The organism is Clostridium homopropionicum DSM 5847 (assembly GCF_001263795.1).
In the GTDB taxonomy this organism is placed as follows: domain Bacteria; phylum Bacillota; class Clostridia; order Clostridiales; family Clostridiaceae; genus Clostridium_H; species Clostridium_H homopropionicum.
On record NZ_LHUR01000042.1, the window covers coordinates 115,344 to 346,029 of the forward strand.

The following is a 230,686-nucleotide window of genomic DNA, read 5'->3' on the forward strand; positions in this document are numbered from 1 at the left end:
ATTTAGAAACATTTACATTTCCTTTTTCATCTATTTCTGCTGCTCCAAGGAATGATACGTCAAGTCCTCCGCCATCATAAATATCAAAAATGTCAGGCTGTTTTATTATCGCTTCTGGGTTAACAGTTCCTCCAATTGCCAAACCACCAGTAGGAACTCCTCCAAGTACACCTGATTCTATGGAAAGAGTTATATCTCCTGAAATTCCTTCCTCTCCAGCAACTGCTGCTACAGCCTCAGGGACTCCAATTCCAAGGTTTACAAGAGAACCTTTTTTAAGCTCTAGTGCTCCTCTTCTTCCACAGATCTTTCTATTACCTAATTCCATTGGCTCCATTGCACTTAAAGGTATTGTTATTTCCCCTGATAACTCAGGTCTATAATAATTATCTGCAAATCCTTGATAACTATTTTCAGGTTTTCCTTTTACTATATAATCAACTAAGAAGCCATGTATTTTAACATCGTGTGCTTTAATTGTACCTTTCTTAACGACATTTTCAACTTGAGCAATAACAATACCTCCAGAATTATGGGTAGCAGCTGCCATTTCAAGTTGATCAGAAATAAGTGCTTCCTTTTGAAGTGAAATATTCCCATCTTCATCACCGAGAGTACCTTTAATAAAACATATATCTAGTGGTACCGATTTATACAATAGATAATCTTTACCTTCTATTTTTACCAAGGATACTACTTCTTCCCCTGAATTTATAGCCGCTTGATTAACCTTACAACCTTCAACTCTTGGGTCAGCAAATGTGTTTAAACCCACATGAGTCAATACTCCTGGTTTTTTACCAGCTGTTGCTCTTAAAATTTGGCTAGTTACGCCTTGCGGTAGGCAAAATCCGATCATTTTATTTTCCACAAGGAGTTTACTTATCTTAGGTTCCAATCCAATATGTCCACAAATAATTTTTTTAGCTAACCCTTCTTCTGCAAGATGGTTTATACCTCTTTCAGCTCCATCTCCAAGTCCTGCACAATGGAAAATAGTTAATCCTTTAGGAGATTTGGTTTCCTTATATCTTTCCTGCAAAGCTATAAGTAATTCTTCTGGTGCTCCAAAACCTACAAATCCACCTACACCTATTGTCATACCATCTTTAACTAAAGATGCTGCGAATTCAGGTGAAACAACTTTACTCATATAATTACCTCCTAATATTTTCATCTAAAACTTTTCAAAATGAACTCTATCCTCCATGTATCTATCTATAGACCTTCGCTCTTTCTCAGGAGTACCTAAAACTACAATACCTACAGGCATAACCGATTCAGGCAATCCAAATATTCCCTTAATTCCTTCAACTCTCTCAGCCCGAGAATGTATACCTAACCATAGACTCCCAAGACCAAGAAAAGTTGCTTCAATAAGCATGTTTTCTATAGCAGCAGCACAATCCTGTATCCACCAATCGTATTCCTTATATGCTTGTTTTTTTATATCTGCACAAACAACTATGCCAACAGGCGCTGTCTCTAATGCCTTTGAATGGTCATGTACTTTCATAATTTCATCTTTTATCTCTTGGCTCCTGAAAACAACAAATTCCCATTCTCGTCCATCTCCAGCTGAAGGTGCTGCCATTCCCGCTCTTAATACTTTTTCAATTTGTTCTTTAGTAACATCAATGTCTTTGTTATACTTTCTTATGCTTCTTCTTTTAAAAATAGCTTCCATAAGCATACCTCCTTTTTCTGGTAATTATCATTTGAAAATTGGTTTTCTTTTTTCTATAAACGCACCCATGCCTTCTCTCTGATCTTCTGTAGAGAAACAAAGTCCAAATAAATCTGCTTCATGCAGCATGGCTTTATCAATATCAAGTTCCATTCCTTCATTAACTGATGATTTACATATTGCAATAGCCGCTTTACTTCTTGTTCCAATGGTCTTTGCCATTTCATCACAATAATTGAGAAAATTCTCTTCATCTACCACTTCATTTACAAGTCCTATTCTGTATGCTTCCTCTGCCCCAACCTGTTTTGATGTAAACATCATTTCCTTTGCTCTTCCTTTTCCTACAAGTCTTGGCATCCTCTGTGTTCCTGCAAAACCTGGTATTACTCCAAGTCCAAGTTCTGGAAGAGCAAATTTACTTTTCTTAGTAGCAATTCTTATATCGCATGCCATGGCAAGTTCACAACCTCCACCAAGTGCAAATCCATTAACCGCAGCAATTACTGCCTTAGGAAGCTTTTCAATTTTATTAAAAACTTCCTGCCCAAGCTTACTAAAGGCTCTAGCTTCCATACAGTTCATACCGCTCATTTCCTTAATATCTGCCCCTGCTACAAATGCTTTATTTCCGGCTCCCTTAATAATTACAGTACTAATTTCATCAGTTTCTCTTATTAAATCAAGAACACTATTTAAAGATTTCAGTACTCGTCCATTTAAAGCATTTAAAGCTTCTGGACGGTTAATTGTAACATAAGCCATATTTCCCTTTTGTTCATATAGAACAACATTGTTCTGCATTTGTTAATCCCCCCTCATTCATTTTTTATTTATAATCATAGAATCCTTTACCAGCTTTTTTACCAACCCATCCTGCTTTAACATATTGACGTAATAATGGGCAAGGTCTGTATTTTGAATCACCATAACCTTCATGCATAATGTTCATTATTGATAATATAGTGTCTAAACCTATAAAGTCTGCTAGCTGAAGTGGTCCCATTGGATGATTCATTCCAAGCTTCATAACTGTATCAATATCTTCAGGAGTAGCAATTCCTTCATATACACAGTAAATTGCTTCGTTTATCATCATTTGTAATACTCTATTTGAGACGAATCCTGGGAAATCCCTTACTTCAACAGGAGATTTTCCAAGTTTTAAGCTTAACTCTTTAATTGCAGCATAGGTTTCATCAGTTGTAGCAATTCCTCTAATTACTTCAACAAGCTTCATAACAGGAACTGGATTCATGAAGTGCATTCCTATTACTTTATCAGGTCTCTTTGTAGCTGCTGCAATTTCTGTTATTGGAAGTGAGGATGTGTTTGTAGCTAAAATACAGCTTGGTTTTGTAATTTTATCAAGTTCACCAAAAACACTTTCCTTAACCTTCATATTTTCTACAATAGCTTCTACTACTAAGTCACAGTCTGCAGCGTTATTTAATGTGTCTGAAGGTATAAGATTTGTTAATATTTCTGACTTTTTTTCCTCTGTAATTTTATTCTTTGCAACGTCTTTTGTAAGTAAGCCAGCTATGAACTCTATTCTCTTATTAACAATACTTATATCTACATCGTTCAAATAGGTTGTTAACCCCGCTGTTGCCATGACCTGAGCTATTCCTCCACCCATCTGTCCTGCACCTATTACTAAAACTTTATTAATTGCCATAATTTTAATCCTCCCTAAGTAAAATTGTAATTTTTATGCATATCTAAAATAAAATTAATCTACTTTAATTAATATTGCATCACCTTGGGCTGCTCCACTGCAGATAGCTGCAACACCATATCCGCCGCCTTGTGCACGTAATGCATAAATAAGATGCATTACTATTCTAGCCCCAGACGCTCCGATTGGATGACCAAAGGCAATTGCTCCTCCGTCTACATTTACTTTGTTTGGATCCCATTTAGCTATTTGTCCACTTACTAAAGCAACTGCTGCAAAAGCTTCATTTACTTCAAATAATTTGATTTGATCTATTGTTAAGTTATTTTTATTAAGTAATTTAACTGTTGAAAGTCCTGGCACTGTAGCTATATATTTTGGATCTTGTGAAACTTCTGCATAATCTATAATTGTTGCTAAAGGTTTTAACCCAAGTGACATAGCTTTTTCCTTTGACATTAAAACTAATGCAGCTCCACCATCATTAACTCCTGGAGCATTGCCTGCTGTAACTGAGCCATCTTTAGTAAATACTGGTGGTAATTTTGCAAGAGCTTCTAAGGTAGTTCCTTCTCTTGGACCTTCATCTGTATCAAATACAGTAACACCCTTTTTAGATTTAATTTCTACTGGAACTATTTCTTCCTTTAATCTTCCGCCTTTTATTGCACTAATTGCTAAATCCTGACTTCTTACTGCCCATTCATCTTGTACCTGTCTGCTGATACCATATTCTGCTGCTACCTCTGAACCATGTACAGCCATGTGTCTGTCATAGAATGAACACCAAAGACCATCATGCATCATTAAATCCTTAGCTTTCACATCTCCCATTTTATTTCCCCAACGCATGTTAGGTAAAAAATATGGTGCATTACTCATGCTTTCCATACCAGCTGCAACTACAATATCAGCTTGTCCTGAAAGAATTTTTATATTAGCAAGATTTATTGCGTTTATACCTGATGAACAAACCTTTCCAATAGTTATTGAAGGTACTTCATAAGGAAGTCCACCCTTTACTGTTGCCTGCCTTGAAGGTATTTGACCACATCCCCCTTGCAATACCTGTCCAACATACGCATAATCAACGGTACTTGGATCTATTACAGCTCTCTTAACTGCTTCCTTTATTGCAATTCCTCCAAGCTCAGTTGCTTTAAAACCTTTTAATGCTCCACCTATTTTACCAATGGGTGTTCTTGCAGCGCTTACTATTACTACTTCTCTCATTTTTCATCCTCCTAACTAAAATTATATGAGTAATATACTAACTTTCTTAGTATCTTACTTCCCTAATATTACTAATACCATTACCATAAAAATAAAGAATTAATTTATTAGGCTGCTAAATTTTCTTAGCAACCTAATAAATTGTAAATTATTGGAATATTCAAGTTTCTTAGTGATACATTCTTATTTTAGGGCAAGTCCCATTGGCTCATCTTTGAATATTCTTTCATCCATAAGCTTGATTTCATCAGCAAGTACTGGTTTGAATTCCATTTGTGCAAGTACATCTTTTTCAAGTTCTACTCCTGGTGCTATTTCAATTAAAGTTAACCCTTCTTTTCTATATTCAAATACTGCTCTTTCAGTTATGAGCATAATCTTCTTATTCTTTTTGCTTTCATATTCTCCATTCAATGTTATCTGTTCTATGTTATTTATAAACTTTTTAACCTTTCCTTCATTTACTATCTTAAGCTTACCCTCTCCAATTTCTACTTTTAATCCACCAGCTGTGAAGGTTCCACAGAATACACAAGCTTTTGCATTTTGAGATATATCTATAAATCCACCACAGCCTGCAATTTTAGGACCAAATTTAGAAACATTTAGACTTCCTGCTGCATTACATTCAGCCATTCCTAAGAAGGTCATGTCAACTCCACCGCCATCATAGAAATCAAATTGATATGGGTGGTCTATTATTGCCTGTGGAGCAATTGCAGCACCAAAATTTAATCCTCCTTGTGCTGTTCCTCCATAAATACCCGGCTCCACTGTAGCTATAAAGTGATCTTCAAGCCCTTCTTCCTTTAGTACTATAGCAACCTGTTCTGGAACACCTATACCGTAATTTAATACAGTCATAGAGTCTTCAAGCTCCATTGCTGCCCTTCTTCCAATTACCTTTCTAACATCTAGAGGCATACTCTTCTTTTCTTCTTGTTTTATAACTCCAGTACCTGATATAAACTCGATATTAAAGTCTGTTCCAGAGGTCTGCATATGGTTCTTCTTATCTGAAACTAAAGCAACTACATCTACAAGTGGTCCAGGAATTAATACATTTTTAGGATCTATTGTACCGTTTTTTACTAATCTTTCTACTTGGACTATAACTAATCCACCATTGTTCTTAGCTGCTTGAGCTGCTGATAATCCTTCTAGTCTTAATGATTCCTTGCTTATTCCAATATTACCATTTTCATCTGCTTCTGTTCCTCTTACTACAGCAACATCAATTTCTTGAGCTTTATAAAACAAATATGGCTTACCATCTAATTGAATTTTTTCAACTATGTCCTCAGTAGTAATAGAATTTAATTTTCCTCCTCCAAACTCAGGATCTACAAAAGTACCTAATCCAACATGAGTAATTACTCCTGGTCTACGAGCAGCCATTTCCCTAAACATTCCTGTTAGCACACCTTGTGGGAAATTATAAGCCTGCATTTTATTATTGTTTATTAGTGGAGCCATTTTAGGAAATAATCCAAAGTGTCCTCCGACAGCTTTTGCTAAAAGTCCTTCATGACATAGATGATTAAAGCCCCTTATATCTTTTCCATCTCCAGGACCTGATGCCCATAATAAACTTATGTTTTTTGGACTTCCAGTTTCTAAAAACCTTTTTTCAGTTTCTAGCCATATTTCTTCTGGAGCCCCAATTAGCATAAATCCAACTGTTCCTATACGTGCTCCATCAGGAATCATTGCTGCAGCTTCTTTTGTTGATACAAACTTAACTCTTCCCATTTCTAATTTCCCCTTTCGAAAATTTTATTTTGTAAAAATATTATTTAAGCTCATTAATTTGATTTTTTATAAATTACAATACTGTTATATAAGTTTTAAGTAGTTTGCTTATAATTAAACTACTATTATTTAACTAGCTAAATAATGACATTAGTATTATTAATACAAAAGTTGTTGCAAATGGGATCAATACTGAAATTACTCCAATATCTCTATATGATTGTTTATGAGTCAATCCGCATATAGCAAGTAATGTAATTACCGCTCCATTATGAGGAAGTGAGTCAAATCCACCTGATGATAAGGAAGCAATTTTGTGAAGTACTTCAGGACTAATCCCTGCTGCAACACCAGCTTGAAGGTAATGTGCTCCCATTGCTTCAAGTGCTATACTCATACCACCTGATGCTGAACCTGTAACACCTGCAAGTACGTTGATGGTTATAGCTTCTGAAACAAGTGGATTACTTGGGAATATTCCCATTAAGAAATTAGATACAACTGCAAATCCTGGTAATGATGAAACAACGCTTCCATATCCAACCTCAGATGATGTATTCATAATTGCAAGTAAAGATCCTGCTGCACCACCATTTATAGCTGCTTGAAGATTCTTTTCTGTTTTTATATTCTTCCATCCAACAATTATGGCAATGATAACACCTACTACTAGTGAAACAATTAAAGCCCAAATTGGTGCTACACCAGCAAGTGTAATTCCTTTAAATTTACTTACCATTTCAGGATCCCAATTTTTAATTGCCTTTGTCATTACATAGTTTAATACTAATACTGCAATCAAAGGCAGAGCTGCTAGTGCAGGATTAACATGCTTATGGTCACTTGCTAATTCATCAGGCTCATTTATATGTCCCTCGCCATAACCTTCACCTTTAGCCTTTGCACTTTTAACTCTCATTTGTAAGTATAAAAGACCAACTACCATTATTATTAATCCAGCAACAGTACCTAAAACAGGAGCTGCAAAAGAGTCTGTTCCAAAATATTTAGTTGGTATTATATTCTGTATTTGTGGAGTTCCTGGGAAACAAGTCATTGCGAAAGTAAATAATCCAAGTGCTAATGTACCAGGTAATAATCTTTTAGGGATATCTGCTTCTTTAAATAAAGCAGCTCCAAGAGGATACACTGCAAAACCTATAACAAATACACTTACACCACCATAGCCTAATATACCAGTTGAAAGAACTATACCCACAAGAGTTGCTTTAGCTCCTAATTTATGCATAATCCAATCTGCTATAGCTACAGCAAGTCCACCTGTTTCCATTACTTTACCAAAAATTGCTCCAAGTAAAAATACCGGAAAATAACTAGTAGCAAATGCTAAACCTTTAACTAGGAATACTTGAGTATAGGTTGGAAGTAAATGTCCACCTGATAATAACGTTGCTAACACCGCACATATAGGAGCAAAAACGATAACTGAATAACCACGATACGCAACATAAGTTAATAGTAACAATGAAATAACAATTGCAAATACTTGCATTAATAAAACACCTCCGATTTTTAATTTTACATTGAGTAATATTGCAATCATCATGCCAATAAAAAAATTAAATATACCCTTATCGTTCTTTAATTGATTTCAAAGCATTGATAAAACTGAACTATTCATTAATTTACTTAGACTAAAAATTTATTCTACTATTCTAAAAATTTAAATTTTTTTATAAAACCATTTATTTCTTTAGGATTTTTATTGCGTTTTGTAGAATTTTTCAGACATATTGTTGTGAGATTTTTTTAGATATATTGATATTCTTAATGATTAATCCACTGTCTTATTTTTTATACATGTTTACTTTATAAGAAATCGTTTACTATCTTAAAAATAAAAATATGACCTTTACCCTAATAAAGATCATATTTCTGGTGCAATATTAAAAATTTATATACTATTTCTTCCTTGGCATAATTGTAGCTTCGCCTACAACAACAACTTCACCCTTTTGGTTTGTAGCAGTTATTTTGATAATAACTCTATTTTTCTCTGGTATTTTATCAATTACTTCTGCTTCAACTTTCACAGTATCACCTATTTTTACAGGTTTTGTGAATTTGAGAGTTTGACCCAAATACAAGCAGCCAGCTCCAGGAAGCTTCATTCCTAATACTGCTGATATAAGTCCTTCTGTCAAAGCCCCGTGTGCAATTCTTTCTCCAAACATATTTTTTGATGCTTCAACTGCATTAATATGTGCTACATTAAAGTCTCCTGTAATTCCGGCAAATGTGTAAACATCATATTCAGTAATAGTCTTTTGATGGTAGGCTTTATCGCCAATCTCCATTTCATCAAGGGTTAACCCGTCTAAAGCTACGTCTCTATACATATATACTACCTCCATTTATTATAATTTTTAACTTGAATTCATAAGTATGCAACTATTATGCCAATACTTTAATTTGGAATACTAATTGCTCATTATATATTTCAAGTTTATTACTATTGCTTAAGGAGTGAAGTATTATGAATAAGTGGCATTAAACATTGTTCTTTACTTTCTTTAGTCCCAAATAAAATATGGGATTCTGCCCTAGACGGAAAATTCAACCATCAAACTCTTTATATATCCTCAAATCGCCCTAGAAAAGCTATTTTAGAAAAACGTGCAGAATTTGTGCCAAGTTTTTATTATCAAGTACCAAGAATCTGGGAGGAATGCATTGAACCTGAGTTTTTACGCTGTGGTTTCTCCAATGGATGAGCATGGATATTTTAGTTTTGGCTTAAGTGTAAGTACTGCATTAGTTTAAAGAAAATAGCAGAAAGAATTTGCATTGTAATAATTCTAAAAAACTCTTTCTAGTATTTTAATTTCATATTTAATCATCTATAACTCACGGCTTAAAGAAGCTAGAGTATTCGATATCGCTGTGAGTTCTTCAACTGACGCATTGATTTGTTCTGCAGCGGCTGCCTGTTGTTGAATACTAAGACTATTACTCTCAATTTCATTAACAATGCTACCAACATTTTTCATACTCGTCATTAGAATCTTCTGTACGTCTTTTACAGCATCCTGACTACCAGATGAAAGCTTACGGATCTCATCAGCAACGACACTGAACCCTCGACCCGCTTCTCCTGCTTTAGCCGATTCAATGGCTGCATTAAGACCCAGCATATTAGAGCGTTGTGCTATGCCTTTAATAATATCTAATACTTTATGTGTCTCATTAATTTGTGATCCAGTTTTAACTGCCGAGTCTGTTGCTTCAATATTGGATTTTGCCAACTCTTGAGCATTGCTCGCAATATCTTCAATACTTTTTGATATTTCCGACAATGACTTCGATAAGGTTTCAGCCATTTCCATAAGCTTATACTTACGATCTAAACTAACAGCTGTTGCAATACATCCAACAACTTGTCCTTTCTTATCAACAATCGGAGTACTCGTTGCACGATATACAAAAGAAAATATTTCTTTTGGCATCTCAATCACCATTCTCTTTTTGTTTTCCATTGCTTTAGCAATGGCCCACTCAGGTTTTAGTAAATCTCCTATTTTTGTAGGAAATATAATAGACTTACCTGGAATATACTGAATTAATTTCTCGCGGTCTGAAATTGTAATAGCAATATCTTCATCACCAAAAATAGTTTTAAATACATTTGATACCTTTACAATATTGTCCAATGAGCCAATTTGTTCAAGGCTTATCATTCATAATCACTCCTTCTATTATACACTTTCCTTTATCTTTGCCTTGCATCACTCGTAAGTCCACAAGAACAAGAACGTTCATCTCTTCTTCACCAAGAATAACTATGAGATCAGCAATTTTATTCTCAAGTTTTTCAATTCGCAAGTATTATGCCAATACTTTTATTTGGAATGCAAATTGCTAATTACATATTTGAAATTAATAAATATTACTTAAGGAGTGAAATATTATGAATAAATGGCTTAATATGTATCAAGAGAAATTAACTTCTCCTGAAAAAATTGCAGAAAAAATTCAATCAAATACTATATGTGCAAGCCCAATAGCCGCTGGCGAAGCTTTTGCTATACCTGAAGCTATAGCAGAAAGAGCCCTTAGAGAAAATCTAAGCGGTATTAAACATTGCTCTTTACTTTCTTTAGTCCCAAAGAAAATATGGGATCCTGCCCTAGATGGAAAATTCAATCATTTAACTCTTTATATATCATCAACTAACCCTAGAAAAGCTCTTTGGGAAAAACGTGCAGAATTTGTGCCAAGCTTTTATTATCAAGTACCAAGAATGTGGGAGGAATATATTGAACCTGAGGTTTTTTACGCTGTGGTTTCTCCAATGGATGAGCATGGATATTTTAGTTTTGGCTTAAGTGTAAGTACTTGCATTACTTTAAAGAAAATAGCAAAAAGAATTTACCTAGAAGTTAATGAAAATATGCCTAGGACACATGGAAATAGCTTTATTCACATTTCAGAAGTAGATGCGATTTGTGAATATACTAGACCTTTACCTGAACTGCCAGCTTCAGAAATATCTAAAGATGAAATAACTATTGGTAACTATATTGCTGAGTTAGTTCCTAATGAAGCTACAATTCAATTGGGTATTGGTGGAATACCTAATGCTGCAGCTCAAGCTTTAATAAATAAAAGTGATTTAGGAATACATACAGAACTTTTTACCGAAAGTATGATTGATTTAATAGAGGCTAGTGTAGTTACTAATGCTAAGAAAAATATACATACAGGTAAAAGTGTTGCCACATTAGCATTAGGTACACAAAGAATGTATGAATTTTTAAATGATAATGTAGGTTTTGAATTTCATCCAGTAGATTATGTTAATGATCCAAATATTATAGGGAAGCATGATAATTTTGTATCCATAAACTCTTGTATTGAAGTAGATTTATTCGGCCAAGTTTGTTCTGAATCCATAGGCACAAAGCATTATAGTGGTGTAGGTGGGCAAGTTGACTATGTAAGAGGTGCGAATAATTCGAAAGGGGGTAAATCTATCATTTCTATGCTGTCTACTGCCAAAAACGAAAGCATATCCAAAATAAAATTAACCTTAACCGAAGGCTCCATAGTAACTACTTCTCGTAATGAAGTTGATTATATTGCCACTGAGTATGGTATTGCAAAGCTAAAAGGTAAATCTACAAGAGAAAGAGCTCAAGAATTGATAAACATTGCTCATCCTAAGTTCAGGGAAGAACTTACTTTTCAAGCTAAAAAAATAAATTTATTGTGGTAAGTTTAATAATATATTTTAATTTTTCTTTTTAATAATTTTCTATTTGTATACATGTCTATTTTTCAAGACACCATTTAGAACCTACTAGACTCTTAGTCATTAATAGCTTTAACTGCTTTAGTGTCTATTTTTTAATACATTCAACATCTGATTAATGGCTAGTTATTTATTTATCACAGTTGGCACATTTTATGCTGATATATTAATTTAGTTGCATATAAATAGTTAACGAAATCATACTTGTCAAAATCACAATTTATGATTTCTCAATTTTTTATATAGCATTTAAAGCATCAAATAAACTATACTTAAGGAGGAATATTTATGGACTTTTCATTCACAAGGGAGCATGAATTGGTTAAGCAATTGATGAAACAATTCGTCGATAACGAAGTACGACCTATTGCAGCAGAAATTGATGAAACTGAGAGATTCCCTTTAGAAACCATTGAAAAAATGGCAAAATACGGTATTAAGGGTATGTCTTTTTCTTCACAATATGGAGGTTCCAATACAGACTATATAAGCTACGTAATAGCTGTTGAAGAACTTGCTAAAGCTTGCTGTTCAACAGCTTGTATATACGCTGTTAGTACTGGTCTTGTTGCTGCTATGATTGAGAAATTTGGTAATGAGCAACAGAAGCAAAAATATCTTCCCGGACTACTGGCAGGTACATCTATTGGTGCCTTTGCTTTAACTGAAGCTAATGCTGGAAGTGACGCTTCTGCTCAACAAACGGTTGCAAAGGATATGGGAGATTATTATTTATTAAATGGTAGTAAAACCTTTATTACTAATGCTGGTTACTCCTCTGTCTATATAGTTATGGCTATGACAGATAAGAGTAAAGGTGTAAAGGGTATTTCTGCTTTCCTAGTAGAAAAAGATATGGAAGGCTTCTCTATTGGAAAAATTGAAGAAAAATGTGGTGTTAGAGCCTCCTCTACTGGAGAACTTATATTTGAGGATGTTAAAGTTCCAAAAGAAAATCTTTTAGGAAAAGAAGGGAAAGGCTTTAACATAGCCATGGCTGGACTTGACGGTGGTAGAATAAGTATTGCTACACAAGCTCTTGGATTGGCAGAAGGTGCATTAGATGAAGCAATAAAATATGTTAAAGAGAGAAAGCAATTTGGAAAACCTATTGGCAAGAATCAAGGATTGCAATGGTATATTGCTGAATGTGCTACTAAAATTGAAGCTGGTAGAGCCTTACTCTACAAGGCTGCTTGGTTAAAACAAGCTGGGCTTCCTTATGGCAAAGAAGCTGCTATGGCAAAATTTTATAATTCCGAATTAGCAATGGAGGTTACGATTAAAGCTCTTCAAATGCATGGAGGATATGGATACACAAAAGACTATGCCATAGAAAGAATGTTTAGAGATGCTAAAATAACTTCAATTTATGAAGGTACATCGGAAGTTCAAAAAATAGTTATTTCCAGACATATACTTGACCTATAATTACTTTCAAAAAACTTTATAAAAATAAAACCTACCTACAATTTAATTAATAAAATAAAACCTACGTTAACTCTAGTAAATTTAATAAATTTTTGAACCTTCTGAAAAAGCATCTTTTCCCCGAAAGATGCTTTTTTAAAGTTTATTTATTTTAAAAAATCGACACTCTATTTATAGAATTGCAAAAAAATATTTGTTATACTAATTAAAATTAATTTATTTCTTTTATAAATTCTCTAATTTCTTTATCTAAAGCTGTAACTTCTCTAAGACATCCCAAGTGACCCCAATTAGATTTAATAACTCTTGCCCTTGCGCTATTAGGCTTTTTAGAGTTCAATATATCAGCAACTTCAAAAGCATATTCAGGAGGGAATTCACTATCAGTATTTATATTCATAAGTAATACCGGACACTTAATTCTTTTTACACCCTCCTCATAGCTATTATCATCTCTCCCAAGGTCATAAGTATTTATAGCATCAATTACTCTTATATAACAATTAAGATCTCTACCATATATTTGAGCATCTATATTTCCAGTTACATAGTTTTTACAGTTAGCATTTCTTAAGCTTTGAGAGTCTTTCCCTTCAGGTACTGTGTCCCAACATATTTCTTTTATTCCATGATGGCTAGTATAATATATCTTTGAAATCTGATGGATAATTCTTAATGCCCATTTAGGTTTGCCTATTTCATACCATCCTCCATTAAATTCTGGATCTGACTTTGCAGTTTCGGTAATAAAATTATGCATAGCCATTCCACCCGGTGTCATTCTTCCTGCGGTTGCAACTGCAACTACTGAGTCTACAAAATCTGGATATAAAGCTGCCATCTGCAAGCTTTGAAGTGAGCCCATAGACGGACCTGCCATCATAAACAATTTTTCTATTCCCATATCATCTAAAAAAGATTTAAAAACCTTTACCATATCTATAAGAGTTATCTCAGGAAAATCTGGCCCATAATTTTTATTAGTATGTGGATTTAAGGTAAGAGGACTAGTTGTTCCTCCCTCAATGCCAAGGCAAGCACAAGCCGACCCTAAGGAACTAGCAGAAATTATCCTATATTTATTAGTATCTATTGCTTTCCCCTCTCCTATAAGTCCATCCCACCATCCTTGTAAAAGCTCTTCTTCTGAATACTTCCCTGCAGCATGCTGATCCGATAACCCTCCATGTGCAATAAATATAACAGGTCCATCATCTCTTCCGTACTCCTCATAAGATACAATAAGTTCCTTTAGGACATATCCTCTCTCTGTAATAAAAGGCTTTGAAAGTTTCTTAAACTTTTTTTCAACTATCATATCTATACCTCCATAATTAAATAAAATGCTTTAGACTTACCATAAGTTTTATTGATTTATATCTGCAATTTTTATACCAAAGAGTTTTTTATTGTTTAATATCCATTACAATTCCTTTTTCATATTTTAACATGGGTGACAAACTTCATAGTTACACATGCCGTATAATAGCTAACTACTATAATTTGATACAACTATACCTTTTTAAGTGTATAAGAGGCTTTAGAAAGAAAAATATGCTTCAAATAGATGTTATTGAAGACATTAGAGATGAAATATTTACTATAGAAAATGGTTGGCATAACCCAGAATTAAAACTGGAGAAACTAAATATAAGTCTAAAATTATAATAAGGGTGCATTTCTAATTGATTTAGCACCCTTATATTATAAAAAATATATTGGAGGAGAGTTATAATTTATCTTTACTTGAAAAATAAATGTTCTAATACTATTTTAGTAGATTTGCAAACAAATCTGACTTTTCCCTTATTTATTAATTCCTTTTAAAAATATAATATACTAAATAAATTTATATAATTTTGAACCATTTTCATCAATTCTAGAAAATTCAACTTCCATTCCTATTTTTACTTCTTTTCCTTCTTCATAATTATCTATACGAGTAAAAATTTTATTTTCCCCCTGTTTAACTACTGCAACCATGTATGGTACCTTATCTTGAAATTCCTCAGAAGCAACATTGATAATAGTATATGTAAATATTTCACCTTTCTTATTCATATCTTATACCCCCCTTTTATAGACCCTTAAAGATATTAATAACACATGTACCAGCGCTTCCACCTAAATTATGTGTAAGTCCAATATCAGTATTTTTAAGTTGTCTTTCACCAGCTTCGCCACGCATTTGCGTAACCACTTCATATATCATACTTAATCCTGTAGCACCAATTGGATGACCCTTAGCTTTTAATCCTCCGCTTACATTTATAGGTAATTTCCCATCTCGTGCTATTAAGCCTTCAAGTACTGCATTTCCACCTTTCCCTTTTTCAAAAAAACCTAAATCTTCTACGTTTAAGATTTGAGTAATTGTAAAACAATCATGTACTTCAGCAAAATTAACATCTGTCGGCTTTATATTAGCCATTTTATATGCTTCTTCAGCAGCTTTTACTGTTGCTCCTAAAGTTGTAATGCTTTTCTTTCCACTTAATGATATAACATCTCCTGCATGCCCACTACCAATTACCTCAATAATTCTTTTTTTAGTTTTTAAAATTTGTTTTGCAACATCTGTTGCAGCTATAACGATAAAAACAGCTCCATCACTAACTAATGAACAATCAAATACTGTTAGTGGATCAGCAACTGGAAATCCTGATTTAACCATATCCACTGTAATTTTTTTTTTCATTTGTGCATCTGGATTTAAATAAGCATTATCATGATTTTGAACAGCACACATTGCCATAGCTTCTCTAACATTTCCATATTCATAAAAATACCTTTGAGCCATCATAGCAAATAGGGATGGAAAAGTTGCTCCTACTTTAACTTCATTTTCATAATCAGCAGCACTAGCAAGTCCTGTAGTTATGATTGGAGTTGTTTGATGAGTCATCTTTTCAGCTCCACCTACAAGAACTACATCATAAATCCCTGCTGCTACTGCCATCCAAGCAGTCCTAAATGCTAATGTTCCTGAAGCACAAGCTCCTTCTGTCCTTAATGTCGGTATATTACCTAATCCTAATGCTTCTGAAGCCAATGGTCCAATATGACTTTGGGTAGACCAATATGACCCATTAAAATTAGACATATATAAAGCTTCGATGGTATTTTTATCAATTCCACAATCTTCTATAGCTTTATTTCCAGCCTCAACTACTAAATCCTTTAATGAATAACTATCTAATTTTCCAAATTTAGTTTCTCCAATACCTATTACTGAAACACTTCTCATTTATATGCTCCTTTCAAAATTATAATGTTTTACTTCCTTCGTTATGCTATTATTGCAATCATCATGCCATAAGTGAATTTAATTTCCATAAATAATATATTTTTTATTAATAACTTAATAGAAAAATCCCTATTTGTTTAGGATTTCCCTTGTATTTTAGATAAAAAAAATTATTATTTCTTTTTATTTAATACATATCTCATTTTTAAAGCACATAAATTATTACCTATTTTCTTAATAATGGTTGATTGTTTTTCTATTTAATGTAGATTTTTTTATACAAGTGATTATAATTCATTAAAAAAGTATTGATAATTCACATGTTATTATACTTGTCTATTTTTTTATACATGTTTACTATATTAGAAATTACTAATTTATTAAACTTTTACTTCTAGTGGCATAATTGTAGCTTCTTACATAACTACTATATCTTTGTTTTTATTTGTACATGTTGTCTTTTATAGTACAAATTAAAAACTGTTGATAAACTTCAATTATCAACAGCCTTTAATTTGGGTTTGTAAGAAGTATATAATATTTTAAAATAAACTAAAATACTTACTAAGTAATAAAAATATGAAACTTATATAACAACTCCTCCACTTACTTCAATAACTGCACCATTTATATAACTTGCCTCATCAGATGCTAGAAAGGCATACACATTAGCAAGTTCTTCTGGTTTTCCAAGTCTCTTAAGTGGAACCTTATCTTCCATTGCCTTAATAACCTTTTCTGGCATTGGATCTAAAATTGATGTAGCTACAAATCCTGGACAAACAACATTGGATCTTATTCCACTTCTACCCAACTCTTTTGCCCAAGTTTTAGTCATACCTATAACTCCAAACTTTGTAGCAGCATAATTAGTTTGTCCGAAATTACCATAAATCCCCACTATTGACGACGCATTCAATATTACACCTGACTTTTGTTCTTTCATTTTATCAACTACTGCTTTTGCACAGTTATATGTTCCATAAAGGTTTACTTTAATAACTCTATCAAACTGTTCGTTAGTCATTTTAGTAAGCTGTGCATCAGATATTATTCCCGCATTATTTACAAGAGTATCTATTTTTCCATATGTCTTTATAACTTTATTAACCATCTCTTCAACGCTTTCAATGTTAGTTATATCAACTATAAATCCCAGTGCTTCACCACCATTAGCTATTATTTTTTCAACAGTTTCATTTATTGCAGCTTCATCTATATCTACAACTACAACCTTTGAACCCTCTTTTGCAAACTTAAAAGAGGTTGCTTGACCTATCCCTTTAGCACCTCCAGTTATTATTGATACCTTATCTTTTAATCTCATAATAAAAACCTCCTAAACTTGTAATTAAACTTCTTGTTTTTATTAATAGCAATATTTTCGCCAATTTTATATTTAAAAATAAAATATTTATGTTTTACCGAAAAAAATCTCTCCACATTCTGCATTTTAAGAATTCATATTATAATGTTAATAAATATTTAGTTTAAGAATTCTTTTATATAGAGTTAATTCTTAATATGGCAATATATATTTGTCTATTATTATCTACATATTTTTTACTTAACATCTTATAGGTTATTATTATTGAAGCTTTTTTAGTATTTACTCATTTTTAGACATGTATATATTCGTAGACAATGTAATTTATACACTGATTTACTTGAATAGCATCATCCTAAGGAACCTATACCTAGGATAAATTCATTATGGTACAATTTAGAAAATAACTTTTCTAATTTTCGAAATTTTAAATACGTAAAATCTTTTCTAAAAATTTTAGAATTAATTCCTGCATTAAGTACAAGAATTATAGAAATAAGTTACATTTTTTATAAAATAAAAAAACACTATCTCCGGTGATAGTGTTTTAGTATTATATAGGGTAAGACTCGTCCTGGGGCGGGACTATCTTAATAAAAAGGGGGCTATTCATTCTTTTTATTTTCCCTTACACAAGCTATTATATATAAAAATTTTATAAAATGCAAGTGAGTTTGCAAAATTAATTGTAAATAAACTGTTTCATTAACCTATATCCTTCATAATTTGCTAATACTCAAAAAAACATACCTAAGTTATTGTATTTTATGTCCTTTTAAAGCTGCTAATTCATTTTCCGTTAATTCTCTATATGTGCCTTCTTCTAATGTCTCATCTAACACTAGACTACCCATTCTTATTCTCTTTAAATATATTACATTTTTATCGAGTGCTTCAAACATTCTTTTTACTTGATGAAATTTTCCTTCTTGAATAGTAACATAAACCTCAGAACCATTTTCATTGGATGATATAATTTCTAACTTAGCAGGAAGACATTTGTAGTCATCATCTAGGATTATTCCCTTTTGAAATGCTTCTATATCCTTCTCATCTACTTGGTTATCTATTTCTGCATAATATAACTTATCCACATGCCATTTTGGCGAAGTAAGCCTATGATTTAACTCTCCATCATTTGTAATTAGCAATAATCCTTCTGTATCCTTATCTAATCTTCCTACTGGAAATGGACTAAAAGCAGCATGTTCAAGATCTAGTAAATCTATAACAGTTTCATCGTAATTATCAAAGGTAGCTGAAACTACCCCTTGAGGTTTATTCATCATTAAATATATAAATTCTCTATAATTTATTACTTCACCAGATACCTTAACTATTGTTTTATAAGGATCTATCTTTAAACTATTATCTTTCACAATTTGTCCGTCTACTTCTACTTCGCCATTTTTCATCATGGCTTTAATTTCTTTTCTTGTTCCATATCCTAAATTTGACAAGATTTTATCCAATCTTTCCATAGTTTCACTCCTCGTATGATTACTCTACTTTACTTGACTATTCTATCAGTATTATATCCTAAAATAAAGAATTTTGCGAAGTAAAATAAGTAACCAGTAACCAATTTCTAGCAGGCAAGCTAATTTGCTAGTAATCGATTACTGGTTTAAAAGTTCTAAAAACTTAATATTTTCATTTCTTCTTCTGTAATATTTAAATTCAACAGTATGTCTTTATTAAGTAAAAATTTATCTGAAACTTTTATTTCAATCATGCAATAATCTTCATAGGATTTTTTCTTATAGCCACTTTTTGCTAATACTAATATCTTATACTTGCCCTTAATGAAAGGAATGAAAGTATAAAAATCCTTTTTGCTGTAGCTTTGAACTAAAATCCATTCACTCTTTTCCATAAGATAAAATTCATATACTACATCCTTACCACCACTACATTGAGCAGTTACATTTATAGGCTCATTACAATAAAAATTTACTTTATCACATCTAAGTAAAGTGTTCATAATTGGCGGTGCATCCTTTACCATAAGATTTACTTCTTTAAGAGCATCGAATTCCTTATTACTTTTTTCATTTTTACAATATACCTTTATACTGTACTTACCACTGCACTTAGGAGTAACAATATATCTTTTACTTCCAACATACTCTGTCTCTTCCACCTTATGTCCATTGATACTTAAAACATATTTAAGAAGAGTATTTTTAGTATCTCTCATAATAACATCTACAACCATCTGATCTCCTACTAGATAATATTCACGTGGCTCGGTTAGTAAATAATCTATACTTGCTGGTATATAGTCATAAACATTAATAGATACAATATAATGTGCATCAAAGTTCTTTTCAGAATATTTATCTTTTACTCTTACTTCTATTTGAAATCTTCCAGCTTCATTTGGTGTAAAAGAAAAATCGACTTTTTCCTGATAACTTTCTTTACAATAATCTTCTCCATCTTTACTGACAATAAAGCTGTATAATAGCTTTATTCCCCCTTCAGCTATTGTCTTAATTAATAATTCTTCTCCAGTTAATACTGCTTCAGTTTTATTTAATATTACTTCATTAATTTTAATTGGTTCTCTTAGAATATCATCAATTGTAAAGTCTAGCGTTTTACAAGCTTCATATTTCTCTTTTGAGGATATATCTTTCACCCACAGAGTAATCTTATAATCTCCTGATTCCTTTGCTTCCCATTGAAAAAAGCTATTTCTTATATATCCTGAATCCTCATTTTTATTACCCTCTATTATGTATCTATACCTTAAATCTCTTCCTCCCTTAGCTATAGCTTTTAAAGTAATATTTTGTGCAATTACTTGAGGTGAAGCTAAATCACTAGTAAAGCTTTCTATTCTTATAGGTTCATATGGAATAACAGTATAGTGTAAAATAGCTCTGTCATCGTATTCTTTATCAGAGTACATATCCTTTGCAAGACATAGCAATCGATATTTTCCACTTGAAGATTCATTATAGCTTAAAAGCTTTTTAGTAGAATAATCCTGTAAGCATTTAGTTTGTCCATCATTATTAATTCTTATAAACTTATATAGAGTAGTTCTACTATCGTCACATTTAGCTTCTACTGAAAAAACCAATTCTTCATTTATTATTATTGGCGAAGTTAGACACTTGAAATTTATTATTTCTACCTTTTCAATCTCTTCTACATTAAAATATACCTTTATAGCATCTTCAAAGGATTTATCAGAATCTAAAAATTTGCATTGAACTAATAATTCTCCTTTACCAGAAGTGCTGCCTGTCCAAGTAAAAGAATTGCTTGTACTATAGTCCTTAGCTAATACCCAGTTTTCCTTTTCCTTTAAGAAATATCTATACATAAAGCCTTCATTTTCATTTGCTACTGTAGCAGTTATTTTTTCTCCTACTTTTATATTATCTTTATCTAAATATACATTTTTTATTAATTTTTCATTTAACTCGCCTATAGAAAAGTGTTTTCTTGAAACATAATCAAAAGCTTTTGTGCTGTCTTCCTTCTTAGCTTGTACCATTAATATATAATTTCCGCACTTTTCAGGCTTCCATTGAATACTTTTTTCTTCTCCAAAATCCTTTAAGGTTTCCCAAGAACCATCCATTCCAACTATAAATTTATATAAAAGTTTTTCACTTGGCTCATTTAGTATAAAAACTTTTACTCCTGAATCTTTATCTTGGGGAGATTCTATATTACACCCAATAATAATTTCATTCATTCCCCTTCATCTCCTAGCCATTTTATTTCTTTAATGTATATTTTATCACAATTCCATATTTTGTAAAAGATATATTAATTTATTGTTTCTCGGCAAAATACTTCATTATGTTTCACTGTATTAAAAAAAACATATAATATAATATAGCCTTATTATAGCTTTACTTAGGAGGATAAATATGAGTATAATACACAGCTTTGCAATAGGTTTTAAAAAAATTTTAATTGTGCTTCCTTATATTAGCTCCCTAAAAATTAATAGTTTGTTTGTAGTAAATGGTAATAAAACATTAAATATTGACAGTTCAAAAATCACTAGTAAAGATGGTTTATTAATATTTCTAAAAGAAGAAATAACTATTAAGGAATATTGTGTGGTATATATAAATAACTTAAAAACTAGATTAAGTTATAATTATCTATTTAATAGTTCTGAATTTAACAATAAGTATTACTATAATGGAGAACTTGGATTAACATATAGTAATAATTCCTTTTGCTTTAAAGTTTGGTCTCCTGCTGCTTCTAAAATTTTTTTACTTCTATATAAAAATGGAGATATAAATTATTACGAAAAACCTGCAGAAGTAGAAATGCTAGAAAAAACTAATGGAGTTTGGAGTGTGACTATAAATAAAAACCTGATTAATTATTTTTATACCTATAAGGTAGAAGTGTATAACTCTTCAAATGAAGCAGTTGACCCTTATGCTAAAGCGGTAGGAGTAAATGGTAACAGGGCCGCCATAATAGATATGGACTCTACTAACCCCTTATTTTGGCATAATGATACAAATCCAAAACTAGAGTATTATACAGATGCTATAATTTATGAAGTAAGTATTAGAGATATATCAATACATTCTGATAGTAATATTAAGAATAAAGGTACCTATTTAGGCCTTACGGAAGATAATACTTATTCAAGCTTAAAAGTATCTACTGGTTTTAATCATATAAAGGAATTAGGCATAACCCATGTACAGTTGATGCCTTTCTTTGATTTTAGTTCTAATAGTATAGATGAAAAGAATCCTATAAAATATAATTGGGGATATGACCCTGAAAACTTAAATGCCCCTGAAGGAAGCTATTCCTTGAATCCTTATGACCCTATGGAAAGAATTATTGAAGTAAAAAAGATGATTCAGCATTTTCACAATAACAATATTTCCGTTAATATGGATGTAGTTTATAATCATATGTTCCACAAAGATAATAACAATTTCGAAAAAATATTTCCTGGTTATTATTTTAGGCTCAATAGAGACGGAAGCTTTTCAAACGGTACTGGATGTACTAATGATACAGCTTCTGAACGAGTGATGATGAGAAAATTTATTGTTGATTCAGTTTTATATTGGGCAAAAGAATACCATATTGATGGTTTTAGATTTGATCTAATGGGAATTCATGATATCAAGACCATGAGATCTATTCAAGATAAATTAAAAACCATAGGCAGAAACATAATGCTCTATGGAGAGGGCTGGAACTTAGACACTCCTCTTTTAAAACCTTTGAAGGCAATTCAAGAAAATGCACATAAGCTTCCTAATATAGGTTTTTTTAATGATTTTACAAGGGATTCAATTAAGGGAAGCATATTTTCTCTTATGGATAAAGGCTTTGTAAGTGGAAAGAAAAACTTAGAGGATACTATAAAATATTGTCTTACAGCTTGTTCAATTTCTTATAATAGCTTTAAAAAAATTTACTCTTCACCAGAGCAATCTATAAACTATGTTTGCTGTCACGATAATCATACTCTATGGGATAAACTATCTTTAAGTAATAAAGTAGACAGCATTGAAGATAAAAAAAGTATGCTCAAGCTTGCTAATGCAATTATATTGACAAGTCAAGGAGTCCCATTTCTTCATTCTGGAACTGAATTTTGCAGAACAAAATCTGGCATTGAAAATAGTTATTCTTCACCTGATTATATTAATTGGATAGATTATAATAGAAAATTTCAGTTTTTAGATGTATTTTCTTATATTAAGGGACTAATCGATATTAGGAGAAATCATCCTTCCTTTAGAATAAATAATACTAAGGACATTATGGAAAACCTAGAATTTATTGAAGCTTCACCTGAAAACTGCGCTGCCTTTATTTTAAAGAACAATTCAAGTAAAGACTCTTGGAACAAAATTCTTGTAATCTATAATGCTAATAAAATTCAAGTAACTTTAAAGATTCCATATGGTAAATGGCACATAGTAGCAAATAAATTTTCAGCTGGATTAATTCCTTTAAGTACTTTGATTTCAGATAGAATAACTGTGGATGGTATTTCACTCACAATGCTATATTTAGACTAAAAAACCCCTAATTTTATTATGTTTTACAGAACTATAATAAAATTAGGGGTTTTAATAATAATCAAATAACAACATTAGCATTAGTTCTTCTTAATTATCTTCATTTGATCTTTTCTCAATAAGCTTCAAAATATTTCTATATAATCTTTTATCATCCTCTTCTGTTCTCTTTTTAGGATTACTGGTTTTCTTTCCTACTCTTCTTGCCTTAGCTGAAAGATGTCTTTCAAATAATAATCTATCAATATTCTCATTATCATAAATATATCCTTTTGGACTAATAGCATAGCATTTTTTACCTAAGACCATAGCTGCCACTCCATAATCCTGAGTTACTATAATATCTCCCTGCTTACTCTCATTAGCAATTTTCATGTCTACACTTTGAAAACCTTTATCAACAATTCTAACTTCGCTATAGTCACTAATTATATTATGGTTTATATCCGTAAACATAATAACACTTATTGCATTATCCTTAGCAGCCTTTTCAATAATTTCTCTTCCCGGACAAGCATCTGCATCTACTATTATTTTCAATTAAATTTCCTCCTGATTTATAAATTACTATTACAAATAAATAATACTATACAAAATCATAAATGTAAAAATTAGAAAAATTTATAGAACTACATAACTTATAAACTTTTTTATCGTATATATTATTGAAAACAGTTTAAGATTTAATTTTTTAATAAATAATGGAGGTCATGGTATGAATAAGAAAAAAATACTTTCCTTATTGCTAACGTGTTTATTAGTAACCTATCCAACACTTACAGCTGTTGCTTTAGATAAAACTACCACTTATAATACTGCTTCAAGTTTAAATTCTAATAAAATAATTGCCCTTAGTGAAAGTAAGGTTAAGCTAACCAAAGAAAATGCAGTTGATCAAAGTAAAGCATTACTTGAAAATTACTTTGGTATTTTGGTTAACGATAAAGACTTTAAATGTACTACTACATTAGATTCATTATATTACAGTGAATCTTCTAGCGATAGAAGGGTTTGGAATATAAGCTGGTTTTACAGAGCGTACCAAAAAGAAATTAACATTAGTGTTTCCTTAGATGCTAATGATGGCAAATTAATATATATGAATAAAAGTGAATATGGTACTAATACCAGTTCCTCAATACCTACCCTCTCCTCAGAAGAAGCAAAAAAAATAGCTGAGGAAACAATTAAAAAGATTAACCCTAAAGAATATGCAAATTCAAAATTAAGTGAAGATAGATGGTTTTTAAACAGGGGCAACTCTTCTAACTATAATTTTAGTTATGTCAGAGTTATAAATGGAGCTAATTACGAAAATAATAATATATATGTTAATGTAGATGGAACAACTGGTAAAGTAACTGCTTATAATTGTAATTGGGATTATAGTCTATCAATTCCGGAAAAGGAAAAATACATTGAGCTTAAAGATGCACAAGCTATATTCAAAAATGACATGGATATGGTCTTAAAATATAAACTTTTTGCTAATAAATATGAATATCAAAATACTGAGAATAAGAAAAATGTAAAGCTTGTTTATGAACCAAAGCTAACAAGTGGAACAGTTATAGATGCTGTTAACGGTAAATTTGTGACCTATGATTATACTAAAACTACAGAAACAGCTTCTTTAAACGAAAAGGAAACTGCAGCTTTCTATGAAAAGTACAAAAGTCTTCAAAATTCTGCAGCACCTTTAAGTGAATCAGAAGCTTTAGCTTCTATAAAAAATATTGTAAATTCAATTTATGGATCTGGATATTCTATAAATAATCTTAGATATTCTGAAGATACTAAAAAGATTTGGACAGCTTATTTCTCTAAGAAGATTGATGATAAAATAACTCAAGATGGTTCAATATCAATTAACGCCTTAAATGGACAAATAATATATATTAATAATTACTCACCATATGACTATAATGAGAAATTTACTCCTAAATTTACTTGGAAGGAAGGCTACACTAAAGCCATTGATGCTCTTGGTAACTACTTTAAAGATAAAATAAAAGACATAAATTTAACCTTAATAAATGAGCAAATACAGTATGCTAAATATCAACAAGAACCAGAAAGATTTTATAGATATACATTTTCTAGAAAAGTAACTAATATACCTTTTGAAGATAACAATATTTATATTGAGATTAACGCTAAAACTGGTGAAATATCAAGTATGCACTGCTTATGGGATGAAAATATTACCTTCCAAAACCCTGAAACAAATATTGGAGTAGAAAAATCTAAAGATTCCTACTCTTCGAAGTATATTCCTACATTAAATTATACTTTAAAGAATACCACTGCTACTTCAAATTCTCCTGCTAAAGCTGAGTTAGATTTAGTTTATGTTTTACCTTACATCAGCGTTTATGTTGACGCCTTTGATGGAAAGATTTTAAATGCTTACGATGGAGAAGAAATAAAATTTGATATAGCAGACTTTTTAAACGAAATAAAAAATAGCAAATATGAAAAAGAAATTAAGATATTAGCATACAAAGGTCTAATTGATACAAATAATTTTAAACTAAATGCTGAGGTAAAGAACATTAATTTAATAAAAACCCTTGTAGATGCATTAGGTTATACTCCTTATATAGTATCTGAAAAAAATTCTTTAGATAGTGCTGCTTCTTCAACGGATGCTGGTGCTGGTAGTCTAAACACTACTCCATTATCAGATGAAGACTATATAAAGATGGCAAAATACTATGGTATAGTAGTAGATGATATTGAAAACTTTAATGGCGATACACAAGTTTCAAAAGAAGATATGTGTAAAGCACTTATTAGATTCCTTCAATATGATAACATTGCTCAAGCTTCAGATATATTTACATTAAACTTTAAGGATTCTAAAGATGTTTCTAAGGATAATTTAGGATATGTTGCTCTTGCAAAAGGTTTAAACTTAGTAACTTTAGATGCAGATAATTATTTAAAACCTAAAAAAATAATTACAAATGAGGATTTAGCATTAGGAATATTTAAAGCTCTACAACTAAAACAAATAAATAATAATCGCTATCCTTTCCCAATTTATAAGAACTAAATAGATAAAGAGCTATGCATTTGATGCGTAGCTCTTTACTTTAATCTTGTTTAAGCTTTAATTCTATTTTCGACTTTAGCATTTCATAGCCAGGTTTCCCTAGCAGTGCAAACATATTATTTTTGTAAGCTTCTACTCCAGGTTGATTAAATGGATTAACTCCAAGAATATATCCACTCATGGCGCAGGCTTTTTCAAAAAAATAAACTAAATATCCAAAACAATATGGAGAAATTTCTGGTATATCTATAATTATATTAGGGACTCCACCATCCTTATGAGCAATAACAGTTCCCATAAATGCTTTTTCGTTAATATAATTTATATCCTTACCTGCAAGAAAATTTAGTCCGTCTAAGTTGTCTTTACATTCTCCAATAATAATTGATTTTTTATGTTTTTCAATATTTAAGTGAGTTTCTATTAAGTTACGCATACCTTCCTGAATATATTGACCCATGGAATGCAGTTCTGTTGAAAAATCAGCTGTAGCAGGGAATATACCTTTATTGTCTTTTCCTTCGCTCTCGCCAAATAGCTGTTTCCACCACTCACCCATAAAGTGAAGTGAAGGTTCAAAATTAGCTAGTATTTCAATTGTCTTTCCCTTAATATATAAAATATTTCTTGCAACCGCATATCTATAAGCAGCATTCTTCTTAAGATTGGATTCACTATATTCTTCTCTAGCATCAGCAGCTCCCTTTAATATTTCATCCACATCTATTCCTGCTGCCGCTATAGGAAGCAACCCTACAGCAGTAAGAACTGAGTATCTTCCTCCTATATTATCAGGTATTATAAAAGTTTCATATCCCTCTACCTCTGATAAAGTTCTCAAGGCACCTTTTTCTTTGTCAGTTGTTACAAATATCCTTTCTTTGGCCCCTAAAACCCCATATTTTTTTTCTAATAATTTTTTCAAGAGTCTAAAGGCTATAGCTGGCTCTGTAGTAGTTCCTGACTTTGATATAACGTTTACTGAAAAATCAGTCCCTTCAAGTAGCTCCATTAAATCTGCTAGATATGTAGAACTTATATTATTCCCAGCATAAAGTATCTTAACACTATTTTTGTCTTTATTTAAAATAAAATTATTAAAAGTGCCCGTTAGCATTTCTATAGCTGCTCTAGCTCCTAGATATGAACCACCAATGCCTATTACCACAAGAACCTGTGAGGTTTCTTGTATCTTTTTTGAGCAGATTTTTATTCTCTTAAGTTCTTCTCTATCATAATTTATAGGTAAATCAACCCAACCTAAAAATTCATTCTTCGAAGCTTTTTTATTATGTAATAATTTATGTTTTTCCTCCACCATAGATTGAAATTCATCAATTTCCTGGCAAGTCACATGAGGTTTTGCCTTTGATATATCTACCCCTATAGACATTTACTCGCCTCCAGTAAATTAAACTTTATTTAACATATTCACATTACTTATTTAATATTCCCATTATTATATTGTTAATATACTTTTTTTCAAAATTAATTAGTTTTATTTAGAGTAGTTAAAATTATTTCTGGTCTATTAAATACTCTTACAGGGGCTTTACTGTTCCCAAGACCTCTACTTACAATCATAACCGTACTCTCTTTTATATATTTCCCTGAAGTATACTTTGGAAAAAACCCTTGCTGTGGTGCGATTAAACCTCCTATAAAAGGTATTCTTACTTGCCCACCATGGGCATGCCCTGAAAATACTAAATCAAATTTATTTTTCGCATACACTGAAAGCTTTTCAGGTCTATGCGATAATAGTATTCTGTAGTTATCCTTAAATTCCTCTTTATATGTTAAGTTTATTTCACTTTGAATTTTTTCATTTTCATTTTTATTTCCTTTTACTGCATTGGGATCATCAATACCAGAAATTAAAATTTGTTCCTTGTTCTTAGTTATTCTTACACTTTCATTTCTCAGAACTATAGCTCCTGCTTTTTCTAGACGTAATTGTAAGTTCTTTAGTTTACCAGAGCCTATCTCATGATTTCCTGGTACATAATAAACAGGAGCTATCTTACTTAATCTTTCTATTAAAAGTATACTGGGTTCTTCATTATATCTTCTAATGTCTACAATATCTCCTGTAAATACTATTATATCTGGTTTTAGTTTCTGAATTTTATCAACTAACTGTTTTTGATTTTTACCAAAGGTCTTATTATGCAAATCTGATAAATGGACAATTTTGTATCCATTAAAACTAGCAGGTATTCTATTTGACATCACCTCTAGTTTATTTATTTCAAGAAAATTATTTTCAACATATATAAACATAAATATAGCAATTATTATAGTTACTAATAAAATAAATTTATTTTTCATTTTACTCCCTTTATAAGTCACTTCTATAAAAAGTGACCCTGTATAATTTTTCCTATTAATTATATCATATACTTATTAATAATACCAAAAATAAAAACTCATGTGAACCACATGAGCTTTTATTTATATATTACTTTTATATTAAATTATTTCATTTTATCTGCTACAAAATTTACTATGTCAACAACTCTTACTGAATATCCCCATTCATTATCGTACCAAGCTATGATTTTTGCCATGTTTCCATCTATGACCATTGTAGAAAGGGCATCTATTATTGAAGATCTGTCATCTCCTTTATAATCTACAGATACAAGGGGTTCCTCTGAATATCCAAGAATTCCAGCAAGCTTGCCTTCTGATGCTTCCTTTAATGCTTGATTAATTTCTTCTACAGTAACATTTCTGCTTAACTCACAAACTAAATCAGTTACAGATACTGTAGGTGTTGGAACTCTTAAAGCAAATCCGTTAAGCTTGCCCTCTAATTGCGGAAGAACCTTTGCAACAGCCTTAGCAGCTCCTGTTGTAGTAGGAATTATTGATTCTGCAGCTGCTCTTGCACGTCTTAAATCCTTATGAGTTTTATCTAATATATTTTGATCATTTGTATATGAATGAATAGTAGTTATAAGTCCTTTTACTATTCCAAACTTCTCATCTATTACTTTAGCTACTGGTGCAAGACAATTAGTTGTACAAGAAGCATTAGAAATAATATTATGATTTATTGGATCATATGTTTCTTCATTAACTCCTATAACTATTGTTGCATCTTCACCTTTAGCTGGAGCTGTAAGTATAACCTTTTTTGCTCCTGCTTCTATATGTTGCATTAGTTTTTCTCTGTCTTTGAACTTACCTGTTGATTCAACAACAATATCTACTCCAAGTTCCTTCCAAGGCAAGTTCTTAGGTTCACCTTCTCTAATTATTTTTATTTCTTTTCCATTTACTATTAAAGTATTTTTTTTAACTTCTACTGTTCCATTAAATTTTCCAAAACAAGAATCATATTTAAATAAATGTGCTAGTGTTTCATCTTCAGCTCTAGCATTAATTGCTACAATCTCAATATCCTTACTTAATCTTTCTTGCGCAATTCTAAGAAATGTCCTACCTATTCTTCCAAATCCGTTAACTGCAACTTTAATAGCCATTAAAAAATCCCCCTCTATTAACATTTATATAGACTTATTGGTATATATTTTGATAGCTGGTACATTATTGTCCCGTTCCATAACTCCATATTAGTTATACCAATATTATATGATTTTGTCAATAGGATATATTATATCCTTTTTTATTTTATATAATATATCACTTATATCTTATATAGTATATGATTGGATTTCTTAAAATGTTGTCGATTTCATTAAATTTTTTTAAGACTTTTCAATTACCAATATTTTCAATAAACTCTTCTACTGCATTACAAAATTTAACAGGATTTTCAACTACTAATATATGTGAGCAGTCTTCAAAATATACTTTAGCTGCTCCTCAGTTAAATCCTGTGACACTATTTTATAAAAATCATCCATAAAATTCATCCAATGATTACACATTCCTGTTAAATACTCTAAATTATCTTCGTGAGTAAAGCTTCCATTATTTAATCCTAGGTTCCAGGAATCATCGTTAATCAGCTTTGGAGTCATATCTATTATTCCTATTCCCTTAAGTCTTTCGCACCCATATATTTCTACATATTTGAATAATACTTGTGCTCCCATGGACCAGCCTATAAGTATTATATTATTCAAGCCTATTTTACATATTAAATCTTCTAGATCCATGGCAAAGCTTTCCATAGTAAGACCATGTTTAGTCACCTCAGATAATCCGTGACCTCTTAAATCATAGGTAATAACTCTATAATTTTTGCTTAAATATTTTTTAGTTACTGCAAAACTATTTCTATTAGCTGCCCACCCATGTATTAATAATATAGTCTGTCCATTTCCTTCATCCTCGTAATATATTTTTGTATTGTCTCTAGTTAATATATACGGCATTCAAAATCCCCCATTCAAATTATTAAATCCACTGCAGATTATTATATCATTTACTGCCGAATTGTGTTTATTTGATTTTAAGCTTTTTTTATGACATTGCATTTAGATATTATTATTTGTATACTTTATTACATAAACAATTTAAGGACAAGCATTTATAATGCTTATTTATATGTCCAATGGAGGTTATTTTACATGAAAAAAATATTGATTTTACTTATTATTGTTTCCTTGTCATTATTTTCAGTTGGATGCAAAAATACTACAGCTTCAGTTAATACAAACTCAAAAGTGGCAGCTTCTAGTGAAAATAAGTCTAATAATAACTCTACTAATAAAGTTTCTTCTAATTCAAATACACCTAATAATATTAAAACACAAACAAAGCAAGAGGATTTAAAATATAACAACGAAGGAATACCGGTATTAATGTACCACTCAGTTAAATATGAGAAAGATAATCCTGTAAGGATTCCTGTAGAAAAATTTAAAGAACAGATGAAATATTTAAAAGACAATGGATATAGCACTCTATCATTGGATGAGCTTTACGACTTCTTAGAGAATAATAAGCCAATTCCAAAAAAGTCAGTTGTACTTACCTTTGATGATGGATATAAGGATAATTATGAAAATGCTTATCCAATTCTAAAAGAATATGGCTTTAAGGCTACAATATTTATGATAACTAGTTGTATAGGCACAGGAGAATATTTAACTTTAAATCAATTAAAAGAGCTTCAGCAAAATGGCATTGACATTGAAAGCCATACAGTAAATCATGAAAAATTAAATACCCTTTCTTATGAAAAGAAGCTAGAGACTCTTAAGACATCAAAAGAAACTCTAGAAAAACTATTAAATAAGGAAGTAAAATATATTGCTTACCCTTATGGAAACTATGATGACAGTGTTGTTAGAGCAGCAAAGGCTTCAGGATATAAATTAGCTGTAACTACTAAAGGCACCTGGTCAGATAAAGCAGATGGAATTTTAACCTTAGATAGAGTTCACATTAGCGGTTTTTCTGATTTAGACAACTTTAAACTTAGAATAAGCACTCCTGATTATAACAAATAAGGAGGTATAAGATGAAAATACTATCTAAAAATATCAAAATAGCCATTTTGTTAATAGTATTTGTGTTAGCAGCTACATCTTGTAATAACTCTCCTAAAGACACAACTGTAAAGGAATCTACTGAAAAATCTGTTACAGCAAATGAAGATGAGTCATCAAAATCCACTGAGAGTTCTTCTGAAAAAAAGGAAGCTACAACTGATGATAAATTAAAGGCTTCTATAGAAGCTGATTATAATAAAGCTCTTGGAATGTTTTTTAATGGTGATTATCAAAATGCAATCGAAATAGCTGATGAAATAATAAAGAAAGATGTAACCTTCTATAAAGCTTACAATATAAAAGGAATAGCTTTATGTTTTTCACATAACTTTGATGAGGGAATGAAAAATATTGACAAGTGCCTAAGTATTAATCCAAGCTTCGGTTATGGAAGGTTTAATAAGGCATTAGCTTATGAATTATATGGTCACTATGAGGAATCTTTAGAATGGTATGATAAAGCTCTTGAAGTGGAAAATTATGTATGGAGCTATTATGGTAAGGCCAGCATTTATGGAAGACGTGGTGATGTAGAAAATACAGTAAAATATTTAAAAATAGCCGTTGAAATGGATAGCAACGTTAAGAATGAAGCTAGAAATGAAAAGGACTTTGATAAGGTTAGAAATAGCAATGAATTTAAAAAGTTAGTGAATTAGTCTTTTGTAACCTTTATAGTAAATCTACATATTATACAGTAGGACAAGCATTAGCTTGTCAATTTTAAGGAGGTTTACTATGCAGGAAACACAATCAAATTTGCAAAATGATTTAGAAGCTGATTTTCAAAATGGTCAAACTCATGTACACGAATATTTAGGTAGCACAAAGATAGCAGAAGAAAATGAAGATCCTCACAACCATCGTTTTGCTGGAGTTACTAGTGAAGCTATACCTCGTGGGAATAGCCACGTTCACCGACTTTTGGGAAACACAGATTTCTACGAAGACCATCTCCATGAACTTGGCGCTACAACTGGAATTGCTATCCCTGTAGGCAATGGAAGACATGTGCACTTTGCTTATGGAACAACAACTATAGATGAGGGACATGTTCACCAATTTAGATTTGCAACTTTAATCGAAGATCCTATTAGTTAATATATTAGACCGTCGGTTTCGGCGGTCTTTAAAATTAAAATTTGCACTTAATAATCCTTAAACAAATTAATTAATTTATTTACTTTTTATCATTTAATATATCTTTTAAGTATTTACTTATCTAAATCTTCATTTCATAATGACTTCAACGTTATTATTTATACTGAAGAGATTTAATTAATTCAATAAAATCTTGCAGATTTTTATCAAATGCTATAAGAAGCTCTTTTTCTTTTCCTTGGAGTACAATCACTTTATTAAAATTCTCTATAGCTTGTTGATATTTTTCTTCATTTACATTAATACTTGCTTCTTTTCTTAGTCTTTTAATACTTCTTTGAACATTTGCAATCTGTTCTAAATTTTTTAGCATAACTTCTTGTTTACTTTCTATTTGTGAAAGTTTTTCTTCACTAGGAGGTAATTCTCTATCAAATAGCATCATTATAACCTTACCTAGCTCTTCAGTTCTATCATCGATTTTTAATTCCAGCTTTTTATTTTCAGCCGCATTCTTTTTTATAATTTGTCTCTTTTCTTTAATTTGATTTTTGTATTGTATTTTCTGTTCCTTTGTAAGCTCTTGAGCATTTACAAGACTTGTTGGCAATAGCGTAAAGAAGAACATTATTGTTAGTATTGATATAAATTTTTTCATTATTATCACCTCCACTTTAGCTTTCCACCTAGAAAGCTTTCTATGTCCTATAAATGCTAGGAATATAGGTAATTTTTTCATTTATTTATAACTTTTTAATATAAAAAATAGTAGTGTATAATAATCAACTTTTCAGCTAAAAATTATACACTACTATAAATTCACTAATGATTTAATAAACCTTTCTTATTCCCATTCAATGGTTGCTGGCGGTTTTGATGTTATGTCGTAAACAATTCTGTTTACTCCCTTAACTTCATTAACTATCCTTCTAGATACTATGTCTAATACTTCATAAGGTATTCTTGCCCAATCTGAAGTCATTGCATCAGAAGAAGTAACTGCTCTTAAGGCTATAGTATGGCAATAAGTTCTTTCATCACCCATAACACCTACTGATCTTATATTTGGTAGGCAGGCAAAATATTGCCATATCTTTTCCTCAAGACCAGCTTTAGCTATCTCTTCTCTAAATATAGCATCTGCTTCTCTAGTAATAAATAGTTTTTCTTCAGTTATTTCTCCAAGTACTCTTATTGCAAGACCTGGTCCTGGGAATGGCTGTCTCCATACTAAATGATGTGGAATTCCTAATTCTTCACCTACAGCTCTAACTTCATCCTTAAATAGTTCCCTTAAAGGCTCAATTAAAGAAAATTCCATGTCTTCAGGAAGCCCACCTACATTATGGTGGCTCTTAATTGTAGCTGAAGTATTTGTTCCACTTTCAACTACGTCAGGATATATAGTACCTTGAACTAGAAAATCTATTTGTCCAAGCTTTTTTGCCTCTTCTTCAAATACTCTGATAAATTCTTCTCCAATTATCTTTCTCTTCTTTTCAGGGTCACTTACTCCATTAAGCTTTCCTAAAAATCTTTCTCCTGCGTTCACTCTTATAAGGTTCATATCAAATTGCTTCTTGAAAATAGCTTCAACCTGATCTCCTTCATCCTTTCTAAGAAGACCATGATCAACAAATACGCAAGTAAGTTGTTTACCAATAGCCTTATGTACTAACACTGCTGCAACTGAGGAATCTACTCCTCCTGATAGAGCACAAAGTACTTTTCTTTCTCCAACTAATTCTTTAATTGCTTTTATCTTTTCTTCAGCAAAGGATGCCATTGACCAATCTGCTTTTAGATTACATACTTTAAATAAGAAGTTTGAAAGCATTTGTTTTCCAAATAAAGTATGCTCTACTTCTGGATGAAATTGCACTCCATATATTCTTCTTTCGCTGTTTTCCATTGCAGCTACTGGACATTGTTCTGTTGTGGCAACAATTTTAAAGCCTTCTGGAACATTTGATACATAGTCTGTATGGCTCATCCAAGATTGAGCTAACTCTTCTTCAATACCGTCAAACAATAATGATTCTTTTGCAAGCTTAACTTCTGTTTTACCATACTCTCTTATATCAGGACTTTCTACATTACCACCAAGAGTAAAGGCAGTTAATTGATGTCCGTAGCATATGCCAAGTACTGGAACTCCCATTTCGAAAACTTCTTTATTAACTCTAGGAGCTCCCTCACCATAAACACTGTTTGGTCCTCCAGTGAAAATTATTCCCTTTGGATTTTTATTCTTTATTTCATCTATAGTTATAGTATATGGAACTATTTCGCAATAAACATTGTGTTCTCTAACCCTTCTTGCAATAAGCTGGTTATATTGCCCTCCAAAGTCTATTACCAAAACCAACTCTCTATTCATAAAAACATTATCCTCCCGTTTTTTAATATAATAGCTAGTAACCAGTAGTCAGTATCATTTTTGAAAACTGGTTACTGGTCACTGGCTACTGGTTGCTCTTTTTATCCTTGTACGCTGTAGTTTGGTGCTTCTTTTGTAATTGATATGTCATGTGGATGACTTTCTCTAAGTCCTGCAGAAGTTTGAACTACAAATCTAGCATTTTGGAATAAGTCTTCTAAACTAGCGGCTCCTAAATATCCCATACCAGAACGTAATCCTCCAACAAGTTGGTAAATTGTATCAGAAACCATACCTTTATAAGGCACTCTTCCTTCTACGCCTTCTGGAACAAGCTTTTTATTGTCTTCTTGGAAATATCTATCTTTACTTCCGCAAGCCATAGCTCCAAGAGAACCCATACCTCTATATACTTTATAACTTCTTCCTTGATATATTTCCATTTCTCCTGGTGCTTCTTCGCAGCCTGCAAGCATTGAACCCATCATTACAACCTTTGCGCCTGCTGCAAGTGCCTTTACTATATCTCCAGAGTACTTAATTCCTCCATCTGCAATTACTGGAACTCCGTATTTATTAGCCTCTTCTGCACAATCCATTACAGCAGTAAGTTGAGGAACTCCAACACCAGCAACAACTCTTGTAGTACAGATTGATCCTGGTCCTATTCCTACCTTAACACAATCTGCTCCTGCTTCAATAAGCTCTCTTGTAGCTTCCGGTGTTGCAACATTTCCTGCAATAATTTGAAGCTCAGGATATTTTTCTTTTATTTCCTTTACAGATGCCATTACTCCATATGAATGTCCATGTGCTGTATCTAATGTAATAACATCTACATTAGCTTTAACTAAAGCATCAACTCTATCCATCATATCTGCAGTTACTCCAACAGCAGCTCCACATAGTAATCTACCTCTTTCGTCCTTAGCTGCATTTGGGAACATTTTAACTTTTTCTATATCTTTTATAGTTATAAGACCTTTTAATTTATTATTTTCGTCTACTAAAGGAAGTTTTTCGATTTTATGTTTTTTAAGAATTTCCTTTGCTTCTTCTACTGTTGTATGTTCAGATGCAGTAATAAGATTTTCACTAGTCATAACATTTTTAATTGGTTGATTGTAGTTAGTTTCAAAGGCAATATCTCTATTTGTTATTATACCTACAAGTATTCCATTTACAGTAATAGGAATACCTGATATTCTATATTTGCTCATTAAATTTAGGGCATCTTCTATTGTATTTTCTGGTGCTAAAAAAAATGGATCTGTTATAACGCCGTTTTCCTGTCTTTTTACTCTATCCACTTCAATAGCTTGTTGTTCAATGCTCATATTCTTGTGAATTATTCCGATTCCGCCTTCTCTAGCAATTGCAATAGCCATTTTAGCTTCTGTTACAGTGTCCATTCCCGCACTCATTACTGGAAGATTTAATTTAATTTTTTTTGTTAAATTAGTTTTTAGAGTAACATCTTTAGGTAAAACTTCTGATTTATTTGGCATTAATAGCACATCATCAAAAGTATAAGCTTGTTTTAAAATAATAGCCACAAAGATCAACTTCCTTTCATTTTTTTATTTTAACACTCATATAAATTAAATAATCACATTATGTAAAATAAAATGCATCAATTTCATCAAATTTATACATTAAGTGAAATTAATGCACCTCTTTAAAAACAGTATGCAGTAACCACTCATAGTCGGAATTTTAAGGTTTCCGGTAGATACTCCTCGCCATATTCAAGGTATATATAAGTGAAAATATAAATTATATTAAAATATGTTATGTAATATTTTATTTTAGTTTTTGAAATTTGTCAATTTGTTTCTACTAAGTTTTGATAATAAACTTGCATTACTTTAAAGTGGATTTAACCAAAATTTAACCATATTTTTCTTTTTATTCACCTTTATAATGTTATATTATAAATAGTAAAACATTACCTTACTAATACAGATTAAGAGGTGTTTTAATATATGGAAATGCTAGCTGAGCTTAATAATATTTTAAAAAACGGTAATATTACTTCAGTGTTTCAACCGATAGTATCCCTAAAAGATGCTTCAGTGCTTGGATATGAAGCTTTAAGTAGAGGTCCTAAAGGTTCATCTCTTGAGTTTCCAGATAAACTGTTTAAGCTTGCTGCAATACATAATAAGTCTTGGGAACTAGAATCCTTGTGTAGAGTTAAAGCCTTAGAAAATGCTAAAAGCATACATAAAGACAAATTATTATTTATTAATGTAGATCCCCTTATATTTAAGGATGAAAAATTTAAAAAGGGCTTTACAAAGGAATTTCTTTTAAAGCACAATATTTCTCCTGAATCAATAATCTTTGAAATTACAGAAAAAACAGCTATTGAAGATTATAAGAGCTTTAGCATGGCTCTAAACAATTATACTGAGCAAGGGTATCAAATTGCTATTGATGATACAGGTTCAGGTTATTCTGGGCTGAAGACTTTGTACGAAACAAAACCTCACTATATTAAAATTGATATGGATTTAATAAGAGATATAGATAAGGATTACTTTAAACAGGCCCTAATTAAATCTTTAGTTATGTTTGCTAAATCCACTAATATGAAAGTTATTGCAGAAGGTATTGAAACAGAAGAGGAGTTATCAACTTTAATTAATTTGAATGTTCATGCAGGACAAGGATACTATATTAATAAGCCTTCAACTTCTTTTTCTTCTGCATCTGAAAATGCTATAAGCACAATACTAAAATATAATAAATTAAAAAATGATAAATATTCTTACTTTAATCACTGCATTGGTCAAATATGCAGCTTTGAACCCTCCTTCGCCCCTGAGGAAACTTGCCAAAAAATAAAAGATTTTGTAAATAAATCTCCTACAAAGGGTGCATGTATAGTTAAAAATAATAAACCTGTAGGATCAGTAATGAAATATTCACTTGATTCAGTAATGGCTTCACAGTATGGTTTTTCAGTATTTTCTAAACGACCCATTTCTCTTATAATGGATCATTCCCCTCTAGTTGTGGATTATCATACTCCTGTAAGCGAAGTTTCTAAAATTGCAATGGAAAGGGAGCACAATAAGGTTTATGACTGTGTTATAGTTGTAAAAGAATCTGAGTATTACGGCCTTGTGACTATAAAAAAACTATTAGAATTTACTACTGAAATGGAAAGAAATTATGCTAAAGAATTAAATCCACTTACTGGTCTCCCAGGTAATACAATTATAGAGAAAGTACTCAATGATGTAAGAAAGGTAAACAACCATAGCTGCATATTATACTTTGATTTGGATAACTTTAAAGCATACAATGATGTATACGGATTTGAAAAAGGCGATAAGCTGTTAAAATTTACTTCTAAACTATTGCAAAATAATTTAAAAAAGAAGTTTCCTTTCAATAGCTTTCTTGGTCATATTGGCGGTGATGACTATATAGGTATAGTAGAAAACTCCCTAGATAAATGCGAGGAACTATGTTCATATATAATAAATGAATTTGACAAAAATGTAGTTAAATTTTTTAATAGAAATGATGTTTTAAATGGCTTTATAGAGTCTACTGATAGACAAGGCAATAGGACTACCTTCAATTTAACCTCTCTTTCTATAGCAGGATTATATGGAAACTTTAATAACTTTTCAAGTAGCGAAGAAATTTCAAAATTAGCGGCTAAAATAAAAAAAGAGGCAAAGGCAATAACGGGAAGTAGCAAAGTAATAAAAAAAATATAGATAAACAACAAAGAGACCAAGCTGGTCTCTTTGTTGTTTATCTATATTTTAGTACATTCCGTCCATTCCCATTCCGCCCATTCCTGGCATTGGAGCTGGATTCTTTTCTGGTATTTCTGCAACTACACATTCTGTTGTTAAGAAAGTAGATGCAACTGATGAAGCATTTTGAAGTGCTGATCTTGTAACCTTAGTTGGGTCAACAATTCCTCTTTGAATCATATTAACATACTCTCCGCGTAATGCGTCAAATCCAATTCCTACTTCACTGTTCATTACTTTTTCAATTATTACTGATCCTTCAAGTCCTGCATTGTAAGCTATTTGTCTTACTGGTTCTTCAAGAGCTCTCTTAATAATATCTATACCAACTTTTACATCTAAATTATCTGAAGTTAATTTTGCTACTTCTTTAATAGCATTTACATATGCAGTACCACCACCTGCAACAATACCTTCTTCAACAGCTGCTTTAGTAGCTGCTAAAGCATCTTCGATTCTTAACTTTCTCTCTTTTAATTCTGTTTCAGTAGCTGCACCAACTTTAATTAAAGCAACTCCTCCAGCAAGCTTTGCTAATCTTTCTTGTAATTTTTCTCTATCGAATTCTGAAGTAGTTTCTTCTATTTGTCTCTTTATTTGGGAAACTCTATCTGCTATTTCAATTTTGTTTCCTCTTCCATTTACAATTACAGTGTTTTCTTTAGATACTTTTACACTTTCAGCTGTTCCAAGCATATCTAAAGTAACTTCTTTTAAATCTCTTCCTAATTCTTCAGCTATTACTTCTCCACCTGTTAATATAGCTAAATCTTGAAGCATTTCTTTTCTTCTATCTCCAAAGCCTGGGGCTTTTACTGCTACACAATTGAAAGTTCCTCTTAATTTATTTACTACTAAAGTAGCTAATGCTTCACCTTCAATATCTTCTGCAACTATTAATAATTTTCTTCCTTGTTGAACTATTTGTTCAAGAACTGGAAGTAATTCTTGTATGTTAGCTATTTTCTTATCAGTTAAAAGAATATATGGATTATCTAATATTGCTTCCATTTTTTCTGCGTCAGTAACCATGTATGCACTTAAGTATCCTCTGTCAAATTGCATTCCTTCAACAACTTCAAGTTCAGTTGCCATTGTCTTAGACTCTTCTACAGTAATAACCCCTTCATTTCCAACCTTTTCCATAGCATCTGCTATTAAAGTACCTACTTCTTCGTCTGAAGCTGAAATAGTTGCAACTCTTGCAATATCTTCTTTGCCGTCTACTTGTTTTGAGCCTTTTTTAATCTCTTCAACTGCAACTTCAACAGCCATTTTAATTCCTTGTCTTATAAGCATTGGATTTGCTCCAGCGGTAACATTTTTTAATCCTTCTCTTATTATTGCTTGTGCAAGTAATGTAGCTGTTGTTGTTCCGTCTCCTGCAACATCGTTTGTTTTTGTAGCAACTTCTTTAACAAGTTGAGCTCCCATATTTTCATATGGATCTTCAAGTTCGATTTCTCTTGCTATACTAACACCATCATTTGTTATTAGTGGTGCTCCGAATTTTTTATCTAAAACAACATTTCTTCCTTTTGGTCCTAATGTTACTTTAACTGTATCAGCTAATTTATCAACACCTCTTTGCATTGAACGTCTAGCTTCTTCTCCAAATAATATACTCTTAGCCATTATAAATACCTCCTATTTTTTCTAATTCAAATTGCTATTCTCTATTCTACTACAGCTAATATATCACTTTGTCTTAAAATAGTGTATTCTTCTCCGTCAATTTTTACTTCTGTTCCTGAATATTTTGAAAACAATACTTTGTCGCCAACTTTTACTTCCATTTTAACTTCTTTTCCTTCAACTAGACCGCCAGGTCCAACAGCAACAACTTCTGCTTCCTGAGGTTTTTCCTTTGCACTTCCTGGTAATACTATTCCGCTTTTTGTAGTTTCTTCAGCCTCTAATCTTTTAATTACTACTCTGTCTCCAAGTGGCTTTATTCTCATAAAAAAACCCTCCTTATGTAATATTATATTTTATTAATTAAATTATTTTTTATTCTGTTAGCACTCATTAACTTTGAGTGCTAATACAATTATAATAATAATTTATAGTAAAATCAATATCAAATACCATCATTTAACTTAAATCATCATTTAATACAATTAGTGTACATTGTAAGTAAATATCATTTAATTTCACATTCTTTCTTTTATTTACTTTATATTTTAATCATATTTATTTTAAACTATACCAATAAATAAAGCTGCTAAAATAAACTTATTTTAAACAGCTTTATTTATATCTATATAAATAATTTATTCTTATTTATTTAATTCTACACCTTCAAATTCCTTAATTCTTTCATTTGATATTACTTGCTGTATTTTGGATTCCTTGCTAAATTTGTTCAACAGTATCTTAGTTTTCTTTTGGTCACATACCGCTGCAGCTCCTCCAATACAGCCTCCTTCACACATCATTCCCTCAAAAAAGTTTCCAGGGAGTCTTCCATTTTTAGCTAATAGCATAAACTTTCTTAAGTTACTATGCCCACTAATTTTTACTGGATTAAATCGAATATTAATATCTTTACTTTTAATATAGCTTTCAACTGCAGCACTAACACCGCCACCTTCAGCAAAGCCTCTTCCTAGAGCTGAAGCATCATTGATTTCATTATCTTCAAGTTGTTCTACCTGAATATTGTATGCTCCAAATATAGCTTCAATCTCTTCAAAGGTTAAAACATAATCTACTGCATCCTTTAAATTATCTCTTCTAATTTCACTCTTTTTAGCTGTACATGGGCCAATAAATACAACCGTTGCATCTTTTTCCTTCTTTTTAATTAGTCTTCCTGCAGCTATCATAGGTGATACTGTATTTGATATTCTGTCTACTTGATCTGGAAACTTCTTTTCAATGTAAGAAACAAACCCAGGACAACAGGAAGTGGTCATAAATTTATCTCCCTTTTCCATTCTTTCAACAAATTCCATAGCTTCATGTGCAGTTACTGCATCTGCACCACAAGCAGCTTCAATTACTTCAGTAAATCCTAACTCCTTTAACCCCCCTACAATTTGTCCAACGGTTACTTCCCGTCCAAATTGCCCTACTATAGCTGGAGCAATTACTGCATAAACTTTTTCTTTATTTTCTAGCTTATTAATTACTGGAACCATGTAGCTCCTATCAGAAATAGCCCCAAAAGGACAAGCCGTCATACATGCACCGCAATCAATACATTCATCCTTATTAATAATTGCCCTTCTATCATTCGGATCTATAGCAAGTCCATTAGTTGGACATGCTACTTTACAAGGTCTCATAACTTCTGAAACAGCATTATATGGACATGCGCTTTTACACATACCACATTCTTTACAAACATCTTGATTTATATAAGCTCTTCCATTGACTTTATAGATTGCATTAAAATTACATGCTTCCATACAGCTATGTTGCAGACATCCTCTACAAGCTTCTGTAATAGTGTACTTGTTTATTGGGCACCTATCGCAAGCAGCTTCAATTATATACATTATTTGGTCTTGATCCTTCGCCTTTACTAATGGACTTGGCTTATCTCCATTCGGGATATATCCTGCAGCTAGTTTTGCTCTTTCCTTAATAATAGCTCTTTCATGGTAAACACAGCATCTATACTTAGGCTTTTCACCTTTTATTATACTATATGGTATATTCTCAATCTCTTCTTGTGTTAATTTATCTTCCTTTGCTAGTATTGCAACTTCTTTTAATACTTCATATTTTAATTTCTTTAATTCTGTTTCAAAAGCAGCCATTGTGCTTTCCTCCTCCTATAACACATATTTATGTGTAATGAAATTATTCACATTAATTATAACAGAGTGTATGTAAAAATAGAAGATTTTTTTATAACAGCACCTAATTTTTTTGAAACAGATTGAGAGCATTTTTTAGAATGCTCTCATTTTATCATAAAAAATAGTAATCTATCTTAGTTTTCATATTTATATTTTTATATTGTTTTCCCTTGCATAATAGAATAAGTACTGTTGTGCGAAACCTGATAGCTCACCAAATTTGTTTATGGCAAAATCTCTTATTTTATTTAAGGATACATCAGGTGCTAAATAGAAATATTGCATAGCTCTTTTTACCCATACATCTACCGGAAATGCCGAATATTTTTCCATAGAAAAAAGCATAATACAATCCGCAACCTTTGGTCCTACACCATTTAGCTTTTGTAGGTTCACATAGCATTGATTATCATTACTGGATTTTAGTTTTTCAATAAACGTAGGATCTTTAGATAGTATATCAATGGTACTTTTTATATACTTTCCTCTAAATCCTGTTCTACATTTTTCAAGTTCTTCTATAGTACAGTTTAATAGTTTATCTATGGTTGGAAATGCATAAAATATTCTTCCCTTATATTCAATAGGCTTTCCCCAGGTTTCAGATATATTACTTATTACTTTTTTTATCATAGGTATTCTATTGTTAGCAGAAATTATAAAAGATATTATTATTTCAAATGGATCTTGCTTAAGCAATCTTATTCCTTCTCCAAATTTTATTGATTCTTTAAGTATAGGGTCTTTGCTTAATATTTCTTTTATTGTTGAATAATCTCTATAAAGATCGAAGTATTCTCCCCATATATTTTTAAAGTCCTCTTCAGTAGCATTATATATAATTACGTCATTACCTGTTTTTTCAATTTCGATTACCTTTTCGAATGCAACTCCAATATAGTTCCCATTATCTTGTTTTTCCCATCTAAAACACTGTCCACAATCAAATATATGACTAAGCTCAAAATTTCTAACATCTTTTAATATTATCCCATCTTCTATACTTTCTAGATAATTAAAATCCATTTTACTCTCCTTTTATTTTACAAAATAAAAATTTAGGTACTAGTTGCTAGGTACTAGGTTCTAGTGAAAGATATTTTCCTAGTACCTAGCAACCCAGTACCTAGTACCTAAAGAAAGTTGCCTAGCAGCTTTCTTATTATTTTTCTTTATTTGATAAGAATTCATCAATTGCTTTTGCAGCTTTTTTACCTGCTTCCATAGCAAGAATTACTGTTGCAGCCCCAGTTACAGCGTCTCCACCTGCAAATACGGCTCCCTTAGAAGTTTTACCTGTTTCTTCTTCTGTTATAATACATCCATGTTTATTAACATTTAATCCTTTTGTGGTACTTGATATTAATGGGTTAGGTGAAGTACCTAATGACATTATTACAGTATCTACATCTATTATAAACTCTGAATCCTTTATCACTCTAGGACTTCTTCTTCCTGAAGCATCTGGCTCTCCTAGTTCCATTCTTACGCATTTCATTCCTTTAACCCATCCATTTTCATCTACTAATATTTCTACTGGATTAGTTAACAAATCAAATATAATTCCTTCTTCCTTAGCGTGGTGTACTTCTTCAACCCTTGCTGGAAGTTCTTCTTCTGATCTTCTATATACTATATGAGTTTCTGCTCCAAGTCTTAAAGCCGTTCTAGCAGCATCCATAGCAACATTACCTCCACCTACTACTGCTACCTTACTTCCAACCTTAACTGGAGTTGCATACTCTATTTTGTGAGCTTTCATTAAGTTTACTCTTGTTAAAAACTCATTTGCTGAAGATACTCCGTTAGCATTTTCTCCTGGAATACCCATGAATTTAGGAAGTCCAGCACCTGAACCAATGAATACTGCTTCAAAGCCTTCTTCCTCCATCAATTTATCAATATTTGCAGTTCTTCCTACAATAACATTTGTTTCAATTTTAACTCCCAATTTTTTAATATTTTCAATTTCTGTTTTAACTACTGTATCTTTTGGAAGTCTAAATTCTGGTATACCATAAACTAAAACTCCACCTGGTTCATGTAGTGCTTCAAATATTGTAACATCGTAACCCTTTTTAGCTAAATCTCCTGCACAAGTAAGTCCAGATGGACCACTTCCTATTACAGCAACTTTTTTATTCTTCTTAGGTTCTGTGTCGGAAAGATTAATATTGTTTTCTCTTGACCAATCCCCTACAAACCTTTCTAATTTTCCAATAGAAACAGGTTCGCCTTTTATGCCTAATATACATTTACCTTCACATTGGGTTTCTTGAGGACATACTCTTCCGCAAACAGCTGGTAAAGAACTATATTTTGCAATAGTTTTTGCAGCCTCTTCAAATTCTTCTTCTTTAATGTGTTTAATAAATTCTGGTATATTTATTGAAACCGGACACCCTTTAACACAAAGAGGATTTTTGCAGTTAAGACATCTCTTTGATTCTTCCACAGCGTCCTCTACTGTATAACCTAAGCAAACTTCATCAAAATTTGTACTTCTTACTTTTGGATCTTGTTCTCTTACTGGCACTCTCTTCATCTTATCCATTATTTATTACCTCCACAGCATCCACAGCCTCCACCATTTTTATGATGATGTGGTTCTAAATTACTTTCTTCTTGTCTAATCAGTTCTCTTCCTTCTTCACTTTTAAACATTGATTGTCTTCTTATAGCCTCATCAAACTTTACTAAATGGCCATCAAATTCAGGACCGTCTACACATGCAAATTTAGTCTCTTCACCAATTGTTACTCTACATGCCCCACACATTCCAGTTCCATCTACCATAAGCGGATTCATGCTTACTATTGTTTTAATTCCATAAGGCTTAGTAGTTAATGCAACAAACTTCATCATAATAATAGGTCCAATTGCTACAACAACATCATATTTCTTTCCTTCTTTTTCTACTAGTTCTTTAAATTTTTCTGTTACTAATCCTTTAAATCCATAAGAGCCATCATCTGTAGTTACATAAACATTATCTGCAACAGCTCTCATTTTATCTTCAAGTATTAATAGCTCTCTAGTTCTAGTTCCCATTATTACATCTGCTTCAATTCCATTTTCATGTAACCATTTTACTTGTGGATATACAGGGGCAGCACCTACTCCACCTGAGATAAACAATATTTTTTTGTTCTTAAGTTCTTCAAGATTTTCATGTACAAACTCAGATGGTCTACCTAGTGGTCCAACAAAATCTTGGAAAGCTTCTCCTTCTTCATAATTTGCCATTTCATGAGTTGAACGTCCAACTGTTTGAAAAACTATTGTAACTGTTCCTTTCTCCTGATCATAGTCGCAAATTGTAAGAGGGACTCTTTCGCCCCTTTCATCTGATTTAACTATTACAAATTGGCCTGGTTGTGCCGATTTTGCTACCCTTGGTGCCTCTATGTCCATTAAATAAATATTGGGCACAAGCAGCTCTTTTTTTACAATTTTAAACATAATTCCACCCCATATCCTTTTTTTATTTTAAGCGTATCTAAACTTCTTCTTTTATTATAAGTAATAAAAAGCTCTCAGTAAAGAGAGCCTTTAATAATCTTATGAATAATTAAAAATCTACTCTATCACCATAGAATGCACAATTATATAATCTTTCCATCAATTCATCATCTACTGATCTTGGATTAGCTCCTGTACATGCATCTTTTACTGCATTGCATGCCATAAATTTTACTTTTTCTTTAAATTCATTTTCATCTACTCCCCATTCTTTTACAGTAGCAGGTATATTTAATTTAACATTTAAATCTTTAATCATTTCTATCAATGAATCAACTAATTCCTTGTCATTCTGACCTTCTAATCCAAGAGCTTTTGCTATAGCAGCATATCTATCTTCACTTGCTTTTCTATTGTATTGAATTACATAAGGAAGAAATATTGCATTTGCACAACCATGAGGAATATGGAATACTGCACCTATTTTATGAGCCATACTGTGAGTAATTCCAAGTAATGCATTAGAGAAAGCCATTCCAGCAAGACATTGTGCTATATGCATATGGTTTCTAGCTTCTTTTTCTCCTTCAAAAGATTTTTGCAAGCTTTCTTTTATCATAACTATAGCCTGAATTGCAAGTGGATCTGAAAAATAAGATCTTGCACAAGCAACATATGCTTCTACAGCATGAGTTAATGCATCCATTCCAGTGTGAGCAACAAGCTTAGGAGGCATAGTTTGTGCAAGTTCAGGATCTACTATAGCTATATCCGGTGTCAAATTAAAATCAGCTAGTGGATATTTTATCTGAGCTTTATAGTCAGTTATTACTGAAAAAGCTGTTACTTCCGTAGCTGTACCACTTGTAGATGGAATTGCAATGAACTTTGCCTTTTGCCTTAACTCAGGAATTCCAAAAGGTATTATAGCTTTTTCAAATGTGAAATCTGGATATTCGTAAAATATCCACATTGCTTTTGCTGCATCTATTGGAGAACCCCCACCTATTCCAATTATCCAATCTGGCTGGAATTCTCTCATAATAGCTGCACCATTCATTACAGTTTCAACAGATGGATCTGGTTCAACTCCTTCTATTAACCTTGTTTCTATTCCAGCTTCCTTTAGATATGTCTCAACCTTGTCTAAGAAACCAAAGGTTTTCATTGATCCTCCACCAAGCACTATTACAGCTTTTTTCCCTTTAATCGTTTTCAAAACATCTAATGACCCTTCACCAAAATATATATCTCTTGGTAATGTAAATCTTGACATAATATTTACCTCCTAATAATAAATTTATTTTTGTTATTTTATTAACAATATTATTAGCAAGGTTCATGCCAATTTTCCTATTTAATTTATACCTTGTTTTTACTTAGATCTATAGTTATTAGCTTTTATAATGGTTAAAGTGTCATATTTCAGGACATTTTGTATGTTTTTTTGTGTTCTATTTTAGTACTTCGTCCTATATCATGACACTGTTTTTATATTCAGAAAATTATGATAGTTAATTTTATGTCAATATATTATAATTTTTTATCTTACAATACAGGGTATTCCTTCCTATTCCGAGATTTTTTGCCACCTTAGTCATATTTCCGTTGCATCTTTCAATAGTCTCTTTTATAAGTTTGATCTCCATATCTTTAATTGTCATACCTTCTTCAAATTTGTTTATACTACTGCTAGAAGAAGGATTTATATTGACATTTTCTTTTAAATCGAATGTTGTCTTTCCCTCTAAACTAACTATATTTTCTATAAAATTTTCTAGTTCCCTTATATTTCCTGGCCAATTATATTCCCTAATTTCTTCAATTAATTTTTTATCTATTCTCGGTATAGGTTTATTAAGCTTACTTGCTTTTATTCTAAGATAATGCCTTATTAATACCTCTAAGTCTCCTTTTCTTTCCCTAAGTGAAGGTAGTCTTATTGGTATTACCGTTAATCTATAGAATAAATCTTCTCTAAAGGTTCCTTTCTTTACCTCTTCCTTTAAATCTTTATTTGTTGCTGCTATAATTCTTACATCTATTGGTATAACTTTATTTCCTCCAACCTTTACTATATACCCCTCTTGTAATACCCTTAGAAGTTTTACTTGCATATCCAGCGGCATTTCTCCAATCTCATCTAAAAATAGCGTTCCACCATTGGCAAGTTGAAACTTACCAATGTTTCCTCCACTTTTAGCACCAGTAAAAGCACCTTCTTCATAGCCAAATAGCTCACTCTCTATTAAGCTTTTTGGAATTGCTCCACAATTAATAGCTACAAAACTTTGCCTCTTTCTAATCCCATAATTATGTATGGCTTGTGCTAGAAGTTCTTTTCCTGTACCACTTTCTCCTTGAATCAACACAGTGGAAGGGGTCGATGCAATTGTCTTTGCAAAGTCTAATACTTTAAGCAATTCAGGACTTTTTCCAATTATATCATCAAAAGTATATGTAGCTATCATTCCTCCATATTTATTTACTATTTTATACACATTATGCATTTCCCTAAAAACTATAAGCATCCCCAAAACTTCATTTCCATTTTTAATCGGAGTTGCATTCACTAAAAATCTATCATTTTTATCTCTATTATTAAAGCTGCATTCTCTATCAATAAAAGTTTTCCCTTCCTGCAATTCCTTAATTATTTGTTTCCATGTAGGTAATACCAAATCAATAGATTTACTTAGTATTCCCTCTTTATCTACATTTAGCATTATACATGCATTTTTATTTATGCTTTTTATTTCTCCATGAAAATTTACAGCGCATATCCCATATGACATTGAATCTACTATTGCATTCATATATTCATAGGCTTCTTCTAGTTTTTCATTTATAAAGTCAGCTTTTAGTTGATTTTCTATAGACTTTACTGATGCTACTGCAAGCCCTAGAGTATGGGGATGAACTTTGTCTTTCTTTCCTGTTAAGTTTATACTCCCTATTATTTCATCATTGATGTTATGTATCGGGGCAGCTGAACAGGTCCATTTATGGTATGCATTTATAAAATGCTCTTTTGCGGAAACTTGTATTGGCATATCTTCTTTTATTGCTATTGCCATGGCATTAGTACCTATACTTTTTTCATCCATATATGCTCCTACAACCATATCCATTTTTTCTGCTTCAAGTAATATGTCTTTATCACCTACCGTATTTAAAATACACCCCTCTTCGTCTGTTAAAACTATAAAAAATCCTGAATCTTGTAGTATTTCCTGTAATGTATCCATAACCGGTGTAGCTACTTTAATTATGGATTCTTTGCTTTTTATGTTGTAATCACGTTCTCTCCCTTTTAATATTTTTTTAGACACTAATCTTTCTTTTTCTATTCCATAATTAATAGATCTTAAATGTGATTTTTCTATAACTTCAGAACGTTGATCCTTTTTATAATCCATATAAGATTCTCCTCTTTCAATATCCTTTACTCTATATTATATAATTTTTTTTAAATTATATAGAGCAAAAAATAAAAAAATACAGCTGGTAACTACAGGTACCAGCTGTATTCTTATTATATATGTTCAAATAATTATTTTGCGTAATTGTGGAATCCTTGGCCTGACTTTCTTCCTAACCAGCCAGCTCTAACGTATTTTCTAAGTAATGTATGAGCTCTGTATTTAGAATCTCCAGTTTCTTTATATAGTACGTCCATTATAGCAAGACATACGTCAAGACCTATAAGATCTCCTAAAGCTAAAGGTCCCATTGGATGATTAGCTCCAAGCATCATAGCTTTGTCTATATCTACAGCTGAAGCTACTCCTTCTGCTAATATTCCAACAGCTTCGTTTATCATTGGGATTAATATTTTATTTACAACAAATCCTGGTGCTTCTGCAACTTCTACTGGATCCTTTCCTATAGCTAATGACATTTCTTTTACAGCATCATAAGTTTCTTGTGATGTTGCCATTCCTCTTATGATTTCAACTAGTTTCATAACAGGAGCTGGGTTGAAGAAGTGCATTCCTATAACTTTATCAGGTCTCTTTGTTGCTGATGCAACTTCTGTTATTGATAAAGAAGATGTATTTGAAGCAAGAATTGTTTCAGGTTTGCATATTTTATCTAATTCAGCAAATATTTGTTTTTTGATTTCCATGTTTTCTACTGCTGCTTCAACTATTAAATCACAATCAGCAGCCGCATTTAGGTCAACTGTTCCTGATAGTTTAGAAAGTATTTCTTCTTTCTTAGCTTCTTCCATCTTACCTTTTTCAACTAATTTTGAAAGGTTTTTATTAATTCCATTAAGTCCCTTTTGTACAAATTCGTCTTTGATGTCTCTTACTAATACTTCATAGCCTTTTACAGCAAAAGCTTGAGCAATACCTGCTCCCATTGTTCCAGCACCAAGTACACATACTTTTTTCATATTAATATACCTCCCCAAATTTTACTTTAACCTTATTATAAAATTAAAGTTAATAAATTTAAAATAAAATATTTATGTTAATGCTCACCCTTTTAAGGGCAAGCATTAACATAATATACTTTTCATTAACTATATTAGCACATTATGCAATATTTATAAAGTCAAATATTAGCATAATATACTTTTTATTAATTATTTATAGCTTTTAATTTGAGCTACCATTTCTGGAACAACTTTGCTGAAGTCTCCAACTAATCCTAAGTCAGCTACTTTCATTATTGATGCATCAGCATCTTTGTTGATAGCGATTATGTAATCACTGTCTTGCATTCCAGCTAAATGTTGAATAGCTCCAGAAATTCCTACAGCAATGTATAGTTTTGGTCTTACAGTCTTTCCTGTTTGACCTACTTGTAATGCATGGTCTATCCAGCCATTTTCTACTGCTGCTCTTGATCCTGCTACTGTTCCGCCTAATACATCAGCAAGTTCTTGTAGTATTGCAAAGTTTTCTTTGCTTCCTACTCCTCTTCCTCCAGATACTAATATTTCAGCTTCTCCGATATCAGCAACTTCTTTAGCTATTTTAACAACTTCTAATACCTTTACTCTTAAGTCATCTGCTCCAAGAGTTACTGCAACTTTTTCAATTTTAGCTGCATCTACTTTAGCTTCATCTTTAGCTAATTTATCAAAAACTCCTGGTCTTACTGTAGCCATTTGTGGTCTGTTTTCAGTACACATGATTGTAGCCATTAAGTTTCCACCAAATGCTGGTCTTGTCATCATTAAGTGGTTTGTTCCTTCTTCTACATCTAATCCTGTACAATCAGCAGTTAATCCTGTAGATAATCTTCCTGCTACTCTTGGTCCTAAATCTCTTCCTAGGAATGATGCTCCGATTAACATTACTTCTGGTTTCTTTTCATTTACTAAATCACAAATTACTTTTGTGTAAGCATCTGTTGTGAAGTGTGCTAATTTTTCATCTTCTGCATATATTACTTTATCTGCACCAAAAGCTAATAATTCTTTTGCTAAGTCATCTACTTTATTTCCTAATAATATAGCTACTAATTCTGTTCCTAATTTGTTAGCTATTTCTCTACCTTTTCCTACTAATTCTAATGCTACTTTTTGTAGCTCTCCATCTCTTTGTTCGGCAAAAACCCAAACGCCCTTGAAATCTGCTATATTCATTGTTTATACCTCCACTTCTACTTATATACTAAATATAGTGCTTTTCTTTTAATTTTGCTGCTGCAAATGCTGCTGCTTCTTTAGCTGACATGTTAACTACTTCGCCTTTACCTTTGTTTTCTTTTGGCCATGATCTCTTAACTTTTGTTGGAGATCCTTTTAAGCCTAGTAAAGCTTTATCAACATCTATATCGTCAGCACTCCATACTTTAACTTCTTTCTTGAAGATTTCAAATATGTTTCTAGCGTTCATATATCTTGGATTGTTTAATTCTTTAATTGCTGTAAGTACGCATGGCATTTTGATTTCTACTACTTCGTATCCATCTTCTAATGCTTTAGTTACTTTTAATGCATCTCCAGCTACTTCTACTTTTTGTACATAAGTTACTTGTGGAAGACTTAAGTGTTCAGCAATTTCTGGTCCAACTTGAGCTGTATCTCCGTCGATCGCTTGTCTTCCTGCTAATACTAGATCATAATCTAATTTCTTTAATGCTCCTGCTAATGCATGAGATGTTGCTAATGTATCTGCTCCAGCGAATGCTCTGTCAGTTACTAATATAGCGTCATCTGCTCCCATTGCCATTGCTTCTCTTAATGCAGCTTCTGCTTGTGGAGGTCCCATTGTTACTATTGTTACATGAGCTCCGTTTTCATCTTTTAATCTTAATGCTTCTTCTAAAGCGTGTTTATCTTCTGGGTTTATTATTGATGGAACTCCTTCTCTTATAAGTGTTCCTGTTACTGGATCTATTTTAACTTGGTTTGTATCTGGAACTTGTTTTAAGCAAACAACTATTTTCATCGTTTTATTCCCTCCTTGATTAATCTATTATCTGAATAATGCTCCTGAGATAACCATCTTTTGAACTTGAGATGTTCCTTCGTAGATTTCTGTTATCTTAGCATCTCTCATTAATCTTTCTACTGGATAATCTTTAGTATATCCGTATCCACCAAACATTTGAACTGCTTTAGTTGTAACATCCATTGCTGTTTCAGCAGCAAATAATTTAGCTGTAGCAGCTTCTACACTATATGGTAAACCAGCTTGTTTATTAGAAGCAGCTTTATATACTAAATATCTTGCAGCTTCAATTCTAGCTTTACATTCAGCAGCCATCCAAGCCATTCCTTGGAATTTGTATAATTCTTTTCCGAATTGTTTTCTTTCTTTCATATATTTTATAGCTTCTTCTAAAGCACCTTCTGCTAATCCTAATGCTTGTGCAGCAATACCAATTCTTCCTGCATCAAGAGTCTTCATTGCGATTCCAAATCCTTTTCCTTCTTTTCCAAGCATGTTTTCAGCTGGAACTACGCAGTCTTCAAATACTAATTCAGTAGTAGATGATGCTCTTATTCCTAATTTATCTTCAACTTTTCCTATTGAGAATCCTGGGAAAGATTTTTCTACTATAAATGCAGATATTCCTTTAACACCTTTGCTCTTGTCTGTCATAGCCATAACTATGAAAGTTTCAGCATATCCACCATTTGTTATGAATATTTTTTGTCCGTTAAGGATGTAGTTATCTCCATCTTTAACTGCTACAGTTTGTTGTCCAGCAGCATCTGTTCCTGCATTTGGTTCAGTTAAACCGAAAGCACCAACTTTTCTTCCGCTTGCTAAGTCTGGAAGGTATTTTTTCTTTTGTTCTTCTGTTCCAAATTGATCTATTACAGCAGCACAAAGTGAAACGTGAGCAGAAAGAATAACACTGTGAGTACCACATACTTTAGCTAGTTCTTCAACTGCTAATATGTATGAAAGATAGTCTGAACCAGCTCCTTCATATTCTGTTGAGAAAGGCAATCCCATTATTCCATATTTAGCCATTTTCTTTACGTTTTCTATTGGGAATTCCTCAGTTTGATCTATTTCTCCAGCTATTGGTCTAACTTCATTTTCAGCGAATTCTCTAACCATCTGTTTTACAAATTCTTGTTCTCTAGTAAATTCAAAATTCATTAATTTAACCTCCTATCTGTTTTTGAAACCTTCTAATTTTCTTTTTTCTACAAATGCTGTCATTGCATCTGTTTGGTCTTCAGTGGAGAAGCACTCTCCAAACACCTCAGCTTCTATCATTATTGCTGTATCCATGTCAACTTGCATACCCCTATTTATAGCTTGTTTACTTAGTTTTACAGCAACTGGAGCTTTACTTGCTATTTCCCCTGCAAGTTTTTTAGCTTCATCTAATAATGCTTCTGGTGCTACAACACTATTTACAAGACCTATTTGTAAAGCTTTTTGAGCATCTATTAATCTTGTTGAATAGATTATCTCTTTAGCCATTCCCATACCTACTAGTCTTGCAAGTCTTTGAGTTCCACCAAAGCCCGGAGTAATTCCTAGTCCTACTTCTGGTTGTCCGAATTTAGCTTTTTCTGATGCAATTCTTATGTCACAAGCCATAGAAAGTTCGCAGCCTCCGCCTAATGCAAAGCCATTTATAGCTGCTATAACAGGTATCTCTAATGTTTCTAATTTTCTGAACACTTTATTCCCAAGTATAGCAAAATTTCTACCTTGTAATACATTCATTTCTTTCATTTCAGATATATCTGCACCAGCTACAAAAGCCTTTTCTCCAGCCCCTGTCAAAACTACAGCAAATATATCATTGCTATTTGCAATTTCGTCAATAACTATGTCTAGTTCTTTTAGGGTTTCTGAATTTAGTGCATTCAAAGCTTTAGGTCTGTTGATTGTAACTAACGCTACATTTCCTTCCTTTTGAAGCAGAACATTTTTTAATTCCATAATAATTATCCTCCCCACAACTTGACTTAATTATTCTACCATTTTTATTGTTAATATCGTAACAATAATAGGTAAAATTCTTATAATTTTTTACCTCTACCCAAAATAAAACCTACATTTTCATTATATATCGTAAATAAATATATTTCAACAAAAATTAATGCTTTTAACACTTTTCTTAGTAAACGTTAACATTCTTTTACCTTTAATCTGTGTTATTTTTTTGGCAATTTAATAAATAAGTTAAAGTAAGTAAACTTTCACTTAAATGTACATTCTCAATAATAACTTTTCCACCAGTTTCAAGGTCTATTGGTGCAAAATTCCATATTCCTTCGACTCCATTAGCCACCAAAATATCACAAACACTTTGAGCGTTAGATTTAGGAACACATATAACTCCTAAGTCAACTTTGTTATTTTTAAGATAATCGTCTAATTCATCAATATCTTTTATTTTTACATCTCTAATTTTAATACCAACCAATTTAGGGTTCACATCAAATATTGCTGACAGTTTAAAACCTAATCTGTCGAATTTAGTGTAATTTGCTACAGCCTGACCTATATTGCCGGCTCCGATTATAACAATGTTATATTCATGATCTAAGCCTAAAATAGAATTAATTTTTCCTAGTAAGTCTTTAACATTGTATCCATAGCCTTGCTGTCCAAAATCTCCAAAATTATTTAAATCTTGCCTTATTTGTGAAGCAGTAAAGCCAATTTTTTCACTTAACTCTTTTGAAGATATTCTATCAATATCATGTCTCATTAACTCGTATAGATACCTTTGATACTTAGGTAATCTCCTTATAACGGCCATAGATATTTCTTTTTTCTTTTCCATCACCTTTTACCCCTTTTCAAGAAAATATGCCTAAAATACAAATAACAATACAAAATGCTATTTATTATTTTAAAATACTTAATTAGTTATTTAATTTATTATTTTACTATATTTATTTTATTTATACAAGAACAGCATTTTTAATATTGTCAAGTTACTATTCTGTCGTTTATTACTTTATTTATATCTATTCTAAGTAAATAGCATATTATTATGCATTTTTTATCTAATAAAAATCATTTACCAATCTATTTCATTTTAAATTATCTACAAAAATTTACGATTACATAGTACAATGTTATAGGGTAGGTGAAACAGATGATAGTTTTAAGTTGCAAAAATATAAGCAAAGCTTATGGTATTGAAGTAATTTTAAGAAGTGTATCAATCAGCATAGAAGAAGGTGAGCGAGTAGGTTTAGTTGGACCAAATGGTGCAGGTAAATCAACTTTATTGAAGATAATTACAAAGCAATTGGATCCAGATGATGGAGAAATATTTATTGATAAGAATAAAAAAATTGGATATCTTGCCCAACATCTTTCCCTTGAAAGTAGTAGTTCTATTTATGAAGAGGTACTGTCAGTCTTTCAAGATTTATTAGACTTAGAGACAAAATTAAGAGAATTAGAAATAGAAATGAATAGACCTTATGATCCTTCTAATTCAGAATATCATGATAAAATAATTAAAGAATATGCAGTATTATCTGAAGTATTTGTTAATCGTGGAGGATATACCTTTAAAGCAAATATTAGTAGGGTTTTGCAAGGTCTAGGTTTTATAGAAAAAGATTATGAAAAACCTATTAACATCTTAAGTGGTGGACAGAAAACCAGAATAGCACTTTGTAAGCTTCTTCTCTCTAATCCTGATATATTATTGTTAGATGAACCTACAAACCACCTAGATTTAGAGACAATTGAATGGTTAGAAGAATACCTTAAATCATATAAAGGTTCAATTATCGTTGTATCTCATGATAGATTTTTTCTAGATTCTATAACTACCAAAACCTTTGATTTAAATAACGGTATTGTAGATACATACAACGGCAATTATTCTGATTATGTTGAATTAAAGAAAAAAGCTTATGAAGAAAAATTAAAAGCATATACGCTTCAGCAACAAGAAATCAAACGACAAGAAGAAATAATAGAAAGATATCGCTCATTTAATAGAGAAAAAAGCATCAGAGCCGCTGAAAGCAGACAAAAGGCTTTAGATAAAATTGAGAGAATCGACGCTCCTATTAAGGATAAGAAGATTACAAAAATGCAATTTCAAACTCCCATAAAGAGCGGAAATGATGTACTCCATATTGAAGGTTTATCAAAAGGTTTTTCCGATAAGACTTTGTTTAACAATCTAGACCTAGATATTAAACGTGGTGAAAGAGTTGCTTTAATTGGAGAAAATGGTCGGGGTAAAACTACCCTTTTTAAAATTCTGATGGGTAAGGTTTCACCTGATAAAGGAGTTTGTGCCTTAGGTAAAAATGCATATATTGGGTATTATGATCAAGAACAATCTAACTTGGATAATGATAAAACAGTATTAGATGAAATTTGGGATGATTTCCCTAACCTTACTGCCACAGAACTCAGAAACTCTCTTGCAATCTTTTTGTTTACTGGAGATGAGGTATTTAAAAAAATTTCTTCCCTAAGTGGTGGAGAAAAATGCAAAATAAATCTTTTAAAGCTTATGTTATCTAAATCTAATTTTCTTCTTTTAGATGAACCTACAAATCACTTAGATATAATGTCCCGTGAAGCATTAGAAGATGCTATTCTTGGATATGATGGAACTATAATTACTATTTCACATGATAGATACTTCTTAAATAAAATAGCTGAAAAGATTTATGAATTAAATGAAAATGGCGTAAAAACTTATTTAGGAAACTATAATTATTATGTAGAGAAGAAAAATAATCCTTTAAGATTCGAAGAACTTCTAGAAAACGAAGGTAAAACTAAAACTCAGATTCAATATGAAAAAAAGAAAAAACGTGAGGAAGAAAAAATTCAAAAGCAAAAGCAATTACAAGTTAAAAACCTCGAAGAAGAGATATCGAATATAGAAAAGCAAGTAGATGAATTAACTAATCTTCTTTGTCTTGAGGAAGTTTATTCAAATCCTAAAAAAAGCGAGGAAATCAATAAACAAATTAACGATTATCAATCTAAATTAGAAGAGCTTTACTCTTCATGGGAAGAAATCATTTAAAAAGCACCGATATTATTATCGGTGCTTTTTGATGGAATTTATATTTTAAATGGGGTTGGATTTGGCAACTTGATAATTGAAAATGTTTACATAAATAATTATACTACATTAATTATATAATTTCTAGTGTTTATTTTAAAAATTTTGAATTTTTTTATAAATTATAGCTTTTCACCACAATCAGGACAAAATTTCGCTCTAAATTCAATTTCTTTTTCTATTTTAGTTCCACAATTTATGCAAAACTTAGCCTTTAATTTAGCTTTTGCTGGATCTTTTACCGCTTTTAAAAGCGACTCCCTCTCAATAGGTGTTTTTATTACTGCATCTACTTTATTTTCCGAAAAATCTTCTAATTGCAATAAGTTGCTAGAAGATAATATGCATTTTATTTCATTGTTAATTCCCTTTATTCTGCTAATTAATTTATCTCCAGTGGTTTCTCTCATTATAAGATTTACAATAACCGTATTAGGTAAAAAATCTTTAACACTACTGATTGCTCCATACTCATTATCTATCTTTACTTGATATCCTTCATTTACTAGAATGTCCTTCATTATTACCTCTTCGAGTCTGCAATCATTAATAACTAGTATCTTGTCCAAATTTTTACACCTCCTATTTCGGTAGTTTCAACACATTTCTATATAAAATATTATAAATTAACTCTGAACATTAAAAAAGCTTTAAAATAAATTTATGAAATTAATAATTTGAGATGTGTTTTGTAGGAAACTCCTTCTCGTTCCTCGAAGGAGTAAGCGACCATCACCAAATCGCAGATTTGGGATGTCTGCTTATCTTTCTCCTAGTTTTAGGTTTGGAATAGCATTTAACTTTAAATTTGCAACTCTTCCATTTATAAGTTCATAATAAGCTGCACTTCCTATCATAGCTGCATTATCTGTACATAATACTGGTGAAGGGAAAAGAACTTTAATCCCTTTTTTTGATCCTTCACTAATCATAGTATCTCTTAAGCAAGTATTTGAAGCAACCCCACCTGCGATGGCTATTTTGTCGACACCTTTCATTTTACATGCCTGTAGAGCATTATCTACAAGCACATCAACAACGGCCTTTTGAAAAGAAGCAGCAACATCAGCTACATTTATAGCTTCATTTTTCATACTTGCTTTATTAATATAGTTTAATACTGCAGATTTAATTCCACTGAAAGAAAAATCTAGACATCCTTTTTCGTGAAAATTTGCCCTTGGAAAAACTATAGCTTTTTGGTTTCCTTCTTTAGAAATTTTATCTATCTTTGGACCACCAGGATATCCAAGCCCTATAGCTCTTGCAACCTTATCAAAGGCTTCTCCTGCAGCATCATCCCTAGTTTGCCCTAATATTTCAAATTGTCCATAGTTTTTCATATACACAATAAAAGTATGTCCACCAGATACAATAAGACAAATAAAAGGTGGTTCTAATTCTTTATATTGAATAAAATTTGCGCTAATGTGACCCTCTATATGATTAACAGCAATCAAAGGTTTTTTTAAACTATAAGCCAATGCCTTTCCATATTGCACTCCTACTAATAGTGCTCCCACAAGCCCAGGTCCATAAGTAACTCCTATGGCATCTATATCTTGAAGACTAAGGTTTGCTTCCTTAAGTGCTTGCTCAGTTACAAAGCTAATAGCTTCAATGTGTTTTCTTGAAGCCACCTCAGGAACTACTCCTCCAAACTTAGTATGAATATCAATTTGAGAAGATATTATATTTGACATTACTTCTCTTCCATTTACTACAACTGCAGCAGCAGTTTCATCACAACTAGTTTCTATAGCTAATATCTTAATATCCTTCATTTTTTTCCCCTTCTAAAATATACAAAAATAAATATTTTTATCTAGAAACCTAAAATTCTATACTATTATATCACTTACTTGAGTATTCCCCAATAGATAAGAATCAATTCTGGAAATAAGAAAATATCATTACCTATATCGAACATATGTGCTATAATGATTATAGCTTAATTTTAAAGGAGTTACCAATATGTCAAAGGATTACGCAAAGATTGTAATACAGGGTTCCCCTATTACAAAATCAAACTTTAAACTTTCTAATCTAAAAGGAAGGTCTATTCTCCCTTTTAATTCTGGAAAGTATCATGATAGATATGCCATTTATGAACAACAAATAGCATATGAAGCTCGTATTCAAAATCCAAATACTGTACTTTCCGAATCCTTAATTGCTATACTAAAGGTATATTATAAAAGCCAAAAAAGGCATCCGGATACTACCAATATTCCTAAGAGTATTTTTGATGGCATAGAAAAAAGCGGACTTATAATAAATGATGCACAAATTAGATCACTTATTATAGAAGAATATTACGACTCCGAAAATCCACGTTTCGAATTAGAACTTTTTGCAGAAAGTAAATATTCTATGGATTTTCAGATAAAAAAAAGAAATACTGCTGAAAAGCCTATAGAATATAATCCACCCTCAAATAAAAAAAATAGCAGTCTATTTGATAACACAGTAGGAAAAAAACATACTCTTTCTCCAACTTGTGAAATATGCGGAAAATCTATAAAAGATGAAAAAGATATAATCTATGGTAATAAGGGCAAGACACTTATATGTAAGCCTTGTTTAAAAAAGCTACTATAAAAACCTATATTTTCATAGGCTTTTATAGTAGTTTTCATTTATATATTTTACTGCTTTTTCTCCAACTGAGTACCCTTCAAGTGTTATTTTATCCACCTTATTATGAACATACAGTAAATTCCCACAGGCAAATATTCCTTCTATTTCCGTTTCCATATTTTCATTAACTTTTGGCCCCCTTGAAGAAGTCCATTGATTTATGCCAATGCCTTTTAATAATTCTGAATCAGGTATTAACTCTACAGACAATACTATAGTATCGCAGGCAATATATTCTTCTGTTCCTTTTATAGGCACTTTATTTTCATCTATTTTTGAAATGATTACTCCTTCAACTCTATCAATACCTTCCACCCCTACAACTGTATAACATAACTTTAATGGAATATCAAAATCCTTTATACAATCCTCTAGATTTTCTTTCTTGCCTTCAATCTGTTCATTTACTTCAATAACAGCCTTAACATTTGCTCCCTCTAAAATTAATCTTCTTGCTACCACAAGAGCAATATCTCCGGAACCTAAAATTACAACTTCCTTGCCAGGAATATATCCTTCTAGGTTAATAAATTTTTGAACTGTTCCTGCAGTGAAAATCCCAGCGCTTTTACTTCCAGCAATATTGATTGTTCCTCTTGGCCTCTCCCTACAACCAGTAGCTAGAATTATTGCTTTAGATTTAATTTCAATTATTCCATCAACTTCATTTACTGCATAAATTATTTTATCCCTCTTTAAATCGAATACTGTTGTATTTAATTTATATTCTATACCCATAACTAATATTTTTCTAATAAATACTTCAGCGTATTCTGGTCCTGTAAGCTCTTTTTGCATTATTTCAAATCCGAAACCACTATGAATGCATTGATTTAATACTCCACCAAGGTAGCCTTCTCTTTCTAAAATTAATACTCTGTCATTTCCTAACTCTTTTGCCCTTATTGCAGCAGCAAGTCCTGCAGGTCCACCTCCAATTATCACAATATCCCACTCTAGCATTTTAATTCCTCCATTCTTAAAGCCTACAACAATTCTATTATAATTTAAATTTCTAAAAAATAAAACTTGATTAAATAGTATAATCTTATTCAATCAAGCTTCTAAAATTCATATTCACATTTAGTAGATTTAATAATTGGATTTTTTATTTTAATATCCTTATTTTTCATATCTTCAGGAAAATATAATATAGTCCATGGTCTTGAGGTATCTTTAGGTAGTTTCCCAAAATCCTCTAAAGTAAACTTAAAATCCGCCGTTGCTATTACCACATCATTTTCTATTAACTGTAATGTTGTATCTATATTAAATACTGTCTCAGGATTACCATTTCTAATAAAAATGTCAACCATTAAAGATCCATCAGATTCATATTTAGTCCTCATAACCTCAAAAGTAATTTTATCCTTTGTAGGGTCTCCTAGTTTGTTTAAAAAATCTTGTAGGTATCTTTTAGTTTCATCATCAATTTTTGATGCATCAGCCATAGGTCCAAAACTATATTTTTGGTTTTTTACAATATTATTATCATCTGTTACTGGTGCTTCATTACCCTTATCTTTATCTGAAAGATTTGTGTTGTTTTTTGAGCACCCAAAAAACAGAACTAATATAGGCAATATAATTAGAATAATTAATTTTTTCATATTATATTTCTCCTATTTTGATATTTATATTCTCCTGAAAAACATTGTAATTATATCACTCTATCTTATCTATGTCTAGAAAAGCATAAGAATTAATATATTTTTTTATTTCTCTCATAATTAAAATGAAGGCATAAATAATGCCTTCATTTTGTTTTACTTTATGATACGATTTCTATGCTCTACTAAATCAATTGAGCCTAAAACAATGTGAGCTAAACCAAAACCTATTATACCAGCAGCTATCATCGGAGCTACTTTTCTTCTGCTCATAGTTGCACCTGTTCCACTAACAACTGCACCTAAAATAGTTGGTATTAAACCTTCTCGGATCATCATATGAATTCCTCCTTTGTTAAGGTTATAATTATATGATTCCTCTAACTTACTTTTTTATTCTAGCTTTAATTACCGTATTTTTATAATTTCAAACATACTAAAATTTAAATCTTTGTATTAATTTATTTAACCTTTCAGCAATTGCAGCTTGATTTTCTGAGCTGTGCAAAACCTCTCCCATAGCTCTTGTTGTTTCATCAATACTTGACATTATTTGGTTAGAATTAGACGCAGTAGTTTGAGATGAAGTTGCTATGCCTTGAACTACCTTAGATATTTCATCAATAGTTGCATTTATTTCTTCAGCCATTGCTGCAATATCTTCTGACATTTTACTTACAAACAATGCATCCTTGTTATAACTTTCGCCTGTATCAACAAGTAATTGATAATCTACCTTAACATCTTTATCAATGAACTCTAATACATCCTGGGAATTTATTGATAAATTTTTAAAAGCATTTTGTACTTTGATAATTATATCTTGAATATTTTTAACATTATCTGAAGATTGTTCAGCAAGTTTCCTTATCTCATCAGCAACAACAGCAAATCCTTTTCCCTGCTCTCCTGCTCTTGCAGCTTCTATTGCCGCATTTAAAGCAAGTAAATTAGTTTGTTCAGCAATTTGCGCTATAGAGTCAGCCATCACAATAATTTCTTCAACTACTTTTCCTTCTTCTATAGCCTTAATAATGTTTACTTGTTTAGTTTCATATAAATTTATAGCAGTAATTTGAGACTTACTTCCCTTTTCTTTTATTTCCTCTGCTCTTTCTTTTATGCCAAGAGCTTCACTACTTCCTTCAGTAGATCTATTGGCAAGCTCAGCAACTCCAAAGTTTACTTCTTCCACCGAAGCAGAAATTTCTTCAGTAGTAGCACTAGCTTCTTGTGTTTCTTTTACAATTTCATTGGCAAATTCATTTATATTTTCAATTTTTGAAGTTACCTCTTGTACAATAGATGATAATTCTTCACTAGAAACAGTTACTTGTTCTGATTGTTCAATTATTTCTTTAACTAGCTTAACTATGTTTTCTCTTGCATTATTTAATGCCTTACTTAATTGACCTAATTCATCCTTACTATCTAGATCTAACTTAAAAGATAAATCTCCATTTCCCAAGGCCTCTGCAAATTGTAAACCTTTTCTTATAGAGCCTGAAATATAAAAAGAAATTATAATTCCTAAAACAATAGCAATAAATAAACCTGAACTCATTAAAATTAACATAACTTTATTAATACTATCGTAAATTGATATATTTTGGCTATTACTATCTTTAGCCATTTTTTCATTCAATGTAACTAATTTATTTAAAGGATCAAACATACTCACTCTAACAGTTTCTAAATTAGTTCCCATAGCTGCAGCTTCATTGTATTTCTTTTCTTTAACAAGGTTAATAATTTTATCTCTAACTGATCTGTATTCTTCCAAACGCACATTAAACTCATCCCAAAGCTTTTTGCTGTCTGCATTAAAACTTACTTTCTCATAGGATTTCATATATACAAGATTCTCTTGTTTTAGATCTTCAAGTATAGTTAATCTTTTATTCTTTGAATCCTCACTTCTATCAACAAAAACAAGTCCTTGTAACTCCGAACGAATATTTAGCAAGTTTTCCATTATCAAATGAAGCTTATTAATGCTAAAAATATTTTGGTTATACATAGTTTGTCCATTATCGCTAAGTCTTTTTCCGCTATATATTCCCATAGTACCTAATGCTCCAATAATTAATACCATCAAAATAAAAGCAGCTGCTAATTTAGTTCTGATTTTCATGTTTTTAATCACATTCATTCTACCCCTCCTTTTTATTATTTATTTTATTATAAATTATATTTCGTAAAAAAACACTCTAATCTTTACATATTACAGTGTTTTTTACCAACATTACTTATAATTTAAATTCATCTATTATCTGACATCTTACTTACAAACTGAGCATCCTTATCATAACTTTCTCCTGTATTAACTAACAGCTTTATATTTTTAAACTAATTTTATTTAAACTATAAGAATTATCATTAGTCATAAAGACAACTTGTAAACATTATAATAAAATATTCTAAATTTTTCATAATAATAATACATATAATAGAAAAAATAGACAAAATATGATATCATATTATATGTATCTAGGGAAGGTGGAATGCTTAATGGATAATAAAATACAAGCAACCAAAAAAGCCGAAATAAATATGCGTTTTTCAGAATTTGAAATGCCTCCAATGCAAGATGTACTAATAGTAGGTAAAAGAGCACCCATTGGACCAGAAGCAGCAAGAAGAATGGTAGATATACTTTCACCAGATCAATATGAAATAATTAGAGTTGAACATGAGTATGTTGAGGCTATTGTTGTAAGAAGGTCTATATTAAATATGTTATCAAAGGATAAACTTGTTCCTATAATTATGTCGGAGGGAGGGCGAATTGCTAACGAATCAATGATTATAAAAGCTCAAGTAACTATAACTCTTAATGTTAGCAAGTCTATCGATTTATGATGCAGCAAGTTCTAAATATAGTAGATAGAAATTTTATGAAGGTTGACATTCTGAACGGGGTAAGACGTGTTCAGTATGCTTTCTATGAAAAAAATGTAGAATGCTTTCTTGCCTATGATAATGATACATTAGCTGGTGTTGTAACTAAAAAAGAACTAGTTGGGGCTCATCCAAACAGAATTGTTGCTGATGTAATGTCTAATAGATTCATCTTTGTTAATTGTTATGCACACATTTGGAATGTCAAGGAAATATTCGATTTAAATAAATATATTGATATTGTACTTGTGAAAAACGAAGATGATATAGAAGGATATATATCAAGAACAGCTTTAAATATAGAATTGGGTAAACACATAGATTTACTTACAGGCTTGTATAAAAGTGAATATATGTTCTATAATGCTTATAATCTTTTAAAAAACGGAACACAACTAGCAATACTTTTTATAGATTTGGACAATTTCGGGTATATAGATAAAAAATATGGTCATATAAATGGAGATGCAATATTAAAAAATGTAGCAAATATACTAAAAGATACTCTTGAACCAAATTCTTACTTGTGTAGATATGCCGGGGATGAATTTGCAATAGTAACTTCATATTGTATAGAGAATAGCAGGCTACTTGCGGAAAAAATAATCAGCTCAATAAATACATATCCATTTTCAAATGGCATACCGGTCTCAGCATCAATAGGAATTACAGGATGCAGTATAAATAATAGTAAAATTAAAAATATATCAGAATTAATAAATAAACTTGTGAACATTGCAAGTTTAGCATCCACAAAGGCAAAACAAAATATTAATAATTCAATTATTATTGAGGATGTAGATATAAATGCAATTGCATAAATAAAAAGTTAAACATTGGATTACTACTTATTTTATATTCGGAGCCCATTTGATTAAAAAACGAAAGCCAGCGGAATCTTGATTCTACTGGCTTCTTTTGGCAGGGGCACGAGGACTTGAACCCGGAACCAACGGTTTTGGAGTGCGTTATATAGGTTATTTTATATTTCATTAATTTGTTTTAAACCCTTATAAACCCTGGTTTTATGGTATTAACTTGTCCTATTTTCTTTTAATTTTGGGTACTATTTTTTCATTTCAGTACCCAAATAGTACCCAATGGATTCTAATATTAATTATAAAATTTATTTATTTAAAATATCATTAATGAATATAACTAATTGATCTATATCAGAATTTACATTAACTATTTTGCACTTGATTCCTATACTCTCTGCAACTTCTTTAGCATAACATATTTCTTTTTCCTGAAATTTTTTTATTAACTTAATTTGATAGCATCCTTTATCTCTGCTAATTAACTTTTTTAATATTTCAGATTCTTCATCAACCAAAACTATTATAGCTTTTAAACCTAATGATTTAAATGTATCTAAAGGAACCTCTGTTATATTTCCATTAGTATCTAATAATGAAAAATGCCCATCTAATAAATAGTACTCCTCGTCATTAAGATATCTTTCAATTGAATCCAGCAAAATATTTTGGTTTTCACTAATATCGCTAACTTTCTTATCTTTCCTTATAACATCTAAATTAAAATTCATTATTAACTCACTCGCCGAGTAATGTTTTAGTGATAGTATTTGCGATATTTTCTTACATAAAGTAGTTTTTCCAACTCCGTGTATGCCAGCGACAAAAATAATTTTTTTGTTAATTATTCTATCCATATACCAAACACCTCCCTATATATACATGAATGATTGAGGAGGGTATTTAATTTTTGGGCTTAATTCTGCTAACTCCAAAGGTTTTTTATATATCCTAGTTTTCTTAATCTCAATAGCAAATCCCATATCTTTTTGGGAAAAGTATTCTATATACGCATTTTCATCAATTCCAGAATACAATTTAGTTTGCTCCCATATAGAGTTAGGATTTCCTCTCAATATATTATCAATTTCAAATTCACCTATAACTTTTCCTACTGGCTTTGTAACATATACTACAACTATTTTTATATCATCTCTTTTAAATAAATTTCTTCTATATTCATACTTTTTTTCACCGGTAAAAATCTTCTCGGCATATTCTGGTTTAATTGATAATAAAACTTTCATCTACCTCACCTAATTCTAGTATTTTTATTAATTGTTCATCATTTAATTGTACTGCTACCCAGCGTTCATTTCTATCTAGCCCTACCGCTTCTATCAATTGTTGTCTTATAGGCCTTTTATTTAAAGCTATATTATATAGCATCTTTACTAAATATTTATACCTTTTAGTTTTCCAAAAATACTCCAATTCATTTTTATCGAAAACACTGTGTTTGGAACAATACTTATAAAACTCATCAAAATCTTTAAACTCGCTTATATGTCTAACTTCATTAATAATGCATATAGAAGTTGCTACAGAGGAATACTCTGCTTTTTTCCCTTTATCAGCCGTTCTATAAATAACTATTACATCACCTCTACCATAATTACTAATGTTAGCACCTGAGAGGTATATTTTTTGTATGCTATTTGTAAAAGATGTGTCTTCTACTACATGATTCTTTTCAGTCTTAAGCTGAGAATTAGGAAACATTCTAGTGTGATATTCCGGAAATATCGATAACATAAATTTTTTATTATTTTTAATGTTAACTTTTGGATAATCTAAAAAAATATCTTTAAATATCTTTTTTGAATACTTAATATATACATCTTCAATTCCGGCCTTACTACTCTTAGTTCCATAATATTCAAATCCATATTTTAATAATAAACTAATTAAAGTATCGTGTTTCTTAAAAATTGTAACATAAGATTCTTCATAATTATTTTTAAACATTTCATCAATTATAATTTTTATGAATCTTTCTCCAAGTTTAGTACCATGTGCATCAATTTTGAATGTCCCAACTTTTAATCTTCTTTTTTTAGCTAAGCTAGGTGTAATTGAAGTATCCTCTTCATTTTCTTCTTTCAAATACAAAAATCCTTGAATACCATCATCATCTAATATGTACGCACTTTCTTCCTGTTTTGATTTTTTAGAAAACCATAAATCAAAACCTGGATAATCCGCTTTTAATGTGTCAAAAAAATCATCCCCTAAATTAATGTCACTAAATTTCTTTAATTCAATAACATCCATAATCTCCCCTCCATTTTTTACACTATATACAATAATTTTACCATATTCTTGTTATTTAGTGAATGCTTTCTCATCATCTATTTGGAACATAATTGCAAGTACTCCTTCTTCTTCCTCTTTTTTATGCGAATATATGCTGTATATTTTATTTAGCATATCACTAATATTTAAATTACTGTATCCAAAGTATGTGGAAGGAAATCCGCTATATAAATCTTTAAAAGTTGAAAATTTATATATATTTTTAACTTTTACATTAATAGTTTCATTTAACTCAGGAACTTTATAGAAAATTATTTTATCTCCTACATTAATTTTTCTTCTTTTTTTATCATTAAGTCGAACCTCTATTATTTTATTATTATATTTGATATTGTCAAATTCCTCTGGTCTTAATCTCATTTCATGCAGCATAACATCAAACCACCTATTATATTAATATGTTTAGACTTGTCAACTTAAATTTAAGTATATCCATTTTATAAATTACTATGTTTATCATCATACTGCCTACATATTTACACTTATACTAACATATGTTCGCATTGGTGTAAACAATATTTGTATAAAATAAAAAAGTACCCACATTCAGCAGATACTTTCCATCACTCAATTAACACCTTAAAAAATTCATCTTCAAATCCGAATATAATTTCCTTTAGTCAATTTATTCTTTTCAATTCTTCGTCTTTTTTATTGGATTGCAACAATATTTGCAACAATTTATTTATTTTTAAGTATTAATATACTAATCTTACACTTGGATCATATCCAGCATCAACAGCAGAAAAATATTCCCTGTTTCCACATAGTATATATGTAGATCCATTATTGCTTATCTTAGCTACACAACCTAAATTAAATGTGCCATATGAGAAGTCTGGGATTGCAAAAAACCTAACAGTATGAGGATATTCACCTGAATTTTCATTTATAAATTCTTTTACTTCCCTTTCACATCCCATTATTATTTCTTTTGAATAGGATGGATCATCAGCAATTTTTTTAATTACTTCATTTGTAGTCATGGTAAATTCAAAATAATCAATAATACCCATTTCAGCATAATATTTAAGGCCTATTTTTTTATATTTTCATATTTTTCATTCACTTTCTTATTTAACTCCTTTTTCTCTAATCTAGTTTTACTTATTTCTTCAATATTTTTTAACTTCTCTTGTATGGATGCGGTTTTAAATTCAATATCACTATCCTCCAATGTATCTACAAGAAGATCAATAAGATATGGTGAACACTTTTTACAAACACCTATATGAAATTCTCCTGCCCAGCAGCCTCCTTTTTTTATTTCTTGTCCACAAAAGAAACAAGTAGCTAACTGTTTCTTGCTTTCATCTGGAATACCTATACTAGTTACAGTTTGGCTAAGTTTTGCCATACGCTTCACTCTCCTTTTAATAAAATTCATTAAAGTGGGATAATTAACAATATTCTACAACATTTTGCGTTCTCCTCTAAAAATCAGAACTTTTTTAAAGAATAAAATAAAAAAGTATTCACATTCTGCAGATACTTTCCATCATCTCAATAACGCCTTGAAGAATTCATCCTCAAATCCGAACATAATTCTTCCTATATCTAAATTCTTCCTATATCTAATTTACTCTTTTCAATTCTTCTTTGTATCGTTTTTGTTGAATATCCGACCATTGTTTCAATAGTTTTGTAGTTTAACTTATCAAATATCTATAGCAAATCATCTTTTGTTCTTCCTCTTTTTAAAGTACTTATAGCTTGAATTGCTCTAGATAACTTTCTATGAAGCCTATTCCTTTTAATTTTAAGCTTTTCTATATCAGCTATATCATAAGTATCCTTTTCTAATTCAACATCTATTAACCTTATTTTATCCTTTATATCCGGAACACTTTTAAGCAATTCCTCAGTTCCAAGTATTTATTTTTAGATGTGAACCTATTAAATGTTACTTAGATTTACATAATAAGTTTTGATATGCATAACTTATAGGCATCACTTTTATAGGTTTTTAATTAGGTCAATATTATTGATCTAGTTTTCTTCTGAAAAGAAAAGTTCCTGGATTGGAGTATCAAGAATTTCGCTGATTTTTTCATCTTTTCTGGTCTAGGTATTAATTTATCCCTTTCATAAAAAGATACTGATTGTCTAGTTACACCGATAATAGCTCCGAAACTTTCTTGGTTATATCCTTTTTCTATTCTTTTCATTTTTAATAATAAGCCTTGTCTCATTTTGCACCTCCTCAATCATCGACAAATGTCATTTGTTGTTATAACTATAATCCCCAAAATATCATTTGTCAATAACTTATATAAATTTTTCTTTGACAAATGGTATTTTCAATGTAATAATATTTAGTATGGAGGTGATTCCTTTGTTTAAAGATAATCTTAAAAATATAAGAACCAAGAAAAATATAAGCCAAAGAGAATTAGGAAGGCAAATAAATAAAACAGGCCAATACATATCATATTTAGAAAACACAGATGAAGGAAACCCTAGTTTAGATGTAATCAAAGCTATTGCCGAAGCTCTTGATGTTCCAATTGATGAATTATTATATCAAGCTAACATAGTAAATGTATCTGGAGCAGATACATCATATAGAAAAGCCTTAGAGACTTTTATGTTTGATAACGATGAAACTTTTAAAATAATAAATTTTTTAGAAAATAATGGTTATGAAATATTTGTTCAAAACTCTAATGACATAGTTATTTTCAAAAATGAAGAATTAATAGTTTCTATAGAAGAAGCTGATTTCAATAAGTGTGGAAATAACATTTTAAAATTAATTGATATCTCCAAAATAATAGCTGATAAATTTGTAGATGATATAATTAATCTTAAAAATCTAACTCAAAAAAATAACCATTCTTCTATAAAGAAGAATACATAAGCTATATCACTAGTTAGCTAACTACACTATTACATAACCCTATTTATAAGGAGGTCAATATCATGGAAAATACAGCTAAAAGCAAAGTATACACCTATACTGACTATATGAATTACCCTGAGAATGAAAGAATCGAACTTATTGATAGTCACATCTATGCAATGTCTCCAGCTCCATCAAGAATACACCAAGAAACAATATCAGCTTTAGTTATTGAAATAGGTAATTATATAAAATCAAATAAAGGAGGTTGCAAGGTATATCCAGCTCCTTTTGATGTATTTCTCGTTGATGATGAAAATTTAGATAACTGCAGAAACATTGTTCAGCCAGATGTATCAGTAATATGCGATAAAAACAAATTAACTGATAAAGGCTGTACTGGAGCTCCGGACCTAATAATAGAAGTAGTATCACCTTATAACCCTTCAAATGATTATGTGCGTAAATTAAGCTTATATGAGAAATATAAGGTTAAAGAATATTGGATAGTAAATCCTATGAATAATACTATATTAGTATATAGGCTTGATGAAAAGATGCAGTATACTGCTCCTGAAACTTATACCTTAAAAGCTAAAATCAAAGTAGGCATATATGAGAACTTGGAAATTGATTTTTCTAAATTAGAGCTTTAGTTGTATAACTACTACATTTTAGAAAGAAGTACCACTATGGCGGCCATAGAAAAGCGCGGAGAAAGCTCTTACAGGCTTACCTCTTGCTGGTGGTATGAGAATGGCAGAATTAGCAGCTTTAGAATGGCAAGATATAGACTTCGATAATTGCCTATTAAGAATAAATAAATCATTACAGCATATAAAATACAAATGAAACTATATTTAATAAAAACATCCAAAACCAAAAGCAGGGATAAAAAACTCCTTGCTTTTTTATTGCATTTTACTCTATTTTTAATTAACTTTTTATTGCATCAGTACCCAAATAGTACCCATTTTATATTCAGAACCCATTTCATAAAAAATAAAAATCAGCAGAACCCTTGATTCTACTGATTTTACATGGCAGGGGCACGAGGACTTGAACCCGGAACCAACGGTTTTGGAGACCGCTACTCTACCAATTGAGCTATACCCCTATAAAAAGTATCTTCTAATATAGTTTTATCTATATTAATATTTGTTGATGCATAATCGCTTGACCTTCTGCCTAGCGACGAATACTATGATACATGAAATTTTTCTTCATGTCAATACAGAATTATATTTTCTTAAATTTTTTTAATGTATATTTGCAAAAAACAAAGATTAGTATCTGAAAATTTCAAAAACATATTAATCTAACTAAATTTTGTATTTAATTCGCATAAATAGTGTGCTAAAATTTATTTATTAGATAATCGCTTATCTTTACAAGGTGGGATTTTAAAATTATGAGGGTGAATTTAAACAAAACAATTCGTGCTATGGCATTAGCACTGGACTTGGCGGAAAAAAGTTCTATAAAAGATAAAGATATTGTTGAAAGAGTATCAAATGTAAATTATTCAGAGCATGAATTTGCTAACCATTCTAGAAGAGTTGCATATATAGCCATGAGTTTATCTAAGTTTATAAACTTTAATCTAGATGAAAAAAATGCTTTGTATATATCTGCTTTACTTCATGATATAGGTGCATCAAAAGGCTTAAAGCAAAGTCATAACTCAGATGCATTTATAAAAGAGCATTGTGTGTTGGGTTCTAGTATACTAGAGCTATTTCCTATGTTTAACAACATGTCCAATGTAATTTTATATCATCATGAAAACTATAATGGCTCTGGTCCAATGGGACTAAAAGGTGATGAAATTCCATTACAAAGTCAATTAATAAGAATGGCTGATCTAGTAGAATTACTTTATGAAGAAAATATACATTCTTTTAAGCAAAAGAACCTCATTATATCTTGGGTAAAATCTAACACTAATAAAATTTTTTCTAAAGATCTAGTAGATATGTTTGTTTCTGCTGCTTCTAAAGATATGTTTTGGTTTGACATGGAAAACATATCAATAATGGATAATATTCTAGATAGGGTTTCCCCTAATTTAGACATTAACTTAGACCTAGCGCAATTTGAATCAATTGCACACACCTTTTCAAATATAATTGATACAAAAAGTAACTTCACTGCAAGACATTCACGAGATATAGCTGAATTAGCATATAAAATTTCAAGTTACTTAAACTATCCTGAAGAAAAGTGTTTAAAAATGAAAATTGCCGGATTATTTCACGATATAGGTAAACTTGCTATTCCTTCTAGCATTCTGGATAAGAACGGACCTCTTGATTGCGAGGAATTCTCTATTATTAAGTCACATGCTTACTACACATCTATTATTTTAGATAGTTTAGATTCTGCTAAGGAAATTAGCACGTGGGCGTCAAATCATCATGAAAAAATGAATGGCACAGGATATCCTAATGGATTAACTTCTCCTGAACTGTCAGAAGAATCTCGAATAATTGCAGTTTGTGATATCTATCAAGCACTTACAGAGGACAGGCCTTATAGAAAAGGTATGAGTCAAAAAGAAGCCTTCGCAATTTTAGATAAAATGGTTGAAGAAAGTAACCTTTGTTCTAAAGCAGTTTCTTATTTAAAATCTGCATTAACAAATCAGCATAATTAATAAATAGAACTCTAATTTCAAAACTACTATTATAATTTTATAATGGTAGTTTTTTTATATACTTTTATTTTTCGCTGATTTAGTATAAAATAACTAATGAATCTACCCTTTACTAGGAGTGAATAAAATGGAGTTTATTGTTAATAACATAGATAAAACTATTGAAATTGGATTCAATATAGGAAAACTATCTCAAGAAGGGGATATTATTTGTTTAATCGGTGACTTAGGCACTGGTAAGACTCATATTACAAAGGGAATTGCTCTTGGCCTCGGAATCGAAGATAATATTACTAGCCCCACTTTTAATATAGTAAATGAATATGAAGGCAGGCATAAAATGTATCATTTTGATGTATATAGAGTTAATGATCCAGATGAGATTTCTGCCATTGGATTTGACGAGTATATCTTTGGTAATGGGGTAAGCGTAATTGAATGGTCAAATTATATTGAAGATTTAATCCCTGAAGAACACGTAGAAATTAAAATTGATAAGCTTCCTGAAATGGGCAATAACTATAGAAAAATCCAAGTAAATTCTTGGGGTAAAAGATATGATTATATAAAGGAGATCAAATTATGAAAATACTTAGTATAGATTCCTCTTCTACCTGCAGCACATGTTCAATTTTAGAGGATAATAAGCTTCTTGGAGAAATTATTTATAATGACAAAAAACAGCACTCAATAATTCTATTGTCTCAAATAGATTCCTTATTAGAAAATTTAAATATAGACATCGTCAATATAGATGCCTTTGTTGTATCTGAAGGACCAGGTTCCTTTACTGGACTTAGGATTGGTCTTGCTACTGCGAAGGGACTAGCTCAAGGTCTTAATAAGCCTATAATAGGGGTTTCTACTCTAGATTGTCTTGCGCATAACATAGCCTTTTTCGATGGAATTATCTGCCCTATTATGGATGCTTTAAGGGATAATGTTTATACTTCTATATATAAATTCAGCGGTGAAAATCTTGAAAGAATTAAAGATTATATGGCTATACACATAGATGAATTAATTCAAATGCTTAAAGAAAATGGTGATCCTAAAGTATGCTTTGTTGGAGATGCAACTTATAAATTTAAAGAGAAGCTTTCAAATAGTTTCCCTAATTCTTATTTTGCACCAGCACATCTCAATATTGCTAGAGCTTCATCTCTTGGTGAACTTGGAATTAAAAAACTTCTCAATGGAGATCAGGATAATTTATTTACTTTTTCACCTATTTATCTTAGAAAATCTCAAGCAGAACGAGAGTATGAAAATAAAATAAGGATGGTACCAAATGAGTAATTTCACTACTTGCATAATGGAAGAACAGGATTTAGAAAGTGTACTTGAGATAAATAATCTTTGTTTCTCACCTCCTTGGACAATATCTGCCCTTAAAAATGAGCTGAAAAACAAATTTTCCAAGTACTTAATATTAAAGTTAGATAATAAAGTAATTGGATATGCTGGAGTATGGATTATTATCGACGAAACCCACATTACAAATATTGCAGTGCATCCTGACTACAGAGGTATTGGCGGAAGTGATGTTCTTATAAATTCAATTATAGATATTTGCAAAGAGAATAAAATTCCAGCAATTACCCTTGAGGTTAGAGAAAATAATATTCCAGCTGTAAGCCTTTATAAGAAACATAATTTTATTCAAGAAGGATTAAGGAAAGATTATTACGGTAAAGGAATAAATGCTATATTAATGTGGAAAAGAGATTTCTTATAATTTTATATGTCTAATTTAAAAAGCCAATAGTTCCCTATTGGCTTTTCCTTATTTAGTTACCTAAAGCATTCTTTTTACTATCTTCTAGTACTTCATCTTTATGAAGTACTGGAGACACACTCTTATATATTGGAATTGTTATTACTGAAACTACAACTGCCTTTAATAGATTGAAAGGTAGTATTGACCACAATACCAAATCCTTTAAAGATTTAATATTAGGATTAACCTTACTTCCCATAGCTACAAAAGCATCTATTGGAGCTTTATAAACTTTTGCAAACAATGGTAAGAATATTGTATAGTTAAGTACTGAAGCAGCTACTGCCATTGCTAATGAACCAACTGCTAATCCTATAAGTGCAGTCTTTTTGCTTTTCTTTGCTTTATATATGCTTCCAGCAGTAAATACTAGAATTGATCCTACTATAAAGTTTGCAAATTCACCAACAAATCCGCTTTGTGTTCCCTTAAATATTAATTTAAGTACATTTTTGAATAGTTCTATAGCAATTCCTTCTACAGGTCCTAAAGCAAAAGCACCTAATAGAGCTGGAATTTCGCTTATGTCTATTTTTAAGAAGTCTGGGAAAATTGGTAACGCCATCTCAAAGAACATAAGAATAAATGCCATTACTGATAATAGTGAAATTTTAATCATTGTGTTAAGTTTGTTGTTTTTCATTGTTATACCCTCCTAATTTCTATCTTCACGGGTATGGTAGCATAAAATAAAAAAACCCTGACAATTTCAAAAAAGTCAGGGCAAAAAAACTCATTGAACTACCTATACCTTCTTCCATCCAGACTTTACTGTCGGTCTTGGAGTTTCACCAAGTCAGCCATATTGCTACAGCTCGCGGACTATACCGCCGATCGGGAATCACACCCTGCCCTGAAGATATGCTAATATTTTAATATTTTATATTTTTATTATACATTCATTGATGCAAAATTTCAACAGCTATTTTTTCATGGTTAAAGAAATTCTACCTCTATTTTCATCAATTTCCAAAACCTTAACTTCTACAATATCTCCAACTTTAACTACATCCAGAGGATGTTTCACAAATTTATCTGATAACTGACTAATATGTACTAATCCATCTTGATGTACTCCTATATCTACAAAAGCTCCGAAGTCAGCAACATTTCTTACAGTTCCATTCAAAACCATACCAGGTTTTAATTGATTAATATCTACTACACCTTTTTTTAATATTGGTTTTGGTAATTCTTCTCTAGGATCCCTACCTGGCTTTTTAATTTCCTTTATTATATCTTGAAGAGTCGGTATTCCAATTTTAAGGTTCTCTGAAAGCTTATCTAGTCCAGCTGATTTTACTTTGTCATCAATATCTAAAAGTTTACCTTTTGCCAAGTCTTCTTCACTGTAGCCTAAATTAGTAAGCAATCCTTTTGCTGCTTTATAAGATTCAGGATGAACACCAGTATTATCTAAAACTTCTTTACTTTCAGGGACTCTTAAAAATCCTGCACATTGTTCAAAAGCTTTTGCTCCTAATCTCTTAACCTTTAAAAGTTCTTTTCTATCTTTAAACTTTCCATTTTCTTCTCTATAATCTACAATATTTTTAGCAATAGCTGTATTAATTCCTGAAACATAAGATAACAGTGAAGGTGTTGCGATATTTAAGTCTACTCCTACACTATTAACTCCATCTTCTACTACCCCACGTAAAGATTCGTCCAGCCTTTTAGGTGCTACATCATGCTGGTATTGTCCTACCCCTATAGATTTTGGATCTATTTTTACCAGTTCAGCCATTGGGTCCTGAAGTCTTCTTCCAATAGATATTGCTCCTCTTATAGAAACATCAATATCTGGATATTCCTTTGAAGCTAATTCTGAAGCAGAATAAACCGATGCTCCTGCTTCTGATACTATTACATAAAATAAATCCTTGCCAGTTTCTTTCTTTACTTCATCAATTAATCTAGCAATTACTTCTTCTGATTCTCTGCTGGCAGTACCATTTCCAAGAGAAATTACCTCTACATTATGTTTATACACAAGTTCTTTAAGCTTCTTAATTGAACCTTCTACATCATTTTGAGGTGCAGTTGCATAAACAGTTGAAATATCCAGTAATTTACCCGTATCATCTAATACTGCAATTTTACAACCTGTTCTAAAGCCTGGATCATATCCAAGAACTATTTTTCCTTTAATAGGTGCTTGCATTAATAATGCCTTTAAATTAGCTTTAAATACTTCAATTGCTCCTTCTTCTCCCTTATCAGTTAATTCTGACCTTATCTCTCTTTCAATAGAAGGATAAATAAGCCTTTTTAAGGAATCCTCTATTGCTTCTTTTATGTACTTATCTGTAACATCATTTCCTTTAAGTGCATTTCTATTAAGATAATCAATAATTTTTTCAGTATCACAAGTTACTTTCACTGATAGTATCTTTTCTTTTTCTCCTCTATTTATTGCAAGTATTCTATGAGAAGGGATTCTTTTAACTGCTTCAGAATATTTATAATACATTTCAAAAGGTGTTGGCTCGGTGCTGCTTCCACTACATTCAATTATCCCTTCTCGTCTGACAAATTCTCTAATCCATTTTCGATATTCTGCTTCATCAGAAATAACTTCAGCAATTATATCTTTTGCCCCATTTAAAGTTTCATCAATTGAATTTACTCCTTTTTCTTCATTTATGAATTCCTTTGCATATTCAGAAATATTTTCTTTAAAATCTCCATTTAAAATAACTTTCGCAAGAGGTTCAAGTCCTTTTTCAACAGCTATAGTAGCTCTTGTTCTCTTCTTTTGCTTAAATGGTCTATATATGTCCTCTACTTCTGTTAAGGTTTCACACTTTTCAACACTTTTCCTTATATCTTCAGTAAGTTTCCCCTGTTCTTCTATTATTCTTATTACATCAGCTTTTCTTTCTTCTAAATTTCTTAAATATGTTAATCTCTCAAATATATTTCTTAAAACTACATCGTCTAACCCACCAGTTTTTTCTTTTCTATATCTTGCAATAAAAGGTACCGTATTTCCATCATCTAATAGCTCTATAACATTATTTATTTGATTTATTTCTACACCAATTTCTTTTGATAACTTTTCATTAATATCCATAATATCCTCCATTTATTGTTACTTTCATTATTTTACCCTAAGGCCAATAAAAAGTCCAATAATTCATCATATGCAGATTAACTTTCTCATAATTATGTAATATAACAATTATTGGAGACTGTTTTATGAAAAGATTAATTATACAATTTATTTCTTGCATTTCCTTTTTAATTATTAGCACTTGCATTCAGTTTTATTATAATGTTGTGCCTTTTAATACTCTAAACGTCATTAATAAAATAAATTTTATTTCTTCTGATAATTTTAAAGGAAGGCTTACAGGAACTTTAGAGAATAAAGAGGTGGAAGAATACATAAAGCTTCAATTTATAGAAAATAATTTAAAACCTTTTATGGGAGAATATACTCAGTCTTTTAAAGTAAATTATCCTCATAAAATTTCTGGAGAACCCCATCTAAAGATATTAGACAAAAATGGTGATATCATAAAAAGCTTTACTTACAACAAAGATTATAAAGAAGACATGCTTAATTTTAGAAGTAATTCTATAAAATTCAAAAAAGATAATCCTTCTGTAAAAGTTAGTGATAAATTAATTCAAGTACAAAATTCTTCTGATTTATTTCTATTTTATATATCCTCAAAGGACAATTTAAGCTTTAGAAGCTCTTTTTCAAGCAATTCTAATTTTAGTATGTGCATAATTCTTACCAGTGATACTTTAAATGAAATAAAAGAATATTTGAATAAGGATTATACAATAGATTGTTTTATTCCTATTATCTCAAAAGAAACTACGGTAAATAATATAATGGGATATATAGAAGGTAAAAATCCTACTTTGGACCCATTAATTCTTTCAGCTCATTTTGATCACCTAGGTAGTGATCTAAAAAATAATGTATATAGAGGTGCCTTAGATAATGCTTCTGGAACAGCTTTTCTTCTTGAACTTGCAGGCTATGTTTCCTCTATTGGAAAGCCTGAGAGAAGTATATTGTTTATAGGTTTTAATGCTGAGGAATTTGGCTGCCTGGGTTCGGAAGAATTTGTTAAAAAATATAAGAAGAATATACAAAACAGCAAAGTAATGAATTTTGATATGATTGGAAGCGATAAAGGAGTACCTCTTTGCATAGTGGGAGGAAAGAAAGATACAGCAAAAACTTCATTTATAAATTCCATTTCTGCTACCTGTGCAAATGAAAAGATACATTTTAATTATTTATTTGAGGATGCTAGTGATCACAAGTCTTTTAGAGAAAATAATATTGATGCTGTAACCTTTTGCGATAATGATATGTCTAGAATCCATACTATGAGTGATACTCCTGAATTAATTAGCACTTCTGCTATAGAAAGATGCTTTAAGATAGTATCTAAAGAAATAATTACGTACTCTTTTAATAATAATCTATTAATTATATATTATAAGGAAGCTGCACTGGCATGCTCTCTATTAATAATAATATCTTTAATAACATCTCTAAAAAATAAATCTTAATGGAAAACCTATTGTCTAGCAGCTTTGCTTAATGACAATAGGTTTTCTATCAATTTTCATAAAATAAAATGTCCTTTAACTGATTTAAGCTGTGTATTTCATAAACAGGTTTAATTTCTGTTGTATTTTCTAAATGTTTTGGATTAAACCAACAAGTATCAATACCAAAATTTGCTCCACCCTTTATATCTGAAGTTAAACTATCACCAACTATTAAAGCTGTTTCCTTATTGTTATGACCAGCTTTCTTAAAAGCAAATTCAAAAATGCCCGGGTTTGGCTTAGCTACTCCAACTTCTTCTGATATAACTACAGAATCAAAAAACTCTCCGATTTGTGATCTTCTTATTCTTGCATCTTGAACAGTAGTTAATCCATTAGTTATTAGGACTAATTTAAATTTACCCTTCAAATCATTTAATAACTCTAAAGCTCCATCTAAAATGAAACATCCTTGGCATAAATTATCTATGTATTTACCATTCACCTCTTTAGTATCTAGATTCATATTTAGTTTATTAAAAAGCCTTCTAAACCTTTCCTCTTTTAATTCCTCAGCTGTAATTAATTCTTTTTCAAATTCACCCCATATATTTTTATTTATTTCTTTGTAAGTATTAAAATGATACTCAGTTTCATATTCTTTATTAAAATACTCCATTGTGTTTTTAAAAGCATATTCTTCTGCTTTGCTAAAATCTAATAGTGTCTCATCTGCATCGAATATTATTAATTTGTATTTCATGTTTCACCTCCGTTAGTATATATGAAATTTACATTACTTGGGTTTATTTAATTATGTAACAATCTATAATACTGTGAATAATATATTACAGGACAAGCTACTTTAATCACTATTTAGTTTGTCATATGGTTTATAAGGGAGGATTATTAATGCGATCAAGAACAAGAGCTGTGATATTAGTATGTAGAATTGCCTCTGGATTTAGCAACTCTAATGGTCTTATTGTCCATTCATGCAACCATGATGGAATAGAAAGAGAATGTGGCTGTGAAGAAGCTATCGAAAGACTCATTGATGCAGGTTTTGAATTAGTTAGTACTGTAGCAATTCAAAACTGTGGACAGGTTGTATACACTTTTATTAGATACAATCCATCTATAGAAAATGGCGAAACAGTAAATTTTGAAGATTAATTAACAGATAAAGCCACCCCAGCCAGGGTGGCTTCAAATTAGTTATTTTTGCTCCATTTTAAATATTCTTTTATAAATATATCTATTTCTCCATCAATTACGGCATCCACATTACCTGATTCTACGCCTGTTCTATGATCTTTAACCATTGTATATGGTTGAAATACATAAGACCTTATTTGACTTCCCCATCCAATATCCTTTAAATCTCCAGTAAGATCCTCAATCTTTTCCTTATGTGCTCTTTCTTTTAGTTCCACCAGCTTTGATTTCAACATACTCATAGCTGTATCTCTATTTTGAAATTGACTTCTTTCATTTTGACATTGAACCACAATACCTGTTGGAATATGAGTTATTCTTACTGCTGAATCAGTCTTGTTTACATGCTGACCTCCTGCACCACCTGAACGATAGGTATCTACCTTTATATCTTCTGGTCTTATATTTATATCTTGATTTTCAGTTAATTCTGGAAGTACTTCAACAGATGCAAAGGAGGTTTGTCTTTTTCCGTTAGCATTAAATGGAGATATTCTGACTAAGCGATGTATTCCTTTTTCTGCCTTCAAATATCCATATGCAAATTCACCAATTATTTTTAAGCTGACACTTTTAATCCCAGCTTCATCACCTGGCAATAACTCTAGTGTTTCTAATTTATATCCTCTTCTTTCACACCATCTTGAATACATTCTTAACAGCATTTGTGTCCAATCTTGCGCATCAGTACCACCAGCACCAGCATGCAGACTTACTATAGCATTATTTTTATCATATTCTCCAGAAAGTAAGATCTGAACCCTAAAATTATCTATGGCTTTTTCAAGCTCTGCCGCTTCCTTCTTAATTTCACTTATAGAAGATTCATCTTCCTCGTCTAAGCTCATATCTACTAGCAGCTCTAAATCTTCTAACCTATCCACTGTATTATTAAAATTATTAAGTCTATCTTTTAATCCTTTGGCTTCTTGACTTAGCTCTTGGGCTCTATTTAAGTTCTCCCAAAAATTAGGCTCTTGCATTAGATTTTCAAGTTCTGATAATCTCTTCTCTAATGAAGCAATGTCAAAGAGAAGCCCCCACTTCTTTTAAACCTACCTTGAACTCAGCTATCTTTCCTTTAGCTTCCTCCAACTGAATAATCATTTTACCACACCTTTCAAGCTTACCTTCCACAACAATTCTTATACTTCTTACCGCTTCCGCAAGAACAAAGATCATTTCTTCCCACTTTCTCTTCTTTTCTTCTTACAGGCTCTTTTTTAAGAGAATCATCTCCACTCATATTAGTAGAGGTTTCTTTAGCAACCCTTTCTCTCTCTGGAGCATTGTTTGTTACTTGTATATGGAATAAATATTTAACTGTATCAACTTTTATACTTTCAATCATTTCTTCAAACATTTCGCTTCCTTCAAATTGATATGCTTGAACAGGATCTTGCTGCTTATAGGCTCTAAGTCCCATACCTTGCTTTAAATGATCCATATTATCTATATGATCCATCCATTTAGTATCTACAACTCTTAGAAGAATAACTCTTTCTATTTCTCTTAGCTGCTCTGAACCAATAGTATTTTCTTTTTCTCCATATATTTCTTCAGCCAAAGCAATAAATTTTTCTTTTATTTCCTCATCAGATAAAGATTTAATATCATCAACTGTAACAGTTCCCTTTGGAAGGTATATATCCTCTAGAAAAGCAATAAGCTTTTTTAAATCCTCTTCGAAATCTTCTTCTAGTCCTGACATATGAGAATCCACAGCACCTGATATTAGACTTCTTATCATTTCTTGAACATCTTCTTTTAGAGATTCTCCTTCAAGCACTTCTGTTCTTTGCTTATATATAACTGTTCTTTGTTGATTCATTACATCATCATATTTTAATACAGTTTTTCTTACGTCAAAGTTATTTCCTTCTACTTTCTTTTGTGCATTTTCAATAGCACTTGAAACTAATTTACTTTCTATTGCATCCTCGTCACTTAAACCTAGTTTTTCAACTATACCTTGAAGTCTTTCTGATGCAAATATTCTCATTAAATCATCTTCTAAGGATACAAAAAATCTTGAGAAACCTGGGTCTCCTTGACGACCAGAACGTCCTCTTAATTGATTATCAATACGTCTAGATTCATGTCTTTCACTACCTATTACCTTAAGCCCTCCAAGCTCTGTAACCCCTTCCCCAAGCTTAATGTCAGTACCACGACCTGCCATATTGGTAGCTATAGTAACTGTTCCCTTTTCACCAGCATGAGAAATGATTTCTGCTTCCTGCTCATGATATTTAGCATTAAGAACTCTATGAGGAACTCCTTTTCTCTTTAACATATCTGAAAGAAGTTCAGACTTTTCTATACTTACAGTACCCACAAGAACTGGCTGCCCAGCTTTATAAGTTTCCTCAATTTCATTTACAATAGCTTTGAATTTAGCCTTCTCTGATTTATATACTACATCAGGAGAATCAATTCTAGCAATCGGCATGTGTGTTGGTACTACTATTACATCTAGACCGTAAATTTCTCTAAATTCACTTTCTTCAGTTTGTGCTGTACCTGTCATACCTGAAAGCTTTGAATACATTCTGAAGTAATTTTGGAAAGTTATAGTTGCAAGAGTCTTAGATTCTTTTTGAATTTTAACCCCTTCTTTTGCCTCTATAGCTTGGTGAAGACCATCACTATATCTTCTTCCTTCCATAAGTCTTCCAGTAAATTCGTCAACTATTATAACTTCGTCATCTTTTACCATATAATCTTTATCACGTTTCATCATATAATTAGCCTTTAATGCTTGAACTACATGATGTTGTATTTGCATGTTTTCTGCATCTGCAAAGTTATCTATATGAAAATACTTTTCTGCCTTTTCTATTCCTAAATCAGTAAGAATTACTGAATTAGTCTTTTCATCCTTTGTATAATCCTCTTCTTTTAAAGTCTTTGCGAAAAAATCTGCTACTCTATAGAAATCAGTAGACTTTTCACCTTCTCCTGAAATTATTAGTGGAGTTCTAGCTTCGTCAATTAATATAGAGTCAACTTCGTCAACTATACAGAAATTTAGTTCTCTCTGAACTCTCTCTTCCTTATAAATAACCATGTTATCTCTTAAATAATCAAAGCCAAATTCATTATTTGTTCCATATGTAATATCACAGTTATATGACTCACGTCTTTCATCGTTATTTAACTCATGAACTATAACTCCTGTTGTAAGTCCCAAAAATCCGTATAATTGACCCATTTGGTCTCTATCTCTTTTTGCTAAGTAGTCATTTACAGTAACAACATGAACTCCTTTTCCAGATAGTGCATTTAAATATGCTGGTAGTGTGGCAACTAAGGTTTTTCCTTCTCCGGTTTTCATTTCAGCTATTCTTCCTTGATGAAGAACCATTCCTCCCATAAGCTGCTCTCTAAAGTGCTTCATTCCTAGAACTCTAGAAGAAGCTTCTCTTACTACTGCAAAAGCTTCTGGAAGTATATCTTCTAAGGTTTTTCCATTCTGTATCATTTGTTTAAATTCTGTAGTTTTATTTCTTAATTCTTCATCAGAAAAATTTTTAAATTTATCCTCATAAGAAATGATTCTGTCAACTACAGGAGTAATCTTTTTTAATTCTCTTTCACTATATGTACCAAATATCTTTTCGAATAATCCCATTTACTTTCATCCTCACTAACCATTATTTATATTTTATACAAAATTCTTTACTAAACTATACTAATTGATTATAACATCTAATTATAATGGGTTCAACAATGTACCCTCTAAATAATTATTAACATTATTATTGAATTATAAACCGAAGTTTACTTATTAATGTCTTATTAAGAAATACTGACTAAAAATATACATTATGATATTTATACAAATAAAAGGAGGCCTTTGCCTCCTTTACTATATACTCTTAATATTCAGGTTCTATTAATCCATATTTTCCATCTTTTCTTTTATATACTACATTTATTTCATTTGTATCAGCATTTGTATATACAAAGAAATTATGTCCTAAAAGTTCCATTTGAAGAATTGCTTCTTCCTCATTCATTGGTTTTACTGGGAATCTTTTAGTTTTTACTATTTTGAATTCTTCTTCATCAGAGTTTAGATTATATTCTGGAATCAATTGATATCTTAAAGAATCGCCATACTTTCTTCTCTCTAACTTAGTTTTTTGTTTTCTAATTTGCTTTTCAAGCTTCTCTAATACCAAATCTATAGCTGCATACATATCATCATTATCTTCTTCTGCTCTTAAAATAACTCCATTAAAGGGAATGGTAACTTCAACAATTTGTCTATTCTTTTGAACACTTAATGTGGTATTTGCCTCCACACTTGGACTAAAATATTTTTCTAGTTTTGTCAATTTCCTTTCTACAGCGTCTCTTAATCCTTCAGTAATTATAATGTTTTTTCCATTAACAGTTATGTTCATAAAGTCAGCCCCTTTCTCGTTATCTACTAATGTGAAAACTAGGAGATACTTGTGATAATTTGTATTTTCTTAATTATATTACTAATAAAAATAAATAACAAATATAAATACAGCTTGAATTTAAAGAATATTTTATTAGATTATTGATATAAGATTTTCTTTTCTTCTTCTAATTCTTTATTAATAGTTAATATGAAAGAAGATTATTTATTTATTTTATGTTATAATAAAATTTAGGGGCATTATATTTTACTTTTCGCCCCAGTTAAAACATGCACTTCTTTTGCTCCTTTATCCAACAGCGCTTTTGCGCAATAGAATGCTGTTGCTCCTGTGGTAATCACATCATCTATTAATAGTATACTTTTCCCTATAATATTCTTTTTATTTATTCCCTCATAAGAATTATTTATGTTTAGCCATCTTTCTTCTCCACTTAAACCAATTTGGTCTTTTGTCTCTTTTACTTTTCTTAGCAACCTTACAACCTTTATATTAGTTTCTCTTCCTATTGCTTTTGCTAGAAATTCAGTCTGATTATAGCCTCTTTTTCGAAGATTTTTTCTTGTTGCAGGAACAAAGGTAATTAATTCAATAGTTAAATGAGCATTGCCCAAGGTTTCTATCATGATTTTAGTTAAAATTTCTCCAGCAATAAAGTCACTTTTATACTTTAATCTTGATATAAGTTCTTTTGTTATTCCAGAATAATATAAAGAACTATATGCTTTTATATTAAAGCCATTTAGTTTTATTTCAAATGGCTCATTACATCTTTTTATTTTAGAATTACATTCCTTGCATAAAAACATATTTTCATTGCTATAGTTTTTGCATATTATGCAGCAATCATTTGTAGTATATATTATTGATAGAAAGCATTTAATTAAATATATTATATTTTTAATAATTTCATTTCCCATGCTTGTTTATTAAAATACCTTATTATATCTTTAGCTGTATCCATATGCTCAGTATCATAATTTGCTAAAAATATAACCTCCCCCCTTAGGCTATAACTACTCCTTCCTACCTTTCCACAAAGGTAAACTAAATTTTTATAATTAAAATATCCATCATCTGCGAAAAATACCATAACATTAAGGTTTTCAATATTAAAAGATATGTCTTTAAAATGATTAGTAACAAGTATACATTTATTTTTGTTTATAAATTTATATAAAGCTGCTTTATCTTCTCTGCCTTTTATATAATAGAAAATATTGTTAGTAAATTTACTGCAATAGTATGCCAAGTATTCATATACATTAAATACTTTTTCCTCACTGGGTACATATACTATAACTTTTCTTTCATCCCTAATTATCCATTCAAGGTATTCATATATAACATAAGGTATATCCTTATTTATATCAATTCTAGTTGTAATTATCTTTGGTTCAGCTAGTGGTGAATAATTTGCCCTTACTGGAAATAAAAGCTCCTTGCTGTAATTAAAAGTTCGTTCTATAGAGTAAGCTATTATCTTACCCTCACTTTTACATCTTTCAATAGTTATTTTTGCAATTTCTTCTTTGGAATAAAAAGAAAAGCTCTTTATATCATCATAAATTACTAAATCAAATTTATCCGAAATATTATTTGACATCTCATGCTTGCATATTACTACTGGAATACCGCAATATTTACTATTTATTTTAAAATAAGTATAGTTTTTAAAATCATTTTCTTTTTTCAAGCTTTTAATAATATTTATATTCTCAGATTCTTCATTAGTTATATATAGAATACTTTTATTTTCCTCAATATAATCAATTATTACCTTTGCAAAAATTTCATAAACATTGTATGGAGGAGAAATAATATTTAAAAATTTTTCTCTTCCGCGACTCCATTGATTTATTTCATTAATTATGTTATCAATGCTATCGCTATGTTCCGTAACAGATAAATACATATTTATACTCATCCCCTTAGGATAAACTTTTGTTATATTCCATTACATTATCTTCTAGTATATTCAAAATTCTCCACTTAAGTGCTGAATATCTTTCATAGCTTTTTTTATTGCTGGTCATAAAGTTAACTGCCTTTAAAAGTCCTACTAAAACTACCATCTTCTTAGCTCTAGTAATCCCTGTGTAGAATAAGTTCTTATTCATTAATAGAGGTGGCCCCATGAACATAGGCATAATTACTACTGGGAATTCACTTCCTTGGCTTTTATGAACTGTCATAGCATAAGCTATTTCAAGTTCATCTAAATATACATTATCATATATAATTTTTCTTTCCTCATCAAAAACCACTACTAATTTTTCTTCATCTATTTCCCAAATGTAGCCAATATCTCCGTTAAAAACTCCTATACCTTCTTTTTCTCCTTCTCCAGAAACTCGAGTCCATTTTAAATTATAATTATTTTTAGTTTGCATTACCTTATCTCCAATTCTAAATAAGGTATCTTTAAATTTCAGCTCTTGTTTTTCTTTATCCTTTGGATTAAGAATTTCTTGCAGTTTCTTATTTAAATTTTCAACTCCAAGAATCCCCTTTCTCATAGGAGTTAATATTTGAATATCTTTTATCTTATCCCAATCCTTATTAAAAGTAGGAAGACGCTTGTTAATTAGCTGAACTAAAGTATCTAAAATCTCTTCCTGTTCCTCTGCCTTTAAAAAATAAAAATCTTTATTTTTTTTATTTAATATAGGCATTTCTCCATTATTAATTTTATGTGCATTAATAACAATCATGCTTTCTTCTGCTTGTCTAAAAATATCTTTTAAACGCACTACCTTTACACACTTACTTTCAATCAGGTCTCGCAGCACATTACCTGGTCCAACAGATGGTAATTGATCTGCATCTCCAACTATTATAAGTCTTGTTCCCATTGGAATGGCCTTAAGAAGACTATTCATTAGTAAAATGTCTATCATAGACGCTTCGTCCACTATAAGAACATCACACTGAAGTGGTGTCTCTTCTCCTCTATAAAAATCCATTTCTTCCTCTTCACTGAAGCCTAATTCTAACAATCTGTGAATAGTTTTTGCTTCTCTTCCTGTAGCATCACTCATCCTTTTTGCTGCTCTGCCAGTTGGTGCTGCCATAAATACACTCATACCATGATTTTCAAATATTTCTGTTATACATTTAATAATTGTTGTCTTTCCTGTACCTGGTCCACCTGTTATTATTTCTATACCATTTTGAAAGGCTCCTTTTATCGCTTCTATTTGAGTCAATGCAAATTTTATATTATTTGCTTTTTCAAAGTTCTCAATTTCTTCTATTATATTTATCTTGATGTTATCGTAGCTACTAGTAGCTAAAGTAAGAATCTTACTTGTTACTGATAACTCGCAATAATAATATGGCATGGTGAAAACGCATTCCTGATTATTAATAACTTCTAACTTTAGTTTTCCATTTAAAACTGAGTTCTGAATATTTTGTTCAATATCTTTCTCGTTAACATTTAAAATACTTTCTGTTTCCTTTATTAACTTATCTAGCGGCATATAAGTGTTACCCATGTTACAAAACTGATTTACCATATATTTAATGCCGCATTGTATTCTATAAGGTGAATTGCTTTCTATTCCTAAGCTTCTTGCAATTTTATCTGCAGTTTTAAAACCTATTCCAGATATATCATCTGTTAAAGTATACGGATTTTCTTTTACTGTATTAATAGAATTAGTACCGTATTTTTTATGTATCTTAATACACTGCTTAGCTGTAACTCCATAGGTCTGAAGAAATACCATTATATTTCTTATTTCTCTTTGCTTTGAGTAGGAACTTGCAATTGTATCAATTTTTTTAGCTCCTATACCTTCAATTTCATTTAATCTTTCTATATTATTATCTAATATCTCAAGTGTTTTTTCTCCAAAATGTTCAATTATCTTTTTAGCGGTTATCGGTCCTATGCCTGATATAATCCCTGAAGATAAATACTTTTCAATTCCTTCTAATGAATTGGGCACTATCTCTTCGTATGCTGTTACCCTAAACTGTTCTCCAAATTGAGGGTGTTTAAACCATTCTCCTGAAAGCTTTAGATTTTGCCCTTCAGAAATATATGGAATAAATCCTGTTATTGTGGTTCTTAACTTTTTATCCCTTATATATGCAACTACATAACCATTTCCTTCATTTTTAAAAACTATAGATTCTACTGTTCCCTGAATATCAGTCATAAAATCGCTCCCGAAATATAATTAACTTAAGTTAATTATAAATATATAACTATTATTTCTCAACTATTATATATTCTTTCCATGATAATAAAAAAACTAACCTATTAAAATAGATTAGTTTTTTATTACTATAAATATTTTTTTATTTCTTCAACCTTATTAAGCTGCTCCCATGGAAGATCTAAATCATTTCTTCCAAAATGTCCATAAGCCGCAACCTGTCTATATAGAGGTCTTCTTAAATCTAAATCTCTAATAATAGCTCCTGGTCTTAAATCAAATACAGAATTTACAATCTCAACTATTTTGTCATCCTCTATTTTTCCAGTTCCAAAAGTATTTACTAATAGTGATACTGGATGTGCAACACCAATAGCATAAGCAAGACCAATTTCTATTTTATCTGCAACTCCAGCAGCAACTAGATTTTTAGCTACCCATCTTGCTGCATAAGCTCCTGATCTATCAACCTTAGTTGGGTCTTTACCTGAAAAAGCTCCACCACCATGTCTTCCATATCCACCATATGTGTCAACAATTATTTTTCTACCAGTAAGTCCAGTATCTCCATTTGGTCCCCCAATTACAAATCTTCCTGTAGGATTAATGAAGTACTTTGTATTAGCATCTAGCCATTCATTTGGAATTATATATTTTATAACATGTTCCATTATATCTTTTCTAATTTGCTCTTGTGTAACTTCTGGATCGTGTTGAGTAGAAACTACAACAGTATCTATTCTTACTGGCTTATCATCTTCATATTCAACAGTTACTTGAGTTTTTCCATCTGGTCTTAAATATGAAAGAATACCATTTTTTCTAAGCTCAGTTAATCTTCTTGATAATTGATGTGCCATACTTATTGGAAGCGGCATATATTCAGGAGTTTCATTAGAAGCAAAACCAAACATTATTCCTTGATCTCCAGCACCAACTGCTTCTACATTGTCTTTTTCACCTTCTCTTGATTCTAAGGCTTCATTTACTCCCATTGCTATATCAGATGATTGTTCATCAATTGAAGTTAGCACGGCACAAGTCTCAGCGTCAAATCCATATTTTGCTCTTGTATATCCTATATCTGTAACAACTCCACGTACTAGCTTTGGAATATCTACATAGCAATTAGTTGATATTTCTCCCATTACCATAACCATACCAGTTGTAACTGCTGTTTCACAGGCAACTCTTCCATATGGATCTTTTTCTAATATAGAGTCTAAAATGGCATCTGAAATTTGATCACAAATTTTATCTGGGTGTCCTTCTGTTACTGATTCTGAAGTAAACAATCTTTTCATTTCATATTCTCCTTTCAAAAAATTAAAACCTCTTTTAACAAAAAGAGGTTGGATTAGCAGCATTATCGTTTCTTCTTATCTTGCAGAATATTCTGCAGGAATTAGCACCTTAGTACATAAGCACCGGTTGCTGGGTTTCACAGGGCCATTCCCTCCACCTCTCTTGATAAGATATTTTCTTATCTCTTATTAACTTATAAAGTAGCATAATACTATAATATTATCATAGCAATATGTAAGTGTCAATATATTTATAACAAAATTTGACATTATTATTCAATAACTAATATCATTAAAAAAGACATCTTCAAGATGCCATTGTTTTGTGGTGGAGGAGGATGGATTCGAACCATCGAAACGAAACGTAACAGATTTACAGTCTGCCCCCTTTGGCCACTCGGGAACTCCTCCATGTTATTTAGAATATTTAACTTTAATTTTCCAACTAATAAAAAAAATGGTGGGCACAACAGGGCTCGAACCTGTGACCCTCTGCTTGTAAGGCAGATGCTCTCCCAGCTGAGCTATGCGCCCATTTTTTTGGTGGAGGAGGATGGATTCGAACCATCGAAACGAAACGTAACAGATTTACAGTCTGCCCCCTTTGGCCACTCGGGAACTCCTCCGTAGTTGGTGCTGGCATCAGGAATTGAACCCGAAACCTACTGATTACAAGTCAGTTGCTCTACCTATTGAGCTATGCCAGCATCTTTTTAATTATTGTTGACTAGGTTCGTCAACGAATATTAGTATACCTAGAAGTAGGACTAATTTCAACCTTGAATTATTTCATTATAAGCAATTAAGCCTTTACTTTCTCTAAATTTCACCTAATTTCTCTCTCTTCCTTATACATACAACTTTAGATTATAAAAAATTTTCCTCATATCCCTTAATCTCCTTTCATATAAATTATCAAGGAGGTGTAGCTCTTGAATAAAGTAAGAGTCCACTATAAAGATAATTTATCTTACTATGAAATAGCTTATTTCTTAAAGGATTACATTGATAAAAATTCTGTAATAGTATGCATAGGAACTGATAGATGTATAGGTGATTGTCTAGGCCCATTAGTAGGAACATTACTTAAAATAAAAAACTTTCCTTTAGCAGTTTATGGGACCATTCCAGAACCTATACATGCTTTAAATATAGATAAACAGCTAGAAGAAATATACAAGCTTCATCCCTCTTGTAATATTATTGGTGTAGATGCTTGTTTAGGTGATAGCAAAAACATAGGAGAAATTCAAGGTAGAGATTATCCAATACATCCCGGAAAAGGTGTTGGTAAAGTCTTGCCTGATGTAGGCAATGCTTCAATCATTGGAATTGTAGATTCTACTGGAAATAATGAACTATTTACAAATAGAAATATACGTTTAAACTTAATAATGGAAATGGCCAAGGTTATTAGTCATTCGTTAATTCACGCTTATTATCTTTCTCAAATTCACGCTAAAGGAATTGACACATAAAAAATAGAAACAAAAAAATAAGTAGCTATAAGAGTTTATGCTTAGAGCTACTTATTGAAATAAACTTATATAATAAGTATATATTAATCAATTAGATTAATATCTTGTCCTTTATAAGATGCATCAATTTTATCTAAAAAATTAAGCACTTCACCAGTGCCAAGTGCTACAGATGATACGGAATCTTCAGATACTCTTACTGGAACTTTAGTTACCTCTGATATTAACTTATCTAAACCATTTAATAGGGATCCTCCGCCTGTCATAACAATACCTTTATCAGCAATATCTGCGGCCAATTCAGGTGGAGTTTTTTCTAATACAGAATGAGTACATTCTGCAATGGCATTCACTGCTTCACTTAATGCTTCTCTCATTTCTTCCGAGGAAACAGTTATATTTTTAGGAAGACCGGTTATTAAATCTCTTCCCCTTATTTCCATACTCAAATTTTCTTCTCTTTTATAAGCTGTTCCAACATTTATCTTTAAATCCTCTGCTGTTCTTTCGCCAATCATAAGCTTATGCTTTTTTCTTATGTATCTTATTATTGATTCGTCAAAGCTATCTCCCGCAACTTTTATAGAACTTCTTACAACCATCCCTCCTAGAGAAATAACTGCAATATCAGTTGTACCTCCTCCAATATCTATAACCATGTTACCACTTGCCTTGGTGATATCCAATCCTGAACCTATAGCAGCTGCAAGAGGCTCCTCTATTAAAAATACTTTTTTAGCTCCAGCATTCACTGCTGCATCCTTAACAGCTCTTTTTTCTACTTCAGTAGCTTCACAAGGAACACAAATTACAACCCTGGGAGCACCTACTCTTTTTTTACCACATGCTTTTCTTATAAAATGTTTCAACATTTTTTCTGTAATATCATAATCAGATATTACTCCATCTCTCAATGGTCTTATAGCGACAATATTACCTGGAGTTCTTCCTATCATTTGCCTTGCCTCTTCTCCAACGGCTAAGACTTTATTAGTATTTTTATCAATAGCCACAACTGATGGTTCCTTCAATACAATTCCTTTTCCTTTAATGTAAACTAAGACGGTAGCTGTACCTAAATCTATTCCCATATCTGTGCTCATTCTAAAAAACATCCCTAATTTCACTCCTGCTCTTTCGTAATAGTAATATATCTGTTAATATCTATACTTATTATATACGTTTATACTTACATATTCCATAGTATTACAAAAAAAACATTAATAATAAGCTAAATTGGGAATATTAATACTTTATATTGTCTTATATTTCATTTTTGTGGCTTTTCCGCCCCTAATATGTCTCTCTGATTTATTTATATCTAATACATCTTTAGCCTCTTTAGCTACTTGAGGATTAATTCTAGGTAACCTTTCAGTCATATCTTTGTGAATTGTGCTCTTGCTAACACCAAACACTCTAGCAGTTTTTCTGATTGTAGCTTTAGATTCTATAATATACCTAGCAACTTCAAGAACCCTCTCTTCAATGTAATCTTTCAAAGTGCTACCTCCTTAACCTTATATATTTATAAATATGCACTTCCAATACTTTAAATTACTATAAGCCTTGTTATTATTTGGCCATTTTCCGAATTAAATCGGAAAATGGCTTTTAATGATAGACTAATATTTTATATATTTTTCTGGATTTTCGCTTGAGAACTGTGGATCTTCTTTAGTATTTTTTAATACTTGTAAGTATAAGAAATTTCCTCCAATTTCATCAGCCATTCCTCTCAAGGAGCTATTACCTATCTTTCCAATTACCTGTCCTTGAGTTACTTTATCACCTTTACTTACCTTTACCTCTTTATCAAGATTTCCATAACAAGTGTACTTGCCACTTTCTGGGTGATAAATAGTAATTAAGGTTCCAAAGGCTCCATCATTATCTATTGATTTTACTTCACCAGCTGCCGCAGCTTTTACTGATGTTCCAACCTTTGCTTTAATATTAATACCAAAGTTAGGTCTATATGTTTTTGATGTTTCCCACCAAACAGGAGTTTCCGAATACTTCATTGCTATTTCGCCATCAACTGGTTTAATAAATTTTGGCTCAGTAGTATTAGATACTTCCAATTCTTTATTAGTTGAAGCTTTAGTTTCAGCCTTATCATTTGTTTTTACTTGAACTGCATTGTTAATTTCCTTATCCTTCTGGGAGATAGTAACTTCTTTTTTTGGTAGTGTAGTATCTCCCTTTGCTTGTGAATCAACACCTGCATTTTGAGAGGTTTGTGGATTATTTTCTGCTTTTTTATTATTTCCAGTAGTAATTGCGGCTACTGCTGCGGCAATACATAAGCAAACAAATAAAACTACATAGAATCCCTCTCTTTTCAAAAAATTTGAAGATTTTTTTCTGTTATTTTTGTTTTCCATATTTACACCTCCTTTTTCTAGTTTGTCCTTTAGTATCTAAAAAATACATTATTTATTAGATTTTCTTTCCTTTTTTTTCTATATAAAGCGACAAATTATTTCACAATAATAAAAAAAACGCCTAATTTAAGGCGTAAATTTCACATTATTTATTTTTCAACTAACTTCTGCAGCTCTATTCCCTGATAATAGTGCTTTAAGATTTCTTTATATGTATTTCCATCCTTAGCCATTGCATTGGCTCCCCATTGACTCATTCCTACTCCATGACCATAACCCATACATGTAATGGTTATATCATTAGGATTAAACTCTATAGTGAAATTTGCTGAATTCAGATTTAATTGAGTTCTAAATTTTTGTCCAGAAATATACTCTTTTCCTATCATCAAACTCATCACACTTCCAGCCTTGGATCTTTCAACTATTCTTAAATTACTTCTTAAGGTACTTCCTTTTAAATCAGCTTTTGAATTATAACTATTTATAATATCAGCCAGCTGACTATATGTATACTTTACTTTAGTAATATATTTTGGAGATTTTTCTTCTCCTGAACTTTCAACACTTTTTAGATAAGGTTGTCCTTTATTAAATACATCAATTGCATCTTCAGTTCTTCCACTGCTTGTGGAGAAATAGTATGGAGCCATTACCAATGACCCATTATAGGTAATTACTTCTCCTTTAGTTTCTTCCACTGCCTTCAAAATTTTTTCCCAATACTCCTCGCCCTTTTTCTTTGGCCATAATGCCATTCTTTCATCTTTATATATAAATACTTGAAACTCTGTAGTATCATTTACATCTGCCCCAAAAGCTTTTAAGTTTTTATTCTCACTAAAATTTTCAGTATGAGCAAGTCCATAAGTTCTTGCTGCTACTGCCTGTGCCTTTAAGGCTTCTATATCAAATTCCGCAGGCATTTCTGCTGCTACAACTCCAGTAACATAATCTTCAATATTCATTGAAACTATTCTTTTTTCTTTTGAGATATATACATCTATATTTAAGTCTTCTTCCCTATAAACCTTCTTTAACTTATTTTCATTAATATCTCCCTTATTCTTATTATTAATAATATTAAAGTTATTTTTTATCCCATCTAGACCAACAAGAAGCATTGAAATAATAGTAATAAACAACATTAAAGAAAAAACACCTATAAATATTTTTTTCATCTTTCTTATCTCCTTAAACAGTGAACCAAATTTATATTTTGGAGCAAGTTTCTTACTCAATTTACTAATTGAAGAAGAGTTTCATTTACTATATTTCTATTATTAAATAAATAAATTTATAACTTCCTTTTAAATTAATAAAGGCCAGTAATTTTTTTACTGGTCTTTATGATCTCTATTCTTCAATTCTTTCTATGTTTGCACCAAGCTGTTTAAATTTTTCTTCAATATTTACGTAACCTCTATCTATATGATATATATCTCTTATTTTTGTATATCCATCAGCTATTAACCCAGCTATAATTAATGCTGCCCCAGCTCTTAGGTCCGTTGCTTTTACTTCGCTTCCAGTTAACGTATCAACCCCTTCAACTATAGCACATCTTCCATTAATTTTTATGTTTGCACCCATTTTTTCGAGTTCACTAGCATGCATAAACCTATTTTCAAATATAGTTTCTGTAATTACACTGGTACCATGAACAGTACACAATAAACTCATCATCTGAGCTTGCATATCAGTTGGGAAACCTGGATAAGGCATGGTTTTTATATCTATAGGATTAAAGTTATTTTTACCATCTATAATAATACCGTCCTTATCTGGTATAACTATAACCCCTACCTCTACAAGTTTTGCTATTATAGGCTTTAAATGTTCTTCATTAACACCATTAAGCTTTATTCTGCTTTTAGTAATTGCTGCAGCAGCCATAAAAGTTCCTGCTTCAATCCTATCTGGTATAGGTCTATATTTTACTCCTTTTAATTCTTTAACCCCAATTATTCTTATTGTATCAGTACCAGCACCATATATTTGTGCTCCCATTCTTTTTAAAAAATTTGCTAAATCTTCAACTTCCGGCTCACTTGCTGCATTTTCTATTACTGTTTCCCCCTCTGCCAAAACTGCTGCCATCATTATATTTTCAGTGGCGCCTACAGATGGAAAATCCAAGTATATCCTACTGCCAACTAATTTATTTGCATAGGCTTCTACATACCCATGTCCAAAACTAACCTGTGCACCTAATGATGCAAAGCCTTTTAAATGTAGATCAATTGGTCTTGTGCCAATATTGCATCCACCTGGAAATGATATTTTAAACTTTTTAAATCTTGCTATCATTGGTCCCATTATAAGAAATGAAGCTCTCATCTTTCTCACTAAATCACTATCCGGCTCTTCACATACTAAATCAGAAGTATTAATAATTATTTTATCTTCTATATTTTTTATACTTATCTTTGCATTTATTGTTTTTAACACATCACAAATCACAAATACATCTCTAAGCATTGGAGCATTTTCAATTGTACAAGTATCAGAACTTAATATACTAGCAGCTATTATCGGAAGAATGGCGTTTTTAGCAGAGCTAATATTTACTTCCCCTTGCAATTGCCTACCACTTCTTACTAACATTTTATTCATCCTTACCCTCTCCATTCTATCGTTCCTTAGCTAATAGGATGTAAATATCTCAGGAGTTCCAATTATTATAAAGCTTCCTGAGTTATAATTACATAAAGCATAGTTTAAATCCATTAATTTTCCATTATTTTTCTTCGGTTTGTATTTATTAGTATAGGCAGAAGTACTAAATCCTTTTTCTAATTTCACTGTGCTAACATTTATTGCACCTTTATTTTTTAGTAAACTTATTATTTCTTTTTGTAAAGTTGATAAATCACTTGTAGGTATACTTGCCTTTAAGTATTGATACTCACTGTAATTACTTTTAGATATGCCATTAACTATACTTTTGTATTTCCCTTCTAAGTTATTTAGATCATTTTCCTTACTCTTTTCTATAACCTCAACAGTTATATCATTTAATTGTTCATGACCTATAATATTTATGTTTCCTATTAAATTATCTCTTGCAAAGTCAATATAATAATTCCCCTTTGTTTCTATAGTTCTTACAGTAATTCCTTTTTCTAAAGTAATCTGGTTAACAAAATAGCTTGAAAGTTCTTGTCCATTAGTCTCAGAGCTAAAATGGGTTTTAAATCCATATTCTACTACTTGTCCTTTTGTAGTAGTAAGCATTTCCTTAAAAAAATCAACTTTATTGTATATAAATTTCATTTTATAATTTAATAAAAATCCGATGCTGATTAAAATAAAAAGTGCAAACTTGTATTTTGCCATTTTATCCCACCTTCCTCTTTAGATTATGGACAAAGATTCAGAATATATACTTAAATATATTATTAATATATAAGTAAATTTAAAAAAGTGTGATAAAATAAAACAGGCGTGAATAATAAATTTATTATTCACGCCTGTTTTATTTTATCTTAGATGCTCTTATTCTATTTATTGCTCTTTTTAAAGCAAGCTCTGCTCTTTCTTTATCTATTCTCTCTTCTTTAGTTAGCCTTTGTTTAGCCCTTTCCAGAGAATTTTCTGCCCTCTCCTCATCAATTTCAGATGGCCATTCAGCAGCATCACAAAGTATAACAGTTTCATCTTTATTAACTCTTAATACTCCCGAAGAACAGAAAAAATTTTTCTCTTCACCATTAACTCCAATAATAGTAGTTATATTGGGTCTTAAAATAGCTATTAATGGTGCATGATCTGGTAGAATAGATCTTCTACCTTCTATTGTTTCTGTCATTAACTCTTTAATTTCTCCATTATAGAAGGTTTTTTGTGGAGTCCTTACTATTAATTTAATAAACTTTGACATTTTATTATCTCCTATACTTCAGCCATAGCTTTAGCTTTTTCTACTGCTTCTTCAATCTTTCCTACAAATAGGAAAGCTGATTCAGGAATGTCATCATACTTACCTTCAATAATTCCTTTGAAGCCTTTTACTGTCTCCTGAACTGGAACAAACTTACCTTTTATTCCAATGAATTGTTCAGCAACTCTAAATGGCTGAGATAGAAATCTTTGTACCTTTCTAGCTCTAGCTACCACTAACTTATCTTCTTCAGAAAGCTCATCTATACCAAGTATAGCTATAATATCTTGAAGTTCTTTGTATCTTTCAAGAATATGTTTTACCTTTATAGCAACATCATAATGCTCTTCCCCAACAATTCTAGGATCTAATATTCTTGAAGTTGATTCTAAAGGATCTACTGCTGGGTATATTCCAAGTTCGGAAATACCTCTAGATAAAACTGTAGTTGCATCAAGATGAGAAAAGGTAGTAGCTGGTGCTGGGTCTGTCAAGTCGTCTGCTGGAACATAAACAGCTTGAACTGATGTTATAGACCCGTGTTTAGTAGAAGTAATTCTTTCCTGCAAAGCTCCCATTTCTGTTGCAAGAGTTGGCTGGTAACCAACAGCACTAGGAATTCTTCCAAGTAATGCTGAAACTTCTGAACCAGCTTGAGTAAATCTAAAAATATTATCAATAAATAATAGAACATCTTGACCTTGATCTCTAAAATATTCTGCCATAGTAAGTCCTGTAAGAGCTACTCTCATTCTAGCTCCAGGAGGCTCATTCATTTGTCCAAATACTAGTGCAGTTTTATTTATTACTCCTGACTCTTCCATTTCATAGTAAAGATCATTACCTTCTCTTGTTCTCTCTCCGACTCCAGTAAATACAGATAGACCTCCATGTTCTTTAGCAATATTGTTTATTAGCTCTTGAATTAAAACTGTTTTTCCTACTCCTGCTCCTCCGAATAATCCTATCTTTCCACCTTTTTGATAAGGCGCAATTAAGTCAATTACCTTTATTCCTGTTTCAAACATTTCAGGCTCTACAGATTGATCTTCAAAGCTTGGAGCAGACCTGTGTATAGGATAGACGTTTTTATACTCAAAGCTTTCTCCATGATCAATAGTTTTACCTAATACATTGAAGAGTCTACCTAAAGTTTCATTACCTACTGGTACAGTTATTGGTTTCCCTGTGTCTACAGCTTTCGTCCCTCTTTTAACACCTTCAGTAGCTTCCATAGCTATAGTTCTTACAATATCGTCTCCAATATGTTGCTCTACTTCTGTTACTAGAATTTTAGAACCCATATCAATCTCAATAGCATTATAAATGTTTGGCAAACATTCAGAATTAAATTTTATATCTATTACAGGTCCTATTACCTGTACTACTTTACCTTCATTAGCTGACATAAGACACCTCCTTTATTTCTGAGCTTCTGCTCCTCCTACTATTTCAGATATCTCTTGTGTAATAATGCTTTGTCTTATTCTATTGTATTTCAAATTTAATTTTTCTAGTAAATCATCAGCATTTTTCGTAGCACCATCCATAGCAGTCATCTTTGAAGCATTTTCACTGGTTCTCGAAGTTATCATATAATTTATAAGAGCCGCTTTTAAGAATAAACTATATATTTCATTTTCAATACTCTTTAATTTTGGCTCAAACTCTGCAACTCCATTGTCAGTGAAATCTCTATTTATATCCTCTAAGTCAAAAGGGATAATCCTCTTTACCTTAACCTCTTGCTTTACAGCTGAAAAGAATTCTGTATAAACAACATTTATTTCACCAATTTTTTCATTAAAATATAAGTCAAGAGCTTTATCAAGTATAACACTAGCTTCTTTTACTGTAGGTATTTCTTCCATCTCAACAAATTCAGCTATAGATTCGAATTTATACTTTTTAAAATAAGCTCTTCCTTTTTGCCCTACTATAATAAGCATTGAGTTTTCTTTGTCTTTGTTTAAAGATTCAACTGTTTTACTAACTACTTTGCTGTTATATCCTCCGCAAAGACCCGCATCAGAAGTAATAGCAATATATAGTTTCTTATTGCTATTATTTCCTTTTATATAGATATTGTTAGGGTCTTGAGCATCTTTGATTGTTTGTCTTACAATTTCTCTCATTTTATTATAGTAAGCATTATTTACTTCTAATATCTCTCTAGCTTTTTTAAGTTTAGAGGTGGCAACAAGTCCTATAGCTTTTGTTATTTTTTTTGTATTATTTATAGATTTAATTCTACGTTTTATAGCAATTAATCCAGAACCAGCCATACTTCACCTCCCAAGATGTAAAACTTTTATACCAAAAATATTTTTTTGAATTCATCAATAGCAGTCTCTAATTCCGCTTTAATAGAGTCAGTGAGTTCCTGCTTCTCTAATATTTCCTTTGGTAAATTTCTATAGTGTGTATCTATATATTCTAATAATCCTTTTTCAAACTCTTTAATACTTGACACATTTACATCCTGCAAGAAGTTATTAACAGCAGCATAAAGAATAATTACTTGTTTTTCTACAGACATAGGGTTATATTGATCTTGATTTAAAACCTCTATTAATCTTTTACCCTTTTCAAGTCTAGCTTTAGCTTCCTTATCTAAGTCTGACCCGAATTGTGCAAAAGCTGCTAACTCTCTATATTGAGCAAGCTCTAATCTAAGAGTTCCTGCAACCTGTTTCATTGCTTTAATCTGAGCATTACCTCCAACACGTGATACAGAAATTCCAGGGTTAACTGCTGGTTTTTGACCTGAATAGAAAAGCTCTGTTTCAAGGAATATTTGACCATCAGTTATTGATATTACATTTGTTGGTATATATGCAGTAACATCTCCTGCAAGAGTCTCAATTATCGGCAATGCAGTAAGAGATCCTCCGCCCAATTCATTTGAAAGCTTTGCTGCTCTTTCAAGTAATCTTGAATGAATGTAAAATACATCTCCTGGATATGCTTCTCTTCCTGGTGGTCTCCTAAGTAATAATGACATTGTTCTATAAGCAACAGCGTGCTTAGACAAATCATCGTATACTATTAAAACATCTTCTCCTTTATTCATAAAATATTCTCCCATACTGCATCCAGCATATGGAGCTAAATATTGCAATGGAGCTGAATCTGAAGCTGTAGATGATACTACTATAGTATAATCCATGGCTCCCATTTGAGTTAACGTATTTACAATATGAGCAACGGTTGATTGTTTTTGACCAATTGCTACATAAATACATTTAACATTTTTTCCTTTTTGATTAATTATTGTGTCAATAGCAATAGCTGTTTTTCCTATTTGTCTATCTCCTATTATAAGCTCTCTTTGCCCCTTACCAATAGGTATCATAGAGTCGATAGCTTTAATACCTGTTTGCATAGGTTGTTTAACTGATTGTCTCTCTATAACTCCTGGAGCATCTGATTCAATTGGTCTAGTTTCTTGAGTCTTTATTGGACCTTTCCCATCTAGTGGCTGTCCAAGAGCGTTTACAACTCTTCCTACTAATGCTTCACCAACAGGAACCTCCACTACCTTTCCTGTTCTTTTTACTATATCTCCTTCTTTGATTCCTTCTTCAGAACCTAATAAAACACATCCAACATTATCCTGTTCTAAGTTTAGTGCCATAGCGTATATACCATTAGGGAACTCTAATAATTCTCCCTGCATACAGTTTTCTAGACCATATACTCTAGAAATACCATCTCCTATTTGAACTATTGTTCCAGAGTCTATTGTCTCAATTTTGTGTTCATACCTTTCGATTTCCTTCCTGATAATTGAAGTAATTTCTTCTGGTTTAACATTCATAAAATCACCTCTTTTCAAAAGAGTTTATTTATTAATAACCCTCTTTTTAATTTCATCAAATTTAGCTTTAATGGTTCCATCTATAACTTCATCTCCAACTCTAATATAGACTCCTCCAATTAAACTTTTGTCTATTTGTTCTTCTAAAAGAACTTTCTTTTTATACTTGGTTTCTAGTTTCTCAATTAAATCAGTTCTTTCATTCTCAGTAAGTGGAATAACAGTTTTAGAAATAACTTTTATTATATTTTGCTTTTCAAGATGAATTTTCTTAATTTCATTTAGCTTTTCTTCTAAATATTCTATTCTATCCTTTTGTATCAATATAAGCAAAAAATTTAATAAGCTTTCATCCACTTTATCCTGGAAAATTTCCGTAAATATTTTTTTCTTTCTTGAAGTAGTAATCTGTGGATGATGAATTACTTTTGAAAGTTCTTCATTTGTTTTTATTAAATTAACTATTTCTTCTAAATCTGTTATGTACTCTTCTATTTTTCCATTTTTTTCTCCAATTTGGTATAACGCTAGGGCATATCTTCTATCTAAATATTCATACATAATTAATTACCTACCTTAGCAATAAACTCCTCAATAATTTGTCTGTGTTTCACCTCGTCTATTGATTCTTCTAAAGCTTTCTTTGAAAGTTCTATGGCTAAATTAATAGTCTCAGTTTTAATTTCATCTGCAGCTTTTTCTCTTTCTCTTTCAATTTCTTTTTTAGCTCTTTCCATAATTCTGTTAGCCTCTTCATGGGCATCACTTACAATTTCCTTAGATACCTTTTCTGCTTTTTCTTTATAACTTTCCACTATATTTTTGCCTTCTAGCTTACTTTCTTTTATTAATTTTTCAGATTCTAATTTATATTCTTCTGCTTTCTTTTTATCTGTTTCAGTTTTTTCAATAGTATCTTTTATTTCTTGCCTTCTCGTCTCAATTACATTATTAACTGGCTTAAATAGTAATTTTTTTAAAATAACAAGAAGTATTAAAAAGTTCACTATTGTAGCTATAAATACTGATAAACTTATTGACATCGTTCATTAAAGCCTCCCTTCAGGCTTATTGTAATAACTTGATTATTTTTATATAGCAACTTTAAATAATAGTAATATTCCAATTAGGAATGCATAAATAGCAGTAGCTTCTGAAAGCGCACTACCAATTATCATTGTACTTATTATCTTACCACTTGCTTCAGGTTGTCTTGATACTCCTTCTACGGCCTTAGCAGTTGCATTACCAGTACCAACTCCTCCACCTATACAGCCTATAGCCGCGAGTCCTGCACCTATTGCACACATTCCAGCTACAAATGCTTCTGAACTAATATTCATAACTTATTCCTCCTAAATTCTAATTTAATTTCTAAATTTTAAAATATTTATATAATTAATAAATATAACACCTTTAACGCTAATGTTCAGCCACTATCTTAATATTAATCATAGTTAACATAACAAATATTACTGTCTGAATTCCTCCATCAAAAATGTCAAAATACATATGCAATGGAATTGGAATTACTAAAGGGAATCCTAGAAATATTTTACTTAAAGCACTGTATACAAACTCTACAATTATAGCTGCTGCCATCATATTTCCAAACAATCTGAGACTTAAGGATATAGGTAGCATTATTCTTTCCATAATATTAATTGGCAATAAAAAACTAAAAGGCTCTACATATCCTTTTAAGTATTTTAATAATCCATTTTTCTTAATAGCATAACCTTGAATTACTAAGAATGATATCAATGCTAAAGCCAATGTTACACTATAATCTTTTGTTGGAGGTTCTATTCCAACTAGTCCTGTTAAATTCATAAGCAATATAAATATCCCTAAAGTACCTATATAAGGGATAAATTTTTTTGTTCCTGGACCCATGGTATCATCTACAGTGTCGTTAATAAATCCCACTAAAAGCTCAATAGCACTTTGTTTTTTATCTGGGATTTTCCTTAAATTTTTAGTTAAAAGGATTGTTAATAATATTATTAATAATATTATTACCCATTGTATTATTATTACTTCTGAAAGCTCAAGCTTTGTTGTAAATTCCATTCTACTCCTCCTTTCCTAACTAACTTCTTTTTAAAATAAACCCATATAAAAATAATGAAATAAACCTACAAGTATATCCCACAACGTATGCTATTATATAAAACTTATTATAAGTATATAAAACTAATCCTATGAGACCTATGATTATTATTCTCAAAATAAAACTTAAGATAACTAACCCTGAATTCTTTTCTTTTTTAAGAACATAATTTACTGTAAAAGCATTAATATAGAAGCTAATTATAGCTATAAAAAAACCCAATATACTTGGAAGCAAATATTTAGTATTAATAAAGAATACTAATACCCCCAAAGCAAGTCCCAAAATAATATCCAAATAATTTAAAATTTTAAACATTTGATAGAATTCATTATTTTCTTTCATTCTACCTCCCCAAAAAATTTTTTATAATTACATAATAACATCTATTATATCTTTTAAAATGACTAATTCAAATCTAAATTCCTTCAAATTTTCTTAATTTATTTGTGTTTACACCGGTTACATTGCTCTTTTCGTCCTTAAATTGCTTTTTTTATTGGCTTTTAGCATTATGACTCAAATTTTTGCTAAGCCATCATTTTAATGCAGTTTTAGCATTTTACACATTATTCAGAATTGTGTGATAATTTATATTCCATTCATTTTTTTGTGATGCTCACATGCATTTTCATATTACTAGACCTAAATACTATTAAATTTTATTTAATGTAGTTTGAATAAACTTATGAATTAAAATTCAAAAATCATTGCACATTTTTTTATTAATTTAATATTTTTTACGTATAAAAAATATTAAATTAATATACAACAAAAAGGAGGATAATAAATCCTCCTTTTATTACTTTATGTTATTATGTTTCTGGGTGATTTGGGATGATTTAAGGAAACTCCTTCTCGTTCCTCGAATGAGTAAGCGATTCACACCAAATCAAAGATTTGGGTTCACTGCTTATCTTTCAACGATAAGAGTTGTTCCCATACCTCCACCTATGCAAAGAGTTGCTAAACCTCTCTTAACATCTCTCTTTTGCATTTCGTGTAATAATGTAACGATGATTCTAGCTCCAGATGCTCCGATTGGGTGTCCTAAAGCAATAGCTCCACCATTTACATTTACTTTATTTAAGTCAAATCCTAAATCTTTTCCAACTGCTGCGAATTGTGCTGCGAAAGCTTCGTTAGCTTCTATTAAATCGATATCAGCTACTGTTAATCCAGCACCTTCAAGAGCTCTCTTACATGATCCTATTGGTCCAACACCCATGATGCTTGGGTCTACACCTTTAGATCCATAAGAAACTATTTTAGCCATTGGCTTAATTCCTAATTCTTCAGCTTTTTCAGCACTCATAATAACAAATGCTGCTGCTCCATCGTTGATTCCAGAAGCGTTTCCTGCTGTAACTGTTCCGTCTTTCTTGAATGCTGGTTTTAATTTAGCTAAGCTTTCAGCAGTTGTTCCAAACTTAGGATATTCATCTGTATCTACTACTTTGTCACCTTTTTTAGTTTTGATAACAACTGGAACTATTTCATCTTTAAATCTTCCTTCTTTGATAGCTCTTTCAGCGTTATTTTGAGATCTTAAAGCGATAGCGTCTTGTTCTTCTCTTGTGATGTTCCATTGAGCTGCTACGTTTTCAGCAGTTATTCCCATATGGTATTGGTTGAATGCATCCCAAAGACCATCTTTTATCATTGTATCAATCATTTTTCCATCGCCCATTCTTTGTCCCCATCTTCCGCCTGGGAATACGTAAGGAGTTGCTGACATGTTTTCCATACCACCAGCAACTATTATGTCTGCATCTCCAGCTTTAATCATTTGTGCTGCTAAAGATACTACTCTTAAACCTGATCCACAAACTTTGTTAAGTGTGAAGCATGGTATTTCTACTGGAAGTCCAGCATTAACCATAGCCTGTCTAGCTGTATTTTGTCCTTGACCTGCTTGTAAAACGTGTCCCATTATAACTTCATCAACTTGTTCTGGTTTAACATTTGCTCTGTTAAGTGCTTCTTTGATAACTATAGCACCTAAATCAGCTGCTGGTACATCTTTTAAAGCTCCGCCATAAGAACCTATAGCTGTTCTTACTGCACTTACGATAACTACATCTTTCATTAAACTAACCTCCTACATATCCAAAATAAAATATTTCGTTTTTGGCACTATTATTAAATGCCATCATTTCGATTATACTCTTGATGGTATCATTATTCAATATCAAAATATTCAAACATTGTTAACGTTTTAACCTTACATTTTTATATTATTCCCTATCTATTAGATTTAATTAGAATATTTTAAATGTAATAATATTTAACTAAAAACTTTCTATGAAATCCCACTAAAATTAGTCATATTTTTAACAATCAAGGCTTAATTTGTATGACATTTCCTAAATAATTTGAAAATAAAAAAGTATATTTCTATACTTTTTTATTAAAATATTCAATAATTTTACTAACAATTCTCTCTGAAGCTCTTCCGTCACCATAAGGATTAGTCGCTTTACTCATCTTTAAATATTCTTTATTGATATTAACTAAATCATTAGCCTCTTTTACAATATTCTCTTTACTTGTTCCTACAATTCTAACCGTACCTGCCTCTACAGCTTCTATTCTCTCAGTAACATCACGAAGAACTAAAACAGGCTTCCCAAGGTGCGGTGCTTCCTCTTGTATACCGCCAGAATCGGTCATAATAAAATAGCACTTTTTCATTAAATTATGAGTTTCCTTTGTATCAAGAGGAGGTAAAAGATGTATTCCTTCTACTCCGCCCAAGCATCTAAACACAGCGTCCTTAACTACAGGATTTAGGTGAACAAGATAAATAACTTCTACATCTTCATTTTTAGTTTTTATTTCTAATAGAGCTTTACATATATTATCTATACCTTCACCCCAATTTTCTCTTCTATGAGCTGTAACCAATATCACTTTTTTGTTATAATTAATTTTATTAAGTTCTTCATTATTAAATATATATTCTTCTTCTACAGTAAAGTTCATCGCATCAATAACAGTGTTTCCTGTTATGAATATGTTGTCTTCTTTTACTCCTTCTTTAATTAAATTTTCCATGTTTCTAATTGTGGGTGCAAAGTGTAAATCCGCTAAGGCACCTGTAAGTTTTCTATTCATTTCTTCTGGATAAGGAAAATATTTATCATAGCTTCTTAAACCAGCTTCCACATGTCCTATCTTAATTTTATTGTAAAACGCAGCAAGAGATGCAGCAAAAGTTGTTGTGGTATCTCCATGAACTAAAACTATATGTGGGTTTTCCTCTTGAAATATCTTCTCAAGGTTATTCAATACACTTGTAGTGATACCACTAAGACTCTGTTTTTCCTTCATAATATTCAAATCATAATCAGGTTCTATATTAAATAAATCCAAAACTTGATCTAACATTTCTCTATGTTGTGCTGTAACACATATCTTAGACTGTATTTCACTATACTTTTCTAGTTCTTTAATTAATGGTGCCATTTTTATAGCCTCAGGTCTTGTTCCAAATACACTCATCACTTTTATCTTTTCCACGATTTCACTCCCAAACATTTATTCTTTATGTTTAAAGAATTCCCATTTCCAAGCTGCAAAAGCAATTATAACCACTACAATTGTCAACAAAAAATATGATCTAGTGGAGCTTATTTGCATAGCTACAATAGAAATTCCTCCTAAAATTGCACTGATTAAATACATTATTAATACGACTTTTCTTTGGCTTAAACCCATGTCAAGCAATCTATGGTGCAGATGTCCTTTATCAGCTTGCATTATTGGCATACCATTCATTTTTCTTCTTATCATGGCAAACAAGGTATCATATATAGGTAATCCAAAAGCAAGTATTGGTACAGCAATAGCAAAGGTTGTAGCCGATTTTATGGTTCCCTCTAAGGATATGGCTGCTAATAAAAATCCTAGTAATTGCGCCCCTGTATCCCCCATGAAAATGGATGCCGGATTAAAATTGTATGGGAGAAATCCAAAGATTGCTCCACTTAAAATAGCTGTAAATAAAGCTGCTTCTCTTCTACCATTTAATACAGCTATAATGAAAATAGTTACTGAACATATAAATGCTACACCAGCAGCAAGCCCATCTACCCCATCAATAAGATTTAAAGCATTAGTAACGCCTACTACCCAAAGTATAGTAATTGGCACTACTAAAAATCCCAAGTTCAGATAATCGCTGCCAATAGGGAATGGATTTGTAATTCTAAATATCTCTACACCAAATATAATCAGTACTGACGCAGCAGCTACTTGAAACGCAAGCTTGAATAAGGGTCTTAGATCCTTCAAATCATCAATTAATCCTCCTACTACAATTATTGTAGCTCCTAGAAGTATTCCTACTTCAGATTTTACAAGTGGTCCTTCTTTTAATATCATAGTTATTAAAAAAGATAAATATATAGCCATACCTCCTAATAGAGGTATCGGCTCTTTATGTATTTTTCTAGCATCCTTTGGTATATCTAAGGCTTTAATTTTAAAAGCGAGTTTTTTTATTAAAGGCGTTAATAAAAATGAAATGCAAACAGAAATTAGTGTTAATACCTTTATACTATCCATAATCAAATTCTAACCTTTCTAAGCTTAGTAAGCTACATTATCTTGCAGTGAATCATCATTATCTATCCACTCCTGTACATCTATAATTCTAAAGTCAACTTTTGTATCTCTAATTATTACAGAAGAAATTCCTGAATTTAAAATAAATCTTTTACATAAAGTGCATGGTGCAGCATTTTTCACTAATTCTCCATTACCCATTTCTTTTCCAACTAAATATAAGCTAGCTCCAATCATGTCTTGTCTTCTTGAAGATATAATGGCATTTTGTTCAGCATGTACAGATCTGCAAAGCTCATATCTAGTGCCTCTTTCTACTTTTAATTCTTCTCTTTTACAATACCCTAAATCACAACAATTTTTTCTTCCCCTAGGGGCCCCACTATAACCAGATGAAATAATTTCATCATTTTTTACAATAATAGCTCCAAAATTTCTTCTAAGACAAGTTCCTCTTTCTAATATAGTTTCACAAATATCTAAATAATAATTATGCTTATCTATTCTTTCCATTAATAATACCTCTCTTGTTTAAAAAAGTATAAAATACTATACTATATTATTCTATACTATAAACTAAATAATTTAAAGCATTATACTCTAAGTTTATAATTTAGTAACTTCTTGCATAAAAAATATAGGGCTAAGATACACTCATGCAGAATGCATTTTAACCCTAATAAATTATTATATTCTTTCTCTTTTAATTATTTAGTACCAAAAAGCCTATCTCCTGCATCTCCAAGTCCTGGAACAATGTATCCACGTTCATTGAGTTTTTCATCTATATCTGCTACATATATATCAACATCTGGATGTGCATCCATCACTGCCTTAATTCCTTCTGGTGAAGCAATCAAACACATTAATCTTATATTTCCTGCTCCTCTATCTTTTAAAGAGTTAATAGCATCTATAGCAGAACCTCCAGTAGCTAGCATTGGATCTGTAACTATAATCTCTCTTTCTTTTATATCTTGAGGAAGCTTACAGAAATATTCCACTGGCTTTAGTGTTTCCTCATCTCTATATAATCCTATATGTCCAACTTTAGCAGCTGGTATAAGCTTTAGCATACCAGGTACCATTCCAAGTCCCGCTCTTAGTATAGGAACTATAGCAACCTTTTTTCCAGCTAACATTTTGCACTTAGTCTTACATATTGGAGTTTCAATTTCCACTTCTTCTAATGGAAAGTCTCTAGTAACTTCATAGGCCATTAGCATTGCAACTTCTTCTACCAGTTCTCTAAAATCCTTAGAACCTGTTTCTTTATCTCTTATTATAGATAATTTATGTAATACTAAAGGGTGTGCAATTTGTGTAACTTTACTCATTATAATTCCTCCTCATAAAATTTTATTTATGTTTTATTTAAAATATTTTTTCTCTATTTCAGATATTTTAGAAACTCTTCTCTCGTGTCTTCCACCTTGGAAATCAGTACTTAGAAATATGTCAACAATGTCCAATGCAAGACCTACACCAATAACTCTTTCTCCTAGTGCAAGAATATTAGCATTATTATGTTCACGAGTAGAATGAGCACTGAAAGTATCATGGCATAAAGCAGCTCTTGCTCCAGGAACTTTATTTGCAGCTATACTAATTCCTATACCAGTTCCACAAATTACTATTCCAAAATCAAAGTTTCCTTGAACTACCTCTTCTGAAACCTTTACTGCAAAATCTGGATAATCGCAAGATTCTTCAGTATATGTTCCAAAATCCTTAACTTCAATATTTTTTTCTTGAAGATGCTTAACCACAGCTATTTTTAATTTAAAACCACCATGATCACATCCTATTGCTATTTTCATTTAAATTCCTCCTATAGTCAAATCTAAGGTTTATTGTAAAAAGGAAGATACTAGTAAGTTTTACCCTTATCTTCCTTTAATTTAGCTAATAATAACTCTATGCTTTTTCTAAGCATGTGGAAAGTAGCTTCATAAGTATGGATGTCACCTCCATAAGGATCTATAACATCACCTTGAAGTTCTACAAATTCACTTATTGTATATATTTTCTCTTTTTCACTATCAAAATGATTTCTCAATAAATCTCTCATATACCCAGTCATAGTAAATATAAGATCACTATTCTTAATCATTTCTTCAGTTAATTGAACAGCATTTCTTTCACTTATATCTAAATCAAAATTGGAACTTATAAGACTTGCAGTATGCTTTGATGTTCTACTTCCAGGTACAACGGAAATACCTGCAGAAAAAGCTTCAACTTCTTCGAAGGTTGATAATTTGTTGAATATAGCTTCAGCCATGCAGCTTCTACATGTATTACCTGTACAAACAAATAAAATCTTCATACCGCTCCTCACTTTCTTTAGTAATTTTAATAGTATGCGTTAAAATAGTTTATTAAGTATCTGCATTTATTAATTCAAAGCCTGCTGCTTTTTTTAATCTGTTCATAATTGCGATACCCACACCTTTTTCCTCAAAGGACTCTGATAAAATTATATCAACCTTATCATTATCAAAATCTCTTAAGGTTTTAAATAAGTTTCTAGCAACTGAATTTAAATTACTCCTGCTTCCTAAGGACTTTACTATTCCTTTAGGATACATATGTATCGTCTCATTACTTGCCATTATTCCAATTTTCTTGCCATCGTCTATATAATTTTGCACTATTTCATTGATTTTTGCAACAGTTTTTTCTAAATCTCCAACTACTATTTTAACTGGTGCCTTTGGTGCATAATGTCTATATTTCATTCCAGGAGCCTTTGGTTTAAAGCTTCCTTCTACCTTTATCATTACAGCTGGGTCTATTTGTATTTCTGGATGGATTTCTCTAAGCATTTCAAGGATAATTCCACCTGGTCTTAATACTAAAGGAGGTTCCACTGTACAATCTACAATAGTGGATTCTAATCCTATTTTACATTTTTCTCCTCCAATTATACAATCAACTCTTCCAGTTAAATCTTCTATGCATGTATCTATATCTGTAGGACTAGGTCTTCCTGAAATGTTTGCCGAAGGTGCAGCTATTGGAACACCAGCTTCTTTAATAAGCCTATTAGCCACAGAGTTAGAAGGCATTCTAATTCCAATACTATCAAGTCCAGCACTTGTAATGTCAGGTACTTTAGAGGATTTCTTCATTATTAGAGTTAGTGGTCCTGGCCAAAACTTATCCATCATTTTTTTTGCAATTGGTGGAATCTCTTCTACAAATTCTTCTATATCAAAATCCGCAACATGAATTATTAGAGGATTATCTTGAGGTCTACCTTTTGCAATAAATATTTTATGTACTGCCTCCGAATCTAAAGCATTGGCTCCAAGTCCATAGACTGTCTCTGTAGGAAAAACAACTAAACCACCTTTTCTTATGGTATCACCAGCCAATTTTATTATATCCACATTTGGCTCTTTTTCATCAACAAATTCAACAATTGTATTCATATTTTCACTTCTTTACTTTTATTTTAATTATTCCTTAGTATTTTATTACAATACATTTGTAATTACAAGTCCAAATATCATTCCAATAAGTGTGCTGATAGTTACTGTTTTTCCTCTCCACAACTTTAAAGATTCAGGAATCATCTGTCCAAAGATTACATATAACATAACTCCAGAAGCAACTCCTAAACATTCTCCTAAAACTACTTCAGATATACTTCCTAAAAATACTCCAAGCCAAGACCCCAAAACTGTAGGTAATGCTGTAATAAAGGCATATGTCATTATTTTGTAAGCTGCTTTATTAGATGCCATAAGAGGTGCTGCTACCGCTATACCCTCTGGTACATCGTGAATAGCTATTAGTATACTCATTTTAATTCCTAGTTCTGCATTTGCTAAGAATCCCGCTCCCATTATTATTCCCTCAGGAAAGTTATGAATCATAAGTCCTAAAGCTGCCATAAAAGCTATTTTCAGATGACTATCACTGAACATTTTATTTTTATCACTTATTAAATCTATTAACATAATGATTAACATTCCCATTAGTGCAAAAATCATTGCATTAAAAAAGTTAATTTTGTTTATTGCCTCTGGTATCAAGTCTATCATAACAATAGATAGCATAAGTCCTGCTGCAAAAGCATTAATACATCCAATTATCCTATTAGATGGTTTTTTAAATAATATACCTATTGATGCCCCCAGCATAGTACCTACTAAAGAAAAAAAACTCCCTATAGTCACCACAAATAATACTTTTATAAACAAAATAATTACCCCCATTCTTACTTTATATTATTTTAAGAAATAGGGGATTATTCTTTAATTTCTATATTCTTTTATACTTTTTATTGCATCCTCAGTAAAATATGAGCTAACGCAATACCTATATATTAAATCCAGCAAACTGTATTTTAAATATCCTCCCTTGTTTACTATTAAATAAAAATATTCTCTATTTTCTTTTAAAGTCATTAAATTTTTATAATACTTCTCAGCCCAAATATGCTTCTTTAGAAATTTAGAATCTATTTTTTTTATTCTTTTATTTCTAACTCTTGATTTTAATATAATTATTATCTCTAAATCCTTACCATTGTTTAGAGTATGTACTACCTCAACCTTATCAGGTAATATTATGAACCTATCTCTAAATATACCATTTTGTATAATTAGCTTATTATTGTACTCAAACTTTAAGGTATCTTTATCTAGGCTAATTATAATGGCAGCTATTATTAATATTTCAATTACAGCTAAATACGCTAGGAAGAAAGTTGAAAAAGTTTTTGTAAAGTAGAGGATTACAGGCAGCATAAAAAAAATAAAGCACATAGATAGCCTAAACCTTTTAAAAGATCTTTTTTGCTTTCTAATGGCTTTATTTATATTCATGATTTCACCTCTAAATATACTATTATTATTGATTATTTCCCATTGCTTTCATTTTCTCGGTTTGTTCTGCTGTTACTAAAGCTTCAATAATTTCATCCATATCTCCATCTAGAAAAGAATCCAATCTATATAGTGTAATTCCAATTCTATGGTCTGATACTCTTCCTTGAGGATAGTTATAAGTTCTTATTCTCTCACTTCTGTCCCCTGAACCAACCTGACTCTTTCTATCTGCTGAAATTGATGCATTTCTCTCAGCTTCAGCTTTTTCATAAAGTCTAGCTTTTAATATTTTTAAAGCTTTTTCTTTGTTTTTTAACTGTGACTTTTCGTCTTGGCAGGAAACAACCATACCTGTAGGTATATGTGTCATTCTTACAGCAGAATCCGTAGTATTAACACACTGACCTCCGTTACCCGAAGCTCTAAATACATCTATTTTTAAGTCGTTTGGATCCACATATATTTCTACATCATCTACTTCTGGAAGCACAGCCACTGTTGCAGTAGAAGTATGGATTCTTCCACTGGATTCAGTATCTGGAACTCTTTGAACCCTATGAACTCCGCTTTCAAATTTCATTTTACTATAAGCAGAATCTCCCTTAAGCATAAATACTACTTCTTTAAAGCCACCAATATCTGTTTCATTTGAGCTCATGAATTCAGTCTTCCATCCATGTCTTTCTGCATATCTTGTATACATTCTAAATAAATTTGAAGCAAATAAAGCTGCCTCTTCTCCACCAGCTCCAGCTCTGATTTCCACAAATACGTTTTTATCATCATTAGGATCCTTTGGAAGAAGCAATATTCTTAATTCATTTTCAATTGCTTCCTTATCTAATTCAAGCTGCTTTATATCCTCATGAATCATTTCTCTCATTTCTTTATCTGATTCTTCATTTAGCATTTCTCTATTAGCTTCTAAGTTTTCTTTTATGTTTTTATATTCTCTATATTTATTAACAATAATCTCAATTTCAGCATGTTCCTTACATAATCTTCTCCACTCATTTTGATTAGCCATCACTGAAGGGTCGCTGATTTTTATAGATAATTCTTCATATTTATTTTCTATAAACTCTAGTTTATCTAACATTTCATTATCACTCCGTATTCTTATTTTACATCTAAACATTATAACATAAGTATATATATTTTTACAATTAACAATTGAAATCTAGTACCCAGTACCTAGCACCTAGTACCTATAACCACTCTATCTAATCCCGCTAAGTCTTTAGAACAAGTAATGTTTGTAAATTGATTCTCCAAAAGTATTCTCTCTACATCTTCTCTTTGATCATATCCTATTTCATAAGCTAGCATTCCTCCAGTTTCTAATAATTCTAAGCTTTGCTTTGTTATCTTCCTATAGAAATCTAACCCATCCTTTCCTCCTGATAATGCTATATAAGGCTCATAATTTTTTACGTCCTCCATCAGAGAAGGTATTACATTTTCCCTTATATAGGGTGGGTTAGAAACAATTATATCAAAGGTTAAATTATTTTTTATAGCTTCATTTAAAAGATCACTTTTTATAACCTTTACTCTATTACTTATATTAAATTTATTTATATTTTCTTGCGTTACCTGACAAGCAGTATCGGATATATCTAAACATAGAACCTGAGCATTTTCATTCAATTTTCCAATTGATATACCTATAGCACCACTTCCACAGCAAACATCACAAACTCTCTTATATTTATTTTTATCTATTTCCTCAAGAGCTTTTTCTACTAAAATTTCTGTATCTCCTCTGGGAATTAGAACTCCTTCTTTTATTGTGAAGTTCATTCCCATAAACTCACATTCTCCTAGAATGTACTTTACAGGCATCTTATTTCTTCTCATTTCTAACAGTTTGAAAAATTGTTCCTTTTCACTTTCCTTAAGCTCTAAATCTCTATTAATAATTATAAACACTTTATCCTTCTGCAATACCTTTTGAAGCAAAAGCTGTGCGTCAATAATATAAGTATCTATATTCTCACCCTTCAAAATAGAATATGCTTCTGAAAGTACTTCTCCTATATTCAAAGTAACACCTCCAATTTTTTAGTCGCTAATCTCTAATCGCTAATTACTCTTAATAAAACATAGTCACTAATAGCTTATCTTCATTTTTTCTAGAGATTAGCGACTAGTGACTAGTGATTTATCCCAGTATTACTTCTTTTTCTTGATTAGTCTTGTTTTTAATGCTTTCTACAGTTTCTATTCCTTCTGCAACCTTTAGAGAATAAATTGCCACTTCAATTTGGCTTAAATCCGGCTCCCTAGTAGTTAGCTTTTGAAGCATAAGTCCTGGATAAGAAAAAAACTTAGCAATTCCAGTTTCACTACTTCCCATCCATTTGATAATTTCATAGGTTATTCCAGACACTATCGGCAGCAAAATAACTCTATATAAAATTCTCTCATATAAAGAATTCCATCCAGTAAAAGAAAACACTATAATACTTATGATCATAACTAGAAATAAAAAGTTTGTTCCACATCTTGGATGAAGTCTTCCCTGTTTCATTGCATTTTCAGGGGTTAGCTCCAAATTCCTTTCGTAGCAGAATATAGTCTTATGTTCTGCACCATGATATTGAAATACTCTTTTAATATCTTCCATTTTACTTATAAGATATATATATAATAAGAAGATACCAACCCTGATTATTCCTTCAAATATATTCAGCACTATAGTATTATTAATATTTGCACTTTTTAAGACATTAGCAACAAAAGTAGGTAATATAAAAAACAACAACATAGATAGAGCTAAAGAAACAATAAAAGAAACACCCATTACTACATCCTGTGTTTTTTCTTTAAATATACCCTCTAGCCATTTATCAAACTTAGATTGCTCTTCTTCCTCATCACCTTCCATAAAAAATGATGCAGAATAGTTTAAAGTTTTAACACCCAATACTAATGAATCAATTAGAGTAATAAAACCTCTTATAATAGGAATGGAAAATATTTTATATTTTTTAGTAAGCGGCACACTGTCGTTAAAATCCACCTCAATTTCTCCATCACTTTTTCTTACAGCTGTGGCTACTCCTTTACTGCCGCGCATCATTACTCCCTCTATTACTGCCTGACCTCCAACACTCTTTCTCTTGGTCATTATTTCACCTCTTCATTATTTTTCATTTTTGCCTCATAAGCTTCCTTATACATAAAGTAGCATTTTGGGCAAAGAGATTGGTACTCAATATTATTTTCCTTATCTATAGCTATTTGTTCCCCTTGAAAAACAAACTCATTATTGATCTTTCTTCCATTTAATAAAGCTTTCTTTCCACAGGTACATATGGTTTTTAATTCTTCTAAGCTGTGGGCAATCAAGAGTAATCTTTCACTTCCCTCAAAGCCATTCATTTGAAAATCTGTTCTTAATCCATAGCATATTACGGGTATATCCATTTTTACAGCTATAGCAAATAATTGATCTATCTGATTCCTTTTAAAAAATTGAACTTCATCAGCTAAAATACAATCTATTTTACCTTCTTTCTGAAGCAATTGCTTTACATTTCCATAAATATCTTCTCCTGCCTCTAGAAGCATGTCTACCTCTCTTATAACTCCTAGTCTTGAAACAATAAAGTTGCCTCCCTTAGTGTCTGTTCTAGGTTTTATTAAGATAACCTTCATTCCTCTCTCTTCATAATTATGTGCAACTTGAAGTAAGGCTGTAGATTTACCACAATTCATTGCACCATATCTGAAATATAACTTGCTCATAATTTTCATTGCCTCCAGAAATAAATATATGCTACTAATTTATTATAAGTAATTATAGTTGATATTTCAATTACCATGTGATATAATTTTAAGAGTTGACAATTTGGTTCGAATTATTCTTTCAAAGAATGATACCCTTAAGCGAGGTGAAACAAGGTGAAACAAGATTTACATCCAAAATACTACAATGACGCAGTTGTTAAGTGTGCTTGTGGAAATACATTTACAACTGGTTCTACTAATCCAGAATTAAAAGTCGATGTTTGCTCTCAATGCCATCCTTTTTACACTGGAAAACAAAAAGTTTTAGATACTGGCGGAAGAATTGAAAAATTCATGAAGAAGTATAATATGAAAAACGAAGGCAAATAGCCTTTTAAAAATGGGAAAGATTTTATCTTTCCCATTTTTCTTTATTTAATATTCCTAAAAATTCCTGATTGTTTTTAGTTTTAGTAAGTAAATTTATTAGTTTTTCAGTAACGTTTCCTGTATTGTTTTCATTATATAAAACTCTTCTTATTTTAAAGGATGCTTCTAATTCTTCTGGATTAAGCAATAAATCTTCTCTTCTTGTTCCTGATTTAAATATATCAATAGCTGGGAATATTCTTCTTTCCTCAAGCTTTCTATCTAAGTGCACCTCCATATTACCAGTACCCTTAAATTCTTCAAATATCATATCATCCATTCTACTTCCAGTATCCACAAGAGCGGTTGCCAATATAGTAAGGCTTCCACCTTCCTCAATATTTCTAGCTGCACCAAAAAACTTTTTAGGCATTATTAGAGCTCCTGGATCAAGTCCTCCTGATAAGGTTCTTCCTGTAGGAGTAATAATTAGGTTATATGCTCTCGATAATCTTGTTAAGCTATCTAAAAGTACTACTACATCTTGTCCTTGCTCTACCATCCTTTTAGCTCTTTCAAGAACCATATATGCAACCTTTGTATGATGATCTGGTTCCTCATCAAAGGTAGAATAAATAACTTCTCCAGTTATTGATCGCTGCATATCAGTAACTTCTTCCGGTCTTTCATCTATTAATAGTACAATTAATTTTATTTCTGGATGATTACTTGAAATACTATGTGCTATTTTTTTAAGAAGTGTAGTTTTACCAGCTTTAGGAGGGGCAACTATAATTCCTCTTTGTCCTTTTCCAATAGGTGAAATTATATCCATTAATCTTGAGGATAAATCCAATTGACTTGTTTCTAGTTTAAGTCTTTCGTTAGGATATATAGGAGTTAATTTTTCAAATCGCTCTCTTCCAACTGCTTTTTCAGGATTCTCTCCATTTATCTTTTCAACATATAATAAAGCTTGGAATTTCTCTCCCTCTTTAGCAGTTCTAATTCTACCTTGAACCTCATCACCGGTTTTCAAATTAAACCTTCTTATTTGTGATGGAGAAACATAAATATCCTTAGGTCCAGTTAAATAATTTTCTCCTCTTAAAAAACCATAATTATTGTTCTCAATTATCTCTAGTACTCCTTTAGCAATACTAGAGTCATTTATCATTTCCTTTAAGTTTTTTTCTTTATCGATGTTATTTTCGATTTCCTCATTGGAAGAAGTTATTGTTTTTTCTTCTACTTGCACCCTCTTTTGTTCCTTTTCATCCTCTGAACTTTTGCCTTCCGTTCCATCTTCCAGACTAGAATTCAGAATCTTCGAAGCAATTTTTTCCGTTAAAATAACACCATTTTTATTTATAGACATTTGTGATTTATTATGTATTTCATCAATAAGTTCTGCCTTCTTTAACTTTGATGTACCTTTTATTCCTAATTCTTTAGCTATTTCTCTCAGCTCTTGTACAGTCATCAGCTGTAAATCTTTATTAGCCAAAATAGCACCTCCATATTTTAATATATTAATTTATCTTCAATCCGGGGAATAATATCACAGAAATGTTAGATATGTAATACTCTATAGATTATAACCCATTTCATATTTTTTATCTACTTTTTTAAAAAATAATAAAGTAGTCTAACTATAAAAATCAGACTGCTTTTATCATAGAATAATTAAATCATAGCATATATTTCCCGTGTTATTTCCTTATACTTATTTACCTTATCCTCAACTTTTTTGCTGTTACCTATAAAGAATATAGGCAGACCAAGTTTTTCACACCCTCCAATTATCATACTTCTTTTTATGAAATCATCTAAATTATAAATATAATTATGACATTCTCCACAAATTGGACACTCTATTGACATTCTAATTTCTTTATTATTTATTTTGCTACATTCTATATTTTCAAAATAAAGACTAATATTAGTAAATTCAAATATTGTAAGTCTCTTTAAAATATATCTCCCAAAAGAATCCTTAAAAGCAGCAGTTATTAAGGTATTAACTAACACTTTATACCTCCTCCTTTCATTTGGAACAAGTAAAACTTCTTTAATTATTTAATTCTATATTAATAGTGTATTTCCTCTTATTAAAATAATTAATTTTGCAAATTCAAATAACAAAAAGAGTATTAAATAAAAATCTTTATTTAATACTCCTAAAATATTATAAATATATTTTACTTATTATTTAACGAAGCTTTTATAAAATCTCTAAATAATGGATGAGGTTTGTTAGGCCTAGATTTTAGTTCAGGATGGAATTGTGTTGCTACAAACCATGGATGTTCCTTTATTTCTACAATTTCAACTAATCTTTCATCAGGGCTTACTCCAGTAATAGATAATCCTGCATTTATTAGTTCTTTTCTATATTCATTATTAAATTCATATCTGTGTCTATGTCTTTCATAAATTACTTGTTGTCCATAAGCCTTAAATGCATTAGAGCTTTCATCCAGCTTACATGGATATAAGCCTAATCTCATAGTACCGCCTTTTTCATCTACGTCCTTTTGGTCAGGCATTAAGTCAATAACAGGATATTTTGTAGTAGCATTTATTTCAGAACTATTTGCATCAGTAAAGTTTAACATATTTCTTGCAAATTCAATAACAGAGCATTGCATTCCAAGACAAATTCCAAGGAAAGGGACTTTATTCTCTCTTGCATATCTAATAGCTTCTATTTTTCCCTCAATTCCTCTATCTCCAAATCCACCTGGAACTAATATTCCATCTACATCTTCTAAAAAGCTTTTAGCATTTTCAACTGTCACATCTTCTGCATTAATCCACTTAATTTCAACACATGCATCATTAGAAAGACCACCATGATTTAATGCTTCAACAACTGATAAGTAAGCATCATGAAGTTCTACATACTTTCCTACTAATCCTATTGTTACATCTTCTTTAAGATTCTTAAGCTTGTTTACCATTTCTAGCCATTCTTTATTGTCTATTTCATTACAAGCTAAACCTAACTTATTACATACAAGTGTATCTAAACCTTCATTATGTAGCATAATAGGTACTTCATAAAGGTTCTCTGCATCAAGATTTTGAATTACTGCATTTGCATCAACATTACAGAATAAACCAATTTTCTCTTTTACATCCATACTTAATGCTTTTTCAGTTCTGCAAACTAAAATATCTGGTTGAATTCCTATACCTCTTAATTCTTTTACAGAATGCTGAGTTGGTTTTGTTTTTAACTCTCCAGCTTTTCCAAGGTAAGGTATTAATGTAACATGAATAAAGCAAACATTCTCACGACCAACCTCATATTTAATTTGTCTTATGGCTTCTAGGAAAGGGAGTGACTCTATGTCACCAACAGTTCCCCCAATCTCAGTTATAACAACATCAATATCTTTTTCTTTTGAAACTCTGTATACTCTATCTTTAAGCTCGTTAGTTATGTGAGGAATTACTTGTACAGTTCCTCCTAAATAGTCTCCACGTCTTTCCTTAGATAACACTGACCAATATACTCTGCCTGTAGTAACATTGTTACTTTGGCTTAAACTTTCATCTATAAATCTCTCGTAGTGTCCTAGGTCTAAATCTGTTTCTGCTCCATCGTCAGTAACGAATACTTCTCCGTGCTGATACGGGCTCATTGTTCCTGGATCAACATTTAAATAAGGATCAAACTTTTGTATAGAAACTTTAAGTCCTCTATTCTTTAAAAGCCTTCCCAAGGAAGCTGCTGTTATTCCTTTCCCAAGTGAGGAAACCACTCCGCCTGTTACAAATACATACTTAGTCATAAAAAACCCCTCCTTATATATATAAAACTATTGACAAGTAATCAAAATTTAATTATAATAGGAATTACCCTATAAAATAGTATATTTATGTCTTAAAACATACTATCAATATTATCACATTTCTTTCTTTATTGCTAGACTTTTCTTATTGTTTTTTTATTTCACTTTTCTATTTCCTTTTCTATCTCAAAATAAATCTCCCTGAATTGGCTATTTATCAGAAGTTTTTCTTGTGCCTTTCTAAAATTATAATTTACTACTTTTTTATTATTAATGAAAAAATCTCTACTTATTCTTTCCAAATTATCACATTTATATTTTTTAAGAAACAAAAATAACAAATATTTCAAATCCTTGTCTTTTAATATTTTGCACAGCTCATTTTCATCAATGCCTTTTATAGAACATATTATATCTATTATCTTTTTGTATTTATCTGCATTATACATAAAACCACCTCTTATAGAATTATTATCCATAAGACTGTTAATTAAACACCTTTTCATAAAAAATAAGGCTATGTTCTAAATTTATTAGAAACATAACCTTTCAAAAGCTTATATTGTTTTAATATCTATATTTAATGATGTATTTAGAGGTTTTTGACCTGCTAATCCCATATCATAGTTTATTTCTATTTTCCCGCCATTATCATTAACGTCAATAGAAACTTTTTTTGTCTGAACTAAAAGTTCTAAGGTACCATAGGGAGTATTATACATAGAAATATCTTTTTTATTTTCTTTAAAATTTACTCTTGCCTCTGTGGTCCCTTTTCTTATTAAGCTAAGTTCATCTGGTTTTATTTTAATTGTCGTAGTAGTTCCAGCCATTCCAGACAACTCAGTTTCTTCATAAACTGCATAGTAACAATTTTCTTTTTTATAAAAGTTTCCTTTAGAAACAATTTCAATAGCATCATTTTCATTATCTTTCTGCTTGCTTGCAACAGATATAATTGCTTTTATGCCCATGTATCTTTCTCTCCCTAACCTATGATAAATTCTTTAAGTTCTTCCTCAGTAGCAGGCTCTACTTCTATGGATTTATTATAATTACTGCCGTAATTTCCGTAAATAACTTTAAGGCTTTTTTCATCTTTTCCTTTAGAATATCTAGCAGCAACCTTAGCCGCAAAAGTTATATCTTCTTTTGTTGCTTCTCCAATAATTACTACCATAGATCCTGCAAATTCCTTAATCAAAAATGCTGTATCTAAACTATTAAGGTACTTCTTAATTTCTAATGCCTCTTCAGCAGTTCTTGTAGATATTATTTTAGACTTCCCACCTAACCTAAAGTGCCTTCCTATTCTAAGTATTTGGATATCTCTTTCTGATGGTTTATCTATATATTTTACTAAATCTCTTAGTCTTATTGCAAAGTTAGGTTCAGTTAGTTTGCATCCTCCAGCAGGTGATGGATAGTCTACAATTCCCCACTTTTCTGCAAGCTCCATTTGAATCTTCCTGCTTCTGCCTGAAATGTCTAAGAGCTTTTCTCTATCTACAAGACCATTTAGCTCCATTTCTGTTGGAGGTAGAACCTTTGCACAGAGTGGTCTTAAAATTTTATCTGCAAAACCAGATTCCTTTTTTACAATGTTTAATGAAGCTTTATTTTGAGACATAGGTCTCTGATTAAGCACTTCACCAGTAATCATAAAGTCTGCTTTGTATTTATCTAATAGTTCACCTGCATACCTCATCATCATAGCATGACAATCTATGCAAGGATTCATATTTTTGCCATGACCGTGCTTTGGATCCTTTGTCATATTAAAATGTTCTTCTGAAAAATCTATTACTTCTAAAGGTAGATTTATCTGCTTAGCCATTCTTATAGCATTTGTAGGTCCAAAAAAATATGATTTAAAGCATATTCCAATAACCTCAATGCCTTGTTCCATTATAAGCTTTGCCGCTAATGTACTATCTAATCCTCCAGAAATAAGTGCTAGTGCTCTTGTCATTATTTTATCCTCTCACTTTATTTTCTATATACTAAATATTGTTTCTTTCAATAGCAAATTCTATAAGCTCACTTATTAACTCCGAATATCCTTTGCCAGATGCTTGCCACATTTTAGGATACATACTTATTTTAGTAAATCCAGGAATAGTATTAATTTCATTTAGATAAACTTCTTTAGTATCCTTATCTATTAAAAAGTCTACTCTTGATAAACCTGCACAATCTAAAATTTTATAAATTTTAATAGCTTCATTCTTAATGAATTCTAGTTTTTCCTCTGATAAATTTGCAGGTATTAAAAGCTTAGATTCTGCATTAGAATATTTAGCTTCATAATCATAAAATTCGTTAGCAGGTATTATTTCTCCTGGAATAGCTGCCATAGGTTCATCATTTCCAAGAACAGCTACTTCAACTTCTCTTGCATTAATAGCTTTTTCAACTAATATTTTTCTATCATATTTTAAAGCATTTTCTAAACCCTGTTCTAATTCTTTTCTATTATGAGCTTTACTTATTCCAACAGAAGAACCACTATTAGAAGGTTTTATAAATACATCATAGTTTAACTCTTTCTCTATTTTCTCTATTAGTTTTTCTTTTTCTTTTGAATACTCAAAGGCGTTTACGACTACATATTCCGCTTGCTTAATTTCGAAATTTTCTAATACATATTTCGTATAAACCTTATCCATGCACACTGCTGAAGACATCACTCCTGGCCCTACGCAAGGTAATCCTAATAGCTTACATAGACCTTGAACAGTACCATCTTCTCCATATAAACCATGCAGTACAGGAAAAACTACATCTACTTCTCTATTAAATAAAATCTCTTGTCCATTTGGGTTCTTGTAAAACTCATCCTTCTCCCAATCTCCATTTTCTATATTCTCAATTGAACCTGTATATTCAAACCATTTACCATCTTTAGTAATTCCAATTGGGTATACATCGTATTTACTTGAGTCAATATTCCTTAATACAGAAGAAGCTGAAACACGAGATACTTCATGCTCCGTAGATTGACCGCCAAAAAGAATAGCTACTTTTTTCTTCATAATTACATCCTCTCCTCAAAACTTTCGTAAAATAATAAACATTACCTATTAATAATAGCATATGTTTTAGTCTTTAACTATAATAAGCAAGAACTTTTTATTACAAAGCTCTTGCTTATAAGATTAGTAATGTAATATTATATAGTTAACTTACCGCCTGGTGTATCAATAATTTGAAGAATGTTTTGCTCATATCCATTTTCAGCATTTATATATACTAAAAAAGTGTCATCCTTGTAAGTTCCATTGAACTCATAGCATAATGCTTCCTTATTATTTACAGTAGGTACAATTGCTAGAGCTACAGATTTAATTTGAAGATTTTTACTTACCTTTTCTCTAGCTTCTTTTTCAGCGATTTTAGGCTTACTAATATTTCTTCCTTCTTTATGAGATATTAAGTATTTCTCAGATTCAACTCCTATTACCTTACCATCATCCAAGGCAATTTTAAGTTTTATTTGATCTGGATATACCGCTATATTACTTTCATGATATACATAACTAATGGTTACTACATTATCATTTTTTAATGTATATGTTGGTTTCATATTTTTGTAACCTAAATTATTTAAAAAACTCTCTCCTATAGAGGAAGCTTTTTTTAAATCATACTTTTCTTCTTCTCTTATATTTTTATTATTTAATAAATAAACAACCTTACCTCCGTTTTTACTTATCTCACAGGCAATTCCCTCACCTTTTCCGCTGTCTTTAAGCGTAACATAAAAACTATATGAAGGTATTTTTGTTTTTCCATCATCCCTTTTAGTAATTGTATCAATTTTTTCAGATTGTAATAGTTTTTTTACTATATTTTTCGCTTCTTCCTCAGTTATTTGTTTTTGAGATAAAATTTCAGGTTTTATTTCTACTGTATTATCAGAAAATGGTCCATCGTATATAAGTGCAGGATATTGTACAACTTGCTTTTGTAAATCACTAAACTTAGCAGCTACCATTTTTTCAGAAGCTTGATCTATTGCTTTACTAGCTTTTTTTCTAATTTCTCCCCATTTTACTCTTCCTTCATTTATATCTTGTTGAAGCTCGTTTAATTGAATTAATAAATAATCCGCTTGATTTTTTAACTCTTCAATGTTTGCATAATCTTTTTCAGATAGATCCTTTCCTTGAACCGAATTTCTTACTAAAGCGTTTGAGTAATCCCCTACTTTAGATAAAAAATTACTAGTTCCTTCTAGACTCTCTTGTGTTACTGGTAGTGAATGCATTTTATCATTAGCTATATTGGAATATCTAAATATATTTTCAAAAGATACTATACTTTGTTCTCTAGATCCTATAACAGCTGACTTTGATAACTCAGATTTAATGTTTTTTACTGAATCAATTAGCTGGTACATACTTTTAGAATATTCTCCTTGAAGATAGTTTCTATAATCTGTTCGCTCTAAAGTCATTAATATAGCATAGGTTGTTGAAAACACAACTATAAGGGTTACAGCAACAGTATAAATTAGTCTTTTCTTGCTCACTATCATATTATTTACTCCCCTCTGCATTGTTTTCTTTTGTAACAAGCTATTCAATAAATTTCTTAATAGTTTCAACAATTTTAAATTTGAAAATCAATTTATTTTCTGAATTTTTATTTTCCCAGTTATTATTTACAATTTCATATTCTTTTTCATTTAGAACCTTTTTCATTTCATTTTCTGTTTCTTTATATGCAACTTCGCCTCTAGTGATATCTGTGAAACATAAAGGCGGAAACATAACACACCACCAATTCTTACCTTCACCACTTCCAATAATAATCCTATATGCCTCATAGTTTCCTTCTGGTAATGTAATATTTCCGTAGCTCTTTACAGGAAAATTTTCGTGAGATAGTGTTACATCAACTGAATAATTGTATCCCTTTTCCTTAATTACTTTTTTAGCTATTTCCTTAATAACTCCGGTATTTTCTTCAAGTATTTTTCTTGATTCATCTAGGCTTTTAGAATCCTTTAGCTTTGGGTAAACGTATGCTAGTACTTCATCCTTAACCTTAAGTTTTAATGCTTGATCCTCAGGAATATCGCTATTTGCTATAACATGAAATCGAATAAGCTTATTGGCTATTGTAGTTTGACTAGCATCGGCTTTAATATAAGAAACTAATAGAATGATTCCTAATAAAAAGGTAATAAAGGTCATTATAATTATTGCTTTTTTCATATATATTTCCCCCAATATTTTGTATATTACCTTTAAAATTATTACCACTAATTTCTTTATATATTCACTTTAATTCAATAAAACTACTTTGTAACTCCAATTCTCCTAGCTTTTGTAGCTATACTTACATCTATTTCAGCAGATTTATATACTTCATCCCAATTATCTTTCACCCTACTGAATAATTCTGGTCTAAACTTTTCTAGGTACTCCCTTATACCAATTACATCTATTCCATATTCTTCTTGAGTTATTCTAGCTACCCTTTCACACTTTTTTTCAAGAACATCATTAAGGTTATCCTGAATCTCCTCTAACTCCTTTTTAGAAAAAATATTTTTTTCTATATAGTATCCCTTTATTTGACCTTCTAACTCAACATCAATCTTAAATTTTAATTTTCTTGGATCTTTGTCTTCTATAAGCTTCAAATTTCTTTTTATACCTCTTATTTCAAACTCAACAGGATGACCATTTTTAAAAATTGTATCCTTTCCACCTTTGACATTTCCTTTTAATATTTGAAGCGGAGTCATATCTTCTATTTTTAAATTTCCAACCATCTTATAATTTTTTACAAGACTTAAGCCAGAAAATAAAATTTCCTTTTCTTTTTCCTTGCTAAATTCTATTGTTGGTATAGCTGCACTTCCTCCATCAAATAAACCTATTAAAACTTCATTTAATGTAACTGGCTGTATACTAGAGTTTTTAGAATTATTTTCCATAACTCCTGTTATATAAGCATCTACATTTTTCTCTAATATTGGTACTGCCTTTAGGAAATTTTCAGCCTTACCATCTGAAATTACAACCTTCATTGTTCTATTAACATTGGGCTGCCTATTAAAATAATCTAGTAGTTCCTTCACAGTTTCAGGATAATTTAAAATTTCATCACTGAAAATTAGAAGATTTGTGTGCCCAGTATGAACACTTCTACTAGTTTTAGCAGAAAGTTCAGTTATTGCATCCTGCATAGAAAAAGCTTTCACTTTTACAAATTGTTCACTAGCAGTACCTGCCTTCTGTGGTCCGAGCTCACTTATATCAGGAAATCCAAAGTTCACATTGAGTTTTTTAAAATCCTCTTCTGATATAGTATCATTAGATTTTACTTTACTGAATTCATCTTGTTTTTCAATATTTTCTCCCAAATCAATTGCTATTATAGATACAAAGGCTTTTCTGTTTATTTCTATCTTATCCCAGCACCCACTAAGCAAAGTACAGAGCAACATCAGAGGTATAACTCTCTTAAACTTCATGTTTACTTCTCCTCGAATTCTTTAATCCTGTTATTAATAGAATAATAGGTAATAGCCCTACAATCATTGTATCTATATAAGGTATAATCTTACTTCTAATATGATATACCTCAGCAATATTTTGAGGGTATAAAGCTATAATATAGATTATTGGGAGTAATATAGGTAAAGATACTTTTACATCTTGGAAATGAAATGTATCTCTAATTAACTCTGAAGCAAAATATAATATATTTACATAAGTTGTAAAATAAAATAAAATCCAAAATATCATAACAATACCTTCCCATCTTTCAATAAAGGTACCTTGAATATCCACTGTAGATAACATTGTCATTGTAGGCCAGAGTAATTTTGAATTGTAATCACTTGGGAAAGTAAAGATTGTTGTTAAAAATATGATTATATAAAATCCTACGATGAATAATATGCTTTTCGTAGTAACCTTAAAAATATCCTTTTTATCCTTTACAAATGGCAGTGCCATATATATTATTCCCAATCCAACAAAATTATAAAGGCTTACTTTTGTAGCTTGAATATACTGAATTGGCGTATGATTCAGTATAGGAAATACATTTGTAAAATCTGCTTTTACTAAAACAAAAGGAATTGTAATTAAAATTGGAATAAACATAATCCAGAAAGCTATTTCATTAAATTTTATTACACTTTCCATCTCTCCACGGCATAAAAAGCTGCCTACAATTATAGTAATAATTAAAATAAATTCCGTAGGAGTTTTATCTAAAAGGTACATTTTTAATACCTCAATAAAGGTTCTCATCTCAATAGAAATAATAAATATTCCTGCTAAAGCAATATAAACCGTAACTATTTTTCCTAATATTCTCCCCAAATTATCTTCAAGAATTTCCGTTAAACGCCTATAATCATTTACCTTAGTCATTTTAAACAAAATATAAATAAAAGGTATAATGACTAATCCACTTAAAATTGCTACAAACCAACCATCAGTTCCTATTTGTTCACTGAGCACTCTTGGATAGGAAAATAATGATGTCCCAACTACTGTTACTACTACAGTAGCAAATAAATCGTATTTACTTAAAATATTTTTACTACCCACCAAAACAGTACCACCCTTCTATTTATTTTTGCCTGATTTTATCCCCGGTGTTCATATAATCAGGTCTTTCCTTGTAATATTTAAATGGCACTCTAACAAATATATCTTTAAAATCTCTTATTTCTGTGTTAACAAGTGGTGCTAAATATGGTATACCGAAGCTTTTAAGTTTTATTAAATGACTTAGAACTAAGATCAACCCTAAAATTATTCCATAAAGTCCAATTATAGCTGAAGCAATTAATATAAGAAATCTTATTATTCTTAGCCCTAGAGTAACTTCATAATTAGGTGTAATGAATTCTGTTATAGCAGTAACTCCTACAATTATTATCATAATTGGACTTACTATGCCAGCACTTACGGCAGATTGACCTATAATTAGACCTCCAACTATACCAATGGTCGCTCCAATAGGTCTTGGAAGTCTTACAATAGCTTCTAGTAGAAGCCATAAGCTTATTTCCATTATAAGAGCTTCTACAAAAGCTGGAAAAGGTACTCCTTCTCTGGATGCTGCAATAGAATAAGCAAGTCTAGTTGGTATTATGGCTGTATGAAAGGAGGTTACAGCAACATATAATGCGGGAAGAATAATCGATATTAACAAAGCGAAGCTTCGCACTATTCTAATTAAAGAAGCACTAAACCACCTCTGATAGTAATCATCTGGACTTTGAAATAAATTTGCCAAGGTAGTAGGCACAATTATTGAGTAAGGAGAGTTATCTACTAGTATAGCTATTCTACCCTCATAAAGTGCTGCAGCAACTACATCTGGCCTTTCTGTACTTTGAATTTGAGGAAAAGGTGAAAGGTTATTATCCTCTATCATTTGCTCTATATATCCACTATCTAAAATTGCATCTATCTTTATTTTTTCTATTCTATTATATAGTTCCTCTAATACATCCTCATTTACGATATCATCAATATAGGCAATAATTACATCTGTCTTAGAACGAACCCCTATGGTTTTTGAAATCATCCTAAGCCTAGTATCCCTAATCCTCCTTCTAATAAGAGCTGTATTAAATCTAACGGTTTCAGTAAAACCTTCCCTAGCACCTCTAATGACAGTTTCACTGGCAGGTTCTCCTACCCCTCTGGCCGCCCAAGCACGCGTTGCTATGACATACGCCATATCTAAACTATCTAGAAGCATCAGTGTATCCCCAGAGAGCATTGCGTTAATTCCTTCGGATAGTTTTTTAACTTCTCTAATATCTGAAACTGTGAGTATTCTTTCTTTTATGTCATAAATACTTTTTATTGGTTCTTCTCTACCCATTAAGCTTTCAAGTACATAGTCATCTAATAATTTTTTATCAGCCATTCCATCTATGTAAATTAAAGCTGCATTTAACTTTTGAAACCGAAACTCTCTTATTACCAGATCAGAATTGCCTTCCATTAAATCTTTAATGTATAAAATATCATTTTTTATTTCACTTGAAATATGGTCTTTAATCTGTTCTTTCAAATATTTCACATCCTACCTAATTTAAATTAAAAATACTTTAGGTAAATAAACTATCATTTCATAGAAAATCTAGCTATAAACAACACAACTCCAATAATAATTAATACCCTACCTACTAATTTTGCTTTTTTCTCCACATTGAATTGACCCTTTTTTCTAAATTCATTCGCATCTAATAAACCAAGCAATAGGAAGTCTATAATTATTAAAGCTAAAAAATAACCTCCAAAAAGATTTATAACCCTCATTTAAATCACTCCCACTTTCCTTACTGTATTTTTTGTATTAAATTTTAAAATATACATTAAAAACTCCAGTCAAAAATAAAAAACACTATGTCTGCCAAAACAAAACATAGTGTTTTAAATATTATTTCTTGTAATTCTATATTGTTTTAGTTATAAATACTTCGCTATATTTCTCCTTGAAATGATCATAGCATCTTTGAGCCTTCAACATATCATCAAAGAATCCAAACATAGACGGACCACTTCCGCTCATCATAGCACCTAAAGCACCCATCCTTATGATTTTTTCCTTTATATCTTTTAATATTTGATGTTTTCTCAAAGTAACATTTTCCAGAACATTTTTCATATTCTCGCTTACATATTGAATATCATTTTCTCCTATTGCTTTAATTAAGTCAAATGTATTTGGATGCTTATATACTTTATTTAAATCTAAATTTTTATAAACCTCTTTAGTAGATACACCAAAATTAGGTTTAATTAGAACTAAGATATGTCCCTTAAAAGGCTCAATTGGAGTGATAATTTCACCTATACCCTCGCACAAGGCTGTTCCTCCCCTTATGCAGTAAGGAACGTCAGCACCTATTTTTAGTCCTAAGCTACTAAGCTCCTGAAAGTTAAGATTCAAGTTATATATTTTGTTCATTGCATTAAGCACAGCAGCAGCATCAGTGCTCCCTCCTGCAAGTCCTGCAGCTACAGGGATATTTTTAATAAGCTTTATACTCACTCCTCCTTTTATATCATAAGTATCAATAAAAAGCTTTGCTGCCTTATATGCTAAGTTTCTTTCATCCCTAGGCACATAAATCTTATTACACTCTAGAGTAATATCTTCATTATTTTTTTCTATATCTAATAAATCGTATAATTCTATATTTTGCATTATCATTTGGAGTAAGTGATAGCCATCATCTCGTTTTCCAACTACATCTAAAGACAAATTTATCTTAGCATATGCTTTTACTAACATTGTTTTTCCCCCATATTTTTTAGTTTAATTTAACTAAGATATTATATCATAATGACATATTTTAAATAAAGGGGAAGTTAGTTTATGTTTGATTAGTTGCTACGCAACTGAAGAAAAATGCGACGCATTTTTCTTAGGTAACCAGTAACCAGTGACCAGTTGCCAGTAGGATTAATAACACTGGTTACTGGGAATTGGTTACTGGTCACTAAGAATTTTACGTCGTAAAATTCTTAAATTACTGCTCTTCCAGGAATTATCAATTTTTGACCAACAGAAATATTTTCACCTTCCAAATCATTTATTTTCAGTAAATCTTCCACAGTTGCAAAGTATTTTTTTGCAATTTTCCACAGAGTATCCCCATCTTGAACTATATAGATAGTAATACTTGCTTTTTTCTTTATTACTTCTTCATCAGAAGGAAGTATATCTTCTAAGAACTCCTTATGAGCCTTATAAGTTACCTTTGCATAAACTTTTACCAAAGCCTTTATAGCAATAGTACTAGCTTCAACATAGGCGTCTAGACTTTCTAGATTTGCTTTCACAATAGCATCCATATCTATTTTGGCTCCTGGCATGTCAACATTGCAGCTAAAAGGCACCTGCTCATTAACTGCAGCTACATAATTATCTTCATCATTAGTCTTAAATATTATAGATGCATTGATAAGCCCTTCAATTTGCACCTTATCCTCAAGTATTTTTTTATCTGTTACTACTACCTTACCAGATGAATTCAATACTTCTGCTGGTTTTAAAGCTTCAGCTGGAAGTTCAAGATTTTCCTTAACAATAATATCTCCTACATTCTGTCCTAATGTAACATCCATGTCGTAGTTCTTTTTTTCCATTCTCAATATTTTAGAAGGAGAATATGCATCTTCTATCATATTAAACTCTTCTTTATGCATTACCTTAGTTTCGCTTGTAATTATAGCTTCAACATCTACAATGCGATTTTCTCCTAAATCATCTTCTTTGATATCGAAATCTACGTCCTTTACTTTAAAATCTGTATTACTTTCCATATAATAATTTACAGCACTAGCTTCTATCTCATTATTTATAAATATATCTTCCTCTAAACTTGAAAGTTCTCTGCTTCCAGATGCCTTATATAAAATTTGTATTTTAGCAAAGCCTTCAACTTGAACTTTTCCTTCAAGAAGTTTAGTATCTCCTTTATGGATAGTAACATCACATTTTATTATTTTACCTATTTCAGCCTTTTCCATAGGTACTTGAAGTCGTGATTTTGCTATTATTTCCCCTTTTACTACTCCAATTACTTTATCAATTGATGAAGGATTTTTTAGAAGTTGAATATCCTCTAAGGCTTCAATGTTCTTAATCACTGGCACCTCCAGTTTTCTATATACCTTACCTTTTAACTGCATAATACCTTCAATTGATATTTTTCGCTCATTAATTATGTTGCACTCAATATGTTCAATATTACACTCTATTTCACAGGTCATATCCGCTCTAGCTCCGCTCATTTCAATATAATTTGAAAAATCTCTAGTATATATTACATTATGAACTTCACTGTTATTTTCACCGTTTGCTAAATACATAAGATTATATCTTATTTGTCCTTCTACAAATATCTTATTTTGCATTACTTCCTGACCAGTTATTTTAGCTTTTGCATCTAAAGTAAGTATCTTTTGTACATCTGGCTGCACATCAGGTATTACATAATCCTCCTTAATCATATTGTCTAGGGTATGTTCACCTAAAAGTTTTTCATATTCTATATTTTCCTTTATCAACTCCATAGTCATCCATCCTACCTCCCATAAAATACCTACTGATTAATGTATATAATTCATCGTTTTAAATTATGATACAAAAATAAATTTTTTTATTTTTATGGAATAAAAAAAAAGAGATACTGAAATACAGCATCACTTTTATCCTGCGAAGTCTATTTGAACTGTTTTTGTCAAAACATCTGAGTAACTATATGTGACTGTCCTTTGGGTGTCTTCTTCCAATCTAACAACGAATATGCTAGGATATGTTTTTTCTAAGACTCCACTACTCACTATTATCTTTCTTCTGCCGTTGTTAGCTCGTAGCGTCACTTTTTCTCCTATATGGTCATCAATTTGACTTTTTATGGACGCTAATACATTCATTTTTTCCATAACTAGCACCCTCTTTCTACAAAGTATATTATACAACAAATACGCTTAATTGTCAAATAACTTAATATTTTATCACTAACTTATTATACTTGTCAATGTGAATTTTCTGTAAACAAATCAAGCTTCAAGCAAAAACCTTGTCTTGAAGCCAAAATACTATTTATTAGACAATTATAGTGATATTATTCTCAATAATGCTATTATATATACAATATTTTATTATTATTTATTAAAAAATTTGTTACAAAATTATTAAAATATAAATTAAAATTTTTCTAAGAATATTTTGATTTAGGAAAGCCTTCCCTATACTTGCCTCTAGTTTGAAGTCCTCCAATACCCTCAACCCCTGTTATAGTATTCTCTATCAGATCCTGAACTGATACTATCTTTTCTACATTTGTATATGCTACCCTTTCTGATATGAATACGGGATCTAAGCAGTGTATTAATATTCTATTAGGGGAGCTTGCAAAGTTAGCACCTGCATCCAATATAGCTTCATAACAAGATTGACACGCACCTGCAAATATCACTAAGTCATCATAATTAGGTTCGTAGTTTCTAAGCTCTGTTACTGATTGAACAAAAAACTTTGAGTTTTTATAATTATCAATATTCATGTAGTCTTCTGCACCTTTTATAATAGCGTCATGACCAGTGAGAACTACTATGTCAGGTTTTACTGATTTTACTAGGGTTAGTATTCGTTTTGGCTGATCTGCTTCAGGTATCACATGTCCAACCGCTTCTACAGATAATTGCTTATAGGTTTTTAAACATACATCCAAATATTCCGCATCTCCATCTATGTGCAAAACTCTTCCAGGTCTCCCAAAGAGCATTGATGGTGCCTTATCCTTAGTCGGCTTTGCACTTTTACTCCTACTTATTTCCACCTCAGATCTATACCCTTTTTCATCCATTCTACTCATAAGTATCTTCTTTATGGAACCATTTACCTTTCGATTAAAAGTAGCCTCTTTTTTACTCATTATTTCTTCAGAAACTAATTCTAAATCTTCTGAAGGGGAATCTGCAATTATTCTTAAATTTATTCCCTTAAGTATATATAGAGTTGAATCCTTTATTTTTTTAATTTCAATTATTTTAAAAGTTATATCTTTTCCATAAGATTTTCTTACAACTAAATCACCTATGTCCAATGTATCATCCCCAACATAATAAAAGTTCTACTTTCATAGTATGTTAGATATGAAATATTGTTCATAGGTGAAAGCTTACTATTGTTCATCTTGATTTTTTTCTAAGGTAATTTCTATTTTATCCTCTATTATATTCTCAGCTTTAGGCTCAGAAATTTCTTTTAAGTTATTATAAAATTCTGCTATAGAAGAATTTATATAAGGAATAATCCAAAGATATCCTATGAATAATGTTATTATTGATAAAATGTGCCATCCTATAAAACTAATCTGCAAAAGTAAAAGTCTTACTTTATTTCCTTCCATTATTTCCTTACTTGCACTTATACATTCCATAACTGCAAAATCCGGATTATCTACAAAAATATAATAGGTCATTGCATAACGAGCTATTAATAAATAGCTTATAGTGGAGCATAAAATAGCTGCTATTATTATAATAGCTAATAATCCTGCAATTAGGCTAAATGATATGTTAGGATCATAAAAAATATCTAGAGTTGATGCTTGAGATATAATAATTATGATAATCAAAATAATTGCTGGAATCCATATAACTAAACTCCACAAAAAAGAAAAAATCCCCACAATCAATTGTATAAGAAAGTTTTTACCAAAATACTTAAAGCCGCTAAAGAGAGTTTCCACCTTTAGCTTTTCTTTTCTTATTAAGTTAAGAAAAAATTTAGATATTCCATAGGAAATACTGCCGCCAATCAATAAATTTATAATCATTCCTAGCCTAACCAAAATAGTAACAGCTAATGTTCCCTCTGAAATTTGTTCAATACTAGTATTTAATGAATCTAATCCTCTTGAAATAATATCTATTAGATTTGAAATCTCTCCACTAAAGGAAAAAGCATTAGTTATCAAGGTTGCAAGAAAGGTTAGTAATATTGCAATTCCCCAATTTCCTTTTAGCTTTTCTTTAGCTCCTCTTTTCAGTTCTCCAATACTCTTGATTCTAATATCTTCATTCATCCTAAAAATAATTTAATAAACTTATATAAACTGTTTATTAAACTTCCTCCTATCCAAAAATAATAACAGTAATATATTTATAATATTACATTATATTGCAATCTTCATCAACATATTTCAACTATCATCAATCTCAACAATAAAGCCATATAAGGTAATAGTATCTTACATGGCTTTATATAGAAAAATTATTTTATTCATAAATCCTCATTTTGATTATAGACTTTCTTGAACTCATCAATAAATTTAATATACTGCTCCTGTTCTCCAATTAAACCTAGAATTTTTTTATTAAAGGTGTTAGTTCCCCAGTTTACCTCATTATAATAATATCTGTTACCTAGCCTCCAGAAACGTTGAGGGAAAATTAGGAATGCAAATAATACTCTGTACTCCTCCTCAGTTAATTTACTGACTTCATTGTAAGCATCAATAATTAACTTAGCAAATTCTATGTTCCACTCACGTCTTTTTAATACCTTGGTTATAAAGTTTGCAATATCGTATGTCCTTACTTCCCTTTTACAGTAGTCAAAATCAATTATATTAATATTGTCGTCCTTATCTATTATTATATTATGATATGTGTAGTCGTGATGGCAGAAGCTCTTTTCTTCTTCTGTAGTCTTACATATGCCTATATAATCAGAATCATCAAGAACTTTTATTGCCCTCTTTCCTAATTCCTTATAAAAATCAATACTCTTTATATAATTTAAATCAAAATCTCCCTTTCTGTTTTTTTTTCTTGCCATATCTCTCATTTTTTCTAAAGCCTTTACCCTTTTTTGCATAAGGTGAGGCCATCTACCTAAGTCACTTTTTAATTTGCTATTTTCAGGAGGATCATATCCCTTTGAAGCTAAGTGCATATATGCCAATGCTTTTGCAGCTTTCTCTATATCCTCATTATTATGAAAATCGCATTCCCTGCCATCAATCCAATCTGAAAGAGTATAAATATCTTCATTTACAAGTGCATAAGGCTCTTCCTGAATATTTAAAGTGTATTTATCTACATGAGTAAATCCATTAGTAATTAAATGTTCTTTTGCACCATATACAAAACAAAGTTTCTGTATGCCGTAGCTTATCCTTTTTAAGCATTTCATACCTTTGTTTGTTTTCAAGAAGTATACTCCTTTATTGGGTTTTATACTTTCTATTCTAATATCGAATTGCCTTTCAATTTCAAACTCCCTCATCATTTTTTACCGCCTCCCCTATAAATTTATATGTATAAAATATATATTTTAGAAGGTTTTTTTATTCATAAGGATTTATTAACATTTTTATATAATCTGCAATATACTGAATTATACTTTACTATTACTTTTTTGAAGGGATGCTCTATGAAAATAGGAATTGATTCACGTGCAGCAAAATGGTACAGAGGAACTGGAATAGGTACTTATTCTTATCAGCTTATTAATTCTTTAAATAAAATAGACATAATAAATAAATATCTTCTTTTTATGCCCCAAACAAATAGCATTGATATAAAATTTAATTCTAATTATGAAATCAAAAATATAAATCAAGATCTACAAGTAAACTTTTGGGATGAGGTTAATATTCCTACTATTTTAAAAAGCGAGGATATTGATTTGTATCATGTTCCTCAGAATGGAGTAGGACTTCCCAAGGAAAAAACTTGTCCTTTCATAATAACTCTACATGACATTATTCCCTATAGGATGCCCGAAACTGTAGGTGAAGTATATTTAGATATATTTCTTAAGGAAATGCCCACTATTATTTCTAAGTGTGATGGAATAATTACTGTTTCCAACTTTTCTAAACAAGATATAATTTCTGCTTTTAATTTTCCTGCTGAAAAAATATTTGTTACTCATTTGGCTAACGAAGAAATTTATTTGCCTTTAGACAAGGATAAATGCAGTAGATTTATAAAAGAAAACTACTATATCTCTGGGGATTTCATTTTATATGTAGGAGGATTTAGTCCAAGGAAAAATATAGTTGGATTGATTCAAGCCTTTAGCAAAATAGAAAATAAATTAAAAAATAGAGACATTAAGCTTGTTATTGTAGGAAATAAAGGTAAATCTTATAGTTTATATAAAAAAACTGCTGAAGATTATAATGTTAGCGAAAAAGTTATATTTCCAGGTTTTATTCCTTTAGAGCATATGCCTCTATTCTATAATGCCTGCAAACTATTTGTTTATCCTTCACTTTACGAAGGCTTTGGTCTTCCCCCTATCGAAGCTATGGCCTGTGGTATACCAATTATAGCCTCTAATTTAACTTCAATTCCTGAAGTAGTAGGTGATGCTGGTATACTCATTAATCCATACGATATAGATGAATTAAGCAGAGAAATGCTTCATATTTTTGAAGATGAAGCATTTAGAAATTCCCTTGCAAAAAAATCTCTTTTGAGAAGCTCTGAATTTAGCTGGAATAAAACTGTAGAAAATACATTAGAGGCTTATAAAAATACTATTAGAAAATAGGAAAAAAATCGCTAGTCCCTAGTCGCTAGTCTCTATAGTGACTAGGGATTAGTGATTAGCGATTAACTACTAATATTATTATTTTATTAATCTTTCTTCCAATGTGATATTTCTTATATCATCAACTATCTTCTCTATAGTTTCAATAAGGTAATCAATATCACACTCATTAGTTTTAGCTCCCAAAGAAAATCTTATTGAACTTTTATTCATTTCATCTGAAATACCCATACTTTGTAGTACATGAGAAGGTTCTATAGATCCTGCTGTACAGGCACTTCCTGCCGAAGCATAAATACCTTTTCTATCAAGAGCAATAAGCAGTGCTTCTCCATTAACACCTTTAAAGCTGACATTTACATTACCTGGTAGTCTTTTATTTCCTAAAGGTCCATTTAATTTTGAACCCTTTATTTTTAATAACCCTTTTATTAACCTATCTCTTAGGTTTATAAGCCTTTCACTTTCATCTTTAAGGTTATCTACGGCTAGTTCTATTGCTTTTCCTAAGCCTACAATTCCAGCCACATTTTCAGTTCCGCTTCTTTTTGCTCTTTCTTGAGAACCGCCATGAATTAAATTATGAATATTTATTCCTTTTCTTATGTAAAGGACCCCAATTCCTTTTGGCCCATAAAACTTATGAGCAGATAGAGATAATAAATCTATATTCATGTCCTTTACGTCTACTTCCACTTGACCAACTGCTTGGATTGCATCCGTATGAAATATAATGCCTTTTTTTCTGCACAATTCTCCAATTTGCTTTATAGGTTGAATACTTCCCACTTCATTATTGGCAAACATAACTGATACTATTATAGTTTTACTATTCATGGCTTTTTCCAAAGCATCTAGCTTAATAATTCCTTCTTCATCTACTGGAATATAAGTTACCTTAAAGCCTTGTTCCTCAAGATATTTACAAGTGTTTGAAATAGCATGATGTTCAATTTTTGATGTAATAATATGATTACCTTTATCTCTAAGTTTAAAAGCTGCTCCCTTAATTGCCCAGTTGTCTGCCTCTGATCCTCCAGATGTGAAAAAGATCTCTTCTCTACTTGCGTTTATAGCTTTTGCTACCTTTACTTTAGAGTCGAAAATAGCTTTCTTCCCCTCTCTTGACATAGAATGAGCTGAAGAAGGATTTCCAAAATGTTCAGTAAGGTATGGTAACATCTCATCTAATACTTCTTTTTTTAAATAGGTTGTAGCCGCATAATCTATATATACTTCTTTATTCATATTTTCTATAAAGGTACCTTTAGTAACCTTTTTTCTCCCCTTTCGAAATATAAACTTTAAAACTTAATAAGTTCAGTATTATTTATAGCTTCTTGAACTAGTCTGTTTATGTCTAAAGCCTCTTCAGATTTACTTATAGCTTCAAGTCTAGGCTTAGTCTTAGGATGTTTTGGAACAAAAATAGTGCAGCAATCTTCATAAGGCAGAATAGATATATCATAAGTTCCTATTTTTCTTGCTATATCCATAATATCTTCTTTATCATTTCCAATCAAGGGTCTGAATACTGGTCTGTCAGCTACAGCATTACTTACTACTAGACCTTCCATAGTCTGGCTTGCTACTTGCCCCATACTTTCTCCTGTTGTAACTGATTGTATTTCATATTTTTTTGCCATTTCACACGCTATTCTCATCATGATTCTTCTCATAATTATTGTCAGTTCATCTTCTCTACATTTATTTATAATTTCAATTTGAATTTCAGTAAAAGGCACTACAAATAATTCCATGCTTCCTGTGTAATTCGTTAATTCCTCACATAACTGTTTTACTTTTTCTTTAGCTCTTTCACTAGTATATGGATGACTGTGAAAATATACTGAGCTTACTTCTACTCCTCTTCTTGCCATCATATACCCGGCTACTGGAGAATCAATGCCTCCTGATAACATCAGCATTGTTTTGCCGTTAGTTTTATATGGCATTCCTCCTACAGCATTAATAGATCTAGAATATATATATGATTTCTCTCTTATTTCAATATTAATAAGGCATTCTGGATTATGAACGTCTACCTGCAAATCTTCAGAATTCTCTAAAATGTAAGCTCCTACCTCCCTGCTTAAATCCATAGAAGTTATAGGGAAGGTTTTATTTGCTCTCTTTGTATTTATCTTAAAGGTTTTAGCTTTGCTTTCTTTTGCTTCTTTTAAAGCCTTTTCTTTTATTGCATCAAGTTCCGCTTCCACTTCAGTAACTAATGCTATACTTGATATTCCAAAGACCTTTTTTACCTTATCTATAACCTCTTCAATACTATCAGAAGCTATAAACAATCTATTTTGGTCCATAATAAATTGGTATTGAATTTCCTGTAGTGCTTCCTTTATATTCTCTAACAGCTTTCTTTCAAATTTTCTTTTGTTTAGTCCTTTTAAAAATATTTCTGATGCATACTTTACAAGAATTAACTTTCTCATTTTTTCAATCTCCTTAGAAATGTCATCAAATTTTTCAATTCCTTTATTACGTAATCTACTTCCTTTTCAGTATTGAATTCACTAAAACTGAATCTTATAGAACCATAAATCTCATCTTCTTTAAGACCAATTGCCTGAAGTATATGGCTTTTCTCTTGTAGTTTTGATGAACAGGCTGATCCTGTAGAAGTGTATATATTCCTTTCTTCGAGAGCATGAAGCAAAACTTCTCCCTTAACTCCTATAAAAGAAACATTTAATATATAAGGTGAATAACTATCTCCATCACTGTTTATTTTTACTCCTTCTATTTCCTTTAACTTTTTTATAAAGTAATTTTTAAGAGCTAATACTTTGTTAAAATTATCCTTCAGTTTTTTATGTTTTATTTCTGCAGCAATAGAAAGTCCTACAATAGCGGGCACATTTTCAGTTCCGCTTCTTAATTTTCTCTCTTGTCCTCCACCTATTATTAATGGCATTGGATTAAGTCCTTTTTTAATATAGGCTGCTCCCACTCCTTTAGGTCCATGAATCTTATGTCCACTTATAGAAAGTAAATCTATATTGGCCTTTTTTACATCTATAGGCAGCTTCCCATAACTTTGAATAGCGTCTACATGAAACTTAGCTCTGATGCTTTTTTCCTTTATGACTTTACCAATTAAATTGATGTCCTGTATAGTACCTATTTCATTGTTTACATGCATAATACTTACTAGTACAGTATCTTTATTTATACTATTAGATAACTGCTCTAAATTAATTTGCCCTTTATGATCCGTATCTAAATAAGTGACCCTAATTTTCTGATTTTCTAATTCCTTGAAAGTATTCAGTACACTTGCATGTTCTATTTTTGATGTTATTATATGCACATTTCTCTTTACAAAACCTTTTATTAAAAAGTTATTGCTTTCACTTCCACCAGAAGTAAATACTATTTCTTCCTTTGAACAGTTTAAAGTTCTTGCAATTATTTCTCTCGACTCATTTAGTTTTTTCTCGCTTTTAAGTCCATATGAATGAGAAGAAGATGGATTTCCATAATAATTCCTCATTATATCTACCACAGCTTCTATTACTTCTTCATAGGGTTTTGTAGTTGCACTGTTATCCATATATATTTCATTATTTAATTCCAATTAAGCTTCCTCCTAATTCACAGACCTTAAAAATTTCCCTAAACTTAGATAAAACTTTCCATCATATGAGGAAAGTTTTATCTATAGTTCTATATAAATTTTATTCTTCAAATAATGTTGGTATTGATAAATATCTTTGTCCTGTATCAGGAAGTATAACAACTATATTTTTGCCTCTGTTCTCTTCCCTTTGTGCCAATTGCTTAGCTGCAAAAACTGCTGCCCCTGCAGATATTCCAACTAATAGCCCTTCAGTAGTTGCAAGCTCTCTTGTAACTGCAAAAGCATCATCGTTTGCAACTTTAATTATCTCGTCAAATACTTCTGTATTTAATACTCCTGGTATGAAACCTGCTCCTATACCTTGTAACTTATGAGCACCTGGCTTTCCTCCTGATAGAACAGGAGAATCTTCTGGTTCAACAGCTACTACTTTTACATTAGAATTTTTAGCTTTTAAAGCTTCTCCTACTCCAGTTATTGTTCCACCTGTTCCAACTCCTGCTACAAATATGTCAACTTGACCATCTGTATCTCTCCAAATTTCTTCTGCAGTAGTTTTTCTGTGAATTTCAGCATTAGCAGGATTATTGAACTGTTGAGGTATGAATGAGTTTGGTATTTCTTTTGATAACTCTTCTGCCCTTGCAATAGCCCCTTTCATTCCTTCTGCTGCTGGAGTTAAAACTAGCTCTGCTCCATAGGCCTGTAGTATTTTTCTTCTTTCAATACTCATTGATTCCGGCATAGTTAAAATTAATCTATAACCTTTTACTGCTGATACAAACGCAAGACCAACCCCAGTATTTCCACTAGTAGGCTCAATTATAACTGAATTTTTATTAATTAATCCTCTTTCTTCAGCATCTTCTATCATCGCATAAGCAATTCTATCTTTTATACTTCCTGCCGGATTAAAATATTCTATTTTACCAATAACTTTTGCATCTAATTTATTAGCTCTTTGAAATTTTTCTAATTCAATTAATGGTGTGTTTCCGATTAACTCAATTAAATTTTTTACTATTTTCATGATAAAACCTCCCCTTCTTTATTTAAAATGACATTTCCTTCTTTGCCCATAACTAATAGGTAATATAGCTAAATATAATACATATAAGCCTCACTACCAATTTTATTGTATTCCCATACTAGGTCTTCTAAGGTTATAGAATCTACAATTTCATCTATTGCTTCGTTAATTTTTGTCCATACATTTTCTCTTATACATCTGTCAATTTTATTATTGCCATCTTCTTCTAGAGATACTATACTAATATCCCCTTCCAAAGCTCTTAAAATCTTGCCCACTGTTATCTTGCTTGCCTCTTCGCTCAGCATATACCCTCCCTGTGGTCCTTTAATACTTTTTACAAGATCATTTTTTCTCAAAGCTGAGAAAATCTGCTCTAAATATCGTTCAGAAACATCTTGTCTTTCCGATATACTTTTTAGGGTTATACTATTCTCACTATCTGAGTAAAGTGCTAGGTCAATCATAGCTTTTAATCCATATCTTCCTTTTGTAGAAATCTTCATTATTCCACTCCCTTAAAAACTATTTATGTTTTCCTACTATTCCTACCGTCTTACTAAGCTTATTATATTATACCTAGAACTTTTTGTCAATAAAAAAATTTTAGGCTATATCAAAATATTAGCCTAAAATTCATTAATTATTCAACAATATATTTCTTTATAAATTTTCAAATATTCCTCTCTATCTTCCTTGAAATTGTTCTTTTTAATTAATTTTTCTAGGAAAAGTTCGTAGTTCCAATCCTTAGTTCTTGTATAATAAGCTTTAACAATATTAAAAATATCCTGTGGAAAAATAAGTAAACCGTATAGCACTTCTAATTCTTGTTTATTAATGCTATTTATGATTGAATAATTGTTTAATACCATTATAGTTTTATCTATATCATAGGCACAAGTTTTCTCTATTTTATTAATAAAATTGCATAAATCGTGAACCTTCAAATCTATAACGGAGTAATCAAAATCAACAAAATAAGCTTCATCTTCTTTTATTAAAATATTATGATGAGCTAAATCATGATGACAAAGAACTATTTTGTCTTCCTCACTGCACAATTTATAGTAACTAGATTTTTCTATAATATTTATACTTTTCAATATTTGATTCTTATAATATTCAAACCCATCAATAAATATTTTATCGAATTCACTTTTTTCCTCATTGATTTCAGCTAGATTTTTAAATAGCTCAAGTTCCTGTAGCTTTCTTTTAAAATTATTTATTGTCTTTCCACATTGAAATCTGGTAGGACTTTTATACTTGAAACCTTCTGAAGCCTTGTGAAGTTCTCCAATGGACTTTGAACAAGTTTCTATATCTAAAGGATTACTATATTCACTTTCTCTAGCATTAATTAAATCCATTACGCAATAGGTCTTATCATTCCATGTAAAGTAAGGTTTCCCTTCTTTATTTAATACAAAAGAAAAAACCCTGTGAAAAAAATTTTTTCTTATATATTCTAATCCAGAATATATGAAATTAATGTCGTCTACTGTAAGATCAATTTTTTTCAAAATCTTATTACCCTCATTAGTAACAAGTATAAACACCTTTCTTACAGGAATTATGTCTTCTACTAAAAACGTAAAATTGTTAAAAATATCAATATCTAAATCATACTGAACTAAAGCCTTCTTATCTTTGAACTTTATATTTTCTAACATGTGAACACCTCCTTTATAATAAATTTATATTACTTATCTCTATAGACTTTTTAAGCTTATTTAGATAATTATTTACATCATATTCAGTCTGCTTACTTGTACCCTTTATAAAGCACCTAATGAATTCATGTGGAAAGGTAATCATCGCTTTCATAAAGCTAAGACTATAGTGACTTAAATATTCAAATTCGCAAAACTTTACAAGCAGCTTCTCATAATCTAATTTAATTCCCTTTTTTATAAGCTTATTTAGATAATAAACTGCATCTAATTCTACTAAATCATAGGCACATTCTTTTAAACAAGCTACTTCAATAAACTCCCCCTTTCTAATATTGTTAATATTATTATCTCCTAGCACTATCTCGCATCTATTCATGCTCCTTTTAATAAGTTCTAAATATCCATTATTACTTATTTCTTCAATGCACTTTTGTGATATTTTTAAATATGTTTCTCCATATTCGAGGGATACCTTTTCAAAGGAATTAAGCTCTTCCTTATTTCTAATACTCTGAAGCTCTCTAGTAGCTTTCTTAAAAAAAATTTTATATTGTTCAAGGATTCTACCACGCTTGTCTTGGAGTCTATAGCATATATAATCATTATAGCCCATAATTTTTTTATGAAATTCACTTATAAGTTTTAGGTAGTCTAGTGCACTTTCTTCTCTCATGCTTTTATTTAGCTTTAATTCTTCATTTAAGCTATTTTCTATAATGCCTCTTTGCTTCGCATATTCTAAGAAGGCTACATGAGCTAAATTGTTCATCAATTCCACCTCTATCTATCCTTTTTATTCATTTTCTTAATTATATTTTTCTTTTCTTTTTCTAGCTCTTTAAGTTTCTTTTGTCTCCTTTTTATTTTTTTCAGCTTTTTTATATAATCCTTAAGTTCCACTAACTCTTTATCATATTCATCTATTTCCATTTCATCTGTATCAATATAATTCATTTCCTTATCTTCATGCCTACTCATTGTAAAACCTCCCTTTTTCTAAATACTACTTATCAATTCTTTTACAAAATCGCTTCTATGCTCCCTATCTTCTATATACTTTTCAAGCTTCTTTATAAAGAATTCTTCACCCCAATCCTTCTCTTCCCAATAACATTGAATCCCCCTCTGCCAATAATCCTGAGGAAATTCAATAAAAGCTGAAATAATGGGGATATCTTCTTTATAAATCCAAATGTAGGAGCTATACACATTAAAAATATCTTTAGCTTTTTCAATATCCCATCTTCCATACTTCATAGTTCTTATAAGAATACTAGATAGATCATGAAGGTGAGTATCCAAAATACAATAATCAAAATCAATAATATTTAAGGAATCCTCCTTATCTATTAACACATTGTGATGGGCATAATCATGATGACAAAAGCCCCTATTCAATATCTCTTTCTTCATTTTATTCATATAATCACTTTTAATTAGATGATTTATAGAGCTTTCAGCTCTCTCTAGTTCTTGATTCATAATGGACAAATAAAGCATATCAAATTGAGTCTTTTTAGATTTTTTATCAATCCTATTTTTAAAATCTAAAATTTCATTTTTTCTAGTCTTATATGTTTCAATCCATTTTAACCATCCTATCCTAGGTTTCATATCATTTGTAACTATAAAGTTTCTGCTTTTTATGTGCAGTTCAGCAAGCTTTAAAACAGCCTTAGATATATCTAAAGGATTATCATAATTGCAAAGCCTACCATTTACCCAATTAGTTAAATAAGCATATTTTGAACCTAGAGTAATATAATCACAATGATCTTTTGTCTTAATTATTTCTGGTATTTTTTCAAATTGATTTTTTTGAAGATGCTTAATAGCACTTAGAATAAAGTAGAAGTGTTTGAATTCATAGTGGATTAATTTTAAACAGAATTCTCCACTTGAAGAGTTTAGCTTAAATACATTTTTTATTTTCTCTATTCTTTGAATGTCTAAATTATATTCTCTCTCAACTATCTCTTTCACATCTTGGGTATTCAAGAGACCTTCCTCCAAATTATTTATATATTTTTATTATATGAATATAATTTTAGTGTGTGAATAATTGAAAGTGTTAAGGATTTATATCACATTTTTATGCCTACCCTAATATAAATATATATATAGGTATTTTTTTAAGGAGAGGAATTTATGAGAATAGCCATTGATGCTAGGGGTATCAATTGGTATCATGGTACCGGCATTGGTACTTATACAGATAATGTTGTTAGGAGTCTTTTAAATATAGATAAAGACAATTATTATAGACTATATTGGTCAGAAAGGAATTGGGAGGACTTTATTAAAAGCAATACTAGTATAATAATGACCTCTAAAAAGCATACAAGATTTTTTGAACAAAACTATATTAATGAAGATTTAATTAAGGCAAATATAGATATTTACCATGTTCCTCAAAATGGAATAGGGTTAAATCTAGAAGGTAATTGTAAAAAAGTAATTACTATTCACGATCTTATTCCCTATGTTATGCCTGAAACCGTAGGCAAGGGATATCTTTTAAAATTTTTAAAGGAGGTCCCTAATCTAATACAAAATGTAGAAGGAATAATAACAGTTTCCGAGTATTCTAAAAAGGATATACTTAAATTCTTTCCTATAGATCCTGAAAAAATTTTCGTAACTCCCCTTGCAGCAGACAGTATCTATAAGCCTTTGGATAAAAAACTATGTAAAGAGTTTATAGGTAAAAAATATAATATAAATAAGCCTTTTATTCTATATGTTGGCGGATTTAGTCCAAGAAAAAATGTAAAACTTCTGATTAATTCCTTTCTAGAAGTTTTTCCATTTTTAAATGAAGATTATATTCTTGTAATAGCTGGTGCAAGAAAAGATTTAGGAGAATATTTAAACAAAAAATATTCTAATTTATCCTCAAAAATTGTATTTACTGGTTTTATTCCGCAAGAAGAACTTCCAATTTTCTATAACTGTTGTGAAGCTTTTGTATACCCTTCTCTTTATGAAGGCTTTGGTTTACCTCCTTTAGAAGCCATGAGCTGTGGTGCTCCTGTTATTACTTCCAAGGTTACCTCTATACCAGAGGTAGTTGAAGATAGTGGACTTCTTATTGATCCAAATGATAATATGGCTTTACCAGAAACCCTTATAAAGCTTCTAAATGATGAAGACTTTAAAAAAATCTTTAGAGAAAAAGGCTTGAAACAGGCTTCTAAATTTTCTTGGGAAAATACTGCAAAAAAAACTTTTGAAGCCTATAAATCAATACTTTCTAGATCAATATAAAAAAGTTTACAGTAATGCACTGTAAACTTTTCTATATTTTCACATCATCCCTTAGAAAAAGCTTCATTTCCTTTTTCATTAAACACTTCTTTCCAAGCTTCATCTGCATAAGGTGAAAACTCCTTAGCAATATTTTCTATATTATTTATAAATTTTTCATCCCTAAGCATAATTTCGGCGCCTAAATCAGTTGGTTTTGCACCGACTTTCTCGCATACTTCTCTTATTACTTTAGGATTATCTATCATCATGCAAGGCTTAAGCATGTTTTTATTATATGGCTGTCTATGTCTTAATTCTTTAAAGAATGCATCTCTAAATATATTAATTAAATGCTTTCCTTTTAAATTTTGGGTAGCAAAGTGCGCAAAAATGCATGGTTCACAGTCCTCGTGAACATTTACATGGAAGTAATACTTTCCTGCTATACATCCACCAACAAAAGGGGCGTCATTGAAAAAGTCTAAAGTGAAATAAGGTTTTGTTTTTCTTATTTCACGTGTTCGCTTTCCTAGATAAATTCTTTGTTCAGGAGTTAACATTAAATCAAAGTTAGGATTTTCACACCCTACTGGCATAAATAAAAAGTACCAGTTCATCTTTACCCCTTTTTCAATCAATTTATCTACAAATCTATCTGACAATACAGAATCTATATTTAATCTTGTTACGGCTGTTGAAACACCAAATAATATACCTCTTTCATTTAGTAAGTCCATAGCATGCATAACCTTATTATAAGTACCTTTTCCTCTTCTCTCATCTGTTTCCGCCTCTTCCCCTTCAACTGATAGCATCGGCACTACATTACCTAACTCTTTTAACTTGTCCGCCATTTCTTCATTGATTAAAGTTCCATTAGTAAATGGAGAAAAGATTATATCATCATACTTTTTGTATATGTCCAGCAGTTCTTTATAAAAAAATGGTTCTCCTCCTAACACTACTATATAGTATATACCAATATCTCTTGCTTCCCCAATTATTCTATCAACCTCTTCTATAGGAATCTTTGGTTGATCAAGTAAATCTGTTGCATAACAGCCCACACATCTTAAATTGCACTGCATGCTTGGACTAATTAGCATAACAAAAGGAATTTTCGTATCCTCTTCTTTTAGATATTTTTCCCTTTTAGAACTTGCATACCAGTTAGCATTAGCCAAAAAATTAGTAAAAAACTTCTTTAAACACTTTTTGTCTGTATTTTTTAATATGCTCTGGATTAGTTCATTGGTAGATGGTTGAGTTTTATAATAGTTGTGAACAAACTCTATTTGTTCTAGTTCATGTTTGTTTTTGGTAATCTTTTTGATTGCTTCAAAAATCTTATCAATATTTTTTTCTGGGTCCCTGTCAATAATGTTAAGTACAGTGTTTACCATTTTTTGCTTAACACTTTTTTCTATACTGTCTTTTACACTCATTGCAATTCCCCCCCTAAAATTAATATTAAATAAATATGCAACCCTAATTTCATTCTAGTACTAAATTATTTAACTTCAACATGAGGGGGAATATTGTTTACACTTTGTTCATAAATACTAATCGTCTTAAATACTATTCTAATCCTTTAATTGAACTAGTCTTTTTGGCAACTTAATATTTAACACCAGCATACCAAATAAAATAAATAAACATCCTATTAGTGCCTTACCTGTTAAAGCATCTCCTATGAATACAGAAAATATAGCACTGAACACAGGCTCAGCTAAAAATATAATAGCTGCGTGAGTTGGCTTTGTAAATGGCTGCATCTTATTCTGTACATAATAGGCATAAATAGAACAAAATATAGCAGTATAAACAACTGAAGATACAGTAAACTTATTAACAGGAAAATTTAAGCCTTCAACAGCAACAGCTGGTATAAAAGATAAAATACCAATTACAAACATTTGAAGAAAACTTATTACTGCAATATCTACACCTCTAGCATACTTATCAACTAATATAATTTGAACAGCAAAAGCTACCGCTGAAATAATTGTAAGTATATCTCCAAAATTTATACTCATATTAGAATCTAATGACATTATCCCAAGTCCTAATACTGAAAAAATTACACCTGCAACACTCTTAAAATCAGGCAGCTGCTTATAAATCATAGCTATAAAGAAAGGCACAAATATAACATTCATTCCTGTTAAAAAACCCGACTTACTTGGTGTTGTATACACTAGCCCAACAATTTGAAGAATGCACCCTACAAAAAGAGCAAGGCCAATAAGTGCTCCTGATTTAATAGTTTTTCTATCAATATCTTTTAGCTTTTTAAAAACCATAAAAAATAAAATCAATGCTGCAGTTAAATATCTAAAAGATAAAAAAGTATAAGGCCCCATCTGTTTTAATGCTACACTCATTATAGGAAAGCTCGTTCCCCAAACCAGTGTTACAGATAATAAGGCTAAATCCGCTTTAATTTCTTGTCTCATTTTATTCACTTCCTTCTTTTCTTAGTAACCAGTAGCCAGTAACCATTAAAGATAGTTTTACCGAATAAGATCATCTTAATTGGTTACTGGGAATTGGTTACTGGTTACTGAAAATGTTTCGCATTTTCCCATGTCCTATTGTAGCAGATTAATTCTCACTGGTAAACCATAGAAGGGGCCAGACCCCTGGGAATTGTGCCCAGGGGTCTGGCCCCTCCTATATCTTATATATTTTGTACTATTTCTCCATTAACATCAATAATTACTTCACTATATGGAATTATTTTATTGGCTTCTAGCATAGCGCTTTTAACAGAACTAACTATGCCGCCACAGCAAGGTACTGTCATTCTTATAACCTTGATACTTCTAATATCATTGTCTCTTAATATTTGAGTAATTTTTTCTTTATAGTGATTGTTGTCATCTAATTTTGGGCATCCAATTGCAGTAATTCTTCCTTTAATAAAGTCCTTATGGAAATTAGCATAAGCAAAAGCCGTACAATCTGCTGCTATTAATAAATCTGCTCCTTCTAAAAATTTAGCATTCGGATTAATCAGATTTAGCTGAACCGGCCATTGCATTAATTCTGAAACAGCACCTTCATTTGTTTCAACTTCTTCTCTTTTAACCTGCTTTTTAACTTCTAACTTTACTGTTGGTTTCTGAATCATCTTAGCCATAGTTCCTGGGCAGCCGCATGCTAATGGTTCTACCTTCGCTTCTCTCTTTTTCTCTTCCATTCTTTGTTTAACCTTCTCTTCGTTATATTCCTCAGCTTCCCTTTCAATTATTTCTATAGCGCCAGTAGGACATCCTGGAAGACAGTCTCCTAAACCATCGCAGTATTCATCACTAATAAGCTTTGCTTTTCCATCTATCATTTGTATAGCACCCTCATGGCATGCATTTACACAAATTCCACATCCATTACACTTTTTTTCATCTATAGTTATAATTCTTCTTTTCATTATAATTTCCTCCTTGTATACACAATACTTGATTTATTAAGTTAATTATAATATTATAAAGCTATTAAGTATGTAACATAAGTTACAATTGTAAATAAATTAAGGAGCTAAATCATTATGAATTATATCATAAATAATTTAAAAGATTGTACCTTGTTTAAAAATTTTACAGCTGAAGAAGCTGAAAAAATACTGTTAAGCATTAATTATAAAGTAACCAGCTTTAAAAAAGGAGAGATTATTGCTTTTGAAGATGATCCTATTTCAAGCATAGGCATTATACTTGAAGGTTCTATTGAAGTGCAAAAAAATTATCCTTCTGGAAAGGTAGTTACCATTAATCGTATGCAAAAAGGAAATATTTTTGGTGAAGCTATAATCTTTTCTAATAGAAGAACCTACCCTTCTACCATAGCTTCTTCAACTGATTCTAAGGTTCTATATATTAACCAAGATGATATAATAAAGCTTTGCAGCAGTAACAAGACTTTTCTTCATAATTTTATGAAGGTACTATCAAATAGAATTTTAAATCTAAGCAACATATTGCGTACCTTATCCTATCAGACTATTAGACAGAAAATAGCTAGCTTTCTTTTAGATGAATATAAAAAACAAAAGAGTCTTGTAATTAAGGTAAGCTCATCAAGACAAGAGATGGCTGATCAATTTGGAACTACCCGCCCTTCCTTATCTAGAGAATTAATTAATATGAAGGAAGATGAGCTTATAGACTATGATAAAAAAACTATAACTATTTTGGATATAGATGCTCTAGAAGAAACCTTGTTTTAAGCATTTATAATCAACTTAATAAATATTTTAATATACTTAATAGTAGATAAACCTTCCCCAATTTTCAATTGAAGAAGGTTTATTATTTAGTATTATTCTTTTAATATATAGTCCTTATAATAAATAGAATACTTTGTAGAATTTATTTAATTCACTGGTTTAATTTTATCCTCAGTCAATGTTACTTCACCTGATGATAAAACGTCATCATAATCTTCTTTTAACCATTTCATCAAGGAAAATACCATTAGAATTAATATTGGAATTAGTGGTAATGCTGCAACTACTGATGAAAGCTGTACAGCTGTTAATCCACCTGCCAATAATAATCCTAGGGCAAATACACCAAGTAATACAGCCCATAAAGTTCTATTTACTCTAGGTGGTTCTTCATCTCCTGCAATTTTCTTAGTAACCTGAGAAGATAGTGTAAAGGCTGCTGAGTTTATTGTTGTTGCCAAGAAGATTACACATAATAATATAAAAGCAGGTAATACTAATACTTTTCCAGCAGGTAAGGTTTGTAATATTGCTACAATAGTTCCCCCAGTTCCTACCTTTCCTACTATGGTAGCAACATCTAAAATACCAGTCGTTTGTATGTGAATTGCATATCCTCCCCATATTGCAAAGAATATCCAGCATCCAATACTTCCAAATATTAACTCTCCAAAAACTACTTCTCTTATAGTTCTTCCTTTAGAAATTCTAGCTACAAATAATCCCATCATAGGGGCATATGCAATCCACCATGCCCAATAAAATACTGTCCAAGCTTCTGGGAAACCTCCATTCGCAACAGGATCTGTCCCTAAACTCAATCTAAAGAAATTTGTAAATAGAATACCAAGACTATTTGTCCATAAGTTTAGTATATAAATTGTTGGTCCAAGTAAAAATACAAATAACAATAAAAAGTAAGCAACGTAAGTATTTAGATTTGAAAGTGCCGCCATACCTTTTTGTAATCCTGACCAAACAGTGCCAGCAATTACTGCAGTAGAAACGCCTAAAACAATTAATTGTAAAGTCATGCTTTCTTGTATACCAAGTACACTTGCAACCAAAGTAGTAACAAGTGGTACTGCAAGTCCTAAAGATGTTCCAACTCCACCAACCATAGCAAAAATTACAATAATATCTATAATTTTACCTAAAGCTCCATCAGCTTTTTTACCTATTATTCCTTTACAAGCTGTACTAAGTTTTAAAGCTGGAATTTTTTTAACATGAATAGCATACGCAATAGGAAATGTTGGTAGTGCATATATAGCCCATGGAGTAATACCCCAATGGAATTGACCAAGTGCTCCTGCCCATTCAGCTGCTAAAGTAGAATTTTTTTCTATGCCAAATGGAGGCCCTCCCATATAATATACTGGTTCTATAAATGCCCAATAAACAATTGCAATACCTATACCTGCACAAAATATCATAGCTGCCCAAGTATATGTGGAGAATTCAGGTTTGTCATCTGGACCGCCTAACTTAATTTTTCCGTATTTACTACATCCAAGCCAAATAAGAAATAGTACACAAAATAGTCCAAATATCAAGAATGCCCACTTAAAATTACTAGTTGTGAAAGCAAATACCTTGTTAACAATACCTGCTCCTTGCTCTTTGAATAATGCTAACGGTAATGAAATTGCTAATGTTATAATAAGAGCTGGAATCATAAGAGCATAATCAATCTTACTTTCTTTGTTCATTTTTATACCTCCCTCTATAATCTTTAATATTATTAAAATTTAAATAAATTTATTTAAACTACTTTTTTAATACGCAAATCTTCAATTTCTTCACTACTATATCCCATGCTCTCTAGAATTTCTTCAGTATTTTGTCCTAGTAATGGAGATGGAATTTCAATTACTGGCGGAGTTTTTGAAAGCTTCATTGGGTTTCCTACTACTTTCATTTTTCCAGCGCCTGGATCATCAAGTTCAACAACCATATCTCTTGCATTTAACTGAGGATTATCAAATGCCTCTTTAATATTTATTACTGGAGCACATGGTATCCCTAAATCCTCCATTTTTTGTGTTACTTCTTCTCTAGTTTTATCTGCAAAATATTTTTCAATTATTGTTTTTAATTCTTTTTCGTTTTTCACACGACTAGTATTATCTTTAAATTTTTCATTATTTATGAGTTCTGATCCTATTAAATTGGCGAATTTTATCCACATATCTTCATTTATAACTGATAACGAAGCAAAACCGTCTTTAACTTTGTAAGTGTCATTCGGTGCCTTATAAGGATTAGCGTTACCCATTCTGGACATTTTATTTCCTAGACTTGTGTATTCAAGAATAGGTTTTTCAAGCATTGCGAATAATGATCCTAACATAGTTACATCTACTTTTTGACCTTTACCTGTACTTAATTTATTGTAATAAGCTATTGTTACACCTAAAAGTAAAATTAAACCAGTAAAACTATCCCCTATTGCAGGGCCAATTTTTGTTGGAATTCCTTCTGGATATCCAGTAAGATCCATAATGCCACTCATAGCTTGTATAACGTTATCATAAGCAGCGAACTTGCTTAATGGTCCGTCATTTCCGAATCCAGAAATTGTTGCGTATATTATATCTGGTTTTATTTCTTTCATCTCATCATAACCTATACCATATTTTTCTAATGTTCCTGCTTTAAAATTTGAACAAACAATATCAGCATTTTTTACTAAATCAAAAATTATCTTTTTTCCTTCTTCACTTGTAATATCTAGTGTTATACTTTTTTTGCCTCTGTTAAAGGATGCATAATATCCGCTATAATTATCTTTAAATGGTCCCCAAGATCTTGCTTGATCACCTGTACTTCTTTCTATTTTTATTACCTCAGCACCAAAATCAGCTAAGTTAAGTGCACAAAAAGGCCCTGCATAAGCATGAGTAAAATCAATAACCTTTACTCCTTCTAATATTCTCATGATAATTCTCCTTTCAACATTGTTAATATAAAGCATATATTATTTAATTGTCTAATTATAAGTCAGCTAAAATTTCACTTGTATTTTGCCCCAATTCCGGAACATTTTTATTGTATTCATCAGATTCAGTACTCAATTTTAGTGGCAATGTTGGAGCTTTTACTGTTCCTATTCCTTCTACTTCCATTTCAAACATAAAATTATTATCAGTAATCTGAGGATGATTTATAATCTCTTCTATATCTAAAACTGCTCCACATGGAACACCCACTTTTCTGCATCCGTTTTCAATTTCATATTTAGAAACTGTTGAAGTATAGGCTTCAAGTATAGGCCTTAATTTATTAGTATAATCATCACATCTTCCCTCATTAGTTTTAAATCTAGGATCTTCTATTAATTCCGGCATATTAATAACGTGACAGAATTTACCCCATTGATCTTCTGTAGCTACACCTACGGCAACATAACCATCATTTGTTTTAAAAGAATCATATGGTGCACATGCAGGATCAAAGTTTCCTTTTCTAGTGTGTATTTCACCAATTAGTGAGCATGCTGCAGGTGCTGCCTCTATACAAGAGAAGATCGAATCTAATAAGGATATATCTACACTCTGTCCTTCTCCAGTTAGCTTTCTATTTATTAAAGCTAACATAATACCTGTAGCAAGGTATCCAGCACTATAATGTTCAGCTACAGATGGTCCCGGTTTAATTGGATAAGTCCCCACGTTTCCAGTCATATCCAATGCAACTCCTAAAGATTGTGCTACAATACTAGTTCCTAGTTTATTTTTATAAGGTCCACTATTTCCAAAATATGAACATGAAGCATAAATTATTTTAGAATTGATCTCCTTTAAACTTTCATATCCAAGACCTATACTATCCATAAATCCTGGAGCGAAGTTCTCACATACTACATCACATCTTTCAACTAGTTTTTTGATTATATTCCTTCCATCTTCAGTATTAATGTCTATATCTATACTTTTTTTCCCTCTATTTAGATATTGAAAATAGACACTTTTGCCGTTTTTTATAGGCTCCCAAGCTCTTACTGGATCTCCTATTTTCGGCTTCTCCACTTTAATAACTTCAGCACCATAACTTGCTAAATACATTGTTGCTAAACTTCCTGTTAGTTTTTCGGTGAAATCTAGTACTTTTACTCCTTCAAGTGGTTTCATTTTACTTCCCCTTTCTAATTATGTTGTTAAGTTAATATGTTTTCACTCTTAATGTATAGCAGGTTTTGTGCCAAATCTTAAATCAGCTATTTTCAAGCATTTATTAAGCTATATACATATTTTTTGTCTTTTATATAATTTGAATTAGTCACTTTTGAATAATTTTTCAGATAAAAATTTATTTTTGTCTTCGAAATCGTTATTAGCTCTAAAATTTACTTATTCAAAATAGAATAATAAGGTTAGTCATTTTTGAATATCAATCTAGCAATGGTATGATTCTTAAAACTTTATTGATTATTGGTTTAAAAAGTGTATACTGTATTTATAAAATTAATGTAATAATTAATCGGAGGATTATATGGACGAATTATTAAATAAACCTAATATTGATCCTGATGCCTTTTATAAAATAATAGATAACATTCATGATGAAATAATGGTTTTTGATAACAACTATAACCTGATTTATCTAAATAAAGCTAGCTATAGACATTATGGCGTATCTCCAATTGATTTAATCGGTAAAAGCTTTTGGGAATTAACTAATAGTAACTATTGGAAACCATCTACTCTACCTATAGTTTATAGCACTAAAAATACAGTAGCTCTTAAACAAAAAACTATTTTGGGTTCTGATGTTATTACAATTTCAGTTCCTATTTTAGATAAGAAAGGTGAAATTGAATATGTTGCTATGTGTGTAAACGATGTCAATAGTGTAAATGAACTTTATCAGAATTCTGAACAGAGTTTAAGTTGTCACGAGGAAAATTTTTTAGATAGTTCTGTAGAAATGATCTATCAAAGCCCAGAAATGCAACAAGTTATTGATTTGACAAAAAATATCTCTAAAACAAAATCTCCTTGTCTCATTTTAGGAGAAACAGGAACAGGTAAAAGTCATCTTGCTAAGTATATTCACCTACACAGTAATAGAAGTAATAAACCTTTTATTGCAATTAATTGTGCATGTATAAATCATAATCTTATGGAATCAGAACTATTTGGTTATACAAAAGGTTCTTTCTCAGGGGCTAACAAGGAAGGTAAAAAAGGGCTAATGGAGTTAGCTAATGGTGGAACTTTATTCTTAGATGAAATCTCAGAAGTACCTTATTCTTTGCAAGCTAAATTTCTTCAAGTACTTCAAGATGGAGAGTTTATCCCTATAGGCGGTCAGAAAACTATTAAAATAGATATAAAAATTATTGCTGCTACAAATTGCAATTTAGAGCAGATGGTTGAAATAGGTAGCTTTAGAAGAGACTTATACTATAGACTTAATGTATTTGAGATTCAAATTCCTCCATTAAGAGATAGAGTTTCTGATATTATAAAGCTGATTTATTACTACTTAAATTTATATAATAGTCTATATGAAAGAAATCATTCCATCTCTGAACAAGCAATAAATATATTAACCAATTATTCTTGGCCAGGTAACATAAGAGAATTATCTCATGTAATAGAAAAGCTCACCGTTCTTACAACTAATATGGAGATTAAGCCCCATGATTTGCCGAAAAATTTATATGAATTTGAAAAAAGTACAACTTCTATAGATATGAAATACAAGTCCTTAGATAAAATTTTAGAAGATGTAGAAAAGCAAGTAATAACTAAGACATACGAAAAATATCCTTCTAGCATTAAAGTTGCAGAAGAACTTAATATCAGCCAATCTAAGGCTTATAGGTTAATTAAAAAATATATATTGAAAGGCAAAAATAATACGATATGATAAAAAGCCTTCTTTTGTTTTTATATTTTTCATTAAAACAAAAGAAGGCTTTTATATCTAATGTATAAGAATTATTACATTGACCTACATCAAGACCTCTTGGTATTCCATAAATATCTCTGGCACCAAAGTCTTATATTTTGAACTTTTTTATTTCTTCCTTCAATTTTACAGCACTTTCTTTTGATTTCAAGACTTGTTCCATAACTTCATTAGATATACCACTTATGTCAGAAGCCTTATTAGCTATATTTGTAGTACCAAGTGCACCTTCATTAGCTGCTTCAGTAACACCATCGATAGTTGCAAGTAAATTCTTTACTGATTCCAATAGTTGCTTAGAGGAATTATCAGACGCCGCTATAAGCTTGTCTACAAACTGAGCATCTTCACTATACTTTTCTGCTAAATCCAGCATAGCATTATAATCATCAGCTACATCTGTGCACATAAAAGTTAGCAAATTAGTAGAATTACTTGAAAGATTGTTTACTGAATTTGTTACTTTTATTGTTACGTCCTGTATCTTAAGAACTGTGTTTTTAGACTCTTCTGCAAGCTTTCTTATTTCATCAGCAACTACAGAGAACCCCCTACCTGACTCTCCCGCTCTAGCCGCTTCAATAGCTGCATTCAAAGCCAATAAATTAGTTTGTTCTGTAATCTGCATAATAGCCTCAGAAAAAATGTTAATTTGATTAACAACCTTAGAATCTTCAATTGCATTCTCTAGTTGTTTCTTTGTATTAATAAAAATTTCATTGCCTTTCTTTTGGGCAATATTCATATTATTCTTCATATCTGCTGCTCTCTTATTTATTTGTGCTGCTACTAGTGCATCTTCATGGGCTCTCTGTGCAATAACTTGTACTGCCCTTTCAATCTCTTGAGAAGTTGCTGACATTTCTTCTGATGCAGCAGCAGTTTCTTCCATACTTGCAGCTAATTCTTCTGTAGTAGCGGAGATATTAGTCAGATCGTTACTTAGCAAATTAACATTTTTAATTGACCTGGTTACTTCGTTCTCTATAGCTACGGATTCATTTGCAATACTGCCCACCAAATTCTTTAAAGAGTTTTTCATATTATTAATGCTATTTGTAATTGTTCCTATCTCATCTTTTCTTTTTAAATATTTAGAATCAATATCTACAGTGAAATCTCCCTCTGCAATAATTTCTAAATACTTAGAGGATTTCTTTATAGGTGTGGTTATAAACTTTGTACTAAATGTAATTAAAATAATTGTAATAAAGAGTATTACTATTGAGATAATTATAATCTGATTCCCTATTTTCCTTGCACCCGATGTCAACTCTGTATCTGACATGAAAGATGCTAAAACCCAATCTGTGTCGCTAACTTTATGTGGATTTACCACATACTTTACACCATCAATTTTTATATCAAAGGGCTTACTATCTGCTGAAAGTATATTGGTCAAGCCATCTATTTTTAACTCTTCCAATTTCTTTAAATTATTTTTAGGATTATTTCCATCTGCTAGAATAACTCCAGTTTTATGTACTATCATTGAGAATCCCGTTTTCCCTATTTTCATTTTACTTAACATATTACTAATAACGGATTGTTGCACATCTATACCTATTACCCCTAATACTTTCCCGTTTGCATCCTTAAATGACCGTACATTACTAGTAATCATTTCATTACTCATACCATCCAAATATGGTGCTGTTCTTACAATAGTTCCATTTTTACTTAGCGCTTCTTTATACCATACCCTTTTTGTAGAATCATATTTTTCTGGTACTTCTGTTTCTGGCCACTGAAGATAGGCTCCTGTTTCTAATCCATAATATACATATAATGTACCAGGATGAGTTTCCCCATAATGTTTGAAACTTTCATAGGTCTGTTGCTCTAATACACCATTTTTTGATGGCGTCATTTTAACTCTTTCACTGTTGCTTGCATAGGATGTTATACTCTTGTCCGCTTTCATTACCAATGAATTCGTAGCCATCATATTTAAATCCTTATCAATCTGATTATAAAAATTCCTAATGGAAGAATCGATTAAATTCATTTGTTCGTTGGAATTGTTAAAATAATCCTCTCTAGCTTGCTTACTTATTTGAGTATAAACAATACCTACAACAGAAAGCAGTGTAATTAAAATTATAACTACAGAAACTAACAAAAATTGTGTTCTAATACTTTTTAATCTTTTCAAAATAATAATCCCCTCCTGTTGAATTTTTTGTAAGCTGACTATCAATAAAAAAACGGCTATGTCTATTCAAATTAATACAATGTAGATTGTTTTCAAAAGTTTAAGAATTTTTATTCTGTATATAATTAACTCGGAGGAGTAAATATTTCCCAGAACAAGCTAGCATCTTAATCTGGAAATAATAAAATAAAAATTCATGACCTCTTATAATTTGTCTATATTTATATTAGTATTAAATAAGACATAGCCTTAAATGGAAAGTAATAATATGTTATAATATAACTAAGCAAAACTTGTGCCAAAAAACAACTGCACTCAATGCTTCATTTTCCTTAATTCTCAATCGTATTTTAATAGAACTTTTTTTCATATATGACTCAACTAAAAAAATAGACGACTTTAAACCCACATATTTTTTAATTAGTTTACATATTATATTGTATTTTTCACATAACCTATCTAAAAATAACTTTATTATTGATCCCTTTAATATTTGTGTAGATACATCTAAAGATTAATCATCTTTGAATAATTTTTTTATTTATAAATTCATTTTCGTCATGGAAATAGTTATCATAGCATAAATTTCACTTATTCAAAATAGAATAATCATGTTAGTCATTTTTGAATATCAATCTTGCAATAGTATGAGTATTAAAACTTTATTAACTATTAATTTAAAAATTGCATACTGTATTTATAAAATTATAGCAATAATTAATTGGAGGATTATATAAAAGAATTATTGAATAACCCCAATATTGATCTAGATGCTTTTTATAAAATAATATTTTTTGATAACAACTAACCTCAATAGATATGAAATACAAGTCATTAGATAAAATTTTAGAAGATGTATAAAAGCCTTCTGTTGTTTTTATATTTTTCATTAAAACAAAAGAAGGCTTTTATAAATGATTTACAGGCTATGTTTATTTAAACTAATGAGATATTGAATATACTTTGGAGAGTATAAGAAAGTTTAATTCTATCTTTAAGTTATCTTTGGAGGAGAAACTATATTTCTAGAATAAGTTGGCATCTTAAACTAGAAATATAAAGAAAGAATTATAACCTAAGAATTTTTTATAATTTATCAATATTTACATTAGCATTTAAATTAAACATATCCCTAATTAGTTTAAAAATTATATATAATCTTTAAACTGTTTTCCCCTAATTTATCGTAGCAAAATTTATGCCAAAATATAATTTAGTAATAATTGACTCACATATTTTTCTGTTATTCTACTATTTTAGTACTTCATTTAAGTCCTTATACAAAAATTAACCAGTAACTACTTATAGTTGCCAATCAACCTAAGGTTGTTTAGCCACTATTTGGTTACTGGTCACTAGCTACTGGTTACTAATTACTATTTCCCTAAGAATAATTCTATATCATCCTGAACTGTTCCTATTCCTGCAATTCCAAAGTTTTCAACTAAAACCTTAGCTACATTTGGTGATAGGAAAGCTGGTAGTGTTGGTCCTAAGTGAATATCTTTAACTCCAAGGTATAATAATGCAAGTAATACTATTACAGCCTTTTGCTCATACCAAGCAATATTAAATGATATTGGTAATTCGTTGATATCTGCTAGTCCGAATACTTCCTTTAATTTAAGAGCTATCACTGCTAATGAGTATGAGTCATTACATTGTCCTGCATCTAAGACTCTTGGTATTCCACCGATATCTCCAAGGTCTAATTTATTGTATTTGTATTTAGCACATCCTGCAGTAAGAATTACTGTATCCTTTGGAAGTGCTGCTGCAAAATCTGTGTAGTAGTTTCTGCTCTTCGCTCTTCCATCACATCCAGCCATTACGAAAAATCTTCTGATTGCTCCACTCTTAACTGCATCTACTACCTTATCAGCTAAAGCTAATACTTGGTTGTGTGCAAAACCTCCTACTATTTCTCCTCTTTCAATTTCTGTTGGAGGAGCACATTTTTTAGCATGTTCAATAATTACAGAGAAATCCTTTGGCTTTCCATCTTTTCTTTCTTCAATATGAGTTAATCCTGGGAAGCCTGTTGCACCTGTTGTATAAACTCTATCTTTGTAAGAATCTTTAGGAGGAACTAAGCAGTTTGTAGTCATTAATATTGGTCCATTAAAGCTTTCAAACTCTGTATCTTGTTTCCACCATGCATTTCCGTAGTTTCCTACAAAATGTCCATATTTCTTAAATGCTGGATAGTAGTTTGCAGGAAGCATTTCACTGTGAGTATAAACATCTACTCCTGTTCCTTCTGTTTGTTTTAATAGTTCTTCCATGTCCTTAAGATCATGTCCACTTATTAAGATACCAGAATTGTTTCTTACTCCTATATTAACCTTAGTTATTTCAGGGTTTCCATAGGTTGATGTATTAGCTGTATCTAATAGTGCCATAACATCAACGCCAAATTTTCCAGCCTCTAGTACTAATCCAATCATCTCATCTACTGATAAATCCTTTGTTGTAGATACTAATGCTTTTTTAAGGAATGTATAAATTGCTTCATCTTCATAGCCTAAATTAAATGCATGCTCTGCATAAGCTGCCATACCCTTAAGTCCATATATTAATAATTCTCTTAGAGATCTTACATCTTCATTTTCTGTAGAAAGTACTCCTACTGTTTTAGCTTTTTCTTCAAACTCGTAAGCAGTGTTTCCGGTCCATAAAGCTGAGTCGTGTTTTATATCCTCTATACTTACTCCATTGCTGATTAGAGCATTTTTTACTTCTTCTCTTAAAGCTAGTGCTTTTGTTACTCTTACATCAAAGCCTTCTTTATCGAAGTTTGCATTTGTAATTGTTGAAAATAATGAATCCACAATAAACTTGTTTACTTTTTTATTATTGATTCCTGCTTCATTTGCTTTTAAATCATATAAAGCTATTCCCTTTAATGTATAAATTAATAAATCTTGTAAATTTGCTACGTCAGCTGGTTTTCCACATACTCCTCTTGCTGTACATCCTTTGCAGCCTGCTGCTTCTTGACATTGATAACAAAACATACTCATTAATAATACCTCCATTTTATAACAAAATTTTATTTTCATAATTTGTTTTTCATTTAATTTCCTATGGGTTTATTATAAAAGAAAGTAATTGGCATTTCTGTAACTATTGTTACGTAAATAAAACTTTTTTCATATTATTTTAAAATACTGTTTTGTTTTCTTTAGTCAATCTTTCTGTAATATCTTTTATTAAACTAAACTTAGCTATGATAATTTTTGAAAGGTCCTCAGCTTCTCTGCTGTGATTCAAAGCAGTTTCTCTATCCTTTCTATTAATATCATTCATAACTACTGTACCAGTACCATGCAGCTTTTCATGTATTTCGTCTATTTCATTCCAAACCTTAAGCACTTCATCATTTACCGGCTTAACAGAATGATAAAAATGCCCAAAGCCGCACTTATGCCCATCTACTTGTAAAGGTCTTATCTTCATCCCATCAGCCATGCTCTTAAGACCACTTACCCAACCTTGATGGGCTATTATCGCTTTATCTATATTCTCTATCAAATCTTCATTGCTAATTTTAAAGTATTCTTCTTTGTTTAATTTTGTGGCAGTCTTAGCAAGATTGGATACTTCCTCTTCTATATCTTCTAGTTCCATACCAATTTCTTTGATACTTTTTGCATCCTTTTCTATTCCATCTGCCATGTTAGTAAGTCTTTCTGCATCATTACTAATCTCTGAAGTTGCTGCATTTATTTCCTCGCTAACAGCACTTAGTTCCTCCATATTAGATGAAATAGTATGGATACTTTCAATAACCTCATTTATATATTCTTTACTTTTAGAAAAAGAATCTGCCATCTTTTCTGTGCAACTTTCCATTTCGTTAATGGCACTTATGGTATTCTGTACACTAGCATTACTATTTGTATAACCTTCTTGAATTTTTACCATAAAATTTTGAATAAAGTTTAACTGCTGCTGTGTATTTTCTGAAAGTTTCTTAATTTCTTGTGCCACTACTGAAAAGCCTCGACCATTTTCTCCTGCCCTTGCCGCTTCAATACTTGCATTTAGTGCGAGAAGATTTGTATCAGAAGCTGTTTTACTTATTCCCTGAACAATATCATTCATGCTTTTAACTATAGCTGATAAGTTAACCATACTATCTGACAAAGTCTTAGAATTTTCAATTACTTTGTAATTAATCCCTTTAATATTTGTAAGGATTACATCATTTTGCTCTATAGCTTTGTACACCTTATCAGTATTTGTAACTACTTTATCAATGGCACTTGAGTTAGCCGCTATTGATAAAGTAGATTCATTTATACTGGCATTAGTTTCTTCCATCGCAACAAGGAAACTATCACTTGCTGATTTTAATTCGTTTGAAACTTTACTCAATTTGTCTGAATAATAATTAAGTCTTAAGTTGAAATTACTTATTTTCGTAGTAACACCAAGAATACTCTTTATTACTTTTTTAATATTTTCCGAAGATCTTAGAATAGTTTTCCCCAAATAGGCTGTACTTGAAATTAAAATATTGTTTTGATTTTTTGATTTTTCATCCAAATACTCAAAATTACAATTTTTAAATTCATGAAATATTTTACTTAACTCCGTTGAAAGCTTCGAATTAATAAACATATATTCCCCCCCATCAATTAAATCCCAACTCAAACAAATTTTTAAAATTAAAAAAAATTATACATCAATATACGATTAAATAGTACATATAGTTCCATATTTTAAAAATAATTAACTTATTTTTAACTTATATCTAAGTTTTTATTATATATCCACAATTTGTTTATTAACAAATTATTTACAATCTTGTAATGCCTCATTATAAAGAAATTTAATGTTATTTTCTTAATTATCATGATATAATGGGACTTGTACACTTGTACAAGTCTTAAAAGAAAGGTGATAATATGAAATACTTTAATGAAGAAGCTTCTAAGGTCTTAGAAGAATTAAAGGTAGACCCAGCTAAAGGTTTATCTAATGGTGAAGCACAAGATAGACTCAGTAAATATGGTCCTAATGAGTTTTCTAAGCAAGAAAAGGGTTCTCTATGGGACGATATTAAAGATGCCTTAACTGAACCAATGATGATAATACTATTAGTTGCAGCGCTAATTAGCGCTATGATTGGTGAAGTTCAAGATGCCATAGGTATAGTTTGTGCTGTTGCTATTGGTATTGCCATCGGTATCATTACAGAAGGTAAATCTCAAAAAGCAGCTGAAGCTCTTTCTAAGATGACAGAAAATATTGAGGTAAAAGTCCTAAGAGATGGAAGCATAATGCAAATCAGCAAAAATGATTTAGTCCCAGGAGATATAGCATTTATTGAAATGGGAGATATGGTTCCAGCTGATGGAAGACTAATTGAAAGTATAGATTTAAAGGTTAGAGAAGACATGCTTACTGGTGAATCAGAGGATGTAAGTAAGCACGCTGAAGCCATTGTTGAAATGGAAGTTATTGAAGCAAAGGGGAAAACAGTTACTCAAGACCCTATCCCTGCAAAGCAGATTAATATGGTTTTCGGCGGTACACTTGTAGCTTATGGAAGAGGGAAACTTTTAGTTACTTCTACTGGTGACTCTTCTGAAATGGGAAGAATAGCTAAGAATCTTGAAGAAGGAGACGTGGAAACTCCACTTCAAATTAAGTTAGGAGACTTAGGCGGTAAAATTTCAAAAGTATCCAGTGCCATTGCAGCTGTATTGTTTATAATAATGATTATTAAAATGGTACTAGCTAATACTCTGAATATAGATACTTCTGGATTTATGCCTTTCCTACAGTCTATTGAACCTATTAAAACAGCCTTTGTTGTTTGTGTTGCTTTAATAGTAGCAGCAGTTCCAGAAGGATTACCTACAATGATAAACATGACTCTTGCTATTACTATGCAGAAGATGGCTAAAATTAATGCCCTTGTTACTAAAAAAGAAGCTTGCGAAACCATTGGTTCTGTAAGTGTTATTTGTTCTGATAAAACAGGAACTCTAACTCAAAATAGAATGACAGTAGAAAAAGTTTATCTTCATGGAACCTTTGTAGAAAAAGACGGCTTGACCGAAAACAGCAGACACTTTATAGATAATTGCTTAATAAACTCTACTGCTGATATAGAAAAAAAAGATAGTGAAGTCAAATATTTAGGAAGTGCTACAGAATGTGCTCTTCTTTTATATCATGATTCTTATGATTATATAAAAGAAAGAGAAGCAAAAAAGGTACTTCATCAAATTCCTTTTACATCTAAAAGAAAGAGAATGAGTACTATTATTGGAGAAGAGGACTCCTGCACTGTATTTACAAAAGGAGCTCCAGAAGTAATTTTAGAATTATGTCATTACGAGCATATAGATGATAAAGTGCTAAAGCTTACTGATGAAAGAAGAAATGAAATTTTTGAAGCTATAGAAGGTCTACAAAAGAAATCTATGCGTGTACTTGGATTTTCATACAGAAGCATCCAAGAAGAAGCTGCAATGGCTGGTGAAGAAGGAGTTATAGAAAACGGACTAGTTTTCTCAGGCTTCGTAGGAATTAAGGATCCTCTAAGACCAGAAGTTAATGAGGCTGTAACTATTGCTAAAGAAGCTGGAGTTGCTACTAAAATGCTAACTGGTGATAACATTAATACTGCAATTGCTATCGGAGAAGATCTTGGTTTACTTGAAAACGGATTAAGAGCTGTAGAAGCTACCTATATAGACACTCTTTCCGATGAAGAGTTAAGAGAAGAAATAAAGACTATAGCTATTGTGGCTCGTTCTAAGCCTGATACAAAAATGAGAATTGTACAAGCTCTCCAAGCAAATGGCGAAGTAGTTGCTGTTACAGGTGATGGTATAAACGACGCTCCTGCTCTTACAAAAGCTGACGTTGGAATAGCCATGGGTATTGCAGGTACAGAGGTTTCTAAAAATGCTGCAGATATTATCTTAACTGATGATAGCTTTGGAACAATTGTTAAAGGAATTAAATGGGGACGTGGAATTTATGAAAACTTCCAGAGATTTATTCAATTCCAAATTACAGTTAACATTGTAGCTTTCTTAACTGCAATTTTGTCTGTACTATTTAATTTTGATATGCCTTTTACTACTATACAATTGCTATGGGTAAATATAATAATGGATGGACCTCCCGCACTTTCTCTTGGTCTTGAGCCAGTCCGTGATGTTGTATTGAAAAGAAAGCCTATTAATAGAAATGCAAATATTATAACTAAATCAATGTTTAAAACTATGCTTTTAAATGCTTCTTATATAACTGCAGTAATTATGATACAAATGGTATTCAACCCTCTTGGAGCATCCACTGTTCCTGTAGAAGGTTCAAATGGAGCAACTGAAATGGAAACAGTACTATTTGCCCTATTTGCTTTCAGTGCTTTATTTAATGCTCTAAACTGCAGAGAATTTGGAACAGATAGTATAATACCTTACTTTAAGAATAACACCATTGCATTAAAGATAATTGGTATCACTGCTATTGCACAAATATTCATAACAGATGTATTTTCTAATTTCTTTAATGCCGTTTACTTAAGTCCAATTATGTGGGTAAAAGTGCTTATAGTCTCTGCCCTTGTAGTTATAGTAAATGAAGTTGTTAAATTATTTCTTAGAATGTTTAAAAAAAACGAAAGAATAAATAATAATAACAAAATGGTTGCATAATAAAAAGGAGCATATGCTCCTTTTTATTATTAATTAATATTTTCTTTTTAACAGCTTTTCAGTAATCCTTAGGAGAATATTCTTACTCTCACAATTAGGCAATGCTTTTATTCTTTTAAAGGTTTTGTTAGTGTATTTAATTGCCAGTTCCCTTGACTTTTCTATACCACCAAGTTCTATAGTAGTTTTAATAATTTTATTAACATTCTCTTCTGTCATACTTTCCTTAGATAGTAACCCTTCTAATCTTGTTTTATCTTTTTTATAAGCGAAAATCAGAGGAAGTGTATACAAACCTTCTTTTAGATCATTTCCCACAGGCTTACCTACTTCTTTTTCTTCTCCAGTATAATCTAAAATATCATCTACTATCTGAAAAGCCATGCCTATTTCATAGCCTATTCTTCCAAGCTGCCTTGAAAGTTTTTCATCACAATTACTCTGTTTAGCACTAACATAAAAACTTAAAGCAAAAAGAGCAGCAGTTTTTCCTCCTATTCTTTTTAAATACTTTTTGATACTCATATCTTCAGAAAATCTAGATGTAAATTGATTTATTTCTTGCTTACATATTGTAGAAATTACCTTAGCAACTTCCTGCATATCTTCCATAGAATTATTCTTTGAAAGTAACAAAAAACATCTTGAAAATAAGTAATCACCCATAAAAACAGCCACATCCTTACCGTATTTAGCCTGAGTCGTAGGACTATTTCTTCTAAGTAAGGAATCATCTATAATATCATCATGAACAAGGGTTGCCATATGCAGCATTTCTATTACTGCTGCTAGAGGTAATATTTTATCCCTGTTATAATCTCCGAACTTTCCTGAAATAATAAGGAAAGCTGGTCTAAGCAGCTTTCCTCCAGAATTCAAAAGTTCTAAAAGAGCATTTTCTATAACCTTTTCGTTGGTTTTAATATTGTTTTTTATTATCTTTGAAACAACTTCTAATTCACTCTGTATATTTGGATATTCGTTCCAAAAACTATTCATTTAATCACCTTTTTTGATTAGTTATTCCCTATTATCAATTATAGATTAATGATTTGGAGTATCTATAAATAAATAGGTTCTTCTTGCTAGTGTAGTTTTATTCCACCATTGTTTCAGCCACGGCATTACATAATAATCTAATCCAAAGGCTCTACCTGCTCCTCCCATTAATGCAAAACCAGCAAAAATGTACCATAGAATTTCCTTTCCAGCCATAGCACATATTATAAAATTAAGTGATAAGAAAATAGATGCACATGATGCTAGGAAAGTAAATAATCCACCTATTAATGCAAGTCCTATACCTATCTCCGCAAGAACAACCATTGATTGGAAGAAAAATGCATTAGGTGCAATACACTTGTCCATAAACCATGTATATATTTCTGGTGGATGTGCAAGTAAAGGCGTAACCGTAGTTGCTGCAGCCTGTGCCGCTTCACCTGCTTGTTCGGAGGCGCTAGTTACTCCTTCAGTTTGAACAATAAATATATTCTCTGATTTTAACCATCCATTCTGTACTTTTTTTACTCCTTCTAAAAGCCATATAACTCCAACGTAAACTCTTAATATCGCAAGCCAAAAACCATGAGATTTAGCTGATAAATGTCCTCCAAGCATAGAACGTCTTTCCTTCATGTCAAAGAACTCATGAACAAGATATGCCCATACTGTATTAAATCCGCCTACACCGAATAAGTAGTGCATATTTACTAAGTGTTTCATTGCCATTGCTATAAAACCAGATAAAGATTTTCCTGCTAAAGTAGCTACTGCATATCTACTTCCAATAGAAACCATAAATCCATGGTAATTAGATTTAAAGCCCTCTTTTTTCTTGTCTTCCATATCTGCAATGATATTTTTAACAGCTGTTTCTGCTGTTTGGAGAGCGGTTTCTACTATTTGAGGAGTAGGCTTATTTCCCTCTTCTTCGAAATATTCATTATCTCCTACTAAATATACATTTTCATAATCCAATGATTGCATAAACTCATTAACTGCAACTCTTCCTTTTTTCCCCATAGTTAGTCCAAGCTTTGCAGAAAAATCTACTCCTTGTACACCACAAGTCCACACTAATGTATTAGTTTCTATCTCTCTTCCATCCCCTAGATGGATTTTATCCTTTTCTACTTTAGTTATCGCAGCCTGTGTTATTATTTCAACTCCAACCTTATTTAAGTATCTGCTTGCTTTATCTATCATATTATCATTTAATATTGGAAGAATTTTATTGGTAGCTTCAACTACTAGAAGTCTTACTTCTTTTTCATCTACATCATATTCTCTGCTTAACTTCTTTTTAAATTCAGCAAATTCTCCTATGGTTTCTATTCCTGTAAAACCTGCTCCGGCTACTACAAAGGTAAGCATTCTTCTTCTCTTTGCAGCATTTCTTTCAGAACTTGCTTTTCTGAACATATTTATTATATGTTCTCTTATTTTTAAAGCATCATCTAAGGACCAAATAGTAAAGCCATTTTCCTTAACTCCCTCTACCCCAAAGAAAGCGGGTTCACTTCCGGCTCCAATTATTAGGTAATCGTATTCATAAGATGAATCTTCTGAATCTAATTTTTGTTCTTTGAAATCTATTCTAGTTATTTTATCTGTTAAACTATTAACTCTAGTTGCAGAGAAAATTTTCTTTAAATTAATTTTAACACTATCTTCTTCAACTCTTCCACCAGCTACTTCATGAAGCTCAGTCATTAAGGTATGATAGGGATTCTTATCTATTAAGGTTATTTCTATATTTTTATCTTTTTTAAATTTTTTGTTTAGCAACTTAGCAGCATGAACTCCCCCGTATCCTGCTCCTAAAATCACTATTTTTCTGCTTTGAGCCATGTTATCCCTCCTTTAGATATTTTTTATACTACCATTCTATTTCATTTTATATAAAAATAGTCTAAATGTCTATGAATTTCCCTTACTATTTCTTATTTTCAAGTAGATGATATTTGCAAATAACTCCTATCGTTTAATACCCTTTTCATTGTCAGTTTCTTGACAATAAAAAATAATAATGTTAGAATTTAGTTAATTCATAAAATATTTATTGGGGGGTACATTATGAAAAAGAAACTATTATATGTTGTTACTGCTGCAGCTTTATCTACTTCATTATTAGTTGGATGTGGAAGTTCTTCAAAAACTGCTGAAACTGGTTCCAAACCTGCTGACTCAACAAGCACAGCAAATACAACAACTAAAGCTTATAAAGATGGTACTTATAAGGCTACTTATGACTTTTTAGACGGACATGGATGGAAACCTCAATTGGAAATAGAAATTAAAGATGGAAAAATTGCAAAAGTTGTATATGACTCTGCAAATGCTGAAGGTAAGCTTAAGACTAAAGATGATGCATACAATAAACTTATGAAATCTAAATCAAATACTTCTCCTGCCGAATATTCACCAAAGCTTCAAGACGCTTTAGTAAAATCACAGGATTATACTAAAGTTGACACTGTGACAGGAGCAACTGAATCAAGTGAAGAATTCAAGGCTCTAGCAGCTGCTGCTTTAGCAAAAGCTGAAAAAGGAGACACTTCTGCAGCAGTTTTACAAATGAACGCTACTTATACTGCTAAGGAAAAAGACCTTGATAAATATGGTTATAAAGGTGAGCTTTCTATAACATATAAAGACGGAAAAATAGATAAGGTAACCTTTGAAGAACTTGATAAAGACGGCAAAAAGAAGAGTGATAATATAGACTATAATACAAAAATGAAAGCTGCATCTAAGATAAATGCTAAAGAAGCTTATGATAAACTTATTCAAGGTGTAATATCAACAGGAAAAGTTGATACAGTAACTGGAGCAACTGGAATTGCTACTAAATTTAAAACTCTATATGAAGAAGCTTTAAAAATGAGAAAATAGTATATAAAATTAGGCTTTAGAGTTTAGCTCTAAAGCCCTTATTTTTTAATAATTTAAGCATCTGCTGTTTCATTATGTAAAAAGTCTAAATCTATAACATCTTTTATAAAAATAGTTAAGTTCTTCATTAGATCTATTTCGTAATAATCCTTTTTAGTCTTGTCCTCAATAATTCTAACTATCGGTCTTGTAGGATATGTCCTATGAATATCCACTACTATACCCTTTCTTCCATCCTCTAAAACCACACCAGTGCCTATAGGATAAACTGCGATATTTTCCATGAATTTATTAAATATATTGGGGTCTAACTTTTCTAAGGTTTTTGATGATAACAGCTCTAACGCCTCGTAAGTTGACATTTTCTTTTTCCCATGCTTTGAAGATGTCAGTATATCAAATTCGTCGCATATGGTTACTATTTTTGAATAATCCAGCAGTTCTTTTTCCTTTAAGCCTCTTGGATATCCGCTTCCATCTAAATACTCATGGTGAGAATATATTATCTGTTTAACAATGTAGGATAAAGATAAGTCATCTTTAACCATTTCATATCCATAATCTACATGCTTTTTCATTAATTCTGCTTCTTCTTCATTAAGAAAATCTTCCTTATTCAGTATTTCTGATTCCAGCTTAATTTTACCTAAATCATGAAGCAAAGCTCCTAATCCTATTTCTCTAATATCCTTTTCACAAAACCCTAAAGTTCTTGCTGTAAGAATAGCTAATACCGCTACATTTACACTATGATTATAGGTGTGCATATCTGTACCCATAAGTTCAGTTATATTATATAAAACTCCCTCATTATTCTTTAAGCTTTCTAATATGTCATTTATAATGCTTTCCACTTGAAACCTTGCTTGTAATGGTACCCAATCAACTTTTTCTTTTCCTTTTCCGTGATACATGGCCTTGTGAAAAATTTTTTTCATATTAGTTATCGCTTCAACTCTTACTTTATCATCAATTATGCTATGTATCTCTATATCCTTAGAAATTTCATCTTCAATATAAACATATACGATTTGATTTTTTCTTAGCACATGCAATAGATTCTTGTCTAAGCTAATTCCTTTACTTAAAAGCAGCCTTCCATCTGAAGAATAAATTGACTTACCTAATATAGATCCTTCTTTTATTTTATTAATACTAGAAGCTCTCATCTAATCCCGCCCTTATGTATAGAGTAGTCTTTTTATTGATAATATTATTCTAATTTATTTTTCGAAGTAATAAATAATATCTATAGTGTTGATATATACTTTTCTATGGTTTTATACTTTTAATATTTTTATCTCTCTAATTTTAAGCAACCTAAGTACATTATCTTAAAGATTAAAGCCTAGGAGCAATGTTCCTAGGCTTTAACTCTTATATTAAAATTGACCTTTGTTAGCAGCAGATTTATTATTTTTCTTTCTTGTTTCTTGTAGTGAATTGCTGTCTGAGCTTATAGGAGTTGTGCTGCTTGTAAAGCTTCCCATTCCAGCAGTTGAACTAGTCATATTAGTTCCAGCATTTCTTGCTGATTTTTCATTTAACTTCTTAGTTTCCTGTAAACTATTTTTATCACTCATGTTTCTAACCTCCCTCAATTAATATTTTCATTTGTTGTTATCACACAATAATATAATCTCCATTCTAAATTTAATTTATTCGACTTAAATATTCTCATTCATTACTGTTAAATACATCTTAATTAAAAAAAATATATTTTTGTTCAACAAAGCTTTCATAACACATATATTGTAAATGTAATAAAAAAAATTTTAATGAGGTGTAGTTAATGGATAAAAACTTAAAGGATTGCAAAGATAATATGGAAATGCATGAGATGGAAGAAATGAAGCCTATGGGCAAATATGCAATGTCTCCAATGCATGAAGCTATGCACCCTATGCATACTTATGGAATGTGCCCTATGACAGTTCATATGTGTCCTATGATGCATATGCATGGTTGTCCAATGTATCACACTACTATGCCTGGAATGGGATACATGAGTCCTTCTATGCCAGGTATGGGATACATGAGCCCTACTATGGCTGGTATGAACAATATGAGCCCTAGCATGGCTGACATGGATTATATGAGTCCTATGGGAGTATATCCAATGGGAGAATATCCTATGTACATGATGGATAGAGGCATTGATATGAATTATCCTGATGATGAGGAATTCGATTTTTAATCAGTAATATAGGATAGTTGTCTGGGAATTATATTATATTACATTTAATGGCTAGTCTCTAGTCGCTATATGATCTATATACAACTAGAGGCTAGCCATTAGACTAGTGATTTCTTCTTTTAATTAGCAAAACTAACCTAATACATCTGTAATTAAAGATGCTATCATCAGTAATCCTAATCCTTAAAATTATGAATTCCTTTAATAAAAGTATCTACTAGTAAGTTAAAGCTAACATCAAGATCGTAAGAAAGTCTAAAGCCTCCCATTTGCTCAATGGAAGCAAATCCATGTAAAACGCTTCTAAGTCCACGAGTAACATGAATAGCCTCTTCATCCGATAAATCATATGCCTTTAATGCTCTTACAACAACATCTGTCACTTCCTTAGAAGCCTTTTGTACATCCAAATCCATAGGATCAGGTGCCATAAATGTAGCTTCATATAATCCTGGATGAAGCCTTGCAAAGCTTAAATAGGCCTCACTCATAGCTCGTACCGCAGCATCTCCTGCTAATCCTATAACTGCATGAGTTATAGCAATATGAAGCTGTTCTATTCCATAAATAGCAAGTTTTTTTCTAAGCCCTGGTAACCCCTCAATATAGTTATATAAAGAAGGTGTCCGAACTTCTAATTTTTGAGCTAAGGATGCTAAAGTTATTTCATTTACCCCTTTTGTATCAGCAATTTCCGTTGCTGCCTTTAATATTGTATTTAAATCTAGTCCTATTCTTGGTGACATAATCTTTCTCCTCCATTTTTATTATTTCAACTTCTGTTGTGCCTCTAAAATGGCTCGTTTCATAGCTTCTTCAGGTTGTTTTATCATTTTACCATGTCCTGCAGCAAGTAATGCAGGTTTATATTCTAATAGCTTACGAACACTATCTATAGCTCCCTCCTTGTTCCAGGTTGCCATAGCTGGGAATGGAAATGTTATTTTAATTACTCCTGCTACTGCTATTCCACCTCTTGTTTGCATTGCATCTCCCACAATAATAAAGTTATTTCGTGTATCTAAATAAGCCATTGAACCAGGAGTATGTCCTGGTATTTCTATTGCCCTTAGGGACTCAATCATATCTCCATCCTTCAGCAAAACATCAGCTCTTGTCTTTAATTTTTTAGGTACTCCTCCTACTATAGGCATATTAGGTTCATCCGGATCTAAGCTTCTATCTCCCCCCATTAATCTAGCTTCTCTCTTTGAAATAAATACAGGGACATTTGGAAGAACGTTCTTAATAGCATCTACTGCCCCTACATGATCATCGTGAGCATGAGTTAATAATATTCTAATAATAGGTTTCCCAATTTTCTCGGCAGCTTCTAAAATTCCCTTAGCACTAGAAGGTATTGCTGCATCAATGAGTGTAAGTCCATCGATTTCTTCAACTAAATAACAATTTATTGGGAAAAGACTTCCTAAGAAAGTCAACTGATACAAAGTATTCTCTTTAATAATTTTCACAAAACCAACTCCTCATATGGATTTAACTAATATTATTAGTTAAATCACTACTATCATTAATTATATTTTAACTAATGTTATTAGTTTTAGCAAGCACTTTTTTGAAATTTTTTGAAAATCGTTATATAAGAATTTTACGACGTAAAATTCTTAGTAACCAGTAACCAATTCCCAGTAACCAGTTTTATTAATCCTACTGGCAACTGGTCACTGGTTACTAGTTACTTAAGAAAAATGCGCCGCATTTTTCTTAATTTACGCAAAAAGGCATAGGAATTATTCTAAACCCCTACACCCTTTTCTTTAAGTATGTTTTTAAACTTATTATAGTTCTTCTTCTGTTATAACTCTAATATTATTATTCTTTAGAACTTCTACAGTTTTAGCTACATCTTCTACTCTAAATACTGCAGGAGCTTCTCCACTTTTTCTTCCTATGAAAGCATACATATATTCTATGTCTATACCTGACTTGTCAAGTAGTTGAAGTACCTTTGAAAGTCCACCTGGTTCATCTGGAGTTGCTATTACAACTACATCTGTAAGGCTGACAGTAAATTCACTTTCCTTTAAAGCTTTTAAAGCATCCTCAGGTTTATTTACAAGCAATCTCAAAACTCCAAAATCTGTAGTGTCTGATATAACTAATGCTCTCATATCTATACCAGCTTCTCCCAGTATTGTTGTAACCTCTGCAAGTCTACCAGATTTATTTTCAAGAAATATTGACAACTGTCTGATTGGCATATTATTCCCTCCTTATAATTTTATTATAAGACCCTTCTATCAATTAATCTTTTAGCTTTACCTTCACTTCTTTCTATTGTCTTTGGTTCAACTAACTTTAGCTTTATACCAATTCCTAAAGTTGATTCAATGTTATGCTTAATTTTCTTAGTAAGACTTTCAAGTTTTCTAATTTGATCTGAGAAAAATACCTCATCTACCTCAACCCAAACCTCAAGAATATCAAGGTTATTAACTCTGTCAACAAATAACATATAGTGAGGCTTAGTTTCCCCCATTTCAAGAAGAACACTCTCAACTTGAGAAGGAAATACATTAACTCCTCTTATTATAATCATATCATCACTTCTGCCAAGGATTTTTTCCATTCTTACTAAAGTTCTTCCACATTCACATTCTCCATCTTTAAGTACAGTAAGGTCTCTTGTTCTATATCTTAAAAGAGGCATACCTTCTTTTGTAATAGTTGTAAATACTAATTCTCCTTTACTTCCATAAGGAAGTACTTCACAAGTCTCAGGATTGATTATTTCAGGTACAAAATGATCTTCGTTTATATGAAGTCCATTTTTCATTTCGCAGTCATAAGCAACTCCAGGTCCTATTATTTCACTAAGACCATAAATATCCATTGCCTTAATGTTTAAGCTTTCTTCTATTTCTTTTCTCATATTTTCTGTCCAAGGCTCAGCTCCGAATATACCAACCCTTAGTTTTAGATCTTCTCTTTTTATACCCATTTCTTGCATTGATTCAGCAATGTACAAAGCATAAGATGGGGTACATGCAAGTGCAGTACTGCCAAAGTCCTTCATTATTTGAATTTGTTTTTTAGTGTTTCCTCCTGAAATAGGTATTACAGCTGCCCCTACCTTTTCTGCACCATAATGCAATCCCATTCCTCCAGTAAATAAACCATACCCATAGGCAACTTGTATAAAATCATGGTTATCAACTCCATAAGAATAAAGAGCTCTTGCTACTACTTCTGACCAAGTTCTTAAGTCTTTTCTTGAATATCCAACTACTACTGGTTTTCCAGTAGTTCCTGAGGATGCATGAAGTCTTACAATTTGACTCATTGGAATAGCAGCAAGTCCAAAAGGATAATTTTCTCTTAAATCCTGTTTAGTTGTAAAAGGAAGTTTTGATAAATCCTCTATACCTTGAATATCTCCTGGTTCTAAACCAAGTTCATGCATTTTTTTTCTGTAAAAAGGCACATTGTGATAAACCCTTTCTACTGTATGTCTAAGTCTTCTCCCTTGAAGTTCCCTCATCTCATCGCGACTCATGCATTCGCTTCTTTCATCCCAAATCATTAAAAGCCCCCCTATTTTACATAATAATAATTAATCATTTTTTAGATTATATCCCAGTTCAAAAGCCTTTAAATTTACTTCTAGTAAGCTAGAAGGTACAGTTTCACTTATTGCCTTTTTCCATTCTTCTTTAGAGATTTCTGATATAGCTGCTAAAATTCCTATTAATACTAAATTAGTTGTTCTAACACTTCCTGACTTGCTTGCAAGCTCTACTGCATCAGTAATTATTAATTTTATTGGCAGCTGTGAAAGCTCCTCTTCTAGACTTTCAGGATATTCCATAGCACCAGTTATTACAGGCATAGGCTCTATTCTTTGATTACTTATTATAAGAGTTCCATTTTTCTTTAGGAATTCTGCATATCTTGCTCCTTCAAGCATTTCAAAAGCAAGAATAACATCTGCTGTTCCTTTTTCTACAATAGGGGAATATATCTTTTCACCAAATTTAACATAAGTAACAACACTTCCACCTCTTTGTGACATTCCATGTACCTCAGAAACCTTAACATCTAAACCAAGATTCTGAGCTAGCTTTCCAATTATTCTGCTGGCAAGTAATGCCCCTTGTCCTCCAACTGCGGATATTAATATGTTCATACTTATTCCCCTCCTATTGCGTTGAACTTGCACACCTTTGTACATAGGTCACAGCCTACACAAAGTATGCTATTTATTTCTGCTTTATTGTTTTTGAAGGCAATAGCAGGACATCCTATCTTCATACATGCCTTGCAGCCCTTACATGCATCCTTATCTATTTTAAGTGACTTTTTAACCATGTTCGCTCTTTTAAGAAGCATACAAGGTCTTTTTGTTATTATTAAGGATGGTTCCTCTGCAGCTGTTTCTTCTTTGATAATTTTTTCAAGATTTTCAATATCGAATGCATCTATAGTTCGTATTCTTTTGATACCAACAGCTCTTCCTATAGCTTCAAAATCAATTGCAACAGTTGGTTCACCTTTTAAAGTATATCCAGTTGCTGGATTTTCTTGATGACCAGTCATTCCTGTTATAGAGTTATCCAATATAATTACTGTAGTGTTACCTTTATTATAAACAACATCAATCAATCCTGTAATACCAGAATGAATAAATGTAGAATCTCCTAACACTGCAACAGATTTCTTTGCAAAATCTTTACCACGAGCTTTTTCAAAACCTAATGCCATACCTACACTAGCACCCATACAGATTGATGTATCCATTGAATTTAATGGAGCAAAGGCCGCCAAGGTATAACATCCTATATCTCCTGAAGCGTGTAATCCTAATTTCTTTAATATATAAAATACACCTCTGTGGTGACAGCCTGGACATAAAACTGGAGGTCTTCCAGGAACCTTTTTTGAAAAATCAGGTTCCACCCCTTCCAAAGTTTCATTTAATATTGCCTTTCTAATGATCTCTGGGCTAAGTTCACCAATTGTTGGAATAATCTCTTTACCAATTACCTTAAGTCCCCAGGATTTAATTTTTTCTTCAAATATAGGTTCTAATTCTTCTACTACATATACTTTATCACATCTATTTACAAATTCAGTTATTTTATTTTTAGGCAGAGGATATGATAATCCAAGTTTTAAATAAGAGGCATTTGGCATTACTTCTTTTGAATACTGATAGGCTATTCCGCTTGTTATGATTCCTATATTCAAGTTGTTGTACTCAACCTTATTTAAATCTGTGATTTCTGCAAATTCTTCAAGCTTTCTTAATCTTTCTTCTGCTACTACTCTTCTCTTTTTTGCAACAGCAGGTGCTACTATATATTTATTGGGATTTTGATCATAGTCCTTTAGATGATACTCTCCCTTCGCTTTTATTTCTACTATACTTTGTGAATGGGAAACTCTTGTACTTAATCTTAAAATAACAGGAGTATCAAATTCTTCGCTTATTTTAAGTGCCTGTCCTAAAAATTCCTTACATTCTTCACTATCTGAAGGCTCTACTACAGGTACTTTTGCTGCAATACCAAAATACCTAGTATCTTGTTCGTTTTGAGAACTGTGCTGACCTGGATCATCTGCAACAGCAACAACAAGTCCTGCATTAACTCCCGGATAAGATATTGACATTAATGGGTCAGCTGCCACATTAAGTCCTACATGTTTCATAGACACTATAGTCCTAGCTCCAGCAATTGAAGCTCCAATCCCTACTTCTAAGGCTACCTTTTCATTGGGAGACCACTCTACATTAATATTATCATATTTTGCAATATACTCTGTTATTTCAGTACTAGGTGTTCCTGGATATGCCGTAGCTACCGTTACCCCATATTCATAGGCTCCCCTAGCAACGGCTTCATTACCTAATAATAGTTTTTTCATAAATCTAGCCCCTTCCTTATATTAAAAGCTTTTAATAATTATACATTATTTTTTTAACTTATATCAACATAAAATAGAAAATGGATCAAAAGCTTAATTTATTAAATCACACTTAAAAAATTCAGAAAAATAGTAGCATGTCCAAATATTTGCGAATACTATATATAAATAGCATATAAAGGGGGGGAAAAATGATGCTTACTTCACTTATTATCTCCTTTAGAGAGTGCTTTGAAATGCTTTTAATTTTAGTGCCTTTACTTGCTTATCTCACAAAAATAGATAGAAAGGATCTGTCAAAATATATTTATTTTGGTTCCTTTATTGGACTTCTTGCAAGCTTAGTATCTGGTGTGCTGATATTTAACCAAGTAAAGTCACTAGAATTTGCAGTTAAAGACTTATTCGAAGGTTCGATAATGCTTTTCGTATCAGCCTTAATCTTGTATAGTATAATACTAATAAAAAAACAGCGAAAAGAAATTGCAAAAACTTCTTTTGATGCTTCCGCAGTAAAAATCACGGCCTATAGTTTATTTATATTATCTTTTTTAACTATTTTCCGTGAAAGCTTAGAAATAACACTATTCACCTTACCTTTTTTAGCTAACTCTGCCTTTTCAATAGTTTCCGGTATATTATCTGGGGCTATTTTAGCTATAGTTGTTATGTATTTATTCTACAGAACTTCACTAAAACTAAGTATTAATGTAATATTTAACACCTTAACAATACTTTTAATTGCAATCGGAGCTGTCACCTTTGGAGAAGGTATTGCTGAGCTATTTCCATCTATGGGACAATCCTTAGAAAAAGCTTCTATGTTAATTTATGGTATTCCAACCCTTTATCTATTTATTAAAAGTTTGCTAAAAGAATATGCAAAAAAACAAAATAAATAGTGCTTAGTTTCATTATATATAGTCAGTAAAGAGTATAAATTTTTTAAAATAAATTTATACTCTTTACTTTTTAATTAAAGCAAAATCTTATAGTTAATACTCTTAATAGAATGTTAATAATGTTGTGACAATACTGTAACAATTAATGGGTAAACTAAGAATGTAAAATAAAATATGAAAGAAGAGGAGATTTAAAATGAAAAATCCTAAAATGGTTGGTAAAGTTATTGCTGCAGCACTAGCAGGAAGTATGCTTTTATCCATAACCAGTGTTGCTTTTGCAAAATCTCAAAGTACTTCAGATAATACTACAGCAAAATCTAATATTACTGAAAAGAAGCAAAACAAACAAATGAATAAAGGAATGACAGAAACTCTAGCTAGTTTAGTCAAGGCTGGTACTATTACTCAAGAACAATCAAATAAAATAAATGAGTATTTAACAGCAAAACAAACTGCAATGAAAGCTGAAGCAGACAAAATCAAAAACATGACTGCTGAAGAACGCAAGGCTTATTTTGAAGCTAATAAAACAAACAAAAAAGTAGATTTTCTAAAAGATTTAGTTGATCAAAAGGTTATAACTCAGGCTCAAGCAGATGCAATAAAGAAAGCGATGCCTAAAATGAATAGACCTGGTCAAAGAGGAATGAAATTAAACCTTGATGCCCAAGTAAAAGCTGGCGTAATAACTCAAGCAGAAGCAGATAAAATTAAAGCCTATATGGAACAAAAGAAAACTGAACGACAAGCAGAAATGGATAAAGTTAAAGCTATGACAGAAGAAGAAAGAACTGCATACTTTAAAGATAAAAAAGCAGAAGCAAGAGTAGATTTATTCTCTGAACTAGTACAACAGGGAATTTTATCTCAAGCAAAGGCTGATGCATTAAAAAACGCTGTTGCTAAATAATTTAAATTAAATGATATAAATACTGATACTAATACTAGTACTATTTACCCCCCTTGTAAATAGATGGTCTTAAAAAAGCTGCAACTACCTGCAGCTTTTTTAATTTAGTTTTTTATAAATAACTAAGCAAAATAGCCTTTATATTACTAGAATAAATATCTTTAAAAAACCAATACTATTTTTGAGAAAATAATGTGAGGTGAATAAAAATGACAACACATGATAAATATTCTTTACATCACGGACACAATGATAGTATTGGATGTACAGTAACTGAGTGTAAATTCCATGATTCTAGAGAAAACTTCTGTACACTAGAGCAAATACAAGTAACAAAGCATGAATCTGTTGCAAAAACAATACAATGCACTGATTGTGGAAGTTTTGTAAAGGAGTAAATAGAATTTTAATAGAGACTACAGTAGTATATCCTTCTGTAGTCTTCTATTATTAAATTCTATTTATTCACTTCTCTTTTTAACCCATTCTGCAATCTTAGGTGCAAGTACCTTTTGTGATTTAGAGCTTGTATACATTCCTATATGCCCTACTGGTAATGAAAAATATTCTTTGTCTTTGCTTGATACCAAATCATTTAAAGGAATAGAAGCAGCATTTGGAACTAAGGTATCTAGTTCTGCATAAATATTCAATAACGGCATATCAATATTTTCTAAATGAACCTTTTCTCCTCCTATTTCAAATTCTCCTTTAACAAGCTTATTTTCTTGATATAGATCATTTATAAATTGACGAAGTACCTCTCCTGGTTGATCTGGAGCATCTGCTATCCATCTTTCCATCCTCATAAAATTTTTCATTTTATCTATATCAGTTGCAGTATCCACCATAGAAATATATTTATTGTAGAATAAATAGAAAGGATTTAATAGCTTATATCCTTCATTCATCAAATCTCCTGGCACTACTCCAAAAGTATCTACCATTAAGTCCATGTCTGCGTCCTTACCCCACCTAAACAAAAGTCCATCATTTGTTTCAAAGTCAACTGGAGTAACCATGGCAATAAGGCTGTTAACTTTTTCTGGATGCTGTGCTGAAAATATTGTTGAAAAAGTTCCACCTTGGCATATTCCAAGTAGGTTTATTTTTTCTAGATTATGCTTTTTGCAAATAAACTCAACCGAATCATAAATATAGCCATTGATATAGTCATCCATTGTAAGATACATATCCTCCGGTTTTGGATAACCCCAGTCTATAATATAAACATCTAAACCCTCTTCTAACATTTTTTTAACTAGGCTTCTATCTGGCTGTAAATCAACCATATACTGACGATTTATTAAAGCATATACCATTAGCAAAGGTACTTTGCAAGGATTCTTTACTTTAGGTATATAGTGATATAATTTCATCTTATCTTCTTCAAATACAAGTTCCTTAGGTGTAGCACCTATATGTTCATCTTTCTTACTCGCGATGTCTCTTAGAAATTCCATGCTCTTTAGCATTTTACTTTGTAATTTTATGCTTTCTTCAGTTATCATGTTATTAACAAACATACCAATTCCTCCTTTATATTGTTTTTAATTTAAGCTATCTTCCATTTATCTGTCTCTTTAAGCTTTTAACTTCTTTTCTTAAATCATATATAGTTTTATAGAGGCTTCTCATATCACTTTTTAAAGGAAAAGGCATCCACTTAACTTGCTTCTCAAGTATAGTATCATGATTCCTCTTATAATTTAGACTTTCTTTTGAAAGTTTGGCTAAAAGTTTAGAAAACTCATCTGTTCCTAAAAGTTCATTTACTACATCATTATTTTTATTAAACCAATAATTATAGAACTCATTAAAGTCTTTTGGTGCATTTCCTCCCTTAATCATACCCTGATAATCAACTACTATAGCTTCCATAGTTTCAACTGCCTTTTCTCTAAACATTGTAAAAAATTCATTAAGCGTATTAATATATGTTTGATAAGATTTTACGTATTCTTTATCTGAGAAAGGACTATTTTCAAAGTATTCCTTTGAAGAAACATTGAAAGGGTCCATAAAACTAAAATTATAGTCATTATATATTTTAAACAGCTTCATTGGTTCTTTTGTTAATTCCATAATATTATTAGGCATCTCTGACATTACATTTTCAGATAGCATCTTAATATAATCATCTTTCCATTTATTTATGAACTCTTGTGCATTTTCTGAAGCTTTATCTTCCATTGTTTGTTTTTGAAGATCCTGCCAGAAATTAAATAGATTAGTGTAAGAACTCATGCCTTCTGACATTTTATTAAATACATCTTTAATTTGATTTCCATCAACCAAGCTAATGTTATTTAAAAACATTTCCTGATTCTTTTTTATCCATTTGTTTAAGTTGTCCATTGGATTTTCTTCAGGTGAAAAGTTAAAATTATTTTCCCAATTTGGCCACATTTCACCGCCCTTTTCTTGTATCTTAAAAAACTCTTTCATAAAGTCATTCTGCATTTTTGTTGAAAACATAATAACCCCTCCTCAAATAAATACTCTATTACTAATTAATAAAATATGTTTAAATTAATATGTAATTAATTCAACAAATTCCAAAAATATCCTTTTACATTATAAAAAAAATTTAGCAGTCTTGCAATTATTTTTTTAAATAATTTTAAAACTGCTATTGTTATATAAATATATTAAATTCTAAATTTATCTTCTTGTTTTTATATTGTATTTATCTATCTTTTTATATAAAAGACTTCTATGAATACCCAGTTCCTCGGCTGCTTTTTGGCAATTCCAATTACATTTTTTTAGAATCTCTTGTATTAAAGAGCTTTCATAGCTGTCTACCATATGCTTCAACATTTTTTCATCGGATCCTGCTAAACTAATAACCTTATGATTTGAAACCATTTTAGATGGCAAATCAGTTAACTGAATAACAAATTCGTCACAGGAAGCATAGGCACTTTTTATAACGTTATCTAACTCTCTTACATTTCCTGGCCAAAAGTAATTTTCAAAGCATTGCTTAGCCTCATTACTTAAAGTCACTGCTGTCCTATATTCAATATTAATTTTATTTAAGAAGTAATTTGCAAAGGTCAATATATCTTCTCTTCTATCTCTCAAAGGTATCATTTCAATGTTTATAACATTAAGCCTATAATATAAGTCTTCTCGAAACTCTCCATTTTTTATCATTTCTACTAGATCTCTTCTGGTAGCTGCAATAACTCTTACATCTATAGGAATAGGTTTTGATCCACCTATCTTTTCAACTTCTTTTTCCTGTAAAACTCTCAAAAGCTTAACCTGCATGCTTAAAGGCATGTCTCCTATTTCGTCTAAAAGTATTGTGCCTCCATCTGCCTGTAGAAATTTTCCTTTCTTACCACCTTTTCTTGCTCCTGTAAAAGTACCTTCTTCATATCCAAATAACTCTGACTCTAATAGTTCTGATGGAATTGCTCCGCAGTTAATGCTAACCATAGGTTTATCTTTTCTGTCACTATTATTATGAATTGCTCGTGCAAAAACTTCCTTTCCTGTTCCAGTTTCTCCAGTTAATAAAACTGGGAAAGAGTTTTTAGACGCTTTCATGGCAGATTTTTTTATTTCTAAAAAATTACTGCTGCTTCCGATTACTCCTTCAAAAGAATATTGATTTGAATTAATTTTTTTATATTCCTCTTTATAGAATTCTAGTTCCGAATACTCTTTCATTAGCTTTTGAGCGGAATCAAGGGTTTGCAATCTAAATTTTACCTGCGCAACTCCTGCAATTACATTTTTGTTCTCATCAAACACACAAGATCTGCTAACCAATAAAAAGCTATTGTCACTTTCCTTAGTTTCACCATCTACAAATTTATGTATAACTCCCTCTTCTCTATAAGCATTTTGAACAATATCAATCATTTTTGAATTTGATATTGTTTCTTTTATATTTCTGCCTATAGCTTTCTCCTTAGTTGTCCCTAAGAAATCACAATACTGATCATTTATATCTGTAACGATACCACCCTTATCCACAACTATGAACCCATCATCTGTCATTGTAAGTATTTCGTCGAATATGTATTTATATCTTGCTAAATCGTTTTCCATAAGAGCTTCACTCCTATCTATTTGTGGATTATAATTAAATAGGCAGACTTAGCAGCCTGCCTATTTACCCATTAAGGTAAGGTAACCCTTAATAATATTATATACTTTTATCACATGATTTTCAAGAATTTTCAGTTTATATGCAAGTTATTAGCCAGCTATTTTGTAGCCATTACAGTTCCTTCTCCGTCTATAACTATTTCTCCTCTTTGATTTACAATAGTTGTCCTTAAATATGCTATTCTCTTTTCTTTAACTATTTTGGTTACTTCTCCAGTTGCAGTAATTGTATCTCCGATTTTAACTGGTGCAATAAATTTCAAGGTTTGTCCTAAATAAATAGCATCAGCTCCTGGAATACACATACCAACAATAGTTGAAAAAAACGAAGCTGTAAACATGCCATGGGCAATTCTTTCCCCAAATCTTGTATTCTTTGCATATTCAGCATTAATATGTACAGGATTAAAGTCAGCGATTAGTCCTGCATAGGTATTAATGTCTGATTCAGTAATAGTCTTACTTATGCTAGCCTTTTGTCCTATATACATCTCATCTATACTGTAGCCACTCATATTTAAGCTGTTATCATCTATCATGCTGCTCATATTTTTAACCTCACCTTCATAATATATTATTTCTTAGAGTATATTATATCTCAAAAGCCTTACCCTTTTCAATTCCTTCAATCATAGCTGGGATTACTTCCTTTAAATCTCCAACAATACCAAAATCACAAACTTTGAAAATAGGTGCAGTTGAATCAGTGTTAATTGCAACAATATATTTTGACTCGCTCATTCCGGCTAAATGTTGAATAGCTCCTGAGATACCACAAGCAAAATAAATTTCTGGTCTTACTGTTGTACCTGTCTGACCTACCTGATGCATACTGTCAATCCACCCTGCATCAACACATGCTCTAGAAGATCCAACTTCTCCGCCTAAAGCATCTGCAAGGGCTTTAATTAATTCAAAGCCTTCAGGTCCCTTAACACCACGTCCTCCAGATACAATGATTTTTGCATCTATAAGATTTACTCTCTTTTTACCGCTTTTTACAATTTCAATAACCTTAGCAATAATATCTGCTTCTGTAAGATTTGGAGTTATTTCTTCAACAACTCCTGTAGGATTGTCTATATGTTGTGCCTTTTGCATTACGCCAGGTCTTACAGTAGCCATTTGCGGTCTATTTATAGGACATATAATAGTTGCCATAAGATTTCCGCCAAAGGCAGGTCTTGTCTGAAGAATTTTTCCATCAGTTGGATCAATGTCAAGCTTTGTGCAGTCAGCAACAAGTCCAGTTCCAATTTTAGCTGCAATTCTAGGTCCAATGTCTCTTCCTATTGAAGTGGCACCAACTAATACAATTTCAGGTTTTCTCTCTAGAATAAGATTTGAAATAGAAATTGCATATCCATCTGTAGAAAAGGTTTTTAGTAATGGACTTTTAATATATAAAACCTTATCTACGCCATAGTTAAGTAATTTTTTTACTTCTTCCTCAATTTCATATCCTGCAACTACTACAATTACTTTTTTGCCAATTTCACTTGCAAGTTTTTTAGCTTCTCCAATTAGTTCAATAGTTACTGGGTGAATTTTTCCTTCTCTTTGTTCCCCAATTACCCATATATCATTATAATCTTTTAAATTTATACTCTGATTTACTTTTGCTCTTTGCATTTTGCACCTACCTCCTATATAAGCTTCAGATCAGCAAGCTTGTTCACTAAAATAGCTGCCTTTTCTTTTCCGTTTAATCCATCAATAATTTCTGCTGTTTTGGACTTTGTCGGTACAAAGGATTTATAAACATTTGTTGGAGAACCCTTAAGTCCTATCTGTGTTGGGTCAATTACTAAATCATTTATACTCCATACTGGAATCTCAGGAGCATCTGGTGCATATGCCTGAAAAATACCTTTTACACTTGGGTATCTTGGAACATTCAATTCTTTGATAGCTGTTAAAAGTACTGGCAATTTAGATTCTATTACATAATCCCCTGTTTCCGTAAATCTTGTTACTGTTACCTTATCTTCAGAAGCTTTTATTTCCTTTGCATATGTGATTTGAGGAACATTTAAGAATTCAGCTATTTCAGGGCCAACCTGTGCTGTATCTCCATCAATAGCCTGTCTACCGCAAAGTATAATATCATATTCCCCAACCTTTTCAATTGCTGCAGCAAGAACAGTTGCTGTAGCCCAAGTATCAGAGCCTCCAAAAGCTCTATCACTTACAAGAACTACTTCATCAGCACCCATAGCAAGAGCTTCCTTTAATGCTTCTTTAGCCTGTGGTGGTCCCATGCTAATTACAGTTACCTTCCCACCTTTTTCATCCTTTATTGCTAATGCTGCTTCAAGAGCATTTTTGTCATCTGGATTTATAATACTAGGTACACCATCCCTTATAAGTGTTCCTGTCTCTTGATTAATTCTAACTTCATTTGTATCTGGAACCTGTTTTAAGCATACAATTATATTCATCTTTATCCTCCTAACCTAATACTGCTCTTGAAATTACTAGTTTATGAATTTCAGAAGTACCTTCGTAGATTTCAGTAATCTTAGCATCACGATACATTCTTTCTAGCGGATAATCCTTCATGTAACCATAGCCTCCATGAATCTGAAGTGCCAAGTTTGTAACAAATCTTGCTGTTTCAGCTGCATTTATTTTAGCCATAGCTGCTTCTTTATTGTGATTTTGTCCTGTTGCTTTTAGATGTGCTGCATAATAAACTAACCATCTAGCTGCTTCAATCTTAGTTGCCATATCAGAGATATACCAAGTAAGACCTTGAAGAGCTGTTAGAGGTTTTCCAAACTGAACTCTTTCTTTCATGTACTTTACGCTTTCCTCTAGAGCACCTTCAGCAATTCCAAGAGCTTGAGCAGCAACACCAATTCTTGCACCATCAAGAGCTGTCATTGCCATCATAAAGCCTTTCCCTTCTTTACCTACAAGGTTTTCCTTTGGAACACGGCAGTTATCAAAAATTAGTTCTACTGTTTCTGAACCATGGATACCCATTTTTTCTTCTATCTTACCTATTGTAAAGCCTGGAGTTCCTTTTTCTACAAGAATACAAGATAACCCTTTAAGGCCTTTAGAAGGATCCGTCAATGCAAAAATAAGTAAATGCTGTGCCTGTCCTCCTCCAGATATGAAGCATTTCGTTCCATTAAGAACATATTCATCTCCATCTAGAATTGCTGTTGTTTTTGCTGCCGCTGCATCTGAACCAGCATTTGGTTCTGTTAAGGCAAAAGCACCTAAGCATCCCCCGCTTGTTACCTGAGGTAAGTATTTTTGTTTTTGTTCTTCGTTACCAAACTTTTGAATTACTTGGGCAAAAATAGTGTGTATTGAAAGAATAGCCGCTGTAGCTCCACATTTTTTAGCAATCTCTGAAACAACTATAACCTTATCAATGTCATTTCCACCAGAACCACCGTATTCTACAGGTGTTCCAATACCAGTAAACCCTATTTTAACCATCTTATCGAAGGTTTCTCTTGGGAATCTTCCTGTAGCATCAATTTCTGCTGCTATTGGGCCAACTTCATTTTCAGCAAATTCCCTAGCAACTTTTTGCAGCATCAGCTGCGCATCTGTAAACTTAAAATCCATATTAAATCCTCCTTATTTTTTATAAAAATATGTCTTTATTTTTCATCACCGTCTCAAAAATGATAATTTTATTATTATCAATCATTCTTTAATTGATAAATCTTGTTTCTCTAGCAATAATAAAAGCTATTAACTGGTAATTTTACTATAAGCCAATTATTTTTTGTCTCAAAAATGATAATTTTCTTTGTAGAATTATTTATTAAGGAATTTTGCTTCTCTCTTTTCAAGAAAAGCTGTCATGCCTTCATCCTTATCCTCAGAAGCAAAAGTAAGTGCTGCTAAATCTTTTTCAAATTCAAGAGCATTATTTAAATCCATGTCTGCCCCTTTGTTTATTGCTATCTTAGAATATCTAACTGCCACTGGAGCCTTAGAAATTATTGTAGTCATGACCTTTTTTGCTTCATTCAAAAGTTCATCTGAAGACACAACCATGTTTACTAAACCTATGTGAAGGGCTTCTTCAGCCTTTACCATTCTTGCAGTAAAAATAAGTTCTTTTGCTCGTCCACTTCCAATAAGTCTAGGTAATCTCTGTGTTCCGCCAAAGCAAGGTATTACGCCTAAGTTTACCTCTGGCTGCCCGAAAATAGCCTTCTCTGAAGCAATTCTTAGATCACAGCTCATTGATAATTCGCAGCCTCCTCCAAGAGCATAGCCATTTACTGCTGCAATTACAGGCTTTCCAAGACCTTCAATCTTATTAAAAGTGCTTTGAGCAAATTCTGCATAATTTCTGCCATCTTCTGCCTTATAAGGCTTCATTTGAGCAATATCTGCTCCTGCAACAAAACCTTTTCCTTCTCCAGTTATGATAACTCCCAGAATATCCTTATCTTCGTTTATACCGTCGATAATAACATTTAACTCCTCAAGAGTCTGATTGTTTAAAGCATTGAGAGCCTTTGGTCTATTCATGGTAACGATTGCAATAGGTCCATCAATTTCTAATTTGATGTTCTTCAATTCTAAATCTTTTAATTCCATCTTTTTCATATAATCATCCCACTTTCTTTTTATTATCACTTTCATTAAAAGCAAAATCTATGCCAAAAAAAATAAAAGCTTTAGAGTTTTATAACTATAAAGCTTTATTTTTTATTTAATTATTTATCAGGAACTTGTACAATCCAACCTTCTGGAGCTTTTATATCTCCAAATTGAATTCCATATAGAGTATCATATAATTTTTTAGTAACAGGTCCTACCTCAGTTTCGCTATATAGTACGTGAAGTTTTCCCTTGTATTCAATTCCTCCAATTGGAGTAATTACTGCTGCAGTACCACAAGCTCCAGCTTCTTTGAAATCATCAAGCTTATCTATGAAAACATCAGTTTCTTCTGCTTCCAAACCTAGGTACTCTTTTGCAACATGAAGTAATGAATACTTAGTTATACTTGGAAGAATTGATGGTGAAATTGGAGTAATAAATTTATTATTTTTTGTAATTCCAAAAAAGTTAGCTGATCCAACTTCTTCTATCTTTGTATGAGTTGCAGGATCTAAGTATATGCAGTCAGCAAAACCTCTCTTTGCAGCTAATTCATGAGGATAAAGACTTGCTGCATAGTTTCCTCCAACCTTTGCAGCTCCAGTTCCATAAGGTGCTGCTCTATCATAATCTGCAACGTTAAAGTTTACAGGTACCATTCCGCCCTTGAAATAAGGTCCAACTGGAACACAGAATACACAGAATATATACTCTGGCGCTGGTTTAACCCCAATATTATCACCAACACCAATTATAAAAGGTCTAAGATAAAGAGTAGCTCCTGTTCCGTAAGGTGGAACATAAGCTTCATTAGCTTGAACAACTTTAATGCAAGCATCTATAAATTTTTCTACCGGAACCTCTGGCATTAAAAGACGTTTGCAGCTTTCGATCATACGCTTTGCATTTTGATCTGGTCTAAAAAGCTGAATTTTATTTTCTTTAGTACGGTAAGCCTTTAAGCCTTCAAAACACTGTTGTCCATAATGAAGTGCTGTTGAAGCTTCACTGATAGTTAGCATATTATCTTCAACTAATTCTCCATCATCCCATTTTCCATCCTTCCATTTTGAAATGTAACGAAGGTCTGTTTTAATGTAACTAAATCCCAATTCTCCCCAGTTAATGTCTACAGTTTTGCTCATAATATAGCCCTCCAAATTTTTAAAAATTTTCTACATTTAAATCTTAATTTACATTTTACCACTTTTATATATAAAAAAAAATCATAATAATATTTTTTCAAAAGCCATTCTCTTACTTTTATCCTCTAAATAGATTATTCCGCAGTACTTAAACCCGTTTTTTTCTACAAGCCTCTGCATGGATAGATTTTCTTCATGGGTATCTACCCGTATACTATTTATACCCTTACTTAAACATATTTCTTCTAAATTTTTTATAATTATAGGTGCTGTTCCAATTCCTTTATACTGAGAATCAATAGCTATTCTATGTATTGTTCCATACTTATTACTGCTCAACCATTCTCCCTCATAAATATTTTCATAGGTTTTTTCTCCCTCAAGAATAAAGGCTGTGGTACCAATAATTTTATTATCTTTTAATAAAACATATCCATTATTATTTTTAATATCCATCCTTATAGTTTCAAGATTAGGATAATTATTCTGCCATTGATTTATTCCCTTTTTCTTAAAGTAAGCTTGAGCCTGCTTAATAATGTTCATTATGCTGCTGCTATCTTCTTCAATTGCCTTTCGAAATTCCATTTGAAATCTCCTCTTATTCTTTAGTAAAAACTTACCTTGCGGGTAACTTTTTTCCTATGGGAACAGAAGTCTTAGAAGTTTGAACTAAATAAACTCCACCTAGTATTATGATGATAGATATGATTGTTTTAAAGGTAACAGGTTCATCTAATATTAAGGCTCCAAGAAGTACAGCTACCATTGGATTAATATAAGCGTAGGTACCTGCTTTTTCTGAAGACCATTTTTTCAATATATAAATATAGCAGCTGTAGCCTATTAATGAACCAAATACTATTAAATAAGCTGTTGCAGCAACTCCTTTATAGCTCATGTGAATTTTAGAAAATTCTCCAAAAATCATTGAGGTTAAAAAGAATACAATTGAAGCTGACAGCATCTGAATGCCTATAGCTGTTATGATATTTGCGGAGGTTTTAAAAGATTTAGAATAAATAGAACCAGCTGCCCACATAAAATTTGCAAACATTATAAGCATCATATACTTGATGTTAGCGTGCCCTATGCTAGAGTTTGAAGCAATTAGCACAACTACTCCAGCAAATCCTATGAGAAGCCCCAAAGCTCCCTTTATGTTTATTCTTTTTCCCCAAAGTCCAAATTCTATAAGTGCCATATTTAAAGGAAGAGCTGCTGCCATGATTGAGGCTATACTTGAAGATACCTCCTGTTCAGCTAACACCATTGAACCATTGCATATAAATAATAATATTATCCCTACAACAGCCATCCTTCTTATTTCAATAAATGTTTTTGGAAATTTTAGACCTTTCATATAAGCAAAAATAATTACTATAATACCTGCAACAAAAAATCTCATGCCAGCGAAAAACATTGGAGGCAATACTCCAACTCCTATACGAATTGCAAGATAAGTAGAACCCCAGAAAATACAAACTGCAATGTATGCTAAAATTTCCTTTGTTCTCTCGTTCTTAATATTCAAGTCCACGAAAATCATCTCCTAATTTTTAATGCTTACATAATTATAAGCTATAATCGCCACAAAAGAAATACCAACATTTACTAGGTTTTCTCCCCTTTTAAAATCCCTTTATATTTCGTATTAGTAAGATGTAAACTTTGCATTATTAACTGGAGGATAAAAATGAGTGTTAGAGAATTTAAAAGTAGGCTAGCTCTTATTAGAAAATTTATTATTGAAATGAATAAAGAAACTGTACCAGAAAGTATTCAAAAAATTATCGTTAAAATCTACGCCGCAAACCTTAACCTACATCTTACAGATAAAATGATTGATGATATTGTCTAGTTTATCAGCTATATAGTTTGAACAAACTTAAAAAATTAACCGTAATATTTTATCATTACGGTTAATTTTACTACAAGTATGCACAAATTAATTTTACATTATTTTCCCATTATTAGGCTTTTTGCATCCATAAATTCTTTCATAGCTTTATCAAGATAATCTTTAGTATCTTTAGTGTTTAAGAATGCTGGTTCTACTGCATAAGCTTTTGCAATATCTTTAGCATATTCAGGCTTCTTTGAAACCTCTTCCATTGCTTTACTCATCTTTTCTATAATGCTTGCATCTGTGCCCTTTGGAAATGAAAGGAAGTACGCACGTCTTGCAATTATGTTGTATCCTTGTTCAATTGCAGTAGGTACATTAGGGAATAATTCACTACGTTTTTCTGAGAAAACAGCAAGTACACGGAAATCCCCAGAATCTATATATGGTTTCATTACTCCATATGGATTTACATTTGTATCAATTTTATTAGCTAAAAGTGCAGCATTTCTATCAGAGCCACCGCCTGCATCTACCTTATTAAAGCTTACTCCAGCAACTTTTTCTAATTGAGCCCCAACATAGTAAGTATAACCTCCTATTGAAGAAGCATACTTTAGTTTTCCTGGATTTGCTTTTGCAGCTTTAACTAGATCATCCAATGTCTTATATGGGCTTTTTGCATTTACTGCTAATATATAAGAGTTATCCATAATTCCAGTAGCAGCAACATCTAAAGCTTCATGCGCAAAATCTGTTACTCCCACTACCTTATTCATTAGCATAGAATCATGAAAGAATAATGCTGTATAGCCATCTGGTTTAGAGTCTCTTACTTGAATAGTTCCTGCACTTCCGTTAGAACCGTTTACATTTACTACAACTACAGATTGACCTAAAATTGGCTCTAAATATTTAGCATAAGTTCTTGCATGAAAGTCTGTATCTCCCCCTGCATTAAATGGAACAATTATTTGGATTGGCTTTGTTGGCCAGTTACTGCTTGAGGTTTTACTCTCTGCCCCTGAATTATTATTCTTAGCAGCCTGATTTTTAGAACAACCTATAAATGCTCCTGTCATAACAGCAAGAGATATACCCATTGCTATTAATTTAATAACCTTATTTTTCATTGTTATCCCCCTTTAAATAGATATTTGATAATTTATTAATATATGAATTTGTTAATTTTACTAATTCATTATCTTCTTTATATTTCGTTTATAATTTGAGTAAACACTAAATATTATGGTTATTGCAGTACCAATGAAAAATACAACTGCAACTGGAGAAGTTATAAATGGAGTGAAGCTTCCTTGTGAAAACATAAGTCCCCTTCTTAAATTAACTTCTGCCATAGGTCCTATGATAAAACCAAGAATAAATGGTGATGCTGGAATATCAGTTTTATTAAACAAATATCCTACAGTTCCAAATAGAAGAACAGTCCATACATCAAAAATACGATTATTTATACCAAAAGCTCCAATTACACAGAAAAGAAATATTCCTGGTAAAAGAAAATGCTTTGGAATTTTTAATAAAGCTACAAACCCACGAAGTCCATAAAACTCTATGAAAAGCATCGCTATAGAACCGATGATCATGGTTATGAAGATAGCATATACTATATCAACATTCTGAACAAACATTAAAGGTCCAGGTGAAATACCTTGAATTGTTAATCCTCCTAATAGCATTGCAGTAACTGTGTCACCAGGAATACCTAAAGCTAATAGTGGTACAAGCGCTCCTCCAATAGCAGCATTATTAGAAGTTTCTGATGCTACTATACCATCAATAATTCCTGTTCCAAACTTTTCAGGATATTTTGACTTATTTTTTATTATTCCATAATTTAATACATTGGCTACACCACCACCTATTCCTGGAAGTATACCTATACTTAGTCCCACAAGTGATGATATTAAACAGTTCCATTTTTGTTCCAAGAACTCCCTTATGGAAAAACCAAAACCTTTTATATTTTTCATTTCAACTTTTACTGTTTCTACCTCAACTGAATGCTTTGCATTTTGTGCAGTGATTAAAATTTCAGCTATGGCAAAGAGACCTATAAGAACTGGTAGTATATTGAATCCAGATAACATCTGAGTATTTCCAAAGGTAAATCTCTGGACACTTCCAATACTGTCAAGTCCAACTGTTGCAAAAATACATCCAAACATTCCAGACATAAGACCTTTAACCATAGACTTACCAGAAAGTCCTGCCATCATAGACATTGAAAATACTGCTACAGCAAAGTATTCATAAGCTCCAAATTTTATAGCTACGTGTGCAAGCCATGGTGAAATGAATATTAGAGCTATGGTTGAAATTATGGTTCCTACAAAAGAAAACACAATTCCAACTCCTAGTGCTTTAGCTCCTTGTCCTTTTTGTGTCATTGGATAACCATCAAAGCAAGTTGCTACTGACGAAGGTGTACCTGGTATTCTAGTTAAAATAGCAGATATTAGCCCTCCAGAAATACCACCTATATATAGTGATACGAGTAATACTATTCCTAATATAGGGTCCATGGAATATGTTATTGGTAGGAATAAAGCTAGAGCCATGGTTGCACTTAAGCCTGGTATTGCTCCAAAAATTATTCCAAGTGTTACTCCAAATACTATTACACCTATACTTAATGGTGTTAGTACTGCTTGTGCACCTATTGCAAAAGATTCCAACATTGGGTCTTACCACCTTTCTATTCTAAATACCGAAAATCCCTATAGGAAGCGCTAAATTCATAATGTCACTAAACAAATAGTTCGAAATAATAGGCAATACTATTGAAAAAACTACATAAACTGCATATCTTTTCTTATTATTTGCAGGTGTAAGGATAATACTAAGAAAGAAAAGAAAAATTATTGATGAAATAGTAAACCCTAAATACTGCATTGAAATAACATAAACAATTATAAGAATAAAAGTAAAGGCAACATTCTTATTATTTTTTTTCTTTTCTGCTTCTTCATTAGTAGATTTTTCAGTAGCTGCATATTTCTTCGCAGCTCTAATGCCTATAAATATTTGAATTATGGAAAGAAATAATAAAAAAAATCCATATAGCTCCGGCATAAATTCTGCCCCAATAGCTACAAAATCTGTTCTTTTTATATACATTGAAGCAACCAAGTAGGAAATTGCAAATATTCCTACAATTATTCCTATTAGAAGCTCTCTGTACTTTTTAAGATAGTCTGCTTTCATAAAATCACCTATCCTTCCACTTTGGATGTTCATAAACCTCTGGATTACACACATTAGCCCATTTTTCGCCGTTAATTACAGCTAAGGTTCCTTCCACTGCCATAATAACTGTCTTACCTGTAGTTTCCTGTGTTTGTGCTGCAGAATGAGGAGTAATAATCACATTGTCTAGCTTCATAATAGGATTATCTGCTTTCATAGGCTCATCAACAAGAACATCTAGTCCTGCTCCAGCAATTATATTATTATTAAGAGCCTTATAAAGGTCATTTTCATTAACAATATCTCCTCTTGCACAATTTATAAAAAAGGCTGTATCCTTCATAGCTTCAAAGTGTTCTTTTTTAATCATTCCTCTGGTAGAAGGCAAAGATGGCATATGCAAGGACACAAAATCACCTTTTGAAACAGCTTCTTTCATATCTTTTGAATATTCATATCCCATAGATACAACAACTTCCTCACTTACATAAGGATCATAGATACAAATATTCATTCCTATGCTCTTACACATTTTTGCAAGTTCCTTACCAATATTACCAAAACCAAGTACAGATACTGTTTTGCCTTCCAATTCTACTGCTGTATACTTATTTCGTATAGCAAAGTTGCCTTTTCTTGTTTCATTATCGTAATTTACAATGCTTTTACTCAACGAGAAAATTAATGCTAATGCATGTTCAGCTACTGCTCTAAAATTTGCAGATGGGCATATAACTACAGGAATTCCATTTTCAGTTGCAGCTGCTACATCCACATTATCTACGCCTACTCCAGGTCGAGTTATTACTTTTAGTTTAGGGCAAGCTTCTATTGCCTTTCTATCTATCTTCCCTATTCTTAAGATAAAACCCTCTGCATCCTTAAGCTCATTGATTATTTCATCACTATTACCGTTATTAGGAATTAAAACTTCTGCTTTTCCCTGCAATGCATCCATACCTGGCTTATAAAGTGCATGAGATAAAACTATCTTTTTCATATTAATGCTCTCCTTAAGTTATTTTTATTTCAAACTAGCTTTCATTTCAGCATACTGCTCATTGATTTCAGCAATTTTTCTTATAATCTTTTGTTCTTCTTCTGGTTGAATTGAATCCTGAGGTGCTATTACACGCTTATCAGTAAATCCTAATTGAGAAAGAGCAAATTTATTTGCTGATGTAGCATTTTTTGTCATGCCTAAAACCTTTGATGTTTCTCTTAGTAAAATATCATACTTCATAGCTAAGTCTATATCCTTATTTGCACCAGCTTCATAGGCCTTTACAAACAGTTCTGGGAATAAAGGAGCTATTGAAGGTACAAATCCATCCGCACCAATAAGCATACTTGGCATAGCATATGGTGTAGACCCTTGTAAACAAGCAAAATCAGTATCCTTAAAATGAGTTAAACATCTCATAAATTCTGGGAATGATCCAGAGCTGTCTTTGTAACCTACCACGTTATCAATTTCAGCAATTTTCATAACTGTTTCTGCATTTAGCTTAAGCCCTGTAAACATAGGTATGTTGTATATAATTAAGTCAATATTTGTTTCCTTTGCAATTTGTTCAAAATGTCTAATAGTTTCATCCTGAGAAGTATGTCTTGCATAGAAAATTGATGTTATAACAGCACAAGTTCCTCCCATTTGCTCAAGACTCTTTATGTTATCTATTACTCTGCGTGTACTTGAATCCATTACTCCTGACATAACAGGTACTCTTCCATTTACATGATCAATTGCTACTTTAATTGCTTTATCACGTTCTTTTTGAGTAAGAGCCATGGTTTCACCATTACTTCCAGCAACAAAAATCCCATGGAGCCCTCCTTCAATACAATGATCCAATAATTTGCAGAAACCTTCTTCATCAACATTTTCTCTCTTATCAACTGGTGTTATGATTGGTGGAATAACTCCAAAATACTTTTTATTCATTATTTTTCCTCCTAAAATTTTAAATTTGTTTTATTATTAAATTCTTCACTTGGCAAGAAGTGTGCCGTAATTAATTGCATTTATTAAGCTCTCTTCGTTTGCGCTTCCCTTTCCTGCCTGATCAAAAGCTGTACCATGGTCTACTGAGCTTCTAATGATGGGAAGCCCAAGAGTAATATTTACTCCGCTTACAGCATTCCATTTATTTGTTTTATTATCATATTGAAAACCTAAAAGCTTCACAGGTATATGTCCCTGGTCATGATACATTGCAACTACAATATCATAGATACCGCCTTGGGCTTTTGAAAAAATTGTATCCGGTGGAATTGGTCCATCTACATCTATTCCTATAGACTTAGCCTTTAATATTGCCGGAATAATTTCATCAATTTCTTCTGTACCAAACAAACCATTTTCTCCAGAGTGTGGATTAAGTCCTGCTACAGCAACTCTCGGTTTTAATATACCTAAATTTTTGCAAGCTTCTTCAGCTAGTTTAATTACTTTAAATACTCTTTCTTTTGTACAACGATTACAAGCTTCTCTTAAAGATACATGCGTACTAACATGAACAACTCTAAGATTTCCGTCAGCTAACATCATAGTATAATCCTTAGTATTTGTTAATTTTGCATAAATTTCAGTATGTCCACTATAATGATAACCTGCTAAATTTAATGCTTCTTTGTTTAATGGACCGGTTATTGTAGCATCTATCTTATTTTGCATAGCTAAATCAATTACTTTAGCTATTGCTTCATAAGCAGCTTTCCCTCCCATTTCACTAACCTTTCCTCTTACAAAAGAAGCTATATCAACAGTATCCTGATTAAGTACATCAACAGTGCCATATATAAATTTTGCCTCAGCTACATCACTTATTATATTAACCTTCAAGTTACTTTCACAAATTTTAATAGCTTCTTCTACCACTTTTGCACTGCCAACTACAAGTGGGTGACAAGTAGCGTATATTTCTTTATTAGATAGAGCTTTTACAGTAATTTCTGGTCCTATTCCACAAGGGTCTCCCATAGTAATCCCTAATATAGGAAATCTATTCATATTATTACCCCCTATAAAATTTCAAGATATATGTTTTTAATATCTTCTTTATTTAATTCTTTCATATTATTATTTAACAATCTCTTAACATCAAAAGCTGCGTCTACAAGGAAATTTAAATCTTCTTTACTTACATTAAATGAGCTAAGATTTGTTGGAATATTAGTCTCTTTTACTATTTCTTCAATACGCTGTATTATTTCTTTTGCTTTTTCTTCTGCTGTACGATTTACACCTTGCGGATTCACTGCATCTGCAATAATTGCAAGTCTTTCTTTACAGTCAAGCAAATTATATCTCATTACTGGTGCCAGCAAAATAGCATTTGAAATTCCATGAGGTATATGATACTTCCCTCCTAGTGGATAAGATAAGGCATGAACTGCTGTAGTTCCTGATGAGGCTATAGCAACTCCACCCATAAATGCTGCCCTTAACATGTTACTTTTAGCTTCCCTGTTATCAGGATTTTTGTAAGCTTCAATAATATTATTAAAAATCAGTTTAGCAGCTTCTAAAGCAAACAAATCGCTAAAAGGATTTGCTTTATTCGATGTAAAGCATTCTACAGCATGGCAGAGAGCGTCTACTCCTGTAGAAGCAATAATAGCTTTAGGTAGTTTAGCTATCATTCCACTATCTAATATTACATAATCAGCTAGCATACTAGTATTTACAATACCTACCTTTAACTGTTTTTCTTCTACAGCTACAATTGAGTTATAAGTTGATTCACTTCCTGTTCCACAGGTGGTTGGAATCATAACTGTAGGAATACCTTTTTTCATAATGCTGCTATTCTCTAACAAATCATGAATTGTATAAGAGGCTCCCTTCATAGCTGCACACAGCTTTGCAATATCCATTACGCTTCCTCCACCAACTGCTACCACTAACTCACACTTAGCTGTATTTATCCTATTAACAGCTTGTGTAACATCTGCTGTTCCTGGTTCAGGACGAATATCACTAATCACTTCATAAATTGCCCCTGATTTTTCAATCAATTCAAATATTTTATTACAGATGCCATTTTCAAGAACTCCAGCATCAGTAAATACAACAACATTTTTTATACTTCCTAAATTTATAATTTCTGATAGTTTTTCAATGCTATTTTCCCCAGAATAAACAGCCCTAGGAACAGTTAACTGATATTCATTCTGCATCCTTAAATCACCCCTTTTTATGATAGTCTTTGAGATATTCTACAATCTTAATTAAACAATTCTCTTTTCCAAAGCCTCCTGATTTTGTAACTATAGTCATACCATTTGTAATGCCTCCAATTACTTTACCTACAGGAACTCCTGGAATTATTTCATTTTCTAAATGAATACCTTTAGCCTCTAATGCTAAAAGAATTTGTTGAGATGTATCTCCCCCAGAAGAGATTATATTATCTACCGTAGTAGATTCACATATAGCTTTTGCAATCTCTCCAATAGTTTTTGCAACATTCATAGAATCAATTAAAGCTTGTTCAGAATCCTTCAAATTAATTGTAAAGCTATCGAATAGTGTATCTACAACTATTGCTAAAAGCTTACAGCCACTCTTCAATAAACTTATGACTTGAGATATTATATCCTTTAGCAGTTTATCCTTATTGCCGTTAAAAATATCTTCTGTAAGTATTGTCACAATAGGAATCCCTGCACTATCTTCAAGAGCTCTTATCTGCTGAGAGGTTATATCATTCCGGGATCCAATCATTATTAAAGTAACTTTTTCATTATTATTCATACCACTGTCCCTTATCTTAGCTCTTCCATATACACTTAGTTGCTTAGCGAGTCCAGCTGAACCGCACAATATAGGCGGAATATCCATTATCCTTGCAGCTTCTGTAATCGACTGAAGATCTTCATCAGTCTCAGCATCAATTATGAAAACCTTAAAGCCCTCTTTTTCCCTACTCCTTATAGCATCTGCAATTTTATATGCTCCTTCTTTAACTATAGAAATACTAATTCCGCTTACTTCTCTTTTCATATCCTTTGAGAATAAATCAATAACATTAATTATGGAACTTTCTCCTTTGCTATTAAACAATTCTAATTTTCCATTTATGAGTTTTCTACCAACTTCCGGGAAACTAGTAGCCACTATTGCTGCTTTTGCATTAATAGCATCCATAACTGCATCTAATTCAACTCCTGGATTACCTCTGACAATAGAATCAATTTTTTTGTAAACGTATTCTTTGTTCATATTATCAAACATCTTTACTGAATCATAGACTATTTCATAAGCAACCTCTGGAAGTTTTGAACGGGTATCAGTATTCATTGAAATTACATCATAATTTTCTGCTGATGCTTTAAAAAATTCTTTATCAGGTTTTACTGTGACCAAAGTTCGAAATCCTTGCTTTGTATATTGTACACCAGTATCATTTGCACCCGTTAAATCATCTGAGATTATATAAATCATTTCTTAATCTCCTTCTATAGTTGATATTGTTATTGCTGTTACTTGTAATTTATATAAAGCAATGTCTATGCCAAAAAAACGAAAAAATAAAAAGCCATGAAAAAATCATTCTTTTCACAGCTTTTCTTTGAAATTACTATGATTCAAGTTTCTTTTTAGATAAATATATGTGTTATATTTCTTTTTATAAAGAAATTACATACATTCGTGTTGCATAATGCAACTTCATTTTGCAACACATGTTTTAATTTGCATCATTATTTTTCTTAGTTTTTCTCCATAAAGTTGAACGATCAATTTCTAATACATTACAAATATCCTTAATAGAATTATTATATTTTTTTCGGATAAATTCTATATATTTATTTTCAAGTTCTTTTAATGAGCATTCTTCATGGAAGCTAAGGTTATTTTCTATACTATCTGTTGAACTGATACCATTGCTATCAATAATATTATTAATTTCAATTTCATTTTCATCACAAGTTATTACCGCTCTTTCTATCATTCCCTGTAACTCTCTTACATTACCTTCATATGCAAAGTTCTCTAAAAAGCTTAATGCACTATCTGAAATATTCATTATAGGCTTATTATATTTATTGCAATAAATATCTACAAATGCTTTTGCAAGAGCTTCTATATCTTTTTTTCTTTCATTTAATGAAGGTATATATAAAGTTAAGATATTTATTCTAAAAAGTAAATCTCGGCGGAATTTACCTTTAGCCACTAATTCTTTTAAATCACGGTTTGTAGCACAGATAATTCTTACATCTACAGGTATAACTCTATCATCACCTATTCTCATTACTTCTCTTTCCTGAATAACACGTAAAAGACGTCCCTGTAGATCAAGAGGGAGTTCGCTTATTTCATCAAGAAAAATTGTCCCTCCATGAGCCATTTCAAAGAGTCCTGATTTTCCTCCCTTTTTGGCACCTGTAAAAGCCCCTTCTGCATATCCGAATAACTCACTCTCTATAAGAGCAGCAGGCAAAGCAGCACAATTTATTGGAACAAAAGGTTCTTGGTTTCTCCTGCTTATGTTATGGATAGACTGAGCGAAAATCTCCTTACCTACTCCGCTTGGTCCACTTATCAACACTGAAGAATCATATCCACCATAGGTTTCTGCCCTCTTTATACATTTCTTCATTACTTCACTTTCATGAATTATATCTTTAAAAGTATATTTTGCTATAAAGCCCTTTTCATTTAGCTTTAAACGTATCTTTTTTTCTAAAGACTGTATTTTAGTTATATCTTGAAAAGTTATAATACTTCCAGTATCATCTCCATCAACAACAATAGGAACGTGATTAATTGCCAGTTTGACATTCCCTATATCATAAATAGAATCAATTTTTATAGACCTTTTTTTCGTTAATTCACTTAAAGCATTGTCACCTACTACATTTGCAATCAGTTCACCTTCTGCCTTTTCTTTGCTTTTACCTAAAATTTTCTCTGCATTTCGATTAAAAACCGTGATTCTTTCATCTTTATCTGTTGCTATGACCCCATCACTTGTATAATCTATTACAGCCATAAAACGCTGCATACGTTCGCGTTCTGCTTGAGCTGCTCTTAAAACTCTAATTGCCTCTTCCATTGCGTTAAGAACTACTTCTTCTCCTGACTCAATGAGAATACATCTGCTTCCATACTTCTTTGCTATTCTGTTAACTACAGTATCTCCTACTATTACTTTAATACCATGGTCAATGCAGGATTTTACTTGTTCTTCAACGTTACTTTTACCATTTAAAGAAATTTTAGTAACATTAATATCCGGGAATAACTCACCTATTACATCGTAACCCTTTATTACATTGTCATAACCAATAATAGCTAAAGGTTCGTGTACTTGTCTTATTAACTTTAAGCTTTTAAAAATATCAAAAGAGGCCAAACCAACTTCTACAACAGGAACATCCACATTTTCTTGTATAAGGGAATAAGTACCTCCACGAGAAATTAAAACCCTTGTTCCATTTTCAACTGCAGATTTAGCTAAATCTAAGCCTTGCTGAAGATCTCCCATCACTACTTCTATATCTTTAAAATCATGTACTTTGATTAAATTTTTAGAGATATCATAAAGATTTTTAAAGGGTGCAATAAATACAATATCCTTTTTTGCATTTATCATTTTAAATCATCCTTTCTACAGGGCACTTAATATTATTATACTTGCATTCATGAAAATATAAATACATAAATTCCTCTGTAGTTTATAACTTTTGACATACTAATATTAAAATAAAACAATTATCTCTAACATTATTGCTTCTAAATATAAATGTAAATTAAGCTATACCGTTTATTACTTAGTGATTAAATGTTATAATTAGGAATGTAATTATAACATTTAATTATTTTTTTATTAATATGATTTCGAACCTTAAAGGAGTAATTTTAATGAATTATTTAAGAAGATTTATGATGGGAAGATACGGCAGTGACCAACTGTCTATGGCTCTTATTTTATTATCAATTTTATTATCTATGATAAGTGGATTAATTCACTTAAAGCTTTTAAGATATATAGCTGACATTCCTTTAGTTATAAGTATTTTTAGAATCTTATCAAGGGATATATCTAAACGGCGAATGGAAAATTATAAGTTCTCAATGCTAATGAGTCCTGTTTACTCATGGCTTAAAAAAACACAGAGACATGCCATAGATTCAAGAACCCATAGATATTTTAAATGTCCAAATTGCAGAACACAATTGCGAGTTCCAAAGGGCAAAGGAAAAATTATTATTACCTGTCCTAAATGTAAAACAGAATTTAGAGAAAGAACATAATTAAATAGTACTTCAAAGAGAATTTTCAGGAAAATAAAATTCTCTTAAACTTTTCATAACAATTATAGAATATAATAATACTTATTTATTAACTAATTATAATCCTACTTCATTTAACCATCTCACAAATTAAAATGGGAGGTAATGTTATGAAAAGTATTACATTTGGTGAGGTATCTTTTAGTAGAATGTGCAAAATAGTTGAAGACTATATTTCTAATGAAAAGGAATCTCAATATAACATAACTATAGGTACAGATTCTCAAAATTATGATATAACTAAGGTTGTAGTTGTTGTATCAATCTGGCGTGTAGGAAAAGGTGGGATATTTTTTTACGATATTAAAAAAGTAAATAAAATTACAAATATAGGTCAAAAATTATTTTATGAAACTAGTTTAAGTATAGAAATGGCTAGAAAACTGGAGATTTACCTCCAAAAGGATAACAAAACATATGATATGAGCATTCATGTTGATGCAGGTAATAATGGTCTTTCATCATCAGTAATACCTGAAATAGTAGGTTGGGTTAAAGGTTGTGGCTTTAATTGTTACACTAAGCCTAATTCTTATGCAGCTTCATCAATTGCTAATAGATATTCAAAATAGTATTGTAATCACTTCATTTCTAATCAAATCTTATCAACAGAGTAGTCTGCCTTTTTTACTTCTATGCTATTATCCATATGATGAATTTAAATTGGCAAGCTACTCTTAATAAAATTTAGAACTTTTCCCTATTGTTATTCATTGGCTTTCTACCATCAAAATAATCACACATTTTATAATATTTAAGGTCCTCTTTCCATAACTTAACATAGGCAGAATGTTTTAGGCTTTTATTCTTATAGCTTAAAGGATTTTTAAATGAATGGATAAAAAATCCTATTAGTTCCGATGGATCTCTGAAGCACTCCCAATCACAAGCTTTACAAAATGGTTTTTCATTTATACTCTTTATATTCAAATCGTAGAATTTTCCCAAGTTTTCCTTTCCTCGATAGCCACATGGGTAGGTATTACCTTCTTTAGCCTCAATGAAAAAGAAATCAATCCCACCTCGGCAAGGGAGAGAAAAGTTTTCATCACCTTGGTATTGTTTTATTAAAGAATATAGGGATACTAAAGGTGTAAAAATCCTTATTTTTGATCGAAACTTTGGGATTGTATCCATTAAGGCTTTAAAAAGTTGTATCTTTTCATCTATTGAAAAAGAAATAATTGAATTACTGGATTCAGCACCATAAACAGCTTTCATTTGTGAGCCTTCAGTAGCTTCCATGCTCATCGGATAGCATGCGTTTACCATGGTGAAGCCCAAGTCCATTACAAATTGATAAAAAAACTGAAAGGCCTCTTTAAATTCTCCATAAAAAGCTTCTTTATCAGTCATTTCCATGGGTATTTTACCTAAACCTCCAGTATTTCTATTAATCCCTAAATTTGCGGCAGGATAAATTCCATATTGATGAAAAATAGGCAGTGCTTTTTCAATTCCCTTTATTACTCCCTTTAATCCTCGCATTTGTTCATGGGTTTCAGCTTCAGCAGAATCAATGCTAATCCAAAAATTACGAAGATTTGTATTGGCTAGTTTTTCTGCCAAATGGTGAATTTTATCTTTAAAATCACTACTTTCCCAGTCTTTAAACATAAAACCATTTGTTCCTGTTCTAATATATGGTATATTACGCTGGGAAGCGTATTGAATCAGATTTAAGAGCTTCTCTTCATATATAAATGGTTCACCTCCTGTAAAGGAAAGTGCTTGTATCTTTTGCTTTGCTGCAGAGTCTATAATTTTATAAAGCTCTTCTTCAGGTAACTTGGAACGATCATAAGCTTCGGTTTTTCTCATACTACATTGAGGACATAGGGCATTACAGCTATCAGTATATTGAATAATAACTTGCCCTGGGATTCTACCTTTTAAAATGGGCAAAACATTTTTAATTTGGAATATAGGACTTTTAATCTCACTCACATAACCACCCCTTCTTATTCTTTAGATGCGACCCACTGAGAAATATTTAAAACCTTTTTCATTCATTGCTTCTTTAGAATAAATATTTCTTAAATCAAAAAAATAATCATCTCTCATATTAGATTTAATTCTATCTACATTAAGGCTTCTGAATTGGTTCCATTCTGTAATTAGTATTATTGCATCAACATCTTCAGCTGCTTCATACTCATCTTCACAATATTTTATTATAGGTATCTCTTTTGTTGCAAACCATTGAGAAGCTTTCTTCATTGCCTTTGGATCATAAACCTTGAACTGTGAACCTTTCATAGCCAACTCTCTTAAAATGGTGAGAGATGGTGACTCTCTTATATCATCAGTGCTATTTTTGAAAGCTAACCCTAGTACACCAAAACACTTTCCCTTTAGACTACCCATTTCTCGGACCATCATATCCACCATTCTATGCTTTTGCTTCTCATTTGCTTCAATAGTAGCCTTTATAATACCAAGATTACAATTTTGCATTTCTCCTATATGAACAAGAGCTTTTGTATCTTTAGGAAAACAGCTTCCACCATAGCCTGGTCCTGCATGGAGAAATTTTGATCCAATTCTGCCATCCATGCCCATACCCTTTGACACCTGCTGAATATTTGCTCCAACTCTTTCACATAGTTCTGATAACTCATTTACAAAAGATATTTTTGTAGCAAGAAATGCATTTGAGGCATATTTAACCATTTCAGCAGTTTCAATATTTACAATTAAAAATGGTGTCTCATTTATATATAAAACCCTGTACACTTCTTTCATTACCTCAATAGCATGTTGTGATTCGGCTCCTATAACAACACGATCCGCATGAGTAAAATCTTGAATAGCTGAACCCTGTCTCAAAAACTCTGGATTGGAAACCACATCAAAATTAATATTTAAACCTCGTGCATCAATTTCTTCTCTTATAATTTTTTTAACCATTTGCCCAGTTCCAATAGGAACCGTTGACTTATCTACAACAATTTTATAACTGTCTATTGATTGACCTATTTCACGTGCTACTTCAAAAACATTAGTTAAATCTGCACTACCATCTTCATTCTCTGGCGTACCAACAGCAATAAATATAACATCGCAACCAATAACAGCTTGTTTTAGATGTGTAGTAAAATCAATTCTCCTATAATGTAGATTTCTTAATAACATATCATTAAGATTTGGTTCATAAATGGGTGGAATACCTTTATTTAATTGTGAAATTATTTCTTCATTTTTATCTACACAAGTTACCCTCCAACCAAAATCTGATAAACATATTGCAGTTACAAGTCCAACATAGCCACTTCCTATTATTGCAATCTTTATCATATTCTCACCCCCTCAGGCACTAATTGTGATGTCTTTACTCTCTTTTAATATTTCATTATAGATATTAATAAGTCCATCAAATATTTTTTCCCAAGATCTATTTAAAGCAAATTTTCTGCCATTTATTTTAATATTATTTCTTAAGGCTGTGTTTTCAATAATCTCTTTCATAGAAACAGTGAGTTCCTTTGAATCTCTTTTTTTAAATTTTAGCCCATTATGTCTATGATAAATAATTTCTCCAACACCTCCAGCATCTGCTCCAATAACTGGAAGACCTGAAGCCATGGCTTCTAATATAACATTGCCAAAAGTCTCTGTTGATGATGGACATACAAATGCATCACAAGAAGCATATATCTCAGCCAGTTCCTCTCCCTTTTTAAAACCAGTGAATGTAGTATTTTTCGGGAAAATTTCCTTACACTTCTCTAAATAAGGACCATTTCCAGTAATAATAAGTGCCACTTTATCTCCATATTTTTCATGTATAGCTTTATAACTGACACTTAATATATCTAAATCTTTTTCAATGGAAACTCTGCCAACATATAAGAAAATCATTTTATTATCGAGCTCCAAGTTTTTTCTTAATTCATCGTTTCTATATTTAGGATGAAAGTTTTCAAAATCTATACCTCTAGAAAAGATACCCGTATTATGGATACCATGTTGATTTAATAGGATTTGTGATTCATGGGATGGACAAAGAGTAATCTTATTTTGAGTATGGAACCACTTCATATAATCCCATATTCCTTGTTCTAAAAAATCTACTTTATAGTAATTAGTGTATTGAGAGAAATTGGTAGTATAATTTGAAATTGTTGGAATGCCATGTTTTTTGCCATACAGAAGTCCAGTAAGTCCCATACTAAACTCTGTCATGATATGAATTAGATCAGGTTGGAAGTTAGATAATGCAGCAGATACTCTAAATAGATTAGGAAGAGTAACTCTGCATTCTGGATATAAAACGAATTTTAAACTATAAAATCTTTCAATATGCTGCTCAGATTTTTCATCTTCATATTTAGGTGCAAATATTATATATTCTATTTTATTTTCCTTATAGTATTGGATAAGCCTTATTAACGTGTTAGTTACGCCATTTATTTGCGGCATGAATGTATCAGCAAATACTGCAACTCTCATAATTTAACCTCCTCAACAGAATGAAATCCATTGGAATTAGCTTCATTAGCCAAACATGAATCTGAAGAGTGAACTATGAAATATTTAATAAGATGCTGATACAAAGTCTTAGAAATGAAAAGGTGACTAATAAATTTCACTTTTAATCCTCCAATTCTAATTTATAATACTTTCTAATAATTAGTTTATATTATAAACACTATTTTCCCCTTAATTTTGGGTTAAGTTTAGTTAAATTGGAGTTAAATTTCTATTTATATAATCTATCATATATTTAAAAAGTGCAATAATAGATAAACATTTCTAAAATGTCTAAATTATTCAATAAAAATTTAATTAACAACGATGTTACAAAGAATTAACTGAATCCTAAAATACAATCCTCCACTTTAGTAATAAAATGATACTAGAAAGGAAGGGATAGTTATGATAGTTAATACGCATTTACTAATGTCTCATATTTTGTATGATTATCTTTCGAAAAGACAAAATATTAAAATTAATAAGTTGGCTTTCTTATATGGATGTGTAAAACCAGACATTAACAACGCAGATATAAACCAAGAACACACATTAGATAATAGTATTAATAGCTTAAATAAATATTCTGAGAAACTCTTAACAAATAATATATCAATAAAAGATTTTTCAGTGTCTTTAGGTGTCATATGCCATTTTATCTGTGACTATTTCTGCCTATATCACAATGATGAATATTGTCTAAAAAATAATTTTCAGCATTTTCTATACGAAATAAGGCTCCATTACAAATTCTTAATCCTCCTCCTCATGGGTAAATTGAAGATTGATAATTTTATACCTTCAGAAAAAGATTTAATACCTATGGTACTTGAACTACAACAAAAATACTTTTTAGAGGAAAAAAACTTAACTAGAGATATAAAATATGCTCTTTCATCTGCAGCAGCAATTTCTGAGTTTATTTTATGTTCAAGTGAAATAGCTCTTAATAGTAGCAAGGCCTTAACTTCTGAAATATATCCTTAACAAGGACAGGCTTGGCATTTTCGTAATAACCATGTAGAATTTATATAGCTTCAAACTCTGCCTTACTCTTTTTATTTTTTCTTGGAGACAAGATTATAACTGTAGAAATGATGCATGCCGTTCCTAACCATTCTGGCAAGCCGAAAGGGACATGTAACCATAATACAGACAAAAAGGCTGCTGACAAAGGTTCAACAGAAGATAATATACTTGCTTCTGTTGGTTGGATATATTTTAAGCTTTCAAAGTAACAATAAAAAGCTATGAGAGTTCCAAATAGTACTACAACTATAACAGCAAATACTGAATCAATAGACCATTCACCTGTAAAATTCCAAGGCTGATGGATGAAACTAAAAGCTATGCCTCCAACAAACATACCCCATCCAGCTACAAATGCAGAACCATATTTTGCAAGAAGAGAACGAGGCTGCAATGTATAAAAAGCCGCCATAACAGCAGAGGTAATACCCCAAAACAATGCTAATTTAGAAATGCTTATATTATGAATATTTCCTTTCGTAATGATAAAAAATGTACCTACCATTGCCAATATAATCGCTATGATTTCCTGTAAACTTGGATTTTTTTTGCTCCGAACAATTAAATAACAAGTAATTATTACCGGTGATAAATATTGAAGTATTGTAGCTGTTGCGGCATTACCATATTTAATGGCAGCAAAATATGTATACTGCACACCTACCATTCCTATAATGCTAAAAACTATAAGACTTAAACAGCTGTGTTTAGACTTCCAGATTCTCCACATATCTTGGTCACCTTTCGCAGAAGTACATAATAATAAAATTAGGCCTGATATTAATAGACGAATATCCACAAGCCATTCCATACTAAATCCTCTTTTTTGAAACAAGAATTGAGCTGCAGTGCCTGATACTCCCCATAACATGGCTGAAATTATTACAAGTATTATGCCTTTAATTCGGGGTTGAAATTTCATTTAATCTTCACTCACTTTCTTCATCTTACATAACTTTTCAGTAACATACTGGAGATAAGACTTTACTAATAAACTGTCACTTATTATAGCAACTAAATAAAAAAAATAAAAGTCTTCATTAACTCTCTACAAATAAAAAAGACTACATCTCAAGATGATTTTTAATCATTTGGAAATAGTCCCTATATTTTACTTCTATATAAGCCATTAAGCCCTTAGGCTACAACATTAATAAGTACTATAATTGTTATGCTAGCACATCAATTACCTCTCCAAGACTTTCATCTTTTGAGTCATTAGACTTAGCTAAACTGTTTACTGCATTTTTACTACTCATTTCATTATTATCGTCCCTTATAGGCATCTTTTGCTGTACATTGTTTTGCTTTTGTTCACTTTGCTCAGCCTTCTTCTGCTGTATCTGTGCATCAATTTGCTGTATTTGCATTTGTATCTGATTTATTTTTTCTTGTTTAGTTTTTTCATCCTCTTTGCTTTGATTTATTTTTTGAAGCTCTGACTGAAGCTTAGATTTTTGTTTTTCAAGTTGTGATATTTCATCACTGTTATTACTCACAGTAGAAAAACTATTAATTGTTGATGTTGATGATACTGAAGAAATGTTCATATTATTCTATCCCCCTTCTTATTCAGCATTATCCTGAATTTTTTGAAGCATATCTCTCATGTCTTCTTCTGATATATTATCTAAATTTATCTGAAGGTTATTATTATATCCACCATGAGGTTTTCTTACAGAATTAATATCATCTATTAAGTTAGCTAATGTTTCCTTCAATTCATCAGTAGATAAACTATCTATATCCGTAGTTTTAATTTCATCCATATCTGCTTTTATCTTATCGAATGCATCATCTGGTTTTAGTTCTGGTTTATGTTCAGGTGCATTATTAGCTCTTTCTTGAATATCTTTTAGCATTTCTCTCATATCTGCTTCTGACATATTATCTAAGCTTATTTCAGAATTATCATTTAAATCATCATTTGGTCTAGGCATAGATTGCATGTCTGTTATAAGATTTGTTAAAGTTGTCTTTAGCTCATCTGTGGACATACTGTCTATATCAGCAATTTTTATAGCATCCATATCTTCTTTTATTTTATTCATGCTTTCAGATATCTCTGAAGTATCATTATCCTGCATTTTCATATCATGCATTAACTTTCTTACGCTAAAATCTAGATCCGTAATACTTCCACTTTCTTTATATTCTGCCTTCCTTTTATTAGAAGAGCTTATAACATCAACTATACTTTCTGATGAACTTGACTCCTCTGAACTTGTAGTTTGCTTTGAAATAGAATTTGCTGAATTGAGCTGGTTGTAATAATTATAGTAGTTTGATGAGATCCTCATTTTTTTACCTCCTTATGTAATCCGCATCCTTGCACTAAATTTCCTGTTCTAATTATCGAGAATCAACACTTCCTAATGTAGAGCAAAAGGGTGGCAGTTTTGTGGCAGTATCGTGGCAAATTAAAATAAATAATAATTTAGAAATGATATTAAAATTACCTTATGGTAAAATATCTTAGAGGTGACATAAAGTATATGGATAAGAAATTAATATATTTAGCTGATGATGAAGCCAATATACGTAATATTATAAAATCCTTTCTTATTAAAGAAGGCTTTGAAGTAGAAACCTTTAGTAACGGTGGTTCTATTCTTGAGGCTTTCAAAATTAATAAAGCAGATATGCTTATACTAGACATTATGATGCCTGAAATAGATGGATATTCTCTTTGTTCATTGATACGTCAGAAAAGTAATGTACCTATAATTTTTATATCTGCTAAAGATACTGATTTAGATAAAATTGCAGGTTTAACATTGGGTGGTGATGATTACCTTACTAAACCCTTTAGTCCAATGGAACTCATCGCTAGAATAAAAAGTATATTTAGAAGAATTGATGTAACTAAGACAGGTATGCTAAGCAATAAAATAATAAATATTGAGGACATTTCAATAAATATTGATATGAACCAGGCTATGTTACATGATAAAAATATTGGGCTTACCAAAATGGAGTTCTCATTACTGTACTATCTAATAATAAATAAAAACAGAGTAGTAGGTCGACATGAGCTTTTGGAAAAGGTATGGGGCTTTGATATGGAGGTAAGTACTAGGGCTACAGATGATATGATAAAAAGAATCAGAAAAAAGCTTTCTGATGCAGGTTCTGTTCTAAAAATTGATACAGTACGAGGTTTTGGTTTCTCAATACAAAATAAGGAATGATATATATGAAAATCAATTCAATTAAGTGGAAAATCCTAAAGTATAATATTATTATAATAGTACTGCTAGTTGCTTTAACTACAGTTATTTTTAATATAGCTGTAAGATTATATTTCGAAAAGGACATCATTGAACAACTAAATAAAGTAGCAGAGCATATTGAAAAGACAGCTCTTCAGCATGGTCCAGATTTTTTTCCTGTTCCTAGAAAAGAACCTCCTCCAAAACCTCAACCCTCTAACGATATATACAGGTATTATTTTATGTTAGATCGTTCATCAAAGGAATCTATCACCGTTTTAAATGCAGATTACATTTTGCTTGACAAAAATAAAGATCTCATTACTCCTTCTCCTAAAAACCCTTATAATCCTCCAGATAATACATTAAATGAAATCATATCTAAAATAGGTAACTTAGAAAATTTTCAGGGTGAGAAACAGGTGAAATTTTATTTATCAAATACTGAATATGCAGCCGTTATTAAATCAGTATCTGATAAAAACTCTTTTGGTCTAGGCTGGATAATAATATACTCAAGTCTTCAAAAGGTAAATCAACTGCAGTTAGGTATAAATTTTATTCTTTTCATTATTTTTATTTTTTCATCTATTATAATTATTATATTTTCTTCCTTTTTATCTAAAAAAATATCTGCTCCTCTTTCTTCACTTAATCAACATATAAGTTCTATTGGGGAAAGAAAATTTGATACCAAAATTAATATTCCTGTATATGATGAATTTCGTGAAGTTATTACTAATTTTAATTCAATGTCGAATAAACTTGAAATACATGATAGAGCACAGAAGACCTTTCTGCAAAATGCATCTCACGAATTTAGAACTCCATTAATGTCTATTCAGAGCTATGCAGAAGGTATAAAATACAATGTTATAGATACCAATACTGCTGCAAACATAATTATTAGTGAAACTAACCGTATGACTCATTTAGTAGAAGACTTGCTATACTTATCAAGGCTTGATGCTATAGAGGAAAATTATACCTACACTCTGTTAAATTTTACAGATTTATTAGGTAATTGTATTAAACGAATAAGTGGAATTGCTCTGAGCAATAACATAAAGATTGTTACCAATAATACTAAAGAGATTATTAAAGTATATGGAGACGAAGAAAAACTTTCCCGTGCAATTATAAACGTAGCAAATAACTGCATTAGATATGCTGATAATATTGTTGAAATCCATATGATGCCTATTTGCTCTAGTAAAATAAAATTAACTATATGTGATGATGGTCCAGGCTTTGATTTAAATGATCTTCCACATATATTTGATAGATTCTATAAAGGAGAAAAAGGTAATTTTGGTTTAGGACTAGCCATCAGTAAAAATATTATTGAAAGACATAAAGGGAAAATAACCGCTGAAAATTCTACAGCAGGAGCTATTTTTATAATTGAGTTATGTATAGCTAATAACTGTTAGCTTAAAGCTTTAGTTAAGATAATAGTGGAATATATAAAGATGCACTTTATATTTGCATTGGTAAAGAAGACTTTTTTAGATTTGCAAAAGATCATCCTTTTGGAATATCAAGCACAGGTTCAGAGTTAATAGTAAGGGATCCTATCTCAGTTAATAAGAAAAATGTTCAGCTAATGCACCCGACAAATAATCAGCAATTCCCATTTCAGTTTCTTCTACTTTATTTATTCTGAATAATTTACTAAGTATATCTTTACATAAAAGTATTAAACTAATACTGATATGGAGGTGTTAATCAATGAGTAGAAGACCTTTAGTTCCTGAAGCAAAAGAAGCACTGGACAAATTAAAAACAGAATATGCGAATGAATTTGGAATAAAATTTAACGATGCCTATAAGGGTAACAATACTTCAAAATCAAATGGACATATAGGCGGACCTATTGGTGGATTAATGACTAGGAAGATGGTAGAGCAGTTTGAAAAAAAGTTAGTAGATAAATAATTTATATTGTATTATAAAAACTATGTAATAAATGAAGAGAAAGCATTCTCACTTTCTCTTCATTTATTATATTTAGATGGACCCTTCCATCTAAATTTCCCATTTCTATTGTAAGTAATTGTATAAAGTCATATATAATCTCTACTTAATTAAATAAAAAGGTTCTGAAATGATAATTCTCACTACATAATCCTTGATTTCATACTACATATTTATTTTTTTAAAAAGTTACTTACTAATCTTTCTGCTTTTTCAAATGATTGTGCACAATAGTTTTCAGAAAATGGATCGCTAAACCCATGTTTTCCATTCAATATAAAAGCATCAATATTACATTTTCCCAAAGAATCAACTAATTCTTGCACATTGAATGATTTCTCTTCTGTAGGAAAAATCAGTAAAGCCGGACATTTTGGGGTTATATTCATATAATCTCTAATTCGTGAACCATAATATCCTATGATACCATCACACATATTCTCTCCATTACTGCATAACCATGCAATTGTTGCACCTATACTATAACCTAATAAATATACATGATTATATTTCTCTTTCGCTTCTAGAATCAGCTGCTTTACTTGCTTAGTTGCTGAATAAAACCCAATATTATTAATAAAGTGTCTATAGGCTTCTTCTTGCAAATCATAACTAAAAGGTTGATTCACATGAATTAGGTTTGGACAAATAATATCATATCCGTTCGTAGAAAATTTCTCACAAGCCATGCGTATATGTTGATTAATGCCGTATATTTCATGTAATACGATTATTACAGAATCAGAATTATTAATGATTTTCATCTAATCCCCCTAAGTTACTGCAAAATACTGCATAATAGTATGCCTATTATTTAAGGATACCAGATTCATCTATTGCTTTAATTAACTTATCTATATCATCAATATTTTCAACTAATGCAAATCTAACATATCCTTCACCTCTTGCCCCAAAGCAGCTTCCTGGTGTTACTATAACACCTGCCTTTTCTATAAGGTCCATGCAAAACTTAACAGAGTCTGTATAACCCTTTGGTATAGGTCCCCATGCAAACATAGTCCCCTGACTATCAGGGATATTCCAGCCAATATTTCTAAGCCCTCCACACAAGGCTTTATTTCTTCTAGCATATTCATCTCTTTGAGCTAAAATAAAGTCATCTGGTCCTGTTAGAGCTGCTATTGCTGCATATTGTATAGGAAGAAAGATACCATAATCTATCTGAGAACGAACTATTTTAAACTTATCTATAATAACCTTATTACCAACTACAAAAGATATTCTGGCACCTGTAAGATTATAAGACTTAGATAAAGAATAAAATTCCACCCCTACATCCTTTGCACCTTCAAAGGATAAAAATGATTTACCAAGTTCCTTTGTGTATATAATATCTGAATAAGCATTATCATGTAAAATAATGATATTATGTTTTTTAGCAAAATCTATTAGCTCTATGTAAAATTCATCAGGTGCAGTTACACATACTGGATTCAGCGGGTATGATACTATCATAAACTTTGTCTTTGCCAATACTTCCTTAGGAATGTCATTAAGCCTAGGCAAAAATCCATTTTCACTATCCAATGGATATTTTTCAATTACAGCTCCTGCTAAAAATGGTCCAGCCTCAAATATTGGGTATCCTGGATCTGGTACTAGGACAACATCCCCCGGATTACAAAAAGTCCATCCAATATGCGCCATACCTTCTTGAGAACCATAAACAGACATGATTTCTTCCTTTTGTAAGTCTACTCCATATCGATGCTTATATCTGTAACAAACTGCATCTAAAAGTTCTGGCTTGTCCACTATAGCATATTTATAATTATCCGGATTCTCACAGGCTTTTTTCATTGCCTCCATAATATGGGGTGTAGGTTTAAAGTCTGGTGTACCTACAGACAAGTTATAAACTTTTCTGCCCTGTTTAATTAATTCTTCCTTTTTTTCGTTTAGCACTGTGAATATGCTAGGCTGAAAGGAATTAACTCTATCAGAAAATTGAAATTCCATTTAATAAACCCCCGTTCCCTAATTAATACGTTTACTATACATCATATGTTACTATATTTATGCAGTAAAAACCATGGCAAAAATATCAATTACACATTACTTTTACATTGCTTTGTTTTTGGTGAAATATATAAAATTCCTGCATCATTTAAACCGGCATAGAAAACTTCATCTATATCGAAAATATTATGAGTCTTAAGTTGTTCTCTAACCCATTGCTCATCATGATTTATGGCTTTTAAATTACTATACATTATTTCGCCATCAATAATTATGTCACTAATCAATCCACTGTAGATTGTTGAAATATTTAAGTCGCCAGTTGTTACTGGTTGCTTATTGGGTTTTGGTAATACAGTTACTTCTCCATCAACCTCAATGGACGCAATTGCTACATCCTCTACATTAAATATATCTTTTTCTCTTAATTGCATCATTAATTGATTTATAGTAACCTTTGCTTTTTTTAAATTATAATCTAATAGCTTACCATTATTTATTAGTATAATCGGCTCACCATCAACTAATTTTCTGAAGTTAATACTTTTAATATCTAAATAATCTGTAATAACAGCCAATGCAGCAACAACAATTACTGATATTGTAGCTAATAATGGCGATTCTTGTGAACCTAATGCTATTCTAACCGCAATAGATCCAAGAACAACACCAACAATAAAATCAAAAAATGTTATCCCAGATAACAACTTTCTTCCAATCATTTTCCCTAAGAATAATAGAATAATGTAAGTAAATACACTCCTTAAAACTACTTCTATAATTTTCCTCTCCATAATGCACTCCTTATTATTACTTTTATAATGTATGAAGATGAATTTATATTTTGCTTATTACTATCCTAGGAAATCATATTTGCCTCCTTGAGTAATTTAATATATAGTATCTTCTTAAAACTTTCTAATATGCAGGATATTATTTGCTTGATGAGCTTAAATACATGCTTGCTTATAATACTCAGTATTATAATTGAATATTTCATTAATCTAATGTAAAAGCTATGATTGAAAAAATAATAAAAGGAGATTATCACTATGGATAAGAAACGTGCAAAAGAAATTGCTTATTCACCGGTTATGGCCAACGTAACCTATAACGGAGCACAAATTTACATTGAAAGTGTAAACGACAATAAAGAAACAGCTAACATCCATCCTCTTAACGAACCTAAAAATAAACAAGAGGTATCTTTAGCTAACCTAATAGAACATTAAATTACAACAAGGCAACTATTTTATATAAAAATAGTTGCCTTGTATTATTCAGCAATATAAGTAAACTTCTCGCGAAAAAACATATGAATTATAGTAAATATAATAATTTACTTGATAAAACATGAACTTTAGTAAATTAAATAATAGAACTAAGTTAACCTGATGTGCTTATAAAACACATCAGGCCTAATGAATTACTACGCTTAATAGTTTTTAACTTTTTTATTTTACTGTTAATCCAGCCCTAATAGCATCTTGTCTTAGTTTTTCTCTGAAATCTGGATGTGCAATAGAGATCATAGCTTCAACTCTTGCTTTAATAGGTTTGTTGTATAAATCAGCTATACCATACTCAGTTACAACATACATCACGTCAGATCGTGGAGTTGTAACAGCCTGACCCTCTGGTAGGCTTACATTGATTGTAGATCCAATACTACCATCTTTATTTTTAATAGTGGAAGCTAAGCAAAGAAAACTCTTTCCACCTTTTGAAATACCAGCCGCTCTTACATAATCAAGTTGTCCTCCTGTACAACTAAACTGCGAAAAACCAATTGACTCTGAACCCGCCTGACCAGTAAGATCAACCATAAGCGTACTGTTAATTGAGATAAAATTATCATTTTGTCCAGCAGCATATGGATCATTAACAACTTCAATAGGAACTAATTCAACCTTGCCTTCACCTACAAAATCATATAATTCTTTACTTCCTAAACCAAATCCAGCTAAAATCCTTCTACTTATTACACCTTTTTTAGCTAAATACACCATAGAATCTGTAAGCATTTCAGTATGAACACCTAAATCCTTTTTATTTTCAAGACCATATGCTACAGCATTTGCAATACCACCTAATCCTACCTGTAACGTTGCTCCATCAGGAATTAAAGGAATAATATAGGATGCTATTTTCTTATCTGTTTCCTTAACAGGAGGTTGTGTTAGCTCAGGGAGTGGATGGTCATACTCACAAATACAATATACTTCACTAACATGAATTCTATGTTTTATTCCATTTACTTTCGGTTGAAATTTATTCACTTGAACGATTTTCTTTTTTGCATATTCAGCAACTACGCCATTCCATGATACACCCACAGCTCCATAGTACATGTAACCGTCTTCATCCGGTTCTGATACATCAGCTAATAATGTATCAACTTTATATACATCTCTTATTGCTAAGTAAGACTTACCAAAGTGTACTGAGTCAATATCTACATTTCCAGCTTTATAAAATTTTCTTTCAATAGGTCCATAAAAAATTGTATGAAAATTAAGTTTACCAATATATTCTGGTAATTGTAAAAATTTATAAGGATACATTGCCATAGCAGTAACAAGATCAACGTTCCTAAGTTCGTGTGCTCTATTAGCTAAAGCTTCCAATATTTGTATGGGAGCTGATGAACATGCACCAAACCAAATCTTATCACCAGATTCTATCTTTTTTGCTGCTTCTTCTACTGATACTAATTTACTTTTATAAATATCTTGCCAACTCATAATTATCCCCCTCATAATTAATAAGAATATCAATGTATATTTTTAAAAGTTATATTTAATTATCTTCCTATATAATTAGGTTTTCTTTTTTCTAAGAAAGCTTTCATTCCTTCTTTAAAGTCTTCAGTTTTACCACATTGTACCTGAGCTTTAACTTCTTCTTTTAAATATTCTTCAAAATCAGAAAATTGAGCTTTATATATTAGTTCTTTTGTATTTTTATAAGAAACGGCAGGTCCCTTTGCCATTTTTAATGCAAGCTTATTTGTTTTTTCCTCAAGTTCATCAATAGAACATATCTCTGCTACTATTCCCATATCAAATGCTTCTTTTGCAGAAATTCTTTTCCCTGACAACGCTAGTTCACAAGCTTTTGATACTCCTACAGATCTAGTTAAAAGGTAAACACCGCCTGCATCTGGTATAAGCCCAATGTTTACAAATGCTTGTATAAATAAAGCATCTTCTGCTGCAATACAAAGGTCACATGCTAATGCAACATTAAAACCAGCCCCAGCAGCTGGACCATGTACTGAAGCGATTACAGGCTTAGGAAGTTTTTTAATCTTTATTGCCATTTGTGCAGCCAATTCAACTAATTCTTCAAGGTCTTGCCCTTCATTTATTGCCTTATACATAGCTGCAATATCGCCGCCACCACTAAATGCTTTTCCAGCACCATTTAAAATTACTACCTTTACCTCTGGATTACTTTCACACTTATCCAAAGCATCAATTACTTCTGTTATCAAAGAATGATCAAATGCATTTAAATTTGCTTTGCTGTTGAGTGTAATTTTGGCAACACCATTGTTACAACCATAAATAATCTTTTCGTAACTCATATTATCACTCCCCTTAATTTGTTACGTAGCATTTTATAATACTAATGTATTTTAAATTAAGGAATATTATGCCTAATACAAAATTACCCATTTTAAGGATTTCTATTTGGCTGCAACTATAATAATGTGCATCTTTACCCTAAAATCAAATTAACATTTATTCATCATAATATTAATAATTTCTTTATCTGTTTCCTTCATACCAACTTTTCCTAGATGACCTACATTGGTAATTGTATTTTCTACACCTTTTGCAACAATGCCATCTCCACCCTTGAATTCCTGTCCTTCTTTATACATATGGTAACCCATAATACCTGCATCAACAGCTGCTGCTATTTTGGCCGCACAGGATGGCTTGGCTCCATCACAAACAATTCCTGAAACAATTGCAACTGCATTTACTACTGTATGTGCAATTTCATCGTAACCATCACCATATAAATATGCAATACCTGCCCCGCTGCCACAGCCTGCGCATATTACTCCACAAAATGCCGATAAACGTCCAATACTTGTTTTTAGATGAAGTGTTATAAGATTAGATATCACTAATGCTCTATATAACTTATCCTCATCAACATTTAATTCTTTTGCATATTCTATAACAGGCAAGGATGCTGTCATCCCCTGATTACCGCTTCCTGAGTTAATAATAACCGGTAATTCACAACCACTCATTCTTGCATCGGAACCTGCCGCTGCCATAGCCTTTGCACGAACTTTTATATCACTTCCATAGGTTTTCAAAAGAACGCTTCCTATATTTGCACCGTAGTTTTCTTCAATACCTGCTCTTGCTATAGCTGAATTATATTGTATTTGCCTTTCTAAAGTTTCTCTCACATCTTCTATAAGCACGCTGTCAGCAAAGTCAATAATATCTTTTACATTTAATAAGCTTCTGTCAGTGAGCCCGTTCCCTTTATGTTCTACGTTTCCCATATCAAATATAACTTCACCATTTCTCTCTACATATACGATATTTACATGGTATTCAGCTATACGTAATTTTACATAGGATTCTTTATCATACATAGTAATTATAATATCAAAGGTTAAGTTTGAATCTGCTAACTTTACTTGTATACATCCTCTGTCAATATATTTCTTTGTCAACTTTTTTTCTTCTTCACTTACCTTTGAAATAACCTCTAATATTTTTTCTGATTTACCTGCTATAATACCAACAGAAACTGCTGCTTCTATACCCTTTAACCCATTTGTATTAGGAACAACTACACTTTTTACATTTTTGATAATATTTCCACTTATTTCAATTACTACTCTATCTGGAATTGTACCCAATAGTTCCTTTGCTTTAGCAGAACCGTATGCTATAGCAATAGGCTCAGTACATCCCATGGCTGGAATCAACTCTTCTTTTAATATTCGTAAATATGTCTGATAACGTATATCATTTCTCTCCATGAATTACTCCTTCTATATAATATCTAAATATTTTTAGCAAAGCCACCTTTAACCTTTTTATAACTGTAATTATTTCTTCATTTATAGGATAAGTAAAATTAAATAACCTTAAATATTATGAGTTCATATTTAATAATTATAATCTTAAAATTAAAGATTGGCCATTAGAAAATAAACTTTCGCTTAAAGATGCTGCAATACTTTTAGAATTGAAGCTTGCTCACAGTCACTTGTGAAATTTTATACATACAGCTTGACTAATACAAAAAAATATATTATACTTCTGAATAAATAAAAATAGAGCACAAAATGGGGTGCACCACCGAAAGGGTGCAAATCTCGTTTTGTGCTTTTTTGTACCAATTTTTAAAGGAGGTAAAAAATGAAACTCAATGGATCTACTGTTTCATTATCTATGAATCAAACCTTATATGACTTTTTAGAAGCGCAAAAATATGATATCACTACAATTGCAGTAGAACACAATGGTGAAATTGTTCCAAGAATCTCGTATAAGAATGTTATTCTTAAAGACGAAGACACTCTAGAGGTTGTTAGATTCGTTGGAGGTGGCTGATTTATGAAAATAATGGTAAATGGAAAAGATGTAGAAGTATCTTGCAGAACAGCCTTTGAAGTAAGAAATCAAATTGGGAATGAAACAGATGTTGTAATTTTAAATGGTTTTCAAATAGAGAAAGACTCCAATATATCTGAAAATGATATATTGACTATAATCACCAAAGGCATCATGCCTAAGGAAGAAGAACTGGAAAGTATGATGATGGCAAGGCATACCCCGAATGTACATAAAAAGCTGAAAAAAGGTAAGGTAGCTATAGCAGGTCTAGGAGGACTTGGTTCTAATATTGCAATTATGCTTGCAAGAATAGGTGTAGGACAACTTCTCCTAGTAGATTTTGATATTGTTGAACCAAGTAATCTTAATAGGCAAAGTTATAGTATTAATCATTTAGGTATGCAAAAAACCAAAGCCTTAAAAAAACAGATTGAAGAAATCAATCCTTTTATCAAGGTAGAAACTAGAGATATAAAAGTAACGGAAGACAATGTTGTGGAAATCTTTTATGGGTATGATATTATTTGCGAAGCTTTCGATAAACCCAAGGCGAAATCTATACTTGTAAATGTAGCATTGGACAAACTTACAAATGTAAAAATTGTAGCAGCTTCTGGCATGGCAGGATATGATAGTTCAAATTTAATTAAAACAACAAATTCAATAAAGGGTTTATATGTATGTGGAGATTTAGAAAACGAAGCAAGAATCGGCAGAGGTTTGATGTCCCCAAGAGTACAAATTTGTGCGGGTCATCAGGCAAACATGGTTTTACGTTTATTGCTTGGAATAGAAGATGTTTAAGAAAGGATGTTATAAATGAGTGATAAATTAATAATTGGTGGGCATGAATTTAATTCAAGATTTATATTAGGTTCAGGTAAATTTTCATTAGACATGGTAAAGGCAGTTATTGAAAAGGGAGAAGCAGAAATAATAACCCTTGCACTACGTCGTGCTAATATAGGTGGAGAAGAAAATATATTAGATTATATTCCAAAGGGCATTACACTGCTGCCAAACACTTCAGGCGCAAGAAATGCAGAAGAAGCTGTTAGAATAGCACGCCTTGCAAAGGAAATTGGTTGTGGAGATTTTATAAAATTAGAAGTTATCCATGATTCTAAATATTTAATGCCAGATAACTATGAAACAATAAAAGCTACAGAAATACTTGCAAAAGAAGGTTTTATCGTTATGCCATATATGTTCCCTGATCTAAATGCAGCAAGAGCCTTAATGAATGCTGGTGCAGCATCAGTAATGCCTTTAGGTGCACCTATCGGAAGTAATAAAGGGCTTTGCACAAAGGATTTCATACAAATCTTAGTGGATGAAATAGATTTACCTATAATTGTAGATGCTGGTATAGGTCGTCCATCTCAAGCCTGTGAAGCAATGGAAATGGGTGTTGATGCTGTTATGTGTAATACTGCAATTGCAACAGCAAACAATATTTCCTTGATGTCTATAGCCTTCAAAAATGCTATTGAAGCAGGACGTACCGCATATCTTGCTGGTATTGGCAGAGTGTTAAATAATAGGGCAGAGGCATCTAGTCCTTTGACAGGGTTTTTGGAGGATTAATCGTGGAGTCAATTAAAATAAATCATATGGAATATTTAGATGGTATGGAACCAACATATTCTGATATTATGGACAAGGTGTTAGCCTTAGTAAAAGAATATAACTATAATCAATATACTGATGAAGATGTAGAAAAAGCTTTAAATAAAAAACAGCTTTCAATTGAAGATTATGCGGTTATATTATCCCCGGCAGCTTTACCATATTTAGAAGCTATGGCAATGAAGGCAACCTTAGAGACAAGAAAACACTTTGGTAATTCTGTTTGTTTATTTACACCATTATATATTGCTAACTATTGCGAAAACGAATGTATATACTGCGGCTTTAATTGCAAAAATAAAATTCACCGTGGAAAGCTTTCTTTAGAAGAAATTGAAAAAGAGTTAAAGGCAATTTCTAGCACTGGCCTTAAAGAGATTTTAATATTAACCGGTGAGTCTCGTTATATGTCTGGAGTAGAATACATTGGTGAAGCAATTAAATTGGCAACAAAATACTTTTCTACAATAGGCATTGAAATATATCCATTAAACTCTGAAGAATATGCATATTTGAATAAATGCGGTGCAGATTTTGTTTCTGTTTATCAAGAAACTTATAATGCAGATAAGTATGAACAGGTTCATTTAAGAGGGCCAAAAAGAATCTTTCCATATCGTTTTAATGCACAAGAACGTGCTTTATTAGGGGGTATGCGTGGTGTTGCTTTTGGTGCATTGCTTGGCCTAGACAATTTTAGAAAAGATGCCTTTGCAGCTGGTTTACATGCATTTTTTATACAACAAAAGTATCCTCATGTTGAAGTTTCCTTCTCAGTTCCACGTTTAAGGCCATACATAAACAATGCTGAAAATACTCCTAATGATGTCCATGAAAAACAGCTTTTGCAAGTAATGCTTGCTTATCGTTTGTTTATGCCCTATGCTGGAATTACAATTTCTACAAGAGAAAGAGCAGGATTTCGTGATAATGTTATTGGAATGGTAGCCACAAAAATCTCTGCTGGGGTAAGTGTTGGAGTTGGAGGCCACACTGAAGAAGAAAAGGGCGATGAACAATTTGAGATCTCTGATCCACGTAGTGTACATGAAGTGCACGAAATGATTGTAATCAGAGGATTACAACCTGTTTATTCTGATTATATTAATGTTTAGGAGAGCTCTATGTTAATTTATGTAACGAATCACAAGCTTTGTAAGGATAATTTTTTTAATCGAATTGATGAATTAGCAAAAGGAAAGCCTCTTGCAATAGTGTTAAGAGAAAAAGATTTAAACCTTGAAGAATATGAATCTTTGGCTATCCAAATAAAAAGAATCTGTTATATGAATAAAGTTCCTCTTATTATTAATCAGAATATCTCAATAGCTAAAAAGCTTGAGATTCCTACTATCCATTTGTCAATGTCAGATTTAAGGACATATAAAAATCAGACACATGAATTTGCTAAAGTTGGTGCTTCTGTTCACTCACTACTTGAGGCGAAGGAAGCAGAAGAATTAGGTGCATCCTATTTAATAGCAGGACATATATTCCCAACAGACTGCAAAAAAGGAATACCTTCAAGAGGTCTCTCATTCTTGAAAGAGGTCTGTGATTCCGTTACTATACCTGTATTTGCTATTGGCGGGATAACAAAGGATAAAGTAGCAGATGTACTGCTAGCAGGTGCAAAGGGTGTATGTATCATGTCTGAAGCTATGACTTGCTTAAATCCAAGAGAACTTAAGAAAAGCTTCCATTATCAAATGGACAAATGATTGTCACCTGTAGAATCTTAATTCCTAAATTCTTAAGTTCTTGTGCTCTATCAGCTAATTCTTTCAATATTTGTATGGGAGCTGATGAACATGCACCAAACCAAATTTTATCACCAGATTCTATCTTTTTTGCAGCTTCTTCTACTGACTCTGATTTACTTGATAAAAGTAACCCCTATTAGATGAAAATAATATAATAAACTAAAGTAATTATATATAAGAGGAAACTATGAACTTTAGTGGCTGGAGTAATTTTGAAGATTTTGCAAGAGCTTGTGGATATACTAATTTTAATAATAATGCTAATAATAATTCAAACAATAATAGTAAAACAAACGAATTTAAGAATATGGGATGTTGTGATATCCCAAATGGGTTTCAGTGTTTAAATCCTCAATTATTCGTTATAATAGGAACAATACTTGGAGAAATAATGGCAGGGAATCTACCTTTTAATGTTCAAAATGCACTAGGAAATTGGTTTGAATTACTCGGTCAAGTAATATTAACATATAATTCACAACAGCAATATTTTCAAGGAGGACCAGGATTGTCTTTTAATCCTAAAAGTTATAATATAAATAATCAATATTGTAATACAACTCAAAATAGTAATTCAAGTAAATCAAATAAAGAAAGTTCCAAAAATAATCAAAACAACATCGATAAAATAAATGAGCTAGAATCTCGTATTAATGATTTAATAGCAGAAATCGAAGTAATTAAAAATAAAATTAATATTTAATAAAAATATTTGCTTAATTCTATCTTACTTATGATACAATTTTTCCAATTAAAAAAACTAGACTTAACCAAGTAATATCAATGACTAATGCTAGTTTTCGCATTTATTTATGATACGGTTAACCATAACTAATCCTAGATTAATGATTACTTCATAATAGTTTACAGTCACGAAACAACGTTATATAAATTGTATCATTTTTAACAGTTTTCTTTAACCCTTCTTCTATTGGGAAAGCTGTATCAAACGGATGTATTAGATTGCACAATCCTAATGTTATTAAAGTGTTCAACTTGGTATATATTGTCGTTACTGTTAATTATACCTATCCTTTAAGTATTTAGTAGAATCCGTAACAGTACTCCAATTAATGATGTCACTGGACATGTCTTGAGTAAGTTATCCCTTTTTGTTTAAATTTATGACGTTATTTAGTTGTTATATTTTAGAAAATTTAAATTTCTTTTATTTAGTAAAACAGAATTAGTATCTGAAGAGTTACAAATGAATTTTTCTCTGTAACAGCATAATATTAAAATGATATACTGTATAAAGATAATATTTTGATAAGCAATATAACTTAATGATGAGGAGTGAGAATTCATGTTTCTTATGATTGATAACTATGATTCATTTGTATATAACTTAGTAAGATATCTAGAAGAACTAAAGGAAGATGTTAAGGTTTATAGAAATGATAAATTAACATTAGAAGATGTGGAAAAAATGCAGCCGGAAGGAATTATAATTTCTCCAGGTCCTAAGCCACCTAAACAATCAGGTATTTGTGTAGACATAATTAAAAAATTTAGTGGTAAGATTCCTATTTTAGGAATATGTCTTGGACATCAAAGTATTGGTTATACCTTTGGTGCTAATATAATAAAGGGTAAAGAACCTATACATGGAAAAGTATCTAAGGTACATCATAAAAATATAGGAGTGTTTAAAGAAATTAAAAATCCATTAGATGTTACAAGATATCATTCGTTAATAATAGAAAAGGAAACACTTCCAGAATGCTTTACTATAACCTGCGAAACTACTGATGGAGTTATAATGGGAATTAAGCATAAAGAATATCTTGTTGAAGGAGTACAATTTCATCCCGAAGCAGAACTAACAGAATGCGGACATGAAATGCTTAAGAATTTTCTAGAAGAAGCAAAAAGGGTTAACAGAGGGGGATTATATGGAGTTTTTAATTGAAGAAATAGAAACAGAATTCGATGGTTTTGATATTTACTCATTATTTAAAGAAGATAAAACAGTTACTATTCTAGATAGTGGTATGGATGCTAAAAGTTTAGGTAGATACTCTTTTATAGGATTAAACCCTTTTACTACTTTTAAATATGAAAATAATATTTGTATCATGAATAATAAAAAGTTTAATGGTGAGCCTTTTAAAGAACTTAGTAAGCTGATTAATATATACAAAATTGAAAATAATACAGAACTTCCATACATAGCTGGAGCTATGGGGTACTTTTCTTATGACATGGCAAGAACTACAGAAAAGATTCCTGTGATGACTGTAGAAGATGTGAAAATACCTGATTGCTATTTTTATTTTTATGATAATGCAGTAATAGTGGATAACTTAAAAAAGAAAACTTATATTACTTCTTTAGGCATATTGAAACCAAAAGAAGAGAGTATTAATGAACTAAAAGATAAAATAACCAAGGGACATAAAGTTAAATATAGAAAAGTAAATAATAGCACTACAAAGTTTATATCAAACTTTAGTAAGGATGAGTATATAGATACAATAGAGAGGGTTAGGCAATATATACGGACTGGAGATGTTTACATTACTAATTTAACCCAAAGATTCTGTTGTGAAACAAATAAAGAGCCTTATGAGGTATATAAGGACTTAAGACATATAAATCCAGCTCCATTTGCTGCATTTATGAATGTTGAAGATTTTAGTATAGTATCTTCTTCACCAGAGAAATTTTTGGAAATAAGAAATAATATTGTTCAAACAAGACCTATTAAAGGTACAAGACCTAGAGGTAAAAATGAAGAGGAAGATTTAAAGAATAGAGAAGAACTTATAAATAGTGAAAAAGATAAGTCTGAGTTATTAATGATTGTAGATTTGGAGAGAAATGATTTAAGTAAAGTCTGTAAGCCGTATTCTGTAAAGGTAATAGAACTCTTTAAATTAGAGGAATACAGTACTGTATTTCACTTAGTAGCTACTGTTATAGGGGAATTAAAAGAGGAATACACAGCAGTAGACTGTATAAAAGTATGTTTCC

The 230,686-nt window shown here is 31.2% G+C and carries 217 protein-coding genes, 5 tRNA genes, 3 pseudogenes and 3 riboswitches (2 of these 228 only partly in view); of the genes and pseudogenes, 50 read left to right on the top strand and 175 right to left on the bottom strand.

Annotation, left to right across the window (positions count from 1 at the left end):
* The 9 genes from CLHOM_RS15615 to CLHOM_RS15655 all read right to left on the bottom strand — a co-directional run.
* Window positions 1–1,153, bottom strand: partial view of an acyl CoA:acetate/3-ketoacid CoA transferase gene (locus CLHOM_RS15615; protein WP_052222614.1) — the 5' portion only. The gene continues 407 nt to the left of window position 1, outside the view; only the first 1,153 of its 1,560 coding nucleotides appear in the window; it begins with the start codon at window positions 1,151–1,153; its stop codon lies beyond the left edge, outside the window.
* Window positions 1,154–1,177: 24 nt separating this feature from the next.
* The gene (locus CLHOM_RS15620) at window positions 1,178–1,687 is read right to left on the bottom strand and encodes a nitroreductase family protein (protein ID WP_052222615.1); all 510 of its coding nucleotides are present in this window, start codon (window positions 1,685–1,687) and stop codon (window positions 1,178–1,180) included.
* A 27-nt stretch (window positions 1,688–1,714) separates the two neighbouring features.
* A complete protein-coding gene (locus CLHOM_RS15625) occupies window positions 1,715–2,491 on the bottom strand; it encodes an enoyl-CoA hydratase-related protein (RefSeq protein WP_052222616.1) in 777 nt (258 codons plus the stop codon).
* Window positions 2,492–2,516: 25 nt separating this feature from the next.
* Complete coding sequence (locus CLHOM_RS15630) at window positions 2,517–3,368, bottom strand: 3-hydroxybutyryl-CoA dehydrogenase (protein WP_175478639.1); 852 nt, start codon at window positions 3,366–3,368, stop codon at window positions 2,517–2,519.
* A 54-nt stretch (window positions 3,369–3,422) separates the two neighbouring features.
* The gene (locus tag CLHOM_RS15635) at window positions 3,423–4,601 is read right to left on the bottom strand and encodes an acetyl-CoA C-acetyltransferase (RefSeq protein ID WP_052222618.1); all 1,179 of its coding nucleotides are present in this window, start codon (window positions 4,599–4,601) and stop codon (window positions 3,423–3,425) included.
* Between the two features lie 183 nt (window positions 4,602–4,784).
* Complete coding sequence (locus tag CLHOM_RS15640) at window positions 4,785–6,353, bottom strand: acyl CoA:acetate/3-ketoacid CoA transferase (protein ID WP_052222619.1); 1,569 nt, start codon at window positions 6,351–6,353, stop codon at window positions 4,785–4,787.
* Between the two features lie 133 nt (window positions 6,354–6,486).
* Window positions 6,487–7,866 carry a GntP family permease gene (locus tag CLHOM_RS15645; RefSeq protein WP_052222620.1) on the bottom strand — a complete coding sequence of 460 codons (1,380 nt, stop codon included), beginning with the start codon at window positions 7,864–7,866 and terminating at the stop codon, window positions 6,487–6,489.
* A gap of 409 nt (window positions 7,867–8,275) precedes the next feature.
* The gene (locus CLHOM_RS15650) at window positions 8,276–8,713 is read right to left on the bottom strand and encodes a MaoC family dehydratase (RefSeq protein ID WP_052222621.1); all 438 of its coding nucleotides are present in this window, start codon (window positions 8,711–8,713) and stop codon (window positions 8,276–8,278) included.
* 501 nt (window positions 8,714–9,214) lie between these two features.
* Complete coding sequence (locus tag CLHOM_RS15655) at window positions 9,215–10,051, bottom strand: methyl-accepting chemotaxis protein (protein ID WP_052222622.1); 837 nt, start codon at window positions 10,049–10,051, stop codon at window positions 9,215–9,217.
* Window positions 10,052–10,281: 230 nt separating this feature from the next.
* Between CLHOM_RS15655 and CLHOM_RS15660 the strand changes: the two genes are divergently transcribed.
* Both CLHOM_RS15660 and CLHOM_RS15665 read left to right on the top strand, forming a co-directional pair.
* Entirely contained in the window at window positions 10,282–11,589 is a 1,308-nt protein-coding gene (locus CLHOM_RS15660; protein WP_052222623.1) for an acetyl-CoA hydrolase/transferase family protein, read from the top strand.
* A gap of 324 nt (window positions 11,590–11,913) precedes the next feature.
* Entirely contained in the window at window positions 11,914–13,056 is a 1,143-nt protein-coding gene (locus CLHOM_RS15665) for an acyl-CoA dehydrogenase (protein WP_052222624.1), read from the top strand.
* A 211-nt stretch (window positions 13,057–13,267) separates the two neighbouring features.
* Here the strand turns inward: CLHOM_RS15665 and CLHOM_RS15670 are convergent, their stop codons facing one another.
* The 6 genes from CLHOM_RS15670 to CLHOM_RS15695 form a co-directional block, all read right to left on the bottom strand.
* A complete protein-coding gene (locus tag CLHOM_RS15670) occupies window positions 13,268–14,374 on the bottom strand; it encodes an alpha/beta fold hydrolase (RefSeq protein ID WP_052222625.1) in 1,107 nt (368 codons plus the stop codon).
* A 521-nt stretch (window positions 14,375–14,895) separates the two neighbouring features.
* Window positions 14,896–15,117, bottom strand: coding sequence for a Zn-ribbon domain-containing OB-fold protein (locus tag CLHOM_RS15675; protein ID WP_052222626.1), 222 nt, complete (start codon window positions 15,115–15,117; stop codon window positions 14,896–14,898).
* A 16-nt stretch (window positions 15,118–15,133) separates the two neighbouring features.
* On the bottom strand, window positions 15,134–16,303 hold the full coding sequence (locus tag CLHOM_RS15680; RefSeq protein WP_052222627.1) for a thiolase domain-containing protein: 1,170 nt from the start codon (window positions 16,301–16,303) through the stop codon (window positions 15,134–15,136).
* A 586-nt stretch (window positions 16,304–16,889) separates the two neighbouring features.
* A complete protein-coding gene (fabG, locus tag CLHOM_RS15685) occupies window positions 16,890–17,630 on the bottom strand; it encodes a 3-oxoacyl-ACP reductase FabG (RefSeq protein ID WP_052222628.1) in 741 nt (246 codons plus the stop codon).
* 755 nt (window positions 17,631–18,385) lie between these two features.
* Complete coding sequence (locus tag CLHOM_RS15690; RefSeq protein ID WP_052222629.1) at window positions 18,386–19,111, bottom strand: pseudouridine synthase; 726 nt, start codon at window positions 19,109–19,111, stop codon at window positions 18,386–18,388.
* A gap of 155 nt (window positions 19,112–19,266) precedes the next feature.
* On the bottom strand, window positions 19,267–21,345 hold the full coding sequence (locus CLHOM_RS15695; protein WP_052222630.1) for a triple tyrosine motif-containing protein: 2,079 nt from the start codon (window positions 21,343–21,345) through the stop codon (window positions 19,267–19,269).
* Between the two features lie 178 nt (window positions 21,346–21,523).
* On the opposite strand from CLHOM_RS15695, the gene pulA reads away from it, so the two are divergent.
* Window positions 21,524–23,671, top strand: a complete 2,148-nt coding sequence (gene pulA / locus CLHOM_RS15700; protein ID WP_052222631.1) for a type I pullulanase — start codon at window positions 21,524–21,526, stop codon at window positions 23,669–23,671.
* 90 nt (window positions 23,672–23,761) lie between these two features.
* Here pulA and CLHOM_RS15705 read toward each other — a convergent pair whose 3' ends face one another.
* Window positions 23,762–24,211, bottom strand: a complete 450-nt coding sequence (locus CLHOM_RS15705; RefSeq protein WP_052222632.1) for a YaiI/YqxD family protein — start codon at window positions 24,209–24,211, stop codon at window positions 23,762–23,764.
* A 175-nt stretch (window positions 24,212–24,386) separates the two neighbouring features.
* On the opposite strand from CLHOM_RS15705, the gene CLHOM_RS15710 reads away from it, so the two are divergent.
* Window positions 24,387–26,729, top strand: coding sequence for a YcdB/YcdC domain-containing protein (locus CLHOM_RS15710; protein ID WP_052222633.1), 2,343 nt, complete (start codon window positions 24,387–24,389; stop codon window positions 26,727–26,729).
* A 40-nt stretch (window positions 26,730–26,769) separates the two neighbouring features.
* Here the strand turns inward: CLHOM_RS15710 and CLHOM_RS15715 are convergent, their stop codons facing one another.
* The 4 genes from CLHOM_RS15715 to CLHOM_RS15730 form a co-directional block, all read right to left on the bottom strand.
* Window positions 26,770–28,122, bottom strand: coding sequence for a glucose-6-phosphate isomerase (locus tag CLHOM_RS15715; protein WP_052222634.1), 1,353 nt, complete (start codon window positions 28,120–28,122; stop codon window positions 26,770–26,772).
* 95 nt (window positions 28,123–28,217) lie between these two features.
* On the bottom strand, window positions 28,218–29,060 hold the full coding sequence (locus CLHOM_RS15720; protein ID WP_052222635.1) for a metallophosphoesterase: 843 nt from the start codon (window positions 29,058–29,060) through the stop codon (window positions 28,218–28,220).
* Window positions 29,061–29,206: 146 nt separating this feature from the next.
* The gene (gene gap, locus CLHOM_RS15725) at window positions 29,207–30,220 is read right to left on the bottom strand and encodes a type I glyceraldehyde-3-phosphate dehydrogenase (RefSeq protein ID WP_052222636.1); all 1,014 of its coding nucleotides are present in this window, start codon (window positions 30,218–30,220) and stop codon (window positions 29,207–29,209) included.
* Between the two features lie 300 nt (window positions 30,221–30,520).
* Complete coding sequence (locus CLHOM_RS15730) at window positions 30,521–31,078, bottom strand: alpha/beta fold hydrolase (RefSeq protein ID WP_052222637.1); 558 nt, start codon at window positions 31,076–31,078, stop codon at window positions 30,521–30,523.
* A gap of 195 nt (window positions 31,079–31,273) precedes the next feature.
* Here CLHOM_RS15730 and CLHOM_RS15735 point away from each other — a divergent pair, with 195 nt between their 5' ends.
* From CLHOM_RS15735 to CLHOM_RS15745, 3 genes are all read left to right on the top strand, one after another.
* A complete protein-coding gene (locus CLHOM_RS15735; protein ID WP_052222638.1) occupies window positions 31,274–32,158 on the top strand; it encodes a polysaccharide deacetylase family protein in 885 nt (294 codons plus the stop codon).
* Between the two features lie 11 nt (window positions 32,159–32,169).
* On the top strand, window positions 32,170–32,859 hold the full coding sequence (locus tag CLHOM_RS18750; protein WP_052222639.1) for a tetratricopeptide repeat protein: 690 nt from the start codon (window positions 32,170–32,172) through the stop codon (window positions 32,857–32,859).
* A gap of 79 nt (window positions 32,860–32,938) precedes the next feature.
* On the top strand, window positions 32,939–33,301 hold the full coding sequence (locus tag CLHOM_RS15745) for a YmaF family protein (RefSeq protein WP_052222640.1): 363 nt from the start codon (window positions 32,939–32,941) through the stop codon (window positions 33,299–33,301).
* Window positions 33,302–33,455: 154 nt separating this feature from the next.
* Here the strand turns inward: CLHOM_RS15745 and CLHOM_RS15750 are convergent, their stop codons facing one another.
* The 3 genes from CLHOM_RS15750 to guaB all read right to left on the bottom strand — a co-directional run bounded on the left by CLHOM_RS15750 (window position 33,456) and on the right by guaB (window position 37,237).
* Complete coding sequence (locus CLHOM_RS15750; protein ID WP_052222641.1) at window positions 33,456–33,959, bottom strand: hypothetical protein; 504 nt, start codon at window positions 33,957–33,959, stop codon at window positions 33,456–33,458.
* 186 nt (window positions 33,960–34,145) lie between these two features.
* Window positions 34,146–35,681: a glutamine-hydrolyzing GMP synthase gene (gene guaA, locus CLHOM_RS15755; protein ID WP_052222642.1), complete on the bottom strand. Its 1,536-nt coding sequence runs from the start codon at window positions 35,679–35,681 to the stop codon at window positions 34,146–34,148.
* Between the two features lie 101 nt (window positions 35,682–35,782).
* Window positions 35,783–37,237: an IMP dehydrogenase gene (gene guaB / locus CLHOM_RS15760; protein ID WP_052222643.1), complete on the bottom strand. Its 1,455-nt coding sequence runs from the start codon at window positions 37,235–37,237 to the stop codon at window positions 35,783–35,785.
* A gap of 129 nt (window positions 37,238–37,366) precedes the next feature.
* A riboswitch (purine riboswitch) is annotated at window positions 37,367–37,464 on the bottom strand.
* A gap of 202 nt (window positions 37,465–37,666) precedes the next feature.
* Here guaB and CLHOM_RS15765 point away from each other — a divergent pair.
* Complete coding sequence (locus tag CLHOM_RS15765; protein WP_052222644.1) at window positions 37,667–39,418, top strand: GGDEF domain-containing protein; 1,752 nt, start codon at window positions 37,667–37,669, stop codon at window positions 39,416–39,418.
* Window positions 39,419–39,466: 48 nt separating this feature from the next.
* Here CLHOM_RS15765 and groL read toward each other — a convergent pair whose 3' ends face one another.
* The 14 genes from groL to CLHOM_RS15835 form a co-directional block, all read right to left on the bottom strand.
* Window positions 39,467–41,095, bottom strand: a complete 1,629-nt coding sequence (groL, locus tag CLHOM_RS15770) for a chaperonin GroEL (protein WP_052222645.1) — start codon at window positions 41,093–41,095, stop codon at window positions 39,467–39,469.
* Window positions 41,096–41,136: 41 nt separating this feature from the next.
* Window positions 41,137–41,421 (bottom strand): co-chaperone GroES, encoded by a 285-nt coding sequence (gene groES / locus CLHOM_RS15775; protein WP_052222646.1) that lies wholly within the window; start codon window positions 41,419–41,421, stop codon window positions 41,137–41,139.
* Window positions 41,422–41,739: 318 nt separating this feature from the next.
* Window positions 41,740–43,227: a 4Fe-4S dicluster domain-containing protein gene (locus CLHOM_RS15780; protein WP_052222647.1), complete on the bottom strand. Its 1,488-nt coding sequence runs from the start codon at window positions 43,225–43,227 to the stop codon at window positions 41,740–41,742.
* Between the two features lie 189 nt (window positions 43,228–43,416).
* Window positions 43,417–44,295, bottom strand: coding sequence for a DNA-3-methyladenine glycosylase family protein (locus tag CLHOM_RS15785; RefSeq protein WP_052222648.1), 879 nt, complete (start codon window positions 44,293–44,295; stop codon window positions 43,417–43,419).
* 136 nt (window positions 44,296–44,431) lie between these two features.
* Window positions 44,432–45,823 carry an NADPH-dependent glutamate synthase gene (gltA, locus tag CLHOM_RS15790; RefSeq protein ID WP_052222649.1) on the bottom strand — a complete coding sequence of 464 codons (1,392 nt, stop codon included), beginning with the start codon at window positions 45,821–45,823 and terminating at the stop codon, window positions 44,432–44,434.
* On the bottom strand, window positions 45,823–46,731 hold the full coding sequence (locus CLHOM_RS15795; protein ID WP_052222650.1) for a sulfide/dihydroorotate dehydrogenase-like FAD/NAD-binding protein: 909 nt from the start codon (window positions 46,729–46,731) through the stop codon (window positions 45,823–45,825). Before CLHOM_RS15795 ends, gltA begins: the two co-directional genes overlap by 1 nt.
* A gap of 109 nt (window positions 46,732–46,840) precedes the next feature.
* Window positions 46,841–48,007 carry an iron-containing alcohol dehydrogenase gene (locus tag CLHOM_RS15800; protein WP_052222651.1) on the bottom strand — a complete coding sequence of 389 codons (1,167 nt, stop codon included), beginning with the start codon at window positions 48,005–48,007 and terminating at the stop codon, window positions 46,841–46,843.
* Window positions 48,008–48,251: 244 nt separating this feature from the next.
* Window positions 48,252–50,150, bottom strand: coding sequence for a sigma-54-dependent Fis family transcriptional regulator (locus CLHOM_RS15805; RefSeq protein WP_052222652.1), 1,899 nt, complete (start codon window positions 50,148–50,150; stop codon window positions 48,252–48,254).
* Between the two features lie 134 nt (window positions 50,151–50,284).
* Entirely contained in the window at window positions 50,285–51,133 is an 849-nt protein-coding gene (locus CLHOM_RS15810; RefSeq protein WP_052222653.1) for a 3-hydroxybutyryl-CoA dehydrogenase, read from the bottom strand.
* 192 nt (window positions 51,134–51,325) lie between these two features.
* Entirely contained in the window at window positions 51,326–52,333 is a 1,008-nt protein-coding gene (locus tag CLHOM_RS15815; protein ID WP_052222654.1) for an electron transfer flavoprotein subunit alpha/FixB family protein, read from the bottom strand.
* A 28-nt stretch (window positions 52,334–52,361) separates the two neighbouring features.
* A complete protein-coding gene (locus tag CLHOM_RS15820; protein ID WP_052222655.1) occupies window positions 52,362–53,141 on the bottom strand; it encodes an electron transfer flavoprotein subunit beta/FixA family protein in 780 nt (259 codons plus the stop codon).
* Between the two features lie 27 nt (window positions 53,142–53,168).
* A complete protein-coding gene (locus tag CLHOM_RS15825) occupies window positions 53,169–54,308 on the bottom strand; it encodes an acyl-CoA dehydrogenase (protein WP_052222656.1) in 1,140 nt (379 codons plus the stop codon).
* Between the two features lie 12 nt (window positions 54,309–54,320).
* Window positions 54,321–55,106 carry a short-chain-enoyl-CoA hydratase gene (locus tag CLHOM_RS15830; RefSeq protein WP_052222657.1) on the bottom strand — a complete coding sequence of 262 codons (786 nt, stop codon included), beginning with the start codon at window positions 55,104–55,106 and terminating at the stop codon, window positions 54,321–54,323.
* Window positions 55,107–55,311: 205 nt separating this feature from the next.
* On the bottom strand, window positions 55,312–55,956 hold the full coding sequence (locus tag CLHOM_RS15835; protein WP_052222658.1) for a redox-sensing transcriptional repressor Rex: 645 nt from the start codon (window positions 55,954–55,956) through the stop codon (window positions 55,312–55,314).
* Between the two features lie 318 nt (window positions 55,957–56,274).
* Here CLHOM_RS15835 and abc-f point away from each other — a divergent pair, with 318 nt between their 5' ends.
* On the top strand, window positions 56,275–58,188 hold the full coding sequence (abc-f, locus tag CLHOM_RS15840; RefSeq protein WP_052222659.1) for a ribosomal protection-like ABC-F family protein: 1,914 nt from the start codon (window positions 56,275–56,277) through the stop codon (window positions 58,186–58,188).
* A 161-nt stretch (window positions 58,189–58,349) separates the two neighbouring features.
* Here abc-f and CLHOM_RS15845 read toward each other — a convergent pair whose 3' ends face one another.
* A complete protein-coding gene (locus CLHOM_RS15845) occupies window positions 58,350–58,796 on the bottom strand; it encodes a response regulator (RefSeq protein WP_052222660.1) in 447 nt (148 codons plus the stop codon).
* A 192-nt stretch (window positions 58,797–58,988) separates the two neighbouring features.
* Window positions 58,989–60,011, bottom strand: a complete 1,023-nt coding sequence (tsaD, locus tag CLHOM_RS15850) for a tRNA (adenosine(37)-N6)-threonylcarbamoyltransferase complex transferase subunit TsaD (protein ID WP_052222661.1) — start codon at window positions 60,009–60,011, stop codon at window positions 58,989–58,991.
* A 190-nt stretch (window positions 60,012–60,201) separates the two neighbouring features.
* Between tsaD and CLHOM_RS15855 the strand changes: the two genes are divergently transcribed.
* Window positions 60,202–60,828: a RusA family crossover junction endodeoxyribonuclease gene (locus CLHOM_RS15855; protein ID WP_052222662.1), complete on the top strand. Its 627-nt coding sequence runs from the start codon at window positions 60,202–60,204 to the stop codon at window positions 60,826–60,828.
* A 39-nt stretch (window positions 60,829–60,867) separates the two neighbouring features.
* On the opposite strand, the pseudogene CLHOM_RS15860 reads toward CLHOM_RS15855, so the two are convergent.
* The 4 genes and pseudogenes from CLHOM_RS15860 to CLHOM_RS15875 all read right to left on the bottom strand — a co-directional run.
* Window positions 60,868–61,830, bottom strand: a pseudogene (locus CLHOM_RS15860) (NAD(P)/FAD-dependent oxidoreductase); the annotation flags it as partial.
* A 101-nt stretch (window positions 61,831–61,931) separates the two neighbouring features.
* On the bottom strand, window positions 61,932–62,477 hold the full coding sequence (locus tag CLHOM_RS15865; RefSeq protein WP_074782670.1) for an SLAP domain-containing protein: 546 nt from the start codon (window positions 62,475–62,477) through the stop codon (window positions 61,932–61,934).
* A gap of 156 nt (window positions 62,478–62,633) precedes the next feature.
* Window positions 62,634–62,816: a hypothetical protein gene (locus CLHOM_RS15870; protein ID WP_052222664.1), complete on the bottom strand. Its 183-nt coding sequence runs from the start codon at window positions 62,814–62,816 to the stop codon at window positions 62,634–62,636.
* A 97-nt stretch (window positions 62,817–62,913) separates the two neighbouring features.
* Window positions 62,914–64,629, bottom strand: a complete 1,716-nt coding sequence (locus CLHOM_RS15875) for a methyl-accepting chemotaxis protein (RefSeq protein ID WP_052222665.1) — start codon at window positions 64,627–64,629, stop codon at window positions 62,914–62,916.
* Window positions 64,630–64,988: 359 nt separating this feature from the next.
* On the opposite strand from CLHOM_RS15875, the gene CLHOM_RS15880 reads away from it, so the two are divergent.
* Both CLHOM_RS15880 and CLHOM_RS15885 read left to right on the top strand, forming a co-directional pair.
* Complete coding sequence (locus CLHOM_RS15880; protein ID WP_052222666.1) at window positions 64,989–65,339, top strand: hypothetical protein; 351 nt, start codon at window positions 64,989–64,991, stop codon at window positions 65,337–65,339.
* Window positions 65,336–66,199 carry a diguanylate cyclase domain-containing protein gene (locus CLHOM_RS15885; protein ID WP_052222667.1) on the top strand — a complete coding sequence of 288 codons (864 nt, stop codon included), beginning with the start codon at window positions 65,336–65,338 and terminating at the stop codon, window positions 66,197–66,199. Before CLHOM_RS15880 ends, CLHOM_RS15885 begins: the two co-directional genes overlap by 4 nt.
* A 305-nt stretch (window positions 66,200–66,504) precedes the next feature.
* On the opposite strand, the gene CLHOM_RS15890 is transcribed toward CLHOM_RS15885, so the two are convergent.
* The 8 genes from CLHOM_RS15890 to CLHOM_RS15925 form a co-directional block, all read right to left on the bottom strand.
* Window positions 66,505–67,053: an ATP-binding protein gene (locus CLHOM_RS15890; RefSeq protein WP_052222668.1), complete on the bottom strand. Its 549-nt coding sequence runs from the start codon at window positions 67,051–67,053 to the stop codon at window positions 66,505–66,507.
* Window positions 67,054–67,068: 15 nt separating this feature from the next.
* On the bottom strand, window positions 67,069–67,443 hold the full coding sequence (locus CLHOM_RS15895; protein WP_052222669.1) for an ASCH domain-containing protein: 375 nt from the start codon (window positions 67,441–67,443) through the stop codon (window positions 67,069–67,071).
* Complete coding sequence (locus tag CLHOM_RS15900; protein WP_052222670.1) at window positions 67,421–68,470, bottom strand: hypothetical protein; 1,050 nt, start codon at window positions 68,468–68,470, stop codon at window positions 67,421–67,423. The genes CLHOM_RS15895 and CLHOM_RS15900 overlap by 23 nt, the downstream gene beginning before the upstream one ends.
* Window positions 68,471–68,521: 51 nt before the next feature.
* Complete coding sequence (locus CLHOM_RS15905; RefSeq protein ID WP_052222671.1) at window positions 68,522–68,884, bottom strand: ASCH domain-containing protein; 363 nt, start codon at window positions 68,882–68,884, stop codon at window positions 68,522–68,524.
* Between the two features lie 326 nt (window positions 68,885–69,210).
* Window positions 69,211–69,528, bottom strand: coding sequence for a hypothetical protein (locus CLHOM_RS15910; protein ID WP_052222672.1), 318 nt, complete (start codon window positions 69,526–69,528; stop codon window positions 69,211–69,213).
* Between the two features lie 20 nt (window positions 69,529–69,548).
* Window positions 69,549–69,869 (bottom strand): hypothetical protein, encoded by a 321-nt coding sequence (locus CLHOM_RS15915; RefSeq protein WP_052222673.1) that lies wholly within the window; start codon window positions 69,867–69,869, stop codon window positions 69,549–69,551.
* Window positions 69,870–70,177: 308 nt separating this feature from the next.
* On the bottom strand, window positions 70,178–70,369 hold the full coding sequence (locus CLHOM_RS15920; RefSeq protein ID WP_052222674.1) for a hypothetical protein: 192 nt from the start codon (window positions 70,367–70,369) through the stop codon (window positions 70,178–70,180).
* Between the two features lie 113 nt (window positions 70,370–70,482).
* Window positions 70,483–70,704 carry a helix-turn-helix transcriptional regulator gene (locus tag CLHOM_RS15925; RefSeq protein ID WP_052222675.1) on the bottom strand — a complete coding sequence of 74 codons (222 nt, stop codon included), beginning with the start codon at window positions 70,702–70,704 and terminating at the stop codon, window positions 70,483–70,485.
* A 143-nt stretch (window positions 70,705–70,847) separates the two neighbouring features.
* Between CLHOM_RS15925 and CLHOM_RS15930 the strand changes: the two genes are divergently transcribed.
* From CLHOM_RS15930 to CLHOM_RS18070, 3 genes and pseudogenes are all read left to right on the top strand, one after another.
* Complete coding sequence (locus CLHOM_RS15930; RefSeq protein WP_052222676.1) at window positions 70,848–71,372, top strand: helix-turn-helix domain-containing protein; 525 nt, start codon at window positions 70,848–70,850, stop codon at window positions 71,370–71,372.
* A gap of 62 nt (window positions 71,373–71,434) precedes the next feature.
* Window positions 71,435–72,010 carry a Uma2 family endonuclease gene (locus tag CLHOM_RS15935; protein ID WP_052222677.1) on the top strand — a complete coding sequence of 192 codons (576 nt, stop codon included), beginning with the start codon at window positions 71,435–71,437 and terminating at the stop codon, window positions 72,008–72,010.
* Window positions 72,011–72,080: 70 nt separating this feature from the next.
* Window positions 72,081–72,206, top strand: a pseudogene (locus CLHOM_RS18070) (site-specific integrase); the annotation flags it as partial.
* Between the two features lie 189 nt (window positions 72,207–72,395).
* Here CLHOM_RS18070 and CLHOM_RS15940 read toward each other — a convergent pair.
* Window positions 72,396–72,471 (bottom strand) — tRNA-Trp (locus CLHOM_RS15940).
* Between the two features lie 294 nt (window positions 72,472–72,765).
* Here CLHOM_RS15940 and CLHOM_RS15945 point away from each other — a divergent pair.
* The 4 genes from CLHOM_RS15945 (at window position 72,766) to rimI (ending at window position 75,748) form a co-directional block, all read left to right on the top strand.
* Entirely contained in the window at window positions 72,766–74,010 is a 1,245-nt protein-coding gene (locus tag CLHOM_RS15945; RefSeq protein WP_052222678.1) for an HD-GYP domain-containing protein, read from the top strand.
* Window positions 74,011–74,137: 127 nt separating this feature from the next.
* Complete coding sequence (gene tsaE / locus CLHOM_RS15950) at window positions 74,138–74,596, top strand: tRNA (adenosine(37)-N6)-threonylcarbamoyltransferase complex ATPase subunit type 1 TsaE (protein ID WP_052222679.1); 459 nt, start codon at window positions 74,138–74,140, stop codon at window positions 74,594–74,596.
* Window positions 74,593–75,309, top strand: coding sequence for a tRNA (adenosine(37)-N6)-threonylcarbamoyltransferase complex dimerization subunit type 1 TsaB (gene tsaB, locus CLHOM_RS15955; protein ID WP_052222680.1), 717 nt, complete (start codon window positions 74,593–74,595; stop codon window positions 75,307–75,309). The genes tsaE and tsaB overlap by 4 nt, the downstream gene beginning before the upstream one ends.
* The gene (gene rimI, locus CLHOM_RS15960) at window positions 75,302–75,748 is read left to right on the top strand and encodes a ribosomal protein S18-alanine N-acetyltransferase (RefSeq protein ID WP_052222681.1); all 447 of its coding nucleotides are present in this window, start codon (window positions 75,302–75,304) and stop codon (window positions 75,746–75,748) included. Before tsaB ends, rimI begins: the two co-directional genes overlap by 8 nt.
* A 52-nt stretch (window positions 75,749–75,800) precedes the next feature.
* Here the strand turns inward: rimI and CLHOM_RS15965 are convergent, their stop codons facing one another.
* Together CLHOM_RS15965 and CLHOM_RS15970 are read right to left on the bottom strand one after the other, a co-directional pair.
* Window positions 75,801–76,433 (bottom strand): ECF transporter S component, encoded by a 633-nt coding sequence (locus tag CLHOM_RS15965; protein WP_052222682.1) that lies wholly within the window; start codon window positions 76,431–76,433, stop codon window positions 75,801–75,803.
* Between the two features lie 102 nt (window positions 76,434–76,535).
* Window positions 76,536–76,655: riboswitch (FMN riboswitch) on the bottom strand.
* Between the two features lie 57 nt (window positions 76,656–76,712).
* Complete coding sequence (locus CLHOM_RS15970) at window positions 76,713–78,869, bottom strand: Tex family protein (protein WP_139205601.1); 2,157 nt, start codon at window positions 78,867–78,869, stop codon at window positions 76,713–76,715.
* 122 nt (window positions 78,870–78,991) lie between these two features.
* On the opposite strand from CLHOM_RS15970, the gene CLHOM_RS15975 reads away from it, so the two are divergent.
* Entirely contained in the window at window positions 78,992–80,332 is a 1,341-nt protein-coding gene (locus tag CLHOM_RS15975; RefSeq protein ID WP_052222684.1) for a M28 family metallopeptidase, read from the top strand.
* Window positions 80,333–80,381: 49 nt separating this feature from the next.
* Here the strand turns inward: CLHOM_RS15975 and CLHOM_RS15980 are convergent, their stop codons facing one another.
* Window positions 80,382–81,077 carry a YjjG family noncanonical pyrimidine nucleotidase gene (locus CLHOM_RS15980; RefSeq protein ID WP_052222685.1) on the bottom strand — a complete coding sequence of 232 codons (696 nt, stop codon included), beginning with the start codon at window positions 81,075–81,077 and terminating at the stop codon, window positions 80,382–80,384.
* A 149-nt stretch (window positions 81,078–81,226) separates the two neighbouring features.
* Between CLHOM_RS15980 and CLHOM_RS15985 the strand changes: the two genes are divergently transcribed.
* Complete coding sequence (locus CLHOM_RS15985) at window positions 81,227–81,490, top strand: hypothetical protein (RefSeq protein ID WP_052222686.1); 264 nt, start codon at window positions 81,227–81,229, stop codon at window positions 81,488–81,490.
* Between the two features lie 38 nt (window positions 81,491–81,528).
* Here CLHOM_RS15985 and prfB read toward each other — a convergent pair.
* The 11 genes from prfB to CLHOM_RS16040 all read right to left on the bottom strand — a co-directional run bounded on the left by prfB (window position 81,529) and on the right by CLHOM_RS16040 (window position 92,127).
* A protein-coding gene (gene prfB / locus CLHOM_RS15990) for a peptide chain release factor 2 (RefSeq protein ID WP_139205600.1) occupies window positions 81,529–82,639 on the bottom strand; the annotation gives its coding sequence in 2 pieces (ribosomal slippage) (window positions 81,529–82,560 and window positions 82,562–82,639; 1,110 coding nt in all).
* 19 nt (window positions 82,640–82,658) lie between these two features.
* A complete protein-coding gene (secA, locus tag CLHOM_RS15995; protein WP_052222688.1) occupies window positions 82,659–85,166 on the bottom strand; it encodes a preprotein translocase subunit SecA in 2,508 nt (835 codons plus the stop codon).
* 247 nt (window positions 85,167–85,413) lie between these two features.
* On the bottom strand, window positions 85,414–85,944 hold the full coding sequence (hpf, locus tag CLHOM_RS16000) for a ribosome hibernation-promoting factor, HPF/YfiA family (RefSeq protein ID WP_052222689.1): 531 nt from the start codon (window positions 85,942–85,944) through the stop codon (window positions 85,414–85,416).
* Window positions 85,945–86,186: 242 nt separating this feature from the next.
* The gene (locus tag CLHOM_RS16005; RefSeq protein ID WP_052222690.1) at window positions 86,187–86,867 is read right to left on the bottom strand and encodes a ComF family protein; all 681 of its coding nucleotides are present in this window, start codon (window positions 86,865–86,867) and stop codon (window positions 86,187–86,189) included.
* On the bottom strand, window positions 86,840–87,862 hold the full coding sequence (locus CLHOM_RS16010; RefSeq protein WP_052222691.1) for a hypothetical protein: 1,023 nt from the start codon (window positions 87,860–87,862) through the stop codon (window positions 86,840–86,842). The genes CLHOM_RS16005 and CLHOM_RS16010 overlap by 28 nt, the downstream gene beginning before the upstream one ends.
* Window positions 87,863–87,878: 16 nt before the next feature.
* Window positions 87,879–90,116: an SF1B family DNA helicase RecD2 gene (recD2, locus tag CLHOM_RS16015; RefSeq protein WP_052222692.1), complete on the bottom strand. Its 2,238-nt coding sequence runs from the start codon at window positions 90,114–90,116 to the stop codon at window positions 87,879–87,881.
* A 128-nt stretch (window positions 90,117–90,244) separates the two neighbouring features.
* Window positions 90,245–91,420, bottom strand: coding sequence for a methionine adenosyltransferase (metK, locus tag CLHOM_RS16020; RefSeq protein ID WP_052222693.1), 1,176 nt, complete (start codon window positions 91,418–91,420; stop codon window positions 90,245–90,247).
* A gap of 72 nt (window positions 91,421–91,492) precedes the next feature.
* Window positions 91,493–91,593: riboswitch (SAM riboswitch) on the bottom strand.
* Between the two features lie 153 nt (window positions 91,594–91,746).
* A tRNA-Tyr gene (locus CLHOM_RS16025) sits at window positions 91,747–91,831 on the bottom strand.
* Between the two features lie 47 nt (window positions 91,832–91,878).
* A tRNA-Val gene (locus CLHOM_RS16030) sits at window positions 91,879–91,954 on the bottom strand.
* Window positions 91,955–91,961: 7 nt separating this feature from the next.
* Window positions 91,962–92,046, bottom strand: a tRNA-Tyr gene (locus CLHOM_RS16035).
* A 5-nt stretch (window positions 92,047–92,051) separates the two neighbouring features.
* Window positions 92,052–92,127 (bottom strand) — tRNA-Thr (locus tag CLHOM_RS16040).
* Window positions 92,128–92,352: 225 nt separating this feature from the next.
* Here CLHOM_RS16040 and yyaC point away from each other — a divergent pair.
* Window positions 92,353–92,898 (top strand): spore protease YyaC, encoded by a 546-nt coding sequence (yyaC, locus tag CLHOM_RS16045; protein WP_052222694.1) that lies wholly within the window; start codon window positions 92,353–92,355, stop codon window positions 92,896–92,898.
* An 83-nt stretch (window positions 92,899–92,981) separates the two neighbouring features.
* Here the strand turns inward: yyaC and mreB are convergent, their stop codons facing one another.
* From mreB to CLHOM_RS16190, 29 genes are all read right to left on the bottom strand, one after another.
* On the bottom strand, window positions 92,982–94,013 hold the full coding sequence (gene mreB, locus CLHOM_RS16050; RefSeq protein ID WP_052222695.1) for a rod shape-determining protein: 1,032 nt from the start codon (window positions 94,011–94,013) through the stop codon (window positions 92,982–92,984).
* Window positions 94,014–94,151: 138 nt separating this feature from the next.
* Entirely contained in the window at window positions 94,152–94,400 is a 249-nt protein-coding gene (gene spoIIID, locus CLHOM_RS16055; protein ID WP_052222696.1) for a sporulation transcriptional regulator SpoIIID, read from the bottom strand.
* A gap of 123 nt (window positions 94,401–94,523) precedes the next feature.
* Window positions 94,524–95,285 (bottom strand): M23 family metallopeptidase, encoded by a 762-nt coding sequence (locus CLHOM_RS16060; protein ID WP_052222697.1) that lies wholly within the window; start codon window positions 95,283–95,285, stop codon window positions 94,524–94,526.
* 149 nt (window positions 95,286–95,434) lie between these two features.
* The gene (spoIID, locus tag CLHOM_RS16065; RefSeq protein WP_052222698.1) at window positions 95,435–96,466 is read right to left on the bottom strand and encodes a stage II sporulation protein D; all 1,032 of its coding nucleotides are present in this window, start codon (window positions 96,464–96,466) and stop codon (window positions 95,435–95,437) included.
* A gap of 175 nt (window positions 96,467–96,641) precedes the next feature.
* Window positions 96,642–97,901 (bottom strand): UDP-N-acetylglucosamine 1-carboxyvinyltransferase, encoded by a 1,260-nt coding sequence (gene murA / locus CLHOM_RS16070; protein ID WP_052222699.1) that lies wholly within the window; start codon window positions 97,899–97,901, stop codon window positions 96,642–96,644.
* Window positions 97,902–97,931: 30 nt separating this feature from the next.
* A complete protein-coding gene (locus tag CLHOM_RS16075; protein ID WP_052222700.1) occupies window positions 97,932–98,624 on the bottom strand; it encodes a YwmB family TATA-box binding protein in 693 nt (230 codons plus the stop codon).
* 139 nt (window positions 98,625–98,763) lie between these two features.
* On the bottom strand, window positions 98,764–99,168 hold the full coding sequence (locus CLHOM_RS16080; RefSeq protein ID WP_052222701.1) for a F0F1 ATP synthase subunit epsilon: 405 nt from the start codon (window positions 99,166–99,168) through the stop codon (window positions 98,764–98,766).
* Window positions 99,169–99,179: 11 nt separating this feature from the next.
* Complete coding sequence (atpD, locus tag CLHOM_RS16085; protein WP_052222702.1) at window positions 99,180–100,577, bottom strand: F0F1 ATP synthase subunit beta; 1,398 nt, start codon at window positions 100,575–100,577, stop codon at window positions 99,180–99,182.
* A gap of 12 nt (window positions 100,578–100,589) precedes the next feature.
* On the bottom strand, window positions 100,590–101,453 hold the full coding sequence (gene atpG / locus CLHOM_RS16090) for an ATP synthase F1 subunit gamma (protein WP_052222703.1): 864 nt from the start codon (window positions 101,451–101,453) through the stop codon (window positions 100,590–100,592).
* Window positions 101,454–101,479: 26 nt separating this feature from the next.
* On the bottom strand, window positions 101,480–102,988 hold the full coding sequence (gene atpA / locus CLHOM_RS16095; RefSeq protein WP_052222704.1) for a F0F1 ATP synthase subunit alpha: 1,509 nt from the start codon (window positions 102,986–102,988) through the stop codon (window positions 101,480–101,482).
* A gap of 24 nt (window positions 102,989–103,012) precedes the next feature.
* Window positions 103,013–103,549 carry a F0F1 ATP synthase subunit delta gene (locus CLHOM_RS16100; protein WP_052222705.1) on the bottom strand — a complete coding sequence of 179 codons (537 nt, stop codon included), beginning with the start codon at window positions 103,547–103,549 and terminating at the stop codon, window positions 103,013–103,015.
* 2 nt (window positions 103,550–103,551) lie between these two features.
* The gene (locus CLHOM_RS16105; RefSeq protein WP_052222706.1) at window positions 103,552–104,031 is read right to left on the bottom strand and encodes a F0F1 ATP synthase subunit B; all 480 of its coding nucleotides are present in this window, start codon (window positions 104,029–104,031) and stop codon (window positions 103,552–103,554) included.
* Between the two features lie 48 nt (window positions 104,032–104,079).
* Window positions 104,080–104,331 carry an ATP synthase F0 subunit C gene (gene atpE, locus CLHOM_RS16110; protein WP_052222707.1) on the bottom strand — a complete coding sequence of 84 codons (252 nt, stop codon included), beginning with the start codon at window positions 104,329–104,331 and terminating at the stop codon, window positions 104,080–104,082.
* A 79-nt stretch (window positions 104,332–104,410) separates the two neighbouring features.
* Window positions 104,411–105,061, bottom strand: coding sequence for a F0F1 ATP synthase subunit A (locus CLHOM_RS16115; RefSeq protein WP_052222708.1), 651 nt, complete (start codon window positions 105,059–105,061; stop codon window positions 104,411–104,413).
* A gap of 19 nt (window positions 105,062–105,080) precedes the next feature.
* Window positions 105,081–105,446 (bottom strand): ATP synthase subunit I, encoded by a 366-nt coding sequence (locus tag CLHOM_RS16120; protein ID WP_052222709.1) that lies wholly within the window; start codon window positions 105,444–105,446, stop codon window positions 105,081–105,083.
* Between the two features lie 568 nt (window positions 105,447–106,014).
* Window positions 106,015–107,190, bottom strand: a complete 1,176-nt coding sequence (locus CLHOM_RS16125; protein ID WP_052222710.1) for an acetyl-CoA C-acetyltransferase — start codon at window positions 107,188–107,190, stop codon at window positions 106,015–106,017.
* A 308-nt stretch (window positions 107,191–107,498) separates the two neighbouring features.
* A complete protein-coding gene (wecB, locus tag CLHOM_RS18220) occupies window positions 107,499–108,623 on the bottom strand; it encodes a non-hydrolyzing UDP-N-acetylglucosamine 2-epimerase (RefSeq protein ID WP_052222711.1) in 1,125 nt (374 codons plus the stop codon).
* 18 nt (window positions 108,624–108,641) lie between these two features.
* Window positions 108,642–109,670: an MraY family glycosyltransferase gene (locus CLHOM_RS18225; protein ID WP_052222712.1), complete on the bottom strand. Its 1,029-nt coding sequence runs from the start codon at window positions 109,668–109,670 to the stop codon at window positions 108,642–108,644.
* A 24-nt stretch (window positions 109,671–109,694) separates the two neighbouring features.
* The gene (locus CLHOM_RS16140) at window positions 109,695–110,183 is read right to left on the bottom strand and encodes a deoxycytidylate deaminase (RefSeq protein WP_052222713.1); all 489 of its coding nucleotides are present in this window, start codon (window positions 110,181–110,183) and stop codon (window positions 109,695–109,697) included.
* A 194-nt stretch (window positions 110,184–110,377) separates the two neighbouring features.
* Window positions 110,378–111,007, bottom strand: a complete 630-nt coding sequence (gene upp / locus CLHOM_RS16145) for a uracil phosphoribosyltransferase (RefSeq protein WP_052222714.1) — start codon at window positions 111,005–111,007, stop codon at window positions 110,378–110,380.
* Between the two features lie 33 nt (window positions 111,008–111,040).
* Window positions 111,041–111,490: a ribose 5-phosphate isomerase B gene (rpiB, locus tag CLHOM_RS16150; protein WP_052222715.1), complete on the bottom strand. Its 450-nt coding sequence runs from the start codon at window positions 111,488–111,490 to the stop codon at window positions 111,041–111,043.
* A 50-nt stretch (window positions 111,491–111,540) separates the two neighbouring features.
* A complete protein-coding gene (locus CLHOM_RS16155) occupies window positions 111,541–111,999 on the bottom strand; it encodes a low molecular weight protein arginine phosphatase (RefSeq protein ID WP_052222716.1) in 459 nt (152 codons plus the stop codon).
* A gap of 52 nt (window positions 112,000–112,051) precedes the next feature.
* Window positions 112,052–113,107: an L-threonylcarbamoyladenylate synthase gene (locus CLHOM_RS16160; protein WP_052222717.1), complete on the bottom strand. Its 1,056-nt coding sequence runs from the start codon at window positions 113,105–113,107 to the stop codon at window positions 112,052–112,054.
* 45 nt (window positions 113,108–113,152) lie between these two features.
* On the bottom strand, window positions 113,153–113,881 hold the full coding sequence (locus CLHOM_RS16165; RefSeq protein WP_139205595.1) for a ZIP family metal transporter: 729 nt from the start codon (window positions 113,879–113,881) through the stop codon (window positions 113,153–113,155).
* A 54-nt stretch (window positions 113,882–113,935) separates the two neighbouring features.
* Window positions 113,936–114,508, bottom strand: a complete 573-nt coding sequence (locus CLHOM_RS16170; protein ID WP_052222719.1) for a hypothetical protein — start codon at window positions 114,506–114,508, stop codon at window positions 113,936–113,938.
* A gap of 25 nt (window positions 114,509–114,533) precedes the next feature.
* Entirely contained in the window at window positions 114,534–115,610 is a 1,077-nt protein-coding gene (gene prfA, locus CLHOM_RS16175; RefSeq protein WP_052222720.1) for a peptide chain release factor 1, read from the bottom strand.
* Window positions 115,611–115,705: 95 nt separating this feature from the next.
* Complete coding sequence (gene prmC, locus CLHOM_RS16180; RefSeq protein ID WP_052222721.1) at window positions 115,706–116,557, bottom strand: peptide chain release factor N(5)-glutamine methyltransferase; 852 nt, start codon at window positions 116,555–116,557, stop codon at window positions 115,706–115,708.
* Between the two features lie 118 nt (window positions 116,558–116,675).
* Window positions 116,676–117,644, bottom strand: coding sequence for a DUF1385 domain-containing protein (locus tag CLHOM_RS16185; protein ID WP_052222722.1), 969 nt, complete (start codon window positions 117,642–117,644; stop codon window positions 116,676–116,678).
* Window positions 117,644–118,264 (bottom strand): thymidine kinase, encoded by a 621-nt coding sequence (locus CLHOM_RS16190; protein ID WP_052222723.1) that lies wholly within the window; start codon window positions 118,262–118,264, stop codon window positions 117,644–117,646. Before CLHOM_RS16190 ends, CLHOM_RS16185 begins: the two co-directional genes overlap by 1 nt.
* 156 nt (window positions 118,265–118,420) lie before the next feature.
* Here CLHOM_RS16190 and rpmE point away from each other — a divergent pair, with 156 nt between their 5' ends.
* A complete protein-coding gene (rpmE, locus tag CLHOM_RS16195) occupies window positions 118,421–118,636 on the top strand; it encodes a 50S ribosomal protein L31 (RefSeq protein ID WP_052222724.1) in 216 nt (71 codons plus the stop codon).
* Between the two features lie 22 nt (window positions 118,637–118,658).
* On the opposite strand, the gene rho is transcribed toward rpmE, so the two are convergent.
* The 19 genes from rho to CLHOM_RS16290 all read right to left on the bottom strand — a co-directional run bounded on the left by rho (window position 118,659) and on the right by CLHOM_RS16290 (window position 138,222).
* Window positions 118,659–120,098: a transcription termination factor Rho gene (rho, locus tag CLHOM_RS16200; protein WP_423230644.1), complete on the bottom strand. Its 1,440-nt coding sequence runs from the start codon at window positions 120,096–120,098 to the stop codon at window positions 118,659–118,661.
* 203 nt (window positions 120,099–120,301) lie between these two features.
* Window positions 120,302–120,646: a hypothetical protein gene (locus CLHOM_RS16205; RefSeq protein ID WP_052222726.1), complete on the bottom strand. Its 345-nt coding sequence runs from the start codon at window positions 120,644–120,646 to the stop codon at window positions 120,302–120,304.
* Window positions 120,647–120,816: 170 nt separating this feature from the next.
* Window positions 120,817–122,415, bottom strand: coding sequence for a CTP synthase (locus CLHOM_RS16210; protein WP_052222727.1), 1,599 nt, complete (start codon window positions 122,413–122,415; stop codon window positions 120,817–120,819).
* A gap of 161 nt (window positions 122,416–122,576) precedes the next feature.
* Complete coding sequence (locus tag CLHOM_RS16215) at window positions 122,577–122,864, bottom strand: hypothetical protein (protein ID WP_052222728.1); 288 nt, start codon at window positions 122,862–122,864, stop codon at window positions 122,577–122,579.
* A gap of 108 nt (window positions 122,865–122,972) precedes the next feature.
* Window positions 122,973–123,389: a YwiB family protein gene (locus tag CLHOM_RS16220; protein ID WP_052222729.1), complete on the bottom strand. Its 417-nt coding sequence runs from the start codon at window positions 123,387–123,389 to the stop codon at window positions 122,973–122,975.
* A gap of 14 nt (window positions 123,390–123,403) precedes the next feature.
* On the bottom strand, window positions 123,404–124,387 hold the full coding sequence (locus CLHOM_RS16225; RefSeq protein WP_052222730.1) for a DUF814 domain-containing protein: 984 nt from the start codon (window positions 124,385–124,387) through the stop codon (window positions 123,404–123,406).
* 31 nt (window positions 124,388–124,418) lie between these two features.
* On the bottom strand, window positions 124,419–125,450 hold the full coding sequence (locus tag CLHOM_RS16230) for a D-alanine--D-alanine ligase family protein (protein ID WP_052222731.1): 1,032 nt from the start codon (window positions 125,448–125,450) through the stop codon (window positions 124,419–124,421).
* A gap of 137 nt (window positions 125,451–125,587) precedes the next feature.
* A complete protein-coding gene (gene ypeB, locus CLHOM_RS16235) occupies window positions 125,588–126,955 on the bottom strand; it encodes a germination protein YpeB (protein WP_052222732.1) in 1,368 nt (455 codons plus the stop codon).
* Between the two features lie 40 nt (window positions 126,956–126,995).
* Window positions 126,996–127,637 carry a stage II sporulation protein R gene (gene spoIIR / locus CLHOM_RS16240; RefSeq protein WP_052222733.1) on the bottom strand — a complete coding sequence of 214 codons (642 nt, stop codon included), beginning with the start codon at window positions 127,635–127,637 and terminating at the stop codon, window positions 126,996–126,998.
* Between the two features lie 83 nt (window positions 127,638–127,720).
* Window positions 127,721–128,905 carry a Ger(x)C family spore germination protein gene (locus CLHOM_RS16245; RefSeq protein ID WP_052222734.1) on the bottom strand — a complete coding sequence of 395 codons (1,185 nt, stop codon included), beginning with the start codon at window positions 128,903–128,905 and terminating at the stop codon, window positions 127,721–127,723.
* Complete coding sequence (locus tag CLHOM_RS16250) at window positions 128,895–129,995, bottom strand: GerAB/ArcD/ProY family transporter (protein ID WP_052222906.1); 1,101 nt, start codon at window positions 129,993–129,995, stop codon at window positions 128,895–128,897. Before CLHOM_RS16250 ends, CLHOM_RS16245 begins: the two co-directional genes overlap by 11 nt.
* 22 nt (window positions 129,996–130,017) lie before the next feature.
* Window positions 130,018–131,478 (bottom strand): spore germination protein, encoded by a 1,461-nt coding sequence (locus CLHOM_RS16255; protein ID WP_052222735.1) that lies wholly within the window; start codon window positions 131,476–131,478, stop codon window positions 130,018–130,020.
* Between the two features lie 53 nt (window positions 131,479–131,531).
* On the bottom strand, window positions 131,532–131,726 hold the full coding sequence (locus tag CLHOM_RS16260; RefSeq protein ID WP_052222736.1) for a CLC_0170 family protein: 195 nt from the start codon (window positions 131,724–131,726) through the stop codon (window positions 131,532–131,534).
* A gap of 136 nt (window positions 131,727–131,862) precedes the next feature.
* Complete coding sequence (ispE, locus tag CLHOM_RS16265; protein ID WP_052222737.1) at window positions 131,863–132,705, bottom strand: 4-(cytidine 5'-diphospho)-2-C-methyl-D-erythritol kinase; 843 nt, start codon at window positions 132,703–132,705, stop codon at window positions 131,863–131,865.
* 233 nt (window positions 132,706–132,938) lie between these two features.
* On the bottom strand, window positions 132,939–134,498 hold the full coding sequence (locus CLHOM_RS16270) for a DUF3794 and LysM peptidoglycan-binding domain-containing protein (protein ID WP_052222738.1): 1,560 nt from the start codon (window positions 134,496–134,498) through the stop codon (window positions 132,939–132,941).
* Between the two features lie 129 nt (window positions 134,499–134,627).
* Entirely contained in the window at window positions 134,628–134,864 is a 237-nt protein-coding gene (locus CLHOM_RS16275; RefSeq protein ID WP_052222739.1) for a Veg family protein, read from the bottom strand.
* A gap of 275 nt (window positions 134,865–135,139) precedes the next feature.
* Window positions 135,140–136,030, bottom strand: coding sequence for a sporulation peptidase YabG (gene yabG / locus CLHOM_RS16280; protein ID WP_052222740.1), 891 nt, complete (start codon window positions 136,028–136,030; stop codon window positions 135,140–135,142).
* Between the two features lie 78 nt (window positions 136,031–136,108).
* Window positions 136,109–137,014, bottom strand: a complete 906-nt coding sequence (locus tag CLHOM_RS16285) for a DUF975 family protein (RefSeq protein ID WP_052222741.1) — start codon at window positions 137,012–137,014, stop codon at window positions 136,109–136,111.
* Window positions 137,015–137,211: 197 nt separating this feature from the next.
* Window positions 137,212–138,222 carry a CotS family spore coat protein gene (locus CLHOM_RS16290; protein WP_052222742.1) on the bottom strand — a complete coding sequence of 337 codons (1,011 nt, stop codon included), beginning with the start codon at window positions 138,220–138,222 and terminating at the stop codon, window positions 137,212–137,214.
* A 144-nt stretch (window positions 138,223–138,366) separates the two neighbouring features.
* On the opposite strand from CLHOM_RS16290, the gene CLHOM_RS16295 reads away from it, so the two are divergent.
* Window positions 138,367–139,494, top strand: coding sequence for a glycosyltransferase family 4 protein (locus CLHOM_RS16295; protein ID WP_052222743.1), 1,128 nt, complete (start codon window positions 138,367–138,369; stop codon window positions 139,492–139,494).
* Between the two features lie 78 nt (window positions 139,495–139,572).
* On the opposite strand, the gene nifS is transcribed toward CLHOM_RS16295, so the two are convergent.
* The 9 genes from nifS to CLHOM_RS16340 all read right to left on the bottom strand — a co-directional run bounded on the left by nifS (window position 139,573) and on the right by CLHOM_RS16340 (window position 147,799).
* A complete protein-coding gene (nifS, locus tag CLHOM_RS16300; protein ID WP_052222744.1) occupies window positions 139,573–140,742 on the bottom strand; it encodes a cysteine desulfurase NifS in 1,170 nt (389 codons plus the stop codon).
* A gap of 56 nt (window positions 140,743–140,798) precedes the next feature.
* Window positions 140,799–141,944: a tRNA uracil 4-sulfurtransferase ThiI gene (gene thiI / locus CLHOM_RS16305; RefSeq protein ID WP_052222745.1), complete on the bottom strand. Its 1,146-nt coding sequence runs from the start codon at window positions 141,942–141,944 to the stop codon at window positions 140,799–140,801.
* A complete protein-coding gene (locus CLHOM_RS16310; protein ID WP_052222907.1) occupies window positions 141,941–143,065 on the bottom strand; it encodes a cysteine desulfurase family protein in 1,125 nt (374 codons plus the stop codon). The genes thiI and CLHOM_RS16310 overlap by 4 nt, the downstream gene beginning before the upstream one ends.
* 124 nt (window positions 143,066–143,189) lie before the next feature.
* Entirely contained in the window at window positions 143,190–144,125 is a 936-nt protein-coding gene (gene cysK, locus CLHOM_RS16315; protein WP_052222746.1) for a cysteine synthase A, read from the bottom strand.
* Window positions 144,126–144,190: 65 nt separating this feature from the next.
* Complete coding sequence (locus tag CLHOM_RS16320; protein WP_052222747.1) at window positions 144,191–144,628, bottom strand: RrF2 family transcriptional regulator; 438 nt, start codon at window positions 144,626–144,628, stop codon at window positions 144,191–144,193.
* Between the two features lie 141 nt (window positions 144,629–144,769).
* Window positions 144,770–145,798 (bottom strand): CotS family spore coat protein, encoded by a 1,029-nt coding sequence (locus CLHOM_RS16325; protein WP_052222748.1) that lies wholly within the window; start codon window positions 145,796–145,798, stop codon window positions 144,770–144,772.
* 13 nt (window positions 145,799–145,811) lie between these two features.
* Window positions 145,812–146,570 (bottom strand): hypothetical protein, encoded by a 759-nt coding sequence (locus CLHOM_RS16330; protein WP_052222749.1) that lies wholly within the window; start codon window positions 146,568–146,570, stop codon window positions 145,812–145,814.
* Window positions 146,571–146,581: 11 nt separating this feature from the next.
* A complete protein-coding gene (locus CLHOM_RS16335) occupies window positions 146,582–146,779 on the bottom strand; it encodes a hypothetical protein (protein WP_052222750.1) in 198 nt (65 codons plus the stop codon).
* Window positions 146,780–146,797: 18 nt separating this feature from the next.
* Entirely contained in the window at window positions 146,798–147,799 is a 1,002-nt protein-coding gene (locus CLHOM_RS16340; protein WP_052222751.1) for a CotS family spore coat protein, read from the bottom strand.
* A 150-nt stretch (window positions 147,800–147,949) separates the two neighbouring features.
* Between CLHOM_RS16340 and CLHOM_RS16345 the strand changes: the two genes are divergently transcribed.
* Window positions 147,950–149,068 (top strand): glycosyltransferase family 4 protein, encoded by a 1,119-nt coding sequence (locus CLHOM_RS16345; protein WP_052222752.1) that lies wholly within the window; start codon window positions 147,950–147,952, stop codon window positions 149,066–149,068.
* A gap of 44 nt (window positions 149,069–149,112) precedes the next feature.
* Here CLHOM_RS16345 and CLHOM_RS16350 read toward each other — a convergent pair whose 3' ends face one another.
* The 3 genes from CLHOM_RS16350 to CLHOM_RS16360 all read right to left on the bottom strand — a co-directional run bounded on the left by CLHOM_RS16350 (window position 149,113) and on the right by CLHOM_RS16360 (window position 152,480).
* Window positions 149,113–150,495 carry a radical SAM/SPASM domain-containing protein gene (locus tag CLHOM_RS16350; RefSeq protein WP_052222753.1) on the bottom strand — a complete coding sequence of 461 codons (1,383 nt, stop codon included), beginning with the start codon at window positions 150,493–150,495 and terminating at the stop codon, window positions 149,113–149,115.
* A 138-nt stretch (window positions 150,496–150,633) separates the two neighbouring features.
* Window positions 150,634–151,506: a DMT family transporter gene (locus CLHOM_RS16355; protein WP_052222754.1), complete on the bottom strand. Its 873-nt coding sequence runs from the start codon at window positions 151,504–151,506 to the stop codon at window positions 150,634–150,636.
* A gap of 224 nt (window positions 151,507–151,730) precedes the next feature.
* Window positions 151,731–152,480 carry an ATP-binding protein gene (locus CLHOM_RS16360; RefSeq protein ID WP_052222755.1) on the bottom strand — a complete coding sequence of 250 codons (750 nt, stop codon included), beginning with the start codon at window positions 152,478–152,480 and terminating at the stop codon, window positions 151,731–151,733.
* A gap of 117 nt (window positions 152,481–152,597) precedes the next feature.
* Here CLHOM_RS16360 and CLHOM_RS16365 point away from each other — a divergent pair, with 117 nt between their 5' ends.
* The gene (locus CLHOM_RS16365; RefSeq protein ID WP_052222756.1) at window positions 152,598–153,275 is read left to right on the top strand and encodes a Crp/Fnr family transcriptional regulator; all 678 of its coding nucleotides are present in this window, start codon (window positions 152,598–152,600) and stop codon (window positions 153,273–153,275) included.
* Window positions 153,276–153,421: 146 nt separating this feature from the next.
* On the opposite strand, the gene CLHOM_RS16370 is transcribed toward CLHOM_RS16365, so the two are convergent.
* Genes CLHOM_RS16370 through CLHOM_RS16380 form a run of 3 tightly spaced genes read right to left on the bottom strand, consistent with a single transcriptional unit; the run spans window position 153,422 to window position 157,408 of the window.
* Window positions 153,422–154,987 carry a BCCT family transporter gene (locus CLHOM_RS16370; RefSeq protein WP_052222757.1) on the bottom strand — a complete coding sequence of 522 codons (1,566 nt, stop codon included), beginning with the start codon at window positions 154,985–154,987 and terminating at the stop codon, window positions 153,422–153,424.
* 53 nt (window positions 154,988–155,040) lie between these two features.
* Window positions 155,041–156,216 carry a CaiB/BaiF CoA transferase family protein gene (locus CLHOM_RS16375; protein WP_052222758.1) on the bottom strand — a complete coding sequence of 392 codons (1,176 nt, stop codon included), beginning with the start codon at window positions 156,214–156,216 and terminating at the stop codon, window positions 155,041–155,043.
* A gap of 55 nt (window positions 156,217–156,271) precedes the next feature.
* Entirely contained in the window at window positions 156,272–157,408 is a 1,137-nt protein-coding gene (locus CLHOM_RS16380) for a CaiB/BaiF CoA transferase family protein (protein WP_052222759.1), read from the bottom strand.
* A gap of 361 nt (window positions 157,409–157,769) precedes the next feature.
* Between CLHOM_RS16380 and CLHOM_RS16385 the strand changes: the two genes are divergently transcribed.
* Complete coding sequence (locus tag CLHOM_RS16385) at window positions 157,770–159,152, top strand: sigma-54 interaction domain-containing protein (RefSeq protein ID WP_052222760.1); 1,383 nt, start codon at window positions 157,770–157,772, stop codon at window positions 159,150–159,152.
* A 133-nt stretch (window positions 159,153–159,285) separates the two neighbouring features.
* Here CLHOM_RS16385 and CLHOM_RS16390 read toward each other — a convergent pair whose 3' ends face one another.
* From CLHOM_RS16390 to CLHOM_RS16400, 3 genes are all read right to left on the bottom strand, one after another.
* Window positions 159,286–161,349: a methyl-accepting chemotaxis protein gene (locus CLHOM_RS16390; protein ID WP_052222761.1), complete on the bottom strand. Its 2,064-nt coding sequence runs from the start codon at window positions 161,347–161,349 to the stop codon at window positions 159,286–159,288.
* A 1,376-nt stretch (window positions 161,350–162,725) separates the two neighbouring features.
* A complete protein-coding gene (hcp, locus tag CLHOM_RS16395; protein ID WP_052222762.1) occupies window positions 162,726–164,372 on the bottom strand; it encodes a hydroxylamine reductase in 1,647 nt (548 codons plus the stop codon).
* A gap of 139 nt (window positions 164,373–164,511) precedes the next feature.
* Window positions 164,512–165,975 carry a methyl-accepting chemotaxis protein gene (locus CLHOM_RS16400; protein ID WP_052222763.1) on the bottom strand — a complete coding sequence of 488 codons (1,464 nt, stop codon included), beginning with the start codon at window positions 165,973–165,975 and terminating at the stop codon, window positions 164,512–164,514.
* Between the two features lie 287 nt (window positions 165,976–166,262).
* Here CLHOM_RS16400 and CLHOM_RS16405 point away from each other — a divergent pair, with 287 nt between their 5' ends.
* Window positions 166,263–169,034: a calcium-translocating P-type ATPase, PMCA-type gene (locus tag CLHOM_RS16405; protein ID WP_052222764.1), complete on the top strand. Its 2,772-nt coding sequence runs from the start codon at window positions 166,263–166,265 to the stop codon at window positions 169,032–169,034.
* 33 nt (window positions 169,035–169,067) lie between these two features.
* On the opposite strand, the gene CLHOM_RS16410 is transcribed toward CLHOM_RS16405, so the two are convergent.
* Complete coding sequence (locus CLHOM_RS16410) at window positions 169,068–170,033, bottom strand: polyprenyl synthetase family protein (RefSeq protein ID WP_052222765.1); 966 nt, start codon at window positions 170,031–170,033, stop codon at window positions 169,068–169,070.
* A 45-nt stretch (window positions 170,034–170,078) separates the two neighbouring features.
* Window positions 170,079–171,887 (bottom strand): FAD-dependent oxidoreductase, encoded by a 1,809-nt coding sequence (locus CLHOM_RS16415; RefSeq protein WP_052222766.1) that lies wholly within the window; start codon window positions 171,885–171,887, stop codon window positions 170,079–170,081.
* 225 nt (window positions 171,888–172,112) lie between these two features.
* On the opposite strand from CLHOM_RS16415, the gene CLHOM_RS16420 reads away from it, so the two are divergent.
* Window positions 172,113–172,931, top strand: a complete 819-nt coding sequence (locus tag CLHOM_RS16420) for an FMN-binding protein (protein WP_052222767.1) — start codon at window positions 172,113–172,115, stop codon at window positions 172,929–172,931.
* 53 nt (window positions 172,932–172,984) lie between these two features.
* Here the strand turns inward: CLHOM_RS16420 and CLHOM_RS16425 are convergent, their stop codons facing one another.
* Both CLHOM_RS16425 and CLHOM_RS16430 read right to left on the bottom strand, forming a co-directional pair.
* Window positions 172,985–174,100 carry an HD-GYP domain-containing protein gene (locus CLHOM_RS16425; RefSeq protein WP_052222768.1) on the bottom strand — a complete coding sequence of 372 codons (1,116 nt, stop codon included), beginning with the start codon at window positions 174,098–174,100 and terminating at the stop codon, window positions 172,985–172,987.
* Window positions 174,101–174,313: 213 nt separating this feature from the next.
* Complete coding sequence (locus CLHOM_RS16430; protein ID WP_052222769.1) at window positions 174,314–174,514, bottom strand: hypothetical protein; 201 nt, start codon at window positions 174,512–174,514, stop codon at window positions 174,314–174,316.
* 209 nt (window positions 174,515–174,723) lie between these two features.
* On the opposite strand from CLHOM_RS16430, the gene CLHOM_RS16435 reads away from it, so the two are divergent.
* Complete coding sequence (locus CLHOM_RS16435) at window positions 174,724–175,128, top strand: hypothetical protein (RefSeq protein WP_052222770.1); 405 nt, start codon at window positions 174,724–174,726, stop codon at window positions 175,126–175,128.
* Window positions 175,129–175,304: 176 nt separating this feature from the next.
* Here the strand turns inward: CLHOM_RS16435 and CLHOM_RS16440 are convergent, their stop codons facing one another.
* From CLHOM_RS16440 to iorA, 6 genes are all read right to left on the bottom strand, one after another.
* Entirely contained in the window at window positions 175,305–175,874 is a 570-nt protein-coding gene (locus CLHOM_RS16440; protein WP_052222771.1) for a TetR-like C-terminal domain-containing protein, read from the bottom strand.
* A 21-nt stretch (window positions 175,875–175,895) separates the two neighbouring features.
* Complete coding sequence (locus CLHOM_RS16445; protein ID WP_052222772.1) at window positions 175,896–176,603, bottom strand: MBL fold metallo-hydrolase; 708 nt, start codon at window positions 176,601–176,603, stop codon at window positions 175,896–175,898.
* A 324-nt stretch (window positions 176,604–176,927) separates the two neighbouring features.
* Complete coding sequence (locus tag CLHOM_RS16450; protein WP_052222773.1) at window positions 176,928–177,350, bottom strand: ACT domain-containing protein; 423 nt, start codon at window positions 177,348–177,350, stop codon at window positions 176,928–176,930.
* Between the two features lie 23 nt (window positions 177,351–177,373).
* Entirely contained in the window at window positions 177,374–178,672 is a 1,299-nt protein-coding gene (locus tag CLHOM_RS16455) for a phenylacetate--CoA ligase family protein (RefSeq protein ID WP_052222774.1), read from the bottom strand.
* Between the two features lie 30 nt (window positions 178,673–178,702).
* Entirely contained in the window at window positions 178,703–179,275 is a 573-nt protein-coding gene (locus tag CLHOM_RS16460; protein WP_052222775.1) for an indolepyruvate oxidoreductase subunit beta, read from the bottom strand.
* A gap of 2 nt (window positions 179,276–179,277) precedes the next feature.
* The gene (iorA, locus tag CLHOM_RS16465) at window positions 179,278–181,014 is read right to left on the bottom strand and encodes an indolepyruvate ferredoxin oxidoreductase subunit alpha (protein WP_052222776.1); all 1,737 of its coding nucleotides are present in this window, start codon (window positions 181,012–181,014) and stop codon (window positions 179,278–179,280) included.
* 191 nt (window positions 181,015–181,205) lie between these two features.
* On the opposite strand from iorA, the gene CLHOM_RS16470 reads away from it, so the two are divergent.
* The 3 genes from CLHOM_RS16470 (at window position 181,206) to CLHOM_RS16480 (ending at window position 183,227) form a co-directional block, all read left to right on the top strand.
* Entirely contained in the window at window positions 181,206–181,916 is a 711-nt protein-coding gene (locus CLHOM_RS16470; RefSeq protein WP_052222777.1) for an FTR1 family iron permease, read from the top strand.
* A 196-nt stretch (window positions 181,917–182,112) separates the two neighbouring features.
* Complete coding sequence (locus CLHOM_RS16475; protein ID WP_052222778.1) at window positions 182,113–182,829, top strand: hypothetical protein; 717 nt, start codon at window positions 182,113–182,115, stop codon at window positions 182,827–182,829.
* 209 nt (window positions 182,830–183,038) lie between these two features.
* A complete protein-coding gene (locus CLHOM_RS16480) occupies window positions 183,039–183,227 on the top strand; it encodes a DUF1540 domain-containing protein (RefSeq protein ID WP_052222779.1) in 189 nt (62 codons plus the stop codon).
* Between the two features lie 63 nt (window positions 183,228–183,290).
* Here the strand turns inward: CLHOM_RS16480 and phaC are convergent, their stop codons facing one another.
* From phaC to CLHOM_RS16535, 11 genes are all read right to left on the bottom strand, one after another.
* Window positions 183,291–184,355, bottom strand: coding sequence for a class III poly(R)-hydroxyalkanoic acid synthase subunit PhaC (gene phaC, locus CLHOM_RS16485; RefSeq protein WP_052222780.1), 1,065 nt, complete (start codon window positions 184,353–184,355; stop codon window positions 183,291–183,293).
* 34 nt (window positions 184,356–184,389) lie between these two features.
* Window positions 184,390–185,307 (bottom strand): poly(R)-hydroxyalkanoic acid synthase subunit PhaE, encoded by a 918-nt coding sequence (locus CLHOM_RS16490; RefSeq protein ID WP_052222781.1) that lies wholly within the window; start codon window positions 185,305–185,307, stop codon window positions 184,390–184,392.
* A gap of 186 nt (window positions 185,308–185,493) precedes the next feature.
* Entirely contained in the window at window positions 185,494–186,897 is a 1,404-nt protein-coding gene (locus CLHOM_RS16495; protein WP_052222782.1) for a sigma-54 interaction domain-containing protein, read from the bottom strand.
* A 158-nt stretch (window positions 186,898–187,055) separates the two neighbouring features.
* Window positions 187,056–187,505, bottom strand: coding sequence for a MaoC family dehydratase (locus tag CLHOM_RS16500; protein WP_052222783.1), 450 nt, complete (start codon window positions 187,503–187,505; stop codon window positions 187,056–187,058).
* Between the two features lie 43 nt (window positions 187,506–187,548).
* Entirely contained in the window at window positions 187,549–188,589 is a 1,041-nt protein-coding gene (locus tag CLHOM_RS16505) for an electron transfer flavoprotein subunit alpha/FixB family protein (protein ID WP_052222784.1), read from the bottom strand.
* 14 nt (window positions 188,590–188,603) lie between these two features.
* Window positions 188,604–189,398 carry an electron transfer flavoprotein subunit beta/FixA family protein gene (locus CLHOM_RS16510; RefSeq protein ID WP_052222785.1) on the bottom strand — a complete coding sequence of 265 codons (795 nt, stop codon included), beginning with the start codon at window positions 189,396–189,398 and terminating at the stop codon, window positions 188,604–188,606.
* 10 nt (window positions 189,399–189,408) lie between these two features.
* A complete protein-coding gene (gene acrC, locus CLHOM_RS16515; protein WP_052222786.1) occupies window positions 189,409–190,545 on the bottom strand; it encodes an acryloyl-CoA reductase in 1,137 nt (378 codons plus the stop codon).
* Window positions 190,546–190,740: 195 nt separating this feature from the next.
* Entirely contained in the window at window positions 190,741–191,544 is an 804-nt protein-coding gene (locus CLHOM_RS16520) for an enoyl-CoA hydratase-related protein (protein ID WP_082204458.1), read from the bottom strand.
* A gap of 110 nt (window positions 191,545–191,654) precedes the next feature.
* The gene (locus tag CLHOM_RS16525; protein WP_052222787.1) at window positions 191,655–192,686 is read right to left on the bottom strand and encodes a branched-chain amino acid aminotransferase; all 1,032 of its coding nucleotides are present in this window, start codon (window positions 192,684–192,686) and stop codon (window positions 191,655–191,657) included.
* Between the two features lie 81 nt (window positions 192,687–192,767).
* Window positions 192,768–193,274 carry a GNAT family N-acetyltransferase gene (locus tag CLHOM_RS16530; RefSeq protein WP_052222788.1) on the bottom strand — a complete coding sequence of 169 codons (507 nt, stop codon included), beginning with the start codon at window positions 193,272–193,274 and terminating at the stop codon, window positions 192,768–192,770.
* A 31-nt stretch (window positions 193,275–193,305) separates the two neighbouring features.
* Entirely contained in the window at window positions 193,306–194,226 is a 921-nt protein-coding gene (locus CLHOM_RS16535) for an EamA family transporter (RefSeq protein ID WP_242846794.1), read from the bottom strand.
* Window positions 194,227–194,382: 156 nt separating this feature from the next.
* On the opposite strand from CLHOM_RS16535, the gene CLHOM_RS18415 reads away from it, so the two are divergent.
* Window positions 194,383–194,547: a hypothetical protein gene (locus CLHOM_RS18415; protein WP_161803232.1), complete on the top strand. Its 165-nt coding sequence runs from the start codon at window positions 194,383–194,385 to the stop codon at window positions 194,545–194,547.
* A 98-nt stretch (window positions 194,548–194,645) separates the two neighbouring features.
* On the opposite strand, the gene CLHOM_RS16540 is transcribed toward CLHOM_RS18415, so the two are convergent.
* The 9 genes from CLHOM_RS16540 to CLHOM_RS16580 all read right to left on the bottom strand — a co-directional run bounded on the left by CLHOM_RS16540 (window position 194,646) and on the right by CLHOM_RS16580 (window position 205,346).
* Entirely contained in the window at window positions 194,646–195,665 is a 1,020-nt protein-coding gene (locus tag CLHOM_RS16540) for a tripartite tricarboxylate transporter substrate binding protein (protein WP_052222790.1), read from the bottom strand.
* A gap of 60 nt (window positions 195,666–195,725) precedes the next feature.
* Window positions 195,726–197,234, bottom strand: coding sequence for a tripartite tricarboxylate transporter permease (locus tag CLHOM_RS16545; protein ID WP_052222791.1), 1,509 nt, complete (start codon window positions 197,232–197,234; stop codon window positions 195,726–195,728).
* A gap of 22 nt (window positions 197,235–197,256) precedes the next feature.
* Window positions 197,257–197,760 (bottom strand): tripartite tricarboxylate transporter TctB family protein, encoded by a 504-nt coding sequence (locus CLHOM_RS16550; protein WP_052222792.1) that lies wholly within the window; start codon window positions 197,758–197,760, stop codon window positions 197,257–197,259.
* A gap of 4 nt (window positions 197,761–197,764) precedes the next feature.
* A complete protein-coding gene (locus tag CLHOM_RS16555) occupies window positions 197,765–198,742 on the bottom strand; it encodes a hydroxyacid dehydrogenase (RefSeq protein ID WP_052222793.1) in 978 nt (325 codons plus the stop codon).
* Between the two features lie 24 nt (window positions 198,743–198,766).
* Complete coding sequence (locus CLHOM_RS16560) at window positions 198,767–199,687, bottom strand: dihydrodipicolinate synthase family protein (protein ID WP_052222794.1); 921 nt, start codon at window positions 199,685–199,687, stop codon at window positions 198,767–198,769.
* A 45-nt stretch (window positions 199,688–199,732) separates the two neighbouring features.
* A complete protein-coding gene (pdxA, locus tag CLHOM_RS16565) occupies window positions 199,733–200,755 on the bottom strand; it encodes a 4-hydroxythreonine-4-phosphate dehydrogenase PdxA (RefSeq protein ID WP_052222795.1) in 1,023 nt (340 codons plus the stop codon).
* An 11-nt stretch (window positions 200,756–200,766) separates the two neighbouring features.
* On the bottom strand, window positions 200,767–201,924 hold the full coding sequence (locus tag CLHOM_RS16570; RefSeq protein ID WP_052222796.1) for an iron-containing alcohol dehydrogenase: 1,158 nt from the start codon (window positions 201,922–201,924) through the stop codon (window positions 200,767–200,769).
* Window positions 201,925–201,931: 7 nt separating this feature from the next.
* Window positions 201,932–203,191 carry a four-carbon acid sugar kinase family protein gene (locus tag CLHOM_RS16575; RefSeq protein WP_052222797.1) on the bottom strand — a complete coding sequence of 420 codons (1,260 nt, stop codon included), beginning with the start codon at window positions 203,189–203,191 and terminating at the stop codon, window positions 201,932–201,934.
* Window positions 203,192–203,435: 244 nt separating this feature from the next.
* Window positions 203,436–205,346 (bottom strand): sigma 54-interacting transcriptional regulator, encoded by a 1,911-nt coding sequence (locus CLHOM_RS16580; RefSeq protein ID WP_052222798.1) that lies wholly within the window; start codon window positions 205,344–205,346, stop codon window positions 203,436–203,438.
* A gap of 269 nt (window positions 205,347–205,615) precedes the next feature.
* Here CLHOM_RS16580 and CLHOM_RS16585 point away from each other — a divergent pair, with 269 nt between their 5' ends.
* Together CLHOM_RS16585 and CLHOM_RS16590 are read left to right on the top strand one after the other, a co-directional pair.
* The gene (locus CLHOM_RS16585; protein WP_052222799.1) at window positions 205,616–206,008 is read left to right on the top strand and encodes a hypothetical protein; all 393 of its coding nucleotides are present in this window, start codon (window positions 205,616–205,618) and stop codon (window positions 206,006–206,008) included.
* Between the two features lie 149 nt (window positions 206,009–206,157).
* Window positions 206,158–206,619: a ribonuclease H-like YkuK family protein gene (locus tag CLHOM_RS16590; protein ID WP_052222800.1), complete on the top strand. Its 462-nt coding sequence runs from the start codon at window positions 206,158–206,160 to the stop codon at window positions 206,617–206,619.
* A gap of 115 nt (window positions 206,620–206,734) precedes the next feature.
* Here CLHOM_RS16590 and CLHOM_RS16595 read toward each other — a convergent pair whose 3' ends face one another.
* Genes CLHOM_RS16595 through CLHOM_RS18420 form a run of 4 tightly spaced genes read right to left on the bottom strand, consistent with a single transcriptional unit; the run spans window position 206,735 to window position 210,639 of the window.
* Window positions 206,735–207,994, bottom strand: coding sequence for a radical SAM protein (locus CLHOM_RS16595; protein WP_082204460.1), 1,260 nt, complete (start codon window positions 207,992–207,994; stop codon window positions 206,735–206,737).
* 21 nt (window positions 207,995–208,015) lie between these two features.
* On the bottom strand, window positions 208,016–209,344 hold the full coding sequence (locus CLHOM_RS16600) for a UDP-glucose dehydrogenase family protein (protein WP_052222801.1): 1,329 nt from the start codon (window positions 209,342–209,344) through the stop codon (window positions 208,016–208,018).
* A gap of 12 nt (window positions 209,345–209,356) precedes the next feature.
* Window positions 209,357–210,499 (bottom strand): glycosyltransferase family 4 protein, encoded by a 1,143-nt coding sequence (locus CLHOM_RS16605; protein ID WP_052222802.1) that lies wholly within the window; start codon window positions 210,497–210,499, stop codon window positions 209,357–209,359.
* Complete coding sequence (locus CLHOM_RS18420) at window positions 210,496–210,639, bottom strand: hypothetical protein (protein ID WP_161803233.1); 144 nt, start codon at window positions 210,637–210,639, stop codon at window positions 210,496–210,498. The genes CLHOM_RS16605 and CLHOM_RS18420 overlap by 4 nt, the downstream gene beginning before the upstream one ends.
* A 286-nt stretch (window positions 210,640–210,925) precedes the next feature.
* On the opposite strand from CLHOM_RS18420, the gene CLHOM_RS16610 reads away from it, so the two are divergent.
* Window positions 210,926–211,507, top strand: a complete 582-nt coding sequence (locus tag CLHOM_RS16610; protein WP_052222803.1) for a zinc dependent phospholipase C family protein — start codon at window positions 210,926–210,928, stop codon at window positions 211,505–211,507.
* A 40-nt stretch (window positions 211,508–211,547) separates the two neighbouring features.
* On the opposite strand, the gene CLHOM_RS16615 is transcribed toward CLHOM_RS16610, so the two are convergent.
* The 3 genes from CLHOM_RS16615 to CLHOM_RS16625 all read right to left on the bottom strand — a co-directional run bounded on the left by CLHOM_RS16615 (window position 211,548) and on the right by CLHOM_RS16625 (window position 213,849).
* Window positions 211,548–212,471 carry a DMT family transporter gene (locus CLHOM_RS16615; RefSeq protein ID WP_052222804.1) on the bottom strand — a complete coding sequence of 308 codons (924 nt, stop codon included), beginning with the start codon at window positions 212,469–212,471 and terminating at the stop codon, window positions 211,548–211,550.
* 247 nt (window positions 212,472–212,718) lie between these two features.
* Entirely contained in the window at window positions 212,719–213,099 is a 381-nt protein-coding gene (locus tag CLHOM_RS16620; protein WP_052222805.1) for a FlxA-like family protein, read from the bottom strand.
* A gap of 18 nt (window positions 213,100–213,117) precedes the next feature.
* Window positions 213,118–213,849: a hypothetical protein gene (locus tag CLHOM_RS16625; protein WP_052222806.1), complete on the bottom strand. Its 732-nt coding sequence runs from the start codon at window positions 213,847–213,849 to the stop codon at window positions 213,118–213,120.
* Window positions 213,850–214,044: 195 nt separating this feature from the next.
* On the opposite strand from CLHOM_RS16625, the gene CLHOM_RS16630 reads away from it, so the two are divergent.
* The 3 genes from CLHOM_RS16630 to CLHOM_RS16640 all read left to right on the top strand — a co-directional run bounded on the left by CLHOM_RS16630 (window position 214,045) and on the right by CLHOM_RS16640 (window position 216,699).
* A complete protein-coding gene (locus CLHOM_RS16630; protein ID WP_052222807.1) occupies window positions 214,045–214,740 on the top strand; it encodes a response regulator transcription factor in 696 nt (231 codons plus the stop codon).
* A gap of 5 nt (window positions 214,741–214,745) precedes the next feature.
* Entirely contained in the window at window positions 214,746–216,194 is a 1,449-nt protein-coding gene (locus CLHOM_RS16635; protein WP_052222808.1) for a HAMP domain-containing sensor histidine kinase, read from the top strand.
* Between the two features lie 298 nt (window positions 216,195–216,492).
* Window positions 216,493–216,699 carry an alpha/beta-type small acid-soluble spore protein gene (locus tag CLHOM_RS16640; RefSeq protein WP_052222809.1) on the top strand — a complete coding sequence of 69 codons (207 nt, stop codon included), beginning with the start codon at window positions 216,493–216,495 and terminating at the stop codon, window positions 216,697–216,699.
* Window positions 216,700–216,911: 212 nt separating this feature from the next.
* Here CLHOM_RS16640 and CLHOM_RS16645 read toward each other — a convergent pair whose 3' ends face one another.
* The 3 genes from CLHOM_RS16645 to CLHOM_RS16655 all read right to left on the bottom strand — a co-directional run bounded on the left by CLHOM_RS16645 (window position 216,912) and on the right by CLHOM_RS16655 (window position 219,512).
* Complete coding sequence (locus tag CLHOM_RS16645; protein ID WP_052222810.1) at window positions 216,912–217,502, bottom strand: dienelactone hydrolase family protein; 591 nt, start codon at window positions 217,500–217,502, stop codon at window positions 216,912–216,914.
* 46 nt (window positions 217,503–217,548) lie between these two features.
* Window positions 217,549–218,718 (bottom strand): aminotransferase class I/II-fold pyridoxal phosphate-dependent enzyme, encoded by a 1,170-nt coding sequence (locus CLHOM_RS16650; protein WP_052222811.1) that lies wholly within the window; start codon window positions 218,716–218,718, stop codon window positions 217,549–217,551.
* An 89-nt stretch (window positions 218,719–218,807) separates the two neighbouring features.
* Entirely contained in the window at window positions 218,808–219,512 is a 705-nt protein-coding gene (locus tag CLHOM_RS16655; protein WP_052222812.1) for a DUF421 domain-containing protein, read from the bottom strand.
* A gap of 258 nt (window positions 219,513–219,770) precedes the next feature.
* Between CLHOM_RS16655 and CLHOM_RS16660 the strand changes: the two genes are divergently transcribed.
* Window positions 219,771–219,950 (top strand): small acid-soluble spore protein H, encoded by a 180-nt coding sequence (locus CLHOM_RS16660; RefSeq protein WP_052222813.1) that lies wholly within the window; start codon window positions 219,771–219,773, stop codon window positions 219,948–219,950.
* 222 nt (window positions 219,951–220,172) lie between these two features.
* Here CLHOM_RS16660 and CLHOM_RS16665 read toward each other — a convergent pair whose 3' ends face one another.
* The 3 genes from CLHOM_RS16665 to CLHOM_RS16675 form a co-directional block, all read right to left on the bottom strand.
* Window positions 220,173–221,462 carry an acetyl-CoA hydrolase/transferase family protein gene (locus CLHOM_RS16665; protein WP_052222814.1) on the bottom strand — a complete coding sequence of 430 codons (1,290 nt, stop codon included), beginning with the start codon at window positions 221,460–221,462 and terminating at the stop codon, window positions 220,173–220,175.
* A gap of 59 nt (window positions 221,463–221,521) precedes the next feature.
* Window positions 221,522–222,307, bottom strand: a complete 786-nt coding sequence (locus tag CLHOM_RS16670) for an enoyl-CoA hydratase/isomerase family protein (RefSeq protein WP_052222815.1) — start codon at window positions 222,305–222,307, stop codon at window positions 221,522–221,524.
* Between the two features lie 150 nt (window positions 222,308–222,457).
* Complete coding sequence (locus CLHOM_RS16675; protein ID WP_052222816.1) at window positions 222,458–223,738, bottom strand: L-cysteine desulfidase family protein; 1,281 nt, start codon at window positions 223,736–223,738, stop codon at window positions 222,458–222,460.
* A 382-nt stretch (window positions 223,739–224,120) separates the two neighbouring features.
* On the opposite strand from CLHOM_RS16675, the gene thiS reads away from it, so the two are divergent.
* The 9 genes and pseudogenes from thiS to pabB all read left to right on the top strand — a co-directional run.
* A complete protein-coding gene (gene thiS / locus CLHOM_RS16680; RefSeq protein ID WP_052222817.1) occupies window positions 224,121–224,315 on the top strand; it encodes a sulfur carrier protein ThiS in 195 nt (64 codons plus the stop codon).
* A 3-nt stretch (window positions 224,316–224,318) separates the two neighbouring features.
* Window positions 224,319–225,122 (top strand): sulfur carrier protein ThiS adenylyltransferase ThiF, encoded by an 804-nt coding sequence (gene thiF, locus CLHOM_RS16685; protein ID WP_052222818.1) that lies wholly within the window; start codon window positions 224,319–224,321, stop codon window positions 225,120–225,122.
* Window positions 225,123–225,137: 15 nt separating this feature from the next.
* Window positions 225,138–225,905 (top strand): thiazole synthase, encoded by a 768-nt coding sequence (locus CLHOM_RS16690; protein WP_052222819.1) that lies wholly within the window; start codon window positions 225,138–225,140, stop codon window positions 225,903–225,905.
* Window positions 225,906–225,931: 26 nt separating this feature from the next.
* The gene (gene thiH / locus CLHOM_RS16695) at window positions 225,932–227,062 is read left to right on the top strand and encodes a 2-iminoacetate synthase ThiH (protein ID WP_052222910.1); all 1,131 of its coding nucleotides are present in this window, start codon (window positions 225,932–225,934) and stop codon (window positions 227,060–227,062) included.
* 9 nt (window positions 227,063–227,071) lie between these two features.
* A complete protein-coding gene (locus CLHOM_RS16700; protein ID WP_052222820.1) occupies window positions 227,072–227,668 on the top strand; it encodes a thiamine phosphate synthase in 597 nt (198 codons plus the stop codon).
* Window positions 227,669–227,897: 229 nt separating this feature from the next.
* Window positions 227,898–228,413 carry a hypothetical protein gene (locus tag CLHOM_RS16710; protein ID WP_052222822.1) on the top strand — a complete coding sequence of 172 codons (516 nt, stop codon included), beginning with the start codon at window positions 227,898–227,900 and terminating at the stop codon, window positions 228,411–228,413.
* Window positions 228,414–228,628: 215 nt separating this feature from the next.
* Window positions 228,629–228,757: pseudogene (locus CLHOM_RS18880) on the top strand (L,D-transpeptidase family protein); the annotation flags it as partial.
* Window positions 228,758–229,016: 259 nt separating this feature from the next.
* Window positions 229,017–229,622, top strand: coding sequence for an anthranilate synthase component II (locus CLHOM_RS16715; RefSeq protein WP_052222823.1), 606 nt, complete (start codon window positions 229,017–229,019; stop codon window positions 229,620–229,622).
* Window positions 229,606–230,686 carry the 5' portion of an aminodeoxychorismate synthase component I gene (pabB, locus tag CLHOM_RS16720; RefSeq protein WP_052222824.1) on the top strand. 269 nt of this gene lie beyond the right edge of the window, so the window shows 1,081 of its 1,350 coding nt (coding positions 1–1,081); its start codon is at window positions 229,606–229,608; its stop codon lies beyond the right edge, outside the window. The genes CLHOM_RS16715 and pabB overlap by 17 nt, the downstream gene beginning before the upstream one ends.

Excerpts from the sequence above, each read along its gene's own strand:
- CLHOM_RS16520 (WP_082204458.1), bottom strand. The coding sequence starts at position 191,544 with ATGAAAAAGATGGAATTAAAAGATTTAGAATTGAAGAACATCAAATTA.
- CLHOM_RS16505 (WP_052222784.1), bottom strand. The coding sequence starts at position 188,589 with ATGCAAAGAGCAAAAGTAAATCAGAGTATAAATTTAAAAGATTATAAT.
- CLHOM_RS15915 (WP_052222673.1), bottom strand. The coding sequence starts at position 69,869 with ATGGCAAAACTTAGCCAAACTGTAACTAGTATAGGTATTCCAGATGAA.
- CLHOM_RS16470 (WP_052222777.1), top strand. The coding sequence starts at position 181,206 with ATGATGCTTACTTCACTTATTATCTCCTTTAGAGAGTGCTTTGAAATG.
- CLHOM_RS16365 (WP_052222756.1), top strand. The coding sequence starts at position 152,598 with ATGAATTATATCATAAATAATTTAAAAGATTGTACCTTGTTTAAAAAT.
- guaA (WP_052222642.1), bottom strand. The coding sequence starts at position 35,681 with ATGAATAGAGAGTTGGTTTTGGTAATAGACTTTGGAGGGCAATATAAC.
- CLHOM_RS15690 (WP_052222629.1), bottom strand. The coding sequence starts at position 19,111 with ATGGAAAGATTGGATAAAATCTTGTCAAATTTAGGATATGGAACAAGA.
- CLHOM_RS16160 (WP_052222717.1), bottom strand. The coding sequence starts at position 113,107 with ATGAATACAATTGTTGAATTTGTTGATGAAAAAGAGCCAAATGTGGAT.
- CLHOM_RS16080 (WP_052222701.1), bottom strand. The coding sequence starts at position 99,168 with ATGTCAAAGTTTATTAAATTAATAGTAAGGACTCCACAAAAAACCTTC.
- CLHOM_RS16225 (WP_052222730.1), bottom strand. The coding sequence starts at position 124,387 with ATGACAAGAGCACTAGCACTTATTTCTGGAGGATTAGATAGTACATTA.
- CLHOM_RS15670 (WP_052222625.1), bottom strand. The coding sequence starts at position 14,374 with ATGATAGTTGAAAAAAAGTTTAAGAAACTTTCAAAGCCTTTTATTACA.
- CLHOM_RS16350 (WP_052222753.1), bottom strand. The coding sequence starts at position 150,495 with ATGAGTGTAAAAGACAGTATAGAAAAAAGTGTTAAGCAAAAAATGGTA.
- CLHOM_RS15680 (WP_052222627.1), bottom strand. The coding sequence starts at position 16,303 with ATGAGAAGTGTTTCAGTAATAGGTATTGGAGAAACTAAATTTGGAAAA.
- CLHOM_RS15765 (WP_052222644.1), top strand. The coding sequence starts at position 37,667 with ATGGAAATGCTAGCTGAGCTTAATAATATTTTAAAAAACGGTAATATT.
- CLHOM_RS15800 (WP_052222651.1), bottom strand. The coding sequence starts at position 48,007 with ATGTCAAGATTTACATTACCAAGAGATATATATTTTGGTGAAGGGTCA.
- CLHOM_RS16100 (WP_052222705.1), bottom strand. The coding sequence starts at position 103,549 with ATGTATGAATATTTAGATAGAAGATATGCCCTAGCGTTATACCAAATT.
- rho (WP_423230644.1), bottom strand. The coding sequence starts at position 120,098 with ATGACTGTACAAGAGCTGAGAGAAATAGCTAAAGAATTAGGAATAAAA.
- tsaB (WP_052222680.1), top strand. The coding sequence starts at position 74,593 with ATGAAAATACTTAGTATAGATTCCTCTTCTACCTGCAGCACATGTTCA.
- CLHOM_RS16670 (WP_052222815.1), bottom strand. The coding sequence starts at position 222,307 with ATGAGTTACGAAAAGATTATTTATGGTTGTAACAATGGTGTTGCCAAA.
- thiF (WP_052222818.1), top strand. The coding sequence starts at position 224,319 with ATGAAAATAATGGTAAATGGAAAAGATGTAGAAGTATCTTGCAGAACA.
- groES (WP_052222646.1), bottom strand. The coding sequence starts at position 41,421 with ATGAGAATAAAGCCACTTGGAGACAGAGTAGTAATTAAAAGATTAGAG.
- CLHOM_RS16275 (WP_052222739.1), bottom strand. The coding sequence starts at position 134,864 with ATGGAAAAAATGAATGTATTAGCGTCCATAAAAAGTCAAATTGATGAC.
- tsaD (WP_052222661.1), bottom strand. The coding sequence starts at position 60,011 with ATGAAGGATATTAAGATATTAGCTATAGAAACTAGTTGTGATGAAACT.
- CLHOM_RS16285 (WP_052222741.1), bottom strand. The coding sequence starts at position 137,014 with ATGAATGAAGATATTAGAATCAAGAGTATTGGAGAACTGAAAAGAGGA.
- CLHOM_RS15620 (WP_052222615.1), bottom strand. The coding sequence starts at position 1,687 with ATGGAAGCTATTTTTAAAAGAAGAAGCATAAGAAAGTATAACAAAGAC.
- CLHOM_RS16645 (WP_052222810.1), bottom strand. The coding sequence starts at position 217,502 with ATGAAAATCATTAATAATTCTGATTCTGTAATAATCGTATTACATGAA.
- CLHOM_RS16550 (WP_052222792.1), bottom strand. The coding sequence starts at position 197,760 with ATGAAAGCAGACTATCTTAAAAAGTACAGAGAGCTTCTAATAGGAATA.
- CLHOM_RS16290 (WP_052222742.1), bottom strand. The coding sequence starts at position 138,222 with ATGATGAGGGAGTTTGAAATTGAAAGGCAATTCGATATTAGAATAGAA.
- CLHOM_RS16665 (WP_052222814.1), bottom strand. The coding sequence starts at position 221,462 with ATGAGTTGGCAAGATATTTATAAAAGTAAATTAGTATCAGTAGAAGAA.
- CLHOM_RS16335 (WP_052222750.1), bottom strand. The coding sequence starts at position 146,779 with ATGAGTAGGCATGAAGATAAGGAAATGAATTATATTGATACAGATGAA.
- CLHOM_RS15900 (WP_052222670.1), bottom strand. The coding sequence starts at position 68,470 with ATGGATGTTATTGAATTAAAGAAATTTAGTGACATTAATTTAGGGGAT.
- CLHOM_RS16690 (WP_052222819.1), top strand. The coding sequence starts at position 225,138 with ATGAGTGATAAATTAATAATTGGTGGGCATGAATTTAATTCAAGATTT.
- CLHOM_RS15780 (WP_052222647.1), bottom strand. The coding sequence starts at position 43,227 with ATGGCTGCTTTTGAAACAGAATTAAAGAAATTAAAATATGAAGTATTA.
- CLHOM_RS15745 (WP_052222640.1), top strand. The coding sequence starts at position 32,939 with ATGCAGGAAACACAATCAAATTTGCAAAATGATTTAGAAGCTGATTTT.
- CLHOM_RS16660 (WP_052222813.1), top strand. The coding sequence starts at position 219,771 with ATGGATAAGAAACGTGCAAAAGAAATTGCTTATTCACCGGTTATGGCC.
- CLHOM_RS18750 (WP_052222639.1), top strand. The coding sequence starts at position 32,170 with ATGAAAATACTATCTAAAAATATCAAAATAGCCATTTTGTTAATAGTA.
- CLHOM_RS15975 (WP_052222684.1), top strand. The coding sequence starts at position 78,992 with ATGAAAAGATTAATTATACAATTTATTTCTTGCATTTCCTTTTTAATT.
- pulA (WP_052222631.1), top strand. The coding sequence starts at position 21,524 with ATGAGTATAATACACAGCTTTGCAATAGGTTTTAAAAAAATTTTAATT.
- CLHOM_RS16710 (WP_052222822.1), top strand. The coding sequence starts at position 227,898 with ATGAACTTTAGTGGCTGGAGTAATTTTGAAGATTTTGCAAGAGCTTGT.
- upp (WP_052222714.1), bottom strand. The coding sequence starts at position 111,007 with ATGAGTAAAGTTACACAAATTGCACACCCTTTAGTATTACATAAATTA.
- CLHOM_RS16345 (WP_052222752.1), top strand. The coding sequence starts at position 147,950 with ATGAGAATAGCCATTGATGCTAGGGGTATCAATTGGTATCATGGTACC.
- CLHOM_RS16270 (WP_052222738.1), bottom strand. The coding sequence starts at position 134,498 with ATGACTATGGAGTTGATAAAGGAAAATATAGAATATGAAAAACTTTTA.
- CLHOM_RS16410 (WP_052222765.1), bottom strand. The coding sequence starts at position 170,033 with ATGAATAGTTTTTGGAACGAATATCCAAATATACAGAGTGAATTAGAA.
- CLHOM_RS16220 (WP_052222729.1), bottom strand. The coding sequence starts at position 123,389 with ATGGGCATAAAAGCAATTATATCTGTTGCAAGCAAGCAGAAAGATAAT.
- CLHOM_RS15805 (WP_052222652.1), bottom strand. The coding sequence starts at position 50,150 with ATGGATTATAAAAAGGATCAACGTTCTGAAGTTATAGAAAAATCACAT.
- atpD (WP_052222702.1), bottom strand. The coding sequence starts at position 100,577 with ATGTCAGCTAATGAAGGTAAAGTAGTACAGGTAATAGGACCTGTAATA.
- CLHOM_RS16625 (WP_052222806.1), bottom strand. The coding sequence starts at position 213,849 with ATGAGGATCTCATCAAACTACTATAATTATTACAACCAGCTCAATTCA.
- mreB (WP_052222695.1), bottom strand. The coding sequence starts at position 94,013 with ATGTTTTTTAGAATGAGCACAGATATGGGAATAGATTTAGGTACAGCT.
- CLHOM_RS16555 (WP_052222793.1), bottom strand. The coding sequence starts at position 198,742 with ATGAAAAAGATAGTTTTATCTCATGCACTTTATAAGCCAGGTATGGAT.
- atpG (WP_052222703.1), bottom strand. The coding sequence starts at position 101,453 with ATGGCTGGTTCTGGATTAATTGCTATAAAACGTAGAATTAAATCTATA.
- CLHOM_RS15630 (WP_175478639.1), bottom strand. The coding sequence starts at position 3,368 with ATGGCAATTAATAAAGTTTTAGTAATAGGTGCAGGACAGATGGGTGGA.
- CLHOM_RS16610 (WP_052222803.1), top strand. The coding sequence starts at position 210,926 with ATGATAGTTAATACGCATTTACTAATGTCTCATATTTTGTATGATTAT.
- CLHOM_RS16210 (WP_052222727.1), bottom strand. The coding sequence starts at position 122,415 with ATGACTAAGTATGTATTTGTAACAGGCGGAGTGGTTTCCTCACTTGGG.
- thiI (WP_052222745.1), bottom strand. The coding sequence starts at position 141,944 with ATGAGAAAGTTAATTCTTGTAAAGTATGCATCAGAAATATTTTTAAAA.
- CLHOM_RS16400 (WP_052222763.1), bottom strand. The coding sequence starts at position 165,975 with ATGTTTATTAATTCGAAGCTTTCAACGGAGTTAAGTAAAATATTTCAT.
- CLHOM_RS16655 (WP_052222812.1), bottom strand. The coding sequence starts at position 219,512 with ATGGAGAGGAAAATTATAGAAGTAGTTTTAAGGAGTGTATTTACTTAC.
- nifS (WP_052222744.1), bottom strand. The coding sequence starts at position 140,742 with ATGAATAAAGAAGTATATATAGATTATGCGGCTACAACCTATTTAAAA.
- CLHOM_RS16325 (WP_052222748.1), bottom strand. The coding sequence starts at position 145,798 with ATGTTAGAAAATATAAAGTTCAAAGATAAGAAGGCTTTAGTTCAGTAT.
- CLHOM_RS16380 (WP_052222759.1), bottom strand. The coding sequence starts at position 157,408 with ATGAAACCACTTGAAGGAGTAAAAGTACTAGATTTCACCGAAAAACTA.
- CLHOM_RS15905 (WP_052222671.1), bottom strand. The coding sequence starts at position 68,884 with ATGCTGCATGAAATGAGATTAAGACCAGAGGAATTTGACAATATCAAA.
- CLHOM_RS15925 (WP_052222675.1), bottom strand. The coding sequence starts at position 70,704 with ATGAGACAAGGCTTATTATTAAAAATGAAAAGAATAGAAAAAGGATAT.
- CLHOM_RS15835 (WP_052222658.1), bottom strand. The coding sequence starts at position 55,956 with ATGGAAAAGAAAAAAGAAATATCTATGGCCGTTATAAGGAGATTACCT.
- rpiB (WP_052222715.1), bottom strand. The coding sequence starts at position 111,490 with ATGAAAATAGCAATAGGATGTGATCATGGTGGTTTTAAATTAAAAATA.
- CLHOM_RS16700 (WP_052222820.1), top strand. The coding sequence starts at position 227,072 with ATGTTAATTTATGTAACGAATCACAAGCTTTGTAAGGATAATTTTTTT.
- CLHOM_RS15890 (WP_052222668.1), bottom strand. The coding sequence starts at position 67,053 with ATGGATAGAATAATTAACAAAAAAATTATTTTTGTCGCTGGCATACAC.
- CLHOM_RS16715 (WP_052222823.1), top strand. The coding sequence starts at position 229,017 with ATGTTTCTTATGATTGATAACTATGATTCATTTGTATATAACTTAGTA.
- ypeB (WP_052222732.1), bottom strand. The coding sequence starts at position 126,955 with ATGATAGTGAGCAAGAAAAGACTAATTTATACTGTTGCTGTAACCCTT.
- CLHOM_RS15935 (WP_052222677.1), top strand. The coding sequence starts at position 71,435 with ATGGAAAATACAGCTAAAAGCAAAGTATACACCTATACTGACTATATG.
- CLHOM_RS16355 (WP_052222754.1), bottom strand. The coding sequence starts at position 151,506 with ATGAGACAAGAAATTAAAGCGGATTTAGCCTTATTATCTGTAACACTG.
- pdxA (WP_052222795.1), bottom strand. The coding sequence starts at position 200,755 with ATGAATAGATTTCCTATATTAGGGATTACTATGGGAGACCCTTGTGGA.
- CLHOM_RS16525 (WP_052222787.1), bottom strand. The coding sequence starts at position 192,686 with ATGAGCAAAACTGTAGACATTAACTGGGGAGAATTGGGATTTAGTTAC.
- CLHOM_RS15640 (WP_052222619.1), bottom strand. The coding sequence starts at position 6,353 with ATGGGAAGAGTTAAGTTTGTATCAACAAAAGAAGCTGCAGCAATGATT.
- CLHOM_RS16120 (WP_052222709.1), bottom strand. The coding sequence starts at position 105,446 with ATGAAAGAAAATAATGAATTCTATCAAATGTTTAAAATTTTAAATTAT.
- CLHOM_RS15715 (WP_052222634.1), bottom strand. The coding sequence starts at position 28,122 with ATGTCTATAGGGGTAGATATATCAAAGGCAAAACCTCATGTGACTTGC.
- CLHOM_RS16405 (WP_052222764.1), top strand. The coding sequence starts at position 166,263 with ATGAAATACTTTAATGAAGAAGCTTCTAAGGTCTTAGAAGAATTAAAG.
- thiH (WP_052222910.1), top strand. The coding sequence starts at position 225,932 with ATGGAATATTTAGATGGTATGGAACCAACATATTCTGATATTATGGAC.
- CLHOM_RS16295 (WP_052222743.1), top strand. The coding sequence starts at position 138,367 with ATGAAAATAGGAATTGATTCACGTGCAGCAAAATGGTACAGAGGAACT.
- CLHOM_RS15870 (WP_052222664.1), bottom strand. The coding sequence starts at position 62,816 with ATGATGATCCGAGAAGGTTTAATACCAACTATTTTAGGTGCAGTTGTT.
- CLHOM_RS16105 (WP_052222706.1), bottom strand. The coding sequence starts at position 104,031 with ATGTCAATAAGTTTATCAGTATTTATAGCTACAATAGTGAACTTTTTA.
- prfA (WP_052222720.1), bottom strand. The coding sequence starts at position 115,610 with ATGTTAGATAAACTAGAGTTTATAGAAAATAAATATGAAGAATTATCT.
- CLHOM_RS15625 (WP_052222616.1), bottom strand. The coding sequence starts at position 2,491 with ATGCAGAACAATGTTGTTCTATATGAACAAAAGGGAAATATGGCTTAT.
- CLHOM_RS16185 (WP_052222722.1), bottom strand. The coding sequence starts at position 117,644 with ATGACCAAGAGAAAGAGTGTTGGAGGTCAGGCAGTAATAGAGGGAGTA.
- CLHOM_RS16010 (WP_052222691.1), bottom strand. The coding sequence starts at position 87,862 with ATGTATTTATCTGTTACGGAACATAGCGATAGCATTGATAACATAATT.
- recD2 (WP_052222692.1), bottom strand. The coding sequence starts at position 90,116 with ATGACTGATATTCAGGGAACAGTAGAATCTATAGTTTTTAAAAATGAA.
- CLHOM_RS16125 (WP_052222710.1), bottom strand. The coding sequence starts at position 107,190 with ATGAAAGATGTAGTTATCGTAAGTGCAGTAAGAACAGCTATAGGTTCT.
- CLHOM_RS16140 (WP_052222713.1), bottom strand. The coding sequence starts at position 110,183 with ATGGAAAGAATAGATAAGCATAATTATTATTTAGATATTTGTGAAACT.
- CLHOM_RS16575 (WP_052222797.1), bottom strand. The coding sequence starts at position 203,191 with ATGATTTATATAATCTCAGATGATTTAACGGGTGCAAATGATACTGGT.
- CLHOM_RS18225 (WP_052222712.1), bottom strand. The coding sequence starts at position 109,670 with ATGGATAGTATAAAGGTATTAACACTAATTTCTGTTTGCATTTCATTT.
- atpE (WP_052222707.1), bottom strand. The coding sequence starts at position 104,331 with ATGAATATTAGTTCAGAAGCATTTGTAGCTGGAATGTGTGCAATAGGT.
- CLHOM_RS16440 (WP_052222771.1), bottom strand. The coding sequence starts at position 175,874 with ATGTCACCAAGAATAGGACTAGATTTAAATACAATATTAAAGGCAGCA.
- CLHOM_RS16425 (WP_052222768.1), bottom strand. The coding sequence starts at position 174,100 with ATGAGAGCTTCTAGTATTAATAAAATAAAAGAAGGATCTATATTAGGT.
- CLHOM_RS16450 (WP_052222773.1), bottom strand. The coding sequence starts at position 177,350 with ATGCCAATCAGACAGTTGTCAATATTTCTTGAAAATAAATCTGGTAGA.
- CLHOM_RS16540 (WP_052222790.1), bottom strand. The coding sequence starts at position 195,665 with ATGAAAAATAAGGTTATTAAATTAATAGCAATGGGTATATCTCTTGCT.
- CLHOM_RS16170 (WP_052222719.1), bottom strand. The coding sequence starts at position 114,508 with ATGAATATAAATAAAGCCATTAGAAAGCAAAAAAGATCTTTTAAAAGG.
- hcp (WP_052222762.1), bottom strand. The coding sequence starts at position 164,372 with ATGAGTATGTTTTGTTATCAATGTCAAGAAGCAGCAGGCTGCAAAGGA.
- groL (WP_052222645.1), bottom strand. The coding sequence starts at position 41,095 with ATGGCTAAGAGTATATTATTTGGAGAAGAAGCTAGACGTTCAATGCAA.
- CLHOM_RS15695 (WP_052222630.1), bottom strand. The coding sequence starts at position 21,345 with ATGAATGAAATTATTATTGGGTGTAATATAGAATCTCCCCAAGATAAA.
- CLHOM_RS16545 (WP_052222791.1), bottom strand. The coding sequence starts at position 197,234 with ATGTTGGAATCTTTTGCAATAGGTGCACAAGCAGTACTAACACCATTA.
- CLHOM_RS16215 (WP_052222728.1), bottom strand. The coding sequence starts at position 122,864 with ATGTATAATGCAGATAAATACAAAAAGATAATAGATATAATATGTTCT.
- CLHOM_RS15720 (WP_052222635.1), bottom strand. The coding sequence starts at position 29,060 with ATGAAAAATAAATTTATTTTATTAGTAACTATAATAATTGCTATATTT.
- CLHOM_RS16630 (WP_052222807.1), top strand. The coding sequence starts at position 214,045 with ATGGATAAGAAATTAATATATTTAGCTGATGATGAAGCCAATATACGT.
- spoIIR (WP_052222733.1), bottom strand. The coding sequence starts at position 127,637 with ATGAAAAAAGCAATAATTATAATGACCTTTATTACCTTTTTATTAGGA.
- CLHOM_RS16385 (WP_052222760.1), top strand. The coding sequence starts at position 157,770 with ATGGACGAATTATTAAATAAACCTAATATTGATCCTGATGCCTTTTAT.
- ispE (WP_052222737.1), bottom strand. The coding sequence starts at position 132,705 with ATGTTAGTAAAAGCATATGCTAAGATAAATTTGTCTTTAGATGTAGTT.
- atpA (WP_052222704.1), bottom strand. The coding sequence starts at position 102,988 with ATGAATGTTAAACCAGAAGAAATTACTTCAATTATCAGGAAGGAAATC.
- gltA (WP_052222649.1), bottom strand. The coding sequence starts at position 45,823 with ATGGATAAGATGAAGAGAGTGCCAGTAAGAGAACAAGATCCAAAAGTA.
- CLHOM_RS16415 (WP_052222766.1), bottom strand. The coding sequence starts at position 171,887 with ATGGCTCAAAGCAGAAAAATAGTGATTTTAGGAGCAGGATACGGGGGA.
- CLHOM_RS15795 (WP_052222650.1), bottom strand. The coding sequence starts at position 46,731 with ATGTTTAAAATTGTAAAAAAAGAGCTGCTTGTGCCCAATATTTATTTA.
- abc-f (WP_052222659.1), top strand. The coding sequence starts at position 56,275 with ATGATAGTTTTAAGTTGCAAAAATATAAGCAAAGCTTATGGTATTGAA.
- CLHOM_RS15665 (WP_052222624.1), top strand. The coding sequence starts at position 11,914 with ATGGACTTTTCATTCACAAGGGAGCATGAATTGGTTAAGCAATTGATG.
- CLHOM_RS15650 (WP_052222621.1), bottom strand. The coding sequence starts at position 8,713 with ATGTATAGAGACGTAGCTTTAGACGGGTTAACCCTTGATGAAATGGAG.
- CLHOM_RS16580 (WP_052222798.1), bottom strand. The coding sequence starts at position 205,346 with ATGATAAATGCAAAAAAGGATATTGTATTTATTGCACCCTTTAAAAAT.
- CLHOM_RS16455 (WP_052222774.1), bottom strand. The coding sequence starts at position 178,672 with ATGATTTGGGATGAAAGAAGCGAATGCATGAGTCGCGATGAGATGAGG.
- metK (WP_052222693.1), bottom strand. The coding sequence starts at position 91,420 with ATGAAAAGATTGTTTACTTCAGAATCAGTAACAGAAGGACACCCAGAT.
- CLHOM_RS16115 (WP_052222708.1), bottom strand. The coding sequence starts at position 105,061 with ATGGAATTTACAACAAAGCTTGAGCTTTCAGAAGTAATAATAATACAA.
- CLHOM_RS15660 (WP_052222623.1), top strand. The coding sequence starts at position 10,282 with ATGAATAAATGGCTTAATATGTATCAAGAGAAATTAACTTCTCCTGAA.
- thiS (WP_052222817.1), top strand. The coding sequence starts at position 224,121 with ATGAAACTCAATGGATCTACTGTTTCATTATCTATGAATCAAACCTTA.
- CLHOM_RS16330 (WP_052222749.1), bottom strand. The coding sequence starts at position 146,570 with ATGAACAATTTAGCTCATGTAGCCTTCTTAGAATATGCGAAGCAAAGA.
- CLHOM_RS16635 (WP_052222808.1), top strand. The coding sequence starts at position 214,746 with ATGAAAATCAATTCAATTAAGTGGAAAATCCTAAAGTATAATATTATT.
- CLHOM_RS16430 (WP_052222769.1), bottom strand. The coding sequence starts at position 174,514 with ATGAGTGATAAAAATAGTTTACAGGAAACTAAGAAGTTAAATGAAAAA.
- CLHOM_RS16420 (WP_052222767.1), top strand. The coding sequence starts at position 172,113 with ATGAAAAAGAAACTATTATATGTTGTTACTGCTGCAGCTTTATCTACT.
- CLHOM_RS16155 (WP_052222716.1), bottom strand. The coding sequence starts at position 111,999 with ATGAAGATTTTATTTGTTTGTACAGGTAATACATGTAGAAGCTGCATG.
- CLHOM_RS15910 (WP_052222672.1), bottom strand. The coding sequence starts at position 69,528 with ATGGGTATTATTGATTATTTTGAATTTACCATGACTACAAATGAAGTA.
- CLHOM_RS15980 (WP_052222685.1), bottom strand. The coding sequence starts at position 81,077 with ATGAAATACAAATTAATAATATTCGATGCAGATGAGACACTATTAGAT.
- tsaE (WP_052222679.1), top strand. The coding sequence starts at position 74,138 with ATGGAGTTTATTGTTAATAACATAGATAAAACTATTGAAATTGGATTC.
- CLHOM_RS16190 (WP_052222723.1), bottom strand. The coding sequence starts at position 118,264 with ATGAGCAAGTTATATTTCAGATATGGTGCAATGAATTGTGGTAAATCT.
- CLHOM_RS15815 (WP_052222654.1), bottom strand. The coding sequence starts at position 52,333 with ATGAATATAGCAGATTTCAAGGGCGTTTGGGTTTTTGCCGAACAAAGA.
- CLHOM_RS15895 (WP_052222669.1), bottom strand. The coding sequence starts at position 67,443 with ATGAAAGTTTTATTATCAATTAAACCAGAATATGCCGAGAAGATTTTT.
- CLHOM_RS15675 (WP_052222626.1), bottom strand. The coding sequence starts at position 15,117 with ATGAATAAGAAAGGTGAAATATTTACATATACTATTATCAATGTTGCT.
- CLHOM_RS16600 (WP_052222801.1), bottom strand. The coding sequence starts at position 209,344 with ATGATAAAGATTGCAATAATAGGAAGTGGCTATGTTGGACTTGTAACT.
- CLHOM_RS16435 (WP_052222770.1), top strand. The coding sequence starts at position 174,724 with ATGGATAAAAACTTAAAGGATTGCAAAGATAATATGGAAATGCATGAG.
- CLHOM_RS15655 (WP_052222622.1), bottom strand. The coding sequence starts at position 10,051 with ATGATAAGCCTTGAACAAATTGGCTCATTGGACAATATTGTAAAGGTA.
- CLHOM_RS16260 (WP_052222736.1), bottom strand. The coding sequence starts at position 131,726 with ATGAGGGTTATAAATCTTTTTGGAGGTTATTTTTTAGCTTTAATAATT.
- CLHOM_RS15825 (WP_052222656.1), bottom strand. The coding sequence starts at position 54,308 with ATGAATTTTGAATTTACTAGAGAACAAGAATTTGTAAAACAGATGGTT.
- CLHOM_RS16370 (WP_052222757.1), bottom strand. The coding sequence starts at position 154,987 with ATGAACAAAGAAAGTAAGATTGATTATGCTCTTATGATTCCAGCTCTT.
- CLHOM_RS16500 (WP_052222783.1), bottom strand. The coding sequence starts at position 187,505 with ATGAGCAGCATGATAGATGATAACAGCTTAAATATGAGTGGCTACAGT.
- CLHOM_RS16620 (WP_052222805.1), bottom strand. The coding sequence starts at position 213,099 with ATGAACATTTCTTCAGTATCATCAACATCAACAATTAATAGTTTTTCT.
- CLHOM_RS15885 (WP_052222667.1), top strand. The coding sequence starts at position 65,336 with ATGATGCAGCAAGTTCTAAATATAGTAGATAGAAATTTTATGAAGGTT.
- CLHOM_RS16570 (WP_052222796.1), bottom strand. The coding sequence starts at position 201,924 with ATGCAGAATGAATATCAGTTAACTGTTCCTAGGGCTGTTTATTCTGGG.
- CLHOM_RS16650 (WP_052222811.1), bottom strand. The coding sequence starts at position 218,718 with ATGGAATTTCAATTTTCTGATAGAGTTAATTCCTTTCAGCCTAGCATA.
- CLHOM_RS16640 (WP_052222809.1), top strand. The coding sequence starts at position 216,493 with ATGAGTAGAAGACCTTTAGTTCCTGAAGCAAAAGAAGCACTGGACAAA.
- CLHOM_RS16605 (WP_052222802.1), bottom strand. The coding sequence starts at position 210,499 with ATGAGAGTTGCAGTATTTGCTGATACATTCATGCCGCAAATAAATGGC.
- CLHOM_RS15985 (WP_052222686.1), top strand. The coding sequence starts at position 81,227 with ATGCGATCAAGAACAAGAGCTGTGATATTAGTATGTAGAATTGCCTCT.
- acrC (WP_052222786.1), bottom strand. The coding sequence starts at position 190,545 with ATGGATTTTAAGTTTACAGATGCGCAGCTGATGCTGCAAAAAGTTGCT.
- CLHOM_RS16675 (WP_052222816.1), bottom strand. The coding sequence starts at position 223,738 with ATGGAGAGAAATGATATACGTTATCAGACATATTTACGAATATTAAAA.
- rimI (WP_052222681.1), top strand. The coding sequence starts at position 75,302 with ATGAGTAATTTCACTACTTGCATAATGGAAGAACAGGATTTAGAAAGT.
- CLHOM_RS16460 (WP_052222775.1), bottom strand. The coding sequence starts at position 179,275 with ATGAACATATTAATATCCGCAGTTGGAGGACAAGGGGCATTACTTGCC.
- CLHOM_RS16560 (WP_052222794.1), bottom strand. The coding sequence starts at position 199,687 with ATGAATAAAAAGTATTTTGGAGTTATTCCACCAATCATAACACCAGTT.
- CLHOM_RS15710 (WP_052222633.1), top strand. The coding sequence starts at position 24,387 with ATGAATAAGAAAAAAATACTTTCCTTATTGCTAACGTGTTTATTAGTA.
- CLHOM_RS16590 (WP_052222800.1), top strand. The coding sequence starts at position 206,158 with ATGAAAAGTATTACATTTGGTGAGGTATCTTTTAGTAGAATGTGCAAA.
- CLHOM_RS16375 (WP_052222758.1), bottom strand. The coding sequence starts at position 156,216 with ATGAGAATATTAGAAGGAGTAAAGGTTATTGATTTTACTCATGCTTAT.
- CLHOM_RS16510 (WP_052222785.1), bottom strand. The coding sequence starts at position 189,398 with ATGAATATAATTGTATGCTTAAAACAGGTTCCAGATACAAATGAAGTT.
- CLHOM_RS15855 (WP_052222662.1), top strand. The coding sequence starts at position 60,202 with ATGTCAAAGGATTACGCAAAGATTGTAATACAGGGTTCCCCTATTACA.
- CLHOM_RS16230 (WP_052222731.1), bottom strand. The coding sequence starts at position 125,450 with ATGAAGAAAAAAGTAGCTATTCTTTTTGGCGGTCAATCTACGGAGCAT.
- CLHOM_RS15785 (WP_052222648.1), bottom strand. The coding sequence starts at position 44,295 with ATGGATTTTAATTATCTAGAAAGTATAGAAGATGGGATAATATTAAAA.
- CLHOM_RS15880 (WP_052222666.1), top strand. The coding sequence starts at position 64,989 with ATGGATAATAAAATACAAGCAACCAAAAAAGCCGAAATAAATATGCGT.
- CLHOM_RS16585 (WP_052222799.1), top strand. The coding sequence starts at position 205,616 with ATGAATTATTTAAGAAGATTTATGATGGGAAGATACGGCAGTGACCAA.
- CLHOM_RS16495 (WP_052222782.1), bottom strand. The coding sequence starts at position 186,897 with ATGGAAAACGATTTAGCAAGATATAAATACATATTCGACGAAATACTT.
- phaC (WP_052222780.1), bottom strand. The coding sequence starts at position 184,355 with ATGTTTGTTAATAACATGATAACTGAAGAAAGCATAAAATTACAAAGT.
- CLHOM_RS15730 (WP_052222637.1), bottom strand. The coding sequence starts at position 31,078 with ATGCCGTATATATTAACTAGAGACAATACAAAAATATATTACGAGGAT.
- CLHOM_RS16530 (WP_052222788.1), bottom strand. The coding sequence starts at position 193,274 with ATGGAATTTCGAAAGGCAATTGAAGAAGATAGCAGCAGCATAATGAAC.
- CLHOM_RS18415 (WP_161803232.1), top strand. The coding sequence starts at position 194,383 with ATGAGTGTTAGAGAATTTAAAAGTAGGCTAGCTCTTATTAGAAAATTT.
- CLHOM_RS16615 (WP_052222804.1), bottom strand. The coding sequence starts at position 212,471 with ATGAAATTTCAACCCCGAATTAAAGGCATAATACTTGTAATAATTTCA.
- secA (WP_052222688.1), bottom strand. The coding sequence starts at position 85,166 with ATGGGATTATTCGAAAAGATATTTGGTACATATAGTGAAAGAGAATTA.
- fabG (WP_052222628.1), bottom strand. The coding sequence starts at position 17,630 with ATGAGATTAAAAGATAAGGTATCAATAATAACTGGAGGTGCTAAAGGG.
- spoIID (WP_052222698.1), bottom strand. The coding sequence starts at position 96,466 with ATGAAAAAAATATTTATAGGTGTTTTTTCTTTAATGTTGTTTATTACT.
- CLHOM_RS15645 (WP_052222620.1), bottom strand. The coding sequence starts at position 7,866 with ATGCAAGTATTTGCAATTGTTATTTCATTGTTACTATTAACTTATGTT.
- CLHOM_RS15875 (WP_052222665.1), bottom strand. The coding sequence starts at position 64,629 with ATGAATGTGATTAAAAACATGAAAATCAGAACTAAATTAGCAGCTGCT.
- CLHOM_RS16475 (WP_052222778.1), top strand. The coding sequence starts at position 182,113 with ATGAAAAATCCTAAAATGGTTGGTAAAGTTATTGCTGCAGCACTAGCA.
- CLHOM_RS15735 (WP_052222638.1), top strand. The coding sequence starts at position 31,274 with ATGAAAAAAATATTGATTTTACTTATTATTGTTTCCTTGTCATTATTT.
- CLHOM_RS15820 (WP_052222655.1), bottom strand. The coding sequence starts at position 53,141 with ATGAAAATAGTTGTTTGCTTAAAACAAGTTCCAGATACAAACCAAGTT.
- CLHOM_RS15865 (WP_074782670.1), bottom strand. The coding sequence starts at position 62,477 with ATGAAAAAATTAATTATTCTAATTATATTGCCTATATTAGTTCTGTTT.
- CLHOM_RS16075 (WP_052222700.1), bottom strand. The coding sequence starts at position 98,624 with ATGGCAAAATACAAGTTTGCACTTTTTATTTTAATCAGCATCGGATTT.
- murA (WP_052222699.1), bottom strand. The coding sequence starts at position 97,901 with ATGAATAAAATGTTAGTAAGAAGTGGTAGGCAATTGCAAGGGGAAGTA.
- CLHOM_RS16480 (WP_052222779.1), top strand. The coding sequence starts at position 183,039 with ATGACAACACATGATAAATATTCTTTACATCACGGACACAATGATAGT.
- CLHOM_RS16320 (WP_052222747.1), bottom strand. The coding sequence starts at position 144,628 with ATGAAGATTTCTACAAAAGGAAGATATGGATTAAAAGCTATGATTGAC.
- iorA (WP_052222776.1), bottom strand. The coding sequence starts at position 181,014 with ATGAAAAAACTATTATTAGGTAATGAAGCCGTTGCTAGGGGAGCCTAT.
- CLHOM_RS16245 (WP_052222734.1), bottom strand. The coding sequence starts at position 128,905 with ATGAAGTTTAAGAGAGTTATACCTCTGATGTTGCTCTGTACTTTGCTT.
- CLHOM_RS16310 (WP_052222907.1), bottom strand. The coding sequence starts at position 143,065 with ATGGATAACAGTGCAACTACAAAACCCTATGAAGAAGTAATAGAAGCT.
- gap (WP_052222636.1), bottom strand. The coding sequence starts at position 30,220 with ATGGCTATTAAAGTTGCAGTTAACGGATTTGGAAGAATAGGTAGGACA.
- CLHOM_RS16060 (WP_052222697.1), bottom strand. The coding sequence starts at position 95,285 with ATGGAAAACAAAAATAACAGAAAAAAATCTTCAAATTTTTTGAAAAGA.
- CLHOM_RS16490 (WP_052222781.1), bottom strand. The coding sequence starts at position 185,307 with ATGTTTTCAACAAAAATGCAGAATGACTTTATGAAAGAGTTTTTTAAG.
- CLHOM_RS15635 (WP_052222618.1), bottom strand. The coding sequence starts at position 4,601 with ATGAGAGAAGTAGTAATAGTAAGCGCTGCAAGAACACCCATTGGTAAA.
- CLHOM_RS15945 (WP_052222678.1), top strand. The coding sequence starts at position 72,766 with ATGAGGGTGAATTTAAACAAAACAATTCGTGCTATGGCATTAGCACTG.
- CLHOM_RS15965 (WP_052222682.1), bottom strand. The coding sequence starts at position 76,433 with ATGAAAAACAACAAACTTAACACAATGATTAAAATTTCACTATTATCA.
- CLHOM_RS16005 (WP_052222690.1), bottom strand. The coding sequence starts at position 86,867 with ATGGGAAATGAAATTATTAAAAATATAATATATTTAATTAAATGCTTT.
- CLHOM_RS15830 (WP_052222657.1), bottom strand. The coding sequence starts at position 55,106 with ATGGAATTAAAAAATGTTCTGCTTCAAAAGGAAGGAAATGTAGCGTTA.
- CLHOM_RS16360 (WP_052222755.1), bottom strand. The coding sequence starts at position 152,480 with ATGAAAAGAAGAATTATAACTATAGATGAAAAAAAGTGTAATGGATGT.
- CLHOM_RS15750 (WP_052222641.1), bottom strand. The coding sequence starts at position 33,959 with ATGAAAAAATTTATATCAATACTAACAATAATGTTCTTCTTTACGCTA.
- CLHOM_RS15810 (WP_052222653.1), bottom strand. The coding sequence starts at position 51,133 with ATGAAAAAAGTATGTGTACTTGGTGCTGGAACAATGGGAGCAGGTATT.
- hpf (WP_052222689.1), bottom strand. The coding sequence starts at position 85,944 with ATGAACATAACTGTTAATGGAAAAAACATTATAATTACTGAAGGATTA.